This window comes from Amycolatopsis sp. WAC 01376, assembly GCF_003947415.1.
In the GTDB taxonomy this organism is placed as follows: domain Bacteria; phylum Actinomycetota; class Actinomycetes; order Mycobacteriales; family Pseudonocardiaceae; genus Amycolatopsis.
The window spans coordinates 168,989-399,674 of record NZ_QHKL01000004.1 but is presented as its reverse complement, the minus strand read 5'-3'; the positions used below and the strand labels follow the sequence as shown (position 1 = coordinate 399,674).

General features: G+C 69.2%; 196 protein-coding genes and 1 tRNA gene (1 of these 197 only partly in view). 137 read left to right on the top strand and 60 right to left on the bottom strand.

Features of this window, described 5'->3' with window-relative positions; genetic code table 11:
* Positions 1 to 1,150, bottom strand: the 5' portion of a protein-coding gene (locus DMH03_RS24535) for a cytochrome P450 (protein ID WP_125794345.1). 185 nt of this gene lie to the left of the window's left edge; the window shows 1,150 of its 1,335 coding nt (coding positions 1-1,150); its start codon is at positions 1,148 to 1,150; its stop codon lies beyond the left edge, outside the window.
* 258 nt (positions 1,151 to 1,408) lie between these two features.
* Here DMH03_RS24535 and ilvD point away from each other — a divergent pair, with 258 nt between their 5' ends.
* The gene (gene ilvD, locus DMH03_RS24525; RefSeq protein WP_125794343.1) at positions 1,409 to 3,088 is read left to right on the top strand and encodes a dihydroxy-acid dehydratase; all 1,680 of its coding nucleotides are present in this window, start codon (positions 1,409 to 1,411) and stop codon (positions 3,086 to 3,088) included.
* Between the two features lie 251 nt (positions 3,089 to 3,339).
* Positions 3,340 to 4,467, top strand: coding sequence for a helix-turn-helix domain-containing protein (locus tag DMH03_RS24520; RefSeq protein WP_233611618.1), 1,128 nt, complete (start codon positions 3,340 to 3,342; stop codon positions 4,465 to 4,467).
* A gap of 3 nt (positions 4,468 to 4,470) precedes the next feature.
* Here DMH03_RS24520 and DMH03_RS24515 read toward each other — a convergent pair whose 3' ends face one another.
* Positions 4,471 to 6,783: a LuxR C-terminal-related transcriptional regulator gene (locus DMH03_RS24515; protein ID WP_125794342.1), complete on the bottom strand. Its 2,313-nt coding sequence runs from the start codon at positions 6,781 to 6,783 to the stop codon at positions 4,471 to 4,473.
* A gap of 87 nt (positions 6,784 to 6,870) precedes the next feature.
* Positions 6,871 to 7,104 carry a hypothetical protein gene (locus tag DMH03_RS24510; protein ID WP_125794341.1) on the bottom strand — a complete coding sequence of 78 codons (234 nt, stop codon included), beginning with the start codon at positions 7,102 to 7,104 and terminating at the stop codon, positions 6,871 to 6,873.
* Between the two features lie 180 nt (positions 7,105 to 7,284).
* Here DMH03_RS24510 and DMH03_RS24505 point away from each other — a divergent pair, with 180 nt between their 5' ends.
* The 5 genes from DMH03_RS24505 (at position 7,285) to DMH03_RS24485 (ending at position 11,319) form a co-directional block, all read left to right on the top strand.
* A complete protein-coding gene (locus tag DMH03_RS24505; RefSeq protein ID WP_125794340.1) occupies positions 7,285 to 8,469 on the top strand; it encodes a sensor histidine kinase in 1,185 nt (394 codons plus the stop codon).
* Entirely contained in the window at positions 8,470 to 9,141 is a 672-nt protein-coding gene (locus DMH03_RS24500; RefSeq protein ID WP_125794339.1) for a response regulator transcription factor, read from the top strand.
* Positions 9,142 to 9,227: 86 nt separating this feature from the next.
* Positions 9,228 to 9,803, top strand: coding sequence for a dihydrofolate reductase family protein (locus tag DMH03_RS24495; RefSeq protein WP_125794338.1), 576 nt, complete (start codon positions 9,228 to 9,230; stop codon positions 9,801 to 9,803).
* Positions 9,804 to 9,842: 39 nt separating this feature from the next.
* Entirely contained in the window at positions 9,843 to 10,676 is an 834-nt protein-coding gene (locus DMH03_RS24490) for an ABC transporter ATP-binding protein (RefSeq protein WP_125794337.1), read from the top strand.
* A 106-nt stretch (positions 10,677 to 10,782) separates the two neighbouring features.
* Positions 10,783 to 11,319, top strand: coding sequence for a DUF4232 domain-containing protein (locus tag DMH03_RS24485; protein WP_125794336.1), 537 nt, complete (start codon positions 10,783 to 10,785; stop codon positions 11,317 to 11,319).
* Between the two features lie 6 nt (positions 11,320 to 11,325).
* Here the strand turns inward: DMH03_RS24485 and DMH03_RS24480 are convergent, their stop codons facing one another.
* The gene (locus tag DMH03_RS24480) at positions 11,326 to 11,739 is read right to left on the bottom strand and encodes an ATP-binding protein (RefSeq protein WP_125794630.1); all 414 of its coding nucleotides are present in this window, start codon (positions 11,737 to 11,739) and stop codon (positions 11,326 to 11,328) included.
* Positions 11,740 to 11,892: 153 nt separating this feature from the next.
* On the opposite strand from DMH03_RS24480, the gene DMH03_RS24475 reads away from it, so the two are divergent.
* Positions 11,893 to 12,243 carry an STAS domain-containing protein gene (locus DMH03_RS24475; protein ID WP_125794335.1) on the top strand — a complete coding sequence of 117 codons (351 nt, stop codon included), beginning with the start codon at positions 11,893 to 11,895 and terminating at the stop codon, positions 12,241 to 12,243.
* Between the two features lie 12 nt (positions 12,244 to 12,255).
* On the opposite strand, the gene DMH03_RS24470 is transcribed toward DMH03_RS24475, so the two are convergent.
* Entirely contained in the window at positions 12,256 to 12,696 is a 441-nt protein-coding gene (locus DMH03_RS24470) for an STAS domain-containing protein (RefSeq protein WP_125794334.1), read from the bottom strand.
* Positions 12,697 to 12,929: 233 nt separating this feature from the next.
* Positions 12,930 to 13,268: a helix-turn-helix domain-containing protein gene (locus DMH03_RS24465; RefSeq protein ID WP_125794333.1), complete on the bottom strand. Its 339-nt coding sequence runs from the start codon at positions 13,266 to 13,268 to the stop codon at positions 12,930 to 12,932.
* A 68-nt stretch (positions 13,269 to 13,336) separates the two neighbouring features.
* On the opposite strand from DMH03_RS24465, the gene DMH03_RS24460 reads away from it, so the two are divergent.
* A complete protein-coding gene (locus DMH03_RS24460; protein WP_125794332.1) occupies positions 13,337 to 13,894 on the top strand; it encodes a carboxymuconolactone decarboxylase family protein in 558 nt (185 codons plus the stop codon).
* Here the strand turns inward: DMH03_RS24460 and DMH03_RS24455 are convergent.
* Both DMH03_RS24455 and DMH03_RS24450 read right to left on the bottom strand, forming a co-directional pair.
* Positions 13,891 to 14,103, bottom strand: a complete 213-nt coding sequence (locus DMH03_RS24455; protein ID WP_125794331.1) for a hypothetical protein — start codon at positions 14,101 to 14,103, stop codon at positions 13,891 to 13,893. The genes DMH03_RS24460 and DMH03_RS24455 overlap by 4 nt on opposite strands.
* 83 nt (positions 14,104 to 14,186) lie before the next feature.
* The gene (locus DMH03_RS24450; RefSeq protein ID WP_125794330.1) at positions 14,187 to 15,173 is read right to left on the bottom strand and encodes a LysR family transcriptional regulator; all 987 of its coding nucleotides are present in this window, start codon (positions 15,171 to 15,173) and stop codon (positions 14,187 to 14,189) included.
* Between the two features lie 90 nt (positions 15,174 to 15,263).
* Between DMH03_RS24450 and DMH03_RS24445 the strand changes: the two genes are divergently transcribed.
* A complete protein-coding gene (locus DMH03_RS24445) occupies positions 15,264 to 16,679 on the top strand; it encodes an aminopeptidase P family protein (protein ID WP_125794329.1) in 1,416 nt (471 codons plus the stop codon).
* A 416-nt stretch (positions 16,680 to 17,095) separates the two neighbouring features.
* On the opposite strand, the gene DMH03_RS24440 is transcribed toward DMH03_RS24445, so the two are convergent.
* Positions 17,096 to 18,229, bottom strand: a complete 1,134-nt coding sequence (locus tag DMH03_RS24440; RefSeq protein WP_125794328.1) for a metalloprotease — start codon at positions 18,227 to 18,229, stop codon at positions 17,096 to 17,098.
* Positions 18,230 to 18,466: 237 nt separating this feature from the next.
* Between DMH03_RS24440 and DMH03_RS24435 the strand changes: the two genes are divergently transcribed.
* From DMH03_RS24435 to DMH03_RS24410, 6 genes are all read left to right on the top strand, one after another.
* Positions 18,467 to 19,066 (top strand): XRE family transcriptional regulator, encoded by a 600-nt coding sequence (locus DMH03_RS24435; RefSeq protein WP_199749027.1) that lies wholly within the window; start codon positions 18,467 to 18,469, stop codon positions 19,064 to 19,066.
* A gap of 78 nt (positions 19,067 to 19,144) precedes the next feature.
* A complete protein-coding gene (locus tag DMH03_RS24430) occupies positions 19,145 to 20,317 on the top strand; it encodes an FAD-binding oxidoreductase (RefSeq protein WP_125794327.1) in 1,173 nt (390 codons plus the stop codon).
* Positions 20,314 to 20,622, top strand: coding sequence for a (2Fe-2S)-binding protein (locus DMH03_RS24425; protein WP_125794326.1), 309 nt, complete (start codon positions 20,314 to 20,316; stop codon positions 20,620 to 20,622). The genes DMH03_RS24430 and DMH03_RS24425 overlap by 4 nt, the downstream gene beginning before the upstream one ends.
* Positions 20,619 to 21,980 carry an NAD(P)/FAD-dependent oxidoreductase gene (locus DMH03_RS24420; RefSeq protein ID WP_233611617.1) on the top strand — a complete coding sequence of 454 codons (1,362 nt, stop codon included), beginning with the start codon at positions 20,619 to 20,621 and terminating at the stop codon, positions 21,978 to 21,980. The genes DMH03_RS24425 and DMH03_RS24420 overlap by 4 nt, the downstream gene beginning before the upstream one ends.
* The gene (locus DMH03_RS24415; RefSeq protein ID WP_125794324.1) at positions 21,977 to 22,888 is read left to right on the top strand and encodes a dihydrodipicolinate synthase family protein; all 912 of its coding nucleotides are present in this window, start codon (positions 21,977 to 21,979) and stop codon (positions 22,886 to 22,888) included. Before DMH03_RS24420 ends, DMH03_RS24415 begins: the two co-directional genes overlap by 4 nt.
* Positions 22,888 to 23,889, top strand: coding sequence for a proline racemase family protein (locus DMH03_RS24410; protein WP_125794323.1), 1,002 nt, complete (start codon positions 22,888 to 22,890; stop codon positions 23,887 to 23,889). Before DMH03_RS24415 ends, DMH03_RS24410 begins: the two co-directional genes overlap by 1 nt.
* A gap of 210 nt (positions 23,890 to 24,099) precedes the next feature.
* Here the strand turns inward: DMH03_RS24410 and DMH03_RS24405 are convergent, their stop codons facing one another.
* The 3 genes from DMH03_RS24405 to DMH03_RS24395 are packed head-to-tail and all read right to left on the bottom strand — an operon-like array spanning position 24,100 to position 27,139.
* Positions 24,100 to 25,314, bottom strand: a complete 1,215-nt coding sequence (locus DMH03_RS24405; RefSeq protein WP_125794322.1) for an amidohydrolase family protein — start codon at positions 25,312 to 25,314, stop codon at positions 24,100 to 24,102.
* Positions 25,311 to 25,751, bottom strand: coding sequence for a GAF domain-containing protein (locus tag DMH03_RS24400; protein WP_125794321.1), 441 nt, complete (start codon positions 25,749 to 25,751; stop codon positions 25,311 to 25,313). Before DMH03_RS24400 ends, DMH03_RS24405 begins: the two co-directional genes overlap by 4 nt.
* Positions 25,748 to 27,139: an MFS transporter gene (locus tag DMH03_RS24395; protein WP_125794320.1), complete on the bottom strand. Its 1,392-nt coding sequence runs from the start codon at positions 27,137 to 27,139 to the stop codon at positions 25,748 to 25,750. The genes DMH03_RS24400 and DMH03_RS24395 overlap by 4 nt, the downstream gene beginning before the upstream one ends.
* Positions 27,140 to 27,283: 144 nt before the next feature.
* Here DMH03_RS24395 and DMH03_RS24390 point away from each other — a divergent pair, with 144 nt between their 5' ends.
* The 5 genes from DMH03_RS24390 (at position 27,284) to DMH03_RS24370 (ending at position 30,797) form a co-directional block, all read left to right on the top strand.
* A complete protein-coding gene (locus tag DMH03_RS24390) occupies positions 27,284 to 28,210 on the top strand; it encodes a MurR/RpiR family transcriptional regulator (RefSeq protein ID WP_125794319.1) in 927 nt (308 codons plus the stop codon).
* Positions 28,207 to 28,455, top strand: a complete 249-nt coding sequence (locus DMH03_RS24385) for a hypothetical protein (protein WP_125794318.1) — start codon at positions 28,207 to 28,209, stop codon at positions 28,453 to 28,455. Before DMH03_RS24390 ends, DMH03_RS24385 begins: the two co-directional genes overlap by 4 nt.
* 95 nt (positions 28,456 to 28,550) lie before the next feature.
* Positions 28,551 to 28,844 (top strand): hypothetical protein, encoded by a 294-nt coding sequence (locus DMH03_RS24380; RefSeq protein ID WP_125794317.1) that lies wholly within the window; start codon positions 28,551 to 28,553, stop codon positions 28,842 to 28,844.
* Complete coding sequence (locus tag DMH03_RS24375) at positions 28,837 to 29,952, top strand: VanZ family protein (RefSeq protein WP_125794316.1); 1,116 nt, start codon at positions 28,837 to 28,839, stop codon at positions 29,950 to 29,952. Before DMH03_RS24380 ends, DMH03_RS24375 begins: the two co-directional genes overlap by 8 nt.
* 458 nt (positions 29,953 to 30,410) lie before the next feature.
* Positions 30,411 to 30,797 (top strand): hypothetical protein, encoded by a 387-nt coding sequence (locus tag DMH03_RS24370; RefSeq protein ID WP_233611616.1) that lies wholly within the window; start codon positions 30,411 to 30,413, stop codon positions 30,795 to 30,797.
* On the opposite strand, the gene DMH03_RS24365 is transcribed toward DMH03_RS24370, so the two are convergent.
* On the bottom strand, positions 30,798 to 31,892 hold the full coding sequence (locus DMH03_RS24365; RefSeq protein WP_125794315.1) for a S1 family peptidase: 1,095 nt from the start codon (positions 31,890 to 31,892) through the stop codon (positions 30,798 to 30,800).
* Positions 31,893 to 32,320: 428 nt separating this feature from the next.
* On the opposite strand from DMH03_RS24365, the gene DMH03_RS24360 reads away from it, so the two are divergent.
* The 10 genes from DMH03_RS24360 (at position 32,321) to DMH03_RS24320 (ending at position 41,015) form a co-directional block, all read left to right on the top strand.
* Positions 32,321 to 33,499 carry an LLM class flavin-dependent oxidoreductase gene (locus DMH03_RS24360; protein ID WP_125794314.1) on the top strand — a complete coding sequence of 393 codons (1,179 nt, stop codon included), beginning with the start codon at positions 32,321 to 32,323 and terminating at the stop codon, positions 33,497 to 33,499.
* A 59-nt stretch (positions 33,500 to 33,558) separates the two neighbouring features.
* Positions 33,559 to 34,308, top strand: a complete 750-nt coding sequence (locus DMH03_RS24355) for a hypothetical protein (protein WP_125794313.1) — start codon at positions 33,559 to 33,561, stop codon at positions 34,306 to 34,308.
* 44 nt (positions 34,309 to 34,352) lie between these two features.
* Positions 34,353 to 34,694 carry a VOC family protein gene (locus tag DMH03_RS24350; protein ID WP_233611615.1) on the top strand — a complete coding sequence of 114 codons (342 nt, stop codon included), beginning with the start codon at positions 34,353 to 34,355 and terminating at the stop codon, positions 34,692 to 34,694.
* 73 nt (positions 34,695 to 34,767) lie between these two features.
* Complete coding sequence (locus tag DMH03_RS42110) at positions 34,768 to 34,911, top strand: hypothetical protein (protein WP_158633114.1); 144 nt, start codon at positions 34,768 to 34,770, stop codon at positions 34,909 to 34,911.
* Positions 34,912 to 35,015: 104 nt separating this feature from the next.
* Positions 35,016 to 35,513 (top strand): DUF6292 family protein, encoded by a 498-nt coding sequence (locus tag DMH03_RS24345; protein WP_125794311.1) that lies wholly within the window; start codon positions 35,016 to 35,018, stop codon positions 35,511 to 35,513.
* A 73-nt stretch (positions 35,514 to 35,586) separates the two neighbouring features.
* Positions 35,587 to 37,599: an erythromycin esterase family protein gene (locus DMH03_RS24340; RefSeq protein WP_125794310.1), complete on the top strand. Its 2,013-nt coding sequence runs from the start codon at positions 35,587 to 35,589 to the stop codon at positions 37,597 to 37,599.
* Between the two features lie 72 nt (positions 37,600 to 37,671).
* A complete protein-coding gene (locus DMH03_RS24335) occupies positions 37,672 to 38,088 on the top strand; it encodes an SPW repeat protein (RefSeq protein WP_158633113.1) in 417 nt (138 codons plus the stop codon).
* Positions 38,089 to 38,170: 82 nt separating this feature from the next.
* Positions 38,171 to 39,088, top strand: coding sequence for a diiron oxygenase (locus DMH03_RS24330; protein ID WP_125794308.1), 918 nt, complete (start codon positions 38,171 to 38,173; stop codon positions 39,086 to 39,088).
* A 1-nt stretch (position 39,089) separates the two neighbouring features.
* Complete coding sequence (locus tag DMH03_RS24325) at positions 39,090 to 40,595, top strand: FAD-dependent oxidoreductase (protein WP_125794307.1); 1,506 nt, start codon at positions 39,090 to 39,092, stop codon at positions 40,593 to 40,595.
* A gap of 42 nt (positions 40,596 to 40,637) precedes the next feature.
* On the top strand, positions 40,638 to 41,015 hold the full coding sequence (locus tag DMH03_RS24320) for a hypothetical protein (protein ID WP_125794306.1): 378 nt from the start codon (positions 40,638 to 40,640) through the stop codon (positions 41,013 to 41,015).
* A 22-nt stretch (positions 41,016 to 41,037) separates the two neighbouring features.
* Here the strand turns inward: DMH03_RS24320 and DMH03_RS24315 are convergent, their stop codons facing one another.
* The gene (locus DMH03_RS24315) at positions 41,038 to 41,595 is read right to left on the bottom strand and encodes a M23 family metallopeptidase (protein ID WP_125794305.1); all 558 of its coding nucleotides are present in this window, start codon (positions 41,593 to 41,595) and stop codon (positions 41,038 to 41,040) included.
* A gap of 170 nt (positions 41,596 to 41,765) precedes the next feature.
* Entirely contained in the window at positions 41,766 to 42,581 is an 816-nt protein-coding gene (locus DMH03_RS24310; RefSeq protein ID WP_125794304.1) for a serine hydrolase, read from the bottom strand.
* 102 nt (positions 42,582 to 42,683) lie between these two features.
* Between DMH03_RS24310 and DMH03_RS42610 the strand changes: the two genes are divergently transcribed.
* The 5 genes from DMH03_RS42610 (at position 42,684) to DMH03_RS24285 (ending at position 47,689) form a co-directional block, all read left to right on the top strand.
* The gene (locus DMH03_RS42610) at positions 42,684 to 42,971 is read left to right on the top strand and encodes a hypothetical protein (RefSeq protein ID WP_233611614.1); all 288 of its coding nucleotides are present in this window, start codon (positions 42,684 to 42,686) and stop codon (positions 42,969 to 42,971) included.
* A gap of 312 nt (positions 42,972 to 43,283) precedes the next feature.
* A complete protein-coding gene (locus tag DMH03_RS24300; protein ID WP_125794303.1) occupies positions 43,284 to 44,120 on the top strand; it encodes a PhzF family phenazine biosynthesis protein in 837 nt (278 codons plus the stop codon).
* An 18-nt stretch (positions 44,121 to 44,138) separates the two neighbouring features.
* A complete protein-coding gene (locus DMH03_RS24295) occupies positions 44,139 to 44,915 on the top strand; it encodes a hypothetical protein (protein WP_125794302.1) in 777 nt (258 codons plus the stop codon).
* A 154-nt stretch (positions 44,916 to 45,069) separates the two neighbouring features.
* The gene (locus DMH03_RS24290) at positions 45,070 to 46,470 is read left to right on the top strand and encodes an RNA polymerase sigma factor (protein ID WP_125794301.1); all 1,401 of its coding nucleotides are present in this window, start codon (positions 45,070 to 45,072) and stop codon (positions 46,468 to 46,470) included.
* A gap of 19 nt (positions 46,471 to 46,489) precedes the next feature.
* On the top strand, positions 46,490 to 47,689 hold the full coding sequence (locus tag DMH03_RS24285) for a hypothetical protein (RefSeq protein ID WP_125794300.1): 1,200 nt from the start codon (positions 46,490 to 46,492) through the stop codon (positions 47,687 to 47,689).
* A gap of 7 nt (positions 47,690 to 47,696) precedes the next feature.
* On the opposite strand, the gene DMH03_RS24280 is transcribed toward DMH03_RS24285, so the two are convergent.
* The gene (locus tag DMH03_RS24280) at positions 47,697 to 49,778 is read right to left on the bottom strand and encodes a tetratricopeptide repeat protein (protein WP_125794299.1); all 2,082 of its coding nucleotides are present in this window, start codon (positions 49,776 to 49,778) and stop codon (positions 47,697 to 47,699) included.
* A 130-nt stretch (positions 49,779 to 49,908) separates the two neighbouring features.
* On the opposite strand from DMH03_RS24280, the gene DMH03_RS24275 reads away from it, so the two are divergent.
* Entirely contained in the window at positions 49,909 to 50,733 is an 825-nt protein-coding gene (locus DMH03_RS24275; RefSeq protein ID WP_125794628.1) for an SAM-dependent methyltransferase, read from the top strand.
* A gap of 321 nt (positions 50,734 to 51,054) precedes the next feature.
* Here the strand turns inward: DMH03_RS24275 and DMH03_RS24270 are convergent, their stop codons facing one another.
* The 3 genes from DMH03_RS24270 to DMH03_RS24260 are packed head-to-tail and all read right to left on the bottom strand — an operon-like array spanning position 51,055 to position 52,123.
* A complete protein-coding gene (locus DMH03_RS24270) occupies positions 51,055 to 51,495 on the bottom strand; it encodes a DoxX family protein (RefSeq protein ID WP_199748999.1) in 441 nt (146 codons plus the stop codon).
* Positions 51,496 to 51,521: 26 nt separating this feature from the next.
* Positions 51,522 to 51,659, bottom strand: a complete 138-nt coding sequence (locus tag DMH03_RS42375; RefSeq protein WP_199748998.1) for a hypothetical protein — start codon at positions 51,657 to 51,659, stop codon at positions 51,522 to 51,524.
* A gap of 50 nt (positions 51,660 to 51,709) precedes the next feature.
* Positions 51,710 to 52,123, bottom strand: a complete 414-nt coding sequence (locus tag DMH03_RS24260) for a VOC family protein (protein WP_125794298.1) — start codon at positions 52,121 to 52,123, stop codon at positions 51,710 to 51,712.
* A gap of 82 nt (positions 52,124 to 52,205) precedes the next feature.
* Here DMH03_RS24260 and DMH03_RS24255 point away from each other — a divergent pair, with 82 nt between their 5' ends.
* Positions 52,206 to 53,120 carry a sigma-70 family RNA polymerase sigma factor gene (locus DMH03_RS24255; RefSeq protein ID WP_125794297.1) on the top strand — a complete coding sequence of 305 codons (915 nt, stop codon included), beginning with the start codon at positions 52,206 to 52,208 and terminating at the stop codon, positions 53,118 to 53,120.
* Between the two features lie 5 nt (positions 53,121 to 53,125).
* Positions 53,126 to 53,578 (top strand): VOC family protein, encoded by a 453-nt coding sequence (locus tag DMH03_RS24250; RefSeq protein ID WP_125794296.1) that lies wholly within the window; start codon positions 53,126 to 53,128, stop codon positions 53,576 to 53,578.
* A 212-nt stretch (positions 53,579 to 53,790) separates the two neighbouring features.
* On the opposite strand, the gene DMH03_RS42105 is transcribed toward DMH03_RS24250, so the two are convergent.
* On the bottom strand, positions 53,791 to 53,952 hold the full coding sequence (locus tag DMH03_RS42105; RefSeq protein ID WP_158633112.1) for a hypothetical protein: 162 nt from the start codon (positions 53,950 to 53,952) through the stop codon (positions 53,791 to 53,793).
* A 341-nt stretch (positions 53,953 to 54,293) separates the two neighbouring features.
* Between DMH03_RS42105 and DMH03_RS24245 the strand changes: the two genes are divergently transcribed.
* The gene (locus DMH03_RS24245; protein ID WP_125794295.1) at positions 54,294 to 54,956 is read left to right on the top strand and encodes a class I SAM-dependent methyltransferase; all 663 of its coding nucleotides are present in this window, start codon (positions 54,294 to 54,296) and stop codon (positions 54,954 to 54,956) included.
* Here the strand turns inward: DMH03_RS24245 and DMH03_RS24240 are convergent.
* On the bottom strand, positions 54,946 to 55,635 hold the full coding sequence (locus DMH03_RS24240; protein WP_233611613.1) for a choice-of-anchor P family protein: 690 nt from the start codon (positions 55,633 to 55,635) through the stop codon (positions 54,946 to 54,948). The genes DMH03_RS24245 and DMH03_RS24240 overlap by 11 nt on opposite strands.
* 24 nt (positions 55,636 to 55,659) lie before the next feature.
* Entirely contained in the window at positions 55,660 to 56,484 is an 825-nt protein-coding gene (locus DMH03_RS24235; protein ID WP_199748997.1) for a L,D-transpeptidase, read from the bottom strand.
* 385 nt (positions 56,485 to 56,869) lie between these two features.
* Between DMH03_RS24235 and DMH03_RS24230 the strand changes: the two genes are divergently transcribed.
* The 4 genes from DMH03_RS24230 to DMH03_RS24215 all read left to right on the top strand — a co-directional run bounded on the left by DMH03_RS24230 (position 56,870) and on the right by DMH03_RS24215 (position 61,886).
* Positions 56,870 to 57,235: a hypothetical protein gene (locus DMH03_RS24230; RefSeq protein ID WP_125794293.1), complete on the top strand. Its 366-nt coding sequence runs from the start codon at positions 56,870 to 56,872 to the stop codon at positions 57,233 to 57,235.
* Positions 57,236 to 57,238: 3 nt separating this feature from the next.
* Positions 57,239 to 58,252: a hypothetical protein gene (locus tag DMH03_RS24225; RefSeq protein ID WP_125794292.1), complete on the top strand. Its 1,014-nt coding sequence runs from the start codon at positions 57,239 to 57,241 to the stop codon at positions 58,250 to 58,252.
* Between the two features lie 73 nt (positions 58,253 to 58,325).
* Positions 58,326 to 61,253: a BTAD domain-containing putative transcriptional regulator gene (locus DMH03_RS24220; protein WP_158633111.1), complete on the top strand. Its 2,928-nt coding sequence runs from the start codon at positions 58,326 to 58,328 to the stop codon at positions 61,251 to 61,253.
* Between the two features lie 207 nt (positions 61,254 to 61,460).
* Entirely contained in the window at positions 61,461 to 61,886 is a 426-nt protein-coding gene (locus DMH03_RS24215; protein WP_125794290.1) for a VOC family protein, read from the top strand.
* A gap of 168 nt (positions 61,887 to 62,054) precedes the next feature.
* Here the strand turns inward: DMH03_RS24215 and DMH03_RS24210 are convergent, their stop codons facing one another.
* Positions 62,055 to 62,717, bottom strand: coding sequence for a hypothetical protein (locus tag DMH03_RS24210; RefSeq protein WP_125794289.1), 663 nt, complete (start codon positions 62,715 to 62,717; stop codon positions 62,055 to 62,057).
* Positions 62,718 to 63,335: 618 nt separating this feature from the next.
* On the opposite strand from DMH03_RS24210, the gene DMH03_RS24205 reads away from it, so the two are divergent.
* Positions 63,336 to 63,926 (top strand): sigma-70 family RNA polymerase sigma factor, encoded by a 591-nt coding sequence (locus tag DMH03_RS24205; RefSeq protein ID WP_125794288.1) that lies wholly within the window; start codon positions 63,336 to 63,338, stop codon positions 63,924 to 63,926.
* Between the two features lie 9 nt (positions 63,927 to 63,935).
* On the opposite strand, the gene DMH03_RS24200 is transcribed toward DMH03_RS24205, so the two are convergent.
* Both DMH03_RS24200 and DMH03_RS24195 read right to left on the bottom strand, forming a co-directional pair.
* On the bottom strand, positions 63,936 to 66,362 hold the full coding sequence (locus DMH03_RS24200; RefSeq protein WP_125794287.1) for an NB-ARC domain-containing protein: 2,427 nt from the start codon (positions 66,360 to 66,362) through the stop codon (positions 63,936 to 63,938).
* A gap of 55 nt (positions 66,363 to 66,417) precedes the next feature.
* Entirely contained in the window at positions 66,418 to 69,717 is a 3,300-nt protein-coding gene (locus tag DMH03_RS24195) for a right-handed parallel beta-helix repeat-containing protein (protein WP_125794286.1), read from the bottom strand.
* Between the two features lie 132 nt (positions 69,718 to 69,849).
* Here DMH03_RS24195 and DMH03_RS24190 point away from each other — a divergent pair, with 132 nt between their 5' ends.
* Positions 69,850 to 70,986, top strand: coding sequence for a S8 family serine peptidase (locus tag DMH03_RS24190; protein ID WP_233611612.1), 1,137 nt, complete (start codon positions 69,850 to 69,852; stop codon positions 70,984 to 70,986).
* Positions 70,987 to 71,218: 232 nt separating this feature from the next.
* Here DMH03_RS24190 and eccCa read toward each other — a convergent pair whose 3' ends face one another.
* A complete protein-coding gene (gene eccCa / locus DMH03_RS24185; protein WP_233611611.1) occupies positions 71,219 to 75,193 on the bottom strand; it encodes a type VII secretion protein EccCa in 3,975 nt (1,324 codons plus the stop codon).
* Between the two features lie 122 nt (positions 75,194 to 75,315).
* On the opposite strand from eccCa, the gene eccD reads away from it, so the two are divergent.
* The 13 genes from eccD (at position 75,316) to DMH03_RS24120 (ending at position 110,434) form a co-directional block, all read left to right on the top strand.
* The gene (gene eccD / locus DMH03_RS24180; RefSeq protein ID WP_125794285.1) at positions 75,316 to 76,689 is read left to right on the top strand and encodes a type VII secretion integral membrane protein EccD; all 1,374 of its coding nucleotides are present in this window, start codon (positions 75,316 to 75,318) and stop codon (positions 76,687 to 76,689) included.
* Positions 76,690 to 76,692: 3 nt separating this feature from the next.
* A complete protein-coding gene (gene eccB / locus DMH03_RS24175; protein WP_125794284.1) occupies positions 76,693 to 78,099 on the top strand; it encodes a type VII secretion protein EccB in 1,407 nt (468 codons plus the stop codon).
* 104 nt (positions 78,100 to 78,203) lie between these two features.
* A complete protein-coding gene (locus tag DMH03_RS24170; protein ID WP_125794283.1) occupies positions 78,204 to 78,545 on the top strand; it encodes a WXG100 family type VII secretion target in 342 nt (113 codons plus the stop codon).
* Positions 78,546 to 78,579: 34 nt separating this feature from the next.
* The gene (locus DMH03_RS24165; RefSeq protein ID WP_125794282.1) at positions 78,580 to 78,879 is read left to right on the top strand and encodes a WXG100 family type VII secretion target; all 300 of its coding nucleotides are present in this window, start codon (positions 78,580 to 78,582) and stop codon (positions 78,877 to 78,879) included.
* A 33-nt stretch (positions 78,880 to 78,912) separates the two neighbouring features.
* Complete coding sequence (locus DMH03_RS24160; protein ID WP_233611610.1) at positions 78,913 to 79,383, top strand: hypothetical protein; 471 nt, start codon at positions 78,913 to 78,915, stop codon at positions 79,381 to 79,383.
* A 93-nt stretch (positions 79,384 to 79,476) separates the two neighbouring features.
* Positions 79,477 to 81,498, top strand: a complete 2,022-nt coding sequence (locus DMH03_RS24155) for a hypothetical protein (protein WP_125794281.1) — start codon at positions 79,477 to 79,479, stop codon at positions 81,496 to 81,498.
* The gene (locus tag DMH03_RS24150) at positions 81,473 to 81,847 is read left to right on the top strand and encodes a YbaB/EbfC family nucleoid-associated protein (protein ID WP_125794623.1); all 375 of its coding nucleotides are present in this window, start codon (positions 81,473 to 81,475) and stop codon (positions 81,845 to 81,847) included. Before DMH03_RS24155 ends, DMH03_RS24150 begins: the two co-directional genes overlap by 26 nt.
* Positions 81,840 to 83,855: a hypothetical protein gene (locus tag DMH03_RS42370; RefSeq protein WP_199748996.1), complete on the top strand. Its 2,016-nt coding sequence runs from the start codon at positions 81,840 to 81,842 to the stop codon at positions 83,853 to 83,855. Before DMH03_RS24150 ends, DMH03_RS42370 begins: the two co-directional genes overlap by 8 nt.
* A gap of 12 nt (positions 83,856 to 83,867) precedes the next feature.
* Entirely contained in the window at positions 83,868 to 84,188 is a 321-nt protein-coding gene (locus DMH03_RS24140; protein ID WP_199748995.1) for a hypothetical protein, read from the top strand.
* A gap of 66 nt (positions 84,189 to 84,254) precedes the next feature.
* The gene (locus tag DMH03_RS24135) at positions 84,255 to 85,352 is read left to right on the top strand and encodes a hypothetical protein (protein WP_125794280.1); all 1,098 of its coding nucleotides are present in this window, start codon (positions 84,255 to 84,257) and stop codon (positions 85,350 to 85,352) included.
* A gap of 627 nt (positions 85,353 to 85,979) precedes the next feature.
* The gene (locus DMH03_RS24130) at positions 85,980 to 109,169 is read left to right on the top strand and encodes a hypothetical protein (protein WP_125794279.1); all 23,190 of its coding nucleotides are present in this window, start codon (positions 85,980 to 85,982) and stop codon (positions 109,167 to 109,169) included.
* Between the two features lie 458 nt (positions 109,170 to 109,627).
* The gene (locus DMH03_RS24125) at positions 109,628 to 110,053 is read left to right on the top strand and encodes a hypothetical protein (RefSeq protein WP_125794278.1); all 426 of its coding nucleotides are present in this window, start codon (positions 109,628 to 109,630) and stop codon (positions 110,051 to 110,053) included.
* 126 nt (positions 110,054 to 110,179) lie between these two features.
* The gene (locus DMH03_RS24120; RefSeq protein WP_233611609.1) at positions 110,180 to 110,434 is read left to right on the top strand and encodes a hypothetical protein; all 255 of its coding nucleotides are present in this window, start codon (positions 110,180 to 110,182) and stop codon (positions 110,432 to 110,434) included.
* 6 nt (positions 110,435 to 110,440) lie between these two features.
* Here DMH03_RS24120 and DMH03_RS24115 read toward each other — a convergent pair whose 3' ends face one another.
* Positions 110,441 to 112,876 carry an NB-ARC domain-containing protein gene (locus DMH03_RS24115; RefSeq protein ID WP_125794277.1) on the bottom strand — a complete coding sequence of 812 codons (2,436 nt, stop codon included), beginning with the start codon at positions 112,874 to 112,876 and terminating at the stop codon, positions 110,441 to 110,443.
* A gap of 672 nt (positions 112,877 to 113,548) precedes the next feature.
* On the opposite strand from DMH03_RS24115, the gene DMH03_RS24110 reads away from it, so the two are divergent.
* Positions 113,549 to 114,334 carry a tyrosine-protein phosphatase gene (locus DMH03_RS24110; RefSeq protein ID WP_125794276.1) on the top strand — a complete coding sequence of 262 codons (786 nt, stop codon included), beginning with the start codon at positions 113,549 to 113,551 and terminating at the stop codon, positions 114,332 to 114,334.
* A gap of 465 nt (positions 114,335 to 114,799) precedes the next feature.
* Positions 114,800 to 115,576: a hypothetical protein gene (locus DMH03_RS24105; RefSeq protein ID WP_125794275.1), complete on the top strand. Its 777-nt coding sequence runs from the start codon at positions 114,800 to 114,802 to the stop codon at positions 115,574 to 115,576.
* Between the two features lie 66 nt (positions 115,577 to 115,642).
* Here the strand turns inward: DMH03_RS24105 and DMH03_RS24100 are convergent, their stop codons facing one another.
* Positions 115,643 to 116,632 (bottom strand): sugar ABC transporter substrate-binding protein, encoded by a 990-nt coding sequence (locus tag DMH03_RS24100; RefSeq protein ID WP_233611608.1) that lies wholly within the window; start codon positions 116,630 to 116,632, stop codon positions 115,643 to 115,645.
* A 900-nt stretch (positions 116,633 to 117,532) separates the two neighbouring features.
* On the opposite strand from DMH03_RS24100, the gene DMH03_RS24090 reads away from it, so the two are divergent.
* A complete protein-coding gene (locus DMH03_RS24090) occupies positions 117,533 to 118,213 on the top strand; it encodes a S1 family peptidase (RefSeq protein WP_233611607.1) in 681 nt (226 codons plus the stop codon).
* Between the two features lie 76 nt (positions 118,214 to 118,289).
* Here the strand turns inward: DMH03_RS24090 and DMH03_RS24085 are convergent, their stop codons facing one another.
* Positions 118,290 to 118,733 carry a hypothetical protein gene (locus tag DMH03_RS24085; RefSeq protein ID WP_125794272.1) on the bottom strand — a complete coding sequence of 148 codons (444 nt, stop codon included), beginning with the start codon at positions 118,731 to 118,733 and terminating at the stop codon, positions 118,290 to 118,292.
* A gap of 481 nt (positions 118,734 to 119,214) precedes the next feature.
* Here DMH03_RS24085 and DMH03_RS24080 point away from each other — a divergent pair, with 481 nt between their 5' ends.
* The gene (locus DMH03_RS24080; RefSeq protein WP_125794271.1) at positions 119,215 to 119,763 is read left to right on the top strand and encodes an HD domain-containing protein; all 549 of its coding nucleotides are present in this window, start codon (positions 119,215 to 119,217) and stop codon (positions 119,761 to 119,763) included.
* Here the strand turns inward: DMH03_RS24080 and DMH03_RS24075 are convergent.
* The 3 genes from DMH03_RS24075 to DMH03_RS24065 form a co-directional block, all read right to left on the bottom strand.
* Positions 119,755 to 120,231, bottom strand: coding sequence for an NUDIX domain-containing protein (locus DMH03_RS24075; protein WP_125794270.1), 477 nt, complete (start codon positions 120,229 to 120,231; stop codon positions 119,755 to 119,757). The genes DMH03_RS24080 and DMH03_RS24075 overlap by 9 nt on opposite strands.
* Positions 120,232 to 120,252: 21 nt before the next feature.
* Positions 120,253 to 120,987: a helix-turn-helix domain-containing protein gene (locus DMH03_RS24070; RefSeq protein ID WP_125794269.1), complete on the bottom strand. Its 735-nt coding sequence runs from the start codon at positions 120,985 to 120,987 to the stop codon at positions 120,253 to 120,255.
* A gap of 175 nt (positions 120,988 to 121,162) precedes the next feature.
* Positions 121,163 to 121,474: a GntR family transcriptional regulator gene (locus DMH03_RS24065; protein WP_125794620.1), complete on the bottom strand. Its 312-nt coding sequence runs from the start codon at positions 121,472 to 121,474 to the stop codon at positions 121,163 to 121,165.
* Between the two features lie 138 nt (positions 121,475 to 121,612).
* Between DMH03_RS24065 and DMH03_RS24060 the strand changes: the two genes are divergently transcribed.
* The 32 genes from DMH03_RS24060 (at position 121,613) to DMH03_RS23915 (ending at position 142,904) form a co-directional block, all read left to right on the top strand.
* The gene (locus tag DMH03_RS24060; protein WP_199748994.1) at positions 121,613 to 121,921 is read left to right on the top strand and encodes a hypothetical protein; all 309 of its coding nucleotides are present in this window, start codon (positions 121,613 to 121,615) and stop codon (positions 121,919 to 121,921) included.
* A complete protein-coding gene (locus tag DMH03_RS24055; protein WP_125794268.1) occupies positions 121,918 to 122,157 on the top strand; it encodes a hypothetical protein in 240 nt (79 codons plus the stop codon). Before DMH03_RS24060 ends, DMH03_RS24055 begins: the two co-directional genes overlap by 4 nt.
* Positions 122,158 to 122,264: 107 nt before the next feature.
* Entirely contained in the window at positions 122,265 to 122,960 is a 696-nt protein-coding gene (locus DMH03_RS24050) for a hypothetical protein (protein ID WP_125794267.1), read from the top strand.
* Positions 122,961 to 123,011: 51 nt separating this feature from the next.
* The gene (locus DMH03_RS24045) at positions 123,012 to 123,503 is read left to right on the top strand and encodes an NUDIX hydrolase (RefSeq protein ID WP_125794266.1); all 492 of its coding nucleotides are present in this window, start codon (positions 123,012 to 123,014) and stop codon (positions 123,501 to 123,503) included.
* Positions 123,504 to 123,508: 5 nt separating this feature from the next.
* Positions 123,509 to 123,895, top strand: coding sequence for an SsgA family sporulation/cell division regulator (locus DMH03_RS24040; RefSeq protein WP_125794265.1), 387 nt, complete (start codon positions 123,509 to 123,511; stop codon positions 123,893 to 123,895).
* A gap of 53 nt (positions 123,896 to 123,948) precedes the next feature.
* Positions 123,949 to 124,344: a hypothetical protein gene (locus DMH03_RS24035; RefSeq protein ID WP_125794264.1), complete on the top strand. Its 396-nt coding sequence runs from the start codon at positions 123,949 to 123,951 to the stop codon at positions 124,342 to 124,344.
* 12 nt (positions 124,345 to 124,356) lie between these two features.
* Complete coding sequence (locus tag DMH03_RS24030; protein ID WP_125794263.1) at positions 124,357 to 124,563, top strand: hypothetical protein; 207 nt, start codon at positions 124,357 to 124,359, stop codon at positions 124,561 to 124,563.
* Positions 124,564 to 124,576: 13 nt separating this feature from the next.
* A complete protein-coding gene (locus tag DMH03_RS24025; protein ID WP_125794262.1) occupies positions 124,577 to 124,936 on the top strand; it encodes a hypothetical protein in 360 nt (119 codons plus the stop codon).
* Positions 124,937 to 125,000: 64 nt separating this feature from the next.
* Complete coding sequence (locus tag DMH03_RS24020) at positions 125,001 to 125,525, top strand: lytic transglycosylase domain-containing protein (RefSeq protein WP_125794261.1); 525 nt, start codon at positions 125,001 to 125,003, stop codon at positions 125,523 to 125,525.
* A 172-nt stretch (positions 125,526 to 125,697) separates the two neighbouring features.
* Positions 125,698 to 125,877 carry a hypothetical protein gene (locus DMH03_RS24015; RefSeq protein ID WP_125794260.1) on the top strand — a complete coding sequence of 60 codons (180 nt, stop codon included), beginning with the start codon at positions 125,698 to 125,700 and terminating at the stop codon, positions 125,875 to 125,877.
* 96 nt (positions 125,878 to 125,973) lie between these two features.
* Positions 125,974 to 126,360 carry a hypothetical protein gene (locus DMH03_RS24010; protein ID WP_125794259.1) on the top strand — a complete coding sequence of 129 codons (387 nt, stop codon included), beginning with the start codon at positions 125,974 to 125,976 and terminating at the stop codon, positions 126,358 to 126,360.
* 2 nt (positions 126,361 to 126,362) lie between these two features.
* Positions 126,363 to 126,671 carry a hypothetical protein gene (locus DMH03_RS24005; protein ID WP_199748993.1) on the top strand — a complete coding sequence of 103 codons (309 nt, stop codon included), beginning with the start codon at positions 126,363 to 126,365 and terminating at the stop codon, positions 126,669 to 126,671.
* Positions 126,671 to 126,865, top strand: a complete 195-nt coding sequence (locus DMH03_RS24000) for a hypothetical protein (protein WP_125794258.1) — start codon at positions 126,671 to 126,673, stop codon at positions 126,863 to 126,865. The genes DMH03_RS24005 and DMH03_RS24000 overlap by 1 nt, the downstream gene beginning before the upstream one ends.
* A 13-nt stretch (positions 126,866 to 126,878) precedes the next feature.
* Entirely contained in the window at positions 126,879 to 127,211 is a 333-nt protein-coding gene (locus tag DMH03_RS23995) for a hypothetical protein (protein ID WP_125794257.1), read from the top strand.
* Positions 127,211 to 127,489, top strand: a complete 279-nt coding sequence (locus DMH03_RS23990) for a hypothetical protein (protein ID WP_158633110.1) — start codon at positions 127,211 to 127,213, stop codon at positions 127,487 to 127,489. The genes DMH03_RS23995 and DMH03_RS23990 overlap by 1 nt, the downstream gene beginning before the upstream one ends.
* Positions 127,490 to 127,508: 19 nt before the next feature.
* Entirely contained in the window at positions 127,509 to 127,847 is a 339-nt protein-coding gene (locus DMH03_RS23985; RefSeq protein WP_125794255.1) for a hypothetical protein, read from the top strand.
* A gap of 176 nt (positions 127,848 to 128,023) precedes the next feature.
* The gene (locus tag DMH03_RS23980) at positions 128,024 to 128,935 is read left to right on the top strand and encodes a hypothetical protein (protein ID WP_125794254.1); all 912 of its coding nucleotides are present in this window, start codon (positions 128,024 to 128,026) and stop codon (positions 128,933 to 128,935) included.
* 135 nt (positions 128,936 to 129,070) lie between these two features.
* Positions 129,071 to 130,255 (top strand): cell envelope integrity protein TolA, encoded by a 1,185-nt coding sequence (locus DMH03_RS42100; protein WP_158633109.1) that lies wholly within the window; start codon positions 129,071 to 129,073, stop codon positions 130,253 to 130,255.
* Between the two features lie 116 nt (positions 130,256 to 130,371).
* Positions 130,372 to 132,717, top strand: coding sequence for an FtsK/SpoIIIE domain-containing protein (locus DMH03_RS23975; RefSeq protein ID WP_158633108.1), 2,346 nt, complete (start codon positions 130,372 to 130,374; stop codon positions 132,715 to 132,717).
* 343 nt (positions 132,718 to 133,060) lie between these two features.
* Positions 133,061 to 133,216 carry a hypothetical protein gene (locus DMH03_RS42095; RefSeq protein WP_158633107.1) on the top strand — a complete coding sequence of 52 codons (156 nt, stop codon included), beginning with the start codon at positions 133,061 to 133,063 and terminating at the stop codon, positions 133,214 to 133,216.
* An 11-nt stretch (positions 133,217 to 133,227) separates the two neighbouring features.
* The gene (locus DMH03_RS23970; protein WP_125794252.1) at positions 133,228 to 133,566 is read left to right on the top strand and encodes a hypothetical protein; all 339 of its coding nucleotides are present in this window, start codon (positions 133,228 to 133,230) and stop codon (positions 133,564 to 133,566) included.
* A gap of 22 nt (positions 133,567 to 133,588) precedes the next feature.
* Entirely contained in the window at positions 133,589 to 134,392 is an 804-nt protein-coding gene (locus DMH03_RS23965; RefSeq protein WP_125794251.1) for a hypothetical protein, read from the top strand.
* 5 nt (positions 134,393 to 134,397) lie between these two features.
* Positions 134,398 to 134,676 carry a hypothetical protein gene (locus tag DMH03_RS23960; RefSeq protein ID WP_125794250.1) on the top strand — a complete coding sequence of 93 codons (279 nt, stop codon included), beginning with the start codon at positions 134,398 to 134,400 and terminating at the stop codon, positions 134,674 to 134,676.
* A gap of 92 nt (positions 134,677 to 134,768) precedes the next feature.
* Positions 134,769 to 135,284 (top strand): hypothetical protein, encoded by a 516-nt coding sequence (locus tag DMH03_RS23955; RefSeq protein WP_199748992.1) that lies wholly within the window; start codon positions 134,769 to 134,771, stop codon positions 135,282 to 135,284.
* The gene (locus DMH03_RS23950; protein ID WP_158633106.1) at positions 135,281 to 135,823 is read left to right on the top strand and encodes an AAA family ATPase; all 543 of its coding nucleotides are present in this window, start codon (positions 135,281 to 135,283) and stop codon (positions 135,821 to 135,823) included. Before DMH03_RS23955 ends, DMH03_RS23950 begins: the two co-directional genes overlap by 4 nt.
* Positions 135,820 to 137,409: a DNA cytosine methyltransferase gene (locus DMH03_RS23945; protein WP_125794248.1), complete on the top strand. Its 1,590-nt coding sequence runs from the start codon at positions 135,820 to 135,822 to the stop codon at positions 137,407 to 137,409. The genes DMH03_RS23950 and DMH03_RS23945 overlap by 4 nt, the downstream gene beginning before the upstream one ends.
* 45 nt (positions 137,410 to 137,454) lie before the next feature.
* Positions 137,455 to 138,081, top strand: coding sequence for a hypothetical protein (locus tag DMH03_RS23940; RefSeq protein WP_125794247.1), 627 nt, complete (start codon positions 137,455 to 137,457; stop codon positions 138,079 to 138,081).
* The gene (locus tag DMH03_RS23935) at positions 138,078 to 138,797 is read left to right on the top strand and encodes a DUF4417 domain-containing protein (RefSeq protein WP_125794246.1); all 720 of its coding nucleotides are present in this window, start codon (positions 138,078 to 138,080) and stop codon (positions 138,795 to 138,797) included. The genes DMH03_RS23940 and DMH03_RS23935 overlap by 4 nt, the downstream gene beginning before the upstream one ends.
* Positions 138,797 to 139,390: a hypothetical protein gene (locus tag DMH03_RS23930; RefSeq protein WP_125794245.1), complete on the top strand. Its 594-nt coding sequence runs from the start codon at positions 138,797 to 138,799 to the stop codon at positions 139,388 to 139,390. Before DMH03_RS23935 ends, DMH03_RS23930 begins: the two co-directional genes overlap by 1 nt.
* Positions 139,391 to 139,483: 93 nt before the next feature.
* A complete protein-coding gene (locus tag DMH03_RS23925) occupies positions 139,484 to 141,013 on the top strand; it encodes a YfjI family protein (RefSeq protein ID WP_125794244.1) in 1,530 nt (509 codons plus the stop codon).
* Between the two features lie 459 nt (positions 141,014 to 141,472).
* The gene (locus DMH03_RS23920; RefSeq protein WP_125794243.1) at positions 141,473 to 141,730 is read left to right on the top strand and encodes a helix-turn-helix domain-containing protein; all 258 of its coding nucleotides are present in this window, start codon (positions 141,473 to 141,475) and stop codon (positions 141,728 to 141,730) included.
* Positions 141,714 to 142,904 (top strand): site-specific integrase, encoded by a 1,191-nt coding sequence (locus DMH03_RS23915; RefSeq protein WP_125794242.1) that lies wholly within the window; start codon positions 141,714 to 141,716, stop codon positions 142,902 to 142,904. The genes DMH03_RS23920 and DMH03_RS23915 overlap by 17 nt, the downstream gene beginning before the upstream one ends.
* 123 nt (positions 142,905 to 143,027) lie before the next feature.
* On the opposite strand, the gene DMH03_RS23910 is transcribed toward DMH03_RS23915, so the two are convergent.
* The 5 genes from DMH03_RS23910 to DMH03_RS23890 all read right to left on the bottom strand — a co-directional run bounded on the left by DMH03_RS23910 (position 143,028) and on the right by DMH03_RS23890 (position 148,816).
* Positions 143,028 to 143,101, bottom strand: a tRNA-Pro gene (locus tag DMH03_RS23910).
* Between the two features lie 139 nt (positions 143,102 to 143,240).
* Positions 143,241 to 144,410: an alginate lyase family protein gene (locus tag DMH03_RS23905; RefSeq protein ID WP_125794241.1), complete on the bottom strand. Its 1,170-nt coding sequence runs from the start codon at positions 144,408 to 144,410 to the stop codon at positions 143,241 to 143,243.
* Between the two features lie 177 nt (positions 144,411 to 144,587).
* A complete protein-coding gene (locus tag DMH03_RS23900) occupies positions 144,588 to 146,804 on the bottom strand; it encodes a glycosyl hydrolase family 18 protein (RefSeq protein ID WP_125794619.1) in 2,217 nt (738 codons plus the stop codon).
* 306 nt (positions 146,805 to 147,110) lie between these two features.
* On the bottom strand, positions 147,111 to 147,890 hold the full coding sequence (locus tag DMH03_RS23895) for an enoyl-CoA hydratase/isomerase family protein (protein ID WP_125794240.1): 780 nt from the start codon (positions 147,888 to 147,890) through the stop codon (positions 147,111 to 147,113).
* 35 nt (positions 147,891 to 147,925) lie between these two features.
* Positions 147,926 to 148,816, bottom strand: a complete 891-nt coding sequence (locus tag DMH03_RS23890; RefSeq protein ID WP_125794239.1) for a PaaX family transcriptional regulator C-terminal domain-containing protein — start codon at positions 148,814 to 148,816, stop codon at positions 147,926 to 147,928.
* Between the two features lie 146 nt (positions 148,817 to 148,962).
* On the opposite strand from DMH03_RS23890, the gene DMH03_RS23885 reads away from it, so the two are divergent.
* A complete protein-coding gene (locus DMH03_RS23885; RefSeq protein ID WP_125794238.1) occupies positions 148,963 to 150,600 on the top strand; it encodes an ABC-F family ATP-binding cassette domain-containing protein in 1,638 nt (545 codons plus the stop codon).
* Between the two features lie 97 nt (positions 150,601 to 150,697).
* On the opposite strand, the gene DMH03_RS23880 is transcribed toward DMH03_RS23885, so the two are convergent.
* The 5 genes from DMH03_RS23880 to DMH03_RS23860 form a co-directional block, all read right to left on the bottom strand.
* Positions 150,698 to 151,516, bottom strand: coding sequence for a carbohydrate ABC transporter permease (locus DMH03_RS23880; protein ID WP_125794237.1), 819 nt, complete (start codon positions 151,514 to 151,516; stop codon positions 150,698 to 150,700).
* A complete protein-coding gene (locus DMH03_RS23875) occupies positions 151,513 to 152,400 on the bottom strand; it encodes a carbohydrate ABC transporter permease (RefSeq protein WP_233611606.1) in 888 nt (295 codons plus the stop codon). Before DMH03_RS23875 ends, DMH03_RS23880 begins: the two co-directional genes overlap by 4 nt.
* 7 nt (positions 152,401 to 152,407) lie before the next feature.
* Complete coding sequence (locus tag DMH03_RS23870; protein ID WP_125794236.1) at positions 152,408 to 153,679, bottom strand: extracellular solute-binding protein; 1,272 nt, start codon at positions 153,677 to 153,679, stop codon at positions 152,408 to 152,410.
* 124 nt (positions 153,680 to 153,803) lie between these two features.
* Positions 153,804 to 155,909, bottom strand: coding sequence for an alpha-galactosidase (locus DMH03_RS23865; protein ID WP_125794235.1), 2,106 nt, complete (start codon positions 155,907 to 155,909; stop codon positions 153,804 to 153,806).
* Between the two features lie 831 nt (positions 155,910 to 156,740).
* Positions 156,741 to 157,688, bottom strand: a complete 948-nt coding sequence (locus DMH03_RS23860; protein ID WP_125794234.1) for a methionyl-tRNA formyltransferase — start codon at positions 157,686 to 157,688, stop codon at positions 156,741 to 156,743.
* 137 nt (positions 157,689 to 157,825) lie between these two features.
* Here DMH03_RS23860 and DMH03_RS23855 point away from each other — a divergent pair, with 137 nt between their 5' ends.
* From DMH03_RS23855 to DMH03_RS23840, 4 genes are all read left to right on the top strand, one after another.
* Positions 157,826 to 159,169, top strand: coding sequence for a lysine N(6)-hydroxylase/L-ornithine N(5)-oxygenase family protein (locus DMH03_RS23855; protein WP_125794233.1), 1,344 nt, complete (start codon positions 157,826 to 157,828; stop codon positions 159,167 to 159,169).
* A gap of 45 nt (positions 159,170 to 159,214) precedes the next feature.
* Positions 159,215 to 181,426, top strand: coding sequence for a non-ribosomal peptide synthase/polyketide synthase (locus DMH03_RS23850; protein ID WP_125794232.1), 22,212 nt, complete (start codon positions 159,215 to 159,217; stop codon positions 181,424 to 181,426).
* Positions 181,423 to 181,632 carry an MbtH family protein gene (locus tag DMH03_RS23845; protein WP_007029404.1) on the top strand — a complete coding sequence of 70 codons (210 nt, stop codon included), beginning with the start codon at positions 181,423 to 181,425 and terminating at the stop codon, positions 181,630 to 181,632. The genes DMH03_RS23850 and DMH03_RS23845 overlap by 4 nt, the downstream gene beginning before the upstream one ends.
* A 122-nt stretch (positions 181,633 to 181,754) precedes the next feature.
* Entirely contained in the window at positions 181,755 to 182,786 is a 1,032-nt protein-coding gene (locus DMH03_RS23840) for a metallophosphoesterase (protein WP_233611605.1), read from the top strand.
* Between the two features lie 193 nt (positions 182,787 to 182,979).
* On the opposite strand, the gene DMH03_RS23835 is transcribed toward DMH03_RS23840, so the two are convergent.
* The 3 genes from DMH03_RS23835 to DMH03_RS23825 form a co-directional block, all read right to left on the bottom strand.
* Entirely contained in the window at positions 182,980 to 184,065 is a 1,086-nt protein-coding gene (locus DMH03_RS23835; protein ID WP_125794231.1) for an iron-siderophore ABC transporter substrate-binding protein, read from the bottom strand.
* 113 nt (positions 184,066 to 184,178) lie between these two features.
* Positions 184,179 to 185,936: an ABC transporter ATP-binding protein gene (locus DMH03_RS23830; protein ID WP_125794230.1), complete on the bottom strand. Its 1,758-nt coding sequence runs from the start codon at positions 185,934 to 185,936 to the stop codon at positions 184,179 to 184,181.
* Entirely contained in the window at positions 185,933 to 187,618 is a 1,686-nt protein-coding gene (locus DMH03_RS23825; RefSeq protein ID WP_125794229.1) for an ABC transporter ATP-binding protein, read from the bottom strand. The genes DMH03_RS23830 and DMH03_RS23825 overlap by 4 nt, the downstream gene beginning before the upstream one ends.
* A 105-nt stretch (positions 187,619 to 187,723) precedes the next feature.
* On the opposite strand from DMH03_RS23825, the gene DMH03_RS23820 reads away from it, so the two are divergent.
* Both DMH03_RS23820 and DMH03_RS23815 read left to right on the top strand, forming a co-directional pair.
* The gene (locus tag DMH03_RS23820; protein ID WP_125794228.1) at positions 187,724 to 188,767 is read left to right on the top strand and encodes an iron ABC transporter permease; all 1,044 of its coding nucleotides are present in this window, start codon (positions 187,724 to 187,726) and stop codon (positions 188,765 to 188,767) included.
* Between the two features lie 23 nt (positions 188,768 to 188,790).
* On the top strand, positions 188,791 to 189,828 hold the full coding sequence (locus DMH03_RS23815) for an iron chelate uptake ABC transporter family permease subunit (protein ID WP_125794227.1): 1,038 nt from the start codon (positions 188,791 to 188,793) through the stop codon (positions 189,826 to 189,828).
* On the opposite strand, the gene DMH03_RS23810 is transcribed toward DMH03_RS23815, so the two are convergent.
* A complete protein-coding gene (locus DMH03_RS23810) occupies positions 189,809 to 190,660 on the bottom strand; it encodes a DMT family transporter (protein ID WP_125794226.1) in 852 nt (283 codons plus the stop codon). The two genes, DMH03_RS23815 and DMH03_RS23810, sit on opposite strands and share 20 nt — an antisense overlap.
* Before the next feature lie 132 nt (positions 190,661 to 190,792).
* Here DMH03_RS23810 and DMH03_RS23805 point away from each other — a divergent pair, with 132 nt between their 5' ends.
* From DMH03_RS23805 to DMH03_RS23795, 3 genes are all read left to right on the top strand, one after another.
* Complete coding sequence (locus DMH03_RS23805) at positions 190,793 to 191,317, top strand: DinB family protein (RefSeq protein ID WP_125794225.1); 525 nt, start codon at positions 190,793 to 190,795, stop codon at positions 191,315 to 191,317.
* A 17-nt stretch (positions 191,318 to 191,334) separates the two neighbouring features.
* A complete protein-coding gene (locus DMH03_RS23800) occupies positions 191,335 to 192,045 on the top strand; it encodes an MBL fold metallo-hydrolase (RefSeq protein ID WP_125794224.1) in 711 nt (236 codons plus the stop codon).
* A gap of 89 nt (positions 192,046 to 192,134) precedes the next feature.
* The gene (locus DMH03_RS23795) at positions 192,135 to 193,238 is read left to right on the top strand and encodes an LLM class flavin-dependent oxidoreductase (protein ID WP_125794223.1); all 1,104 of its coding nucleotides are present in this window, start codon (positions 192,135 to 192,137) and stop codon (positions 193,236 to 193,238) included.
* A gap of 3 nt (positions 193,239 to 193,241) precedes the next feature.
* Here the strand turns inward: DMH03_RS23795 and DMH03_RS23790 are convergent, their stop codons facing one another.
* Positions 193,242 to 194,009, bottom strand: a complete 768-nt coding sequence (locus DMH03_RS23790) for an IclR family transcriptional regulator (RefSeq protein WP_125794222.1) — start codon at positions 194,007 to 194,009, stop codon at positions 193,242 to 193,244.
* A 41-nt stretch (positions 194,010 to 194,050) separates the two neighbouring features.
* On the opposite strand from DMH03_RS23790, the gene DMH03_RS23785 reads away from it, so the two are divergent.
* A complete protein-coding gene (locus tag DMH03_RS23785; protein ID WP_038514145.1) occupies positions 194,051 to 194,953 on the top strand; it encodes an acetaldehyde dehydrogenase (acetylating) in 903 nt (300 codons plus the stop codon).
* Positions 194,950 to 195,984 (top strand): 4-hydroxy-2-oxovalerate aldolase, encoded by a 1,035-nt coding sequence (gene dmpG / locus DMH03_RS23780; RefSeq protein WP_125794221.1) that lies wholly within the window; start codon positions 194,950 to 194,952, stop codon positions 195,982 to 195,984. Before DMH03_RS23785 ends, dmpG begins: the two co-directional genes overlap by 4 nt.
* Here the strand turns inward: dmpG and DMH03_RS23775 are convergent.
* The gene (locus DMH03_RS23775) at positions 195,975 to 196,568 is read right to left on the bottom strand and encodes a TetR/AcrR family transcriptional regulator (protein WP_125794220.1); all 594 of its coding nucleotides are present in this window, start codon (positions 196,566 to 196,568) and stop codon (positions 195,975 to 195,977) included. The genes dmpG and DMH03_RS23775 overlap by 10 nt on opposite strands.
* A 90-nt stretch (positions 196,569 to 196,658) precedes the next feature.
* Between DMH03_RS23775 and DMH03_RS23770 the strand changes: the two genes are divergently transcribed.
* From DMH03_RS23770 to DMH03_RS23710, 13 genes are all read left to right on the top strand, one after another.
* Entirely contained in the window at positions 196,659 to 197,579 is a 921-nt protein-coding gene (locus DMH03_RS23770) for an oxygenase MpaB family protein (protein WP_125794219.1), read from the top strand.
* A gap of 169 nt (positions 197,580 to 197,748) precedes the next feature.
* Positions 197,749 to 198,774: an LLM class F420-dependent oxidoreductase gene (locus DMH03_RS23765; RefSeq protein WP_125794218.1), complete on the top strand. Its 1,026-nt coding sequence runs from the start codon at positions 197,749 to 197,751 to the stop codon at positions 198,772 to 198,774.
* Positions 198,775 to 198,966: 192 nt separating this feature from the next.
* On the top strand, positions 198,967 to 200,982 hold the full coding sequence (locus DMH03_RS23760; protein WP_125794217.1) for a neutral/alkaline ceramidase: 2,016 nt from the start codon (positions 198,967 to 198,969) through the stop codon (positions 200,980 to 200,982).
* Between the two features lie 17 nt (positions 200,983 to 200,999).
* Entirely contained in the window at positions 201,000 to 201,959 is a 960-nt protein-coding gene (locus tag DMH03_RS23755) for a sphingomyelin phosphodiesterase (protein WP_125794216.1), read from the top strand.
* A 34-nt stretch (positions 201,960 to 201,993) separates the two neighbouring features.
* A complete protein-coding gene (locus DMH03_RS23750; RefSeq protein WP_125794215.1) occupies positions 201,994 to 203,298 on the top strand; it encodes an MFS transporter in 1,305 nt (434 codons plus the stop codon).
* Positions 203,295 to 204,695 (top strand): aminotransferase class V-fold PLP-dependent enzyme, encoded by a 1,401-nt coding sequence (locus DMH03_RS23745; RefSeq protein ID WP_125794214.1) that lies wholly within the window; start codon positions 203,295 to 203,297, stop codon positions 204,693 to 204,695. The genes DMH03_RS23750 and DMH03_RS23745 overlap by 4 nt, the downstream gene beginning before the upstream one ends.
* Before the next feature lie 75 nt (positions 204,696 to 204,770).
* Entirely contained in the window at positions 204,771 to 205,202 is a 432-nt protein-coding gene (locus tag DMH03_RS23740) for an SRPBCC domain-containing protein (RefSeq protein ID WP_125794213.1), read from the top strand.
* Entirely contained in the window at positions 205,192 to 205,527 is a 336-nt protein-coding gene (locus DMH03_RS23735; protein WP_125794212.1) for a helix-turn-helix transcriptional regulator, read from the top strand. Before DMH03_RS23740 ends, DMH03_RS23735 begins: the two co-directional genes overlap by 11 nt.
* Positions 205,524 to 205,973 (top strand): SRPBCC domain-containing protein, encoded by a 450-nt coding sequence (locus tag DMH03_RS23730; protein ID WP_125794211.1) that lies wholly within the window; start codon positions 205,524 to 205,526, stop codon positions 205,971 to 205,973. Before DMH03_RS23735 ends, DMH03_RS23730 begins: the two co-directional genes overlap by 4 nt.
* On the top strand, positions 205,970 to 206,659 hold the full coding sequence (locus tag DMH03_RS23725) for a DUF899 domain-containing protein (RefSeq protein WP_125794210.1): 690 nt from the start codon (positions 205,970 to 205,972) through the stop codon (positions 206,657 to 206,659). Before DMH03_RS23730 ends, DMH03_RS23725 begins: the two co-directional genes overlap by 4 nt.
* Positions 206,660 to 206,680: 21 nt before the next feature.
* Positions 206,681 to 208,102, top strand: a complete 1,422-nt coding sequence (locus tag DMH03_RS23720) for a class I adenylate-forming enzyme family protein (protein WP_125794209.1) — start codon at positions 206,681 to 206,683, stop codon at positions 208,100 to 208,102.
* A 50-nt stretch (positions 208,103 to 208,152) separates the two neighbouring features.
* Positions 208,153 to 209,004, top strand: coding sequence for an LLM class flavin-dependent oxidoreductase (locus tag DMH03_RS23715; protein ID WP_125794208.1), 852 nt, complete (start codon positions 208,153 to 208,155; stop codon positions 209,002 to 209,004).
* 53 nt (positions 209,005 to 209,057) lie between these two features.
* Positions 209,058 to 209,354: a hypothetical protein gene (locus DMH03_RS23710; protein ID WP_125794207.1), complete on the top strand. Its 297-nt coding sequence runs from the start codon at positions 209,058 to 209,060 to the stop codon at positions 209,352 to 209,354.
* A 452-nt stretch (positions 209,355 to 209,806) separates the two neighbouring features.
* On the opposite strand, the gene DMH03_RS23705 is transcribed toward DMH03_RS23710, so the two are convergent.
* From DMH03_RS23705 to mrf, 4 genes are read right to left on the bottom strand one after another with little or no spacing between them, the layout of a single operon-like run.
* Positions 209,807 to 210,904 carry a GTP-binding protein gene (locus tag DMH03_RS23705; RefSeq protein ID WP_125794206.1) on the bottom strand — a complete coding sequence of 366 codons (1,098 nt, stop codon included), beginning with the start codon at positions 210,902 to 210,904 and terminating at the stop codon, positions 209,807 to 209,809.
* Positions 210,901 to 211,059 carry a 50S ribosomal protein L32 gene (gene rpmF / locus DMH03_RS23700; RefSeq protein ID WP_005149940.1) on the bottom strand — a complete coding sequence of 53 codons (159 nt, stop codon included), beginning with the start codon at positions 211,057 to 211,059 and terminating at the stop codon, positions 210,901 to 210,903. Before rpmF ends, DMH03_RS23705 begins: the two co-directional genes overlap by 4 nt.
* Positions 211,059 to 211,316, bottom strand: coding sequence for a type B 50S ribosomal protein L31 (locus DMH03_RS23695; protein WP_007032638.1), 258 nt, complete (start codon positions 211,314 to 211,316; stop codon positions 211,059 to 211,061). Before DMH03_RS23695 ends, rpmF begins: the two co-directional genes overlap by 1 nt.
* Positions 211,313 to 212,566, bottom strand: coding sequence for a ribosome hibernation factor-recruiting GTPase MRF (mrf, locus tag DMH03_RS23690; protein ID WP_125794205.1), 1,254 nt, complete (start codon positions 212,564 to 212,566; stop codon positions 211,313 to 211,315). The genes DMH03_RS23695 and mrf overlap by 4 nt, the downstream gene beginning before the upstream one ends.
* An 84-nt stretch (positions 212,567 to 212,650) precedes the next feature.
* On the opposite strand from mrf, the gene rpmB reads away from it, so the two are divergent.
* The 6 genes from rpmB (at position 212,651) to cobA (ending at position 215,348) form a co-directional block, all read left to right on the top strand.
* A complete protein-coding gene (gene rpmB / locus DMH03_RS23685) occupies positions 212,651 to 212,887 on the top strand; it encodes a 50S ribosomal protein L28 (RefSeq protein ID WP_005149951.1) in 237 nt (78 codons plus the stop codon).
* A complete protein-coding gene (gene rpmG / locus DMH03_RS23680; RefSeq protein WP_005149953.1) occupies positions 212,887 to 213,054 on the top strand; it encodes a 50S ribosomal protein L33 in 168 nt (55 codons plus the stop codon). The genes rpmB and rpmG overlap by 1 nt, the downstream gene beginning before the upstream one ends.
* A complete protein-coding gene (gene rpsN / locus DMH03_RS23675; RefSeq protein WP_125794204.1) occupies positions 213,054 to 213,359 on the top strand; it encodes a 30S ribosomal protein S14 in 306 nt (101 codons plus the stop codon). Before rpmG ends, rpsN begins: the two co-directional genes overlap by 1 nt.
* Positions 213,356 to 213,604 carry a 30S ribosomal protein S18 gene (gene rpsR, locus DMH03_RS23670; protein ID WP_125794203.1) on the top strand — a complete coding sequence of 83 codons (249 nt, stop codon included), beginning with the start codon at positions 213,356 to 213,358 and terminating at the stop codon, positions 213,602 to 213,604. The genes rpsN and rpsR overlap by 4 nt, the downstream gene beginning before the upstream one ends.
* 64 nt (positions 213,605 to 213,668) lie before the next feature.
* Entirely contained in the window at positions 213,669 to 214,076 is a 408-nt protein-coding gene (locus DMH03_RS23665; RefSeq protein ID WP_125794202.1) for an ankyrin repeat domain-containing protein, read from the top strand.
* A 54-nt stretch (positions 214,077 to 214,130) separates the two neighbouring features.
* Positions 214,131 to 215,348 carry a uroporphyrinogen-III C-methyltransferase gene (gene cobA / locus DMH03_RS23660; protein ID WP_125794201.1) on the top strand — a complete coding sequence of 406 codons (1,218 nt, stop codon included), beginning with the start codon at positions 214,131 to 214,133 and terminating at the stop codon, positions 215,346 to 215,348.
* Here the strand turns inward: cobA and DMH03_RS23655 are convergent.
* Together DMH03_RS23655 and DMH03_RS23650 are read right to left on the bottom strand one after the other, a co-directional pair.
* A complete protein-coding gene (locus DMH03_RS23655; protein ID WP_125794200.1) occupies positions 215,336 to 215,896 on the bottom strand; it encodes a GNAT family N-acetyltransferase in 561 nt (186 codons plus the stop codon). The two genes, cobA and DMH03_RS23655, sit on opposite strands and share 13 nt — an antisense overlap.
* Positions 215,886 to 216,773: an alpha/beta fold hydrolase gene (locus DMH03_RS23650; RefSeq protein ID WP_199748991.1), complete on the bottom strand. Its 888-nt coding sequence runs from the start codon at positions 216,771 to 216,773 to the stop codon at positions 215,886 to 215,888. The genes DMH03_RS23655 and DMH03_RS23650 overlap by 11 nt, the downstream gene beginning before the upstream one ends.
* A gap of 118 nt (positions 216,774 to 216,891) precedes the next feature.
* Between DMH03_RS23650 and DMH03_RS23645 the strand changes: the two genes are divergently transcribed.
* The 3 genes from DMH03_RS23645 (at position 216,892) to DMH03_RS23635 (ending at position 220,403) form a co-directional block, all read left to right on the top strand.
* On the top strand, positions 216,892 to 217,734 hold the full coding sequence (locus DMH03_RS23645) for a crotonase/enoyl-CoA hydratase family protein (RefSeq protein WP_125794199.1): 843 nt from the start codon (positions 216,892 to 216,894) through the stop codon (positions 217,732 to 217,734).
* A gap of 37 nt (positions 217,735 to 217,771) precedes the next feature.
* Complete coding sequence (locus DMH03_RS23640; RefSeq protein WP_125794198.1) at positions 217,772 to 219,475, top strand: AMP-binding protein; 1,704 nt, start codon at positions 217,772 to 217,774, stop codon at positions 219,473 to 219,475.
* A 169-nt stretch (positions 219,476 to 219,644) separates the two neighbouring features.
* Positions 219,645 to 220,403, top strand: coding sequence for a D-Ala-D-Ala carboxypeptidase family metallohydrolase (locus DMH03_RS23635; protein WP_125794197.1), 759 nt, complete (start codon positions 219,645 to 219,647; stop codon positions 220,401 to 220,403).
* 5 nt (positions 220,404 to 220,408) lie between these two features.
* Here DMH03_RS23635 and DMH03_RS23630 read toward each other — a convergent pair whose 3' ends face one another.
* From DMH03_RS23630 to DMH03_RS23615, 4 genes are read right to left on the bottom strand one after another with little or no spacing between them, the layout of a single operon-like run.
* Complete coding sequence (locus DMH03_RS23630) at positions 220,409 to 221,041, bottom strand: NUDIX domain-containing protein (protein ID WP_125794196.1); 633 nt, start codon at positions 221,039 to 221,041, stop codon at positions 220,409 to 220,411.
* Positions 221,038 to 222,231 (bottom strand): adenylosuccinate synthetase, encoded by a 1,194-nt coding sequence (locus DMH03_RS23625; protein ID WP_125794195.1) that lies wholly within the window; start codon positions 222,229 to 222,231, stop codon positions 221,038 to 221,040. Before DMH03_RS23625 ends, DMH03_RS23630 begins: the two co-directional genes overlap by 4 nt.
* Positions 222,228 to 223,202, bottom strand: coding sequence for a hypothetical protein (locus tag DMH03_RS23620; protein WP_125794194.1), 975 nt, complete (start codon positions 223,200 to 223,202; stop codon positions 222,228 to 222,230). The genes DMH03_RS23625 and DMH03_RS23620 overlap by 4 nt, the downstream gene beginning before the upstream one ends.
* A 2-nt stretch (positions 223,203 to 223,204) precedes the next feature.
* Entirely contained in the window at positions 223,205 to 224,173 is a 969-nt protein-coding gene (locus tag DMH03_RS23615; RefSeq protein ID WP_125794193.1) for an adenylate cyclase, read from the bottom strand.
* 109 nt (positions 224,174 to 224,282) lie between these two features.
* Here DMH03_RS23615 and DMH03_RS23610 point away from each other — a divergent pair, with 109 nt between their 5' ends.
* The 3 genes from DMH03_RS23610 to DMH03_RS23600 all read left to right on the top strand — a co-directional run bounded on the left by DMH03_RS23610 (position 224,283) and on the right by DMH03_RS23600 (position 226,573).
* On the top strand, positions 224,283 to 225,218 hold the full coding sequence (locus DMH03_RS23610; protein ID WP_125794192.1) for a hypothetical protein: 936 nt from the start codon (positions 224,283 to 224,285) through the stop codon (positions 225,216 to 225,218).
* 56 nt (positions 225,219 to 225,274) lie between these two features.
* Positions 225,275 to 225,679, top strand: coding sequence for a hypothetical protein (locus DMH03_RS23605; protein ID WP_125794191.1), 405 nt, complete (start codon positions 225,275 to 225,277; stop codon positions 225,677 to 225,679).
* 294 nt (positions 225,680 to 225,973) lie between these two features.
* Complete coding sequence (locus tag DMH03_RS23600) at positions 225,974 to 226,573, top strand: hypothetical protein (protein WP_125794190.1); 600 nt, start codon at positions 225,974 to 225,976, stop codon at positions 226,571 to 226,573.
* Between the two features lie 3 nt (positions 226,574 to 226,576).
* Here DMH03_RS23600 and DMH03_RS23595 read toward each other — a convergent pair whose 3' ends face one another.
* Together DMH03_RS23595 and DMH03_RS42605 are read right to left on the bottom strand one after the other, a co-directional pair.
* Positions 226,577 to 226,954, bottom strand: coding sequence for a hypothetical protein (locus DMH03_RS23595; protein ID WP_125794189.1), 378 nt, complete (start codon positions 226,952 to 226,954; stop codon positions 226,577 to 226,579).
* Positions 226,955 to 226,977: 23 nt separating this feature from the next.
* Positions 226,978 to 227,487 carry a hypothetical protein gene (locus DMH03_RS42605; protein WP_233611604.1) on the bottom strand — a complete coding sequence of 170 codons (510 nt, stop codon included), beginning with the start codon at positions 227,485 to 227,487 and terminating at the stop codon, positions 226,978 to 226,980.
* A 307-nt stretch (positions 227,488 to 227,794) separates the two neighbouring features.
* On the opposite strand from DMH03_RS42605, the gene DMH03_RS23580 reads away from it, so the two are divergent.
* The 5 genes from DMH03_RS23580 (at position 227,795) to DMH03_RS23560 (ending at position 230,588) form a co-directional block, all read left to right on the top strand.
* Positions 227,795 to 228,079 (top strand): hypothetical protein, encoded by a 285-nt coding sequence (locus DMH03_RS23580; protein WP_125794187.1) that lies wholly within the window; start codon positions 227,795 to 227,797, stop codon positions 228,077 to 228,079.
* Between the two features lie 75 nt (positions 228,080 to 228,154).
* A complete protein-coding gene (locus tag DMH03_RS23575; RefSeq protein WP_125794186.1) occupies positions 228,155 to 228,790 on the top strand; it encodes a CDP-alcohol phosphatidyltransferase family protein in 636 nt (211 codons plus the stop codon).
* Positions 228,791 to 228,853: 63 nt separating this feature from the next.
* Complete coding sequence (gene gcvH, locus DMH03_RS23570; protein ID WP_125794185.1) at positions 228,854 to 229,237, top strand: glycine cleavage system protein GcvH; 384 nt, start codon at positions 228,854 to 228,856, stop codon at positions 229,235 to 229,237.
* 125 nt (positions 229,238 to 229,362) lie between these two features.
* A complete protein-coding gene (gene garA, locus DMH03_RS23565; protein WP_005150023.1) occupies positions 229,363 to 229,830 on the top strand; it encodes a glycogen accumulation regulator GarA in 468 nt (155 codons plus the stop codon).
* Positions 229,827 to 230,588 (top strand): MerR family transcriptional regulator, encoded by a 762-nt coding sequence (locus tag DMH03_RS23560; protein ID WP_199748990.1) that lies wholly within the window; start codon positions 229,827 to 229,829, stop codon positions 230,586 to 230,588. The genes garA and DMH03_RS23560 overlap by 4 nt, the downstream gene beginning before the upstream one ends.
* The last annotated feature ends 98 nt before the right edge of the window (positions 230,589 to 230,686 follow it).

The window sequence follows — 230,686 nt, the reverse complement described above, 5'->3', positions numbered from 1 at the left end:
CGCGCGCGTTCGCCCGCTCGACGTCGAAGGTGGCCGGGTCGTCGAAGATCTCCGGGTCCCGGTTGGCGCCCGCGAGCACGGTGCTGACGATCGCCCCGCGTGCGACGCGTGTCCCGCCGATCTCGGTGTCGCGCGCGCAGAGCCTGCCGGTGAGCAGGACGGGCGGGTCGTAGCGCAGGATCTCGTCGACGGCGTTGCTCCACAGGTCCGGATCGGCCCGCAGCTTCTCGAGTTCGCCCGGATTCCGGGTGAGCAGGGCGATTCCGTTGCCGAGGAGGTTGACGGTCGTTTCGAAGCCGGCCGCCAGCACCAGTCCCGCGGTGGCCTTGAGTTCCCGTTCGGTCAGGCCCACCCCGTCCTCGCGGGCGGCGATGAGCTTGCTGAGCAGGTTGTCGCCGGGATTCGCCCGCAGCTTCTCCAGATGCAGGGTGAGCCACGAGTCGAACTCGGCCAGGGTCGCTTCCACCGTCCGGAAGGTCCGCCACGGCAGGCCGAGGTCGAGGCTCGGGGCCGCGGCACCACCCAGCGCCAGCACCTTGTCCCGTTCCTCGAGCGGGACCCCGAGGATCTGGCTGATCACGGTGACCGGCAAGAGACCGCAGTACTGCTCGATGAGATCGACGGGGTTCGCCGGGTCGAGACCGTCGAGCAGTTCGTCGGTGATCGCCTGCGTGCGGTGCCGTAGCTGCTCGACGGCGCGGGCGGTGAAGACGCGCGTGACCAGTTTCCGGTAGCGCGTGTGATCGGGCGGTTCGCTCGCGAGCAGCGACGGCGGTTCTATCGGATGGATCAACCCGGACGAAGACCAGGCGACGAGCCGGTTGAGCAGCGGGTTGTCCGGGACGAACCGCACGGTTTTGAACGCGTCGTCGGTCAGGATCTCCTTGCACGCCCAATGTCGGGTGGTCACATGCCCGACCCGGGTGGTGGCGATGGCGCCGTGCGAGCGGATCTCGTCGAACAGTCCGGTCAGGTCCGCTCCGCCGCTCGCCTCGACCGACAGCCTGCCCTGGAGATCGCCCCGGCGTGCCGCGGCCCGCAGCGCGACGCGGGGGAGCGCGTGGCCGATGCTCCAGCGGGTGACCGGTTTGGCGATCTCCTCAGCCCGGCGCCGCAAGGTCCGTGCGGGAGCGGTCTTGAGTGTGAACATCAGGACTCCGTCCGTGCGGGTCCTTCGAAGGTATCGGAACGACGTGTCAGTAGCGAGCCGCTCCGACATCTGCGGACCCTGGAACGGGACGGCCGCGCCTCCGCCCGGACGCTGGTGCGGCTCGCCCGCGACCCGATCACGCGGGTGGCGTTGCACCGGGGAGCGCAGCATCGTGGACCGAACGCGGAGCGGTGAGTTGCGCCGGGCGCGTCCGGTTGGCAGCGTGCCCGGTGTCCCGCCACGAAGAAAGGTGTTCCGATGCCGCAAGACCAGCCGGATTTGAAACCTCGTTCGCGCGATGTGACCGACGGTCTGGAGCGTGCGGCGGCCCGCGGGATGCTCCGCGCGGTCGGGATGGGCGACGACGACTTCGCCAAACCGCAGATCGGGGTGGCGTCCTCGTGGAACGAGATCACCCCGTGCAATCTCTCGCTCGACCGGCTGGCCAAGGCCGTCAAGAACGGTGTGCACGCGGCGGGCGGCTACCCGCTGGAGTTCGGCACGATCTCGGTGTCCGACGGGATCTCCATGGGACACGAGGGAATGCACTTCTCGCTGGTGTCCCGCGAGGTGATCGCCGACTCGGTCGAGACGGTGATGATGGCCGAGCGGCTCGACGGCTCCGTGCTGCTGGCCGGTTGCGACAAATCGCTGCCGGGCATGCTCATGGCCGCGGCCAGGCTCGACCTCGCCTCCGTCTTCCTCTACGCCGGCTCGATCATGCCCGGCCAGGTCGACGGCCGGGACGTCACGATCATCGACGCCTTCGAGGCCGTCGGCGCCTGCCTGGCGGGCAAGATCACCCGCGCCGAAGTGGACAAGATCGAACGCGCGATCTGCCCCGGCGAAGGCGCCTGCGGCGGCATGTACACCGCCAACACGATGGCGTCGGTCGCCGAGGCGCTCGGCATGTCGCTGCCCGGATCGGCCGCCCCGCCCGCCGTCGACCGGCGCCGTGACGGGTTCGCCCACCGGTCCGGGGAGGCCGTCGTCGGGATGCTCCGCCAGGGCATCACCGCGCGGCAGGTCATGACCATGGAGGCGTTCGAGAACGCGATCGCCGTCGTGATGGCGCTGGGTGGTTCCACCAACGCCGTCCTCCACCTGCTCGCGATCGCGCGTGAGGCGGAGGTCGACCTGCGCATCGACGACTTCAACCGCATCGGCGACAAGGTCCCGCACCTCGGCGACCTCAAGCCGTTCGGGAAGTACGTGATGAACGACGTCGACAAGGTCGGCGGCATCCCCGTGGTGATGAAGGCGCTGCTCGACGCCGGGCTCATGCACGGCGACGTGCTCACCGTGACCGGCAAGACCATGGCCGAGAACCTCGAAGGCATCGCGCCAGCCGGGATCGACGGCGAGATCATCCGCCCGCTCGACCGCCCGATCCACAAGACCGGCGGGCTGACCATCCTCAAGGGATCGCTGGCACCCGAAGGCGCTGTCGTGAAGTCGGCGGGCTTCGACGAATCGACGTTCACCGGCACCGCGCGGGTGTTCGACGGCGAACGCGCCGCCCTCGACGCGCTCACCGAAGGCCGGATCGTCGCCGGCGACGTCGTGGTCATCCGGTACGAAGGCCCGAAGGGCGGGCCGGGGATGCGCGAGATGCTCGCCATCACCGGTGCGATCAAGGGCGCCGGGCTCGGGAAGGACGTCCTGCTCATCACCGACGGCCGGTTCAGCGGCGGCACGACCGGCCTCTGCGTCGGCCACATCGCGCCGGAAGCCGTCGACGCCGGGCCGATCGCGTTCGTGCGCGACGGCGACCCGATCACGCTCGACGTCGCGAACCGGACGCTCGAGGTCGAGATCGGCGACATCGAGGCCCGCCGGGAGGGCTGGGCGCCCAAACCTCCGGCGTACACGCGCGGAGTGCTCGGCAAGTACGCCAAGGTCGTCCGCAGTGCGGCGCACGGAGCCGTTTGCGAGTGAGACTCGGCCGGTGCGCGGATGGCGATCTCGCGTGACTGGATGGACGACACACGTGATCAGACGGACGACACACGTGATTGGGCGGACGACTCGCGGCGGGAGGTGGTCGCGCGCGAGTCGTCCGTCGGTGACCACCACGAACGGGTGATGCGTAGGCCGGATGGGCGCGAGTACGTAATTCACCCGATGTGCCCCGCTACTCCGGAGTAGCAGACTCGGCGCCCCGACGATTCCTGCTGCTCCGGAGGTCGATGATGACCCTGACCGCGTCCCATGCCCCAGCCCGTTCCGCCGCCCTCGTGATCGCCCGCGTGGTCGTCGACGGGATCCGGCATTCGCTGCCCGAGCACGCGTCGCTGTTCGACGCGCGCGCGACGGAGTTCGTCGCCTCCGTGCTGGAGCACGACAGGATGAACTCCGCGCTGGGCATCGCCGCCGGTGCGGACGCCTTCCGGCAGGTCGGTGTCGCCGAGTACGCGGCGGGCAAGGATCTGGAGCGGCTCTCCCGGGCGTACCACTCGTCGGGGCGGGCCGCGCTGCCCGTGCTGGCGTCGCTGTCACGGCAGCCCGGAGCGGGCTCGTCCGTGATGGACAGCGGGGTGGAGGCCCTGCTCCGGTGCGCCGACGTCCTGATCCGGCTGTCGACCTCGGCCTACCGCGCCGCGCACACGCCTTCGGTGGCCGAGCTGCGCCAAGAACTGCTGAAGGAACTCTTGAGCGGCCGACCGCCCGCGAAGTGGGCGGGCCTCGCGGCCGAGGCGGGCTGGGTGCCGCCCGCCAGGGTGGTGGCCGTCGCCGCGGAGCCCGGCGCGGTCCGCTCCTCCTTCGGCCCGGAGGTGCTGGCAGATCTCGGGGGCGAATACCCGCACCTGCTCGTGCCCGACGACGTCGAGATCAGCGGGGTACTGGCGGGGACGCGGGCGGCGGTCGGGCCCGCGGTGGCGCCCGCCGAAGCCGCGGTGTCCCTGCGCTGGGCCCGTCGGACGCTGGAACTCGTCCGCCGCGAGGTGATCGAGGACGGCCCCCTCGTGCACTGGTCGGACCACCTGACCACGCACTGGCTGTTCGCCGACGAGGTGCTCACCTCCGCGCTCGTCACGCGCAGCCTGGCGCCGATCGCCGATCTGCCCGCGAACGAACGCACCAAACTCGCCGAAACCCTCGACGCCATGCTCGCCGCCCGGGGCGGGGCACCCGAGATCGCGGAGAACCTCGGCGTCCACCCGCAGACGGTCCGCAACCGCCTGCGCCGCCTCCGGGTCCTGTTCGGCTCCCGGCTCGACGATCCCCAGGCCCGGCTGGACCTGCGGATCGCCTTGCGGGTGGAGCTGCTCACGCCCGAACCGGCAGGGACGACCACCCCGATCAGGGCGGCGTGAAGCTCACGCGGGGCCTGCCGACCGCGTCACCCAGGTGGCGACCTGGACGCGGTTGGAGTAGCCGAGTTTGGTGAGGATGTGGTCGATGTGGGTGTCCACCGTGCGCCGCGCGATGCCGAGCCGGTCGGCGATCTCCTGGTTCGTGAGCCCTTCGGCGATGACGTGCGCGATCTCGGTCTCGCGTTTGGTGAGCACCTGCGCGGCCGGTTTCCGCGGTTCGGGGGCCCGCTCCTCGAGGGCGTACGCGATGGCGTCGCCGATCGGCATCGCGGCGCCGTCGGTGAACTCCTTGACGGAGACCTCCCAGCCCAGTGCCGCGGTCACGGCGTCGGTGTCGGCCCGCAGTGGTTCGGTGAACGCCTCGTACCGCGTCGGCCAGGCGCCCACCGTGCGCCAGACGTTCATCGAGGCGCCCTGGAGGATCGCGGCCCGGTTGGGACGTCCGGTGCGGGCCGCGCAGCCTGCCATGACGGTGAGCGTGAACCCGACGACCACGCGGTCGTCCACCCTGGCGTGCAGGCGCAGGATCTGCTCGCAGCACCGGCTCGCCACGGCGAGGTCACCTTGGAGGTATTCGGCGGCGGCACGCGACCACAGTGCCCAGCCCCGCCAGAAGACCTCGCCTCGCCGCTCGCAGCGTTCGACGGCTTCGGCGAGCACCGCCCGGCCCCGGTCCATGTCGCCGTTCAGCCAGACGGCCAGCCCGTGGTTGTAGCTCGCCCACAGGTCCGCACCTTCGTCGCCGTGTGCTCGGAACAGCTCGATGGCCATGCCGAACAGACGGGCGGCCTCGGACATGTCGTCGCCGATCAGCGCGGCGTAGGCACGCACGTGGAGCACGTACGCGGCCGCGAGTTCGTCGCCGCTCGTCTCGGCTTCGGCGGCCGCCCTGTCCAGCATGCACCGATGGGCGGCCATATCTCCCTGCACCACCGCGAGGAAACCGGACAGCCACAGCCCGTGCGCCCGCTCCGGGACACCCGGTGCCGCTACCTCGTCGAGACGGCGGACCCACATCCGGCCCTCGGTGTTCAGCCCGCGGACGATCCAGAACTCCTTGACGTCACGCAACATCCGCAGCCCGACGACCGCGTCCGCCGGATCGCCGGTGCAGTAGTCGAGTGCGACGCGCAGGTTCGCGTGCTCGCGCCGGAGCCGTCCGATCCAGCCGAGCTGATCGGTCTCCAGCCATTCGGTGGCGTACCGGCAGGCGAGTTCGGCGAACCAGTCCCGGTGCCGTTTCCGGAACTCCGCCGTCCCGCCCGTCTCACTGAGCCTGTCGACGCCGTACTCGCGCACCGATTCCAGCATGCGGTACCGCACGCCGCCGGGGTACTCCTCGCGCAGCAGGATGGACTTGTCGAGCAGCCCGTCGACGACTTCGAGTACCCGTTCGCGCGGCAGTTCGCCGCCGGAACAGACCTGCTCGGCCGCGTCGAGGTCGAAGCTGCCGGAGAACACCGACGCGCGGGCCCACAGCAGGCGTTCGGGCCCGGTGCACAGGTCGTGGCTCCAGTCGATCAGGGCCCGCATGGTTTCGTGCCGCTCCGGCCGCCCACGCCGGTCCTTGGTGAGCACGGAGAACTGCCGGTCCAGCCGGTCGGCCAGCTGACGCAGGGACAACGCCCGCGCGCGGACGGCGGCCAGTTCGATGGCCAGCGGCAGCCCGTCGAGCCTGCGGCACAGCCGGATCAGCGGCTCGGTGTCCTCCTCGGTGAGCCGGAACGACGGCGCGACGGCGGTCGCGCGGTCCACGAACAGCCGCACGGACTCGTCGTTCATCGCGCGTTCGAAGGAGTCGCCCTGTCCCGGTATCGCCAGCGGCGGCACCGGCAGGACCCGTTCGCCCGCCACCCCGAGGGATTGCCTGCTCGTGGCCAGCACGGTCACCTGCGGGCAGGACCGGACCACGGTGTCGGCGAACCAGGCGCAGCTGTCGACCAGATGCTCACAGTTGTCCAGCACCAGCAGCAACCGGCTTGCCTGAAGTGCCTCGACGACCACCTCGATGGCCGGTTTCGCCGAGCGGTCGCCGAAGCCGAGGACGTTCGCCACGGTCGGCACCAGCAACGCGGGTTCCCGCAGCTCGGCGAGCGAAACGAAGACGACCTCGTCGGCGGTCGCCTCCTTGTGGGCCGCGGCGACCCGCCATGCCAGCCTGGTCTTGCCGACGCCGCCCGGCCCGGTCAGCGTGACCAGCGACGACGTCTCCAGCAGGCGCCTCGCCTCGCCGGTCTCGGCGTCACGACCCACGTAGCTGGTCACTTCGGTGGGATCGGCAGGCCACCCCGAAAGCGAGCCGACTCCGTCCGCCATGCACTCTCCCGCGATCGACCAGACCCGCGATTCCGTCCGATGTAGACGGAATCGCCCGGCTGCGGATCCTAGCGGACAAGCGTCTCCCTAGCGGGAAGCTTGTTTGCCGCGGTCGTGCGCCCAGCCCGCCAGGACCGTTCCGGCGGCCACGAGCAGCAGGAACACGAGCAATCGTCCGCCCCAGTCACCGGGTACCCAGTCGAACGCGCCCCATAACTGGGTCGCGGAATGATCGAAAAGACTGCGGATGGCGGCCTGCGCGAAGACGGCGACGGCCACCATCCCGACGATTCGCAGCCCCAGATAGCCGCCCTTGGTCATGCTTCCTACCTCCTGTTTCGCGGTCGGGACCGAGCATCGCCGTCACGGATCCGGGAGCACATCGGCAGCGCGTCGCGCTTCGCGTCCGACCAAAGTCGAGCCCGGTCGCGACCGAGGTCGGGGCCGGGATCGTCCTGTGTCCGGCTGCGCCGCCGCGGACGGGTCGACCATGATGGGCCGGTGATCACCGAAGCCGGCCCCCAGCCGCTCCTCCGTCCGTGGGGGCAGGCATGGCGCCTGCTCGCCGCGTCCGGGCTGGGCGTGCTGCTCTGGCTCCTCACGGCGTCGCAACTGCCGGTGGGCGCGACGGGGCCGAGGGTCGACTGGCTGATCACCGGCGATCCGCTGATCGCGCTGGCCTGCCTGATCGCCCTGCTGTGGCGCCGCCGCTTCCCGGTCGTGATCACGACCGCGGTCATCCTCGCCTCGACGGTTTCGGTGCTGGCGGGCGGCGCGGCGTTGCTGGCGCTCTGTTCGCTCGCCGCCAGGCGACGACCGGCCGAAACGGCGGTGGCGGCGGTGTTGTCCGTGGTCACGGCGGTGCTGACGGTCGGCATCTACCCCCAGCGGGAGCCACCGGGACCGCTGTGGCTGCTGATCATCCTGCCCACTTTGATGGTGGGCATCGTGGTGGCCGTCGGCGCCGCGATCGGCGCGCGCCGGGAGGAGGTGCGCTCCCTGCGGGAACGGGTCGAGAGCGCGGAACGGGAGCAGGCCGCGCGGGCGGCCGAGGCACGGATCGTGGAGCGGCACCGGATCGCCCGCGAGATGCACGACGTCCTCGCGCACCGGGTCTCGCTGGTCGCCATGCAGGCCGGGGTGCTGGGGCACCGCCCCGACCTGCCCGCCGACCAGGTCGCGGAGCTGGCCCGCGGGATCGCCGACGGCTCCCATCAGGCGCTGGAGGAACTGCGTGACGTCCTCGGCGTGCTGCGGGCGAGCCCGGACGAACTGGAGCCACCGCAGCCTTCGCTCGCCGACCTGCCGTCGCTCGTCGCGGACGCGCGGGCGCTGGGACTCGACGTCACCTTGACGGTCACGACGTCGGGCGAACCGCCCGGCTCGATCGCGAGGACTGTCTACCGGATCGTGCAGGAAGGGCTGACCAACGCCGGCAAACACGCGCCGGGTGCCGAAGTGCGCGTCACCGTCGAGGGGGAAGCGGGTGACGGCCTGCGGGCGACGGTCCGGGATTCCGGTGCGGCGCGGGCGATCGCGGGCCCGCCCGCGTCGGGATACGGCTTGCTCGGCCTTTCCGAACGGGTCGGGCTGGCAGGCGGCGAACTGGACCACCACCCGGAACCAGGCGGCGGATTCGTCCTCACCGCGCGGTTGCCGTGGCCGGCCCGCGAAGGGAGCGAGTGAATGGACAGCGAGCGGGTGCGGGTCGTGCTCGTCGACGACGAACACCTGGTGCGGATGGCGCTGCGGCTCATCGTCGACGGCGAACCCGACCTCGTCGTGGTCGGCGAGGCCGCCGACGGCGACACCGCGATCACCGTGGTGGGGGAGCAGCGGCCCGACGTCGTCCTGATGGACGTCCGGATGCCGGGTCGCGACGGGTTGAGCGCGACCGAGGAGATCCTCCGCCGCCCGGATCCGCCCCGGGTCCTGGTGCTGACCACCTTCGACTCGGACGAGATGGTGCTGGGCGCGCTGCGCGTCGGCGCGCTCGGCTTCGTCCTCAAGGACACCCCGCCGCCGCGGATACTCGCCGCGATCCGGACGGTCGCGACCGGCGAACCCGCGCTTTCACCCGCCGCCACGGCCCGTTTGATCGCCGCGGCCACCGGGCCGCATTCGTCCGACGCGCGCCGGGCGTCCCGCGAGACCGCCCGCGGCCTGCTGGCCACGCTGACCGACCGCGAACGCGAGACCGCGAGCGCCATCGCCGAGGGACTGTCCAACACCGACGTCGCGCGGCGGCTGGACATCACCGTCGCGACGGTGAAGGCCCACACCAGCAGCATGCTCGCGAAACTCGGCGTCGAGAACCGGGTCCAGATCGCCCTCCTTGTCCGCGACGCCGAAGCCTGAAAACTTTTTCCGGCCCGGTGTCGAATCCGTCGTTCCCCGGTCGACGCAGTGTCGAAAGCAGTTCGAAACGACCAAGGAGAAACCAGATGCGCACCCTGATCGCCACCGCGTTCGTCTCGCTCGACGGCGTCGTCGAGGGGCCCGGCGGGGAGCCGGGCTACCGCAACTCCGGCTGGACCTTCGACGGCATCGAGTTCGACGAAGCGGCGTACGAACTCAAGAGCCGTGAGCAGGAAGAGGCCACCGCGATGATGATGGGCCGGGTCAGTTACCAGGCGTTCGCGCCGGTGTGGCCCGCCATGACGGAGGAATTCGCCGGCTACAACGCGATGCCGAAGTACGTCGTGTCGACCACGCTGCGGGAGGAGGACCTCGTCGGCAACTGGGGCGAGACCACGATCCTCCGCTCGCTCGACGACGTCGCGAAGCTCAAGGAGACCGAAGGCGGGCCGATCATCCTCCACGGCAGCGCGGAACTGAACCGGAACCTCGCCGACGCCGGGCTGATCGACCGCTACCACCTGCTGCTGTTCCCGGTGCTGCTCGGCGCGGGCAAGAAGCTCTTCAGCGACACCGACAAGGACAAGCAGAACCTCAAGCTCGTCGAGACCGAGGCGTACTCCAACGGCGTCCAGAAGCTGGTCTACGACGTCATCCGATGATCGGACCCCGGGCGGGCGCGGGCAGCGCGTCCTGCGATCATGAACCGCGTGACCAAACCCGTCTTCGTGCAGCCGAACCTCGACGGACCGGCGGTGGAGCTTTCCGGGGTCGAGGTGCACGTCGGTCGCGTGCCGCTGGTGTCGGACGTCGGCTGGCGGGTGGAGTACGGCCAGCGCTGGGTCGTCCTCGGCCGCAACGGGGCCGGGAAGTCGACCATCCTCTCGGTGGCCTCCACCCAGCGGTTCCCCAGCGCGGGCACCGCCGTCGTGCTCGGCCACCGCATGGGCGCGGTCGACCTGCGTGACGTGCGGACGCATATCGGCTTCGTCGGGGCGAACCAGCGGCTGCCGGACGCGGAGAACCACGACGCGCACACCGTGGTGCTCACCGGGTTCAGCGGAAGCGTGCTCCCGCTGTGGGATCGCTACGACGACGCGATCCGGGACAGGGCGTCGAAACTGCTCGAACTGGTCGGCTGCACCGAACTGCGCGATCGGCCGGTCCGGGTGTGCTCGCAGGGTGAACGCGCCCGGGTCCGGCTCGCGAGGGCGCTCATGGCCGACCCGCTGCTGCTCCTGCTGGACGAGCCGTTCGCCGGTCTCGACCTGCCCGGCCGCGAAGACCTCCTGATGGCGCTGGAGAACCTGACGCTCGCCCAGCCGGAACTGGCCACGGTCACCGTGACCCATCACCTGGAGGAGATCCCGGCGACGGCCACGCACGCCCTGATGGTGCGGCGCGGCAAGGTCACCGGGGCGGGGCCGATCGACGAGGTCCTCACCGGCGAAGGGCTTTCCGCCTGTTACGAACGCGACGTCGAGGTCCACCGCATCAACGGCCGCTGGGCCGCGCACGCGACCCGGCGGTCCTGAAGGCGGGTGTCACTCCTCGGGGTTGTTTCCGGGGAACAGCGGCATCTCCCCGGTCTCCGTGGGCATCTTTCCCGGTGAGTTCGCTCGTCGAGCGGGAGGAGATGTGATGAACGTCCGGGTGAAACAAGCCGCCGCGGTGACCGTTCTGGGGATCGCCGCGCTGACCGCGGCCGGTCCGGCCGAGGCCGCCACACCGCGCTGCGCGACGGCGGACCTCGCGGTGTCCTTGGGCGAGCCGACGCAGCTCGAAGAGGCGACGGGCCAGTACGACGTTCCGTTGATGTTCAAGAACGTCTCGCCGCGTACCTGCGGCCTGCACGGCGTGCCCGAGGTCGACCTGGTCGGTCCGGCCGACCCGAACGGACCGGTGTACCACTTGCCGAGGGTGGACAACGGTGTGCGCGGTAACGAGGTGCCGCCAGGATCGACCGCGACGGCGACCGTCACCGTGCTGTCGCGGACTCCGGGATCGGCCGGTAGCCAAGGCTCGGCCTCGTGGACACCTTCAAAACTGGTGACCGTTCCGCCGGGACGGACGGAGGCGTTGAGCGTGGACTGGCCGTCCTGGCTGCCGGTGCTTCGTCAGGACGCCGCCACGCGTCCGGGCAGCTGGGTCAACGGAATAGTCGCCGGCCCCGCCTGAGGCCGGTCACGCGGAGGGGCAGGGCCAGGCGAGCCGGACGATGGTCCCGGTGGGGGTGCTGGTCACCGAGGCCTCCGGCGCGAAGGCGCGGATGATCGGCAAGCCGCGTCCGCCGTCCGGGCGGCGCCCGTCGCGCCAGCGGCCGGCGTCGGCGACGGTGATCTTGAGCCGGCTGTCCTCATGGGCGGCGGTGATCGTCATGACGTTGGCGTCGGTGCCGTCCGGGTACGCGTGCCGGACGACGTTCGTCATCGCCTCGTAGGCGGTGAGCTTGAGATCCTCGGCCAGTTCCCGCGGAAGACCACGGTCGAGTGCCCACTTCGCCAGAAGATCCCGCAACGCGGCAGCCTGCGCGGGGACGGCGGCGACCTCGAGGATCAGCTCGCCGGTGGTGGCGCGCACCGGCTCGTCGATCGGCATCACGAAGCTTCTCCTCGTCGCCCGCCGCGGTCCACGACCACCGGATCCAGTGACCAGATTAAGGCACCGGCGGGATCGGGACACGAGTGCGGCGCGAGAGGGCGTCGCGATCCGATATGTTCGAGAACAGCGGAGTTCCGACATAAGGGGTGGATGACGGTGACGAGCGGAGACGGCGACGACCGGGAGATCCCGTTCTCGGTGACCGTCGCCAGGCCCGATGGCGCCGAGGTCGTCATCGCGGTGGCGGGGGAGATCGACCTGACGACCTCCGAAGATCTCAAGGAGTCGTTCGAGGCGGCACTGGAGCCGGCGCCCGGCAGGCTCGTCGTCGACCTCGAAGGGGTCAACTTCTGTGACTCCAGCGGTTTGGCGACCTTGGTCAGGATCAACGACCGGTGCGGCACCCAGGGTGTCGACCTGAGTTTCCTGCCGTCGCCGACGATCCGGCGGCTGGCTTCGAAGACCGGCCTCTCGACGCTTCTGCCGCTCGCCGGATCCTGAGCGTCGCGGCGGTCAGTGGTCCGATACTTCTCGGATCGCCTGGTCGAGGCGCCGGTACACGGGGATATGGGCGTCGACCCTGAACAGCTGCAGCAAGCGCAACACGGGCCGGGTGTCGGCGACGAGCCCGGTCGCGCGGTGTTCGAACCGGGCGCGCGCCGCGGCTGCCTCGATGACCCGCAACCCGGCGACGCCGAGGAAGCCCACCTCGGTGAGGTCGAGCACCGTGGTCGCGGGGAGGTGGCCGCCCAGTGCGCGTTCCAGTTTTCCGGCGGTGGCGAGGTCGACCTCGCCGGTCGCGGCGACGACGAGCAGGTCTTGACTCCATCGGATCCGCCGGATGCGCAGCAGTTCGTCGTCCGACGGTCGCGGTGAGGGAACGCCAGGACGGATGACGGCGCGGAGGACCGGGCCGTCGCGGGTGCCACGGGTGGACGGAATGCGTTCGGACATGATGCTGGTCTCCCGGATGACCGGGGACGACGAGACGGCCAACGGACAAGCCTGCACAACAGCTGCGCAAGTCAACTCGCCGCCGCGTCGCCCCGGGAAAGTGCTGGGCCGCGGATATGCGGGTCGGTCTCGCGGGCTGGTGGACTCAACCTCACGTACTTCTCACGGTACGCCGCCAGCCCTATCTGGCAATACCACGGGCGGTGAACAGTGGGATTCATCTTCGCGCATGATCATTCGCGTAAGGCCTTTTCCCAGGCACGGCCCCACTTTTCCAGCGGGTGCAACGCGTCGAGGAGCCGTTCCCCCAAAGGGGTCAGGCGGTAACCCTCCCCGCCGGTCTCGACGATGCGCGCTTCGGTGAGCTCGCCGAGCCGCGTGGAGAGCACGCTGGACGACATGAGTTCGCAGCGCCGCCGGAGTTCCCGGAACCCGACGTCGCCCTGGCGCAGTTCCCAGATCACCCGAAGGGTCCACCGGCGCCCCAGCAGATCGAGTGCGGCCATGAGCGGGCGGCCGGTTTCGGAGCCGCGGACCGGCTGCCCGGGCCGCGGGGTCGGGTGATCGGGCATGTCGTCCCCTTGCGCTTCGACTTTCGAAGCAGCATAGTGGTTCGAAAGTCGAAGCACACGAGGTGGCCATGGCACGGATCGCACCACTCGCCCCGCCCTACGAGGCGGACGTCGAACAGGCCCTTCGCAAATGGATGCCGCCCGGCGTGACACAGGATCCGCTGGCGCTGTTCCGGGTGCTGCAGCACCATCCGGAACTGGCTTCACGGATGCGTGTCCTGGGTGCGGGCCTGCTCGCGCACGGGGGATTACCCGCGCTGGACCGGGAAATCGTCATCGCCAGGGTCACCGCCCGATGCGGATGCCGCTACGAATGGGGTGTCCACGCCGCGGTTTACGCACCGTCGGTCGGTTTGACGCCGGATCAGCTCGAAGCCACCGTTTCCGGCGACGCCGGGCATCCCGCTTGGTCCGAGCGGCATCGCGCGCTGATCGGCGCCGTCGACGAACTCCACGACACGGCAACGGTTTCCGATGCGGCGTGGGCCGCGCTCGCCGACTACTACCCGGCCCCGCAACTCCTGGAGCTGCTCGTGCTCGCGGGCTGGTACCGGACGATCGCGTACGTCGCCAACGGCGTCCGTCTCGAAGAAGAGCCTTGGGGTGCCACCTATCCCGATCGCTAGGGCCGGTGCGAGTCGATTTCCCTGGTGTCGTCCCGTTCCTGTTTCGAGGCCTTCCACGAGGCGAGCGCGCACAGGAGTGCCGCCACGAAGCCGACCGCGGTGAGTGTCCCGGCCCAGACGGCGCCGGTGGCGACGAGAAGGTAGAGCTGGACCACGGCGGTGCACGTGTAGACGACCGCCAGTCCGAGCCACAGCCGTTGCGCCATCATCCCCCCGTCTCCGTTCGCCCGGTACGGGGTCAATCGCGGCTGGGCGTGATCTGGTTACATCCCGGTCGCGTGATCAGACACGTTCACGACCCGGCGCCCCGGAAGAAGTCCACCAGCCCATCCCAGGACTGGGTGCTCCGCCGCCGCTCCCACCAAGTCCGGAACGGGGCCGACGCCATCGCGTGCCGCGTGTACGACGTCATCACCGCGCGGTACACGTTCTCCGCCTGGTCCCACGTCAGCCGTTCCTTGCGCCACGCCAGCACCAGCCGCATCCGCATGGGGTCGCCCTTGAGCGGCCGGACGACCATGCCCGGCAGTTCGGGCGCGGTGGGTTCCACGAGCTGCACCGCCTGCCCGGCGGCGATCAGGTGCCGTCCGCCGCCGTTGGGGCATTCGAAGCGGATCCGCGGCGTGAAGCCGGCGCGGTGCGTCGCCGCGCGCAGGGACGTCAGCGAGCCGTCCTCGGGGCCGGGCGGGCCGATCCACGCTTCGTCCGCGAGGTCGGCCAGATCGACTTCGAAGCCGTCGGCGAGCCGGTGCCGGGCGGGAAGGCCGATGAAGACGGGCACCCACGAGAACAGCACCCGGTGTCCCAGGTGTTTCGCCAGCGGCACTTCCTGGTCGTCCGACATGGCGATGACGGCGATGTCGAGGGTCGCGCGGGCCAGCGCCTGCGCCAGCACCGCACTGGAAGGTTCCACATGGACCGTGACGTCCAGCCCCGGCAACGCGTCGTCCAGCCGCTCGACGAAGGTGGGCAGACAGTCCATTTGGGACGATCCGAGCCGGACCAGGCCGTCGCCGAGGGCGCCGAGGAGGTCGCTCTCGAACCGGTCGAACTCCACGAGCAGGGTCAGCGCGCGGCGCAGTGTCTGTTCGCCGACCGGGGTCGGGGTCACGCCGGTGTGGCTGCGGACGAACAGCGGCGCGCCGATCTGCCGTTCGAGCCGCTGGAGCAGAGAGGTCAGCGACGGCTGGGACATGCCGAGTGCGGCGGCCGCCTGCGAGAGGCTGCCCGCTTCGGCGATGGCGCAGATCGCCCGCAGGTGCCGGATCTCCAGGGCCATAGGCGGAGTCTATCGCCGCCGGTCATTACGGCCGGGCCGTTCGCGGTGCGAAGGTGCGGCCAAGACTCCGACTACCTGAAGGGGGAGCCGATGACCGGCGACCGAACCCGGCCGGACCTGCGCGCGCTGCTGGCCGCCAAGGGGTTCCGGAACTGGATCAGCGAAGGCTGGGAGCCTGCCGACACCGCCGTGGATCTGCCGTCGGGCACCGCCGAGGCGGCCGCGGCCCATCGCGGCAGGCTGTCGGCGGAACTGCCAGGTCAGCGGATCGCGCTCGCGGCGGGCCGGGCGGTGGTGCGGTCCAACGACACCTTCCACGGCTTCCGTGCCGACAGCGACTTCGTCTGGCTCACCGGCTGCCGGCGTGAGGGCGCGATCCTGGTGATGACCCCGGCGGGGGACAGCCACCACGCGACGTTGTACGTCCCGCGCCCGGCCGAGCCGGACGAGCCCGACTTCGTGGGCGACGCCGACACCAGCCCGTTGTGGGTCGGCTCCGCCGCCGGGCCGTCGGCGTACGGGGACGCGCTCGGCATCGAGTGCCGTCCGCTGGAGGACCTTCCGCACGGTTTGCGTGGGCGGTACCCGAGCTTCCTGACCGGTGCCGGGGTCGATCTCGCGCTCGACGCGTTCGGCTTCGGCCACAGTGATCGGCTCCGGACCGTCCTCGCCGAGTTGCGCCGGATCAAGGACGACTGGGAGATCGGCCAGTTGCGTGACGCCGTCGACGCCACCGCCCTCGGATTCGCCGACGTGCTGGCCGCGCTGCCGGAGGCGGTCCGCGGCGGCGGGGAGCGCTGGCTGCAGGGCACCTTCGACCGCCGTGCCCGCACCGAGGGCACCGGACCCGGCTACACCTCGATCGTCGCGGCCGGGCCGCACGCGCCGATCCTGCACTGGACGCGCTGCGACGGGCGGGTGACCGAGGACAGCCTCCTGCTGCTCGACGCCGGAGTCGAGCTGGATTCCTTGTACACGGCCGACATCACCCGCACCTTCCCGGTCGGCGGCGAGTTCACCAAGACTCAGCGCGACGTTTACGACCTCGTGCACAAGGCGCACGTCGCGGCCCTTGGCGAGGTCCGGCCCGGTCAGGACTACGGCGCCTTCCAGGCGACTGCACTGCGGGTGCTCGCGGAGGGCCTGCACGATTGGGGCCTGCTTCCGGTGTCGGTGGACGAAGTGCTGTCGCCGGACGGGCAGCAGCATCGGCGGTACATCGTCTGCGGTACCGGCCACTTCCTCGGGCTGGACGTCCACGACTGCGCCGCGGCGCATCCCTCCGCGTACCGGGAGGGCACCCTCGCCGAGGGGATGGCGCTGGCGGTGGAGCCCGGTCTGTACTTCCACGCCGGCGACCTCACCGTGCCACCGGACCTGCGCGGCATCGGCATCCGGATCGAGGACAACGTCGTGATCACCGGATCGGGGTACGACCTGCTCTCCGGCGGTTTCCCCTCGACCGCCGACGAGGTCACCGCCTGGGTCCAGGCAGCCAGGAGCTGAAGGACGGACGAGGGTAAGGCAAAGGTGGCATGAGACGAGTCAGTGGTGGAGTAGGTCGCCAAGGAGTCTGGCACGCTTTTGACCGTCCACAAGGGACGCGGGTCGGATAGTGGTGTCCATTTTGGGTACTTTGCGCGGGGGTCGTGAGTGGTAATGAGCGTTCTAACCGTCATTGCCACTCACGACCCCTCTCGAAAACCGCATATTTAGCCGTTAATCAGACATTTCACTGCTCAAATGTGTCCCTTGTGGACACTCAAGGCGCGGCCGGCTCTCGTGGCCAGTCCGGAACCACGCCGCGAAGGCCGCCCTTTCTGCCTTGACCCAGCGAAGGGGTTCTTCATCGCAGAGGCTCGGTCACGCCACATTTGACTTACCCCTCACCGGAGGGTGAGTTCCGGCCCTCCGGTGTCCCGTCAGTACCAGATGGTGTGCCCGGCGAGGATCCGCTCGGCGGCGCCGGTCGTGGACAGGCCCGCGGCGGGCCGGTCCTCGGTGAAGTACTCACGGAAGTCCTGGCTGAAGTGGCGGGTCATCAGCGCGATCGTGCGGTTCCAGTTCCCGCCGTCCGGCCCGCCCGGCGCCCACAGGTCCAGCAGCGACGAGCCGACCCGGCCCTGCACGGTGTCGCCGTCGTCCCAGCCGGGCGTCGAAGCGTCGTTCTCGAAGCTGTACGAACTCCCGTTGTCGTAGACGTAGCGGTAGTCGCCGAGCGCGTAGGCGGCGACAGCGTCCGCGAAGCCTTCGGTCCACGCGCACGATTCCGAGCTGTGCTTCTCGATGTAGTGCGGGTTGCAGCCCTCGACCACGGGGAAGCCGCGGCCGTAGAGCTGCCATTGCAGCCAATGCCCGGCCTCGTGGAGGATGAGGTGCTTCGAGTCCGGCATCGTCGCGCCGAGGAAGACGTAGTTCGTATTCGGGTAGTCCCAGTAGCCGCCGTCGGCGACCTTCGGATCCCAGACGAAGGTGATCTGGTCGCAGCGTCCGTCGGACTGCCGCGCCGTCCAGCACGACGAAGACGGGTTGGCGCGTTTCCAGTAGAGAACGTTGAGCGTGTCCACGACCTTCCACGCCCGCTGCAGCGTCGAAGGCACCTTCACCGTGCCGAGATCGAGAGTGCCGGAGACGTTCGTGCGGCGTGCCGAGTCGAACGTGTAGTCGGTGGTGTTGTTCGCGGCCTTGACGACCCGCCACATCGAGGTGCTGCTCGATCGGAACCGGACGTACGCCTCGGCGAGTGACCCGGTGTGGCAGGCGGTGAACCGGCCGTCGGACGCGCCGGTGATGCCCGCCGTGAGCCGGGTCGCCGTGCCGGAGCCGGTGCGGCCCCACAGTTCCCAGTTCGCGTTCCGGGCCACCTGCGTGCGCAGGGGTTTGCTCGTCCCGGCTTCCGCGTCGAGATGGTCGAAGGCGAGCGTGCCGGTGAGACAGGCGCTCGCGGCCGCCGTCGCCGGGGTGACGGCCACGGCCGTGGTCAGCCCGAGGGTCGTGATGAGCACCGCGCCGAACGCCCGAAGTCGTCGGTTCGCGGATCTGCGGATCAGCTGCACGGGGATCTCCTCGCTGGAAGGAAACGGCGGTGCGCCCGTGACCCTGTGTCGACGGTGACACACCGGTTGGTGATGGAGTGTCATCGCGGCCGGCGCCGCCCACCATCGCGTCGCCCCATCGGTCGCGGCTATGCCCCCGGTGTCGGGAGGCGTGTCATGATGTCCGCGAACTCGATCGGCAAAGCGAACGATTCGCCCATCCGGTCGTACGGTTTGGCGAACGGCAGGGGAGAAGCGGTGGAGGACGAGACGCCCTCGATCCGGGACATGCTGGCGGTCAACCTGCGTGCGGCCAGGGCGGCGAGGGGTATCTCGCTGTCGGAGCTCTCGCGGCGTTCGGGCATCGGCAAGGCGACGCTGTCGCAACTGGAGTCCGGCGGCGGCAATCCGACCATCGAGACCGTGTTCAGCCTGTCCAGGGTGCTGGAGGTGGCGATCTCGGATCTGCTCGACCACCGGGCGGGCGGCGCGCTCACCGTGGTGCGCGGCGCCGACGTCGAGGTGCTCAGCGGTGAGGGAGTGGATCTCCGGCCACTGCGGCGGATCGAGACCGGTGACGGCGTCTTCGAGGTGTACGACCAGGTGGTGCGCGGCGACGCGCCGCAGCGTTCGCAGGGGCATGTCGGTATCGAGCACACCATCGTGCAGTCGGGTTCGCTGCAGGTCGAGGTGGCGGGCCGCAGCGTCGAGGTCGGGCCGGGGGACTACGTCGCCTTCGACGCCCGCGAGCCGCATTGCTACACCGCTTCGGAGGGGCCGGTGCACTCGGTGCTGCTGCTGCAATATCGCGCCGACGAACGGCTCGACGGCAGGCCGCATCCGGTGCTGAAGGGCTGACGGCACCCGAGGTGTTGACACGTCTCCTGGCGGGAACCTACCCTCCGATCGTTCGCTTTACCGAACGCTGGAGGGTCGATGAACCGAACGCGCGTGGTCGTGCTCGGCGACGGCATCGTCGGCGCCGCGTGTGCCCGTGAGCTGAGCCGGGCGGGCTTCGACGTCGTGGTCGTGGATCGCGGCCGTCCCGCTGGGGGCACCACGTCGCACGGCGAGGGCAACATCCTCGTCTCGGACAAGGGACCCGGCGCCGAACTCGAACTCGCGAAGCTTTCGATCGCGCTGTGGCCCCGGCTGGTCGCCGAGATCGCCGACGAGGACGCCCGTGCCGCTTCGGAGATCGAGTACGACCCCAAGGGCGGCATCGTGGTCGCCACCACGGACGACGGCGCCCGCGCTCTCGCCGCGTTCGCCGCGTCGCAACTCGGTGTCCGCGCGGAACCGTTGTCTCCCAAAGAACTTGCTGAAGCGGAACCCGCGCTGACCCGTGAGGTGACCGCCGCGTTCCGCTACCCGGAAGACGCTCAGGTCCAGCCCGCCGGTGCGGCGCTCGCGCTGCTGGGCTCGGCACTGCGACACGGTGCCCGGCTGCGGTCCGACACCGAGGTGCTGGGCGCGTCCGTCCACAACGGACGGATCACCGGCGTCCGCGTGCCAGGCGAGGTCATCGAGGCCGACATCGTCGTGAACGCCGCGGGCCCGTGGGCCGGTCAGGTGTCGGCGCGCCTCGGCGCCCCGATCGCGGTCCGCCCTCGCCGCGGCGAGGTGCTGGTGACCACCCCGATGCCCGGTGTCGTCCGGCACAAGGTCTACGACGCCGATTACGTCGGCGCGGTCGGTGCCGATTCGGGCGAGTTGCAGACCTCCGCCGTCGTCGAGTCGACCTGGGGTGGCACCGTGCTGATCGGCTCGTCACGCCGCCGGGTGGATTTCGACGACGCGATCCGCCCGGACGTGCTGAGCGCCATCGCGGTCAAGGCGCTGCGGCTGTTCCCGGCACTCGCCGACGTCGCCATCATGCGCGCGTATGGCGGTTTCCGGCCCCACGTGGACGACCATCTGCCGGTGCTCGGCGAGGATCCGCGGCTGGAGAACCTCTGGCACGCCACCGGGCACGAGGGCGCCGGTATCGGGTTGAGCGTCGGCACCGCGCGGTTGCTGCGCGAACTGCTCACCGGGACGGAGCCCGCGATGGGCGTCGAAGAGTTCACTGTGGACCGTCCGGCGGTACTGGCGGAGGTGGCCGCATGAGCGGATGGCTGCTGCCGCGCGATCGCGATCCGGTGGGCCGCACCGACCGCCCGATCCGGATCACCGTCGACGGCGAGACCCTCACCGGGATCGCCGGGCAGAGCGTGGCGGGAATCCTGCTCGCCGCCGGCCGGACTTCTTGGCGGACCACACGGTCCGGTGCGCCACGCGGGGTCTTCTGCGGGATCGGCGCGTGCTTCGACTGCCTTCTCACCGTCAACGATGTGCCCGACGTCCGCGCGTGCCGCCGCCCTGCCGCCGACGGCGACGAAATCCGCACCCAGTCCCGGGAGGAGACCGCGTGAACGTGGTGATCGTCGGCGCCGGCACCGCCGGGCTCGCGGCGGCCGAGCACGCGCTGCGGGCCGGTGCCCGCGTCACGGTGCTGGACCAGGCGGACACTCCCGGCGGCCAGTACCACCGGATGCTGCCCGAGGCTTACGCGGCGCGGCGTCCGGACCGGATCCAGCACGGCCGGGCCGAGTTCGACCGCCGCCGGCGGGTGCTCGCGCATCCGCGGTGCCAGTGGCTGCCCGAGTCCACGGTCTGGGCGTTCGACCGGGTGGAGAAGCGGGTGCACGTCGTGCGGGGACAAGCCGACGGCGGTGGACGGCGGCGGCTGTCCCTCGTCCCGGACGCGCTGATCCTGGCGACCGGCGCGCACGACCGCACCCTGCCGTTCCCCGGCTGGGAACTGCCCGGCGTGTACACCGCGGGCGCGGCACAGGCGCTGGCGAAGGGCGAGCGGGTCGCGATCGGTGAACGGGTCCTCGTCGCCGGGGCCGGGCCGTTCCTGTTGCCGGTCGCGGAATCGTTGCTGGGCGTCGGCGCCGAAGTGGTCGCGGTGCTGGAAGCGAACCCGTTCACGACCGTCCGGAAAGGATGGTCGTCCCGCCCATGGCGCCTTGCAGCCCACGCCGGGAAAGCGGGCGAACTGGCACGGTACGCCGCGACGCTGGCGCGTCATCGGGTCCCGTACCTGCCGGGCCGGGCCGTGATCGAGGCTCGCGGGGCCGATCGCGTCCGCGAGGTCGTGACCGCGAAGGTCCGCGCGGACTGGTCGATCGTCCCCGGCACCGAGCGGACGTACGAGGTCGACGCGGTCTGCGTCGGGCACGGCTTCACGCCGCAGCCGGAACTGGCCGTCGCCGCGGGCTGCGTCCTGGACGGCGGTTTCGTCCGGGTCGACGGCGCGCAACAGACCACTGTGGACGGTGTCTTCGCCGCGGGCGAGATCACCGGCATCGGCGGCGCGGTCACCGCGGCCGCCGAGGGTGCGGTGGCGGGATGCGCCGCCGCCGGAGGTGAGCCGCCGCCGGGGTTGATCCGCGCGCGCGACCGGGCCCGCACCTTCGCCGAACGCCTCGCCACGGCCCATCCGATCGGCACGGCCTGGCGAAGCTGGCTGCGCGAGGACACGATCGTCTGCCGTTGCGAGGAAACCACGTACGGCGAACTGACGCGTGCGGCGGGGGACGCGGCCTGTCCCGGACCGCACGCACTGAAACTCGGCACCCGGGCCGGTCTCGGCCCGTGCCAGGGCCGCATCTGCGGTCCGACCGTGTCCGAACTCTGCGGTGGCACCGAACGGCACCACCGCCCGATCGCCCAGCCGATCCGGCTGGGCGAGCTGGCCGCCCGAACCGAAGGAGAACCTGAATGAGCACCCCCGACCTCGGTGGCGTCGTCGTCGCGACCGCTCTCCCGTACCGGGCGGACGAGTCGGCGCCGGCCGGGCTGGCCGTGGACTACGACGCCTACGCCGCGCACTGCCGATGGCTGGTCGACAACGGCTGCCGGGGCGTCGGCCCGAACGGCTCCCTCGGCGAGTACTCCTCGCTGACCGACGAGGAGCGCCGTCGCGTCGCCCGCACCGCGATCGAAACCGTCGGCGACGACGGGATCGTCGTCGTCGGCGTGCACGGCCCCGGTTCGCATCAGGCCAAGCACTGGGCCGAGGTGGCGGCCGAGGACGGCGCCGACGGCCTGCTGTGCCTGCCGCCCACGATGTACCGCGCGAACCGCGGCGAGGTGCTCGCGCATTTCGAGGCGGTGGCGTCGGTCGGGCTGCCGGTGATGGTCTACAACAACCCCATCGACACCAAGGTCGACCTCACTCCCGCCCTGCTGGCCGAGATCGCGCAGATCGACAACGTGGTCGCGGTCAAGGAGTTCTCCGGTGACGTCCGGCGGGTGCTGGAGATCCGCGAGCAGGCACCGGGCCTTGACGTGATCAGCGGTGCCGACGACGTCGTGCTGGAAAGCCTGCTGATGGGCGCGACCGGCTGGTTCGCCGGGTTCCCCAACGTGTTCCCCGTCGAGTCGGTGCGGCTGTTCGACCTGGCGCGGTCCGGCAAACTCGAGGAGGCCAGGGCGCTCTACGAACCGCTGGTGGCCGCGTTCCGCTGGGACTCGCGCACCGAGTTCGTCCAGGCGATCAAGCTCGGGATGGACCTCGTCGGCCGCTACGGTGGTCCGTGCCGTCCGCCCCGGGGCGCGCTGACCGACGAGCACCGCGAGCAGGTCACCGCCGACATGCGCCGCGCGCTCGCCTCGCTGGGGGTGGCGTAGTGCGGTCGATCCGGTCGATCACCGCCGTCGACTCGCATACCGAGGGCATGCCGACCCGGGTGGTGACCGGCGGGATCGGCGTCATCCCCGGCGACACCATGGCCGAACGCCGCCGGTACTTCATGGCGCATCTGGACCACGTGCGGCAGTTCCTGATGAACGAGCCGCGCGGCCATTCGGCGATGAGCGGCGCGGTCCTGCAACCGCCGTCGAGGCCGGACGCCGACTGGGGCGTGGTGTACATCGAGGTGTCCGGCTGCCTGCCGATGTGCGGGCACGGCACGATCGGCGTGGCGACCGTGCTGGTGGAGACCGGCATGGTCGAGGTGACCGAACCGAAGACCGTGGTACGCCTGGACACCCCGGCCGGGCTCGTGCACGCCGAGGTCGAGGTCCGGGACGGCCGCGCCGTACGCGTCAAGCTCCGCAATGTCGCGTCGTTCCTCGCCGAACGTGACGCGGTCGTCGAGGTGCCGGGGCTCGGCGAGGTACGTTACGACCTTGCCTACGGCGGCAACTTCTACGCCATCCTCGAACTGTCCCAAGTGGACATCCCGTTCGCCAGGGCGGAGAAGGATCGCATTCTGGCCGCGGGGCTGGACATCATGGCGGCGATCAACGAGCAGCGTCCGCCGAAACATCCGGCCGACCCGCTGATCGGCGGCTGCAAACACGTCCAGTTCCTCGCTCCGGGGTCGGATGCCCGGGCTTCGCGGAACGCGATGGCGATCCATCCCGGCTGGTTCGACCGGTCGCCCTGCGGCACCGGCACTTCGGCCCGGATGGCGCAGCTCCACGCCCGCGGCGAACTGCCGCTGCACACGCCGTTCGAGAACAGCTCGTTCATCGGCACCACGTTCACCGGCGAACTGGTCGCCGAGACCACCGTCGGCGGCGTGCCCGCCGTGGTGCCGGAGTTCTCCGGGCGTGCGTGGATCACCGGCAACGCCACCTACCTGCTCGACCCGGACGACCCGTTCCCCGCCGGCTTCGTGCTGTAACCCGCGGCTACGCGAGAGGCAAGGAAACCGCGCGCCCAATGTGGCATTGGGGACGCTCACCGTCCCCAATGCCACATTGGGCGCACCCAGGCCGGCTGCCGGAACCGCTGCCGGACGACAACCCGTGAGACGTCCCGCAGCGCTTCTCCTGACCCGCGTTTCGTCCTCTGCTTGCGACGGAAGGACATCGCAAGCAGAGGACGAAACGCATCAGGGGGAGACCACGGTCCCGCCCTGCACGATGTGCCGGAACTTCTCCGGCTCGGCCAGGACGCCGATGTCCTCCAGCGGATCCCGGTCCACGACCAGCAGATCCGCGTGCGCGCCGGGGGCCAGCGTGCCGATCTCGCCGGTCAGGTTCAGCAGATCCGCCGCGGTCGACGTCGCGGAGCGGATCACCTCCAGCGTGGACTGGACTTCGGCGCGCAACCGGAACTCGTGATTCTGGTGCCGGTGCATCCCGCCGAGCAGATCGCTGCCGTACACCAGTTTCACCCCGCCCCTGGCCGCCCGCTCGAGTGCGGCCATACCCGCGCCGAGGACCTCGTCGACCTTGCGCCAGCTGGATTCCGGCAGCCCGTGCTCGCGACCTTCCTCCTTCAACGCCCAGTACGTGACCAGGGTCGGCACGAGGTACGCGTCGTGCCGGAGGAACAGTTCGACACTGAGGTCGTCGATCAGGTTGCCGTGCTCGATCGACCGCACACCCAGTTCCAGCGCGCGGTTCACCGCGCGGGCGGTGTAGGCGTGCGCGGCGACGTACCGGTTGGCCGCCTCCGCCTCCTCGACGATCGCGCGCAGTTCTTCGGCGGAGTACTGCGTCGAGTCGATCCGGTCGGTGGGGGAGGCGACGCCGCCGGAGGCCATCACCTTGATGTGGTGCGCCCCCTTGCGCAGTTCGTCGCGCGCGGCCGCGCGGACCGCGTCGACGCCGTCGGCGACCCGGCCGAGACCGGCGCAGCACGGATGGTCGTCGCTGGCGTTGGCGCCCCGGGTCCGGCTGTCGCCGTGCCCGCCGGTCTGGCTCAGCGCGCGTCCGCAGAACAGCAGGCGCGGACCGCGGAACAGGCCCTCGGCCTGCGCGTCGGCGAGGCCGTAGTCGGCGCCGGAGGCGTCACGGACGGTGGTGAAGCCCCGGTCCAGCATCCGGCTCATCGTGCGGGCGCTGTGCGCGGCCACATAGGACGGCGACGAGGCGGGCAGCGACCCCAGGTCCGCGGTCGAGGCGGTGACGTGCACGTGGGCGTCGACGAGACCGGGCAGCACGAACGCGCCGCGCAGATCCTCGGTCCGCGCGTCACCGGCGCTGAGACCCGTGCCGATCTCGGCGATCCGGCCGTCGGCGCACCGGAGGTCGCCCTCGGTGTACTCGCCCTTGACCGGGTCGAGCAGGCGGGCGTTGCGCAGCAGCAGCGATCCGGTCATCGGGTCTCCTCCAGGAGTTCGCGCAGGGCCGGGGCCGCCAACGGTGCCAGGGAACGGGCCATCGTGACGGAATCCTCGTCGTAGCTGCCTTCGGCGTCGAGGATGTTGAGGACGCCGAGGGTGCGGCCGTCGGCCACCACCGGCACGTTGATCACCGCGCCGCAGCCGAGCCGGTCGATGAGTTCGTGGTCGGCGAAGATCTCCCGCACGGCCGCGCTGTCCGGTCCGAAGTAGGGCTCCTGACCGGTGATGCACCGCTCCAGCCAGCCCGCGGCCACCTCGACGGTCTTCTCGCCGCCCACCGGGTACTCGTCCGGATGACTGCTGTGCACACGCCGCAGCGCCCGCCGTTCGGGCACCCAGGCCAGCACGGTGAACAGCCGTACGCCGATCGAGGCCCGGGTCTTGTCCTCCACAGTGGACAGTGACACCGTCACTTCGTCATCTCCTTCGCGGTTTTCACGGGCGCGCCGTGTTCGGTCAGTTCTTCCAGGGAACGGCCGGCGGTGGACAGGCCGAACACGACCACGACCACCACCCCGGCCACCAGGACGGCGGTGGTCAGGCCGAAGACGCCCGCGAACCCGAGGCTCGCGGCGGACAGGCCGATGATCGTCGGGGCCAGGATGCTGCCGACCCGGCCGAAGGCGCTGGACAGGCCGGTGCCGCTGGCGCGGATCCAGGTCGGGAACACCTCGGGGGTGTAGGAGTACACGCCGGCGTAGGTGCCGTTGAGGAAGAACGACAGCACCGCCCCGGCCAGGGTGATCGACCACGGCGCGTCCATCTGGCTCAGCCAGAAGGCGCTCACCGCCGAACCCGCGAGGTACAACGCGATGGTGTGCTTGCGGTCGAGCCGTTCCGACAGCCACGCGGCGGAGAAGTACCCGGGGATCTGCGCCAGGTAGATGATGATGGAGAACTCGAAGCTCTTGGTCACCGTGATCCCGCGCTCGACGAGCAGTGTCGGGATCCAGGAGAAGAAGCCGTAGTAGGAGAACGTGATCACGAACCACACGGTCCAGATCACCGCGGTGCGGCGGGCCATCGCCGGGCTCCACAGGAACTTCAGCGCGCTGAGGAGATTGACCTTGGGGGTTTCCGTCGCGGGCTGGGCTTCGGTCTCCGGCACGGCCGGAAGTTCTTGTCCCGTCGCCTTTTCGACGTCCCGCTCCAGTTTCGCGACGATCTTCTCCGCCTCGGCGTGCCGCCCGTTCGCGAGGAGGAACCTCGGTGATTCCGGCAGGGACCGGCGCCACCACAGCAGCATGACGATCGGCAGCGCGGTGATCAGCTGCGCGACCCGCCAGCCCTCAGGCACCGTCGGGACGACGAACCGGCCGATCAGCGCGGCCATGACGAACCCGAACGAGAAGAACCCGGCGAGCGCGCCGACGAACCAGCCGCGCCGCTTGGCGGGGACGAATTCCGACAGGAACGGCGCGATGATCGCGCTTTCGGCGCCGGCGCCCGCCCCGGCCAGCACCCGGGCGCCCAGGAAGACCTCATAGTTGGGGGAGAAGGCGGCGAACACCGAGAACACCGCGTAGAAGGCCAGCGCGTACATCATGACCTTTTTGCGGCCGATGCGGTCGCCCAGCAGGCCGGCGGCGATCGCGCCGAAGAGGAAGCCGAACGGCGTCGCCGACCCGATCAGCCCGAGTTGCCCGTTGTCGAGGCCCCACTCGGCTTTCGCGCTCGGCAGGAGGAAGGCGACCACGGCGGAGTCCATGCCGTCGAAGGTGTAACCGAGCCCGCCGATGAGCAGGAGTAGGTAGTGGGGACGGCTCAACGGGAGCCGGTCGAGTCGTGCCAGAAGCGTCATGGGGAACGCCTTCCGTGGTTCGGGCGACTAGGGGAGACGAGAGTGCGGACAACGTATACTGCGTTTCGTCAAAACTGCAATGGTTGTTGCAAGTGGTTCGGCGGGCACGATGCGTTACCGTGACGCGGTCGAGGGAGGGCGTGCGTGACAGAGACGGGAACCGACGACGGTTTCGAGGCGTGGCTTCGGGATCGGACGCCGGAACGCGGCCTGCGGCCGAAGGCGGCCGCCGTGCTGGAAGTGCTGGTCTCGCAACCGCGCCGGGCGTCGTTCGGCTCGACGGCCGAGCTCGCCCAGCTCGCCGGGGTCAACGTCGCCACCGTCACCCGCACGGCGCAGGCGCTGGGTTTCGCCGGCTGGCCGGCGCTGCAACAGGAATTGCGGGCGCGGTACATGTCGTCGCTGAGCGCGCCACAGGTCGCCGAGGAACACCGGGACGTCGACTCGCCGGGATCGGCGTCGCTGCGCCGCGACCTCGACAGCCTCGCTCTGCTCAACCGGCGGTTCGCCGAGGACGAGATCCGCAACGTCGCACAGGCCGTCGCCGCCGCACGCCGCACGGTCGTCATCGCCGACGGCAGTTACGCGGCGGTCGGGATCGCCTTCGCGCACAACGCCCGGCTCGCTGGCTACGACGTCCACGCGATCACCGCGGGCGACGCCGAACTCGCCAACGCCACGGCGAAACTCTCCTCCGAAGACGTCCTCATCGCGATCAGCTTCTGGCGGCTCTACGAGAGCACCGTGCTCGCCGCGAACGAGGCCAAGGCCAGGGGAGCGCGCGCCTTCGCGATCACCGACGCGGCCAGCCCCGCGCTGGCGGGTGCTGTCGAACAGGTGCTGATGGTGCCTGCCGAGGGCGTGACCTTCTTCCCGTCGCTGACCGCCGGGATGAGCCTGGTGCAGGCCATCGTCGCGCAGCTGGCCGCCGTCGATCCCGTCCGCACCGGGGAATCCATCGAGGCGGCCGAGGCGATGTGGTCTCGGTTCGACCTGCTGCACCGCCGTCCCGGATCGGCCGATCGGACAGTGCCGAAAAGGCCGACCGGTCGAGGCGCACCCGCCGGATGACCGATCCGCCGCCCTCTGTCGGCAGGCGATCCTGGTTCCAGGCCGCCGGAACGGGCGGTACGGGGATCGAGGAGGCCGAAATGACGATCATCGCGACCATGGGCGCTTACGCCGGGCTCGCTCTTCTGGGACTGATGGCGGCGACCCCGCTGCTGGTGGAACTCGACCAGCGCTTCCCGGTCACCCGCCGGGCGAAGGCGGCCGAACGGGAACGCCGCGTGCCCGCCGGACTCGCTTCGGCGTGACGCAGAGCACAGATTCGCCCGTCGACTACCTCACGTGAGTGATTCGCACTCGGCCAATTCGTGACTTTGCGTCGCGCTATGGAACGCTGAGTGACGTGACCGTGGATTTCTGCACCAACGCCCAACCCGCCGATGCCTTCGGGGAGTTCCGGAGGAACGTCGACGATCTGACCCAGGCGTTCACCGACGCCTGCCGCCAGGGGCGCACACCGGGCGACGCCACCCTCGACCTGTTGCAGCGGGTGCACCGCGAAGACCGCAACTGGGTCGTCGTCCACCTGACGTTCGCCATCGCCGCGCTCGCGCATCAGCGAGCCCTCGCCGTCACCCGCCCAGGTGGCGTGACGGGTGCGCCGGAGCGTGCGTTGTTAGCTTCCGCGAGTGACTGATCCGACCATCTCCGCGGTCATCGCGGTGTTCGCGGGTTTCGTGCTCGCGGGCCTCCTGGCCGTCCCGTACATCGCCGCGAGCTATCGGCGCCGCGGCGAACTCGGGCTCTGGCGGGTCCTGCTGGTGTTCGGGTTCCTGGTCTACGCCATGTCCCTGTGGACGTACACGTTGCTCCCCATCCCGGAGACGACGACGGCGTGGTGCGCCGAACACGCGGCCGGTCATCTGCAACTGCGCCCGTTCCAGTTCGTCGCCGACATCCGCCGCGAACAGACCGGGACCGGCGTCCGGGCGTTCCTGCGCAATCCCGCCGTGCAGCAGGCGGTGTTCAACGTCGCCTTGTTCGTGCCGCTGGGGATGTTCGTGCGACACCTGTTCCGGCGCGGTTTCGCGGCCACCGTCGCCATCGGGTTCGCGGTCTCGCTGTTCATCGAATGCACCCAGCTCACCGGGGTCTGGTTCCTGTTCGAATGCCCGTACCGGCTCGCCGACGTCGACGATCTGCTGACCAATACCCTCGGCGCCGCCGTCGGGTTCGGGCTGGCCCCGTTGCTGCGGCTGCTGCCGGGGAACGAGCCGTCCGCACCCCCGGGCACACCGCGACCGGTCACCGCGCGCCGCCGTCTGCTCGGGATGGCGGTCGACGTCGTGTCGGTCATCCTGCTCGGCACCACCGCCGGGATCGTCACGACCCTGCTGGCGGGCGAGCCGGACACGGTGGTCACGGCACTGATCGGCACCCTGTTGCCCGCGGTGCTCCTGCTGTTCGTCATCCCCGTCGCGGGCAACGGCGCCAGCTTCGGCCAGCGAGTCGTGTTGCTGCGCCCCGCCGGGCCGGACGGCGGGAAGCCCGCGCTGTGGCGGATGGCGGTGCGATTCCTCGCCGGTTCCGGCGGCTACTTCACGCTGCTCACCCTGGCTTCGGCGGTCAACAGCGGATTCGAGCCGCTCGCGAACCTGCTGTTCTTCGTCAGCGGCATTCTCGCGATCCGGCCTCAAGGCCACCAAGGACTGTCGGGACTGATCGCCGGCCTGCGGATGGCCGACGTGCGCGAACTCGACGACCTGGCCGAACCAAGCCTCGTGAGTGGCAAGGACGGCTATTGAGGGGTAAGCAAACGTGTCGTCTCGGGCGAGACGGCGGGCTGGGTGACGCGACACCGCCCTCGCCTTGCGGAGGTACATGAAGGCCCCCTTCATGTACCTCACGACCAGCCACCGAGGCCACAACCGTCCCACTGTCACCAGGGACCACATCCGACGGTAGCGAAAGCCTCCTTCACTACCCTCAGAGTAGGCAAAGAGGCCTTCACGGACCGGGCAACCGCCACGGTCGCCTCACCTGCATCAGCAGTCACACCGGCGGCGCGTGAAGGCCCCCTTCCCCAGTACATGAAGGACTCCTTCCTTGCGCCTAGGTACAGGAAGGGGTCCTTCATGTACTGGCAGGCCAAGAAGCCCGGCCTGTGAGTCCCACCCGATCGGGTCGACCCTGCCGTTCCCGCGAGTCATTGCGCCTGGCAGGACGCGCGGGCCGGAACACTCGCCCGGTGGACGTGGAGTCGATGGACGAGGTAGCCGACTGCCTGCTCTCGGTGGCTTGGAACATCTTCCCGCTGATGGGGAAACCTCCCGCGAGGCCGGGGAACCGGCCGGAGGAGATCCGGACCCTCCTCGTCGACGCCTGCCACGAAGCCGGGATGCGTGCCCGTGAATGGGCGGCGGCGCACGGGGCGGGAACCGAGGACGACCGGCGGCCTTTCCTGCGGCTCGCGGAAGTCGGGACGGACGCGAATCTGTTCCTGGGCATGGTTTCCGGCACGCTGGTCGCCGATCACGAGCGGGTCCGCCGCCGCTGGGCCGAGATCGAGGCGCTGGTCGTCGAGGTGAGTGAACTCGCCGAACAGGTCAAAGGGGCGGCCGGTGAGCCGGCCGCCCCTTCCCTTGGCTGATCAGTCCTTTTCGAGCGTCAGGTCGTAGCGGTTGAGCACCTCCTTGACGGGCTGGAAGAACGTGGTGCCGCCCACGTCGCAGTTCCCGGAACCGCCAGAGGTCATGCCCTGGGCCTGCACCAGTTTCGTGCCGGAACCCGAGGACGGACGGCTGACGAACGAGCCGCCGGAGTCGCCGGGTTCGGCGCAGGCGTTGGTCTGGGTGAGACCTCGCACGATGTTCCCGTCGCCGTAGTTCACCGTCTGGTCCAGCGCTTCGACCCGTCCGCAGTGCCAGTGGGTGGTGATCCCGGACCGGCAGACCCTGCCGCCCACGCCGACCACGTCGGCACCCTCGATCCGCACGTCGGATCCGTCTTCATAGCGGTCGACCCGGGGCGGTGTCGAGACGTCGGAGTGGGTCACCTTGACCGTGCCGTAATCGTTGCCGGGGAAGGACGACCGCTCGACCCTGCCGATCGTGCCGTCGACACCGCGTACGGTGCCACCGAGTTCGGTGCAGTGGCCCGCGGTGATCACGTAATGGTCATCGTCGTCGTAGGCGTTGAATCCGACCGAGCAGGCACCACCGCTGAAGTAGAGACCCTGCCCGCCGATCACGCTCCACAACGGCCTCGGCGCGCTCTTCACCTGGTCCACCCGCACCGGCACGCCGGCGGACGCGGCCCATGCCCGGCCTGTGGGATCGCCGCCCACGACGCTGACCACGACCTCGTTCTTGGGTGCGTCGACGTACCAGCCGGCGACCGAATCGGGCACGCCACGGGTTCTGTCGTCCAATGTGGACTGGATCTTCTTCAGTTCGGCGGCGCTGTGCCGGAGTACCTTCGGGATCGCGCCCGCGGCGCGGATCCCGGCCGACCGGCTCGCGTCGGTGGTGCCGACGACCAGTTCGCCGGTCGTGGTGTCCAGCCAGGAGCCGGCGAAGGCGGCGCCGAGCGAGGTGCCGAGTTTCTGTTGCGCGGCGGCCAATGCGGCCGGGCCCGCCGCTTCGCTCAGCACCGAGGTCGCCGCCGAAGCCGGGGACGTGAACGCGGTGACGGCTGCCGCGGCGCCGATCAGGACGGTCATGGTGCGCAGAGGACGTCGGATCACGAAAACCTCCATGGGATCGCGGAATTCGGTACGTGGTGGTGTGGATGGGAATCGACGTTACGACAAGGCCGCGTCGTCGAATGCCGCCATTTGAGTAGTGCTCACAATTCCCCTTTCCGGCGCAAAGGAACGCGCCATTGCCGGGTGCTGCTCACTCTTGTGAGTGGATCATGCGCGATTTACCGTCCCCGATGTGCTGGCCGAATCGCGACAATCCGCGACGGGACGCGGCATTCGGGAAAGTGTGCCTTCGGTGTTCGTCACCTGATTGTGCGCGGCCGAACCCGTTTGCCCGTATCGGTGACGAACGGATCTCGGTCGGCTCCGCGCCGTTCCGGCCGCGTTGCGCCGAACGTGCGACTTCTGTAACGCGGCGCGCGCACCCGCTGACTGATCTCTCGGTGAGCTGAGGCAGACGGAGGCCATGGATGAAGATCGATCTGTTCAACGAGATCCAGAACCCGCGGCCGTGGCCGGAGGGGCACGAAGGGCTCAGGTTCTCCCAGGCGATCGAACAGGCCGTCCTCGCCGACGAACTGGGCTACGACTGCTGGTGGCAGGTCGAACACCACGGGGCGGGGGAGTTCAGCCTTTCGTCCGCGCCCGAGCTGATGCTGGCCGCGCTTTCGCAGCGCACCACCCGGATCCGGCTCGGCCATTCCGCGGTACTCGCGCCCGGCCGGTTCAACCATCCGATCCGCGTCGCCGAACGCGCCGCGACGCTCGACCATCTCAGCGGAGGCCGGGTCGAACTCGGGCTGACCCGGTCGACGATTCCCGAATGGCGATTGTTCGGCATCGAACCGGACGAGGCCCGCGCCCAGACACGGCAGGCTTTCGAAATGATCCCGCGCATGTGGACTTCCGAACGCTTTTCCTGCGAAAACGACGCTTATCGCGTCGACGACGTGTCGATTTCGCCGAAACCGCTCCAAAAACCGCATCCGCCGCTCTGGCAGGCGGCGGCGAGTCCGGCGTCCTTCGAAGAGGCGGGCCGCCGTGGCGTCGGTGTCCTCGGCACGACGATGTGGGAGTCGCTGGAGCGTGCGGGACGGCTGATCAAGCTCTACCGCGACGCGGCCGAGCGCTGCACCGATCCGGTCGGGGCTTTCGTCAACGACCAGGTCGGGTTCTTCACCTTCGTCCACTGCGCCGACACCGACGAGGAGGCGATGAGCAACGGCGCCGCCGCGGCCGCGGCCTGGTACACGGTGACGGCGCTGAACTTCTTCGAGGCGGCGAGCGAATTCGTGCGCCTGAACGCCCGGCAGGAGGAGATCGTCGCCGCGCCCGGCGGCGGCGGCCTCACCGGCGACTTCCTGCGCGGCGAGGCGAAGAACGCCCCGACCGAGGCGAATCTCCTGATCGCCCGGATCCTGCAAGGCGAAAACGTGCCGGACGACGAGATCTTCACCGTGCTGAGCGCCCAGGACTCGCTGATCGTGGGCAGCCCCGAGACCTGCCGCAAGAAACTGCGGGCCTACGCGGAACTGGGCATCGACCGGATGATGTGCCTGCAGCAGATCGGCGGTATCCCGCACGAAAAAGTGCTGAAGAGCATCCGCCTGATCGGTGAGCTGATCCCTGAGCTACGTCGAATGCGGTAGGCGGGAAAGCCGCTCCGGGCCCGACGCGCGGCTGATCCCCCGTCACCAGACTCGCGGATATGACCGAAAAAGTGGTGCGGCCCGCGATGTGGGCCACTATCGGCGGCCAGGCCGTCGCCGCACTGGGCACGATCCTGCAATGGATCGCGGCCCCCGAATTCGTGAAGGTCGTCCCTGCGGGACTCGGTTACATCGCCGGGGCGCTGGTCATCCTGTGGCTGGACCGCCGGGCGTTCTGGTCGCCACTGGCCGCGATCGCCCTGACGGCGTGGATATTCCTGGGTACCGGCGAAATGCTCGGCCGTCTGCTCTCCTCGCCGAACACACTGCTGGCGGCGGGAAACTGGGTGATGGTCGCCGGACTGGCGATTTCGGCGCTGGCAGGCGTGATCACGTTGGTGATCAACCGGGCGACGGCGACCGAACGACAGATTCCGCCGCTGAGTCCCCGGAATCCGCACCGCCCGCTCGTGATCACCGCCGTGGCCGCGCTGGCGGCCGTGGAGATCGGGCTCGGCGCCACGCAGGACTTCGATCTGAGCCGCCCGGGTCCTTCGTTGTTCCTGGCGCTGCCGATACTGGTCGCGGTCGTGCCCGGCCGTTCGATGATCCTGCTCAGTGCGGTGATGTCCGCGGTTTTCCTGGAGGCCTCCTTCAGTTACGCCGGACTCGGTGGCAGGCTGAGCGCACCGGCCGACGGCTCGGCGTTCGCCCTCGACGTGCTCCAACTGGCGGGAATGACGGGCATGGTCGTCGTGGGCGCGGTTGCCGTTGGCCGGGGAAAGCGAATCGAGACCATTTCACGGTGAAAGGACAACTGCCCGTGCCGAAGTTCAAGGATGTTTACGCTGTCTTGCCGGTCTCGGACCATTCCGCCGCGGTCGCGTGGTACGAGCGGTGGATCGGGCGGCGGCCCGACGCCGAGCCCATGGAAGGCGTCGCGGAATGGCTGATCGCCGGAAACGCGGGGATCCAGGTCGCCCACGCGCCGGAGGCCGCGGGTAAGAGCGCCGTGGTCATCGTCGTCGAGGACATCGACGACACCGTCGGCTCCCTCGCCGCCCAGGGCGTGGAGTGCGGCCCGATCCAGGACTACGACTTCATCAAGCTGACGGAGGCCGCCGATCCGGCGGGGAACAAGGTCACCTTCGTCTGGGAGAACCCGAACTACCGGCCGTCGCCGGCGGATGATTGATCTCCGGAGCACCGGGTAATCGGCTCCTGCCGGCCCCCACCAGCCGGATATGGCCCAAACGGAGTTGAGAACCATGACGCACGCCTACGAAGAGAAGACGGTCGATCCTCAGTCGCCGGTCGAACGGCTGATCGTGCCGGAACCCCGCGGCGAGTCCGACGCCTTGGACGAACCGGCCTTCGACCTCGAGCCGACGATCGTGCTCGGCCGGGAGTGAGGATCCACAAAAGACGGAAGGCCGGCCCCCACCAGCCGGATGAGCCGGCCTTCTCGCGATCCGCGTTTCGCCCCGGGCACGGGTGGAACCCTCCGCGTGGCGGAGTGAACCTCATTGCCGCGTCGAGCAGCCGGCGCCGCAGTGCCGGCGAGGACGAGCACGAGGTGGCGATCGGCATGGAACCGCAATTCGACGACGTGATCCTGAAGGGGCTGCACCGGTATGTGAGCCTGGTGATCGAGGCGCTGGGGTTGCACGGAGACGCCTGTTGCGTGCAGCTAGAACCGATCGCGAGCGCGTACATCGCGCTTGAGCGAAGACTGCCGAGCAGACCGGACCGCGACGTCGCTTTGCTCTGGGACGAAGGGCACGGGTGGGCCTTCGCCGTGGAGACCAGCAGCGGCGAAGACCTGATCGTCGTCGGCTACCAGGGTCTCGAACTGCTGCCGTCACCACGGGCGGTCGCCACCTTCGCGGAGAGCATGTACTCGGACGAGGCCACGGCGCTGCTCGAGCCACCGCCGCTCGGGGCGGCCGAGGCGGAAGACGGGCTCGCCCTCCGTCTGGCCGCGTACGCGGGCCTCTCACCGCACGCACGATGACCGGGCCGATCAGGCACGACACCGGCTGAATCCGGCGGGTTTGGGCCGGTTCGGGCCGGGCTATCCGAAGGCCATGGCACAGCGTGTGTTTCGTGATCGACGGGATGCCGGCCGGGTGCTGGCGGGTCTCTTGACGGACTATCGCGACCGTGACGACGTCGTCGTCCTGGGCTTGCCTCGCGGCGGGGTGCCGGTCGCTTTCGAGGTCGCCGCCGCCTTGAACGCCAAGCTCGACGTGTTCGGCGTCCGCAAGCTCGGCCTGCCCGGACAGCCTGAACTGGCGATGGGGGCCATCGCCAGCGGCGGGGTGATGATCCTCAACGACGACGTGGTCCGTGGCACCGGTGTCGGGCCCGAGGACATCGAACGGGTGGCCGAGGAGGAAAGCCGCGAGCTCGCCCGCCGCGAACAGGCGTACCGGGGGAGCAGGCCGATGACCGAGGTCGCGGGCAAAACGGTGCTCGTGGTCGACGACGGCCTGGCGACCGGAGCCAGTATGCGCGCCACGATCCGTGCGCTGCGTGAACTGGGCCCGGCGCGGCTGGTGGTCGCGGTTCCCGCCGCACCCAAGTCGACCTGCGCGGAGGTCGGGCGGGAAGTCGACGAGATGGTGTGCGCGACGACGCCGACACCGTTCTCCGCCGTCGGCGCCTCGTATCGGGACTTCGGCCAGACCACCGACGAAGAGGTGCGTAGCCTGCTGCGCGCCGCCTCGTCTTCCCCTTCTGCAGGGCGGCGAAAGGAAGACCCGGTGTCGGCCGTCCGCGCGGCCGCCATACCGGTGGACAACGGCGTGCCGTCCGATCAGGCGTTGTCCGACCTGATCGGTGACGCCCGGCTGGTCCTGATCGGCGAGGCGTCGCACGGCACGCACGAGTTCTACGCGGCCCGCGCGGCGATGACCCGCCGGCTCATCGAGGACAAGGGTTTCCACGCGGTCGCCGTCGAGGCGGACTGGCCGGACGCCTACCGGGTGAACCGCTACGTGCGCCATGGTGGCGAGGACCAGACCGCGGAGGAGGCCTTGCGCGGCTTCACGCGGTTCCCGACCTGGATGTGGCGTAACGCCGAGGTGCTGGACTTCGTCGGCTGGCTGCGGGAGCACAACGACCGGGCGGGGGAAGACCGGGACCGGGCCGGCTTCTACGGCCTCGATCTGTACAGCCTGCATCGATCGATCGAGGAGGTGATCGCCTACCTCGATGGCGTCGATCCGGCCGCCGCGGCCCGGGCGCGCGAGCGCTACGCCTGCTTCGACCATCACGAGGGCGGGGCCGAAAAGTATGGTGCGGCCGCGGCGTTCGGCGCCGGTGAGCCGTGCGAACGGGAGGTGCTCGAGCAACTGGTCGACCTGCGGCGGCACGCGGCCGACCACGCCCGCCGGGACGGCATGGTGGCGGCGGACGAGCAGTTCTACGCCGAGCGCAACGCCAGGCTGGTGCAGGCCGCCGAGCAGTACTACCGCTCGATGTTCGGCGGCCGGATCTCCTCGTGGAATCTGCGGGACCGGCATATGGCCGACACCTTGGACGCCCTCGCCGAGCATCTCGGGAAGCAGCACGGCGAACCGGCGAAAATCGTGGTCTGGGCGCACAATTCCCATCTCGGCGACGCCCGTGCCACCGAGATGTCCGCCGGTGGCGAGATCAACCTCGGGCAGCTCGTCCGTGAACGGCACCCCGGCGACTGCCGCCTCATCGGGTTCACCACCCACACCGGCACCGTCACCGCCGCGGACGACTGGGGCGCACCCGCGCGACGCAAACAGGTCCGGCCCTCGCTGTCCGCCAGCGTCGAGGGGCTGTTCCACAAGGTCGGGCAAGACGAATTCATGCTGGCCTTCACCTCGGATTCCGGCACCGCGAAACGAGCAGCCGAGGCCTTGCGGCCGGCACGGCTGGAACGGGCGATCGGCGTGATCTACCGTCCGCGGACCGAACGCCGGAGTCACTACTTCCACAGCCGTGTCGCGGACCAGTTCGACGCCGTCATCCACATCGACGAAACCCGGGCACTCGAACCTCTCGAGCCCACGGCTCGCTGGACGAGCGGCGAGTTGCCGGAAACCTACCCGCACGCGGTCTGAGAGAAAGAACCGACACGGAGGTGAATGAGTATGGCGGTCCGGACCACCGCATCTGACAAAGGGCAAGAAGTGATGCACGCACGAGAGGATGCCGGCGAGGCCATCGGCTCTTCCGGGTTCTCGATCGGGCTCGTGCTCCTGGCCGGCGTGTACTTGATCCTGTCGCCGTGGGTCATCCAGTTCACCGGCACCTTCAGCATCGCGGCGACCAACATGATCAGCGGGATAGTGCTCGCGCTGTTCGCCACCGGCTGCGCGCGCTCCGCCGGTCTGCGCTCCGTGGCGTGGGTGATTCCGGTTCTCGGCGCCTGGGTGCTCGTTTCGCCCTGGGTGATCTCGCGCGGCCGTGGTCTGGTACCGCTCGAGTATCCGGGCATGCCCGAGCTGACCACGGCGACCTGGCTGAGCAACGTGATCGCGGGCGCCGTGGTGGTGGCCGCCGGAATCGCGCTGACCCTGGCGGGACGGCGGGGCCGCGCACGCTCCTGAGATCCCCCTCTCGCGGCGCCGCCATTTAGGTGTTACCTTGGGTAACAGTGAACCCCGGTAACGCCTAGTCAGGGAGGTCCGTATGACCAGCACCGATGTGCCCCGCACCGCGGAAGCGGCCGGTGCGGGCCGCCACGAGACCGCGCGGCGGTTGCTCGATTCCTCCGCGATGCTGTCCTACGACCCGGCCACCGAGGTGGACTGGGAAACGCCGCTGGACAAGGATTTCCACGGTGCCAGCCCGGAGTGGAGCACCCTCTACGGCACGGCTTACTGGGCGGAGATGACTCCGGAGCAGCAGAAGGAGCTCACGCGCCAGGAAGCCGCCTCGGTCGCGAGCACCGGTATCTGGTTCGAGATGATCCTGCAGCAGATGGTGCTGCGCGATTTCTACGCCAAGGACCCGACCGACCCGGCGTTCCAGTGGGCGCTGACCGAGATCGCGGACGAATGCCGGCATTCGATCATGTTCGCCCGCGGGGCGGAGAAGCTCGGCGCGCCCCCGTACCGTCCGCGCAGGCTCGCCGTCGAACTCGGCCGCGTCTTCAAGGCGACGGCCCGCGGTGAAGCGGCGTACGCGGCGATCCTCGTCGCCGAAGAAGTCCTCGACGTGATGCAGCGCGACTGGATGCGCGACGAGCGGGTGGTCCCGTTCGTTCGGACCATCAACAACATCCACGTCGTCGAAGAGTCGCGGCATATGAAGTTCGCCCGTGAGGAGACGCGGGAACAGCTGGAGGGCGCGGGTTTCCTGCGCCGCCGGATCAACGCGCTGGTCATCGCGATCGCGTCGTACTTCATCGTCAGCAGCATGATCAATCGCGACGTCTACAAGAACGCGGGACTCGACGCCGAACGTGCGCTGCGCGAGGCGAAGGCCAATGAGCACCACAAGTCGATGATGCGGTCCAGCTGTGCCGGGCTGATGGAGTTCCTCGGCTCGTGCGGCCTGCTCACCCGGCCCGCCCTGGTGTTCTACAAGCGGGCGAACCTGATCTGACATGGCCTTCGCGATCACCCAGACCTGTTGCAACGACGCCACTTGCGTGTCGGTCTGCCCGGTCAACTGCATCCACCCGACCCCGGACGAGCCCGACTTCGGCACCACGGAGATGCTCTACGTCGACCCGGCCTCGTGCATCGACTGCGGAGCCTGCGCGGACGCCTGCCCGGTGGACGCGATCTTCCCCGCCGATCTGCTGACCGGTTCGCTCCAGGTCTACGCGGGGCTCAACGCGGACTACTACGCCGGCCGCGAGACCGTGCCCGCGGCCGACCCCGCGCCGAACTTCCACCACTGGAGTCCTCCGACGTTCGACCGGGCCATCCCGAGCGACTTCGCGCCGCCGGACGTCGCGGTCGTCGGCACCGGCCCGGCCGGCATGTACGCCGTCGAGGATCTGCTCCTGCACACGAACGCGCGGGTCACCCTGATCGACCGCTTGCCGGTCGCGGGCGGGCTCGTCCGCTTCGGCGTCGCCCCGGACCACCCCGCCACGAAACGGATCGGCGAAACCTTCTCGCGGTTCCACGAGCACCCGCGGCTGCGGATGCGCCTCGGCACCGAGGTCGGTCGCGACGTCACCGTCGACGAGCTGGCCGAGCGCCACGACGCGGTGGTCTACGCCGTCGGAGCCTCGTCCGCACGCCGTCTCGGCCTCGACGGCGAGGACCTGCCGGGCAGCATCGCCGCGACCACCGTCGTCGGCTGGTACAACGGCCACCCGGACATACCCGCGAACGCCGTGGACCTCTCCGCGGAACGGGTCGTGCTGGTCGGCACCGGCAACGTCGCCTTGGACGTCGCCAGGATCCTCACCGCCGATCCCGCCGCGCTGACCGGCACCACGATCGCCCCGCACGCGCTGGAACGGTTGCGTACGAGCAAGGTCCGTGAGGTCGTCCTGCTCGCCAGGCGCGGGCCGGAGGACGCCGCCTACACCTCCCCGGAACTGCTCGCGCTGGCACAGCGGGCCGGGGTGCCGCTCGTCGTCGACGACGCGGACCCGCGCACCACGGCCGCGATCGACGCGGGCACCGGCAAAGCGTCGCTGCTGCGCGAACTCGGCCGCGAGACCGTCGACTGGACCGCGCCGCCGGTCGCGGACTCGCGCCGGATCGTCCTGCGCTTCCACTCCGCTCCCACCGGGATCGTCGGCGACACGCAGGTGCGCGGTCTCCGGGTCACCGGTGCGGACGGGCCGGTCGAGATCGCCGCGGGACAGGTCGTCCGCGCGGTCGGCTACCGCGGGACACCGGTGCCCGGCCTGCCGTTCGACGAGGCCCGCGGCACGATTCCGAACACCGCGGGCCGCGTCGACAGCCGTAGCGGCGCCTACGTGGTCGGCTGGATCAAACGCGGCCCCTCGGGCGGAATCGGCGCGAACCGCACCTGCGCCAGGGAAACCGTCGCGACCCTGCTGGCGGACATCACCTCCGGACGGCTCCCGGTGCGGGCCCGACGGTCACCGATCGCCGCACTGGCCGCGCGCTTCCGCGGCCGGTGAAATCGCTTGGTGGCGCCGGTCCGTCCCCCTATCGTCTCGACGGTGAAGATCTGGACGGAGCGGCCTGCCGAGAACGACGTCGAGGCGGTCGTACGCCACTATTTCGGCCTCGTGCGGGCGGGAAAAATGCCTGTGGCCGAGAAGCTCGTCGACCATACTTCGGCCCGGCACGTACTCAAGGCGCTCTGGTCCGGTTCCGTCGGAGTGAACACCGATGACGACCCCGTGCCCGATGAGTGGGCGCGCGACATGTCGTGGCTCGGCGAACTCGGTCTCGGGAGTTTCGCCTGGGGTGAGAGCGGTAGCCACCTCTATGTCGAAATCACCTATCGCGAGCAGGTGATCGACGTGGCGTTGGGCTTTTGGGTCAAACCCGTCGACACCGGCTGGGTGGTCTCCGGGCCGTCCACCCTCTGGTAGGAGACGAAAGAGCAGCGCGACCTCACGCGTAGTTGTTGACGCTGACCGGCCAGGTGCCGGTCGACGGGGTCCAGCCCTGGATGGCGGCGGGGATGCCCACGCGGCTGCCGCAGTCGATCACCTGGAAGTGCAGATGCGGCGCGGTGGACGCCCCGGTGCTGCCCGACCAGCCGACGACCCGGCCCTGAGGCACCCAGGTGCCCGCGTTGTAGAGGGCCCGGTTCAGATGCGCGTAGTGCGTGCAGGTGCCGTTGGAGTGCCGGATGAGCACCTCGATGCCGTTCTGCCAGTACGGCGACCAATTCGAGAAGATGATCTCGCCACCCTGCGCGGCGGACACCTCGTAGTCGGCCGGGAGACCGAAGTCCCAGGCGTATTCGTTGTAAGGACCGACGTGGGAGTACGTGCCCTCCGGTCCCTGCGTGACCTGATAGGCCTCGCCGGCCGGGTACGGCAATTCGTAGTAATAGTCCGCGGCCGACGCCGTGCCGGAGCCGGTGACGGCGATGCCGGCCGCCACCACCACGGCACTCACCATCGTGCCGATCCTGCGGGGTAACGCCTTTTCGAATCCGCGCATCGTGCCTCGCTTTCCGGAAGAACCAGTTCCCGCCGTGTGCGGGACGTCCCGACTAAAACAGGTGGTTCGTCACGGGAACAAGGGTTCGTTCGGGGCTTGCGCGAGGTCGTCGAAGGCCGTATTCGAAGGGCTCGACGGTCCATTGTGGAGCGTCTGGGTCAAGCGCCCGGTCAGCCCTTGAAGTATCCCTTGAACAGGATCTCGCTGATCTTCGTGGTGGTCTCCTGGCCGGTTTCGTAACCGTTCTGGATGACCTTGGTGTTGTTCATGAGCGACAGGGTGTAGCGCTCGTGCGGGCCGACGAAACCGACCGAGTTCATGATCCAGGAGCCGTCGTCGTTGTCGTCGGACCAGCCGTTCTTGTTGCCGGGGCGCGCGGTGGGGCCGGCGCCCCAGACCCCCCACTGCTGGTTGACGTCGACAGTGCGCATTTCGCGGACGATGTAGTCCCGGTGCCGGCGGGGGAGTTCGGTCAGGACGTAGTTGACCAGCCGGTCCAGGTCGTTCGCGGTGGTCAGGATCCAGCCCCAGTGGTGCGGGTGCTGGTCGGTGAACCGCATGTCGGTCATCCCGTACGACGGGAAGCGCTTGGCGAACTCGGCCTCGCCGCCGTACCGGGTCCACAGCGTGTGCGCGGCGGCGTCGTCGCTGGAGTTGAGCATCCGGTGGATCAGGTCCCGGTCTTCGGCGGTCAGCTGGACGGCCCCGGAATCGTTGCGCAGCAACAGATCGACGACCATCGCCAGCTTCGGGGTGGAGCAGGCCCAGATGAGGGTCCCGGCGGCCTGGCTCCGGTAGACGGCGCCGGTCCACCGGTCCCGGAGGACGATTCCGGTGTCACCGGGCCTGCTGTCGGCATACGCCTGGGCGCGTGCGATGCGCGACTGGAGCTCCCGGTCGAAGCGGGTCGCCGCGCCGGCGGGCGCGGCGGGTGTCAACGCGAGTACCGCCAGTATCGCGGTCAGCATGACGAAAAGTCTCTTCATGTGCTCCCCAGGTGCCGATATCGGTTCTTCCTGAGCTTGAAGGCGTTCGCGGGTGCCGGAGGTTGCCGCAATCCGCCGAATAGTGACGCCGGTCACTCTCGAATGTGTCGTCCATTATGGACGGTAGGTAGGGCTGGCACCGCCACGCGGCGTCCGGCGGTCGCCACGACGGATCAGCGGGCCGACCCGGGGGACGGTGCGGGTCCCGGTAAGCCGGGCACGCCGACCCGACCGGCGGGCTTCGGCACCACGGTCGACACCGGCGACATCACCAAGGCGGTGTTCCTCGAACGGCTCCAGCAGCTCGACACCCGCCGCGGAGCGGTGTCGGAATGCTCGCCCGGCTACGCGGTGGGGCGAAGGCTCCCTTCGCTGCGTCTGATGCAGTGATGGACGCCGTCGAACATGGCCTGTCGGGTTCGAGGCGGCAGCGACTCGTAAGTGAGCCTCCGACGCTCCTTGGGTATCCACAAAGGACACTTCCCGGGGGCGCGGGTGCCCGGTTTGGGCCATTTGCGTGATTTCAAGAGAGGGTCGTGAGTGGTAATGAGGGTTAGAACGCTCGTTACCACTCACGACCCTGGTCAAGAACCACTCATATAGGCACTAATCAGACATTTGGCTATCAAGGGGCGTCCTTTGTGGATAGTCAATGCCGGCCGAACGCACCACACCCCGCGCCCGGTCGGTAGCTTTGAGGGCATGCGAGCGTTCAGTCAGGTCGATGTGTTCACCGACGAGTTCCTGTCCGGAAATCCGGTCGCGGTGGTTCACGATGCCGATGACCTCACCACCGGGCAGATGGCGGCGTTCGCTCGCTGGACGAACCTGAGTGAGACCACGTTCCTGCTGTCGCCGACCGATCCGGCCGCCGACTACCGGCTGCGGATCTTCACCACGAGCCGCGAGTTGCCCTTCGCGGGCCACCCGACGCTCGGGTCCGCTCGTGCGTGGCTGGAGCGCGGTGGCACGCCGAAGACGGCAGGTCGCCTGGTACAGGAGTGCGGCGCCGGTCTGGTCGCGGTGCGGCGCGACGGGGACCGGCTCGCCTTCGCCGCTCCGCCGTTGCGCCGAAGTGGTCCCGTACCGCCATCGACGGTGGACGTTCTGGCCGCGGCGTTGCGGGTCGAACCGGGCGACATCCTGGCCGCGCGGTGGGCGGAGAACGGGCCGGCGTGGGTCGCGGTGCAACTCGCCTCCGCCGAGGCGGTACTGGCACTCGACCCCGATCCGGCCGCGTTCGGTGAATATCCGGACGTCGGCGTGTTCGGCCCGCACCCGCCGGGCGGCGAGGCCGACTTCGAGGTGCGGGCGTTCGTCGATGAGGACGGCACGTTCGTGGAGGACCCGGTGACCGGCAGCCTGAACGCCGCGATCGCGCAGTGGCTCATTCCCGCCGCCGTGGCCCCGGCCGCATATGTCGCCGCTCAGGGCACGAAGCTGCACCGCCGCGGGCGGGTGCACATCGAGCAGTCCGACGGCGAGATCTGGGTCGGTGGCGACACGGTCGTGGGTATCACCGGCCACGTCGCACTCTGAATTCGGGAAAGGAGCGCGATGACGGACATCGACGAATTGCCGCCGTACCGTGCGGTGCTGGTCGTGGACACCAAGGAATTCGGCGGTCATTCCGATCGAGGGCAGGCGGTGCTCGCGGACGCCATTCCCGACGTGCTGGCGCTCGCCTTCGAACGCGCGGGGCTCGGCCACGTCTGGCGTGAGGCGTTGTTCCCGCATGACACCGGCGACGGTTTCGGGATCGGTTTCGCGACGCGTCACCTGCCCGCGGTGGTGATGCGGTTCTTCGACGCGCTCCAGGAGGCGCTGGCGGAACGGGACGCCCGGTGGCCCGCAGGCGACCGGCGAGTCCGGCTGCGGATGCGGGCGAGCCTGAACGTCGGCCCGGTCCGGGATCCCGGCTCCGCGGCCGTGGTCGGCAGCACGGTGATCACGACGCATCGGCTGCTCGACGCGCCCGAGGTGCGTGACCTGCTGGCGCGATCCGATCCCGGGCAGACGTTCTTGGCGGTGGCGTTGTCGCAGCGGGTCTTCGAGGACGTGCTGCAGACGGAATACGCGCGGCTTCCTTCGTCTTTGCTGGTGGCCCGGCGGGTCCAGGTCAAGGAGTACTCGGGCATGGTCCACCTCTATGTGCCCAGGCCGAGCGGCGACTTGCTGACACACGGCTTCGGCGCCGAGGCGGAACCCGCGCCGGTCACTCCGGACGCCCCGCGAGCGGCGGGCACGACAAACATCATCACCGGCGGCGACTTCGGCACGGCGATCCAGGTGGGGCATTTGCACGGAAATGTTCGGCACGAGCCAGATCGCTGAGGACCGCGGTCACGGTCAGCACGTTCGGGTGGCAGAAAAGGCTCCTCAATAGGCGGCGCTCGCTCACTGGATGTGCAGAACCTCGTGACCACATCCACCGGACCGGCAGGTGCCTTTCACTCGAAGGGGCACAGTCGTCCGAAAGCTCGCGTCGATGGCTCACGCGGCTCGTCTCTACGACATGACCCCACCGGAAGACCCGCTGCTCAAGTGGGAACGTATCGCCTGCGCCATCGATCAGTACCTGCCCGACATGTACGCCGCTTGTTTCAAGATAGTGAAGAACGTCCATGATGCCGAGGACGCGACCCAAACGGCCGTCGAGAAGGCCATGAAGAAGGCACCCGGCAAGGACGTCAAGGACGTGCGTGCCTGGCTCTGCATGGTCGCGATCAATTCGGCACGGGACCTCTTGAGGAAGCGAAAGGCGTCCCGTGAAGACATGTGGACGGAAATCGAGGACGGCGCGGATCCGCGCGCCGACTTCTTCCGTGCCACCCGGTTGCGGCTCGACATGCTGGAGTTCCTTGACCGGGTCTGGAGATTCCTGGACAAGACCCGCTACGAGGACGTCGTCCTGCACCTGGAAGTGGCGCTCAAGCTCTCCACGGAAGTCCAGCTGGCCGAACAGTCCGGCGTGCGGCTGAACGAGGTGAGGAACCGGCGCAGGCGGGGCGCGAAAGCGCTCCGCGACGCGGCCACGGTGACGGTGCTCGTCACCGATCCCGGCGAGGGACCGAACCGCTGTGTGATCCCGCGCTGCCTTGCGGAGCGCAAAGAAGACTCGCCGGAGCTGCTTCGCGAAGTCCGGTCTCATATCGGTGCGTGCAAGCGGTGCGGTCGCCGCTGCGACGACCGCACCGCCCTGATGAGAATCATTTTGGCCGTTCCCGGGCTGGCCATGGCCGGAGATCTGCTCGATCGGTTCCTCCCCACGGTCAAGTACAAGGTCGCCGCGGCCACAGCCGCGGCGGTCGTGATCTCGATATCGCTCTTCCCGCACCCTGATGCGGGGGAAGCCCTGCCCGCGGAGCCGACCATCGCGGCGCCCTCGACTCCGGTCGAGGTGCCGGTCCCGCTGCCCCCGCCGCCCCCGCTGCCTGGACCGATCGACCAGCCGAGCGCGCCGTCAGCGGTCACCGGCGACCCGGCCTCGGCGACGCGGACGAACGTCCCGCCGCCGGCCGCCGTACCTCCGGCCGCCGGTGGGAACGGCGTGCGGGACTCGGCCCTGTCCGTGACCGATTCCTGGGTTCAGCATCGTCAGATTGCGGCCGCAGACAGTGGTACCTGCGGCAGCAAGCCGACCTCCTCGACCGTTCGTGTGACGGTCTCGCCCGGTGCCAAGTCGGCGTTGATCCTCGTGACCGTCCCCGGGAGCACGTTCTCCTTGCCGATGGAGGGCACCGCCGAGGGAACCCGGTGGACCGGGCAAGTCGGACCCGTTTACAACGAGGACGCCCAGGCGAGTCTCGGCATCGCGGTCGAAATCGTCGGCACCGGCGGCGCGCGAATGGTGAAGGACCTGGGGAAAATCGATGTCTTCCCGTGCTGAACCAGTGCTGTCACCGAGCATGACGGATACGGGCCGGGTGATCGCGGCAGGCGACCGCGTGGCCGACTTCTGGATGAGCCTGCCCGGTGTGAAGCGGATTCTTGTCGTGGTGCCGCACGTCCAGGCAGGCGAACGGCTGCTGGACATCTTGCCCGCACTGGAAAGCGACATGCGGATCCAGGTGATGCTGTCGACTCCGGAAACCGGATACCGCTGGGCGGGAATCGGCGAGTACGTCCGTCGGTTCGACGGCCTGGTCATCCCGTGGCGGCAGGCCGTGAGCACACGGTTCGACCTGGTGCTGGCGGCCTGCGACTGGGGTCTGGCCGAACTCGACGGGCCGGTCGTCCTGATGCCACACGGGGTGGGCAGCCTCGGGTCCAGGATCGGGTACGACGGCGACGTCCGGCGGCACGGTCTGCACCGCGATCACCTCATGCGCGGTGACGACGTGATCCCGGCCGCCCTGGCGCTCGCGACCGACGACGAAAAGCTCGTGCTGGCCGAAACCTGTCCCGAGGCGCTGCCCGGCGCGGTCGTCGCAGGCGACCCGTCGTTCGACCGGATGCTGGCAGGCCGTCCGTATCGGGACGCGTACCGGCACGCGCTCGGCGCGTCCACGGGGCAGCGGATCGTGGTCGTCTCGTCGACCTGGTCGAAACACTCGCTGTTCGGTACCGACCCGACGATTTTCGCCCGGCTGGTCGAGGAACTGCCGCAGCCGGACCATCTGGTGGTGGCGGTGCTGCATCCGTTCGTTTGGCATGCCTACAGCCGTCGGCAGGTCCTCGCGTGGCTGTCCGGTCCGCGTGAGCGCGGGCTCGTCCTCCTGCCGCCGGAGGAGGGCTGGCGGGCGGCACTCGCGGCCGCCGACCTCGCCGTCGGGGACCTCGGCTCGGTGCTCCAGTACGCCGCGGGCCTCGGTCTGCCGACCCTGATGAGCGCTGGTTCCCTCGACGGCGTGCGGGCGGGCAGCCCGGCCGACCTGGTTTCGCGGATCGCGGCGCCGTTGCGTCTCGATCGTCCGCTGGCGCCGCAGGTGTACCGGGCGAAGCCGCCCACCGACCTCAAGCGCGCGGAGGTGGTGCGGACCATCACGGGACGCCCGGGGCAGGCACTGACCATCCTGCGCGAGACCTGCTATGCGTTGCTGGGCCTGGACCAGCCGGCACACCGGGTGCCGGTGTCACCCGCGTTGCTGCCGGAGCCGATCGAGTGAACCGGCCTCACGCCGAGCGGATCCGGGCCCGGATCCGCTCGGCGCGGGGATCGTTCATGGCGGTGCAGGCGTCGAGTGCCTCGGTCCAGTACCGTCGCGCCCCGTCGTGATCCCCGGAAGCGCTGAGCACTTCCGCCAGTTTCTCCAGCACGGGGACGCGCAGCGTGGCGGCCTCCGAAGACGGGAGCGACCGCAGTCCTCGCCGCAACGCCGACACCGCCTCGCCGGGGGCGCCGCGCGCCGCGTGGACCGCGCCCAGCCCGGCGATCGCCTGCGCCTGGCAATGGAGATCGCCGATCGACTCGGAAAGCCCCGCCGAGCGCACGAAGTGGTCGGCGGCGGCCTCGAACTCGCCTTGATCGGCCAGCGCGTGGCCGAGGTAGCAGAGGAGAAGCGCCGTCCCACGGGTGCGTCCCTGCGCTTCGTTGAGTTCGAGGGCACTTCGGTAGTGCTCGATGGCTTCCGGGAGGTGGCCGCACGCATGCTCGGCGGCACCCAGCCCTTCCAGCGCGGTCGCCTCGCCTGCCCGGTCGTCAATCGACCGGGCGACGGCCAACGCCCGCCGATACGGGCCGAGCGCCGCCGCGGGCTCGCCGACGCGCAGGTGGACCGAAGCGGACTGGTTCACCATCCGTACCTCGACACCGGAGTCCCCGGACAAGGTCGCGGCTTCGACCGCGAGGGCGCCGGCGCCGATCCACTCGTCGTAGTGCCCGCGATAGAGGAACAATCCCCAGAGCGCGTCGTACAGGCGGCACACCAGCTCGTACCAGCCGCGCGAGTACGCGATCCGCAGGCACGCGATCAGGTTCGGCAGTTCGCGCTCGAGCCAGTCCAGCGCCGATACCCGCGTGTCGAACTCCGTCGGCGCGGGAGCGTGGTGCGGCCGCAGCGGCGTCGCCGCACTGTCGGCGGCCGCGGCGCGGTCCCGGTAGTACGACACAGCCGACCACACCGCCCGCTGCCGTTCGGCCTCCGGCTCCCGCAGTTCCGCCAGGCGCCGAGCGTGCAGACGCCCCAGGTCGTGAAAGCCGTAGCGATCGAAAGCCTTGTCCGTGACCATGTTCGCGTCGGCCAGCACACCGAGCGAATGCTCCGCCTCTGCCTCGGACGTCCCGGCGAGCGCCGCCGCGACCCCACTGCCGAAATCGCTGCCGGGGTACAGCCCGAGCAGCCGGTAGAGGCGTGCCGCGCCAGTCGGAAGCCCGCGATAGGAGAGGTCGAAGCACATCTCGACGGACGAGGTCCCGTCCTCGCCGACGAAGGCCCGCAGTCGACAACGTTCATCGGCGAGTTCCCTGGCCACCCTCGCCAGCGGCCAGTTCGGCCGGACCGCCAGCCGGGCCGCGGCGAGGTGCACCGCGATCGGTATGCCGCCGCACAGCTCCGCCAGATCCCGGGCCGATTCCGGTTCGGCGGCGACGCGTTCCCGGCCGATCGCGCGGCCGAGCAACTCCACCGACGTGTCCTGGGAAAGGGCGCCGACGTCCACCGTGGCGCCGCCGTGCGCGACGAGTCCGCTCAATCGTCGACGGCTTGTCACCACGACCACGCTCCGCGGCGAAACGGGCAGCAGCATCGCTACTTGCTCACTGGAGGCGGCGTCGTCGAGCAGCACGGCGATCGACCTGCCCGCGGTGAGCGAGCGGTACACCGCGGCTCTCCGCGCTGCCCGGAGCGGGATGTCCGAGGGCGGCATTCCCAGTCCGTGGAGGAGATCGCCGAGGATCTCGACCGGGCTGATCGGTCCGGCCGGACCATATGCGGACAGGTTCGCGTACAACTGCCCGTCGGGAAAGTGCCGGCGTGCGTGGTGCAGCCAACGCAGGGCGAGAGCCGTTTTGCCCACACCGCCAGGACCGGTCAGCACCGCGAGCGCGGGCCTGTCCCGGTGGATGTCGCCGAGCAGGGTGTCCGTCAACCTGTCCAGCTCGCCGGTCCGCCCGCTGAAATGCGCGGGCGACGGGGGAAGCTGATAGGGCACCGGCGCGGGGCGGACGTCGTGGACGTGGATGTCGCCCTGCACGACCCCGGTCTGGATGACCGAGCCGCCGACGGCGTGCGCGACCTCGTTGGTCGTATGGTCCACGGCCCACCTCCGCTTTCGAGGCTAGCGGCGTATTTCCCGCGTTTCGGCGCGTTCACCGCAAGGGAGTACCGGTACTGTGCGCATCTTCGATGCGTTGCCTGCGCGAAGGTCTTGGGGGATCGGGATGAGCATGGATGAGGCCGCACGGGTGGCCGCGTCGGTGGACAAGGTTTCGGTGGGGCGGGTGTACGACTACCTGCTCGGCGGGACGCACAACTACGCCGTCGACCAGGCTTTCGCCGAGAAGCAGCTCGCCGTGCTGCCGGAGATCCGGGATTTCGCCCGCGCGAACCGGGCGTTTCTCGGTCGTGCCGTCCGTTTCATGGTGGGGCAGGGGATCCGGCAGTTCGTGGACATCGGATCCGGGTTGCCGACGCAGGGCAACGTGCACGAGGTCGCCGATGAGGTGGCGCCGGGTGAATGCCGGGTGGTCTACATCGACAACGAGCCGATCGCGCAAGCGCACGCCCAGATCCTGCTCGAAGAGACGGCGGACCCGGCCCGGCATGCCGCGCTGGACGCCGATTTCTTCGACCGGCGCCTGCTGTGGGACCGCGTGATGGACACCGGCCTGATCGATCGGAGGGAGCCCATCGGGCTGCTTCTGGTCGCACTGCTGCATTTCATGCCCGACGAGCAGAATCCGCACGCCGCACTCGGTTTCCACCGCGCGATGCTGCCGCCGGGCAGCTTCCTGGCCGTGTCGCACATTCACGTCGCGCCCGAGGACGTCGAGACGCAGAACGCGGGCAAGCGGGTGGCGCAGGAGTACGGGCGCCGGACCAACCACGCCGCGATCATGCGTTCACGCGAGCAGATCGCTGAGTTCTTCGGAGACCTGGAGCTGGTCGAGCCCGGGCTGGTGTGGCTGCCTCGGTGGCGCCCCGACGTCGCGGGCGCCGACAAGGACGCCCCGCGTTCCCGCGGCTTGGCGGGCGTGGCACGCACGCACTGAAACCCGCGAGCAGAGCGCCGTACGATGCTCCGCGAGACCTGTCTGGCCGATGACGCGTTGGGCGACTGTCTGCTGTACTGAACCATGACTCTGCGCAAGCCCCGCCGGAAACCCCGGATTCGTCTCTGGAAAAGGGCAACGGGGCGATCCGATCCCCAGCGCGCCGACGATTCAGGCGGCGAAGAATCGAGCCAGGCGGCGGAGTACTGGCGAAAGCGCAACAACGAGTACTTCGCTCGTCAGCGGCAGCTTAAAACCACTCAGTCGCCACCACCGCCCGGCTTCTGATCCCCTTGCCTGCCACAGCACGTACGGGTATCGCTAGTTCGTCGGATGTGGTGCTCGGGCCGTGTGCGAGGCAGGAGCCCGCAGGAGGTCTCGCCAGTCGTGGGGCCAGTTGGCCAGTGCGAGGATCCCGGTGATGACGAGATGTGTCGGCGCGGCCCAGCTTTCGGCGGGCCCGTCCTGGTTGATGATGTGGGTGGTGACCGCGCCGGTGAGGACGAACATCAGCGTGGTGGCGCCGAGGAAGCGTGTTCGTCTGCTCGGGATCACGAGCAGGATCGCGGCGAGACCTTCCAGCGTCCCGACCGGGAACCGCATCCAGGACGGGTAGCCCCATTCGGCGAACTGTGCCGCGTAGGGCGGGCCGAAGAACGTTTCGCCCGGCCAGTACTTGGTGATGGCGCCCAAGGCGAACTGAAGGGCCAGGAACCAGTACAGGCCGGTCATCGCGTGCCGTGGCCAGGTTCGGGTGGTCATCCGTCTGTCCTTTCGCGACTGAAGAGTCAGGAGGCGTCGGTGGTGACTTGCCACAGGTAGCCGTCCGGGTCGCTGAAATAGCCGTAGTACCCGCCCCATCTGGCGGCGGCCGCCTCATAGAACTTCTTGGCGCGGAGCATGATGGCGCTCATCTGCGGTGACACGTTCTCTCCTGGTGATCTCGGGGTGGTTCGGCGCCGGTCGTCAGGAACGGCTATTCCGCGTAGGGCTGGTCCGTTCCCTGGTCGCTGTAGCCGAGACTCCAGATGTAGCCGTCCGGATCCGCGAAGGAGCCGCCGTACCCGCCCCACGGCAGGGCACCCGCGGGCTTGAGGATCTTGGCGCCGGCCTTCTCGGCTTCCGCGATGATCTCGTCGACCCGTGCCTCGCTACGGACGACGTAGGTGAGGACGAGCCCGCTGAAGCCGCTGCCTTCCGGGCTGGTGCCCACCTGCTCGGCCAGGCCGTCACGCCGGTAGAAACCGACGGGCGAGGCTCCGTCCGATTCGAAGAACACCGAGACGCCGTAGTCGTCCTTGACCTTCCAGCCGAGCCCCTCGGTGTAGAACTGCTTGGCCCGGTCCATGTCCTGGACGGCGAGGAGGATCGAGCTGACGTGCGCTTTCATGCCTTGTCTCCTTTGTACTGTCACATCGGCTTGGTGTCGCCGGTCAATCGGTATGACAGACCGAGACGGAGGAATGTGACCGATGGCCGAACACGACTGGCTGAGCGAGCGGTTCACCGAGCACCAGGACCGCTTGCGGGCGCTGGCCTACCGGATGCTCCGCTCACCCGGCGACGCCGAGGACGCGGTGCAGGAGGCGTGGCTGCGGGTCAGCCGCGCCGACACCGACCAGGTGGAGAACCCGGGCGGGTGGCTGACCACGGTCGTCGCCCGGGTCTGCCTCAACATGCTCGAGGCACGTCAGGCCCGGCGTGAAGAGCCGGCCGGGGCGCTGCCGCCCGAGCCTGCCGCGCCACACCCGAGCGGCCCGGTCGATCCCGAGGACGACGCGCTGCTGGCCGACTCGGTCGGTGTCGCGCTCATGGTGGTGCTGGACACGCTGACCCCCGCCGAGCGGCTCGCGTTCGTCCTGCACGACATGTTCGCCGTGTCCTTCGGCGAGATCGGCGCCATCATCGACCGCTCCCCGGCGGCGGCCCGGCAACTCGCCAGCCGGGCCCGGCGGCGGGTACAAGGAGCGGCCTCGGCATCCGATGCCGCGCGATCCCGGAAGCGGGAGGTCGTCGCCGCGTTCCTCGCCGCCTCCCGGGACGGGGATTTCGCCGGTCTGCTCTCGGTGCTCGATTCGGAGGCCGTACTCGTGGCCGATCCGGCGGCCGTGCGGATGGGCGCGACCGCCGAGGCCCGCGGCGCCGACGCGGTGGCGGCCGTCTTCGCCGGCCGAGCCGAGGCCGCCCGGCTCGCCCTGGTCGACGGCGTTCCGGCCGCGGTCTGGGCGCATCGAGGCCGGCCGCAGGTCGTCTTCGGTTTCACCATCACCGACGGGAAGATCACCGGTATCGCCCTGCAGGCCGATCCGGACCGGCTCCGTGACCTCGACATCGTGTTTCTCGGCACCGGTGACCAGGAGCCGGATGGTCCAGGGAAAGGAGCGTGACCGGCATGGATCTCAAGCTGTCGTACTGCACGCTCGCCGTCCATGACCTAGACGAGGCCCTCGGCTTCTACCGCGACGTGCTCGGCTTCAAGGCAAGCGAGGACGTCGAATTCGCGGTGAGCGTCAGTCCACCGTCCCAGCCGAACGTGCGGATCGCTCTGACTCTGCCCGACATGGACCAGGGAGCCTCACCGGCCGACCGGCAGGCGATCGAAGACCTCATGGCCAAGGGACTGCTGGGTCGCCTGGTCTTCGTGACCGACGACTGCGACGCCACTTTCGAGCACATCGAGGCCATGGGCGCCGACGTGATGCAAGAACCCATCGACCAACCTCACGGCGCCCGCGACTGCGCCTTCCTCGACCCCTCCGGGAACATGCTGCGCTTCACCCAACCGGCACACGCCGCTCCAGTCAGGCGCTTGCGTGAGTTTTCGCGGTCCGTGGGGATGTCGTGAAGGGCACCTTTGAGACCTTCAAGGTCTCAAAGGTGCCCTTCACGACAAGGAGTTCGACGCCGGGCCGTTGGAAGCGCTGAAGAGCAGGGGAGGGGGGCCTTCATGTACTTCAACCCGGCATCACGCAAGAAGCGCCACAGGTCACGCAGTAGGTACCCAAGGGGAAGCTCGCCAGAACACGAATCGCCACTCACGACCACCGGCACCGAGTTTCAGTCCGGACGGTGTATCGGTGGGCTGGCGTCGAGGATGTCCGTCGCCCTGACGACGCGAGCGGGGGCATCGGTGGGGACGCCGTCCGGGCGGACCGGTACCCAGGTGGTGCCGGTGTGCTCGTCGCGCAGGCTGCATCCCGCGACCGTTCCGGTTCGCACTCGCCCTGCCTGTTCGACCGAGGTAGCCGGACGGGAAGAGCCTCGGCGCGTGTGGCGGCGATAACGGACTCGCCAGCCCGGCGGGTAGCCGCCACCGTGGCGAGTGGGCCAGTCCTGGCGAGAGCTCTCGGCCGGGCATCGTCCTGCCGGCGCTGGTTCACGCGGAGGGTCGTCGGTCGGCACCTCTGGTCACCCCGATCCAGTCAGCTTCACCATCACCGGCCGGCCGCGGTCCAGGGCGCGTCCTTCCCAGAATAGAGCCTTTCGGCCGCTGAACGGCACATCCACGTGGGTGGTTGGACGACTGTCGACAGACCGATCGCAGAAGCTACGGTTCGCTGATGACCTGGTTGAGTGAGACCCGGAACTCGTACGACACTCTCGCGGCCGGCTACGCCGATGAGACCCGAGACCTGCTCGGCAGGAAGCTTCACGTTCGCGCGGGGGTGGTGTTGTTCGCCGATCTGGTCCGCGCGATCGGTGGCGGGCCTGTCGCGGATGTGGGCTGCGGGCCGGGGCACACCGCCGCGCTGCTGCGGGAGCTGGGCGTGGACGCGTTCGGTATCGACCTGTCGCCCGCGATGATCGAGATCGCTCGCCGAGAACACCCCGATGTGCGATTCGAGGTCGGTTCGATGACCGACCTCAAGGTCGACGAAGGCTCTCTCGCCGGTGTGCTCGCGTGGTGGTCGCTGATCCATATCCCGGACGAGGTGGTGCCGGGCGTGCTCGCGCGGTTCCACCGGATCGTGCGGCCGGGCGGGATGGTGGCCGTGGGTTTCCACGTCGGGGACGAACCGGAGGACAAGACGAGCGGGAACGGCGACCAGTCCACGCGGGCGGCGGACGGGTACCTTCGACGGCCGTCCCGCGTGGCCGATTGGCTCCGCGAAGCGGGTTTCACTGTGGAGGCGCAACATCTGCTGAGTCCGGACGGGCCGAAGCCGGGCGCGATCCTGTTCGCTCGCCGATTCATCGGCCCGCCCGGGGCGGTCAGCCGGTGACGTCCAGGTGCGCGGGGACCGGGGTGGGCTTGGGAGCCTTGCCGCCGGGCTGAGGCTTGTCACCGCTGGGTTCGGTCGGCGGTTCCGGGGTGGCGCCGGGAGATTTGGCGCAGGTCGCCGACGCGATGTCCAGCGTCTGCGTCCGGCCCAGCAACTTGGCCGATACCGCGGTCACGGTGAGCGTGCCGCCGGCGTTCTTGGTCTGCTTGTTCACCACCAGTTCGAGCAACGGGGCCAGCGGGACGGTGGTGTTGGGCGGAACCTGGTCGAGCTTGATCGCCTTGCCGCCGACCTTCAGGTTCGCGATCGACACCGAACCCTTGCCGTCTTGGCATTCGGCCTTGATCACGTCGGCGCTCAGCCCGGGCAAAGTGGCCCCGGCGGGCAAGGTGGCGAGATTCAGCGAGAGACCGGCGACGCTGGACTTGGCGTGCCCCGGTTTCACGTCGGCGTTCAGTGCCTTCGCGCTGACCAGCGACGGGCCGGAGGTCGGCAGCGCCACTGACGCGAGCGACTCCTTGCCCGCGCCGGAAACCGAAGGCGTACGGGGAATCGTGACCAGACCGGACGCGGCGATGGCGTAGGCGGACTCGGCCGGGGCGGCCACGGCGGGGGTGACGGTGAAGGCCAGGCAGGCCGCGGCCGCGACGGCGAGTACGCTGGTTGTGCGTGGGGACAAGGAAATTACCTCCATGATCGGGTTTCAGGTGATGTTCACGACGGTGCCGAGCGGCAGCTCCACGAGGCGGTCCAGTGCCTCGCGGGTGACCCGGATACAGCCGTCGCTGGTGGCCTTGCCGACGAAGCTGTCGTCCGGCCAGGTGTGCAGGCCGACCGTGCCGGGCCCGCCACCGAAGGTCTCGTGCGAATCGGAATGGCTGCTCAGCGGCAGCACGATCGGGCTGTAGGTGTTCACGCTCTCCTTGATCGAGGCGAGAATGAACGCGCGGCCGGTGGGCGTGGGGTGCTCGGGTTTGCCGGTGCCGATGGTCCACGAGCCGATCGGCTTGCCCAGTTCCAGGATTTCCAGGCGGAATGCGGCGAGGTCCACGGTGACCCGGAAGTCGTTGTGCGCCGATTCCACGGTTTCCGGGGTGGCGTGCAGCCAGCCGGTCGCGCCGTTGGGCCGGGCGGGCAGCAGTACCTGTGCCCAGTCGCCCTGCCTGGCGATCACCGGGACCCAGGTCGGTGAGCCGATCTGGGTTTCGGGCAGCCGGGCGATCGGCTCCGTGCCGGGGGCCCGGTAGACGATCGCATCCGCCTTGGGATGCAGTACTTCCTCGCCGGCGGGGAGCGTGGGCGACGGGTCCGTGGGCGCGGATTTCAACTGGCCGAAGGTGTTCGCCTCGGGCAGCGAGGCGAGCATCTCGGGCGACGAGGGTGGCGGCGCCACGGGGGCAGCGGCGCCGCCACCCACGTCCTCGGTGGTACCGCAGCCGGACAGCGGAAGCATTGCCAGCACCAGTACGAGAAGTGCGCGAACCGGATGCGGGCGTGCGCCACCGCAAGAGGTCTGCAGTTCGGTCATCGGGGCCTGTCCTTGCGCAGAGTCATTCGCAACGGGAGACGAATCGGGAACGATCATCTCTAACAGGAAAGCAGTGCGTTGATCAATGCGCACGGTAGGTGATCGGAACGAATCTGCCTGCGGTTTTGTCGCGTTTTACCAGGTCGTTCGAGCGGGTTGAGTTCACTCGATCGAGGTGGAAATGCCTTTTCGCTAATCCGAGGCGGAAATACGCTACGTATTTTCTCCTGCGGCCATTCGGAGGACTCGCGCAATAGTGGCGGGAGCGATGACCACTCGGAGTGTCCTCTCCGTTCCCGATGGCGGCCGGTCAGCCGCGGATCAGCGGCCGGTAAGGAGTCCTTCCTAATCTGACGGCAACCGACCAGCCAAGGGGGAGCCGACCATGCCCGACTTCGAAGTGGAGCTGACCGAGCTGCAGCAAGCGTCCATGAGGCTCGCGGACGGGGGCAACATCGTCCTGAGCGCCTGGTCCGGCACCGGGGAGGCCGACGTACCGGACATACCACCGCCGGTGAGTGTCATCCCCCGATCGGACGGGAACGGGCACTACACCATGCCCAAGCTCCATGCGCTGGACAGCGCCTTCGGCCGCGAACTCGGCTTCGTTGGCGTCGTCCGCGCCTATGACGAGTACCGGACGCTGTTGGAAAGCCAGCTCAGAACGCTGGGAGACCACACGATCGACCTCGCCGAAGCACTGGGGCAAGTGGTCGAGCGGTACCGCACCGCCGACCAGTGGCGGGGCTGAACGATGAGTTTCTTCGATGACTACCTGGATCCTCCGTTCAACCCCGCCGACATCAGCCCGGATCTGCATGAGGCACTCGGATCGATCGTCGAGCAGCTCGAGTTCCTGGACAAGTTGGGCAAGATGCGGCACGGAGGTATCCACCCCGACGCCCGGCAGGAGGTGACGTCGCTGTTCCGCGATGTGTCGGACACCGACGTCAGGCAGCTCGAAGACCTCATCGAAACCCTGCATCGCACGTGGTATCGGCTGGGCAACGATTACGTCGTCGAGTTCGACTTGGCGGCGAAGCAGCTCGAGAACTGGTCCGGCACCGGCGCCACCGCCGCCAAGGAGCGCATCGACCGGGCCAAGACCGCGATCGGGATCAGGGTCAGTAATCTCAGTCAGCTCGAAGCCGGGGCGGTGGCCGCACACGACATCGCCGTCGCGGCCAAGGATGACCTGAAGAGGCTGGCCGAAGCCCTCCAGGAGGCGGTCAAGCAGTTTTGCGCTTCCCAGAGCACGAAAGCGAACGTGGGGCTGAAAGTCCTGGCGGCGGGCCTGGCCGGGGCGGTCACGGGCATGCTCGGGCTGGCCGCGGCTTCGGCGATCACCGGGGGGATCACCCTCGCCGCCGTCGGCGCCACGGGGGCCGCGGGCGCCACGGGAAACATGCTGAGCGTGGGGATCGCGGAACTGGCCGCCGATCCGGTGCAGCTGGCGGGCGGCTCGGCGTTCGAAATCTCCGAATCGCTGATGGAAAAGATCACCAAGATGCGACGCGGCATCGAACACGCCAACGGGGAACTCGCGGCCAAGCTACGGCAGCTCACCGAGTTGGCCATCGGGGACAAGTTGCCCGAGCCGCTGGACCTGCTCCCCGGCGGGAACTTCGACCCGGCGACCTTCCGGACCGACGAAACGCCCGACGCGCTGATCCAGAGGTTTCCGGAAGTCCGGTACCCCTTCGGTGTCGCCGAGGCCGTCGCGCCGATGGACCCGGGCAGCGCGGTCTCCCGGCGGCTGTCCGGGTAGCGACTGCAAAGTGTTTCGTGGCAAGAGGAACTAACCGGCGCCGGGCGCAGTCGACACCGATATGGAACTCGGTGTGCTGGGCCCGGTGGAAGTCATCAAGGACGGCCGTCAGATCCCGCTCGGCGCGGCCCGGCTCCGGTGTGTGCTCGGCCTGCTCGCCCTCGAAGCGGGCAGGGTCGTGCCGACCGCCTGGGTCGCCGAGGCGCTGTGGGGTGAGCGGCCGCCGCGCGGGCAGGCCAACTCGATTCAGGTCACGGTCTCGAAGCTCCGCCAGGTGGTCGCGGGCGAGGCGGTCATCACCCGGCGCGGCCAGGGCTATCTGCTCGACGTCGATCCCGGCGCGGTCGACCTGCATCGGTTCCGGAGCGCGGTGACGAGGGCGGGCACGCTCGGCGCGGGCCAAGACGTCCGGGCGGAATCGATCCTCGCCGACGCGCTGCGGCTGTGGCGGGGTGCCCCGCTGGCTGATGTCGATTCGGACCTGATCCGCCACCGGCTCGTGCCGTCGCTCGAACAGGAATGGCTCAGCGCCCGGCTCGACCACGCCGAGGTGACCCTGCGCCTCGGCGGGCACGCCAAGGCACTGCCCGAGCTGACCGCGCTGGCACGGCAGCATCCCCACCAGCAACGGCTCGCCGCGCAACTGATGCTCGCGCTCTATCGCGACGGCCGCCCCGACGACGCCCTGTCGGTCTACCGCCGTCTGCGGGCGAATCTGGGGCAGCACAGCGGACTCGAACCGTCCCGTGAGCTCCGGAAGTTGCACCAGGACATCCTGCGCGCCGATCCGGCACTGGACCCGCCGACCGCGGAAACCGCCCGTGTCACCCTGCGCGCGGTGAAACCCGCGCAGCTGCCACTGGCCGTCGCGGAGTTCACCGGGCGGGACGCGGAGGTCGCCCGGCTGCTCGGGCACGCGCGCGCCGGGTCCATCTCCGCGCTGGCCGGGCAGGGCGGAGTCGGCAAGACCTCGCTGGCGCTTCAGGTGGCGCACGAACTGGCGGCCGAGTACCCGGACGGTCAGCTTTACGTCAACCTCGGCGGCGCCCGGCCCGGTCCGCTGGAGCCGTCCAGGGCGCTGGTGGGGCTGCTGTCCGCGCTCGGCGTGCCGAGCGGGCACCTACCGGACCGGCTGGAGGAACGCTCGGCGCTGTTCCGCAGTCTGCTCGCGGGCCGCCGCCTCGTCATCCTGCTGGACGACGCGGCGAGCGAAGCGCAGGTGCGGCCCCTGCTGCCGGGCACGCGATCGGTGGTCGTGCTGGTGACGAGCCGGACCTCCTTGCTGGGTCTGGAAGGCACCCACCACCTCCGATTGGACGTGCTGACCCGCGCGCAGGCGGTCGGGCTGCTCGCCAAGGTCGCCGGGGCCACCAGGATCGGCGACGAGCCGGAGGCTGCGGCGGAGCTGGCCGGGCTGTGCGGCCACCTGCCACTGGCCGTCCGGGTGGCGGCCGCCAGGCTCGTCGCCCGGCCGCGCTTGAGCGTTTCGCAGCTCGTCCGCCGGCTCTCCGACGAGCGACGCCGCCTGGACGAACTCGTGGCGGGCGATCTGGCCGTGCGGGCCAGCCTGCGGCTGAGCTATCAGGCGCTGGCCCCGCGGTTGCGGCACGCGTTCCGGACCTTCGCGCTGCTCGGGGTGCCCGACTTCGCTTCGTGGGCGGGCGCCGCGATGCTCGGCGTTTCCGCTGTGGAGGCGGAAGAACTACTCGAAGCGCTTGTCGACGTCCACCTGATCGAAGTGTCCTATGTGGACACGACGGGACGGGCGCGGTACCGGTTCCACGACCTCACCCGGTTGTTCGCCAGGGAATGCGCGTTCGCGGAGGACGACGAGTCGGACCGCGCGGAGTCCCTGCGCCGGGCGGTCGGCTGCTGGCTCGCGCTGGCGGACGAGGCGAACCGGCGCCTCCCGCACCCCGTGCTGGACCTGATCGACGGGACCGCGCCCCGGCCCGCGCTGACGGACGGCTGCACCCGGGAACTGCTCGCCGATCCGATCGCGTGGTTCGACGCCGAACGCGCCTCCCTGCTCGTGCTGGTCGAGGTGGCCTGCCCGGCGCCCGCGTGGGAAGCCGCCCAGGTCTCCGCCGGCTACCTCGCCATCCGGAACCTGCGCGACGAATGGGCTGAGACGAACACGTCCGCGCTGCGAGCGAGCATCGCGTCGGGCGACTGGCTGGGCGAAGCCGTGACGCTGCGCGGACTCGCTCTGCACAGCCTTCCGGTGGATCATCTGGCGGCGCACGAGCACGCGGCCGCGGCGCACCAGCTGTTCGCCGGGCTCGGTGACCGCCGCGGCCGGGCCGACGCGCAGCCCGTGCGCGGCGCCGCACTCCGGCTCGCCGAACGATCGGACGAAGCGATGGAGTGCTTGCGAGAGGCGGTCAAGGCCGCCCGGGGCGAAGCGTGGGTGAGCACCGTGAGCGCGTTGATCCTGATGGCGCTCCTCCACCGCGACGCCGGACGGCTCGACGAGGTCGCACCGTGCCTGCACCGAGCTAGGGGATTGGCACGGCGGCTCAGGGACGAACCGAGCGAGGCCTTCGCTTGGCTGCTCGAAGGCTCGGTGCTCAGCACCCAAGACAAGACCGATGCCGCGGTCGCCGCGTTCGAACGGGCACTGGCGCTGTTCCGCTCGCTCGGTCACCGGGCGACCCAAGCCATGACACTCGTCTACCTCGCTTGCGGCTACACCCGCCAAGGCGACGCGCGCGCCCCATCCCTGCTCGACGAAGCCCTGCGGTTGGCGAAGGACCGCGGCCCCGAGCCGACCGGCTCGATGGCGGTCGGCGCGCTGGTCCGGTTCGTCTTCCCCAGCGCCGAATTCGAGCGCGCGCTGGCGGTGCTCGTGGCGACCGTGCGCCGGGACCGGCCCGCCAGCGTGGGCCTGGTGCCCGAACTCTTCCGCGAGCTGGGCGATTCTTACCAGGTGATGGGCGAACCCACGAAGGCCGACGACGCCTGGGAGCGGTCACGGCACCTCCTGGCGACCCGGTCGTGAACTGGTCCCACGTCGCCTCACTGAACAGATCGGCGCAGGCTGTGCCATCGGCGAATCGGTAGGCCAGGTCGGCCGCCTGTCTCGCGGACGCCACCGTGTTCCGCAGCGTTTCCGCGTCACCAGTGAGTCCTGCATCCTTTGGCGGCCCCGGACCGAGGTCCAGGAATAGCATGAACCTCGGATATCCGAAATGGAAAGGCATCGTGCATGACGAGTCGGTTCGAATGGGCGACCATCGACAGCGTGGATCCGCGGCGGCTGGCGGATTTCTGGTGCGGCGTTCTGGGGTACGTCGTTTATGAGGACAAGAACGGCGCCGCGGTCGAGATCGGGCCCGACCCGGAGGAACCGGACGAACAGCGGTTGGCCGCGTTGCGTGCCGGGCCCGCTGTGCCGAATCTGGTCTTCGTCCGTGTTCCCGAGGCCAAGACCATCGCCAAGAACCGGCTGCACTTCGAGGTCTGTCCGATCGACAGTGACCAGCAGACCGAGCTGGAGCGGTTGCTCGCGCTCGGCGCGTCCAAGACGGATGTCGGACAGGGAGAAGGTCGGTCCTGGGTGGTGATGGCCGACCCGGAAGGAAACGAGTTCTGCCTGGCGCGCAGCCTCGCACCGGGGGAGTTCGACCTGTAGTCCGGAATGATTGCCGGGTGCTCGTAGCTGATTCTCTGCGAATACCTGTAACTCAGACCCGCTGGGGGGACATACGCGTCGAATCGCCACAAGTGACTTGGGTTCCGGCAGGCTTCCGCGGGCGGGTGGTGGTCGTCGTCAACGGGGCGCCTGCTGATGCGGCAGGTGCTAGAGGCTTAACCTGATCAGGACTTCTTCGAGGAAGTCCGGCGCTGACACGATCATGAAACCGAGGCCTGCCAGTGGGATTGCGTATGCTGCAACCTGAAGGCCTTGTCGCAGCGAGCGAATCCCCCGAATCCCCACGAAGCCGATCGCGACTACCGTGGCGAGCAGCAGGACGCCTACGCCTGAGCGGCCGGACTGCCGAACAACGTCCGCGACCAACAGTCCGACCACCACCGCGGTCGCAACCGTGCCGCGGAGATCGGATCGCCCGATCACGCTCAACAGAAACCCGGCGATCAGGCCGCCGGCGATCGCCAGGGCGCACCACAGCACCGTCGTTGACACGTCGATCTCGTACGGCATGCCCGCATACTTGACGCCGTAGACCAGAGCCTTGCCCCAGTAGAAAGCCAGAACGGCCGCGATCAGTGCGCCAACCGCCCGGGCTGCCGCGCGCCACCGAGGTGCGCCGGCGGTCACGGCGACGACCAATACGATCCAGATGGTGAAGCTGTGCGCCAATGGCCTCAGCACATCGCTGTAGTAGGCGTAAGCGCCCACGGCGCCAGATGCCACACCGGCCAGGATCGCGCCGAGATCGAAGGCGCGAAAATAGTCCGACCGGGGCGCCCGTGTCGCGTCGTCCTCGGCCTCAATCGGCACCCTTACCCCCAGCTAGTGCATATCGCGACGACTTGCAGCCTCCTGCAAGGCGTGACGAGGCGGACTCCATCCGTGGTCATTTTCGGCAGCGTACCGCCATGAGCGCGGGCAGAACCCGTGCGCGCTGGGAAGTGCGCTCTCCAGGCGCCCGGCAGTTTCCACTGACGGTCGTGGTGTCGACTTTGTGTGTTCCCGGCTGAGCGAGGGGAACAGCAAGACACAGGTCTGAAGGTTCGACCACGCTAGCCGCTCGGCCGGTTACGCTCGTGTGTCGATCACGGATGACGCGGTCATCCCTTGCAGTTCTGCTTTCAGTTCGTCGTCCTCGCGGGCGAGTGCAGGTCGCTTTCGCGTGGCATGGATACCTCCTCCCGGGTCTTGGGCCCTGAAGCCCGGCTACCCGCCGACTCGTGCGGGAAACCTGGACTGACCGACTGCTGAATCGGTGCGTTTCCGGAGCCGGTCGCTGTGCGGGCTGCGCTGCCGCCTTCGGCGCGCCGGACAGGCCCGGCGCGCTGAGGACCGGAAGAACGCTCGGTGACCAGTTCTGCCGGTCCTTCCGCATGGTCGCCGCCGGCCCCGGACGGTGGAATAGGCGCCAGAGAGAGTCGTCAAGGCATGGAGGTCAGCAGCGTGGCACGCCACCGCAGCACTCAGGTGACCGCGTTGGCCGACCGGGCACCATCGTCGGCCGACGGCAACGCGTTCCTCGCGGCGTTGCACGCCGAGCACCGGGAGCCGTTGCTGCGCTTCACCCGTCGTCTGCTCCCCGTCGACCCGCACCGGGCCGAGGACGTCGTGCAGGAATGCCTGTTCCGTGCCTGGCGGAACAGTGAAACCCTTTCCGTCAAAGGGACTTCGGTGCGCGGGTGGTTGTTCACCGTCGCTCGCAATCTCATTGTCGACTGGGCCCGCCGGGACAACGCCAGGCCGGTCTTGTTCGGCGACGACGACTTCGATCTGCTGCCAGGCCGCGTCGACTTCGCCGACGAGGTCGTCGAGCGGTGTGTCATCGAGGAGGGGCTGGCCCAGCTCACTCCGATGCAGCGCGAAGCACTCGAACACGTCTACCGGCTGGACCGCACCCGCCAGCGCGCGGCGGTGAGCATCGGCGTGCCGGTCGGCACGGTCAAGTCGCGGGTGCACCACGCGAAGATCGCCATGACCGAGGTACTGGCCTGCCACGGGGTCACCGCGGCGGGGTGGTGATCGGCGGGATCAGGCCGATTCGGGGACGGCGACCCCGAGCAGGGTGGCGAGCTTGCCGGCGATACTCCGCGCGATCGGGGTTTCGTACCGGGCGCATTCGGCCAGGGCACGGACCCGGTGCTGGCGGGCCTCCTCCGGCCGGTCGCCGAGGTCGGCCAGCTCCGCCAGCCGGACCATGATCGCGATCTTGTCCTCCGACCAGCGTGACTCGGCCAGCGCGGACCGCAGTTGTTCCTCGGCCTCTCGATGTCTGCCCGCCTGGAAGAGCACCCGTCCGCGCAGGTCCTGAGCCCGCGCGACCACGAAGATCGCGCCGTGCCTGCGTACCAGCGACTCGGCTTCGTCCAGCAGGTCCAGCGCGGTCGCCACGTCGCCGGTCGCCGCCACACTGTCGGCGAGCTGGATCAGCACCATCGACAGCAGTTCGTCGTTGCCCGGCGCGGTGGCCGTACCCCGGTAGTAGGCCTCGCTCAGCCGTTGCGCGGCCACGGCTTCGTCGAATTCGCCGAGAGAGTGCAACATGCTGCCCAGCATGGACTGCGCCAGGTAGCGGCCGTTCGGATAGTCGGCCAGCTCGAACAGAGCCACGGACTGCCGGATGCGCCGCGTGGCCTCTTCCGGCGAGCCGAGCCTGCGGGTGATGGCCGCTCCGTAATACAACGACCATGCTTCCACGACACTGTCGCCTGCCTCGCGCGCCGCCGCCAGCGCGCGTGTCTGCGCTTCCAGTGCTTCACGCGGCTGACCGCAGAGTGCGTAATGCGCCCAGGCCACGTAGTTCAGCTGTTCGGCCGTCGAGCGGGCGTCGCCGAGCGCCTGAGCCGCCGCCGCGCCCATGCCGAACACCTCGCGCCACAGGTCGCCGGTGCCGCGCAGATCCGAGTACCAGTGCATCGCCTGTGTCAGGTCGAGTACTTGACGATGGTCACCGCGTGCCGCGGCGGCCCGCAGTGCGCCACGCCAATGGTTCTGCTCCCGTACCAGCCACCGCGCCGCGGCTTCCCGGTCGCGCACCGGATCGGGCCCGTCGATCTCGACCGTCACCTCCGGCCGGTCGTGGTCGAAGAACTGCGCCGCCTTCGTCGCCACCGTGAGCAGCCAGTTCCGCACCCGGAGCCCGGCTTCCCGCACCTGCTCGGCCCGCTCGTCTGTCTCGAGCCGCTCCATGGCGTAAACACGCAGGAGGTCGTGGGTGGTGTAGCGGCCGGGTGTGCCGCTGTAGCCGAGAAGACTGCGCTCGGCGAGTTTCTCCAGCGCCGCTTCGACTTCGTCCACCGGTTGCCCGGAGGCGACCGCGGCGAGTTCGACGGAGGTGTCCGCACCGGGCACCAGCGCCAGCCGCCGGAAGATCCCGGCGACCGAAGGCGCCAGGTGCCGGTAGGAGATTTCGAACGCGGCGCGGACCTGCAGGTCGCCCGCGGTGAGCACGGACAGCCGCCGTCGCTCGTTCTCCAGCTGGTCGGCGAGATGCGCGATCGTCCACTGGACCCGGCTGGCCAGGCGGTTGCCCGCGATGAGCAGGGCGAGCGGCACCCCACCGCAGAGCTTCGCCAGCCGCCGAGCCGCCTCCGGTTCCGCCTCCAGCCGTCGCCTGCCGACGACGAGGCCGAGCAACTCCACCGCGTCGTCGTCGGGCAGCAGGCCCAGCGGGATCCGGTGCCTCGCGTCCAGCCCGGCCAAGGTGTTCCGGCTCGTCACCAGCACCATGGAACCGGGGCTGGTGGCCAGTAGCGGCCGGACCTGGGCTTCGTTGGCGGCGTTGTCGAGAACCAGCAGGACCTCGCGGTCGTGCAGGAGCGAGCGGTAAAGGGCGAGCCGGTCTTCGGGATCGTTCGGGAGCTGGCGTTCGTCCACCCCGAACCCGCGCAGCAGCCGGTGAACGGCCCGCTCCGGGGTGAGCGGTTCGAGATCCATGCCGCGCAGGTCGAGGAACAGGCAGCCGTTGCCGAACCGGTGGGCGAGCCGGTGCCCGGCGTCCACGGCGAGTGCGGTCTTGCCCGCGCCCGGCAGCCCGTGGATCACCGCGATCTGCAACCGGGACGACGAAGCGGACGTGTCCGCGACGCCGTCCAGCACGCGTTGCTCGGCGTCGCGCCCGGTCAACTCGGTGAGGCTGGGCGGAAGCGCGGCGACGAGTTGGGGCAGCTCGGCGGGGACGACCTTGTCCTGGACGGGCTTGCCCTTGCCGTCGGCGGTTCCCGTCGCCCGGCGCCCCGCGCGGGCGAGGCCCGCGAAGTCCTCGGCCTCCATGCCGGTCAGGCCGAGCCCGTCGACCAGCAGTTCCGCCGTGCGCCGCTGCGGGCTGCGGACCCGCCCGCGTTCCATGTCGCTGATGCTGCGGACACTGATCCCGGTCCGCTCGGCGAGTTCTTCCTGTGTCATCGGGATACGCAGCCGATAGAAGCGGAGGAAGTCACCGAACGCGGTCGTACCCACACGGTCATCCTGCCACGGCGGGCCGTCCCCTCGGAGAGCGGACGGGCGCCACGGATCAGAGGAGATCCGCCGGGGTCAGCAACCGCAGATCCGCGACGGTGGGGGTCCCCGTCGTGCTGAGCCGTCCGGCCTGGCGGGTCATCATGTTCTCCATCACCTGACGGGCGTAGCGCGCGTTGCCGAACGCCTCGTCGCGCACCACGCCCGCGAAATGCTTGCGCAGCGCGATGACGGTCTCCGGGGCGCACTCGTAGCCGTTCGTGGTGGCCATCCGGTGCACGATGGTGACCAGGTCGTCGGTGGTGTAGTTCTCGAACTCGATGTGCCGGGAGAACCGGGAGGCGAGGCCGGTGTTCGAGGCGAGGAACGCCCGCATCTCCGCGGAGTAGCCCGCGACGATCACCACCGTGTCGTCCCGGTGGTCTTCCATCAGTTTCACCAGCGTGTCGACGGCCTCCTGGCCGAAGTCACCGCCCGTGGCGCCCTCGGGAGTCAGCGCGTACGCCTCGTCGATGAACAGCACACCACCGCGCGCGGAGTCGAACGCCTCCCTGGTCAGATGGGCGGTGTGCCCGACGTAGCGCCCGACCAGGTCGGCGCGCGCGACCTCGACGAGGTGGCCTTTGCGCAGCACTCCCAGCGCGGCGAGCAGTTCGCCGTAGAGCCTCGCCACCGTGGTCTTACCGGTACCCGGCGCGCCGGCGAAAACCAGATGGTTGCTGATCGAGGGGACCGGCAGCCCGGCCTGCCGCCGGGCCCGCGCGGTGGAGATCAGGTTCACCAGGTCGTTGATCGCGTCCTTGACCCCTGCCAGGCCGATCATCGACTCCAGCTTCGTCCGCAACGTGGTCAGCGCGTCGCCGTCGCCGTCCTGTGCGCCGTTCACCGCTCCACCGGGTACGTCGGCCGGAAGCAGGAGCGACAGGCTCTGGTCGTCGGCCTCCGGTTCGCTCGCGAGGCGGAACGCCTGCTGGTCCACCATCTCCTCGAACACCTTGCGCGCGGTCCGCCCGTTGCCGAAGTCGTCACCGCGTTCCATCTGTCCGAAGTGGACGGACAAACTGTTCCTGGTGTCCTCGGGCACCTGGTACTGGTGGGCCGTGCACATCCGCTCGGTGATGGTCACCAGTTCGTCGGTGCTGTAGTTCTCGAACTCGATGGTGCGGGTGAACCGGGACGCCAGCCCCGGGTTGGACTGCAGGAACGAGCTCATCTCCTGCGAGTAGCCCGCGGCGACCACCACGAGGTCGTCCCGGTGGTCTTCCATCAGCTTGACAAGGGTGTCGATCGCCTCCCGGCCGAAATCCGGTCCGCTTCCCTTGCTCTGCGCGGACAGCGTGTACGCCTCGTCGATGAACAACACGCCGCCCAGCGCCTTGGTGAAGGTCTCGGTCGTCTTGATCGCCGTGCCGCCGACGATCTGGGCGACCAGATCGGCCCTGGCCACTTCGACCAGGTGACCGTCGCGCAGCACCCCCAGTTCGGCGAGGATGCTGCCGTAGAGCCGGGCGACCGTGGTCTTTCCGGTACCCGGCGGCCCGGCGAAGATCAGATGCCTGCTGGTCGGCGGCGCGACCAGACCGGCCTGTGCCCGCCTCTTGGCCATCTTGTTCAGGTTCACCAGCGTCTTCACCTGGTGCTTGACACCACTGAGGCCGACGAGTGCCTCCAGTTTCGCCAGCGGGACGCCTTCGTCCTCAGTGGACTGCCGGGCCGGGTCGCCTGTCTCGCCGGTCTCGGCGATCTCCACCGTGCTCGCCGTGCTGCCGTCGACGTCCGGGGCGCCGTTGGCGTTGCTGGTCAGGTTCTCCACCGACAGCCGGGCGTCGGGCACGGTGACCCGCAGGCCGCCGCCGGTGTTGTCCGAAGTGGTGCAGTCCACCAGGCTCACCGCGTCGGAGGACTCGATCCGCACGCCGTCACGGCGATTCCCGCTGACCTCGTCGGCGGTCAGCTTCGCCCGCGCGCCGGAGCCGACCCAGATGCCGTGTCCCTTCGAGCGCCGGATCATGGACCGGGACAGCATCAGCTCCCCGCCGTCACGCACCGAGACACCGTCTTCGCCCGCTTCGACGATCTCGCAGTCCCGCAACGAACCGACACCGCCCGGGCCGATCAGGACACCGGACCGACCGGGATTGAACACCCGGAGTGTGCTGACGGAAGGGCTTCCGCCTTCGGAGACACTGAGCCCGGACTGACCTGCGTCCCGTACCTCGGAGTCCTCCAGCCGTCCGCGGCCGTTGCCGGTGACCTCGAAACCGTTGCCACGACAGCCGTTCAGCGTCGCCCGGCGCAGGAGCGGGTTGGCCGCCGCCTCCACCACGACGCCGTGGCCGGTGACGTCATGGATCTCCAGCCGGTCGAACTCGGCGGTCGCGCCGTCGGTGACCAGCAGGCCCACCGACGAACCGCCGCGCACGGCCGTGCGGTTGAACGACGGGCCGCTCGCCTCGTCGACGTGGATGCCCGCACCGGTCGCGTCGGCGACCTCGCAGTCCTCGAAAGTGCCGCGGGACCGCCCGGTGACGCGCATCCCGACGCCGCCGGTCTTGGCCGTGCGGCATCGGCGCAGCACCGGATCGGCGCCGTCGGCGACGGTGATCCCGTCACCGGTGGTGTTCGTGACGCGGCACTCTTCGAGCACCGGTGACGAGTGTGTGCTGACGAAGACGCCGCTCGCGGTGTCCCGGATGGTCGTGTCGAGCACCTTCGTCGCGCTGTCCTCTTCGAGCGCGATCCCCGGCCTGCCGGTGGCGGAGATGTCGCAGTGCTGGACGGTGCCCTGTGCCTGGCCGTTCGCGCAGACGCCGTTGCCCTTGGCGTGCCTCAGGGTGCAGTCCCGTACCACCGGGTTGCCGCGTTCGGCGATCACCACGGCGGAGGTCTGCACGTGTTCGACGACGCAGTCTTCGATCGTGCTGGGGGCTGGCGAGGTGACCACGATCCCCGCGCCGCCGGGATTGGTCACCCGGCAGCCGCGCATCGCGAGCGAGCCCGAATTGCGGGCCAGCACGGCGGTCCAGGCGGCTCCGATGATCTCGCAGTCCTCCACCGCGGCCTGACCGCGCGCCACGTCGACCGCGGGCAGTTCCGCGTTCAGCCCGCGCAGTACGAGACCGGTGAGTTTCACCGCCTCGGCCGCGAGCTGAACCGCGCTGCCCTGCCGCGACACGATCTCCACGCTGCCGCGCGCGTCGCTGGCCGCGATGGTGACCACCTTCGTCACCACCAGCGATTCGTCGTAGCGGCCGGGCAGCACGGAGATCACCGTGCCGTTGCGCGCGTCTCGCAGCGCGGCCGAAATGGTGCGATATCCCTGATCGCGGTCCACCGTGAGCACGTGCCGTGACACGAGCGCTCCCCTCGTCGTTCGGTGAGTCTCCACCAAGGACAACGCAGTGGATGCCGCATTGGGTTCACCGCCCGCCGGAACTGCCGGTCCTTCTTCATGGCCGCGCCCGGCGGCGGATGATGGACTCAGGCGATGAGGCGACAGCTGGCGGTGGCGTGCGCGACACTCACCCTTCTGGCGAACGGTGGCCTCGCGGCCGCGCAGGACACCGAGCTACCCCAGATCCCGCAGGCGTTGAAGCCAGGCCAAGCCTGTACCGCCTCGTCTGGCAAGAAGGTCCCTTCACCGCCGTGGCAGCTTCCTTATCTCGGCGTGGACCGGCTCTGGCCGCTCACCACCGGCGAGGGCGTCACGGTCGCCGTGGTGGACACCGGGGTCGACACGGCGGCGCTGCGGACCGAGGTCGCCGGTGACGGGGGAACGGACTGCGTCGGGCACGGCACGGTCGTCGCGAGCCTGATCGCCGCGCCCGCCGGGGAAGACGGCAAGATCGCCGGACTCGCGCCCGGCGCCCGCGTGCTCGCGGTGCGCGGTACGGACAAACCCGGTGCCGCGACGGCGGCGAGTATCGCGGCCGCGCTCGGCCACGCGGTCGAGGCGGGCGCCCGGATCATCTGCGTGGCGGTGGCCGTCACCGAGGCCGACCCGGCGCTGCGCCAGGCCGTCGATCGAGCGGTGGCGGCGGGCGCGCTCGTCGTGGCCGCGGCCGGTCCGGACTTCACGTCGGCGCGCGACGTCCCGCCGGGCCCGTACTACCCGGCGGCTCTGCCCGGCGTGCTCCCGGTGACCGCCATCGGACCGGACGGGAAACCCGGCGGAAAGGCCGCCCCGATACCTGGATCCGTTGCCGCACCGGGAAACCTGGTCGTGGGCACCGGGCCGGGCGGCGGCCAGGTCGTCGGCGCCGGGCCCGCGTTCGCCGCGGCACATGTCGCGGCCGCCGCGGCGCTGATCCGGTCCTACCGGCCGGAGGCGACGGCGGCCGACCTCGCCCGGCGCCTGCGGGACACCGCGTATCCGCAGGCGGGGGTCAGCGTGATCGATCCGCTCGCGGCGATGACTTCGGTCGCCGCGCCCGGTGGCGGCCCCGCGCCCGCGCGACGCGAACCGGTCGCGGTGGCGCCGATCCCGGATCTCGAGCCCACCCGCCAAGCCGCGCTGCTGCTGGCGGCCGGTGTCGCGCTGGTGGCCGCCCTGCTGGGCGCGGCCGCGGTCGTCGTGCCGAGAGGACGGCGTCGCGGATGGCGGGCTGGCTCTCGTGAATCTTGAGCCTGGGGTGGAGTGACCGTTGCGGCACGGTGACCCCGTTCGCCGAACTCACGTGCTCAGAAACGTAACTCACGTGCTCAGAAACGTAACTCGCGTGCTTGGAAACGTAACTCTTCGGTCCCCTTGGTGCCGGAGCCCCGGGCCTCGACGAGACCCGGGGCTCCGACTCGGCGGCCGGGGTAGCCGCCGCGAGCCTTTCGCCACCGTGGGGGGCCGGTGGCGAAAGGCGAGATCACTTCGTGGTGAGCGCCGCTTCGTGCTGCGACAGGGCGGTCTGCACGACGGTCGTCCCGCGCCGGGTGACGTACTGCGCCCGGCCGGGGATCAGCACCCGCGGCCTGACTTCGCCGAACACCATGCCTTCCGAAAGCGGGCAGGACAGCAGCATCACCGGGGTGTTGACCTCCACGAGACGCCGCATCAAGGGGTCGTTGGCGCCGCGCCCGATCCCGTTGGCGCCGCGGGCCACGATCAGGTGCAGGCCCAGCGCGTTGCCTTGGGCGAGTGGATCGAACAGCTGCTGGAACAACGCGTTCGACGACGACGCCACCATGTCGTAGTCGTCGATCACCACGAACACCTGCGGTCCGGTCCACCAGTCGCGCAGGCGCAGGCGGGCCGGTGTGATGTCGGGGCCGGGGACGCGGGTCTGGACGGCCCGCGCGACGCCGTCGATCATTTCGTGCACCGAGTCGCCGGACACCGCGTAGCCCAGCTGGTAGTCCTGCGGCACGGCGTCGTACAGGCCGCGGCGGTAGTCCACCGTGATGATCCGGGCCTCCTGCGGGCTGTACCGCCGGGTGATGCCGTCGATCACGAGCCGGAGCAGGTTCGTCTTCCCGGACTCCACGTCCCCGACGACCATCAGGTGCGGGTTGTCCTCGAAGTCGTGCCACAGCGGTTCGAGCCGCTGATCGTCCAGTCCGAGTGCCAGCCGCACGTCCGCGTCCGGCGCGGGCAGTTCGGCGTGGTCCAGTACCGGGGGCAGCATCCGGACCGGGGGAGCCACCGGGCCGGACCAGGCCGCGGAAACCCGCTCCACCAGCGTTTCGACGTGCTCGGCGACGTCGCCCTCCGCGCCGTCGATCGACGGCAGGGAGGTGAGGAAGTGCAGTTCCTTGTCGGTGAGGCCGCGGCCGGGGATCTTCGGGACGGTCGCCGCGGCGCGCATGTTGATCACCGAATCGACCGGGTCGCCGAGCCGCAGTTCGAGCTGGGTGCCGACCAGGTCCCGGACGGCGCTGATGATCTCGCTCCAGCGGCTCGACGCCAGCATCAGGTGGATGCCGTAGTTGAGGCCGCGCGAGGCCAGCTCGACGAACGTCGGGAGCAGGTCCATGAAGTCCTGCCGGATGGTGGACCAGCCGTCCACCACGAGGAACACGTCACCGTGCCGCTGGTCGGCGAACTCGCCGGCCGCCCGTTTGCGCCGGTAGGTGGCCATCGAGTCGATGTCGTTGTCGGTGAAGAACCGCTCCCGGCGCGTCAGCAGCGAGGTGACCTCCCCGATGGTGCGCTGGATGCGTTCGACGTCCAGCCGTCCGGTCACGCCACCGACGTGGGGGAGTTTCCGCAGGCTCGCCAGCGTTCCGCCGCCGAAGTCGAGGCAGTAGAACTGGACTTCGGACGGCGTGTGGGTGACCGCCAGCGCGGCGATCAAGGTGCGCAGGGCGGTGCTCTTGCCGCTCTGCGGCGCGCCGACGATGGCGATGTGCCCGTCGCTGCCCGCCAGGTCCACCAGCAGCGGGTCCCTCGCCTGTTCGAACGGTTTGTCGATCAGGCCGATCGGCACGGTCAAGGTGCCGCGACCGTGCCAGCCCTCGGCGCTGAGACCATGCTCAGCGGTTTCCACCAGCGGCGGCAGCAGCTCGTCCAGCGAGCCGGGCGCGTCCAGCGGCGGAAGCCAGACCTGGTGCGCGGCAGGGCCTTTGTCGCGCAGCCGGTCGACGGCCAGCTCCAGCAGGCTCGGCACCGAACCTTCGGGCTCGGGTTCGGGCACCGGCTCCGGTTCGGGTACCGGGTCGGCGCGGACGGCGACCTTCGACGTGAACGGCACGACCTGCTGTGCCACCACCGCCTGTTCCACGTTCCGGCGCACCACCCGGTGCGGACCGGACACATAGGCCGCCTTGAACCGGTCCAGCGCCGCGGTGCCGCTCTTGAGGAAACCGTTGCCCGGATCGGACGGCAGCTGATAGGCGTCCGGAACGCCGAGTACGCCACGGCTTTCCATCGCCGAAAAGGTACGCAGGCCGATCCGGTAGGACAGATGCGATTCCAGCTGATGGATCCGGCTTTCGTCCAAGCGCTGCGAGGCGAGCAGCAGATGCACACCCAGCGACCTGCCGAGCCTGCCGATCATGATGAACAGGTCCATGAAGTCGCGGTGTGCCGAAAGCAGCTCACTGAACTCGTCGACCACCAGGAAGAGCGTGGGCAGCGGAGCGAGAGGAGTCCCGTTCGCCCGTGCCCGTTCGTAGTCCAGCGCGGAGCTGTAGTTGCCTGCCTTGCGCAGAAGTTCCTGGCGCCGCACCAGTTCCCCGTTGAGCGCCTCGCGCATCCGGCCGACCAGCGCGGCCTCGTCGGCGAGGTTGGTGATCACCGCGGAGGTGTGCGGCAGCCCGTCGAGACCGAGGAAGGTCGCGCCACCCTTGAAGTCCACCAGGACGAAGTTCAGGACCTCCGAGGAATGGGTGAGCGCGAGCGCCAGCACCAGCGTGCGCAGCAGCTCCGACTTCCCGGAACCGGTCGCGCCGATCAGCATGCCGTGCGGGCCCATCCCCGACTGGGCGGATTCCTTGATGTCGAGATCGACCGGCGACCCGGTCGGGCCGATGCCGAGCGGCACCCGGAGCCTGCCGCCGGGCCGTTTCGCCGCCCAGCCCGCCGCCACGTCGTGGGTCTGGATGTCGTGGATGCCCAGCATGGTCGTCAGGTCGAAGTTGGCGGTCATCGGTTCGGCCGACCGCTGCCGGGCGCCGACCCGGTACGGCGCCAGCCGCATCGCCAGCGCGGTCGCGGTGTTGACGCCGATCCCGTCGGGCTCCCCGAGGTCGCCGGTGACCTCCTTGTTCTGCTGATCGACCGTGATCAGCTTCAGCATCCCGTCTTCGAGCCGCAGCCGCAGCGTCTCCGGATCGTCCTTTTCCGGCAGTCCCGAGGACAGGTCCACGACCGTCGTGTTGCGGTAGCCGTCACCGGCCAGGCGCGACGTGGGCGGCACCTCGGCGCCGTCCACGAACACCATCACGCACGGTTCGTGGCTGTCCGGCAGCGCTTCCGGATCGAATCCCGGCCTGGTCGCGAATTCGTCGCTCAGCGCGTTTTCCAGCTCCGCCGTGGATTCCACCACCAGCCGGATCTCGCCCGCGCCGTCGGTCTCGCTGGGGTGGAGGTTGTGCGGCAGCCATTTCACCCAGTCCCACGCCGCCCGCCGCTCGGCCGAGGTGAGGATGACGATCCGCAGTTCCGCGGGGGAGTGGAACACCGCGAGATGGGCGATCATCGAGCGGGCCAACGCCCGGATGCGCTCGATGTCCGTGTCGTCCGCCACCCGCAGCAGGATCCTGGCGAACGACGGCAGGAACACCGCGACAGGCTGGCCCGCCACGGTCCCGTAAGCGTGGATGAAGCGGCGCAGCGCGTGCGCGGACAGCGGCTCCAGATCGTCCACCGGTTTGGTGGACAACGGATTCAGCCGCCACGCGAGGCGTTGCGGGCCCCGTCCGATGCGGATCTCGCCGAAGTCCTCGTCCTGCGCGTCCCGTTCCCACATCCTCGACGTGCCGGGCAGGGACCACAGCGAATGCGGGTCGGGGTGCCGCCAGATCAGGGCTTCCCGTTGGCTCGTGACCACTTCGCGGACCTTGCGGCGGGACTGCGCCAGGTAGCGGAGGTAGTCGCGGCGGGAATCGTTGAGTTTCTGTTTGCGATCGCCCGCGCTGCGGCCGAGCTGGCCGACCAGCATGGCCATCGACGACACCGTCATCAGCCCGGCGGCCAGGTAGCTGAACGCGCCGTTCTCACCCGGCCGGACGAACAGCAGCACGGTCGCCGTCGACGACAGCGCCATCGGCAGGTACATCATGACCGCGCCGGCACTGCGCTGGACTTCGGGCAGGGTCGGCGGTTCTTGGATACTCAGCTCGCCTTCGGGCATTTCCGGCCCTGGCCGTCGCGGCCCCTTGCGGAATGTGATTACACTCAAGCCCGGATTCCTTCCCTCTCGGACGCGCTGTGGTGGCAGCTCCACTAGAGGTGACGAAATCCGACCACGCGATGGTTCACTCACGACGCCGCGCGTTGGTCGCCGAAACGAAGGCTTGTGCCATGGCGACCGCTTCAGGGCTGTGCAAACTCCGTGTCCGTGCTCCAGACGCCTGCTTCGAGCTGGCGGTGCCCATGGACATCCCCTTGATCGACCTGATGCCGACGATCCTCGGACATGCGGGCAAGGATCTGGCCGAAGAGGGGGTGGACCACGACGGCTGGGGTCTCCAGCGGCTCGGGGACCCCCCGCTGGATCAGGAATCCAGCATCGAATCGCTGAAGTTGCGCGACGGTGAGACGCTGCATCTGCGGCCACGTCGCGAACAACTCCCGACCGTCCACTTCGACGACATCATCGACGGCCTGTCCACCGAGGCGCGGGCCCGTCCGGACTCGTGGAGCCCGCAGGCGACGCGCTGGACGATGCTCGGCTCGGCGCTGACGGTCGTCGCGCTGGGGTTCGTGCTGCTGGTGTCCGCCCCGGCGACCTGGCCGACCCTGGTGGCCGCCGGTGCCGCGGCGCTCTTCCTGCTGGTCTGCTCGGCCACCGCGGCCAGGGCGCTCGGTGACGCCACGTCGGCGCTCGCGCTGGCGCTGGCCGCGATCCCGTTCGTCGGGCTGGCCGGGTCGATCGTCCCCAGTGGACCGGAGGGCACCGTGCTGACCGGTGCCCGGCTGCTGGCCGCGTGCGTGGCGGGCGCGGGGGCGGCCGCGCTCGGTCTCGCCGCCGTCGCGGGTGCCGCACCGGTGTTCATCTCGGTCGCGACATTGGGATTGTTGTGCGCCACCGGCGGGCTGGTGCTGATGCTCGGCGGGGCAAGCGCGGCCGTTTCGGCGACGATCATCGCCGTGATCGCGGTGCTGCTCGGCGCGTTCGTGCCGAGGATCGCCTTCCGGCTGTCCGGGCTCCGGCTGCCGGGACTGCCCACCACGGCACAGGAATTGCAGGAGGAGCTCGACCCGCACCCCGGTGACGAGGTCGTCGTCAAGGGCCGGATCGCGGACTCCTTCGTCACGGCGTTGTTCGCCGCGATCGGCCTGGCCTGTCTCGTCTCGCTCGAATTCGTGGTGCACGACCGGTCGTGGCAGGCCACCACGTTCGTCATCGTGCTCAGTGTGCTGCTGCTGGTGCACGGCCGCGCGCTGGGCAGTGTGTGGCAGCGCCTCTCGGTGATCGTGCCGGGGGTGTACGGCCTGCTGCGCCTGCTGCTCGCGATCCGGGAGGACACGGCCGATCCGCTGCCGATGGTGGCCGGGTTGTTCGTGGTGGCCGCCGTGCTGATCGTGGCGCGATGGACGCTGCCAGGGCGCAGGCTGGTACCGCAGTGGGGCAGGCTCGCGGACATCGTGGAGAGCCTCGCGGCGCTGTCGCTGCTGCCGCTGGCGTTGTGGCTGATCGGCGTGTTCGCCTTCATGCGCGGTCTCGGAGGCTGAGGCGTGAACGCGAAGACCGATCAGGTACAGGCACACAAGTTCATGCTGGGCCGGCTGTCGTCGGCGTTGCTGCGCGTCGATCCGGACGCGCCGGAAAGCCCGCTGCACCGGACCTATCGTGGCAGCGTCATCGGCGTGCTGATCGCCGTCCTCGCCTGCCTCGGCCTGCTGGTGTTCGGCCTCGTCTCACCGGGCGGGAACAAGTCGTGGCGGGTGGAAGGCGCGCTGGTCGTCGCCGATTCCTCCGGGGCGCGGTTCCTCTACGCGGGCGGCAAGTTGCTGCCGGTGCTGAACTTCGCGTCGGCCAAACTGGTCGCGGGGAACCAGCTCGTGGTGAAGCACGTCTCCGAGGCTTCGCTGCGGGATGTGCCCCGTGGCGACCCGCTGGGCATCATAGGCGCACCCGACGGCCTGCCCTCGCTCGCCTCCGACCCGTGGGAGGTGTGCGCCCTCACCGGCCGCGACCAGTCCGGACCGACCATGGTGCGCGTCGGCGGCGGGACCTCGAAACCCCTCGGTGACGACGCGGCGGTCGTGGTCGTCGCCCCGGACGGCGCGACCTTCCTTCTGTGGCGCGGTAAACGCCATCGGGTGGCGTCGGACCGGAACGCGCTCGACGCGCTCGACGGGGTGCTCCAGCCGGTGAAGGCGCCGGCCTCGTTGCTGGACGCGTTTCCCGCCGGACCGGATTTCGGGCCGCCGTCGATTCCCGGCATCGGTACCGAGGGCCCCGGTCTCGGCGGGACGGGTTCACGCGTCGGCAGGGTGTACACGGTGTCCGGCGAGCCATCGCAGCATTACGTACTCACGAAGTCGGGGTTCACACCGATCTCCGAACTCGACGCGCGACTGCTGCTCGTCGACCCGGAGGTCCGCCGCGCCGCCTACGACGGCGGCGACGTCGCGGTGGGGCAGCTGCCAGGCCGCGTGGTCAGCGAGCATCTGTCCTCGGCGGAGCCACCGCCGCCGAGGAAACCGCCGCGGGCCACGACACTCCACAGTGGACAGGGCCTGTGCGCACTGGTCACCCCGGACGGCGACACGCCGCGTACCCAGGTGTCGGTGGCCGACGTGCTGACCGCGGCCGGGCGGCCACCGTTCGTCCAACCGGGTATTTCCGCGCCGTGCGTGCGGGTCGACCGGATCGCGGTCCGGCCCGGTTCCGGTGCGCTGGTCAAGGCGACCGCCGCGTCGGGAAGGGCGGGGGACGCGCTCTTCCTGGTGACCGATTCGGGCGTGAAGTACCCCGTGCCGCCCGCCGGTGCCAAGGCACTGGACCTGGGTGGATCCGGGGCGAACGGATTCCCGGTTGCCCTGCTGAACCTGTTGCCGACCGGGTCCGCGCTGGACCCGGGACTGCTCCGTGACGGGGGTGCGGTGCTGCCCGCGGCCACCGCCTGCGGTTCCTGACCAGAGGAACCGCGTGACAACTTCTGCCGGTGGTTCCGCATGGTCTCCCGCACCCGGTGTTGGTGTCCTTGTCCTGGAGCGTCATCACGAGGAAGGAGCCGGACATGTCGAATTTCCAGAAGAGCGACAGCGGGATGAAGGGCGGTATCACCGCCATCGAGGCCTGCGAAACCGAGTGCAAGACGATCCACGGTGGGGTCGCGGCGGTCCGCGCCGATCTGCAGAAGGACTGGCAGGGCGCGGCGTCCCAGACCTTCCTGACCCAGCTCGACACCTGGGAAGGGGAGTACCTCCAGGTTCTCCGTCTGCTGACGGAGATCAAGGAGATGGTCAACGCGAGCGACATCCAGATGAACAACTCCGAAGAGGACATCAACCTCGGTGCCCTGACGTCGTTCGGCGACGGCGGTGGCGTCGGCGGCGGCATCTACAAAGCACTGACCTGATCGCACCGACCCCATTCCCGGAGAGGAAACAACCATGAGCACATCCCACGACGGTTTCGCGGTCAGCGGAAACCTTCCGCACCTGGCCGAGCGGATGGTCGGGCTGAGCAAGGCGATCGACAACGCGCTGATCGACCTGGAGAAGTCCATCAAGCCGATGACCGACAGTTGGATCGGTCAAGGTTCCACCAACTACACGGAACTGCAGCGCAAGTGGCACGCCACGACCAGCGCCATGGAAGGCCGCTTCACCAAGGGACACCAGACGCTGTCCCTTTCCTACGACAACTACCAGCGCACGGACAAGAACATCGGCGCGAAGTTCCTGCTCTGATTCCGGTCCGCTCTTGGTGAAAGGAGAAGCGGCGTGGCGGAGAAGCCGGAAAGCGGCGACATCAAGATCACGGTCAGCTTTCTGCAGGACTTCCAGAAGAACGTCCTCGGGCCGATGGTCACCGGGCTGGAGACGAACCCGCATGTCGCGGAGCTGGCGCTCACCTTGGGTGGTGGCGCCGGGAAACGACGGCTGATGGCAGGCGTCGAGACGTGGGAGCCCGCCAAGTTGCTGATGGACGCCTACGAACTCGCCGGAAAGGGCACCGGGCCCACGCTGTACGCCCAGGTCAAGCTGATCCAGGATCAGCTCATCGCGCTGAACAGGAACATCACCTACGTGGTGGGTGTGGCGGTGCGGGGCGAGGACGAGAACATCAAGTTGTCCACCGAACTGGACATGAGTCAGCTCGGTGAGATCCTCGCGTTCAATCCCGGTGGCGGCACCACCGGCGGCGGCAACAACACCGGTGGGGGCAACAACACCGGTACCGGCGGGAGTTGAGTCGCGATGACCGCGTTCGTTCCCGGAGGAACGAACAGGACGTGGGAAGATGTCCTCAACATCTTCGACTGCACATCCGGTTCGGCCCAGTCCATGAAGATTCCTCCCCGCGACGACATCCTGAAGCTTCAGTGGCTCAAGTGGGATGTCTGGGCGAGCCTTTACGGTGCCGGCCACAAGCTGCCCAAGGGCTGGAAGTTCGAGGCTGTCACCTATACGAGCACGATGCAGTACTTCGCGGTGGCCAGCCCCAACGACGAAGCGCTCGCGAAACCCGTCGAGACCTTCTGCGGCAACATGGCAGCCCTCTTCACGTCCATGGTGGGTACTCCCAACAACAACCCGGTGGCGCAGCCGTGGACGTTCACCAGGGCGTACGACGCGTTGAACGGGACGAAGACCCTGCTCACCGAGCAGGCGACGGCGCTGGGAAAAGTGCGTGACAAGGTGGGGAAGAAGGGCGACGACTTCCAGGGCACCGGCGCAGGGGCCTTCTGGGAGGTCCTGGACAATTTGATGTTCCGGTGCACCGACCTCGTAAATCAGCTGGGGGACCGGCCTGCGGGACTGAACAAATTCAGGGCTGACAAGGACGACGCCGCCACCGTCGGCATCAACGAAGCGGAACTCGTTCTGCGGTGGGCGTTCGACGTTCTCACGCATGCCTATAACAAATGGCAGTCCACCACCGAAACGGCCATCTATGACATCAGCCTTTTCGGCGAGGTGTCGGCGCCCGGTTACCAGTTTTCCACGCCGGCGGGTGCGTTGGCGGCGATCTGGACCAGTCCCCGGTTCACCCAGGACCTGAAGGAGAACAAGGCCGAGGACGACAAGACAACCGTATTCGAGCATTACCCGCGGTGCGACTTCCTCGACGCGGACGCCAGGAACCCGGTTTTCTGGGACGGGATCGTGGCCGCGGCCAAGGAGTTGTGGACGAAGCACATCACGACGGTCCTGGACCCCGTGGCCTTGTCCGTTCTCACCCAGCTTCCGCTGGTCTACGGCCAAACGAAGCTGCTCCTGCCGACGATCCTCGAGCCGCACCGGCCCAATCTCCACAAGAAGCCGCCACCCACTGGTGGACAGGACGGGCCTAAGCCGCCGCCCACGCCGCCTCCTCCACCGCCTCCGCCCGGGCCACCGAAGACGAAGGTGCCGCCGCCTCCCGGAGGCAAGGACGGGCCCCCGAACACCAAGGACAACAAGGGGAACGGCGGAAAGATCCCGCCGTTCGACAAGAACAACCCGAACGATCCCAACAACCCGTTCAAGCCTCCGCCCAAGCCGCCGCCCGGCCTGCCGAGCCCGGAGACGCAGCTGAAGGTGCCGATCGGATCCTCGGTCGGTTTGGACGGCGTGGTCCGCGGCCCGGACAAAAAGCCGGTTCTCGACGCCTTCGGGCGGCAGGTCGTCGTGCCTCGTGGGTCCACGGTGAGCCCGAACGGCGAGATCCTCGGCCCGAAGGGTGAGAAGCTCGCCGAGAAGGACCGCCTGTCCCGGCCGGAGCCGACCAATCAGGACACCAAGAAGCAGAGCGAGCTGGATCAGTATCTGAAGTCGTTGCGGGGCAACAACGCGCCGTCGATGCCGACCTTGCTGAACAGCACCCACTCGCCGCCGCTGTCGCTGTCCTCCAGTGGTCCGCAGACCCTCCACAGTGGATCTTCGGGCCCGGCACCACACCTGGGATCGACCGGGTTGAACGGTGGCGGCAGGCCAGAGACCAACGCCGCGCCGCCGCCGGAGAAACCGGTGACGACCGAGGGTGGCCCTTCGCTGATCAAGAATCAGCAAGGGAACGGGGCCGCACAGAACGGGATGGGCGGCGTGCCGTTCTATCCGCCCACCGCCGGTGGCCCCGGCGGCGGGGCGGGCGGAGACCAGAACAAGGGCGAGCGTGACCGGACCACCTGGCTGGCCGAAGACGAGGAGACCTGGGGTACCGACCCGAAGCTCCCGCCGTCGGTGCTGGGTGCCCGCAAACGCGGCAGACGGGTCGCGGGAAGCGGCGCCGGTGGTTCACGCAATTACGGACAGGGAGGAAACGATGGCCGACTGGCTGGAGGATCAACTTCACCAGGCTATGGTCACGCTGAAGGATCAGCGTGACCGGATCGAGTCGGCGAAGGCCGACCTCGCCTCGCGGACGGCTTCGGCGACCTCCGCGGACCGCATGGTCACCGTGACCGTGGACGCCAAGAACTCCTTGGTGGGCTTGAAGTTCCACACCACGAAGTACCGCTCCATGCCGCCGGAACAACTGTCCAAGACCCTGATCGAGGCGTTCGAGCGCGCCCGGCGGGAAATGGCGGACACGGTCGTCGAGGTCTTCGGCCCGCTCATGGACCAGCGCGCCGATCTCCGTGCGGCCATGACGGGCACCACCGAGGTCGACAAGGCGTTCGCTCCGCTCTGGGACGAGGCGCCGTCGGACGTCTTCGGCGGACGACGTGACTAGCTCCCTGATCCTTGGCGGGCCGGACACGACGACCTGGCTGTGGGAGCAGGCACTCAACATCTTCAGTGTCGAGCCCCATTGCCCGATCGTGCCGTCGCGCGAGGAGGTCATCAACCAGACCTGGCTGAAATGGGAGACCCGTACCCATCTTCGCGGACCGAGCAATCACGTGCCGACGAATTTGATCCACGCCGAGGGAATGACGTTCTTCACGTCGTGGTACGGCGTCGCCGACGCGACCAAAGAGCTCGACGACGTGGCGGCGAAGTACTTCGGCAACGCCAACAGCATCGTGGATTCCCTGTACGGCGACCTCAACGCCGTCGGCAACCAGCGCAGCTTCGAAACGGCGGCGGCCACACTGGAGGGTGTCGCGAACTGGCTGACCGCGCAGGTCGTCCCGCTGGAAACCGAGCGGAACAAGACCGGCCATCGCGGCGACGACTTCCAGGGCGCGGGCGCGAGTGCTTTTTGGACGGTGCTGGACAAGCTCGCCTTCAAATGCCGGGACCTCGTGGAACAGATGAGCCACGAACGCACTTCGTGGACCGCGCTCCGGGATGCGAAGGGACTCCTGAAGCACGGCGTGACCATGCTGTACGACGGTCGCGCGTTCTGGCAGGGGGACAACAGTTTCACCTACGACACCGGGCTGGGGTTCGCGGTCACCGGGCCCGGGTCGCAGCTCTGCTCGCCGACCGGCGTGGTGCGCGCGATCTGGCAGTCGCCGGAGCTGGTGGCGGATTTCGGCAGCCACTTTCCTCCCAAGTACACCAGGGAGAAGGACGGATGGCCGGTGAGCGACCTCCTCGGCGGCTCGGTGACCGAAACCGCTCCGCGTGAGAAGCTGGAAAAGGCGGCCAAGTGGGTCTGGCGTCAACACCTGACGTTCTTGGACAGCTGGGGAGCCAGCACGGTGGGGTTGCTGGCAGCGACTTACCAGCTGGCCACCGTGAAACTGCCGACGATCAAGGATCCCGCCTACCTCAACCTCGCCCCCGGTGGCTCCGGAGGCGACGGTTCAGGCGGCGACGGGACCGGTGGTGACGGGACCGGTGGTGATGGAGGAAACGGTTCGGGCGGCGACAAAGGACCCATCACCACCACTACGTCCGCGCCGCCGCCACCCCCGCCTCCTCGGATCATCAGGACCGACACGAACGTCAAGAACGGCCCTGGCGGGCTCTTCCCGCCGCCGATCACCCGGATCGGTGGCGGTGGGCCGAACACCAGCCTGAAAGTGCCCACCGGTTCGTACGTCGGCCGGGACGGCATCGTCATCGGCCCCAACGGGAAACCCGTGCTGGGTGCCGACGGCAGGCCGATCATCGTCCCGCCCGGCTCGCGGGTGACCGCGAACGGTGAGATCGTCGGCCCGAGGAACGGCGGGAACCTCGAGCAGAAGGATCGCCTGCGCAAGGCTTACCCGCCCCCGGAGACGCGGACCGGCGTCAACGAGACGGCCATGGAACGGCACCTCAATTCGTTGCGGCGCGGCACACCCCCGCCCCTCCCGTCCCTCCGCGCTCCCGATGCGCCGCCCTTGACGATGTCGAAGTTCGACCCGCAGGCGAACTTCCACAGTGGACCGGGCTCCCTCGGCGGCGGCCGGGTCGGTGTTTCGCCGCCCACCACATCCATGGGCGGGAACTCGATGGCTCCGCCCGCTACGGGCCCGAACTCGGCCGTAAGTCCTAATGGGACTTTGGGTGGTCCTAAAGGGACAACGGGTAACGGTGTGCCGTTCTATCCGCCGTCGGCGGGCGGTGCCGGTGCCGGCGGAGCGGGACAGGACAAGGGCGAACGTGAGCGGGCGACCTGGCTCGCCGAGGACGAGGAGACCTGGGGCACCGATCCCACGGTCGCCCCCGGCGTGCTGGGCAGGCGAAGGCGCCGGACCCGGCGGCCGGGTGGTGCCCAGGTGCGCGTCAACCAGGACGGCGAATCCGCGACGAGACACAGCATCAACCCGGCGGCCGGTCAGGGCACGGGCACCACGACAGGATGAGGACGGGAGACCATGTCGAACTTCAGTGCCGACCCGAGGGCCATGGAGATCATCGGCGAGGGGTACCAGTCGATCGCGGCCAAAATGGACCTGATCTGCGAGCTCGGCGCGGATCGGCTCGCCCTGCTGCTCGAAGCCTGCGGTGACGACGACATGGGCGCCGAGATCAAGGAGAACCTCTTCGGCCCGGCGCAGAAGGTCGAAGAAGCCTTCACTTCGATCAAAGAGGTCGTCCGGAACCAGACCAACGTGACGAAGGGCATGGCGCTCAACCTTCGCAACGTGGAGACCGAGAACATCGCGAACGTGCGCGGCGGCACCAAGCGCCCGTGATCGACTCCGGCGGCCGAACGGGTCCTGCCGGCAAGAACCTGAGTCAGTAAAGGAAGCGGGAACACCATGTCCACGGACGCAGAACAGTCCACCGGAGTCGCGGTCGCCGCCGCGGCGGCGGTCACGCCTGCCGCCCCGGAAGCGAAGGCGGACAACGAAACCACCCCGGTCGCCGCCAAGACCGCCGCGGCGGGCGCCGCGGCGCCGGTGGTGGACGCGGGCGCCGCCGTCGCATCGTCGGCACCGGGCCGCTTGCCCAAACCGGTGATCGTCGCGGCGGCGGTCGCCGGTGTCGTGCTGGTCGCCCTGCCGCTGGCGCTCAGCGGTCTGCTCGGCGACGACCAGCCCGGCGAGGGACCGAACGCCGCGGGCTACGCGCGGGATCTGCCGCCGGGTGGCGGGTTCGTGCCGGGGCTCGCCGCCCCGCCCGCGGACAACAACGCCGGAGGCCTGCCCGTGGGCGCGCTGCCCGGCCAGCCGGTCGAAGGCCTGCCGGTGGGCCAGGACGGCGTTCCGGCCGGGGTTCCCGCGGCACCACCCGCGGACGGGAACCCGGCGGGCCCCGGACCGCAGGGCGGTGGCGGCCCGGCGCCGGTGCAGCAGCAGAACAAACCCCAGCCGCAAGGTCCCCCCGTCCCGCCGCCCGCCGCCAAGTCGGTGGTCTACGAGGGTATGGCGGGCAAGGGCTGCGGTGGGGGTACCCAGTTCGTCGGTTTCGGGGCGTACAGCGACGGCAAGTCAGGCTGGGTGAACCACGGCAACGGCGGCTGCGGCAGCTCGTTCGTCTCCATCCCGATGTCCGGCGACGCGAACAAGGACGACCCCAGCGCGTACGGCGTGTGGACGTTCAACACCGGCCCGGTGACCACCGGATCGTGTGCGGTCTCGGTGTTCATCCCGAGCGGCGACGTCACCGTCGTGGGTGGCAGCCCGTCGGTCTACCGCGTCTTCGACCGGTTCGCGGTGGAAAAGGCCACGCCGGTCGGGACATTCCAGATCGACCAGGTCGGCAACCGCGGCCGATGGGTGAACGTCGGTACTTTCCGGGCGAACGGCGCGAAACTCGCCGTGCAGCTGCTCAACCGGGGGCGCGACTGGTCGGGCTCGACCAAGACCTATGCGCACCACGCCGCCGCGATGGTGAAGGCCAAGTGCCAGGCCTGATCTCGGCCCGTCGCTTTCACGGCCAGGTGAGCACGGTGACGGTCGGCACCCGATTCCCCCTGGCGACGGCGTTCCCCACTACATGAAGGCCTCCTTCCTTGCGCCTAGTGTCCCGAGTCGGAAGTTCGTGTGGTAATTCGGCGTGGTCTTGTTTAGTGCGGTGAAGATACTGTCGGCTGAGGCCGTGAGCTTTCGCTGACTTCAAGGTTAGTCAGGATGCCTTCATGGCGAGGTTCCGGACCGGCCACGGGAGCCGGCCCCGTTTTGAGTGTCCATGAGGGACGCTTTCGGGCGGCGATATGTCCGGCTTGTGGATAAATGTGCGGTTTTCGGTGGGGGTCGTGAGTGGTAAGTGTCGTTCTAACGACACTTACCACTCACGACCCCCACCCAAAGTGCTCATAACGGACACTGTTGTTTGACTGTCGTCCCTTGTGGACGGTCAAGAGCCTCATCTTCACCTCATGACCCGCGGACCAGGTGCGAAACGGCCGGATATCGATACGGATTTACGGCGCGAACTTCCGGCGCAGGACACTAGGTACAGGAAGGGGGCCTTCATGTACTTCGGTGAACCGTCCGGCGGCCGGCGTGCGTTAGCTCCGGTGAAACGGTTGGAGGTTGTCCGTGCCCATCAAGGTCGATCGCAGCGACTTCGGCGACGTGCCGGAGTGGGCGCGAACGCTCCTTGAAGTGCTCGGCGTCTCGTGGCCCGCCGCCAACCAGCACAAGTTCCGCAAATCGGCGGAGCTGTACGACGATCTCACCGGCAAGCTGACCGACCTGCCGAATTCGATCCACCGGGTCAAGCGGGGGATCGACGAGAGACTGTCGATGCCCCAGGCAGGTGAGGCGTTCGACGCCAGTATGAAGCCGCTCACCAACGGTTCGCCGAACCTGATGGACGAGCTGGCGACCGGCACGAAAGGGATCGCCGACGGCTGCCGCAAGATCGCGTTGGACGTCGAGTACGCCAAGTATTCCGCGATCGGCCAGCTTTTCCTGCTCGCCTACGAGATCGCGATGGAATACGCGCTCGCGTCCGTCACCGCCGGAGGGTCACTCGCGAACCTCACCTGGCATTACGCTCTCACTCGCGGCTATCTGCTCACCCTGTTCAAGATGCTCGTGCGGGCGATCGTGTTCGAGACGTTCATCGGGATCACCGGCGGGCTGCTCATCGACGCCGCCGTTCAGCGGCTCCAGAAGGAACGTACCGAGTGGGACGACGATGCCACCACGCAGACGCTGATCTCGGGCGCGGTCGGCGGGGTGCTCGGCGGCGCGGTCGGCGAACTCGGTGAAAAGCTGGGCCGCAAGATCGCCGGGTTGCTGGGCAGGGACTTCAGCAAGATCGCCACCGACGACCTGATGAAGCTGGTCAAGGATCTCAAGCTGCCAGGCGGCGGAGACCTTCCCGACAACTGGCTGCGCGACGTCGGCCGGACCTTGACCGACCGAGCCGGCAGGCAGCTCAGCGATCCGGCGTCGGCGTTCACGAAACGGTCGGTCAACGGTTTCAGCGATGAGATGGCCGACCGCTTCGGTAAAGCGTTCGGCAAGACCCTCGGCGACGACGCGGCCCGGCAACTCGGCCGCGATTACGCGCGCACGTTCGTGGACAACTGGAGCAAACACGGCCTCGGCGGAACAGGGGCGTTCAACGACAGTCTGCACCGGGTGCTCGATCCGTTCAGCGACAAACTCGGCAAGGACGTCGTGCGCACGTTCGCCGACGACGTGCCGGATGTGCTGTCCCGCAACGTGGGTGACCGCCTCGGCGGCAACCTGGCGGCGAAGGCCTTCGAGTTCAGCACCGTTTTCCTTTTCGAGGGCGTCTCCGGGGTGATGACCCAGGCGGCGATGGCGGGGATCACCGGTGATTCCGTGTCCGCGGAAGAGTTCGGGATGGGGTTCGTCGGCGGTGTGGTCGGTGGTGCCGTCAGCCACAAGATCGAAGGGATCGGGGAGAAGGGGCTCGACGCGGCGGTCACCTCCATCAAGGAGAAGTTCGGGAGCATGTTCGACGGCGGGAGCCTGTCCGGCACCGTTCCGACCGGGCTCTCACTGGACACCAAGAGCGGGTCGGACGCCGTCACGGTGCCGACGGGAACCACTCCCACGGCTACCCCCGAGGCCAAGGCGGCCCCCGAAACCAAGACCTCCACGGAGGCGAAGTCCACTTCGGACAGTAAATCCGACGTCAAGACGAGTTCGGCTGCCAAAACGACTACGGACGTCAAGCCGACCGCCGAAGTCAAGCCGACCGAGTCGAAGACCGGGCCCGCGACCGTGCGGACCACCTCCGACGCCAAGTCGGCTCAGCCGGACGAGGAACGCCCGCGCACTCGCCCATCCCCGCTGCGCACCACTTCCACGGAAAGCCAGGCCGCGCCCGTCCAGGCCGAGACGACCACCACCACCGAGACGACCACGATCGAGCCGGAGCAGATCGCCGTCGCCACCGAATCGGTCGCCGAAATCGCGGCGAACGACGCTCCCGTCGAAACACAGGCGGAACCGCTCGTCACCGAGCAGGCCGAGATCGTCACCGAACTCACCGAGACCGAGCAGATCACCGAGACCGAGCAGACGAACGAGAACGAGCAAATCACCGAGACCGAGGAGGTCCTGAAACTCGCGGACCTGCCGCCGTTCCTCGCGGACGGCCAGGCCATCGGTTCCGCGCCGGTGCTCGACGTCGAAGGGGTCGGCGAACTCGGCGTCGAGCTGGCCAGGCTGATGCCCGGCGCCACTCCGGATCAGCTCGACGCGATCGGGAACGCCGTTCGCGACGACTTCGAATCCGTGCTGAGCGGCCTGCATTTCCCCGTCCGCACGGCCAAGGGCTGGCGCGAGATCCGGGTGCGTGCCGCCCTTCGCGGCGAGCCGGTGAGCGAACCGCGGGAGAAGACCAAGGCGGATCTCACGGTCCAGGGCGGCACATCGACCGCGGAGAGTCTCGCCGTCCTCCACGCCGGCGACCTCGGGATGACCGGCACGGTGCAGGCGCCGGTCGGTCCGTATCTCACCGTCGGTGGCAAGGCCGCGCTGGCCGCCCCCGGTACGGCGCAGGCCGTCGCGATGTCCACTGTGGACCAGCGCGCGATCCGGTCCGGTGAGGGCTCCCGGCGGGTCGCCATGGCCGTCGAGTTCACCGTCAGCGTCCACGACCGGGCAGGCACCGAGATCGGCAGGCCCCAACAGGTTCCGGGCCGGGTCACCCTGCGCGTCCCGGACGATCTGGTCCGGCTCACCCCGCCGTCCGGGCTGACCGCGAAGAACCTGGACGCCGACGTCGGGAGCAAACTCCAGAATCCGGTGCCCGAGGCGGTCACCGATCTGGGGGAGGTGTACTCCAAGGCCGCCGGTCTGCTGCACGGGTCGGTCACCGAGTTCGGTGCCCCGGGCCGTGACACGTTGCGCGCGTTCCTCGGGACCGCGAGCCTGCGCGAGAACTTCGGCGCCATGCTGGAAGGCTGGGTCGGTTCGGCCGCCCTGCTCAGCGCGGACGGCGGACGGGTGGCCGCGGTCCGGATGAGGGCCGTGCTGACCAAGGCCGAACTCGTCGGCCCCACGACCGAGACACAGTTGCGGCTGCACGAGTCCGCGACCACCAGTTCGTCCGTTTCGGCCTCCACCAGGCGCGGGTTCGACGCCTCGGTCGCGTTCGGCTACGGGGCGGGTGTCGCGGGGGCGCGCGTCGCGGGTGGGCTCGGTGCCGGTTTCTCCTCCCGGAACGTGGACACGGCCGTGTCCGGCCGGTCCTCGACCGCGAAGTCGGGGATCCAGCTCAAGGGGGACATCGGGCTCTACCGGTTCGATGCGACGATCGTGGTGCAAGGCCTGGACGGCGAGGAAGTCACGACCACGGCGGCGGTCTACGCCAGGGTGGGGATGGCGGAGGCCGCGGCGCGGGGACTGCCTGTCCCGGAGGGCACCGGTTCCGGGCTCACGCTGGCGTCGGAGAAGAAGTTCCCGCCCGCACATCTGGCGGCGGGGCTCGCGGCGGGCAATGTGCGGGTGGGCGAGTTCGACGGCGCCGAGCGCGTGCTCACGGAGATCCGCGGCAAGCTCCGGAAAGCGGGCCGGTACGCGGATCTGCTGCCCGGCTGGGGCGGGAAAGAGGGCGGTGTCCCGGCGAAACCCGCGAACGCGGCGCGGACGCTGGAGATGCTGGCCAACGAGCACCGGTTGCAGGCCGCGTTGTCCCCGTTGGCCTTGCGCAACCGGATGGACGCCTTGCTGGGCGCCGGGGTGTCGGTGACCCTCAAACGCCAAGGAGCTTTCCGGCAGGACTACGTCACCGTCACGGTCCGGCTGGAGTCGAAGTCGGCCGAGCATGTCGGACGGACGAAGGGCCGGGTGGTCCGCAACGCCACCACGTCCGGTCCGGCGCTGGGCGCGTCCTCCGCGTCGAACAAGGGCTGGACCGCCGGACCGGAGGGCAGGGTCACCTTCGGGGCGGTGGGGACGGCCGCGGTGAAGTACGGCCGTGGCGGCGGCACCCGCACCGGAGCGGGACCGGTGGTCGAATCGACCTATCTGAACATCGGCAGCCCGGACTCGGAGGTCTTCGAGCACAAGGGCCGGTTCGTCGTCTCCATCACCGGTTTCTCCCGTTCGCAGGCGATGGTCCGGCAGATGCTGCCGGGCCTGCCGGGGACCCAGGTCCCGGACGTCCTGTCGATCTGGACGACCCCCGATGAAGCGGACGAGTACCTGCTCCCGGCGACCTTCACCCTGTCGATGTCGGACAGCGTGACGCTGCCCGCCGACCCGGCACGCTTCGCGCCCGGCGCCCCGAAGGTGCGAACGCTCGACCCGCCGCGGTCGATCAACGGTCACCTCCAGGCACTCGCGCGGCCCGAGGTGAGCGAGTGGGTCGGCGTGGAGACCATCGTGTACACCGAGCACGTCAGCGCGGCGGCGATGGACGCGCTGGTGGAGGCCTCGGACGGCGACCGCGCGCTCACCCTTCCCGGCAGTGACGCGTGGACCAGCGTCCAGGCGATGCTGAGCAACCAGAACATCAAGGCGGCGTTGCGGTCGTTCACGCGCGGTGCGCTGAGCACCGACCTCGTCTATTCGCGGCGGCTGGCCGACCGCGTCGGCAGGCTGGGTGTCGTCGCGCGGCTGAGCAACCCCACCTTCGTCCGCGTGGCCGACGACGCGGGCGCGGAACGCTCCACCTCGGGTGGCTACCGGTTCGAGAGTGGCAAGAGCAAGAGCAGCGGCCCCGCGGTCACCGTCGGCGTCTCGGGGACCGGTGCGCCGAGTGGCGATCCCGACAGCTCCGGCACCGGTGGCGTGTCCGGCAAACCCTGGGCGAAGACGACCGCCACGGGCGACGTTCTCGACATCTCCGCGACCGTCGACCGCAACGTGACCACGGCGGCCGGTACGCCGCGGGTGCTGGCGCGGTTCGACATCGCCTTCACGGTGCTCGCGGAGTCACGGCAGCAGACCGCCGTGGTGCACCCCGCCGCCAGGGGCGCCGCCCGGTTCGTGGACCTTCCCGGCGCGGCCTTCGTGTGGCTCACCGAAGAACAAGCCCGCGAGTACGGCCTGTTGCCCGCCAAGCCGGCGGGTGCCCGCGTGCGGGAAGAGCGGCTCGCGGCGCCCTTGACGCTGCCGCCGGGGAAGCCGGGCGCGCTGGGGCTCGGCGCGGTCGAGCGGCTGCCCGACCTGTCCGGTCTGGTGCCGGAGCTGTCCGCGCGGCTGGCCGAGGCCAAGGTGCCGCTGCTGCCCGGCGTCTTCTTGGACGACGCGATGAACAACTGGGCGAGGCTGACCGACCTCGTCTCGCCGGACGGGGTGCAGGGGCTGGTGGACAGCGCCCTGGACGGCGGCATCCCGCTGCACGCGCATCTGCCGAAACTGTTCACCGACAGCGGTTATCAGGTGCTGCTGACCGCGCGCACCCTGGGCGAGCCGAGGTTCCGCGAGGTCGTCAATGACGGCCGAACCGTCGAGCACAGCACCGCGCGCGCGATCCGGACCACCCGGACGGACGGTACGGCCACGTCGTGGTCGGTCGCGTTCCGCGCGGGCGGGCAGGAGAAGTTCCGCGATCCCGGTGGCGCGACGGTGACTTCGGTCGGCGGCGCGATCACCGGCGGCGTCGGCGCCATCAAGACGACCAGCACCAGCGAGGTCACCTCCAAACAGGAAACGCTGCTGCGGACCGGTACCGGGCCCGCCGCGCGGTTCGACGTCCCGATCGAGTTCACCCTCGAGATCCGGCGTGACGGCGAGACCGTGGCGTCCGCCAAGACCGGCGAGCGGACACTCGGCGTCCGGCTGCTGGCCGACAACCTGACCGCGGACACGGCGGCCGATAAGAAGAAGCCGTTACTTGACAACGATTCCGGGCCGTCCCGGCGATCGCCGGACGACGCTTCCCCTGCCGCGTTGCGGAAATGGCGAGAGGGCAGCGTGGCGAAGCTGCCGGAAATGGCGTCGGTCGAATCCGTGCGCGCCGCCGCGCGGCTGCGCGAACTCGTGCGGGACATCCTCACCTCGGCGGGCGCGGACGGCGGGATCACCGGCTATGGCACGGGCACGATCAACGCCCTCTGGTCGACGCTGAGTCCTCAGGTACTGCAAGCGTTCCTGCCGTCGATGACGACGGCGAGCCTGCCCGTGCCGGCCTTGCGCGAAGCGGCCGTGCTGCGGGGCAAACGAGCGAACGTCGAGGTGCACGCGCGGCTCACCACACCTCGCCTGGTCGCGCTGAGCGACGGTGTCAACCTGGAGAACCCGAAGAACGCGACCGTGGCGCGGTCCGCGGAGCGGAAGGTGGTCGAGATCGGCGAGGTGGCCGTCGCCGGACCCTCGGTCACGCCCGTCAACGAACAGGCCAACATCGGGGGCCTCGTCAGCGGCGTGGAGACGCGCTGGACGGGTGAGCCCGCCGACGCCACGGTCGACGGCACGACCGTGTCCGCCATCGCGAACCACAAACCGGTCGGCCGCACCGCGCTGGTGCGGTTCGACGTGGACTACCGGATCGTGGTCGAGGTCGGAGGCCGCACCGAAGTCGTGGACCTGTCGGTGCCCGCTTCGGCGGACGTGCGGATGCCGATCGCCGACCTGACCGACCTCCCCGGGCAGAAGGTGCCGCGCGCGCTGAAGTCACGTCAGGCGAGGGTCGCCAGGACGGCGAAGGCCTGGCGGGACGCCGAGGTCGGCGCGGAACGCCACCGCTACCAGGCCGAGCAGCTGGTCGAGCAACTCGGTGTCGGCATCGACTGGCGCGGCACGGTCGACGCGGCACGGGTCCGGCGTCCCGGCACGCTGGAGGAACGGCACCACAGTTTCGCCCGCGAGACCGAGAAAGCCTTGCGGGAGGCCGAAACCGTCGCCGAAGCCGCGCGACTCCAGCTCGACAGGGTGGCCGCGGCCGACGACGCCGCCGAGGTACTGCGGGCCGGTCTGGAGACCGATCTCGACGACCTCGCCCGTGGTGCGCGGGACGCGGCCCGGACGTTCCAGGTGCTCTCGTCCGAACTCGCCGAGGCCAAGCAGCGCCTCGATCTCGCCGAAGGCTTGGACGCCAGGCTCATGGCGTACGACGAGGTGCAGCGGCTGACCCGGGACCGCGCCGAGGCGAAGCTGCGCCGGAACCTGTACCGGGACGTCCTCCAAGAGCAGCGGCAGACGCTGGCCGACGCGGACGCCGCCGTCACGGAGGCCCAGGAACAGCGCGCCGCCGCGACCGACGAGGTGGCCGCGTCCCAGGCGGTCCTGCAAGCGGCGTGGCTCGATTTCGCCGACACGAAACAAGACGCGTGGTGGCTGGCGAAGGGCGCGCTGGACGCCGAGTTCACCCGGCTGGCGGCACAGCCGCGGTCTCCCGAGGACGAAGCGTGGCGGCACAGCCGGGCCACCGACGCGCCCTGGTTCACCGTGGCGAATCCGCTCGACCCGGCGCAGTGGGAGCCGAAGCGGGCGACGACGCCGAGGCGGGCGGTGTCGACCGAGACCGCCGACGTGCTGACCACGTTGCTCACCGAGGACGGCAAACGGTACGACGGGGTGATCCGGTACGGCGTCAGCCGGTTCGAGGTCGGCGGCCGCGGCGTCACCGAGTTCACCGTGCCGATCAACCTCGTACCCGGCCCCGGCATCACCGGCGAACAGCTCACGCGGCTGCGCGAGCGGGCCCGCGCCGGCATCGAGGCACTGGTCAACAAGCGCTACGGCCTGCCGAACGGCGACCAGTTGCACGTCCGCGTCGAGTTCACCGACGACCGGCTCACCGACGACGACGGCGCGCCCCGGTACCGCGCGTACGACGTGGTCGTCCGTGACGACGAACGCACGACCCAGACCACCTGGCGATCCGACGCCACCCAGGAGGAACTGGCCCACGAACTGCTGCACTACCTCGGAGCCGCCGACGAGGAACACGACCGGGACCGGGTCTTCCTGAGCCGCGAGGACGACGGCACCACCGGCGTCGTCACCGGCGACGTCAGCGTCATGGGCGCCGACGTCGTCAAACCCGGTGTGACACCGAAGCTGCTGCCTCGCCACACCTGGATGATCCAGCACGTCCTGCGGAGCCAGCTGGGGCCGGGGGCCCGCCTCGCCGACCCCGGGCAGGACGCGCTCCCCGGCGTCGCGCGACCCGTCGAGACCGAGCAGGGCCCCGGACTCACCGACGTCCAGCGGGAAACCCTGACCCGGGAGCGCCGTGAGGTCGTCCAGGTCGGTGGTGACACCGTCGCGTCGAACCTGGTCGAGGCGATCGTCCAGACGACGGCGCCCGATTCTCCTTCGCGCCAAAAGGAATTGCGGGACCTCGGAGCGTCTCTGCGCCACGCCACGCCGAAGGAGGTGGCCTTCGCGCTGGACGTCCGGTTGCGGGTGCTGACCGAACGCGGGACGACGATCCGCCTCGGCCCCGCCTATGGCGATCCGGTGCGTGTGGTCCTTTCGTCTTCGGCCGACTTCCTGGCGACCCGCCGTGTCGCCACGCCGGTGCACACCGGTCTCACGGTCGAGCAGCGGGATGTCTTGTCCCGGCTGGGGAAAGCGGTCGTGCCGGTCGGCGGCGAGCCGGTCACCGGGAATCTGGTGGCGGCCATCGCCGTCACCGTCGCGCCGGGTTCGCCGACACGGCAAGCGGAGCTGAGGGCGCTCGGGGTGACCTTGCGGAACGCGACCGCCGAGGAGGTCGCCGAAGCGCTGGACGTCCGGCTGCACGTGCTGGGCGAGGACGGCGAGGACACCGATTTCGGTCCCGCCGGTAGCCGTCCCGTCCGTGTCGTCCTGACGCCGACAGGTGACTTCCTCGCGACTCGCGACGCCGAGACGAGGCCGTCGACCAGGCCTGTCCCGGTTGTCGAAAGCGTCGTCGGCTTCGAGAAAGGCTCGCGCGCGCTGGACGACGCCTCCCGCGCGGCTGTCGAGCGGTTCGCCGCGTGGGCCCCGGCGGCGGCCGACGCGATCGTGGCGCGCGAACCGGGAGCACAGCCCTCCATCCGGCTCACGGGCCACGGCAACGCGGCTGGTACCGGCACGGCACTCGCCAGGGCGAACGCGGTGGCGGAGATCCTCCGGTTGCTGCTCACCCGTTCGCCGGGCGGACGCGCCCCCTTGACCGTCGTCCCCGTCGCCGCCGAGCGGAACAGTGTCCCGCCGCTGGTCTCGGCCGACCCGGCGGCGCGGCGGCGCACGGTGACCATGGCACTCGTCGAGTCCGCCGATGACCTCGGCCCGCAACTCGGGTTCCGGCCGGGGGAGACGGTGACGTCCTGGCTTTCCCGGACGGCGACGCTGGTCGGCGGACCGGCGGACCTGTGGGCGTCGTCCCCGCTGGTCGCCTGTATCGAGGAGCACCGACGGCTCGGCACCGCCCGGGTACGGACGATCCTGATGCGGTTGTCGGTGGATCCCGGTGCCCCGGTGCCGAGGCTCGCCCAGCTCGTCGGTGCCCGTGGCCACGCCTGGGTCGAGTTCGTGTTACCGGGCCACGGAAACGAAGCGATCGGCTTCCATCGGACCGGAGTGCGGTTCCAGGACGTCGGCCACACCGCCGCCGCGAGCTACGAGGTGTGGGTCTCGGCCGAAGACGCGGTGCATGCCTTGGATCATTCGCTGCGCCATCTCTCGGTCGAGCACCGGACACTCTCGTTCAACGCGATGCATTTCGCGCGCGGGCTGGTCGAACGCGTCTCCGGCGAGCCCGCCCCGTCGGCGGGCTGGCTGGCGACCGGGCCCGGCGACCTCGGCAAGCGGCTGCGCGAGATGATCGGAGCCGCCGGGCCGACGGCCGACATCGGCCGGCTGGACCCGTACGCGGACGTTCTCTTCACCTCCGGCGCTGATGCCGTCGAAGGTGCCGCCCTCGGTGAGCTGCGGAGGTTCGCGCGTTCGGTCGTGGACGAGCTGGGCACTCCGCCGCCCGCCGGCGCGCGGATCGAGATCGTCGTGAAGCGCGGGCAGGACACCGCTCTGGCCGAGCGCCGGGAGCGGAACCTGGCGGCCGCGCTGAACACCGTCCTGCGGGCGGCCGAGGCGGACCACGGCGTCGACCTCGGTCATCTGCGCATCGTGACCCGGTCCCAGCAGGACGACACGAGAGCCGAGTCGGCGACCCTCGGTTTCGTGCGGACACCACCGGTGGACGGCACGATCCCGGCCGAAATGACGGTCAAGAGCTGGCTGAACGGCCGCGTGCCGAGCACACAGGTACGGCAGCGTACGGTCACGCAGTACCTCATGACGTCCGATCTTCTCGACGCCCTCGACCGGATGCGGCTCTTGAACGCGGACCGGCCGGTCTTCCGGTTCCTGGTGAAGACCCGGCATCGAGACCTGAGCGTTCAGTACACCGGCCACGCGTGGATCGAGATCCACGACCCCTTCGGCGGCGAAACACTCATCGACTTCGCGCCCGAGAATCCTCCCTCGCCGCCGTGGGCGACGGTACCGGGCACGGTCTACGCGGGCCGTGCGCGGGACAAGCCCACCACCTACAGCGCCGAATACCTGGCGAGCGCGAACGACATCATCCGAGGGCTGGAGCGGGTGATCGCCCACTCGGACCGGCAGTACAAGCTGATGAGCACCAACTGCACGACTTTCGTGCAGGACGTGTACTCGGCCGTCTTCGGGGCACCCGCTCCCAACGCGGGCCGATGGGTCCAGGGGCCGACCGATCTCGAGCGCACGCTCCGCCGCCACTCGGCGCACATCACGGCCCGGCCGTCCGACGTGCCGTTCCCCACCGCGCCCGCCCCGGCCGCCCCGCCGCGTCGCGCCGACCCGGTGCCCGCCGCGAGCATCGTGGCGGGCTACCACGCGAGCACCGCCGACCTGCCGCATTTCCGCTTGTCCGGCAACGACTTCGACACCGCGCTGGCCGAGTTCTCCAGGCTGGCGGGCGCGGGCGACCTCTCGTTGGGTTCCGGCACCCGGTTCGGTGACTCGCTGATCCGGTTGAACGACGCGCTCGCGGCGGTGGACGCACAGGCCGAGGCGGCGTCGGCCGCGGAGAAGTCGTTGCTGAAGCTGCGCGCCCACCGGGCGCGGGCCCTGGCGAACGACGCCGTACTGCTGTCCGCGATGGTGCCGACGCGTGACACGGCCCTGGAACCGCTTTCACCACAACGAGTCCAGCGGATGCTGACCGAGGTCGCCGCGATCCTCCACAGTGGACGAGACCCGTTCACCGACGCGGATTCCCCGTGGCACCGTCTCGACTACGACCGGAACGCCCCGTTGCCGCGCAGGCTGGTCGAACTCGTCCTGATGGACACCCCGCCGTCCGTGGCCGGGGCCCTGCGCGACGATCCGCTGTTCCAGGACCTGATGGCCAACCCGGAAGCGCTGGCCGACGCGCTGTTCACCGCGGCGGGCGGTCTTCCGGCGGCGTTCGCGACGGCGGCACTGGACGAGAACGGTGTCCCGCCGTCGGCGACCCTGGCCAGGGTGCGCCGTGCGGTCGTCCGGCGGTTGGGGACGACCGACCTGGACGCGGTGACCGAACTGGCGCTCACCGGGTCGGGCGCGGTCGCGATGCTGATCGCCGCGCCGGTGCCCGCCGATCCGAAGCTGCGGATAGCGGTCGGCGGGTCACCGCGACGTCCGGCGCCCCGTCCGGCGGGCAGGTCGTGGTCGCGGGAAGACGCGCGACGGATCTGGTGGCAAACGGCGGATCCGGCCGTCACTGTCGATCACGTCGTCACGAACCCGGTGTCCCGCAAGGATGTCCTCGAGTCCGTCCGGCAGACCCCTGCTGTCCGTGTCCGGTCCGAGGACGGTGGGCTGAGCCGGAAGAAACGGCCGTGGCAGGCGACGATCGGCTACGACCTGCGCCGGTTCGAGATCGCCCGCGACGGCGAGCCACCCACGCGGGTGCGGCTGCACACCGTCCGGCTGAGGCTGGACGATCCCGGTCGGTCCGAAGTGGACACCGCGGCCTTCAAAGCCAAGGTCGAGTCCGCTGTGGACACATACTTCAACCAGGGTTACCGGCTCCCTGACGGCGAGCAACTGCTGGTGGAGGTGGAGTTCACCGACCGCGAAGACGCGCACGGCGAAGTCTTCGTCACCGGGCCGGGCACTCCCGTCGACCAGCGGCACTGGCCGTCGGACGGGACCGAGGTCCAGTTCGCGCACGAGATCGGGCACTTCCTCGGCCTGTACGACGAGTACTTCGTCGATTCACTGGGCGGTACCAGGGACACTCCCGTCTTCCAGCACGTCGACGGCGCGGGCCGGGTCGCCACCGGGCCGGGGCTGATGACCGCGGCGCCGGTCACGACCTCCGACGTCGTCCTCGAACCACGCAACCTCCACCTGCTTTGGGACCGCACCCGTTCCCTCGTCGGCGACGATCCCCGCCCGTCGCCGACGCCTCCGCGAAGCACTGAGCGAGAGCCGGGTTTCCTCGCCACGGCCGAAGACGAGCGGGAGTTCCGTGCCCGGCCGGAGATGGCCGAGTACCTGAAGCAGGTTCCCGCCGTCCTGAAGGAACATCCGCATCTGGCATCGACGGGCGAGGCGGAACTGGCCGCCATCCGCGCCTACTCGCACACGCATTACAGCGCCATCGACGGCTACCTGACGAACGCGGAAAGCCCAGAGTACGCGGCGTCGCTGACCCGGCTGCTGTCGTCCGCGGTGACCCGGTTCCCCGCTCGCCACACCGGACCGGTGACGCGGGTGATGAGCCTGCCGGTGGCGGCCGCCAAGGAGCTGTTCAAGGTCGGCGAGCGGTACGCCGACCCGAGCTTCTTCCGGGCCATGCAAGGCGGGAAGCGGCTCTTCCCGGAACGGAAGGTCGTCGTCAGCGCGCTCGTCCACGATGGCGCCTCCATCGCGTCGGCGTCCAACCGATCCAGTGAACGCGAGGTGCTGCTCCCGCCGGGGACGGCGTTCGAGGTGCTCGAGGTCGCGGAGGCCGGCGACGAGCTGCACGTGAAGTTGCGTCAGGTCGAGGCCACACCCACCCGTATCGCCCCGCCTTTCGCGGGGCCCATCGGGCCGGGGCCGGACCGGGACGGCATCGAAGACAGGCTCGCGCTGGCGAAGATGATCAGGGAGGCGCCGGAACTGGCGTCGGACCTCGCGACCCGCGACACCCGCGCGCACCGCGACCGGGTCGTGCGAGCACGGCGACGAGCCGGGGAAGACGCCACGTCGCGGAGCGAGATCACGGTGACCACCTGGCGGTCGGCCGCCGAGCTGGCCGCGTACCGGCCGGGCGGGACGATCGTCGAGCCGACGATGCTGGTCACCGGGGGCCGATCGGGCAACGTCACGTTCGTCATCGACGGCCCGGCCGTGACGGGGTACGACGGTGGTGGCGCCGAGGTGAGTGTCCTGCCGCCCGGCTTGACCTACCTGGTCACCGAGGTCACCAAAGCCGCCGAATGGCACGGTCAGACGACGATCCGCCTCAGTGAGGTCGAGCCGGTCGCGGACCTCACCCCGACGGCGCCTGCCTTCCCGACGGGGTCCGATGACGACTACCCCACGGCGGACGAGCTGGTGGCCGTCCTGCTCGCCGATCCGTCCTTTCTGGACGGTCAAGCCACACCGTCCGCCCCCGCACCGGCACGCCCCGACAACGCGGGCGGACAGGAGCGGACCGCCGAGCTGACCGAGAACGTCGTCCGTGCCCTCGTTGACGGCCTGCGTGAGCGAGACGGCGACCTGCACCTCAACGCCGTCGAAGCCGTCGTGAACGAGCACCCGGAGCCGGGCCTCGTATGGCACGCGGCGCTGAAGTTCATCTCCGACAGCCCGGAACTGGCGGACCAGGTCCGGTCGATCACGTTCCAGCGGCGGGACGGCGCCGGGTCGCGGGCGGTCACGCTGCCGGACGCCGTCTGGGGCCTGCTGAACTTCCCGGGACATTCGGTGGAGTCGTCCGGCGACGAGTACACCGAGCCGGTGACGATGGCGGCCGCGCCCCGCCGGACCGTGGACGTGTCGGCGGCCCCGATCGGCGGCACCCTCGCCGAGGCATGGAAGCGGGACGCCGCACAGTGGCGGCAGATCCTCGATGAGGAAGCGAACGGGCACCCCGGCCCGGATCCCGCCCGGACGGCGGTTCCCGGCTTCCCGGGGACGAGGGCCGAGGCGTGGGCGAACCTTCTCGCCGCTCGCCAGGAACTCGGCCGGTCGGAAGTCGCGCACGCGGAGTTGGCGGCCCGGCTCGCGGACGGCGGCGGGGGAAGCTCCCGTGACGGCGAGCGTCTCCCGGTGTCCGAGAGCACGCTCCGCGCGGCACGGAACCGCGTCGAGCGGGCGACCGCCGATCTCCGCGCCTGGGGCAACGACCCGCGGCGGCTGGACAGGGCGTACCAGAGCTGGCACGCGTCCTCGGCGAAGGAACGTCCCCGGGTGTTCGGCGGAGCAGGCGACCAAGACACGGCCGGACGGGAAACCGTTGCCAGGCACCGTGTCGAGTTCGCTCCCGAGTCGGCGGCCCTGACCGCGACGACGGAGGGCGACCTCGGCGGGCTGGTCGACAGCGTCGTGGGCCGCGCCTTGCTCGGCGGGACGCTGGAGATCCAGGTCGTCGGCCGGACCGGGAACAATCCGGTCCCGTCGGCGGCGAGCCGTCGCGGCCGGGAACGGGCCGCCGCGGTCGCCGCCCGGATCACGGAACTGCTGGCGGCACACCCGGTCGGCGACCGCGTGACGGTCGTACAGGAGATGACCGGCGGGCCGCGGCGTGGACTGCTCGAACGCCGTGGCACACCGGCGTTCCGGACCCGCCGGTCCGTCGACGTGACCGCGCTCGCCGCCGCGGACATGACGGACACGACCGCCGCCGGCGTCGAGGTCGTGGCGTTCGATTTCGCCGTCCCGGTGAACCACACGTTCGCCGGGGTGGACGACGGTGGGCTGCCCGAGTCGACCGGCGTCGAGGAGGAGAACACCGATTACGAGTCGGCTGACGAACTCGCCGCGGACCTAGCCGCTTCGGCACTGCCGGGCCCGGACCTCTTCGGTCTGCTCGCGCCGTCACCTACGCCGGATTTCCTGGCGGGGCAAGACTTTTCGGCCTTGGCGGCGGGGAAGTCGTTCGCGTTCTTCGATCGGCTGGACATGGCCTCGGGTCCGTCCCCGACGGCCGGGTCCATGGATCCGGCGGGGCTGCCGGACGATCCGGCCGGAGTCACCCGGACCGAGCGCCCTGACGACGAACTCGGCGAATGGGCGCCGGGCACGGTCGCGCCGCTGCCGAAGGTGACCGAGCTGCCGTCGATCCTGCACGCGGTGCGGCTGGGCGGACCGCCGCGTGACGCGGGCTTCTTGGCCGAGTTCGGCAAGGCAGGCCGGGTTCACGGTGGCGAGCGGCGGGTGGTGTTGTGGACCGACATACCTCGCGGCCGGTTCGACGCGGCCCGCGCGACACCCGCGCCCGCGAACGGTCGCCACGACCCGCTCGCCGACGTGCGCGCGATGCTGGAATGGGCCGAGGGTAACGACATTCGTCTGGTCAATGTGGACGAAGTGTTCACCACCGAGTCGCCGATGCACCTGCACGACCTCTACCGGGCGGAGTCCGTCAAGCAGGTGGCCGTCGGCTACACCGCCGCGAGTGACATCCTGCGGATGGAGGTTCTCCACCGGTTCGGTGGTGTCTACACCGATGGCGGCAACCGGATCAGCGACGAATGGAGCTTCGGCGAACAGGCCGCGTCGAAACCGGCTTTCGGTGTCATCACGGACGAAGCCGACGGGAATTCGGCGTTCGTGGTGCCGAAGGGGCACCCGTTCGCTCGGCTCTACCTGGACGAGATCCGCGAAAACCACGGCAAGCCGCCCCGAGAACAGTTCTCGTCCGCCATCGGCATCGTGGCGGGTCAGGGCGGCCGCGACCCGGTCGATCTTCGCATCGGTTCCGGCGCGCTCGCCGGTCTGAGCACGAAACTGGGCTACCAGAACGGAATCACGGATTATCCGGGAATTCCCGGTATCACGAAGAGCGACGCCGGTCTGCCGGAGTCGCTGACCGGCGAGCCCGTCGCGACGCCGCATGATCGGGCCGCCACCGCGGAGCTGACCAAGAAGATCGTGCAGACCTTGGTGCGCGGACTGCGTGACCGTGCCGGTGACCTGCATCTGACGTTGGTCGAGGAAGCCGTCGGGAAACATCCCCGGCCGGAGCTGATCTGGAACGCCGCGCTGGGTTTCCTCGCCGCCCGGCCCGAATTGGCGGCTCTCGTCCGGACACTCACCGATGGCAGGCAGGCCTCCGGGGTGCGGCACGACGTCGTCCTTCCCGCCGCCGCCCGCGCACTGCTCACGGTCACCGTCGGTACCGAGCGTTCCTTGCTGGGGGAGTACCGGCGGGAAGCCACCCTCTCCGCCGCCCCGACGGCGTTCCGCGCCGCCGCGGTGTCCGGCGGCGACGGCCGGTACCTGACCAGGGTCGACCTGAACGTGGCCATCACCGACACGGAGATCAAGCTCGCCAGGGTGTCGCGCACGCTGGCCGGGTGGACGTTCGAGCACCCGGTCCCGGCGCCGCCGACGGCCGAGACGGTCGAGGCCGTGCGGAACGACATCGCCCGGCTCACCACCGAGATCACGGCAGGCCGCGCGGAACTCGGGCTCGCGTACCAGGACCTGCGCCGGTTCATGGCCGGGTCGCGGCAGGCAGAGCAGTCCCAGGTCGTGGCCGCGGAGACCGAACGGCTTTCCCCTGATCCTCGCTTCAGCCGCGTGCGGCTGAAAAGCGAATGGGACCGTGATGACGCGGTCGCCGCTTGGAAAGTGGCGGCTGATCTGGTCGCGCGCGCGGAGGAACGGCTGAGCGCCACGCTACGGAGCCGGATCGAGCGCAGGGCAAGGCTTTTCGAACTCGAAACCACCCTGTGGCGGGCCGCGGTCGCCGCGGAGGAGCAGCAGCTGGCCGCCCTTCCGCCCACCGTCGGACCGGTGGCGCCGCCTGCCCCGGACGCGCGAGCGGTGGCGCTCGCCGACGAGCTCGTGCGGCTGCGAGGCAGGCTCGCCGCGCTGCGGGCCGAGCTCGCCGACCACACCACGTGGTGGGGGCAGAACGTCGATCACCGGCCGGATCCGCGGTTCTTGGCCGACGTCCCCGATCCGTGGCTGCGGGGCAACGCCCAGGTCGAGACCGTGCGCGTCGCCGGCCCGGGGAGCCCGTCGCGGGTGCGTGCGCACCAGCGATGGCTGGCCACCCGCGACGAACTGATCGCTCAGGGGCATCCGGTCGATCATGCCGAGCGGTTCGCGACCGAACTGCGCACCCTCACCCTCGGCGAACCGTCGTCCACCGGGCCGGATGTGCTGGGCCCGGCGATCGAGGTCCGGCGGATCCAGGTTCCGCTGTACGAGGTGGTTCCCGGCCCGCCCCCGGCTTCCGTGCACATCGGCAGTCAGTGGATCACCGAGTTCACCGCGAAGCTCACGTTGATGCCGCTGCTCGGGGTGCAACCGTCCGACGTCTACGACGCGTGGGACCGGATCACCTCGGCGCAGGCCCTGCTCAACGCGGGCTACCTGTTGCCGGACGGGTCGCAGTTCCGCTTCGAGATCGACGACGCCTCTCCGGCGCCGGAATTCACCTTCACCGTTGGCGACGTCGGCGGCCCGTGGCAGGCGGACCGGCATCTCACCGGCCGGCTCACCGGCGACGACGTCGCCAGGCAGCTGCTGGAACTGCTCGGGGTGACGGTCCAGGGACAGGGGCCGCTTTCGCTGGAAGCCGAGGACATCGCCCTACTCGACCGGCTGTTGCCCTTGCGGCTGAAATCCGCCTCGCCGACGCTGTTCTCCGGGGCACCGCGGCGGACCGAGCGCAGGCCGGAACTCGTGTACCACCTGGCGCCGGGCCCGAACGCGGCACAGCAGCAGAGCGACACCACGGAGTTCGCGAGGGAGCTGGCTCGTCAGGTCACGAGGTCGCGCGCGCGGAACGCCGCGATGCCCGTCGTGCGGGTCGTGGTGGACGACGGGGACGCGGACGCGCGTGACCTGATCGCGAACATGCTGGCGGGTGAGGTCCGCCGGATCCTCGCGGGTACTCAGCCGGGCGCCGTCACCGAGCCGCTGACCTTCGCGCAGCCCGACGATCCCGCGATGCGCCCGCTGGCGGGCAGCGTCCAGTTCTTCGTCGACTGGGATCCGGACGGCGCACCCGCGCCGGGCGAACGGATTCCGCCCGGCAGACCGGACGAGGACTCCGACGAGTCGCTGACGACGCCTGCCGTCCAGCCCGCTTTTCGGGTACTGGACGACGAGAAGACCTGGCAGCACAGCACCACCACCCCGGCCGGCGAGGACGCCGCGTGGTCGAAGCTGAGCGATCCGGTACACCCGTGGGACTGGGAAAACCTCCGGGCGAACGCCCACGTCGTGACGGTGAACCGGCTCGGCGCCCACCTGCCGATGCGGTCGTACGAAAACGCGGGCAAGCCGCTGATACCGATCCGGAGCGTCATCACCTACGACCTGCGGCGGATGAAGGCGCGGGGCCGATGGGTGCAGGAGTACACCATCCGGTTCTTCTTGGCAGGTGGCTCGCCCGAAGAGCAGGACGGGCTCCGCCGTGACACCCGGCGCGGTGTGGAGGCGGTGTTCAACCACCGTCATCGGTTGCCGAGCGGTGACCAGCTGCATGTGCGGGTCGAGTTCACCGCGGCCGAAGACGACGCGCATTCCACCATCAAGGTGACCCCGGCAGGCAGAGCGCGCCAGAACACCTGGCCACTGGACGCCTCCCGGCGCACGCTCGCGCACGAGGTCGGCCACTTCCTTGGCATCGAAGACCAGTACGAGATGATCCGGAACGAGCCGACCGCCTACACCTTCCAGGATCGTGACCCCGCCAAGAGGCCGCATCGCCTGATCCGCCCGGCGAGACCGGATGCGACGAAAACGCGGGAGACCGTTCCGCTGCTCAACCAGATCCACGACGACCACGGCCTGTACACCGGCAGGTCGAACGAGCCAGGTGTCCTGGTCCCGCCGCGGGATCTCTGGCGGATCGAACGAGTGGCACGTGGCTACGCCGCTGTGCGTGACTCCGGCGAACTCGGCGAAGCACAGCCCGCCGCCGAAGCGCCCGCCGGACCGCTGTCCCCGGAACAGCTGACCCGGTTCGTCGACTCGATGCTGGACGTCGCGGTCCACCTCGACGGCGCTTCGGGGATCTGGCTCGCCGACCCCTCGACGGACGTGACCACGCTGGAGCAGCAGGAAACCGTGGTCCGCGGTCTTCCGGCGAACGGCCACTTCTTCACCGTGGTCGCCCATGTCGGCCCCTCCGGGACACCGGAATTCCTCGGCAGGCCCATCACCCCGGCGGTGATGTCCGCGCTGCTGGCCCGCCTGCACGACGAGGGCAGGTGGCCGCCGGACACCGCACTCCGGTTCGTGTCCTGCGGACTGGCCGCGCCCAACCCCGATGACTACGTTCCTGCCGTGCTGCGCGCCGTCAACCTGGCGACGGGACGGGCACCCGCCGTGTTCGCGGCGGGCACGCTGGTGTGGGGGACCCCGAACCTGAGCGGGCACGGCGGCTCCCACGACCTCGTCGTGGCGAGCAGCATCGGCTACGACACCTACGGCACGCCACTCGTCACGGGTGACGGCCGATGGACGCGCTTCGAACTCGACGAGGACACGGGTGACGTCAACGAGACGGGCGAATTCCAGGGCTACCTGGGCGTCGACCAGAACGGCGTGGTGACCGACGACGCGGCGCCCGCCGGATATCGCGTCGTGGACGTGACGACCGCCGCGCGCTCGATCAAGCGGTTCATCCCCGACTCCATGCCTTTCGGGACCCGGCTGGACCAGCCGTCGGTCTCCGTGGACGGCCGCATCGGCCAGTCGGTGTTCGACGTACTGATGGGGAAAACGAGCCCGGTGGTTTCGGGGGGCACCGTTCCGCTCGACGGGAACCGTGGCATCCGGCCGGACGACCCGCGGCTGGCCGGGATGGCGGACGGATTCCCGGTGGACGACCGGTTCTTCACCTTCCTGGCGCACGGCGACGCGAACGGTGTCCCGGTCCGCGACGATTCCGGGGCGGGGAGCGCACGGCTGGACCCGGCCGACGTGGCCACGATGCTGATGCGCGCCAAGGACGAGGGCCGGTGGGACGGCGCGAAGCCGTTGATGTTCGCGTCGTGCGGTGCCGGAAGCGGCCTGCCGTCGTTCGCGGCCAAGGTGCTGGCCGAGCTGCGGACGCACGGCGTCGACGTGGCGGCGGTCGCTCCCGACGGTCCGGTGTACTTCGTTCCCGGCCAGGTCGCGTCGGGACCGGGGCAGCTCGTGGTCGCCGGCCGGGTCGGGGTGGACGCGACGGGGCGGCCGGTGGTGGAGCCGGGCGGGGCCTGGGTGCACCTGCCCGCCGGTGGCGGGGCCGCGACGCCGGTCGGCGCGCACATCGTGGTCGAAGACGACGCGGCCTGGCGAACCGACGACCTTCCCGCCGGTTATGAGACCGGGGTGCCCGAAGCGGACCTGGCGGGCGCCGTGCGTCTGGCCGACGGCGACACTTCCGGAGGCGAGATCTTCTTCGAAGAAGGCGGCAAGGAACTTTCCGCGACGGCTCTGTCCACTGTGGACCGTATCGCGAGATCCGTGGCGGACGCGGCTATCGATCGGCGTGGCCGCCGCCTGCCGCTGCCGACGGTGAAGGTCGTCGGATTCGGCAACGGTGGCAGGCTGGGGGCCGGGCAGGCAATGCGGACCGGGCAGGCCCGCGCGAACGTGACCGCGACGGCTCTGCGCACGGCCCTCGACCGCGAGCTGGCGGCGGCACCGGGTGCCGCCGCCGAGATCAAGATCGTCCCGGAGTCCCGTGGCCGCGCACTGGGAACCGAGCCGCTGCCGGAAAACGTCACCCCGGAGCTGGCTCGTCGTCGCGCGGTGATCACGGTCGATCTCGCCCCGGCGTGGAATTCGCCGGAAGCGCCGAGACACGACCAGGCACCGGTGGACGAGGAGGGCTTCGCGATCGGGAGCGAGCTCGCGGCCGAGCGGCCGGATCTGTTCGGTGCCACCGAAACCCCCGACGACGGCCTCGGACACGACGTGACGACCCAGTGGTACGACGACCTTTCCGTCCCGGTGACGGTCGACTTCGCCGCGGGTTCGACAGACCTGACCGACCGGCAACGGGCCGAGCTGAGCCGGGTCGTGAAGCAGGTGGTCGAGGTCGTCCATCAGCATCGTCGGCAGCCGCTCCTGTTCTCACCGGCGCCTTCCCTCGAGATCTCCGGCGTGCGGACCGTCGATGAGGACCTCGACGACCTTCGTTACGGAGCTTTGGAGGACGCGATACAGGAAATGATCGTCGAAGAGGTCTTCGCCAGAACGGATCTGACGTACGACGAGCAGACGGAACTCGCCGGCGAAATCGTCGTCTCCACCGGCTTGGCGGCGTCGGGGGAGCCGGGGCGATACCAGGTCCGGATCGAGGGTGACGACATCTCTGTCGCGTACCTTCGCGCACCCTTGCCGCATCCCGTGGTGACGGACTCGTTCCGGATCGAAAAGGGAGCGAGCGATGAACCGGTCTTCACCTATCCGTCCGCGTACACGTCGGAGGTGACTCCCAAGTCGGCGCCCTTCTCGGCCCCGGCCCAGGAACTCGTGAGCACGGACGACCTCTCCTTGACGATCGCCGAGGACGCTTCGATCGCGATCGGCGCCACGAAGGGCAAGGAATTCTTCGCTGTTCCCGACGTGGTCGCGAACGCGCGCGCCGCGCTTCTGAAGGCCAACAGCAACATCGAACTCGTCGTGCACGACGTCGTTCTGGTCGTCGAGCGCGAGGGCGTCGAGCACCGGCTGAACCGCGTGTCCGTCAAGTTCCGGGACAAGCCTTCAGAAATCTGCCGCGACCTCGCGCAGGAAATCCTGGGCGGACTGCCGGACGCCGCCGTCTTCCGGGATGCGGACGGGCGGGCGGCGATCGCGAACATCAGTTCCACCAGCGGTATCGAGGTGACGGGTACCCGGATGCTGGCCGAGGCGCTGGCGGCGACGGCGGACGGCGAGCCGGGGGATCTCGACCTTGTCGACCCGCGGTGGGCCGTGGGGCAGGTGGCCAAGGACACCAGGCCCACCGGCGGGGGACCCGGCGCACCGCGGCCGGGTCGCGAGTACGGCGGCGCGATGAGCTACCGGCCCTCGAACGCGGCACGCAGGGCGACGGTGGACGGGCTGGCGCGGAAGATCGGCGTCAACGAGTTCGTGTGGCCGTCGATCGGCGAAGCCTACTGCGCCAACTCGATGCCGTACGACGACGATGAGGGGGTCGTCTCGATGGACCTCGACTACGCCAAGGGAATCGCGATCAACGGGAATCCCTGGGGCTACCACTTCGCCGCGGTCGTCGCCACGAGCCTGGACGGCCGGTTCAACATGGTGCTGGAGAACTCGCCGCACACCGCGACCCGGACCCCCGCGGTCGAACAGGCGCTCATCGACGCCCTGCGTGACCACAACGGCAGGTGGGACACGATCGAAGCGGATCTGACCGACGCACTGGAAAAGGCGAAGCGGAGCAAGGACCCCGGCGTCGGCAAACTGGAGTTGCGGCTGCACGCGGTCAAGAAGTTCAAGACCCTCGCCGATCTCATGCTCACCCACGGGCACGAGCACCCGCTCGTCCTGCCTGCGTGGAAAGAGGCACAGGGCGCCATGTACAACCTCGCGAGCTGGCCGAAAGAGCGCGACAACTGGAACTTCTACATGTACGGAAAGGAACAGGGCAACACGTTCCACGAACGGCTGGCGGCATATCACTACCCGCACGCGGCGGGCCTGGTGAACATGCTGACCGTAGCTGTCTCGGCGGGACAGGGCTCGGCGACCGACTGGTCCGTCCACACCTCGTTCGACGAGGGATCGGCCGAGGCGCGTGAGGCCGACGAGCAGACCTTGCGATCGGCCGCGACCCGCGTGGCGAGGGCGGCGATCTGGCGGAGTGACAACCGGCTGCCGATGCCGCTCGTGACGGTCACCGGATACGGGAACGGCACTTGGGGCTCGTCCGGTCAGGCGATCAAGAAGGGGAAGGACCGAGCGGACACCATCCGGGACCGGCTGGTGCACGAGATCGGCGAAGAACTCGCCCGCCTCCAGAAAGACCACCAGGTCGTCCAGGTCGCCTCCGACACCGGCCCGGTCCCCGAAGGCACACCGACGATCCATGTGTCGTCGCAGTCGAAGGGACGCGACCTCACCGAAGCCCCGGAAGACCCGCGAGCGACCCCGGAGGAACGCCGCCGCCGCGCGATCATCACCGTGCGGCCGAACCCGCCACAGCCGTCCGGCGAGCCGGAACCAGACGACGCCTGACGAGAGCCGAGAGCCGTTGTCCCCAATGCGACATTGGGGACAGTCTGGCCCCGAGGCCGGACCGCGACCCTCACTGTGTCGCACGAGGAGTCCCGGTGACCACCAGTTCAGAGGGGCTGTGTGGAAACAGGGACACTCAACGTCCCTTTTTCCACACACCCCCTCACCCGCCCCCCGCCTTGCCCTACGCCTGACGAGAGCCGCTGTCCCCAATGTCGCATTGGGGACAACTGCCGGACGTTTCCCGTCTCGGCGGCGGTAGCCGGTCGTGGGTCGTGAGTGGCAAGTGCCGGTCAGTGGTCCGTGAAGGCCTCCTTGAGGGACCCAGCGTCCCTCAAGGAGGCCTTCACGGACTGCGACAACTGCCGGACGTTTCTGCCGCCGCTCCTGCATGGTGTCCGCCGCCTGGATGAGATGTGCTGATCAGGCAGAGCACACCCCTCACTAGGAGGAAACCGGTGACCACAGCGGAGGAGTTCACCCTGGCGAGGGTGTTCGACGTCGTCGACCCCGAGACCGGCCCGGGCTTCGCGCCCGACCACCCGCGCGTCGAGGACCGGGAGGAACTCCAGGCACTCGTCGCGTACCTGGCAGGCGGCACCCCCATCCTGGTCACGCCGTCGTTGCTGGACGACGTGGTCGACCCGGACCGCACCGCGGTCGTGCCGACGAACTTCGTCACCGACGGCGAATGGATCTGGACCGACACCGTGACCTACTACCTGGAGCGCCACGGGCTGGCGCCGGAACCGCGGCTCCTCGGCCACATCCGGGAGCGTGGCCAGGTGGCGGGACCGGTGGCGGCGGACGTCGTCCAGCGCGCGGTCGGTTTCGTGCTGGAGCCGCCGTCCGGCGACCGTCGCCCGGTGTGGAGCGCGGGCTGACCCGGAGCCCTGACACCGGAAGAGACTTCCTCCGGTCGTTCTGCTGGTCGTTACGCGTGGTCGCGGAAGCGCCCGCCCCGTTTACTGGAACAAGAGTCGCAGATCCGCTCAACCCAAGGAGTTGACGTGTCGCTACGAATCCAAGGTCTCACCGGTCGTCCCGCCCGGTCGGAAGAGGACATGGTGGCCGTGTACGTGTCCCGCGACGACCTACGCGAGATGGACCCGACCGAACTGGGCGGCCGGATCGCGGCCGCCGCCGGCCGGCCGCAGGCCAGGCAGGCCACCATCGCCGAGTTCGAGCCCACGCCCCGCTACACCGTCCAGGACGTCCTCCTCGGGCACATCACCTGGGAGGAACTCACCCGCACTTCCGCTTGAACGGGCTTACGACGCGTTGACGCGCTCGGTCAACCTCTCCCGCAACTTCGTGGCCTCGGCGCTGCCCAGTCTGTCGCAAAGGGACAGCGCGCGTTCTCGCTCACCACGCGCCGACACCGGGTCGCCCGCCTCGTCGGACAAGGACGCCAATTCGCACAGAGTGTCCACTTGAGACTGTGGATGCCCGATCCGTTCGAACAACGCGAGCGCCTCCGACAGTCTCTCGCGCGCGTTCGCGTGCTCTCCCCGCCGTCGCAGGAACCTGCCGCCGGCTTGGAGCGCACGGGCCTGGCCCATCGTCGCGCCATGTGCCCGGAACAGGTCGAGCGCCTCGTCGCCTTGGCCGAGCGCGTCGTCGAGTTCGCCGAGCGCGGCCAGGTTCTGCGCCGAGCGCAGCAGCAGGTACGCGTAGTTGGTGTCGTCCACCAGTGTGCGAGGGCCATCGCACGGTCGCCGGAAGTAGTGGACACAGGTCTCGAACTCGGCCGCAGCCTCGGTGAACCGGCCGCTCGCGGACCAGTGGGTCGCCCGGCTCGACCGCGCCAGATGAAGCCCGAGCGGATAGCCTGCCGCGTCGAACAACGCCACCAGATCATCGAACAGGTCGGGGGAATCCGGCAGATCGCCGCCACGGAGCCGGGCAGTCAGGAGGTAGATCTTCGCCCAGCCCTGTTCACGCAGATCGCCCACCTCCAGCGCGACGTCCAAGGCCTGCTCGGCCATCCGCACGGCGTCGTCCACCCGGCCGATGAGCGTGGACAGCACCCAGGACAGGTAGTTGCGCTGGACGGCCTCGTCACGCTTGCTGCCGATCGCGAGCGCCGACTTCAGCGCGAGATCGAAGACGCCGTGCCAGGTGGCCGCGGCACCACCGATCTCCGAGTACCAGTGCATGGCCTCGGCCAGGTCGATGACCTTCCGGTGATCGCCACGGGCGGCGACCCGCTTCAAGGCGGCGAACCAGTTCTTCGTCTCCACCTCGAGCCACCGGCCCGCACCGGCGGGGCCGTCGAAGGACAGGGTCGGCACCGGGGGAGCGGTCAGCTCGCCGGAGGGCTGGAAGTAGCGCCCCGCGGCCGTCGCCGTCCGGACGAGCCACCGGTCGAGACGGCCCTCCGCCGCCTCGATCGCCTCGGGCGGTTCCTCCTGGGCGAGCCGTTCCGTGGCGAACACCCTGAGCAGGTCGTGGAACTGGTACCTGCCGACGTCCTGGGACGTCTGCAGCAGGCTCGCGTCGACCAGTTCCTCCAGGTAGACGGCCACGTCCTCCTCCGGCGCCTCGATGAGTGTCATCGCGGCGGCGTCGGAGAAATCGGCCGCCGGTACGAGCGAAAGCCGTCGAAAGGCCGCGGCGGCCGTGGGGGAGAGCTGACGGTAGGACAATTCGAAGACGCTGCGGACGTCGAGGTCACCGGCGGTGAGTGTCGTCAGGCGCCTGCCTCGATCCCGAAGCTGGTCGGTGAGACGCGACAACGGCCAGATCGGGCGGCTCGCGAGCCGGTTCCCGGCGATGCGGAGTGCGAGCGGCAACCGCCCGCACAGCTCGACCAGCTCGATCGCCGCCGCGCGTTCCTGCGTGACCCGCGACGGTCCGACGATGCTCGCCAGGAGTGCGACGGCGTCATGCTGTTCGAGCACGTCGAGGGTGAGCCTGCCCGCCCGTTCGAGCCCCACCAGCATCTGACGGCTGGTGACCAGGGTGAGGCAGCGTTGCCCGCCGACCAGCAGCGGGCGCACCTGGGCTTCGTTGGCCGCGTCGTCGAGGACGATCAGGGTGGCGCGATCCTTCAGCAAGGACCGGCACAGGCTCGCGCGGTGCTCCAGCTCGGCGGGGACCTGGACGGCGTCGACGCCCAGTGACCTCAGGATCAGATGCAGCACGTCCGCCGGATCGTTCGGCTCGGACGACATCCCGCGCAGCTTCAGGAAAAGCTGCCCGTCGGGGAAGTCGTCGGCGAGATCGTGGGCGGTCCTCACCGCGAGACTCGTCTTGCCGGTGCCGGGTGGCCCACTCAGGACCGCGACGTGCCCCGACCGCCGGTGGTCACCCCTCAGATCGTCGGTGAGCGCGCGCAACGCGTCGAGGTCGCGCTCGCGTCCGGTGAGATCGTCGAGGTCAGGGGGCAACGCGCCGACGAGAGGCGGGTCGTAGATCCCGGCGGGCGCGGCCAAGACGGTGGCCGCCGGCTGAACGCGGCCCTGCTTCGCGATTTTTTGCAGATGGGTCAGCTCTTCGTCGGTCAAGGCCAGGGGCGTGGCGAGCGCCTCGATCGTCCGGCGCTGCGGGCTCTTCGCGACGCCCCGTTCCATGTCGCTGATGGCCCGGACACTGACGCCTGACCCTTCGGCGAGCTCTTCCTGCGTCAGGTCGGCGCGAACGCGGTAGGTCTTCAAGAACGCCTTGAACGTCGCGGAAGCCTCATCCGAAGGCGCGTTCGTCATGGGGCGAATTATCCACACCGCCCCCCTTCGCTCAACTCGACCTTGGCGCCGACCTGGGGTTTTCCGAACTCCGCCGAGACGCTCGCCCGCGACGCGAGGGCCCGCTCGGGCGCTTGCCAGCGGAAACGGATCCCGCGAGTCACCGTCATGAAACACGTCACAGGACGGCTGGGGTGACACTTGGCGACGCGTTCCGGAATTACGTCAAGGTGTCGTACGCGTGAATGGCGAACCCGTTGGCAGAGCCGGGAAACGACTGCGGAACACCGCGTCTTCAGCCCGAACCCGTGATGTCTGTGCGAGCAGGAATCCGCGGTCACGAGCGGGGGCCCGTCCACGGCGCGCCGCCGCTCGTGACCGGCCCGGTGGTCCGCTCACCGTTGTGGAAGGTTCCGTTGCGGGAACCGAGATCCGCAGCGCGACCTCGACGACAGGCTCCGGAAGCCACCGAACAAGGCTGGTTCGGTGAGGTCGACGGACTTTGAGCCGGCCCTCGACACCGCCCATCAAGACGCGAGCCAGACGCGCACACTTCGAGCACAGGCCCGCATCGTCGACCTGCTCACGCCGACAATGACCCGCGGGCAACGATGAACCAACCTGCGTGTCGTGCGTCGCTACATGGAGACCCGGCTTGCCCGGCAACCTCAGTGAGGAGAGAGCGTCCGGACGATGAGTACGAGCAGAAGAGTGGCCTGGGAAGGCTTCTTCAACACCAGGGACCTCGGCGGACTGCCCACCACGTCCGGCGACACGACCAGCTATGGAGCCTTCTTCAGAGCGGCGGACCTTCGTTTCGTCACTGAGACAGGCTGGGCTCAAGCGCGCGAGGCCGGCGTCCGCACGGTCATCGACCTCCGCAACGCGGACGAGATCCGGCCGACTGACACCGCGTCGACGGCACAGGCGGGCTCGGCACAATTCGCCCCCGCCTCAGACGGTCCTGCCACACCGGCTGGCGTCAACCGGCTCGAGGTCCCGCTCGACGACATCGACGACCTCGAATTCTGGCAGCACGTCAATCGTGAGCGGCTCAACGGCACCCCGCTCTACTATCCCGTCTTCCTCCAGCGGAAGGCCGAGCGTTGCGCTGCCGTCATCACGGCGATCGCCCACGCAGATCCCGGCGGGGTTCTGTTCCACTGCGGTGGCGGCCGAGACCGAACCGGGCTGATCGCGCTCCTGTTGCTCGCGCTGGCCGATGTCGAACCCCAGGCGATCGCCGCGGACTACGCCCTGTCCGCCGAAGCGCTCAAAGCCCTGTACGCCGCGATGGGAACCGCCGACCAACAGCCGTTCATCCAGGGTGTCCTCGAGGACCGGGGCACCACGGTCGAGGAGGCCGTCATGACGACCCTCGACGGCTTCGATGTCGAGCAGTACTTGCTCAGCGCCGGCGTTACCAGCAGCGAACTCCACAGCGTTCGCAACAGACTCTCGACTCTTCACCCGCGCTGAAACCAGCAGAGGCCGACTGGCCCGGAGTGACGGCCTGAGGTGGACCCGCGCGAGCTTTCTTCAGACTGACGGTTGTTGGTCGAGCAGCACGACGGGGTCGGTGCTGTAGGCGACCATCCAGCTGGGATCGCTGCTCGTTCCTCGCGTCGCCGGCTCCCGTTGTGGCTGTGGTGGTGGCTTCGCGATAGGTGGTGATGGCGATTGGTCGCCGGAGGACCGCCGTCCTCTCGCAGACCGCACGCCCCGAAGGTGATGACGTTGGCGTGTGGCTGGGTGAGCTGAGCGCGTAGATCTTGGTTCTCCAGCGCGACCACGTCAGCGGTTCGAAGCAGTGCTGGTACGTCGGCGCGGAGCCGGACCTCGACATTCGGGGGTGCGCAGTGTGCTTTGACTATTTGGGGCGGTAACAGTACGCGTGCTGTGTGCGACTGGGGGAGGGAGCGCTTTGGCGAGGGGCGGTTGTGTATGGGTCTGGCTGTTGGAGGTGTCGGCGGTTGGCTGGTCCAAGCGTTACCCGATATCTCGAGCAATCTGATCGCCGCCGCCATCGGGGGTGTGCTGGTCTGGTTGTCGACGACTGCGAGACGACGTCTCAAGCTGCTCCGTGCGCGGAGGTTCTGGCGGGCTTTGGGTGGTCGGCACCCGTTGATCGTCCTGGGGGCTCATGACTTCGAGCTGCATCGGCGGTGGGCCAGAGCCGGTGTGGTGGGTATGGGTGACATCGGGGCGCTGGTGGACATCGAGGCCCAGCTTCGCAGGCTGGGGTTCGCCGGCAGGATCGCGGAGTCGAAGCAGTTGTCGCCGCGTGAGCTGAGTTCGGATCTGGTCCTGATCGGCGGGCCGGTGGCGAATGCGGTGACGAGGACGATGTTGGCGAAGCTGAACGGAGCGGTCTCCTACGGTTTCGCCGAGGATCTGGAGCATGGGGCGGCTGTGGTGCGTGATGTGCGCACCGGCCGCGTGCTGGCACCGCGGTACGACGAGTCAGGGTATCCGGTCAGTGACTATGCCTTGATCATCCGGACGTCGAACCCGCTGGCTCCGGATACGTCGGAGATCGTCATTGTGGCGGGGTGCTGGGAACATGGCACCCTGGCTGCGGCGGAGAAGCTCGGAGACCGGAAGTTTCTCCGCAGAACGAAAAAGATGAAGCATTTCGAGGTACTTCTCGAGACTACGGTCGTGAACGGTGCCCACTACAACGCCAAGGTCGTCGAAACCCGGCGGATCTCACCGAGTTGACAGCGAGCCCGTCCGGATTTGGCGACGGAAGGCAGGCTTGCCGTTCTCCTGTATGCGACGCGATGCTTATTTCGTTTCGTGGACCTCGGGATCCAGGATGGTGCGTTTCGTTGTCTTGCGGCGCTTGTGCATCTTCTCCAAGACATCGACAACACTTTCTGCGAGGCGGTGGGCGTCCTGGACGACGGTGGCTCGAAGGGGGCTCGTGCCGGCGTCGATCAGGGTCCTTGCCTCGGTGGTTCCGTCTACGCCGATGACCACGGTGTCCGTCGTGACAGGGGAGGTGATCGTTCGGAGGGCGTCGACGGCGCCCAGCGCCATCTCGTCGTTGGTGCAGAAAACGGCGTCCAGACGACCGTGCCGTGAGGTGAGCAGGCGCGCGTGGGACAGCACGGCGTCGTAGGCGCGTGCGCGATGGAAGGCGCACGTCTCGTCGATGGTGATCGAAACGCCGGGCAACTCGGTCTGAAGGACAGCCGCGCAGTGGCTTTGCCGGGCCTGATGTTGCCTGCTGGCCACGATCAGCACGTGTGGCCGCTGCCTGTCGTTTTTGCGTAGGTGGGTTACCAGCCAGCGGCCGGCGAGGGTCCCGAGGTCCGAACTGAGGTAGCCGACGAAGGCGGCGTTGCCCGGGTAGTGGTCCTCGTCGTCGAACGGTTCGATGTCGGTGAAAACCACCGGCAGGGTCAGTTCGGAGCAAAATTCGATGAGGTCCGGCCGGAGACGGTGTACTTCGGTCGCGACGATGATTCCGCCGATGTAGCGGTGGTGTGCGGCCAGGATCCTGCGCAGGTGGTGCGCTTGCGCGGCGGAATCGTAGTCCAGGTCTGGCACTTTGAGCACCAGATCGATGTTGGCGCGGTCCAGCGTGCGGTGCAGGCGTTGCACGAATCCCGCGACCCAGTACTTCTGCCTGAACGCCGATGTCACGAGGAAGGCCTGCCGTGTGCGCCTGGCCGACGGCACCCGCCGCAGCAGAGGAGCTGCGGCCAGCACTCCTGCGACCAGAAGGGTCCACACGGGCACCTTCGCGATCAGCACGTCGCTACGGATCATCGCGAGAACCCCGGCGAGAACGAGACCGCCGGTGACCGAGGTGAGGACGGCGAACCGTATCGGAGTGCGATCGCGGTCCGGCAACTTCATCGTGGAGTCCTCCCGGGCCGATGAAACCGCGAGGAGCCGACATGCCCCCACTGGCACCGATTATGTGCCCGATGACGACCGGGTGCCAGAGACAGGGACGTGGCGTGTTCGCAGCAACGCAGTGCTGGCCGGCTGCGACCAAGGGGACGTCATCGGCGCAGGCGGCGGTCGTGTCGCGCGGAGACACGCCCCGGATCACCGGAGCCGTTTCACCGGGAAGGACGGTGGTGTAAGACCAGCCGTATTTCAGGGTCGCGCGGTGCACCGCGGCCAGGCCGTTACGGTTGCGGTGTGACCAGCCCAGCGGCTCATCTCCCTGGTCGTCACGGAGCGCGCGATAGCCGTCCACGAACAAGTTCTGCGTCAGCAACTGCATGAGCGGTCGGCACCGGTCCGTCCGCGACTGGGTGTCTGCGGGGGCGAGGAAGAGCGGTTCGGGGTCTCCGTCGTCACCCCGTCGCAATACCGCTACGGCAATCCGAGGCGACAACGAGCTGACAACTCCGGTAGAGACGAGACCTCGGCGGGAGTCTGCCCTTCGATCTCGCCGTGACACACCACCGCCTGTCACCGCTCAGGCGGCAGGGTGAACGCCTTCGCGCGAGCGTGCGCTCGGGCCCTGCGGTGTCGGAGAAGGGAGACTCTGGCGGTCTGTGAGCAGGGAACCTCGAGGCCTGGGTGAGTGTGATCGTGCACGGATCTCGGCGGCCGACGGCTTTTTGATCACTCGTCAGGCTGACTCCGATTGTGCTGCCGTCCGCGTGGCATTGGACTGGTCGCACGTATCCAGTCTCTTATGGACGGAAGGACATGACCATGTTCGGCTGCTCACGTCGTAAGCTGGCCGGGGTGCTGATCGCCTCGGTAATGGCCACGTTGTTGGCCTGTCCAGTCGTTTCCGCGGCGCCGTCGGCAGTCGGTGCGGCGCAGCAGCCGGCAGTGAACGGCGGTGATGCGATGTACACCGTCTCACCGGGACCCGGCCGTGAACCGTATTATTGTTCAGCGGGGTTCGCGATCCTCGTCAAGGACGTCCGGTACATCCTCACGGCCGGGCACTGCACCGAACACGGGTTGGACTGGCAAGGTATCGGCCCTAACGTGGACACCCATTTCCCGGTGACCGATTACGGCCGTGTCCGGGACCTTTCCGGCTCCGGGCACAGCCAAGTCACTTTATACGATGGCAGCACCCAGCGGATCCTTCGCGCGGGCATCCCGCAGGTGGGGCAACGGGTGTGCAAGAGCGGCATGACGACGAAGAAGACGTGCGGGAAGGTCCTGGGCCTCAACCAGACCGTGAACTACGGCAAGGACAAGCAGGTCGTCGGGACGATCGCGACCGACATCCCCATCGAGAGCGGTGATAGCGGCGGTCCGTTGTTCTATGGCGGCGTCGGCTACGGAGTGCTGTCCGGCGGGAACAGCCAAGTCAGCTTCTTCCAGCCGCTACGGCCTGTGCTCGCCGCCTACGGAGCCACCCTCGCCTGAGAGGGAAGCACCTGAGTAGCCGGGCGCGATCCCTCCCCGCAAAACGATCTTTACTTGGCTTCCGCGCTGTGCGTTGCTAGATCCGTTCGAAGATGACGTCGAAGTCCTTGCGCCAGGTGGATCCCTGGTCTTCGGACGCTTCCCAGCGTGCGTCGATCCGGTCTGGCCGGACGTCGGCGATGAAGCGTTGGTGCATGTCGGGGTCTTGGCGGTTCAGTTGCCAGCGTGTGCCGTCGAAAGTCATGGCGAAGACCCGGCAAACCCCTCGTTCGTCGTGGTAGAGGGCTGTGTAGGTGTCGCGGGTGTCGCTGCGGCCGAGAACCAGGACCATCTCGCTCGCGGCCTTGTCGTCGCCGTCGCCCATGGTCCAGCGGAGAACCACGAACGCGTCACCGAGCCACTCGACCGTCGCTGAGCCAGGCACCTCCTGGTCGGCGGGGTCCAGGAACCAGGCGTTGCACAGCGTTGTCCGCCACGAGCCGACCAGGACGTCCAGTTGTCGCATGACCTCGTTACGCATGGCTACCTCCCTGACCTCGGGCCCGAGCTCGTCGAGCTCGCAGGAGTCTCGCTGGGGCTGCCTTTGCAGCGCTGAGGGAAGCGCGAGAGCGACCACCTCAAGATTATCGGCCTGGTTTTGAACTGAACAAGAAAGAGCCCCTGGCTTGTACCTGAGGTACAAGCCAGGGGCTTCGTCTTCCGGTCGGGCTGACAGGATTCGAACCTGCGACCCCTTGACCCCCAGGCACTAGACAGGCGCAAAACACCTGGTCGGCGACGTTTGCTGCCTGACTGGCAATGTCCGCTGACGTCCATCGATGTTCGGGTGCATCCATGGTGATCGTCAGGCAGTTGGTCAGGCAGGTGGGGAGTTGGGCCGCACCTCTAACCAGCAAATTTGGTCCGGGCTTACAGCTGCTTCCACGACTCCGCTTTCAGGCCGCCGGCCACCAATCGACTGGTACAAGGAAGGCCCCATGCGACCAGTAGGGTGCAGTTCTATGACGATCGTTGACCGCGCTGAGATGCTCGCCGAACAGCTCGTTGCCCCGTTGGGGCGTCGATGGTCTCACGTTCGAGCTGTTGCGGCCCGTGCTCGCGAGGTCGCGGCCGCTGTCTCCGGAGACGATGTGGAGAGCCTTGTGGCGGCTGCTTGGCTCCACGACATCGGGTATTCCGAACAAATCGGTCACACGCGATTTCATCCACTTGATGGTGCTCGATTCCTGCGGGCGCATGGCTGGCCTGTATCGGTCGTCAATCTTGTCGCCCATCATTCTGGAGCCCGGTTCGAAGCTGAGGAGCGAGGCTTGTCCAGTGAATTGGCAGAGTTCCCGTTCGTTGATAGTCCAGTGTTGGATGCTCTAGTGCTGGCCGACCTTACAACCGGTCCCGGCGGCGAACGCCTTTCCTATGACGAGCGGATTTCCGAAATTCTTCGGCGTTATCCAGAGGATGACCCTGTGCATCGGACCTGGGTTAAAGCGTCCCCCATTCTCAGGGAAGCTGTTGAACGCGCGGAGCTGCGAATTGCGGCGGCTTCATCCTAGGTACGGCGAGGTGCGAGACTCATCCAGGGCGTGGTTGATTCGTAGGCGCATGGACGGATGAATGTTGAGTTGCGTCATTTCGTCCGGCGCTATCCATCGCGCCGCCTTCGTTTCTGTGCCGTCCTCGCGCGGTGTTCCTCCAAGCCAGCGCCCCTCGAAGCACAGGGAAAACTGTTGTCGAACTTCGCCGTCGTCATAGGCCATAACGTGCCTGGGATCGGTGTATGTGCCAACTAGGCGGAGGATCTCGACGTCAACGCCCGTCTCTTCTTTGACCTCACGCACTGCGGTGTCGGTGATGCGTTCCCCGGCGTCGTGTCCGCCGCCAGGTAAGGCCCAAAGGTCATTGTCAATCTTGTGAATCAGTAGCAGTCGTCCGGCGTCGTCGCGCACAACCACGGTAACTGACGGGACCACGCTGTTGGCGGCGGGAGCGTTCGGATCATCGAAATAATCGACGCGAGCCATAGTGAAAACTCCTTACTCGGTCTACTCAGGTACGCCGTTAGACCATACGTTCTCAAAAGAACGCATGTAGTACTTCCAGATAGGTCCATCGGGCAAGCGCTTGTACTGCATCACTGGACTTTGGCCAGCGAGGGCGCCATGGGAGTGGACGTTCACGAGCAACGTGTCATCAAATCGATACATCGAGTTGTACAAAATGGTTCCATGCGTGCGAATCTCAATGCCTTCAAGATCTGCAACCTCGGATAGGTATCGGCGCATCAACTGAATCCGTCCTTCGAGACCGCCTGGCGTTCCTTCGTCGATGGCGCGCTGAATAACCGCTGGGGACGTCTCGTCGCCGACGAGAATGCGAAATCGAACACCCTGCGCCGCCTTTTTGCGCATTAAGGGAATCAGGTCGTACTGTTCGACCAAAAATGCGCCGGAGAAGACCAAGACATCCATCTGCGTCTCCACGCTGGAGAGTAGAGCGTTCCACGAGGCGCCGGTCATGGCGGATCGAGATGGATACAGATGCACAAGCTCCGATTCGGTCGGAGCTGGCCGCGTGTTGCCCGCGACTTCGGGCCATAGATCTTCCTCGCGAGTCTGTAGTACTGCGGTCACCCTGAAGCGAGTTGCGCGGTGAGGGATGCGCGTTTCGTCCCGAATCCACCGCTCGACAGTCTTCGTGTCCCTTCCGACTTTGGCGGCAAGCGTCGCCTCGGTGAGGTTCGCAGCCAGCATGGCGGTGCGCAGACGATCGTTTGCCACGATCAGGACCCTCTCATGGCTGAGGACGTTTGGGACGTTTTGAGGGGACGCTTGGCTGCCCGGGGACGTCCCCAAAGATCTTGCGAAGTGCGGTAGTTACGTCCCCTGAGGTGCGGTTTTCTTGTGTCAGGCCACCGAATGCGGTGGGGCGAACGAAGAGAACCGGAGCTGACGATCATGTGCCTTCTATCTTCCGCTGGAGATCCGCGACCGTCCTGGACAGTTCGGCCACCTGCTGCGCCACCGCTGCCAGAGTCAGTGGTTCGTCGCCCGCGGGGATGCTGTCGCTAACGAACGTGCCAACGGGTCCTCGTGACGTAGCCCAGCCCTCGTCGACCAGGAGCCGAAGTGCTCGGGACGCGGTGTTCGGCGCTACACCTTGCGTGGTGGCCAGTTCGCGAGCGGATGGCAGCTTGTCGCCCGGAGCCAGCTGACCAGTCCGGATGCGGGTGCGCAGATCATCGGCGATCTGTTCAAACGGGACCATCTCTGCGGGATTTCTAGTCACACATCGAGCGTATCAACAGATGCCTTGCGGCACCTTAAGTCACCCGATCGGCGCATTGTGACGCAAGGCGTCTTAAGGTGTACTGATACATAACAACGAGCCGGAGGAAAGAAGCAAATGCGCAACACACGTCCGAAGACCAGCCGCCGTCAGATCGAGATGGACGCCGTCGATTTGGATTTCGACTACTTCGCTGACACGACCGGCTTGGCCGGTGATGTGGCTACGGCAGTGTCGTTCGGCGGTGTCGATGAGCTGGCCGACCTGTACACGGAGATTGCGGAGTTCGATCGGGAGTTGGAGCTGATCGAGGCTGAGTTGCTGGCGCACGAGGTTGCTATGGCTGCGGGGGATGCGGCCGAGGTGGCATCTGTGGTGCGGCTCCGCGTGGGGGAGAGCAACACGGTGCGGGGGTGGGCAGCGTGATGACCATCAGCCGGTTGTTCGTTCCGGCCGCGTTCTGCGGGTTGGTGGCGACGATGCCGCCCGCGTCGGCGACTGCGTTCGAGCGGTTGGATTGGCTGGACCGCACCGTTGACCAGCTGCGCGGCGAGGTTCGTGGCCCGCACGGGTTGAGCGCGATCCGGCTGGTCGAGGCGATCGATCAGGTGCGTCACGCCACGCACGACGAATTCGCTACCAGCACCGTTTCTGCTGCCTGACCTTCTGTTCTGGGCGCGTTTCCGCGCCATATTCCCGAAATTCTCCGTATTCGTTCCGGGGCACCGCCATGCCTTGTGCCGGTTCCTCTTGCTCGGAAGGACGTCCCATGACTCACACGGTGAGCATCGAGATCGCCGCTCGTTTCGGCGAGCTGGCCGACACGCTGGCCCGCAATGCCGCGGTGCTGACCTCGGCTGGTCTTCCGGAGTCCGTGACCACGGTCCGGGCGACGGTCTACGGCGACGTCGCCGCCCAGCTGCGGACGCTGGCCGAGGACGAGGCGGCGCAGTCCGCGGGGAATCCGCTGGTGGTCGTGGCGGCGGTGGGTGAGGTGGCGTCGGCGGTGGCTCGCCGGTTCGAGCGGCTGGTCGGCGACCTGGTGGCGAATGCTCGCCTGCTGGTCCGCCGCACCACGGAGGCGGGGTTGCTGGCCCGGGCTCGTGTGTATCGGGATGTTGCCGCGCAGGTCCGGATTCTGGCCGAGGAGCAGGCCCGGCGCGCCGAGGCGCACCGGCGCTACGAGTCCCGGCCGCCGCTGTCGAACCTCGCGCCGTTGAGCCCGGTGGTGGTGCGGGCCGCAACCCGGGCGCCGAAGGTCCGGCCGGCGTTCCTGGAGACGCTGGTGGCCGCGATCGCGAAGCGCCGCGCCCAGGGCTGGTCGGTGGCCAGGTTGACGCGCTGGCTGCGCGAGAGCCTGCGCGATCCGCAGACCGACCACGTGCACCCGTGTGCCCAGCGCTCGTTCGTCTCCTACGTCACCGACCTCCTGACCACCCCGGCCGCGACCGTCCGCGCCGCCTGACTCTGCTCGGTTCCTGCCCGCTGTCTTCCGTGTCCGGAAAGGACTTCCCCGATGTCGCTGATTGGTTCGCTCGCCGCGAAGATCGCCGCGAAATTCGATGACCGGGACCCGGTGTTCTACGCCGCCGATGTGCTGCTGTTCGCCAGGTCCCGCACGTGCCTGCTGCACGTGCTGCTGATCGAACGGGGCTGGGACCCGCACAAGGGCAAGCTCGCCGCCCCGGGCGGCCACGTCGATGCCGAGGAGACCTCGGAGCAGGCGGCCCGCCGGGAAGCCGCCGAGGAAACCGGCCTGGACCTGACGAGGGTGCCGCTGCACCGGGTCGGGATCTACGACCAGCCGGGCCGGGACGCTCGAGGCCGGTACGTGTCGGTGGCCTACACCGCGGTCCTGTCGGACATGCCCGCCCCGGTCGCCGGGGACGACGCGGCGGCAGCGGCCTGGATGCCCTTGCACGTCGCTACCCGGCTCGCCCAGCAGGGCAGGTTCGCGTTCGACCACGCCGACATGCTCTTCGACGCCTGCCGAATCCACGGGTGGTGAGCGGCATGACGGAGCTGATCTACCCTGCTACCGCTGTCCTGAATGGACAGCACCGGGTCCCGGTGTCCCTGGTCTACGACCCGTCCGACCCGTGGGCGGTCACCTTCGCCGTCGGTGAGCGGCTGTGGCTGTTCGCCCGGGACCTGCTCGCTTCGGGTGTATACGAGCCGTCCGGGCACGGGGACGTGCAGATCCGCCCCGACACCGGCGGCGCCTTCGACGCGGTGCTCGTGACCCTGTCGTCCCCGTCCGGGACCGCTGAGCTCGCCCTGCCGCGTGGCACCGTCGAAGCACTCCTGGACGCCGCCGACGCGGTCGTGCCCGCCGGCTGCGAGGAGATCGACTGGGACACCGAGTGGTCCCGTCTCACCGAAGGTCCGGCCGCCGCCTGACCTCTGTGCACGTCCGTTCAACCCAACGTTCGTTCCTGGAAAGGGAATTCGCCATGTCCTACATCAAACTTGCCGCTCACTATGTCGACCAGTCCGGCGGTCGCATCGCCGTCGGCGCCTGGCAGCTGTACATCACGTTGAACAACGGGACCACGGTGGACTTCCCGGCCCCGTTCGTGGCGCTGGACGCGACGTTGGCGGTGACGCCGGTCATCGAGCCCGACGGTGACGCCGGGGTGCGGGTCGACTTCACCCGTTGGTCGCCGCTGCGCTACGGCGTCTCGGGCAGCACCGGGTTCCCGGTGTGGCTGTCGTCGCAGGAGCTGGCGGTGCGGGTGGCGCGGGCGTTCGACGCTGACCCGGCCACCCGCTGGTCCGACTCGCCGGACGACATCCGTACGTGGCTGCGGTCGTGGGCAGTCACCAACGACGTGCCGCTGACGGTCTGAGGCGGTGGCGTGATGAGCGTGTTCGAGATCGCGAAGGAGCACGGGTCGTGGCGGCTGGCCGGGTTCGCGGTGGCGGTGCTGCTGTTCCTGGTCGTCGGGTTGCTGCGTTGGCCGCTGCTGCTCACCGCCCGGCTGCTGCTGGCGGTGCAGTCCGGGTTGGACGCCCGGATCACCCACAGTTTCGCCGGGAACGTCCCGGCCCCGCACGAGACCGGCTGAAGGGAGAAACACGATGGCAGACAACGAGATCCGTCACCGTGACCGCGGTGACCTGACCGCCCCCAGTGGGCCGGTGGTGGATCGGGCGATCGCCCGTGTCGGGTGGTGGCTTCCCGAGGCCGCCGCCGCCGGGCTGCTGGCCGGGCTCGCCGTCTGGGCCGGATGGGGCTGGGCGCTCTGGCCGATCGGGATCGGCCTGGCGGTGCGGATCGGGTGGGAGTGGGCCCCGGCCCGCCGTTCGGCCCGGTTCATCACCACGGTGGTCGGCTGGCTCGCCCGCCGGATCCGCCGGTGGCGCCAACGCCGCCACCGCACCAGCCCCGCCACACCGGACGCGCGGGGCGCGGTGCAGCGGGACGAGGTCGCCTCATGATCGCCCGCATGCCCCGCCGTGCGCCGGATGCCGGTTCGAGACGCAGGACGGGAGGTGAATTTCCATGACGCTGCTGGGGAAAGTCGGCGCGGGCGTGGCGTTGTTCGTGATCGCCGCGGTCGCCGTCGGCTACACCAAGGACGAGGGCCTGTTCAAGGATGACGTGGGCCTGGCCGCCGAGGCCGGGCCCGGGGTGGCCGACATCCCGGGCTCCTACCTGGCCCGCTACCGGGCGGCGGCCGGGACCTGCCCTGATCTGGACTGGGCGTTGCTGGCCGCGATCGGGAAGGTCGAGACCAACCACGGCAGGTTGAAAGCACCGGGCGTGTCCTCGGGGGCGAACTTCGCGGGGGCGGCCGGGCCGATGCAGTTCCTGCCCGCCACCTTCGCCGGTGTCCGCAAACGCCACCCCGGCCTCGGGGGCAACCTCTACGACCCCGACCACGCGATCCCGGCGGCCGCGCACTACCTGTGTGACTCCGGCCTGGCCCGGGGCGACGCCTACCAGGCGATCTTCGCCTACAACCACGCCGACTGGTACGTCGACAAAGTGCAGGCCCAGGCCGCCGCCTACCGCCGCGCCGCCTGACCCTGCTCGATCCCCGCCGGAGAGTTCCGGCACCTGATCCGGCGCTGTTCTTGCGCCGTAGCAAGCGTTCCACTGCTTCAACCGCTCCACCGTTCCACGGGGCGCGGTCGCATCGTGGCGCCCGCATCCCGGCTCCATCCCTTGTGTCACACCAACCCTTGGAGAAAACCCCATGAAGCTCATCGCCTTCATCATCGCCGCCGTCACCGCCTGGCTCGCCTGGGGCGCCGGTTCCCTGCACCAGAAGAACCCGGCCGAGTACAGCCTCACCCCGGCCCTGCTCCTCGGCCTGATCGCCGTCGTGTCCCTGCTGGTCGTGTTCACCGGCAAGTCCAAGGCCAAGGCCAAGTAGCTCCTCGCGCTGTTCACATGGTTCCCGGGTTCCGGGCGGCCGCACACAGATGCCCGCCCGGAACCCGGACCCCCAAACGTCCACTGTGGAGGCTCAATGGCTGAGGCCAAGAAAACCAACCCCGTCACCGACACCGACCGGATCCGGTGGCAGCGGCGTGCGATCGCGGACCTGGCGCAGTACCTGGCCGACGAACGCACCGCCGGGTTCCCCGTCCTGGTGTGGCTGGTCACCGCCACCGGCGGGCTGGTCGGCCGGGTTCCGCACACCGGCACGGTCGCCGACCTCCTCGCCGCCTTCGACACCTGGACCGGCCACCTCGGTCTGACCCGCTGGCCCGAACACGTCAACCACGACGGCTGGCTGCACCTGCACGCCGTCGGCACGCCACCCAACCGGACCACCGTCACGGTGATCGCGGACATCGGCACCGACGACGACGGCGACGGCCTGATCGCCGACCCGGCCTTCGAGGAGTGCTGACCATGACCACGCACGCCATCACGATCGAATTCGACGACACCGACCTGACCCGCTACTCCGACGACCGCCTGGCGCTCGCGTGGCACGTGGCGCAGGCCAACCCGGCCGAGTTCGGCGACCACGACGCGGGAGAGCTGACCGAACGGGTGGGGCGGGAGATCATCCGCCGCTGGCTGGGCACGGTGCCGCCGGAACTGTGGCACCACAAGGGCGAGAACCGCTACTGGAACCAGCTTCGCAAGCTCGGTATCTGGAAGGACGGGGCGTTCGTTCCGCACACCCCGCCCCCGCCCGATGCGGGTGACCGGTGATGTCCACATCGGACGGCACGCCACCGAACCCGAGGAGCTACCCGCTCGACCCACCGGAGTCGGACCCACGGTTCACCTTCGGGCTGGTGCTCGACGTCGCCGCCGTGCTCACCGCACACGGCTACCCGCCGCTGGCCGGGGGAGCCGAGCACGTCGACCTGCAACAGGCGCTGTTCCGGTTCCTCTACCGCTGACCTGAAAGGACTGATGCCCGTGCGCATCGCCACCACTCACACCGCCGCGTCGCTCGTGCTCGCGGTGACCCTGCTCGGTTCGGGCTGCGACCCCGGCCCGCCCGCGCCTGCCCCGGTGCCCGCCGGACGACAGGACAGCCCGCCGGCCGGGGCGTGGCGCGTCGACCACCTCGACGGCGAGGAGAACATGGGCACCGGCACCGCCTCCTACACCGCGTTCTGCGTCCCGGCCGGAACGTCCGTGCCCGGTGAGGACGACGTGCGCGCGGTGGACATCACCAAGGACCAGTTCCTGCGGATGCAGCCCGGCGACGCGTGCCCGCCCCCCCGGCCGGACCGGGGCTGATGCCCGTGCGGATCATCATCGGCCTGGTCGTGTTCATCGCCCTGTGGATGCTGTTCGCGCTCGGCTACACCGTCACCCCGCCACAGGTGCGGCCCCCGGCCCCGGCGACGTCGGCGCCGTGCCCGGCGCCGACACCACGGCCCACCCGAAGTACCGCCGCCGCCCCGACCGGCGAGGGCGACACGGCGGCGGACGCGCGCCCCGCACGAGGGGCACCGTGCCCGCCGGTGACCACCACCCTCACCGTCACCGCGGTGCCCACCCGCGACACCCCCTGACACACGAGGAGCGACCACCATGACCACCGCGAATTCCGCGACAGCACAGCACAATCTCCGCCGATCCCTCTGCGCCGGTCTCGTCGCTGCCGGGCTGCTGACCGGTTGCACCCCCATGACGGAGGTTCCCGCCAGGCCCGCACCCTCCACCCCGGTGCGCTGGTTCATCGAGCACCTCAGCGCGCCGGGAGACACCGCCATCCGGCCCGTGTCGGCCTACACCGCGTTCTGCGCCTCCACCGACATGGTCACCCCGTCGCACCTTCCTCAGCCGCATGAGCTCGTGCCGGTCACCGTCACCAAGGCCGAGTTCGCGCGGCTCCAGGAAGGCGACCCGTGCCCGGCTGCCCGCCGGTGACGTCGATCGTTACCGCGGTACCCCCGGCGCACGAGACGCGGTGACAGCAGGGGTTCCCGGCGGCGGCACGGCCGGCCGGGAACCCCTTGACCCGCTTTGTAGCCGCACCGGATGCGCGAAATGACCTGCCCCGGTCCGGTACCCGCATCCCACCTCGGCAGGAAGGACACCCCGCCATGTTCGGATTCTTCAAGAAGAAGACCAAGTCCGCCAAGAAGGACGCCGCGCGCAAGGTCACGCCCAAGCGCGCCACCACCCGCAAGACCACCAGCAGGCGGAAGGCCGCGCCGGTGCGGAAGGCCGCGACGCCCCGCACGACGCGGGCGTTGTGCGTGGTGTGCAGGGAACGGTTCCAGACCAACGCGAAGCTGCGGATCTGCGGGCGGAAGCGTTGTTCCACCGAGCTACGTCAGCGGTCCCGGGGCAACCCCGCACCGGCCACAGCGCCCGCGCCACGTCGGGCGCCGCGCCGTAAGGCGGCACCGTCCGCACAGGCCCGACCCCAGGCCACGCCTGCCCCGGCCGCTGAGCCGAAGATGACCGCGAGCGACCTGGCGGCCTGGTGGGGAAAGGCTCGGGCCAGTGGCCAGCAGTCCCAGATCAGGGACTGGAATCACCACCATCCCCGGTGGCGTGACGAGATCGTGCGCAACGCCGCCGCGCTCAACCAGGCGGCCGCGCTGCTGTCCGGGTCCGACCGGGCCGCGCTCAACGAGATCTCTCGCGCCGCGGCGGCCATCACCGACGACCAGATCCGCCGCGCGGCTGAGGACGACACCCGCGCCAACCGGCCCAGCGGCATCGCGCACCGCCTGATGGGCCTCGGGGACCGGCTCACCGCGCTTACCACCAAGTACGAGCGGGCCGGGATCATCCGCGTGAACCGTTCCGGGGGCACCAGGACCACCCCACCGGCCGGGACCACGGTCACCAACGTCAACCATGCCGCCCCCGGTGCCACGGTCGGCTCCCAGCACGACGTGACCTCGGACCGCGACCAGCGCCCGCCCCGGGCCACGCGCAACGTCGCCGAGGGCGACGACGTCGTGGACCGGCAGATCGGCATCGATCTCCGCCGCGACCGCTAACCCCGCGCACCACCGGCTGGAACACGGTTTCGGCGCCCCGGTTTCCGCGCGCGGCACGAGAAACCAGTCACTGACCACTGTGGACACGTCGGCCCTTGTGTGCCGCTGGTGTTCCCCGGCGAAGAGAGGTTGACCATGAGCTGGCAGGAAGAGATCCGGGCGAACCGTCAGGCGAAGGCCGAGGCGGCGCGGCTGGACGAGGCCGCGCGGACCGGGAACGACATCGCGCGGATGAAGGCGGCCGGCGAGCTGGCCCGCGCCGACCGCGAGCAGGACGCGAAGCTGGTGGCCGAGGCGAAGGCCACCGCCGACGCCATCCGCGACAAGCGCCGCGGTGAACGCAAAGCCAAGCGGGCCAAGGCCACCGCGTTCGCGAAGGCGCACGTGGTGGACGGGCTGATCTACGGGATCGCGCTGGTGTCGTTCGTGATGGCGGCCCCGGCGATGTCCGGCTACGGCGAAGACGTCTACCGCTCCCCGCTGGGCGCGCTGCTGCCCCTGATCACCGAACTCGGGATGTGGGCGTTCGCGATCGCGGTGCTCATCTCCCGGATCAAGGCCCCGGACCGGCCGGTATGGGGTTACCAGGCCGGGGTGTGGGTGTTCGGGACGCTGGCGTTCCTCACCAACGCCGTCCACGGCTGGTCCCGGGGCTTCGACGCCGCGCTGATCATGGGCGTGGTGTCGGTGGCCGGGGTAGTCGCGCACCAGCTGGCGATCGCGACCCCGCCCCGGTCGAAGGCGCAGCGGGCGGCGGACAAGCTCGCCGCCGCCCGGGCGGCGAAAACCCATGCGGCGGCCCGCGCGGCGCTCAAGGCCGCCGCCGCGCAGATCGACGCCGAGGGCAACGCCCGCCTCACCTACGTCCCCGGCACCTTCGACGTCCGCCGACGCCGCCTGGTCCCGGTCGAACCCGACCTGGACGTCGTCGGCCCGCCGGACGCCCTCGACGCCGAACTCGCGAAGCTGCTCGGTTCGGGACACCCCGACCCCGAGCCGGGCCCGGGCGGCGGGATCGCGACCGACCCCGGACCGTCACCCGGCCCGGCCCGCGACGACACGGCCGAGGCCACGCCGGACCGTCCGGCGCCGCACCGGACCGCCCGCACCACCAAACGCGGCGGCCGGTCCGGGCCGGTCGCGAAGACGGGCCGCGACACCCGCTTCGAGGCGTTGCGGGCCCGGTTCGACAAGGCGGTCGAGTCCGGGCACATCGATCCCGGGACCGCCTCGATTTACCGGATCGCGAAGACGCTGCGGTGCGGGAAACCGGCCGCCAAGCGGCTGCTCGCCGAACGGCAGCACACCGACCAGGACTGACCCCGATCTGGTCCGGCCCGGCCCGCCCGGACACACCCGTGTCCGCCCGGGCCGGAACCGGTCCGCATCGGGTTCGCACACCACCCCCGAGGCGGGTTCGAGAAGGGATCACCGACATGGCGCACGATGACATCACACCCCACGGGACCGGGGACAACACCACAACCGGACCGGCCTGGACCGCCCCGGACCGGCCGGGTCCAGGGCAGGCGACGGTGGTCCCGTTCCGCCGTCCCGAACCGGGTTCGGACCCGGCCACGATCGACGGAGAGGTGGTCGAGCCCGGGACCGACATGGCCATGGCCGAGACGCGGGAGACGTGGGGCACGCGGGTGCTCTACGGCACCGGCCGGATCCTCGCCGGACCGTCGGATGAGGCCCGGGCGAGGCTGGCCGAGGCGACCGTGGACGCCGCCCACGCCGCCGGCCACCGGGTCGCCGCGGGGACCCGGTCCGGGCTGCGCGTGACCGGCCGGTTCGGACGGTTCCTGAACCGGCACAGCCGGATCATCGGCAAGGGCATCGAAGCCGCCCGGCAACGTCGCCGCGCGGAGAAGGACCACACCGACCTCAAGGCAGCCCGGGCCGAGGCGAAAGACAAGGGCGACACCGCCGCGGTGGAGGCGCTGACCCGCCAGCACAACGAGAGCCGACACGTCGGGATCGACGCCGCGCAGAAGAAAGCCGAGCTGATCTGGATGCTCACGTGGCGCACCGCCGCCGTGCTGGGCGTGCTGTTCGTGGTGTCGGTGCTGGTGGGCGGGATCAACGGGTACGGCCGGTGGCTCGGGGTGTTCAACGCCAACGACGTCCTCGCCGTCTGGCGTGACGCGCTCACCCTGCTCTACACCGTCGCGGTGGTCGTGGTGACCTGGTGGTGGGCGTTCCCCACCGTGTGGGTGCCGCTGAAACTGTCCCGCTGGTGGCGCGACGGGAACCGGCTCGGGGACCAGGTTCTGCCCGTTCACCTGCGGAAACAGGCCACCCAGAACCTGCGGGTGGAGCTGAGCGAGTCCGCGCTGGTGAACGCGCTGGCCAACATTGGCAACAGCAAGCTCAACACCAGCATCAAGGACGGGTGGCCGCACCGCGACACCGACAACGCGTGGGTGCAGCCGCCGATGATCGACGGAAAGGGCTGGTCCACCAAGATCCGGCTCCCGCAGGGCGCACCGGTGAAGTCCGTGGACAAGGCCAAGGAGATGCTCGCGCACAACCTCGCGTGCAGGCCGATGGAGCTGTTCATCCGCGCCGATGCCGACGACCCCACGGTGATGGACCTGTTCCGCCTGAATCCCGGGGTTCTGCGGGACCCGGTGGACCCGTATCCGTTGCTGCACGAGGGATCCACCGACTACTGGCAGGGTTTCCCGGTCGGGGTGAACCTGCGCGGGGAACCGATCGTGGCGGACATGCCCGAACGGAACTTCGTGCTGGCCGGCAGTCCCGGTTCGGGCAAGTCGACGCTGATGCAAACCCTGCTCAACGGGGCGATCCTGGATCCGCTGGTGGACGTGGATGTGTTCGTGTTCGCCGAGAACAACGACTACGAGGCCATCTCGCCCTGCCTGAACGTCTATTCCCCGGGCGCCGGTGAAGGCAACGTCAATGCGGCGCTGGATCACCTGCAAGAGCTGTATGACGACCTGTCCGCGCGCGGCCGCCTGCTGCAAAAGCACAACGTCAACAGCGTGCTGGAGGCCGGACGCGAGATCGTCGCTCGTGAGCCGGGGTTGCGGCCCCGGATCGTCGTCTTGGAGGAGTGCCAGCGGCTGTTCCGCCAGGACAAGCCCGAGGACCGCAAACGGATCGTGAACCTGGTGATCAACCTGTTCATGGCGTCCCGGAAATACGCCGTCCACCTGGCGTTTCTCACCCCCAGCCCGTCGGATCAGAGCCTGCCGCGGGACCTGGTGGCGATGTCGACCAACCGGGCGTGCGGGGCGGTCAACGGGAACAAGGCCCGCAACAACGCGGTCCTCGGGGAGAAGGCGCACGAGGAAGGGATTTCCGCGCTGGATCTCAAGCCCAAGACCAAAACCAGCCTCAACGACTGTGGAACGCTGATCACGGTCGGGTTCATGGACGAACCCGGCGCCCTGCGCAGCTACTACCTGTCCCCGAACGACCAGAAGAACATCGCCCAGCGGGCCCTGGAAGCCCGTGGCGGCGGCACGAACGGCGCGGCCGAGGTCGTGGTGGTGCGGGATCCGCTGGTCGACATGCTCACCGTGCTGGCCGAGATGACCCCGCGCGAAGGCGAGCAGCACCCGCGTGCGGCGGCCGTCGCGGCGGCGCTGGCCGCCCGCTGGAACCACTACAGCGGGTGGAAGATCCAGCAGGTCACCGACCTGCTCGCCGTGTACGGCTACAAGGTTCCGACTACGGACCGTGTATTCCCGGTCGATCCGGCGCGGGTCGCCGACGCGCTCGCCGGCCGCGACGCCGCACCGGCGGAATGAGTCCCGGCCCGGGCCCGCTCACACCCCGAAACCGGGGTCATGGGCGGGACCGGACGGGCACGCGCGTCCCGCTCATTTCGCTCATTCGCGTTCATTTCCGCTGATCACGCCCTTGACCTGGGAACTCATCCGCGAAATGCGCTAGCTCATTCGCTTTTGCGAAACTCATCCGCCGACTCATCCCCGGCTCATCCGCCGCGCATCCCGCCCGCCGAGGTCGCCCACTCTTTCATGCCCAGCCTGGGTGTCACTGAACGTAGTCGCCGAGGTGGGTGTGTCGTGTCCTCGCCCGGTCTCGCGTCCGCGCCATCTCCGATCACCGACCGTGAAGGGAAGCCCTGTCATGACTTCTCCCGTTTCGCTGCGCCTGCCCGCCCACGGCACCACCGGCACCCGTCTTCCGCCCCGGACGCGGTGGGCGTGCCGCTCGTGCGGGGCGCGCAACCGGTTGCGGCAGCGCTGCTGCCACCGCTGCTGCCAGATCCGGCCCCGCCGCTGAAAGGAGACCGCGTGAACGACACCGACGCGGTCCCCGTGCCGGTTCGCGAGTATCGGGCGCTGGTGGCCGACGCGGGCGCCTGGCGGCTGCTGAACTCCAGCCCGCACGTGGCGGAGCTGCTCGCCGAGTGGATCGAGTGGGACCGCCGCGCCACCGCCCGCGCCACCTCCAACGCCATCTCCGGGGCAGCGGACTGGCGGGCGATCGCCGGTGGCCCGACTTACGCCGAACTCGCCCGCCGCCGCACCGTGCACACCACCGAACCGCTGACCCCGGACCAGATCCGGGCCCGCGCCACCGCGTCGTGGGCCCGGGTCGAGAACTGGATCGCCACCCGTACCGCCGCCTGACAACGGAAAGGACTTCCTCGCCATGACCGTCACCGCACCACCTCCCACCGCGGCCGCGTGTCGCGACCTGTTCCCGGGCTATCCGATCCCCGCGGCCGAGACCGCGCTCACCGAACTGGCCATCGCCCGCTCGAACGGGCTGTCCCCGATGGTCGGGGAACGCACCCCACTGCCCGGGCTGGCGCTCACCCCGCACGCCGCCGGGGACGTGCTGCGCTACACCGGCACCTGGGTGCTGACCCACGTGTCCTCCGGACGTCGGGTGTCGCCCGCCGCGTCGTTCCTGCGCACCCACGAAGCCGTGCTGTGGCTGGAAAACACCGGAGTGGACTGGGACCGGCCGATGCAGGAGCTGCACGCCGACCCGTCCGCCGAAGCCGCGTTCGGGGACCTGTACTTCGCGATGCACCGCGCGCAGGATGCCGGTCGCCCGCTGGTGTACGCCCGCACGTCGTGGGCGGTGCGGCCGCCGCTGTGGCGGATCCGGCACCGCGGCGTGGACTCGGCCGAGGGGTTCGAGACGTTCGAGGACGCCGCCGCGCTGGCCGAGGTCGCCTGTGAATACCCGGACAGCGAGCTGATATTGCACCCGGACGCGGTCATCCTCCGTGATCTCCAGCCCGCCGGGTGGGGCCTGCGGTGCTCCTCGATCGGCTGCGCCGGTGGCGAGACGTGGATCCCCGACGACTGGACCGGCAACGCCGCTACCGGTACCCGCGCCCAGCTGGCCGCCCGGGCCCGCGCCGGTGGGTGGGTCGAACACGACCCCGGGCACTGGACCTGCCCGGCCTGCGCCTGCCACTACCCGCAGACCTGGGAGGTGTGACGCTGATGGCCGCCATCGTGCACCGCTGTGCCTGCGGGCACCTGGACTTCTTCCACAGCTCGGTCACGAACGTCTGCACCACCGAGGGGTGCCCGTGCCAGACGGTCAACGCGGGGCCGCCGGAGGTCATCCCGACCTGGCGGTCCGACGGCACGCCGACCGGGCCCACCGTCGAAGAACCGGCCGTCATCTCGCCGGGCACACGCGGCACCGGGATGGGCCAGCTGTGCGACTGCGAGGCCTGCCAGACCCTCTACGCCTCGGTCGCGGGGAACGCCGCCTGACCACTTCGGACAGACGGGCAGGGCCGGACACCACACCAGGTGTCCGGCCCTGCTCTGTTCGCGCCGCCTTCCCGTGAAAGGGAGTTGTTGCCATGACCACCAACCCCGTGGCCGACCCGGCCACGTTTCCCGTGCTGATCGAGGTGGCCGAGGAACGCGGCCGCCAGGACGCCAAATGGGGCCGTCAGGACCACGCCGACGGCACCGGCCCGGACGAGGCGAACCAGGTCCGGTTCTGCGTGACGGTGGCCGAGGCCGCCGACTTCGCCCGCTGGCGCACCGATCTGGCCGCCCGCCACGACGCACCGACCTTCGCCGACATCCTCACCGAAGAGACCTTCGAAGCCCTCGCCACGGCTGACCCCGCCGCGCTGCGCGCCGAGCTGGTCCAGGTCGCCGCCGTGGCGGTGTGCTGGATCGAAGCCATCGACCGTGGCACCCAGCGATCACGGCTGCCCGGGCTCGCCCCGGGCGACGTCGCGGGCAACCGGGACACCGGCGAGCTGCTGACCGTCACCGGCGACCCCGACCCGTGGGACGCCCGCGACTACGAGCCCGCCGACACCGCCGGTGGCGAGGAGGGCGACGGCCCCGGGGAGGTCGCGTGAGTCCAACTCTGATCGTCACGATCGGCCCGTGCGGGGCCGGGAAAACCAGGTGGCGCCGACGGCACGCGCCGCCCGGGGCGGTGGTGGTGTCGCTGGATGAGACCCGCGCGGCGCTCTCGCCCTGTGGCTGCTCGGGAAACCCGGCCGTCAACGCCGCCGCCGTCGCCGCCGAGCACGCCACCACCCGCGCGGTGCTGGCCGGCGGGGGCACGGTCGTCTGGGACGTCACGAGCTTCCTGCCCCGATTCCGCGCCGAGCTGCTCGCCATCGCGGCCGACTACCGCGCCCACACGGTGGGGCTGGTGATCCTGCCGCCGCTGTTGCGCGTGCTCGCGCAGAACGGCCGCCGCGACGGACGGCGTTGCCCCGCTTGCGGAACCGCCCGCCGGGTCGCGGACCCGGTGGTGTGGCGGATGCACCACGACATCACCGCCGCGCTCCCGCGCCTGCACACCGAGGGCTGGACCGAGCTGCATTACCTGACCTTGCCGCCCTACCTCCGTCCCCACACGCACCGCCGATCCAAGGAGGCACGATGACCTGGACCACCTACCACGAGTTCGCCGGGTTCGGCGGGGACACCATCGGTGTGCTGCGGGTGCCCGGCACCCGGGGTGTGCTGCCGGCGAACCACAACGCGGACGCGATCGCCACGCATGAGCTGAACCACCCGGAGATGGACCACTACAAGGGGGACATCGCGAAGGAGGACATCGGGAAGTTCCCACGTGTGGACTTCTTCGCCTCCACGCCGTCGTGTCCTCCGTGGACAGACGCGCGCGGGGTGAAGCGGGACTTCGACCAGTCGACGCAGGGTGTGTTGTTCGATCCGGTGCGCGGGCCGAAGGCGCTGAATCCGGACACCGCGCGGGCGCGGGCGCTGATGGAGGAGATCCCGCGCTACCTGCAAGCGATGAACCGGCGCGGCAAGCCCGTGCTTGGCGGCCTGGTGGAGAACGTGGTGCAGGTCGTGAAGTGGGACCAGTTCAACCGCTGGCGCGGCGAGATCGTGGCCGAGGGCTACCGCACCCGCATGATCGCGCTCAACGCCATGCACGTCACCGGCCCCACGCTCGGCAAGGTCGCGCAGTCCCGCAACCGGTTCGTCCTGGCCTACTGGCACGAGATGCTCGGCCGGGATCCGGACTGGGACAAGTGGCTGCGTCCCAAGGCGTATTGCAGCGCCTGTGACGAGATGGTGGCCGCGGTGCAGGTGTTCAAGAACCCGCGCACCAAAATGGGCGTCTACGGGATCAAGCACGGCCAGTATGTCTACCGCTGCCCGCACCGCTCGTGCCGCCACCAGATCGTGGAACCCGGCGTGCTGCCCGCCTCGTCCATCATCGACTGGTCGCTCGATCCCGGGCCGAGGATCGGCGAGCGCGGCGCCCACGGCAAGGACCCGCTCGAGCCCACCACGATGGCCCGGATCGAGGCCGGGCTCGCCCGCCACGTCGGCGCCCTGCTCACCCCGGCCGGAGGCACCTGGCGCACTGAGGCCACCAGTGTCGATGTGCCGTTGCCGACCAGGACCACGCGGGACAACGACGCACTCGTGTGCCCGCCCCTGCTCGTGTCGTGCGCCGCGCGGGCCGGGGTCGGCACCGCCACCACCGTGGCGGATCCGATGCGGACGCAGACCTGCCGCCGGGAGACCGCGGTGGTGGTACCGCCGTTCATCTCCATCCAGCGCAACGGTGGCTCCGCCACCGCCGCCTACCCGGTGGACGGGCCGATTCCGACCGTGTCGGCCGAGGGCAACCACCACGGCCTGGTCGGCCCGCCGACCCAAGCCGAGCAGGTCGAGTTCCTGATGTCCTACTACGGCAACGGCGGCACTCAGTTGACCGACCGTCCGATCGGGACACTCACCACCCGCGACCGCTACGCCCTCATCGGCGGCACCCCGCCGGTCGAGCAGTGCACATTCCGGATGCTCGAACCGCACGAGATCGGCGCCGGGATGGGGTTCCCGCCCGGCTTCAAGATCCCGCCACATGTCGCGAAGTCCAAACGCAAGGTCGTGCGCGGCTACGGCAACGCCTTCCCGCCGGCCATGTCCGAGGTGGTCGCCTCGGCCGTGATCGAGACCTTCTCCGGCGAACCGCTCGACCCCGCCGCCTGAACGCGGCGCAACCACCGTTCCCCAATCCTGAAAGGACCTTGCTCGATGAGCACTCTTGGCCCCTATCACCCGGCGGCGTTCGCCGACGGTGTCTGGACGAAACAGCTTCTCTCGACGGCGCCCTACGTCGCGGTGGACGAGATCGCGGGCGCGCTCGCCGCGACGGTTGGCCGCACCGGGGTGCCGCTGACCGGATACGTACACACCACGGGCCGGGTCGCGGGCGGGATGGTGCTGGTCCGCGATCCCAGCGTCACCCACGGCGTCCCGGACCAGAACGACTGCGAGGTCGCGGCGTTCGACTTCGTCCGCAACGGCCCGTGGCGCAACGACGGCCAGCTGGCGCCCGTGGGCGCGCTGGTCGCGATGGGCCTGCGGAAGGGCTATGCCCCGGGTAACCGGCAGTACACCTACACGGAGTTCAGGACGGAGCACGACCGCCACCGCGGGGTCTGGGTCGGTCATCCCGCCGTGCTGATCTCCGCGCGCCCGCAACCCGACGGCGAGGTGCAGGTCTACCGAGAGGCCGGGGTCTGCACGTTCGCCGACCCCGACGACCTGCCCGTGCACGCCGCGATCGCCGACGCCTTCGGGCAGCACAGGTTCGTCGTCCACAACTGGCTCACCGGCCGCGTCACGGCCTACAGACACGAGCGGGAGGCAACTCGATGACCATCACCACCCACGACTTCGACCGCCCCGACGACCTCGCGGACGCGCCCCCGCCGGAACTCGGCGGCGGGACCCGCACCAGCCACCGGTGGGCGACGATGCCCGGCAACTGGGACAAGCTCAACTGCCGTGCCCTGTGGCCCACGGACAACCTGTGGGGCATCCCCGCCCTGCCACGCGCCACGTTCGAACCTGCCCGGTTGGTGGCCTACACCGACCGGCGCGCCGCCGCGACCGCCGGGCCGGGTGCGGCGGTGCACTTCTTCCTCGACGACTACCGGTTCGAGGTCGTCTGGTCCAAACCGGAACGCGGCCTGTCCCGGTGCGCGGCGGTGGGTGCGGCGCTGACCCCGGATTTCAGCCTGTACCGGGACATGCCGCTGGCGATGCAGCTGTGGCAGGTCTACCGGTCGCGGTGGTGCGGGGCGTGGCTGCTGCACCACGGCGTCACCGTCGTCCCCACCGTCAGCTGGTCCACAGCGGACTCCTACGACTTCGCCTTCGCCGGGATCCCGCCCCGGTCGGTGGTCGCGGTGTCCACCGTCGGAGTGTGGCGCGACCCCGTGGCCCACAGCCTCTTCGCCGCCGGGTACGCCGAAATGCTGCTCCGCCTGGAACCCGCCGTAGTGCTGGTCCACGGCAAGCCACCAACCGAGCAGGTCCGAGGCGGCACACCGATCCGGTGCTACCCGTCGCGCTGGGACGGTGACCGGTGATGGGCGGACGAGGATCCTCTCTCGGCAAGGGAAACCGGCCGCCCGCCACCAGCAGCGGCAGCACCGGAAGCGGTCCGGCGCGGGTGGAACCGGCCGTGCCCGCAACCGAGCAGCCTCGGCCCGAGCCGGACGGTCCGGAGGACACGCAGCCCCAGCCGGACCCGGCCGCCGCCCCGGAGCCGTCGATCGAGGACCGCATCCGTGCGGCCGTGGCCACACTGACCGCGAACGGCAACGGCTGGGCCGGAATCGTCGACATCCGCAACGCCCTCGCCGACGTCGACCAGACCGAAGTCACCCAGGCCTTGCGGGACATGGCGCGCGACAACCCCAACATCCACCTCGCCCCGGAATCCAACCGCAAAGCCCTGACCGACGACGCCCACGCCGCCGCGGTCACCGTCGGCGGCGAGCAACAGCACATCATCGCCATCCAACCGGTGCAGGACCCCGCCGCGCTCCGACGCGTCCAAGCGGCGGGCCTCGCCAACGCCACCGACAAGGACCTCGAAGCGGCACGCGTCCACCACGGCACACCGTCCTCGATCTACGACCAAATCCGGGCCGAACAGAAACGTCGCGCCCAGGAATGACCGAACCTGTTCGGTTCCGGACATGGCGCCCCGCTACCTGACCTGGCGGCACCACCGCTCGTCCTGTACCACCGCTCGAACGGAGAACCCCCGATGGCTCAGCCCGCCCGCGCGCTGCACGCCGTGCCGACCACGTGGGAGGCACCGTTGCCGCTCACCACGTCCGCCACCCTTCCCGCGTTCCCCGTCTCGGCACTCCCGCCGTGGCTCGCCGACCAAGTCGAAGCGGTCGCCGAAGCCATCCAAACGCCCACGGACCTGCCCGGGTGCCTCGCGCTCGCGGCACTGTCCACCGCGGCCGGCGGGCGTGCTGAGGTCACGGTACGGCGCGGGTGGGCCGAGCCGGTCAACCTCTACACCGTCGTTGTCATGGAACCGAGTGCCCGCAAGTCCCCGGTGTTCAAGGCGATGATCGCGCCGATCTACGACCTGGAAGCCCAGCTACAGCAGGAGTCCAAGGAAGCCATCCAGACGGCGCGGGTGTCGCTGCACGCCGCCGAAGGAGTGGCCGAGAAAGCCCAGAAGGCCGCCGCCAACGCCGTCGGCGACGCCACCACCGACGACGACGCCCGCGGCCGGGCACTCGCCGACGCGGTCGAGGCCGCGCTGTCGGCCGAGGAGATCACCGTGCCGGTCGAACCCCGGCTGGTCGCCGACGACGCCACCGTCCAGCAGGTCGCCACGATCCTGGCCCAGCAGGGCGGGCGGCTCGCGGTCCTCTCGGACGAGGGCACCATCTTCGAGAACGTCGCAGGCCGCTACTCCGGCGCACCCAACGCCGAGGTGTTCCTCAAGGGCTACACCGGAACCCAGCTCCGAGTGGACCGCGGGGACCGTCACGAACACGTCCCCACCCCGGCCCTGACGCTGGGGCTGACCATCCAGCCGACCGTCATCGACGAACTCCCGGAGAAGCTGCGCGGCAACGGGTTCCTCGCCCGCATCCTCTACGCCCGGCCCATCCCGCTGTCCGGGCACCGCCGTGCCCGGCCCGACCCCATCCCCGACGCGATCACCAAGGAGTACAACACCCAGCTCCACGCCATCGCCCACACCCTGCACGGCTTCGACACCCCCGCCGAACTCGTGTTCACCCCGGCCGCCGACGACCTCATGGCAGAGATCCAGGACGAGATCGAACCCAAGCTCGACCCCGCCGGTGGAGTCTGGCGGCACATGGCCGACTGGGCAGGCAAGCTGCACGGCCAGACCGCGCGGATCGCCGCCCTCCTGCACATCGCCGAACACCCGCACAACCCGTGGACAACCCACATCACCGCCGACATCGTCGCCAACGCATGGGTGCTCGGCCGCTACTTCGCCAGCCACGCCCTGCACACCTTCGAACAGATGGGACGCGACACCAACCTCGAGACCGCCGCCAAACTCCTCGCCTGGATCACCGCCACCCGCCCCGACAGCTTCACCAAAAAGCAGATCTACGACGGCGTCCGAGGCGGCCTGATCACCCGAGCCAACGACGTCGACGTCGGCCTGGAGATCCTCGACGAACTCGGCCACATCGCTCTGGACTCGCCACCCGAACGCCCGCCGGGGACACGAGGCCGCAAACCCAGCCCGACCTTCTGGACCCACCCGATGTACCGCAACACCACCACCTGACGGAGCCGACCCCGGCCCGCCGGAAGCCCCGCTAATTACGCTAAATACGCAGAAATCCCCGACCGGGCACGTTTGCCCAGGTCAGACCGCCTACAGGCGCCCGGGCACCGGATCCCGCAGAATCCCGCACAAATCCCGCACAAATACCCAGACCCCTCACCACGGGCTCCGTCGGCACACCCACCCATCGCCACGCACAGTCACCACCGACCAGCAGTGGGCACGACCCTCCGGGCCGCGAGGCATTTGTGCGGGAATTTAGCGGAATTCTGCGGGACAGCCCCCAAGATCACCCGCGCCGCCACTGACCAGCGGAAACAGTGTCTCTACCGGCATTTAGCGTATTTAGCGTAATTGGCGGGGCCCCTCCGGGGCGCACACACCCAGCGTCACCGTAGCCGGTAGCCCCTCGCGTACACGTCGTCGAAGGCTTCCAGCACTCACCAGAGAGGTCCTCATATGGACACCGTCAGCCGCAACGCCCAGACGCCGCTCACCGTCTTAGGCGAGCTCGATCCCGCGAAGCAGCTTTACAAGATCCCCGAGGCAATGCACCTGCTTGCCATGGGCCGGTCCGCCATCTACGAGCAGATCCGCGCTAAGCGGTTGCGGTCGGTCAAGCAGGGTCGAGCACGGCTCATCCCTGTTTCCGCCATTCGTGAATACGTGGCGCTCCTCGAAAAAGAAGCGGAGGTAATGCATGGCCAAGCGGCGTAGCCGTGGCGACGGTGGACTTCGATGGTCGGAGAAACGCCAACGCTGGATTGTCGAAGTCACGACTGGGTACAGCCCGGCGGGAAAGCGGCTCGTAAAAACCGCGAGCGCGAAGAACAAGACCGACGCCAAGGAGAAACTCAAGGAGCTGATCCGCGATCTGGACGACGGCTTGCCGACCGGTGCCGCGACGTACACGGTCGGCGAGGCTGTCAGTAACTGGCTGGCGTATGGGCTGTCAGGCCGAGACCCTGAGACAGTCAAGAACTACCGGAACCTTGCCAACCTTCACATCATCCCGAATCTGGGGAAGCGCAAGCTTCGTGAATTGTCGGCTGGGGAGGTTGACGAATGGCTCGCCGACGTTGCTACCAAGGTGAGCACGCGGACCGTGCGCCTGCTGCATTCGATCCTGAATCGATCGGTGAAGCGCGCAGAAGCACGAGACAAGGTGAAGCGAAATGTCGTGATGCTGTGCGAGATCCCGGTGGGACTGGAAGGCCGACCGTCGAAGTCCCTGACCTTGGTGCAGGCGGAAGCGGTGCTGAAAGCCGCCGAAGACTCGTCGCTACACGCCTATATCGTGCTGTCGCTGCTGATCGGCGCGAGAACAGAAGAGCTGCGGGCGCTGACGTGGGACCACGTCGACCTCAATGGAAATGCCGCCGCGACGCCTCCTGTTCCTCGTTCCATCAGCGTGTGGCGGTCGGTGCGGGCGGGAGGCGACACGAAGACGAAGAAGTCGCGTCGCACCTTGGCGATGCCACGTCGGTGCGTCGTCGCTCTTCGGTTGCATCGCATCCGCCAGCCCAACGTGAGGGTGCGTGCCGAGATGAGGCACCGCGCTGGAAAGGGCAAGCGCTGGACTGATCGCGGTCTCGTCTTCGCGTCCGAGGTTGGTACGGAGTTGGACCGCCACAACGTCCTGCGGATGTTCCGGCGGGTGGTCAAGGCCGCTGGGCTGGAGCCGGGGGAGTGGACACCGCGGGAGATGCGGCACAGCTTCGTGTCGTTGCTCTCGGACGCGAAGGTGCCGATCGAGGACATCGCGCGTCTGTGTGGGCACAGCGGAACAGCGGTCACCGAACGGGTCTACCGGCACCAGATCCGGCCGGTGATGGTCGAGGCAGCGACAGCGATGGATGACATCGTCAGCCGTAGGATCCGAGAACCGTAGTCAGGCAGTTAGTCAGGCATGGCCCCAGATATCCCCCGAACGCGGATCATGCTGTCACCAATTGATGCACCAAAAGGGCCCGTGAGCTGGGATTTTCCAGCTCACGGGCCCTTTTTGTTCCGGTCGGGCTGACAGGATTCGAACCTGCGACCCCTTGACCCCCAGTCAAGTGCGCTACCAAACTGCGCCACAGCCCGGACCCGCGCTCCGTGGAGTGCGATGTGAGTACTTTAGCGGGTCCCGAACAGGCGCTTGCAACCAGGGGTCACTGTGTGTCTGAGCTGCGAAAACGGACCGTGAGGGCCGCCCTGCCGCATTCGGGCGGCCCCCACGGGGTCACTGTGGGTTGCCGGCGTGGGTGAGCGTCTGCCAGGAGACGAAGAGGTTGTTGGTGCCGGCCGGGCGCTGGCGCAGGGTGAGGGCCTCGGTGTTGCTCATGGTGTGCCCGAGGCGGGTGTGGAGGTGGTTGTACCCGACTTCGGTGATCGGGCCGAGGCCGAGCTTCAGGTTGCCGCCGCAGAGCCACGACGGGACGGCCGCGCCCAGCTGGTACTTCGCGTGGAAGCCGAGGCCTTCGCGGAGGCGGTCGGCGATCTCGGGATAGAGGTCCTGGCCCTGGATGCGGGTGGTCTCGGCGAAGTTCGCGATGGCGGCGAGGCCGTAGCCCGTGTGGGTGAAGTCACGGCAGGTCTCCTGGGAGAGGCCGTTGACGAACGTCGTCTGGCCTTGCCAGTACTTCACGATCTTGTCGCGGGTGTCGAGGCCGCTGCCGGGCGCGGTCTTCGGGAGCGCGCCGTCGCCGGCCAGGTAGAGGTAGGCGGGGACGCGGGTGCGGAACTTCGCGACGGCCTTGTCGTAGGCCGCCTTGTCGTCGAGGAACACGGCGATGCCGATCGCGGCTTCGGTCATGCTGAGTTCCCAGTTTCCGTTGCTGTGACTGCCGTTGATCACCTCGGGCAGGTACACGTTCCGGAGCATGGTGCCGAAGCGGCCGGAGTTCGGCCAGCTCGTGTAGGTGTGCTTGATGATCTCCGCGGCGCGCGGCCACGAGGAGGCCGACCATGCGGATTGCAGGGGAGCGTTGCTGTTCGTGTGATCTTTCAGTACCGCGGACCAGGCGTCCATGATCTCGATCGCCTTGGTCGCGTATTTCGCGTCGCGCGTGATGTACCAGGCCAGCGAAAGGGAATACGCGGCGATCGCGTCTTGCCGTTCATCGGTACAGCCGATGTTCGGATTCGAATACGAACCGCATTCGACGATGGCGCGTGGTTTCGGTGACCGGGACAGTGACACGTACGAATTCGACATCATCGAGTCGTAGGCCTGTTTCCACGGTTGCGTGCCTGCCTGGACCTTGGCACGGACGAAATCCAGTTGCGGGCGGCTGACCAGCACGCCGGGATGGGTGAAGGTGGCGGGCGCGGCCTGGGCGGGTGCGCTGAAAAGGCCTAGTGCCAAGGGGATGAGGGTGGTCAGGGCGAGCAGTTTCCTCGGTAGGGACATGGTTCTCCTCGGGCGGGCGTGAGCCAGGTCACCGGCGGCGCGCGATTCAGTGTCGTGGTCTGAACCAGCCGCGTCAAGACCTTTGTTCGCCTCGAAAAGAAAGGATCCCGCACGGTTCAGCGGGCTGAACGAACGGTGCCGGGGTGCCGGCGACGAACACCGGCACCCCGGGAACCGTCACTTCAGCGAATTGTCCACTGTGGTCATGAGGGATCCGGTGTCACCCGACATCTCCCAGGCCATGACTCCGAGCAGTCCTCTGGTCTTGAGCCAGGCGACCTTCTGCTGGATGGACCAGGCGTCGTCGAAGGTCCACCATTGCCCGCCGTTGCCGGTGTAGCACGACGTGGCCACTGCCGCGGTGTCGTGCTGGACGGCGCAGTTGGGGACACTGGCCAGGAGATTCGCGTAGCCACGAGTACCTGCTTCCTCGGCGAACTGGCCGGGCGCGGCTCCTGTCGCGCTCTGCCATTCGCCCTTCTTGCCGCCGTCCGCGACCCCTTGCCAGCCTCTCCCGTAAAACGCGAGCCCGAGGGTCAGTTTCCGTGGATTGGCCCCGGCCTCGGTGTAGGCGTTGATCGCTGATTCGACACTGAACTTGAAGTTGTACGGATCATCCGCGTCGGCGTAGAGGTTGCCCTGATGGCCGGTGCGGTTCGGCTCCCACGAGTTGTCGCTGCCCGAGCCGTGGAAGTCGTAGCCCTGCACGTTCGCGACGTCGAGGTAGTCGAAGATCTTCGGGATCTCCCAGCCGCCCTTGACCTTCGCCGGGTCGGCGGGGGTGAACGCCTGCAGTTCGTACCGCTTGCCGGTGGTGGCGCCGTAGGCGTCCATCTGCGTGCGGAACTCGGCCAGCAGGGCGGTCAGGTTCGTCTTGTCGTTGGCGCTCCAGTGGTTCCCGGGGTGCCCGTCCGGGCTGCCCGGCCATTCCCAGTCGATGTCGATGCCGTCGAAGATGCCCGCGGCCGTACCCGGGCCGCCCGCACCGCCGTACGCCTTGATGTTGCCCTTCAGGTACGTGTCGATGCACGACGCGACGAACTTCTGCCGCGACGCGGCGGTGGCCGCGACGTCGGAGAAGTACTTCGAGTAGGTCCAGCCACCCAGCGAGATGAGGATCTTCATGTTGGGGTACTTGACTTTGAGCTTCTTCAGCTGGTTGAAGTTGCCGCGCAGCGTTTCCCAGCCGGTGTCGCCGACACCGTCGACGGACTGGGCGGCGGACATCGGCCGCGAGTAGTCGGCTTCCGCGTCGCCCGCTCCGTCACCTTGGTTCGGGTCCTGCGGATTGGACGTCGTTCCCTTGGTGACACCCGAAAGGCAGGTGTGGTTGACCGGGTCGATGTTCCCGAAGGCGTACAGCAGATGGGTCAGCTTGGCGGCCGATCCGTTGGTCACCATGTTCTTCACGAAGAACTGGCGGCCGTAGATGCCCCACTGGACGAAGTAGCCGACCCGGGCGTACCCGTTCACGATGTCGCCGGTGCGAGCGCTGACGGCCGCGCTCGCCGCGGAGACGTTGTCGTACCCGTCGCGGGCTTTGACCGTGAAAGAGTACGAAGTGGACGGTGAAAGCCCGCTCACCGTCGCGGTCGTCCCGGTCACCGTCGTAGCGAGGGTCGTACCGCGGTAGACGTCGTAGGAGACGACGCCGGTGTTGTCCGTGGACGCGTTCCACGCCAGCGTGACGGAGCCCGACGTGACCGCGGTCGAGCGGAGGTTCGACGGCGCGGTCGGCGCCTGGGTGTCATCACCCGGGTTGTTGGTGGTCACCGCGAGCGCCGGGGTGGGCGGCGACTTGGCGTCCTTCCGGTCCTTGGCGACGACGGTGAAGCTGTAGGCCGTGTTCGGCGTCAGCCCGGTGATCCTCGCTTCGGTACCGGTGACCGAGGCTGCCAGCGTGGTGCCCTGGTAGACGTCGTAGCCGGTGACGGGCAGCGAGCCCGGTGCCGACGCGTTCCAGGCCAGCGCGGCGGTCGTGGTCGTCTTCGCCACGAGTCGCAGGTTGGCCGGGGCCGACGGCGGTGTGTCGCCCGAACCGTCGCAGTTCGCGTCGTCGATCCGGCACGTGGTCGGGTTGACGGCCGAACTGAGCCGGAAGGACGGGCTGTAGGGGTAGGTCGAACGGCCCGGCGCGAGCGATTTGATGTAGTACGCCGGGGTGAGGGTGACCTGGTTGCCCGTTTGGGAAACCGTGCCGTTGGAGCCGCTGGTGGCGGTCACGCCGGCGGGGACGGTGAAGGTGATGGACCAGTCGGCGACGGTTTCGCTGCTGGGGTTGGTGACGGTGTACTCACCGTTGGTTCCGGTCAAGGTGAAGGCGGCGCGGAGGCGGCCCGCCGCCAGTGCCGGATTGCCCGCGGCTACCAAGAGCCCGGCGGCGAGGAGTGTCACGGTGAATGCGCTGAGTAGTCGTTTTCCGGTGCGTCTCATGGCGGTTCTCTCCAAAAGAGGCGGCGAGACTGACCTGCTCTGAAAAATGGCGCGTGTGGTCTAGACCACGCTTGAATGTAGCGCGACGCGGATAAAAGGTCTAGACCGATTCGTCGGTCATGAACCACCAGGCCAGGGCGCTCGGTGGAATCCTCCGCCGTTGTGGGGGCGGCGTGCGGTCGGCTGCCGGAAGAAACCCCTGCCGAAACGAAAACCGCAGCGCCGCTGGAGAAGCGGCGCTGCGGTATCGGGGTCGTGCGGGCCGGCTCAGCGGCCGGTGAAGGTCGCCTTGCCCGGGCCGTCGGCGAGGAACGACTTCACCGCGCCGCGCAGGTCCTCGGTGTCGAAGAGCCCGGCGGCGATCGTCGTGATGTGCTCGTTCGCCTCGGCGACGCCGCCGTGCTCGTAGTGCTCGAGGACCTTCTTGGTGGCCGCGTGCGCCTTTGTCGGCCCCTGCGCGAGGTCGGTCGTGAAGGCGCGCACGGCCTCGTCGAAGCCGTCGATCGGGAACACCCGGTTCACCACGTTCCAGCGTTCGAGTGTCGCGGCGTCGTAGGCCGCACCGGTCATCACGAACTCCTTGGCGCGGCCGACGCCGGCGCGGGCGGCGAGCCGCTGTGTGCCACCCATGGTCGGAGTCAGGCCGACGACGCGTTCGACCAAGCCGAACTTGGCCTTCTCACTGGCGAGAATGATGTCGCAGGCGACAGCCACCTCGAAGGCCCAGGTCAGGCACAGACCGTGGGCGGCGAACACGGTGGGGAACGGGAGGGCGGCGATCCGGTCGGGGATCGCCAGCATCTCGTCGAAGAGCACCTTCGCTTCGGCCGCGCTCGCCTGGGCGTCGAACAGGGAGACGTCGACACCGCCGCTGACGATCTTCCCCTCGGCCCGGATCAGCGCCGCACGCGGCGGCGTGGCCTCCAGTTCGCCGATCGCCTCGCCCAGTTCCTGCTGGAGTTCCGCGGTGTAGAGGTTCAGCGGCGGCGAAGCGATGGTCAGGACGGCGATGTCGCCCTCGCGGTCGAGGCGGATCGAGGTGGCCAAGACGAAGTCCCTCCGCTAGATCGTTTTCCGTGACCCTAGCCGGAGGAGTCCGCGAGTTCGTCCCATTGCGCCTGTGCTTCTGGTCGCCATTCGACGTGCTTGCGGTGGAAGAGGTCCGCCGCGCGCACGCCACTCCAACCGTCGGGGAGGAGTTTTAGCGGAAGACGCGGATCGAGGAAGGGGAAGCTGCGCCATTCGTGGACGAGTTCGGTCTGCGCGCGCAGGACGCCACGTTCACCTGAAGGCCGCAAACCGGTGAAGCGGTCGATGAAGTCTTCGTAGCGGTCCTTCAATTCGCTCAGATCCCAGGACCGCGCGACCATCGTCTCCTGGTCGCCGACGTCGCCATAGGCGGCGGTGAACGACATCGCCTGCGCGTCGAGGCCGAGTTCCTGCACGATCTGCTGGGCCTCCCGCTGGCGGCTGAGATCCGGGCTGACCCAGACGCCGGCCACCGGCGAACCGAACCCGGCCCACGTCAGGCGCGTGCGCAGCCGGTGCCGGAGGTCCCGCTTCGCTTCGGGGACCGACACGATCAACATCAGCCAGCGGCCGTCCCATGCCTTCTCCTCGTTGCCGAAGGCGTAGATCCGTTCCGCGCCTTCGGTCAAGAGGCGCCTGCCTGGTGGAGTGAGCGACCAGCGCACTCTTCGTCCGACGCGTTCGGAGACGACCCAGCCCTCGGCGGAGGAACGGGCGAGCGCCTGGCGTGCGGACTTTTCCTCGATGTCGAGCACGCGCAGCGCCTCGACCAGCGTCGACGTCCAGATGGGCCGGTCACGGGGCAGGACGTATTCGCCGAGGATCGTCATCAACAGGGATCGCGCGCTGGCGTGACTGACTTCCCGCCGCCTGCTCAACGTCGGCCTACGGGTACCGCCTTTCTGCTGGTGGACGACGGGGACCTGGGTGGCGGAATCCGCCATTTGCTGTCACCGACCTCAATGCTCAGGGGTTCGTTCGGGTCCAGAAGAACAACCAGGTTACCCACGTTCCGTGATCGCTTGGATACTTGCCACTCTTCCGAGGGACCACGAGCTGTTCAATCGGTCCCCGTAGACTTACCGATCTCATGAGCGCCACACTCGTTGCCAAGGATCTCGCCGCCGGCCACGGCGACCGTCTGCTGTTCTCCGGTCTCGACCTGGTCGTCGCCCCGGGCGAAGTGATCGGTCTCGTCGGCGTCAACGGCGCGGGCAAGTCGACCCTGCTGAAGACCCTCGGCGGCCTCGTACCGCCGGAAGAGGGCAGCGTCCGGCTGAACCCGCCGACGGCCACCGTCGGTCACCTCCCGCAGGAGCCGGAACGTCGTGCGGGTGAGTCCGTCCGTGCGTTCCTCTCGCGGCGTACCGGAGTCACCGCCGCCCAAGCCGAACTCGACGCCGCCACCGAAGCGCTCACCGCGGGCGAACCCGGCGCGGACGACGCCTACGGTCTGGCCCTCGACCGCTGGCTCGCGCTCGGCGGCGCCGATCTGGACGACCGTGCGGGCGAGGTCGTCGCGGATCTCGGACTCACCGTCAGCCTCGACCAGCCGATGCTGTCGCTGTCCGGCGGGCAGGCGGCCCGGGCGGGGATGGCCTCGCTGCTGCTGAGCCGGTACGACATCTTCCTCCTCGACGAGCCGACCAACGACCTCGACCTCGACGGCCTGGACCGGCTCGAGCGGTTCGTGACCGGGCTGCGCGCCGGGACCGTGCTGGTCAGCCACGACCGGGAGTTCCTCGCCCGCACCGTGGACCGCGTCGTCGAACTCGATTACGCGCAGCAGCAGGTGCGGACCTACGGCGGCGGTTACGAGTCCTATCTGGAGGAACGTGCCGTCGCGCGGCGGCACGCGCGTGAGGAGTACGAGGAGTTCGCGAACACCAAGGCCTCGCTCGAAGCGCGGGGCTCGATGCAGCGTTCGTGGATGGAAAAGGGCGTCAAGAACGCCCGCCGCAAGGCCACCGACAACGACAAGGTGGGCCGCAAGTTCCGGAGCGAGGCGACGGAGAAGCAGGCGTCGAAGGCCCGGCAGACCGACCGCATGATCGAGCGGCTCGACGTCGTCGAGGAACCGCGCAAGGAATGGGAACTGCGGATGGAGATCGCCGCGGCGCCCCGGGCGGGCGCGGTCGTGGCGACTTTGCGCGGCGCGGTGGTGCGGCGGGGTGAATTCACCCTCGGCCCGGTGGATCTGCAGATCGACTGGGCGGACAAGGTCGCGATCACCGGGGCCAACGGCGCCGGGAAGTCGACGCTGCTCGCCGCCCTGCTCGGGCGGGTCGCGGTCGACGAAGGCGCCGCGTCGCTCGGCTCCGGTGTCGTGGTCGGCGAGGTCGACCAGGCACGGAAGCTGTTCCTCGGCGACCTTCCGCTCGTCGAGGCGTTCGCCCGTGAGGTCCCGGAACTCGCCGACGCCGACGTTCGGACACTGCTGGCGAAGTTCGGGCTCAAGGCCGCGCACGTCCTGCGGCCGGCCGCCACGCTGTCGCCGGGGGAGCGGACCCGGTCGGCGCTGGCGCTGCTGCAGGCGCGCGGGGTGAACCTGCTGGTGCTCGACGAGCCGACGAACCACCTCGACCTGCCCGCGATCGAGCAGCTGGAGTCGGCGCTGTCGGAGTATCCGGGGACGCTGCTGCTGGTGACACACGACCGGCGGATGCTCGACGCGGTGGCGACGACGCGGCGGCTGGAAGTCGCCGACGGGAAGGTCGCCGAGCTCTGAGCGGCCCTTTCACGTCGTCGCGCGTGCTAGGAACGGTCCGTTCCTGGCAAATTTCGCAAGGAACGGACCGTTCATGGCGTTCGGGCCTTGACGGAACTCAGCCCTTGGTCGCGCCGCCGGTGAGTCCCTTCACGAACTGCTTCTGCAACGCCAGGTAGAAGATCAGCACCGGCAGCGTGGCCAGGAACATCAGCGCGAACACGCTGCCGAGATCCGTCTGGTACTGGCCGATCGAGCGGTAGATCCCGGTGGTGATCGTGGTGCCCTGGCTGGGCCCGAGGATGATCAACGGGTCGATGAAGTCGTTCCAGATCCACACCCCGAGGAAGATCAGCACACTCGCCGTCGCCGGGCGCAGCAGCGGGAACACGATCCGCCAGAACACCTGCGCCCGGCTCGCCCCGTCGAGCCGGGCGGCCTCCTCGAGTTCCACCGGTACCCCGCGAATGAATCCGGTGAACACGAACACGCCGAACGGCACGTAGTAGCCGACGTTGAACAGCACCAAGCCCTGCAGCGTCGCCATCAACCCGGTCAGCCGCAGCACCTCGGTGACCGGGATCAGGATCACCTGGGGAGGAATCATCAAGCCCGCCAACAGGATCAGCGTGAGCACCTTGGTCCATCGCCGGTCCGAGCGCGCCAGGTAGTGCCCGAGCATCGCCGAAAGCACGGTCAGCACCAGGATCGACAGCAGGGTGACGAGCATGCTGTTCGCCAGGCTCACCCAGAACAGGCCGTCGGGGCGGGTGAGGACGGCGTGGATGTTGGTCAGCGTCGGTGGCAGCGGGACCGACGCCGGCTCTTCGGCGATCTGGTCGCCGGGTTTGAACACGTTGACGAGCACGTAGTACAGCGGCACGGCGAAGAGCGCGCTTGCCAGGATCGCCGCGGCGGGCCGGAGTTTCGTGGTCACAGGTCGACCTCCCGCCGCCGCAGGAACCGCAGCACGATCGTGGTCAGCGTCGCCACGATCACCAGCATCACCACGGCCATCGCGGACGCGTAGCCGACGTGGTTCGCGTCGAGGCCGGTGGCGAGGACGTCGAACGCGATGGTGGCGGTGGTCCCCGAACCCGGCCCGCCGTTGGTGACCACCTTGACGTGGTCGTAGGTCTTGAACGCCGAGATCAGCAGGACGACGGTGTTGATCGTCAGCGACGGCGCGAGCAGTGGCCAGGTCACCGCGCGGAACCGCCGGACCGGTCCGGCGCCGTCGATCTCCGCCGCCTCCAGCAGTTCGGCGGGCACACCTTGCAGGCCCGCGAGGTACACGACCACGCAGAACCCCAGCATCTGCCAGCACACGATCGAAGCCAGCGAGTACAGCGCGAGATCCGGATCCGAAAGCCAGCCGGGCGGATGCTCGACGCCGAGGGCGCGGAGCGCGTCGTTGACCGGCCCCCGGTCGTCGAGCAGCTTCGTCCAGATGATGCTGACCACGACCGAGCTGAGGATCACGGGCGTGAAGAACACGCTCCGCAAAGCGTTGTACAGCCAGCCTTTCCGGTCGAGCAGCAGGGCGACGCCGAGCCCGAGCACGTTCGGCACCACGACGACGATCACGGTCAGGATCGTGGTGACCCGCAGCGCGGTCAGGAACTGCTCGTCCTGGAACAGCAGCCGGTAGTTGTCGAGACCCACGAATTCCGCGGGCGGATCGAACGGGTTGTGGTTCGTCAGGCTGTAGCCGAAGCTGATGAGGATCGGCGCCATGACGAAACAGAGATAGATGACGACACCGGGTGCGCCGAACGAGGCGAAATGCCACACCCGCGCCCACATCGGTTTTCTTCCCATCGTGGTGTCAGCGTGCCTTCGCCCACTCGGTGTCCAGGAACGCGCACGCGTCGGACACCGTCTTGCGGCCGATGATGACGTCCTGCGCGGCCTGGTAGACCTTGTCCTTCATCCCCGGCAGGAGTCCGTCGTCGGCGGTTTCCCAGCTGAAGGCGTTGACGACTGCGTTCTTCGCGACGGCTTCCTTGTAGAGCTCGTAGCCCGCCTTGAAGACCGGGCCGACGTCGGCGGGCGGTGTGTAGCCCTTGATCGCGGGGAACAGTCCGTCGGCCTTGACCGAGGCATCGATCTGTTCCTTGTCGAGCTGGAACGCGAGCGCGAACTTCCTTGCCGCGTCGAGGTTCGGCGACTTCGCGTTGACGACGATGCCGCCACCGGTATAGGCGGGCACGACGAGTTTCCCGTCCTCGGAAGGGAAGTCGAAGACACTGATCTCGAAGGACGGCTTCTTGGCGTCGGCGCTGGCGGCGAACCAGTTGCCCATCGGGTACATCGCGCCTTCGCCGTTCAGGAAGGCCGCCTCGGTCGCCGAATAGTCCCGCGCGACCTGCGTCTTGTCGATGTACCCCTTGGCCACCAGATCGGCGAACTTGCCGAACGCCTGCTGGAAGGCCGGGTCGCTGAACTTGACCTTGTCGGCCCGCCGCTGGGAAAGCCAGTCCGGTGTCTTGCCGTAGACCTCGACGCTGACCAGGCCGTCCAGCAGCATCGCGGACGGGAAGCCTTCCTTGCCGCCGCCGATGGTGAACGGGGTGACGCCCTTCGCCTTCAGTTTCTCCGACGCGGCCAGCAGATCCGCCCAGGTCTTCGGCGGTGACGTGATCCCGGCGTCGGCGAAGAGCTTCTTGTTGTAGTAGATCGGCGGGATGGTCTGGGTGTTGGCGGGAAGCTGGTGATGCCCGCCCTTGATCGGGTTGGCGCCGGGGAACTGGAAGTCCTTGAGCTCCTCGGGCGTCCACGCGTAGAGGTTGCCCGATTCGGCGAAACCGGCCGAGTCGACGGCGATCGCCACGTCGGGGAACTGGCCGGACTGCAGCAGTTGCTTGGCGTAACCGGTGCGGTCGGTCGACGGGGCGACCAGTTTCTTCACACTGAGGCCGGGATTGCGGTCCATGACGCGTTTGATGGCGGAGTCCCAATAGGACGGTGGAAGGTTCGGCGTCTCGAAGGTCAGGAACGAGATCTCGCTACCGGAACCGCCCGTGCCGCCGCCCACGGTGCAGCCGGTGAGGCTCGCGGCGAGGAGCAGTGCCGCTCCCAACGCGAAGGACCTTCTCATGCCCCAGCCACCCTTCTCGCGGCTCACATACGACGGGCATTCGATCGGATGTCTAGGGGGATGTCAAGCGGCTATCACTGCATTTTGGCGCCCAAATGCGCGATACATCTGATCTCTGGGGCGCTCAGAGCTTGGCCAGCCGGATCACCACACTGGCGAAGTCGCCGTCCGGCAGACCAGGGAACAGGCCGTGTGCCAGGAGCGGGGCACCGTGCCACACCTTCCCGGTGTCCTCGTCGCGGTAGCGCGCGGCGGGGTCGAGGCCGTCGAGCCGGACCGGTCGTTCGGGAGTGTGGAAATGTGCCGCTTGCCGGAACACGAACACGACCGCCCGCTCTCCGTCGGCCGCCACGTACTGCAGAGCGGAGACGCCGTCGCCGGTCGGCGGCACGAGACGGTAGAGCTCGCCGTGCTGGACGACCGGCCGGATCTCCTTGTACAGCGCGATCTGCCCGCGCGCGTACTCGAGTTCCTCCTCGGGCCACTCGACGATGTCGCCGCCGATGCCGAGCACTCCGGCCATCGCGACGTGGAACCGGAAGCGCTGCGGTGTGGACCGGTGGGTGACGAAGTTGGGGTCGTCGGTGACCCACGCCGACATCGCGCGCGCCGGATACACCTGGCCGTAGCCGTGCTGGATGACGAGCCTGTCGAGCGCGTCGGTGTTGTCGGAGGTCCAGACCTGATCCGTCCTGGCCATGATCCCGAGATCGATCCGGCCACCCCCGCCGCTGCACGCTTCGATCCGCAGCCCGGGGTGGCGGGCGCGCAGGCGGTCCATGATCGCGTAGACCGCGTGAGTGTGCTCCACCCACAGCCGATCCGGGTCGTCGTCGGCGGGCCAGCCTGCCTCGCTGAACGGGCGATTCATGTCCCACTTCAGGAAGTCGATCCCGTGCTCGCCGACGAGTGAGTCGAGCGTGCCGAACGCCCACTCGGCGACATCCGGGCGGGCGAAATTGAGCACCAGCTGGTTTCGCAGCTCCGAGCGTGTCCTTTGTGGATGGTGCAGGACCCAGTCCGGATGCGCGCGGTACAGGTCGCTGTCCGGATTGACCATTTCGGGTTCGACCCAGAGCCCGAACTTCATGCCGAGCCGGTGCACTTCGCCGATCAGCGGTTCGAGACCGTTCGGGAACTTGTCGCGGTTGACGTGCCAATCCCCGAGACCGGCGTGGTCGCCGTTCCGGGCACCGAACCAGCCGTCGTCCATCACGAACAGTTCGACACCGAGCGCCGCCGCTTTCTCCGCCAGCTTCCACTGTCCGTCTTCGGTGACGTCGAAACCCGTGGCCTCCCAGGAGTTGTAGAGCACCGGCCGGAGTTCGCCGGGATACGGGAGGACATGGCCGAGCGTGTACGCGTGCCAGGCCCGGCTCGCGGCGCCGAATCCGCCCTCGGTGTACAACCCGGCGAAGACCGGCGTGGTGAGCGTGTCGCCGGGTGCGAGCCGGGGGACGACGCCGTCCTGGCCCGAGCCGCCGGTCACGGTGAGGCGGCCGGCGGACGAACGGGTGGTGGTGATCCGCCACGAACCGCTCCACGCGAGCGCCGCGCTGTAGACCTCGCCGTGCCGCTCGGTCGCTTCGCCGTCGTCGAGCATCACCCACGGGTTGGCATGGTGGCTGGTGATGCCGCGCCTGCTGCCGAACGTCGTTTCGCCGTGGGGCACCGGCTCCCGGAGCAGCCGGCTCTCCGCGGCCCAGCCGCCGACGACGTGGCTGATCCGGTAGTCCGGCCGGATCGGCACGGCCCACGTCGCCGAGTCGGCGCGAACGATCTCGATCGGGCCATCGGTGCCGTCGTGGGTGAGTTCGGTCCAGCGTTCGACGACGTCGGTGCCGTCCGGGACGCGATAGCCGAGCGTGACGCGCAACGGGTAGTGACGATCGCGGAAATGGACGAGCAGGCGTCCGCCGTCGATGTCGTGGGAGACGTACCGCCATTCGAGGGCACGGGTCCCGTCGGCGAACCGGACCTGGAGGGCGGGGGTCCAGTACCGGGTGCCGCCGTCGGCGGCGAGTTCGTCCAAGCCCTCGTTGGGATCGTTGAAGGAGTCCCAGCGCGTCAGGGGCCGGGGGAGGAGGTCGGCGACCTGGTCCGGCGTGAGCGCCGGGCCCCAGTAGACGTGGGCGGGGGTGTCGTCCTCGGTCAGTCTGAGCGCGTAGCTCGTGGCCGCCGTGCGGATGAGCCAGGAACGGGTGCTCGCGTCGAAAACGATCTCGGTCACCGGGCCATCCTGACGCCGAACGGGGGCGGCGGCCAGTGGCTCCCGCTCGGCGGTACATCGGGCGATGGGCGTCGTGACTGTTTTGAGGTACATGAAGGACCCCTTCCTGTACTTAGGCGCCAGGGTCTCGGCAAAGTCGCATAACTGCTGGTCGGCTCCGCCGCTGGAGCGGGACAGGCGAACGTGTCGCGGTGGACCCGACAGGAGCGGGTTCCCGCAAGGAGCCTCACCCGGCTCTTGACTGTCCACAAGGGACTCTTTACGAGACAGGCGTGCCCGATTTGGGTGACTTGCACGGTTTCGCGATTGGGTCGTGAGTGATTTTTGTTGTTCTAACCCTCATTGCCACTCACGACCCCCCGCAGAACCGCACATAGCAGCATCAATCGGACACGCAATCGCCCGGCGGTGTCCCTTGTGGACACTGAAGCCCCGCCGGCGTCCAGAATCAAGCTCCACCACCGGCGCATGCGGCCCCGCGACAGTGCAGGAATAGTCGCCTGACCTGCAAGGTCTCGACTTTGCCGGGGCCCTGACGTAGGCGCAAGGAAGGGGTCCTTCATGTACTGGGGAAGTGGTGGTCTCCTGGTGCCCGACCGGCGGGTTCGCGTGACTGAGTGGACGGCGCGCGTGATCAGATGGACGACACGCGTGTCTGGATGGACGACACCCGCGCTGCCGGGTGCCGGGGCGAGTCGTCCGCCCAGTCACGCGTGTCGTCCATTCCAACACGTGTGTCGTCCATCCAGTCACGCGAGATCGCCGGCCGCGCACCGGCAAAAGAAAGGTCGGGGCTCTGACGACCCGAACCACTCGCGAGACCCGACGCCCTCAGGGCCGGGTGGTGAGGTATCCGCCCATGGTGCGGAAGTAGTCGTTCGCGGCCAGTTCGGTGCCGTCCTCGGTCCGGACCCGCTCGATGACGAGACCGTGCGAACGGCCGCGGCGCGCTTCGGGTCCGGCGACGATGACGACACCTTCACCCTCACGGATGAAGATCCGCCCGGGGGTTCCGCCGTAGTGACCCACCGACACCGAGGAGCGGATGACGCGCAGTTGCTTGCCACGGTGGTAGGTGAAGGCGTTGGGGTACGGGTCGGACTGCGCGCGCACCAGCCGCTCGATCTCGTCGGCGGGCCAGGACCAGTCGATGAGACTGTCTTCGAGGGCGCGCTTGTGGAAGAAGCTGGCCTTCGACCTGTCCTGTTTGACCGGTGTGTAGTCCCCGCTCGCGATGAGCTCGATCGCCTCGGTGGTGATCGGGGCGATGAGGTCGACCGTCCGGTGGAAGAGATCCGTCGTCGTGTCCTTCGGGCCGACCTGGACCGACCGCTGCAGCACGATGTCGCCCGCGTCGAGGTCGCCGTCCATCATGTGGGCGGTCAGGCCCACTTCCTTCTCGCCGTTGATGAGCGCCCAGATCAGCGGCGAGAAGCCGGCGTACGCGGGCAGCAGCGAGTCGTGGACGTTCAGCGTGCCGTGGCGTGGCATCTCGAAGATCTCGGGCGGCAGCCAGGTGCGCCAGTTGTTGGCGACGATCAGGTCGAGATCGGCTTCCTTCAGCTCCGCCAGCAGTTCGGCGTCGTCGGGACGCTGGCGCAGCAGCGCGCGGATCCCGTTGGCCTCGGCGAGGTCCGCGACCGAGTCGGACCAGATTTTCTCGTAGGCGTGGTCACTCTTCGGGTGGGTGACGACGAGGGCGACATCGTGCCCCGCGTCGATCAACGCCCGCAGGGTGCGGTGTCCCCAGGTCTGGTATCCGAACATGGCGACCCGCATGGGACCGGCCTCCTCCTGGTCGAGGGATGAACATCACCACTGAAAGTACTAGTTGAGCCTCACCTAACTTAGGTTAGGGTTCCCTGGTCTTTGTTGCGAAGTACCGAGATGCGGCTGAGCCGCGCTAGGGGTTCAAGATGGCACGAGCAGTGGTCGGTGAACGGGTTCCGGTCTACGACGTGGTCGGGGTCGGGTTCGGGCCTTCCAACCTGGCGCTCGCCATCGCCGTCACCGAGCACAACGGCGCGTCCGGAACGGAGACGGTCACCGCCCACTTCCTCGAGCGGCAGCCCCGGTTCGGCTGGCATCGCGGGATGTTGATCGACAACGCGACGATGCAGGTCTCCTTCCTCAAGGACCTGGCGACGATGCGGAACCCGACGAGTTCGTTCAGCTTCCTGTCGTATCTGCACAGCAAGGACCGGCTGGTCGACTTCATCAACCACAAGAACCTGTTCCCGTTGCGGATCGAGTTCCACGACTACTTCGAATGGGCGGCGGAAAAGGTCGACGACCTGGTTTCCTACGGCACTGAAGTACTTTCGGTGACGCCGGTCTTCGACGGCGACGAGATCGTGTTCTTCGACGTCCACGCCCGCACCGACGGTGAACTGGTGAACCTGCGCGCCCGCAATCTGGTGATGAGCACCGGGCTGCGGCCGAACCTCCCCGAAGGTGTGACACCGGGCACACGGATCTGGCACAACAGCGAACTGCTGCACCGGCTCGAAGGCATGGCCGCCGAAGAGCCGCGCCGGTTCGTCGTCGTCGGCGCAGGCCAGAGCGCGGCCGAGGTCAGCGCGCTGCTGCACGACCGCTTCCCCCGGGCCGAGGTGTGCGCGGTGTTCGCGCGGTACGGCTACAGCCCGGCCGACGACAGCGCGTTCGCCAACCGCATCTTCGACCCCGAGGCGGTCGGACGGTTCTACGAGGCGCCGGAAGCGGTCAAGGAGCGCCTGATGCGCTACCACGGCGCGACCAACTATTCGGCGGTCGACATCGAACTCATCGACGAGCTGTATCGCCGCGTCTACCGCGAGAAGGTGCAGGGGATCGAACGGCTGAAGCTGATCAACGTCTCCCGTCCCACCGAGGTCACCGACACCGGCTCCGAAGTGCGGGTCACCATCGAGGCGCTGGAGACCGGGGAGCGGACCAGGCTCGTCGCCGATTTCGTCGTGTACGCCACCGGGTACAGCCCGGCGGACCCGACGCCGTTGCTCGGTGAGCTCGCCTCCGCCTGCAAGCGTGACGACGAGGGAAGGCTCCGCGTCGAACGCGACTACCGGATCGTCACCGAACCGCCGCTGGACGGCGGGATCTACCTGCAGGGCGGCACGGAGCACACGCACGGCATCACGTCGTCGCTGCTGTCCAACACCGCGGTCCGGGTCGGGGAGATCCTCCAGTCCATTGTGGACAGGCGAGCCGCCGACGTGTCCCGGCCCGAGTACGCGGTCAGCGGTTCCGGGCCCGCCTGACCCGCTGTACGACGTTTCACGCTCTTGAACGGTGGAGGCACCCCGATGAACCGCGGCTTTCCCCTGACCCCGGCACAGCAGGGGATCTGGCTCGCCCAGCAGCTCGACCCGGCCGACCCGGTTTACACGATCGGCTGGGTCACGGAGCTTCGCGGCGACGTCGACATCGCCCGGCTGGGTGAGGCCGTTCGGCGGGCGGTCGCGGAGGCGGAGTGCCTGCACGTCACGGTCGGGCTGGAAGGCGACACGCCGGTCCAGCGTCCGGCCGCTCCTGGTGAGGTCGCCGTCCTCGACTTCACCGGCGAACCGGATCCGGAGCGGGCGGCCGACGAGTGGGCGCGGGCCGAACTGGCCGTGGTCGCCGATCTCGCCCGGGGGCCGCTGACCGCGCACACGCTGCTGGTGCTGGCCGCGGACCGGGTCCGCTGGTTCCAGCGCTACCACCATCTGGTGATGGACGCGTATGGGCAGGCCGTCCTGACCCGCCGCGCGGCGGAGCTCTATTCGGGTACCGCCGACGAGGTTTCCTGGCCGCTCTCGGGATTCGTCGAGGCCGACCATGAAGGGCGGGCCGACCGCGCCTACTGGCTCGGCGAACTCGCGGGCAGGCCGAACCCGGTGCGGCTGCTCGGGCGCGCGTCGTCCGGGCAGATCCGGCTGCGACGGCATTCGTGGGAGCTGCCCGCGGCGGAGGCCGGGACGGTGCGGAAGTTCGCGCTCGACGCCGGAACGAGGCTGTCCCGCGTCGCGATCGCCGCGGTGGCGGCCTACGCCCATCGGATGACCGGTGCCGAAGACCTCGTCCTCGGCCTGCCGGTCACCGCGCGCACCACCCGCGCCCTGCGCGAGCAGCCGGGCATGGTGTCCAACGTCCTGCCGCTGCGGCTGACCGTGCGGCCCGAGACGACGCCGGCGCGGCTGGTCGCCCAGGTCGCGGAGAAGGTCTCCGCGCTGCTGGAGCACAGCCGGTACCGTGGTGAGGACCTCGCCCGCGAACTCGGCGCGAGCGGCGGGGTGCACGAACTCGTCGGGCTGAGCGTGAACTACATGGCCGTGGACGGCGAACTCGCGTTCGGCGACGCGAGCGCCACCGTGCACAACCTCGAACTCGGCCCGATCAGCGACGTCGCCATCGCCGTTTACGACGCGGGCGAGGGCCGAGGGCTGCGCTTCGACTTCGACGCGGACGCGAATGTCTCGTCCGACGACGAACTCGCCGAGCACCGCCGCCGGTTCGCCGCGGTGCTGGACGCCCTGGTGGCGGGCCCGGACCTGCCGCTGGCCGTGATCGACCTGCTGTCGGCGGAGGAACGGGCCGGGGTGCTGGAGCTCGGGACCGCGGTCGCGGACTCGCCGGAGGTGTCCTGGCCCGAGGCGTTCGACCGGGTCGTGGCACGGAAACCGGAGGCCGAGGCCGTCGTCTGCGAGGATGTCCGGCTGACCTACGCCGAGGTCGACGCCGCAGCCAACCGTCTCGCCCGGCTGCTGCGGCGACGCGGCGTCGGTGACGAGGACGTCGTCGCCGTGGCGATGCCGCGCTCGGCCGATCTCATCGTCGTGCTCCTCGCCGTCATGAAGGCCGGGGCCGCGTATCTCCCGCTCGACCTCGACCATCCCGAGGATCGACTCGCGTACATGCTCCTCCACGCGGGCGCGAGAATTGTCGTGTCCACAAAGGACGAATCCACGCAGCTGCCGTCCGGTGTGGACGCCGAACGGGTCCTTCTCGACGATCCGGCGATCATCGCCGAACTCGCCGCACTGGACGCGTCCACTGTGGACGTGAGCGGGATCTCGCTGAACCAGGCCGCGTACGTCATCTACACGTCGGGCTCGACGGGGAAGCCGAAGGGCGTGGTCCTGTCGCACGACGGGATCGGCAGCCTGATCAGCACGGCGACCGAACGGATCGGCATCGGCGAGGACAGCCGGGTGGTGCAGTTCGCCTCGACCGGATTCGACGTGACGGTCTGGGATCTGGTCATGTCGCTGTGCGTCGGCGGAACGCTGATCGTGGTGCCGTCGCACCGCCGGGTCGCGGGCGTCGAACTGACCGGCTACATCGCCGGCAACGCGGCGACGCACATGATCCTGCCGCCGTCGCTGGTCGCGGCACTGCCGCCGGAGTGTGAACTGCCGAAGGGCGCGGTGCTGATCGTCGGCACCGAGACCGTCCCGCCGGACCTGATCGCGCGCTGGGCGGAAGACCTGAACGTCGTCGCCGCATACGGGCTGACCGAGGTGACGGTGAACTCGACGTTGTGGGCGGCCGAGCCGGGCTGGACCGGGCCCATCCCGATCGGCGGACCGGACCCGAACACCCGCTGCTACGTCCTCGACACCGCGCTGCGGCCGGTCCCGGTCGGCGTCGAAGGGGAGTTGTACGTCGGCGGACGCGGTCTCGCGCGGGGATACGCCGGACGTCCGGGACTGACGGCGGAACGGTTCGTCGCGGATCCCTTCGCCGGCGGCGGCGAGCGCATGTACCGCACCGGTGACCGTGTCCGCTGGCGCGCGGACGGGAACCTGGACTTCCTCGGCCGCACCGACCATCAGGTCAAGATCCGCGGGTTCCGGATCGAGCCGGGGGAGATCGAGTCCGCGCTCGCCGGATACGCCGGGGTCGACCGGATCGCCGTCGTGCCGCGCGAGGTCAAACCGGGGGACCGGCGTCTGGTGGCGTATGTCGTCCCGGAGGCGGACGGGTCGCCGTCGCTGCTCAAGGAGTTGCGGAGCCACGCGGAATCGGCGCTGCCGCACTACATGGTGCCGTCGGCGTTCGTGGAACTCGACCGGCTGCCGATCATGCCGAACGGCAAACTGGACCGCACCTCGCTGCCCCTGCCCGACTTCGGCGCCGCCGCCACCGGCCGCGCGCCGCGCACCGAGCGGGAACGGATCCTGTGCGACGTCGTCGCGGGGGTCCTCGGGCTGGAGTCGGCAGGCGCGGATGACGACTTCTTCTCCCTCGGCGGCGACAGTATCCTGTCGATCCGGCTGGTGCTGGGCGCGGCGGAACACGGCCTCGCCATCACGCCGCGCCAGGTGTTCCAGCACCGGACTCCCGAGGCGCTCGCCGCCTGCGCGGAAGCCGTGTCTGTCGAGTCCACTGTGGACGAGCGGCCGCTGCTGGCGCTGACCGGCGCCGAACGCGCGGCGCTCGCCGAATACGCCGACGTCCTGCCGGTCACGCCGTTGCAGGAAGGGTTCTTCTTCCACGCGGAGTTCGAAGGCGGCACGGCCGCCGACATCTACACGGTGCAGGAGGTGCTCGACCTCGAAGGGGACGTCGACGCCGACGCGCTGCGCCGATCGGCCCAGGCGCTGCTGGACCGGTACTCGTCGCTGCGGTCGGGTTTCCGGCAGCTCGACGGCGGTCAGGTGGTCCAGACGGTGACCCGGCACGCCGAACTGCCCTGGCGCGAGGTGGCCGCCGATGACGCCGCGGAAGCCTTCGAGGCCGACCGCGCGCGCCGTTTCGACTTCGCCCGGCCGCCGTTGCTGCGGGCGACCTTCACGCGGCTCGGGGAAGATCGCGCCAAGCTGGCGCTCACGTTCCACCACATCATCGCCGACGGCTGGTCGGTCGTGGTGCTGCTCCGCGAACTGCTGGCGGGAAAGGGCACTCCGCTCCCGGAACCCGGCACTCGCACGGACCACCTGCGGCGGCTCGCGGCACGCGATCACGAGGCTGCGCGCGAAGCCTGGCGTGCGGCGTTGTCCGGAGTGGACGAACCCACCCGGCTGATCGAAGGCCGGGACACGGCCGGGCGACGACCGTCGCGGCTGCACCTGAGCCTCGGCGAGCGGGCGACGGCGGAGTTGTCCGCCATGGCACGCGCGCACGGGCTCACCCTCGGCACCGTCCTGCACGGCGCCTGGGGACTCCTGCTCGGCGGGCTCACTGGCCGGGACGACGTGCTGTTCGGCAGCACGGTCTCCGGCCGCGACAGCGGTGCCGCCGGTCTCGAGTCGGCGGTCGGCCTGTACATCAACACGGTGCCGGTGCGGCTGCGCTGGTCCGCGTCCGAAACCGTCGCCACCGTGCTGCGGCGGTTGCAGGACGAGCAAGCGGCCTTGCTGGAGCACCAGCATCTCGGCCTCGGCGAACTGCAGCGGATCGCCGGTGCCGGGCAGGAAGAACTGTTCGACACCCTCGTGGTCGTCGAGAACTTCCCGCGTGACGACGAGCGCGCGTCCGGACCCGTGCGCCTCACCGGCGTCGAGGTCACCGACGCGGTGCACTTCCCGGTCGCGGTGATCGCGACACCGGGGGAAGACCTGGGGTTCAGCCTCAAATTCGACGCCGCCCGGATCGACGCCGTCGCGGCCGGGCAGCTCGCCGAGCGGTTCGCCCGGCTGCTGGAGACGCTGACCGCGAACCCGGGCCTGCCGGTCGCCGCCCTCGACCTCCTCTCACCCGCCGAACGCGGACGTTTGGCCGAACTCAACGCGACCTCGCATCCGGTGCCCGAGCGCACGCTGGCCGAGGCCATCGCCGAGCAGGCGGTCAGGACACCGTCCGCGACGGCCGTGCTGTTCAAGGACACCGAACTGTCCTATGCGGACCTCGACGCCCAGGCGGAGAACCTGGCCCGCCGGCTGCGTTCCCTGGGCGCCGGTCCCGAAGAGGTCGTCGCCGTCGCCGTGCCGAGGTCGGCCGAGCTGATGGTCGCCCTGCTGGGTGTCCTGAAGGCCGGGGCCGCGTACCTGCCGATCGACCTGGACTACCCGGCCGACCGGCTCGAGTACATGCTGGCCGATTCGGGTGCGCGGCTCGTGCTCTCCGAACCAGAGACAGCCGCGCGGATTCCTGCCGTCGCCGGGCTGACACAGGTTTCCGTGACCGGCGAACCCGTCGACGATGTCCCGGGTGTGGCCGCCGGGCCGGACAACACCGCATACCTGATCTACACCTCCGGCTCGACAGGGCGGCCGAAGGGCGTGGCCGTCACGCATCGCGCGATCGTCAACCGGCTCGCGTGGATGCAGCACGAGTACCGCCTCACGGCCTCGGACCGGGTGCTGCAGAAGACGCCGTCGAGTTTCGACGTGTCCGTCTGGGAATTCTTCTGGGCGCTGTGCGAAGGCGCGACGGTGGTGCTGGCCGAACCGGACGGCCACCGCGACCCGGCGTATCTCGCCAGGGTGATCCGGGAACGGGAGATCACCACCCTGCATTTCGTCCCGTCCATGCTCGCCGCGTTCCTGGGCAGCGACGAGGTGACCGGCGACCTGGGCTCGTTGCGTCAGGTGTTCTCCAGCGGCGAGGCGCTGACCGGCGAGATCGCCGCGCGCTGGCGCTCGCTCACCGGCGTCCCGCTGCACAACCTCTACGGCCCGACCGAGGCCGCAGTGGACGTGACCTTCTTCGATGCCACGGGTTTCCAAGGCGCGTCCGTCCCCATCGGACGTCCGGTGTGGAACACGCGGGTGCACGTCCTCGACGGCTGCCTCCGCCCGGTGCCCGACGGCGTGGCGGGCGAGCTGTACCTCGCCGGTGTCCAGCTGGCCCGCGGCTACCACGGGCGGCCGGGCCTGACCGCCGAACGCTTCGTCGCCGACCCGTTCGGCGAACCGGGGCAGCGGCTGTACCGGACCGGTGACCTGGTCCGCCGCCGTGCCGATGGCGAGATCGAGTACCTCGGTCGCACCGACCGTCAGGTGAAGATCCGCGGTAACCGGATCGAACTCGGCGAGATCGAAGCCGTGCTCGCCGCGCAGCCGAAGGTCACGGCCGCCACGGTGGTGGCGAAGGACGGCGCGCTTGTCGGCTACGTCGCCGGTGGCGCGGATCCGGAACGGCTACGGGCCGCCGTCAGCGAGGCCTTGCCCGCCCCGATGGTCCCGCGGGCGTTCGTCGTCCTCGACGAGTTCCCGTTGACCCCCAGTGGAAAGCTCGACGTCCGCGCCTTGCCCGCGCCCGAAGTCGGCGTGCCCGCTGCCGCGCCTGAGAACGACCAGGAACGCGCCTTGGCGCGGATCTTCGCGGACGTCCTCGGCCTGAACACCGTCGGCGCCCACGGCGACTTCTTCCTGTTGGGCGGCGACAGCATCTCGTCGATCGCTGTGTCGAGCCGCGCCCGGCGGGCCGGGTTCGAACTGAGCCCCAAGGACGTTTTCGAGCTCCGGACCCCGGCCGCGCTCGCCGCTTCGGCGACGCCGGTCGAGCCGGAGGCCGACGCCGACGGTGTCGGCGCGCTCTCTCTTCTGCCCGAAATGCTTCGGTTGCGGGACCTCGGTGACGCGGTTCAGCCGGAGTCGGTACTGCTGACCCTGCCGACCGGCGCCGACGTCGCGACCCTCGCCGCGGCCCTGCAACTCGTCCTCGACCGCCACGACGGTCTGCGGCTCGAACTGTCGAAGGTCGCATCGGTGCTGTGGTCGCTCGAAATCCGTCCACAAGGGACGGTTCAGGCGACCGATCTGCTTCGTCACGGGGCGGGGACGCTCGACGACGAGTACGGGGACGCCGTGGGCAGGCTCACGGACAACCTGTTGCAGGCCGTCTGGTTCGACGAGCCGGGCAGGTTGCTCCTGGTGGCGCATCCCGCACTGCTGGACGCCCGGAGCTGGACAACGCTGGCAGCCGATCTCGCGATCGCCTGGCAAGCCGTGACCGGCGGCCATCCGCCGGTGTTCACGCCGGTGAGGAGTTCGCTGCGGACCATCGCCCGCCGGATCACCGAAAGCGCACAGGATCCGGCGCTGCTCGGCGAAATCGAGCACTGGGCCGAGACCTTGGCGCCCGGCTCCGCCGAGATTTCCGGTGACGTCGCCGAACGCCGTGTCACGCTGTCCATCGAGGACACCCGGATGCTCGTCGACTCGCTGCCGTCCACTGTGCACGGAGACGTGACCGACGTTCTTCTGACGGCGTTGAAGGCCGCCGTCGATGGCGATCTCCTCGTCGACCTTCACGGACGCGTGGACGCGGGGGACACTGTCGGCGCGTTGACGTCGGTCCGCCCGGTGCGGATCACCGCGACCGGCGGACCGCTCGCGATGCTCAAGGCCGTCAAGGAGACGGTCCGGAAGACGCCTCAGGGCTACGGTCCGCTGCGTTACCTCAACGCCCAGACCGGGCCGCTGCTCGCCGGGCTCGCGAAGCCGCGGATCGCCCTGCGCTACGACGGCCGGATCCCGGCCGGCGCGGGGGAGTGGCAGGTCGCCGGGCACGCGGCGGTGCCCCCAGCGGGTGACCACGTCCTGCGGATCGGCGTCGCCTGCGAGGAGACCGAGGACGGGCCGAGGTTGACGGCGACGTTCGCCGGCCCGGCCGGAACGCTCGCGGACCGCTGGGTCGCCGCCTTGCGCGAGCTCGCGGCGGTGGACGCGGACGTGCCGGTGGGGCTCACGCCGTCCGACCTCGAACTGGTGTCGCTGACGCAGGAGGAGATCGCGCGCGTCGAGCGGTTCAGCCCGCTGCCGGTCGCCGACGTCTGGCCGCTGTCCCCGCTCCAGGAAGGCCTGTTCTTCCACTCCAGCTACAACTCCGACCGCGTCGACATCTACACGATCCAGGAGGCGATCGACTTCGATCACCGCCTGGATGCCGGCAAGTTGCGCTCGGCGGTGTCCGCGCTGCTCCGCCGGATCCCGAGTCTCGGCGCCGGTTTCACCAGCGAGGGACTACGAGGGCCCGTCCAGTTCGTGGCGGCCGACGTCGAGCCGCCCGTGTCCGAAGTGGACCTTTCGGCGCTGCCCGAAGACGAGCGGCGGGAGCGGCTCGACGAACTGATGGCCGAGGACCGCGCGACGCGGTTCGACCTCGGCACCCCACCGCTGTTCCGCCTGAAGCTGGTCCGGCTCGGGGACGGGCGCGACCGGGTGGTGCTGAACCGGCATCTGCTGCTCTGGGACGGCTGGTCCGCCTGGCTCTTCATCGAGCAGCTGTTCGCGCTGTACGACCTCGGCGGGGACGACCGCACGCTGCCCGCAGCAGGGTCCTATGTGGACTTCCTGCGCTGGCTCGACCGCCAGGACATCGAGGCCGCCACGGGAGCGTGGCGCGAGGCGCTGTCCGGGCTGGCGGAGCCGACCGTCGTCGGTCCGGAGGGCCGGGATCTGGTCCCCGCCACGCCGGTCAACCTGGACACCGTGCTCCCGGCCGACCTGGGCCGCGCACTGCGTGAGCAGGCCAGGCGGCACGGCCTGACCGTCAACTCCGTGCTCAACGCGGCCTGGGGCCTGGTCCTCTCGACGATGACCGGGCGGCACGACGTCGTGTTCGGCGCCGCGGTCGCGGGCAGGCCCGCGGCGGTGCCCGACATCGAGAACACCATCGGCCTGTTCCTCAACACCGTGCCGACCCGGGTGCGGCTCGACGCGGCCGAGTCGGTTCTGGACCTGGTGCGGCGCTTGCAGTCCGAGCGGATGGACCTGACCCCGTACGAGTTCATGAGCCTCGGTGTCCTGCAGCGGGAGGCCGGGCACCGCGTGCTGTTCGACACGCTCTTCGTGCTGCGCAACGCCGACGGTGACGAACGGCGCGACGGACTCCGCCACCGGCACGGCATCACCGGCCTGCTCAACATCGACGCCACGCACTACCCGCTGACCCTGGTGGTCACGCCGGGCGAGGAAATCCGGATCACGCTGTCCTATCGGGACGACGTCATCGACTCGGACGAGGCCGCGTCGGTCTTGGGCCGGTTCACCTCACTGGTCGAGCAGATCGTCGACGACCCGGCGAAACCGGTCGGCGCGCTGGCCACGGTGTCCACTGAGGATCGTGCGGCGCTGGAAGCAGGCTGGGCCGAGGCCGAGCACCCGGTCATCGAGGACACGATCGCCGACCTGCTGGCGGTTCAAGCGGAACGAACGCCGGACTCGATCGCCTTGGTGTTCGGCGAAGAACGTCTGACGTACGCGGAACTCGACGCGCGCATCAACCGGATGGCCCGGTTGCTGCTGGCGAAGGGGGCCGCGCCGGAGCAGGTGATCGCGCTCGGCCTGCCGCGGTCGATCGACATGGTCGTCGCGCTGTTCGCCGTGCTGCGCACCGGCGCGGCGTACCTGCCGCTGGAACTCGACTACCCGGCCGACCGGCTCGCGATGATGCTGGAGGACGCGAGGCCGCTGTGCCTCGTGTCCACAAAGGACGTCTCGGCGACACTTCCCGGCGCCACGCCGCGGGTCCTCGTCGACGACCACGAAGACAGGGCGTTCGGCGGCGGCCCGATCTCCGACGCCGAACGCCCGCTGTTCCCGCGCGGCCGTGCGGACCGCATGGAGCATCCGGCGTACGTCATCTACACCTCGGGCTCCACGGGCAAACCCAAGGGCGTCGTCGCGCCGTACCGCGGCCTGACGAACATGCAGCTCAACCACCAGGGCGCCATCTTCGCCCCGGCCATCGCGTCGGCGGGCGGACGGCGGCTGCGGATCGCGCACACCGTGTCGTTCGCCTTCGACATGTCCTGGGAAGAGCTGCTGTGGCTCGTCGAAGGGCACGAGGTCCACGTCTGCGACGAGGAACTGCGGCGGGACGCGCGGGGGCTCGTGGCGTACTGCGACGAGCACGAGGTCGACGTCGTCAACGTGACGCCGACGTACGCCCATCTGCTGATCGAGGAAGGGCTGCTGGAAGGACACCGGCCCGCGCTCGTGCTGCTCGGCGGCGAGGCGGTGTCGGAGTCGGTGTGGAACCGGCTGCGGGACACCGACGGGACCTACGGCTACAACCTGTACGGCCCCACCGAGTACACGATCAACACGCTCGGCGGCGGCACGACCGACAGCGACACCCCGACCGTCGGCAAACCGATCTGGAACACCCGCGCCTACATCGTCGACGCCTGGCTCCGGCCGGTCCGGGACGGGGTCGCGGGCGAGCTCTACATCGCGGGTGAGGGGCTGGCCCGCGGCTACCTCGGCCGTCCCGGCCTGACCGCCGAGCGGTTCGTCGCCGACCCGTTCGTGCCAGGGGGCGGGCGCATGTACCGCACCGGTGACCTGGTGCGCCGCCGTCCGGACGGGAACATCGACTTCCTCGGCCGCACCGACGACCAGGTCAAGATCCGCGGCTATCGCGTCGAACTCGGCGAGATCGAGACCGCGCTCAGCCGGTACCCCGAGGTCGCGCAGGCCGCCGTCCTCGCGCGGCCCGACCCGTCGGCGCCCGGCCTGCAGCGGCTCATCGGCTACGTCGTCCCTGCCGAGCTGAGCGGGGACGCGCGGGCCGAGGCGGAGGCCGACCAGGTCGGCGAATGGCAGCAGATCTACTCGGACGAGTACACCGAGATCCCGACGGCCCTGTTCACCGAGGACTTCGCGGGCTGGGATTCCAGCTACGACGGTGATCCGATCCCGCTGGAGCACATGCGGGAATGGCGGCAGGCGACCGTCGACCGGATCGCCGAACTGAAGCCGGAACGAGTGCTGGAGATCGGCGTCGGCACCGGTCTGCTGATGGGGCAGATCGCCCCGATGGCGCGGGAGTACTGGGGCACCGACCTCGCCGCGCCGGTGATCGCGAAGCTGAACCGCGAGCTGGAACGGGATCCGGAGCTGGCGGCCAAGGTGAACCTGCGCGCCCAGCCGGCGCACGTGTTCGACGGCCTGCCCGGCGGCCGGTTCGACACCATCGTGATCAACTCCGTCATCCAGTACTTCCCGAGCGTCGACTACCTGACCGACGTCATCACGAAGGCGATCGGCCTGCTCGCGCCCGGCGGCGCGCTGTTCGTCGGCGACGTCCGGAACCTGCGCCTCGCCCGTGCCTTCCACACCGCCATCCAGCTCACCCGCGCCGACGCGACCTCCGATGTCGCCCACGTGCGGCGTGCGATCGAACGCGGTGCCGCGCTGGAGAAGGAACTGCTGATCGACCCGGACTACTTCACCGCGCTCGCGCGGCGGCTTCCGGATGTCGCCGCGCAGGTCCGGATCAAACGGGCCCGGCTGCACAACGAGCTGAGCCGGTACCGCTACGACGCGGTCCTGGTCAAGGCACCCGCCACGACCCTTTCGGTCGCCCAAGCGCCACGTCTGTTCTGGGACGAGGTGGGCTCCCTCTCGGCCCTGGAAGCGCGGCTCTCCGGTGCGGAAACGTTGCGCGTGAGCCGGATCCCGGACGCCCGGCAGGCTCCGGAGGTCGAGGCGACACGCGCCCTGGACGCCGGTGCTCCGCTCATCGACGTCCTCGCGTTGTTCCGTGGCCATGACGGTGTCGAACCGGAGGATGTGCACGAACTCGGTGACCGGCTCGGGTTCCGGGTGTACTGCACCTGGTCGGCCGACGGAGCTTTCGAAGCGGTGTTCGTCCACAAGGGACAGTCGGACTCGCTGGTGACCGGTGTGCATCAGCCCGTTTCGGTCGGCACGAACCTGGCCAAGTACGCCACGAGCCCGACCGCGGCCCGCGGTGGCGGCGAACTGGTGCAACGCCTGCGCGATCGGCTCAAGACGGAACTGCCGGACTACATGGTCCCGGCCGCGTTCGTCACGCTGGGCGCGCTGCCGCTGACCGACAACGGCAAGCTCAACACGCGGGCGCTCCCGGACGCCGATCAGACGGTGCGGCTCGCCGAAAGCCGCCCGGCCGAGACCGCCGAAGAAGAGACGCTGTGCGCGCTCTTCGCCGAGGTCCTCGGACTGGACGGGGTCGGCGTCGAGGACAACTTCTTCGACCTCGGCGGGCATTCGCTGCTCGCCACCCGGTTGATCAGCCGCGCCAGGACCGAACTCGGCGCGGAACTGGCCATCCGTGACCTGTTCGAGGCGCCGACGGTGGCCGAGCTGGCCGCTCGCGCGGGTGCCGGCGAACCGGCGCGGCCGGCGGTGGTCCGCGCCGAGCGCCCCGAACGCGTCCCGCTTTCGGCGGCCCAGCGCAGCCTTTGGCTGGTCGACCGGATGGAAGCGAACGCGGTCGCGTACAACTTCCCGCTGACCTTCCGGTTGCGGGGCGACCTTGATCTCGAGTCACTTCGGCTGGCGCTGGGCGACGTCCTCGGCAGGCACGAAGTCCTGCGGACCGTGTTCATCGAGCACGACGGGGAGCCCTACCAGCGCGTTCTCGACGCGCCCGAGATCCCGTTCGCCGTGGAGGAGTGCGATGAAGCCGGGTTGGCGGTCCGCATCGCCGAGCTCTCGCGGACACCGTTCGACCTGGCACGGGAAATCCCGGTCCGGCTGAGGGTGCTGCGCCTCGGCGACGGCGACCACGTGATCTCGCTGGTCCTGCACCACAGCGCGACCGACGAATGGTCCGACCGTCCGTTCCTGGGCGACCTGACCTCGGCGTATGAAGCCCGGCTCGGCGGCGCGAGTCCCGTGTGGACGGACCTTCTGGTGCAGTACGCAGACTTCTCCTTGTGGCAGAAGGACTTCCTCGACCAGCGCGGCGCCGCCCAGATCGCCTTCTGGGCCGGATCCTTGGACGGTGCGCCGGACGAGCTCACGCTGCCGCTGGACCGCCCGCGTCCGCTCCGGCCGACCGGACGGGGCGGGAAGGTCAAGTCCCGGCTGTCCGGCGAGCTGTCGGCCGCCGTGCGGGACCTGGCGGCGAAAGCCGGGGCGAGCCCGTTCATGGTGCTCCAAACGGCGGTGGCCGCACTGCTGCACCGGACCGGCGCCGGGGACGACATCCCGCTCGGCGCCCCGATCGCGGGACGAACTGACGAACGGCTGGAGCAGCTCGTCGGATTCTTCGTGAACACGCTGGTGTTGCGGACCGACCTGTCCGGCGAGCCGACGTTCGCCGCGCTGCTCGACAGGGTGCGCGAGGCGGATCTCGCCGCGTTCTCGCACGGCGACCTGCCGTTCGAGCGTGTCGTGGAGGAGCTGAACCCGCCCCGGGTGACGGGCCGCAACCCGCTGTTCCAGGTGATGGTGGGCTACCACCGGCAGAGCGACGCGCACGACGTGCTCGGGCTGCCCGCCGAGTGGTTCGAGATGGACACCGGTATGGCGAAGTTCGACCTGCACTTCACGATGGTCGACGGCGGGGACACCGCCACGCTGATGCTGGAATACGCCGAGGATCTCGCCGACGAGTCGACGGCCGAGCGGCTGCTCACCCGCCTCACTTCGCTGCTGGAGCAGGTCACGGCCGAACCGGACCGGTCCGTCGCGGCGCTCGACGTCCTCGTCGGTGATGAGCTCGCGCGGGTGACCGAGTGGAACCGCACGGCTCGTGAGGTCTCGGTCGCGACCCTGCCGGTGCTGTTCGAGGCGCAGGTGGCGCGGACACCGGACGCTCTTGCCGTGGTGTTCGAAGGCACTGAGCTTTCGTACGCGGAGTTCAACGCGCGCGCGAATCGGCTGGCACGGTGGCTGGTCGAGCGGGGCGTGGGTGCGGAGTCGGTGGTGGCGGTGTCGCTGCCGAGGTCGATCGATCTGGTCGTCGCGCTGTACTCCGTGCACAAGGCTGGGGCGGCGTATCTGCCGCTCGACACGGACTACCCGGCCGACCGGCTGGCGTTCATGCTCGACGACGCGTCGCCCGCCGTGGTTCTCGATACTTTGCCTGATCTCGATGGCTACTCCGTTGAGAACTTGGGTCGCGTCGTGGATCCGTCGTTTCCGGCGTATGTGATCTACACGTCGGGTTCGACCGGTCGTCCTAAGGGTGTCGTGGTACCGCACTCCGGCATCGTGAACCGGTTGTTGTGGATGCAGGACGAGTACGGTCTGGCGGCGGATGATCGGGTGTTGCAGAAGACGCCGTCGAGTTTCGATGTGTCGGTGTGGGAGTTCTTCTGGCCGCTCATCACCGGAGCGACGCTGGTGGTCGCCAAACCCGAGGGACACAAAGACCCGGCGTACCTCGCGGAGCTGATCCGTACCGCCGGGATCACCACCGTCCACTTCGTCCCGTCGATGCTCGCGCTGTTCCTGGAAACGGCGGAGTGCGCGGGATTGCGGCGGGTGATTTGCAGTGGCGAGGCGCTGCCGTCCGAACTGGCCGCTCGCGTGGATGTCCCGCTGTACAACCTCTACGGCCCGACCGAAGCGTCCGTCGACGTGACGGCGTGGCGGGCCGACGCCGAGACGACACCCTCCGTCCCGATCGGACGTCCGGTGTGGAATACGCGGACGTACGTGCTGGACGCACGGCTGAACCCGGTCCCGCCGGGTGTCCCCGGTGAGCTCTACCTCGCCGGTGTGCAGCTCGCTCGCGGGTACCTGGCCAGGCCGGGGTTGACCGCCGAGCGGTTCGTCGCCGACCCGTTCGGCGGCCCGGGGGAGCGCATGTACCGCACCGGGGACCTCGCGCGCTGGTCCGCCGACGGCGTCCTCGAATTCCTGGGCCGGGTCGACGACCAGGTCAAGATCCGCGGTTTCCGGGTCGAACTCGGTGAGGTCGAAGCGGCGCTGACCGCGTCCGGATCCGTCACGCGTGCCGTGGTCGTCGCCAGGGAAGACCGGTTGGTGGCCTACGTCGTCGGGGCCGTGGACGGGCTTCGTGAGGCAGTGGCGACGAAGCTTCCGGAGCACATGGTGCCGTCGGCGTTCGTCGTGCTCGACGAGATCCCGCTGACCCCGAACGGCAAACTCGACCGCAAAGCACTCCCAGCTCCCGAGTTCGCGGCCGCCGAAGGCCGTGCACCGCGGAACGCCAGGGAAGAAGCCCTGTGCGCGTTGTTCGCCGATGTGCTCGGCGTGGAACAGGTCGGGATCGATGACGGGTTCTTCGCGCTCGGCGGGCATTCGCTGCTGGTGATGCGCCTGGTCAGCCGGATCTCGGCCGCACTGGACGCCACCGTGTCGGTCCGCGACGTCTTCGACGCCCCCACCGTCGCGGCGCTGGCGGAACGGCTTACCGACCCCTCGGACCGGCCGGCCTTGAGCGCCGGGAACCGTCCGGAAGTCTTGCCGCTTTCGCCCGCGCAGCAACGGTTGTGGTTCCTGTACCAGCTCGAAGGGGTCACGCCCACCTACAACATCCCGCTCGCCTGGCGTCTGCACGGCGAGCTGGACACGGAGGCGCTGCGCGCGGCGATCGGCGACCTCGTCGAGCGGCACGAACCGCTGCGGACCGTGTTCGCCGAGGAGGGAGGCGTCGCGGCGCAGCGGATCTTGGCCGACGCACGTCCGGAGGTCCGCTTCGAGGACGCGGGTGACCTCCCCACGCAGTTGTCCGCCGAAGCCGGCCGCGGATTCGCCCTCGACGCGGAACTCCCGATCCGGGCCACGGTCTTCACCGTGTCCGCTCGGGAACACGTCCTCCTGCTGGTGATCCATCACGTGGCGACGGACGAGTGGTCACAGGGACCGCTGATGGCCGACCTCGCGACGACCTACGAGGCGCGTCTGGCCGGAGTCGCTCCACAGTGGACGGAACTTCCGGTCCAGTACGCAGACTACGCCTTGTGGCAACGCGAACTGCTCGCCTCGACGGCCTCCGGGCACCTCGAGTTCTGGCAGGAAGCACTGGCCGACCTGCCCGACGAACTGGCTCTGCCTTCGGACCGGCCCCGGCCGGCCGAGTCGAGCCACCGCGGCGGTCTCGTCACCTTCCCGATCGACGGCGGGCTCACCGAGCGCCTGCGTGCGGTCGCCCGGCGGCACGACGTCAGCATGTTCATGCTGGCACAGGCCGCGGTCGCGGCACTGCTGCACCGGCTCGGGGCCGGGGACGACATCCCCCTCGGCGCGCCGAGTTCCGGCCGCGTCGACGAACGGCTGGAGCCGCTGATCGGCTTCTTCGTGAACTCGCTCGTGCTGCGCACCGACCTGTCGGGCGACCCGGCGTTCGGCGACCTGCTCGCCCGGGTGCGCGCGACGGACCTCGCCGCCTTCGAACACCAGGATCTGCCGTTCGAGCGCCTGGTCGACGCGGTCAACCCGGAACGCTCACTGGCCAGGCACCCGTTGTTCCAGGTGATGGTGGTCTACCTGCCCGAATCGGGCGAGGGGCTGGAACTGCCCGGTCTTCGTGCGGTTCAGGAGGACTTCGCACAGGGCGTCGCGAAGTTCGATCTCGAATTCGGATTCCTGGAGAACAGCGACGGGATCTCGGGCGCGATCGAGTACAGCGCCGACCTGTTCGACCACGCCACGGCCGAATCGATCGCGCGGCGGCTGGTCGCCGTTCTGGACCAGGTGGCCGCCGATCCGGCGATCCCGCTCGGCGAACTCGACATCCTCGGCGAGGACGAACGCACGCTGCTCGAGCGTTGGAACGACACCGCGCACGACGTTCCGCCGGTGACGTTGCCGGAGTTGTTCGAGGCGCAGGTGGCGCGGACTCCGGACGCTTCCGCCGTGGTGTTCGAAGGCTCGGAACTCTCGTACGCCGAGTTCAACGCACGGGCGAATCGGCTGGCGCGATGGTTGGCCGAGCAGGGTGTGGGTGCGGAGTCGGTGGTGGCGGTGTCGCTGCCGAGGTCGATCGATCTGGTCGTCGCGCTGTACTCCGTGCACAAGGCTGGGGCGGCGTATCTGCCGCTCGACACGGATTATCCGGCCGACCGGCTGGCGTTCATGCTCGCAGACGCGTCACCCACGGTAGTGCTTGATACGTTGCCTGACGTTGATGGCTACTCCGGAGAAAATCTGGGCCGTGTCGTGGATCCGTCGTCTCGGGCGTATGTGATCTATACGTCGGGTTCGACGGGTCGTCCTAAGGGTGTGGTGGTGCCGCATTCCGGCATCGTGAACCGGTTGTTGTGGATGCAGGACGAGTACGGTCTGGCGGCGGATGATCGGGTGTTGCAGAAGACGCCGTCGAGTTTCGATGTGTCGGTGTGGGAGTTCTTCTGGCCGCTCATCACCGGCGCCACACTGGTGGTCGCCAAACCGGACGGCCACCGCGATCCGGCGTATCTCGAAGCGCTGATCCGGGACCAGCGGATCACGACCCTGCACTTCGTCCCGTCGATGCTGGAAGCGTTCCTCGCCGAAGAGCCGGGATGGCACGGCGTCCGCCGGGTCCTGTGCAGTGGCGAGGCGCTGCCGCCGGAACTGGCGGCCCGAGCCGGCGTCCTGCTGCACAACCTCTACGGGCCGACCGAGGCTTCGGTGGACGTGACCTCGTGGGAGGTCGTCGATGACACCGTCCCCATTGGACGTCCGGTGTGGAACACCCGCGTCCACGTACTGGACGCCAGGCTCCGGCCGGTTCCGCCGGGCGTGGCCGGCGAGCTGTACCTCGCGGGTGCGCAACTCGCGCGCGGCTACCTCGGCCGGGCCGGGCTGACCGCCGAGCGGTTCGTGGCGAACCCGTTCGCCGCGGGGGAGCGCATGTACCGCACGGGCGACCTCGCGCGATGGCGTGCCGACGGCGCGCTCGAGTACCTCGGCCGCGCCGACGATCAGGTCAAGCTGCGCGGGTTCCGGATCGAGCTGGGCGAGATCGAGTCCGTGCTCTCCGCACGGGTTGTCCTGCGGGAGGGCAGGCTCGTCGCCTACCTGACCGGCGCGGCCGACGTCGAAGAGACCCGGCGGCTGGCCGAGGCCGCTTTGCCGGAGTACATGGTGCCGTCGGCGTTCGTGGTGCTGGACGAGTTCCCGTTGACACCCAACGGGAAGCTCGACCGCAAGGCGCTGCCCGCGCCGGACTTCGCCGTCGCGGTCACCGGCGACGCCCCGCGCACTCCGCGCGAAGAACTGCTGGCGTCGCTTGTCGCCGGTGTGCTCGGGCTGGAGAAGGTCGGCGTCCACGACGACTTCTTCCGCCTCGGCGGTGACAGCATCGTCGCGATGCAGCTGGTCGGCCGGGTGCGGAGCGCCGGGCTGCTGCTCAGCCCGCGTGACGTCTTCCGGCATCGGACCGTCGCGGCGCTGGCCGAGGTCAGTTCGGTGCGGCTCGACGCGCCCGCACCGGCGAACCGCAAGCACTTGGTGGAGCTCGAAGCGGGCGAACGCGCCGAGATCCTCGACGTCGCGCCGGACACGGCCGAGGTGTGGCCGCTGACGCCGTTGCAGGCAGGGTTGCTCTTCCACGCGACGATGGACGGCGACGGACCCGACGTCTACACCGTCCAGGTGTCCTTCGATCTCAACGGCCCGCTCGATCCGGTGCGGCTGCGCGAGGCCGCTCAGTCCCTCGTGGACCGGCACGCCGTCTTGCGCACCGGCTACCGCTATCTCGCCTCCGGTCGTCCGGTCGCGCTGGTGGCGCGTTCGGTCACGGTTCCTTGGCGTTTCGTGGACTCGGCGGGCGATTTCGAAACGGAGATGGCACATGACCGCCGCCGCTTCGATCCGGCGGCCGCGCCACTGCTGCGGTTCCTGCTCCTGGCCTTGCCGGACGGTCGGCACCGGCTGGTGTTCACCCACCAGCACGTCCTGCTCGACGGCTGGTCGGTCCCGCAACTGTTCGCCGAGCTGTCCCAGCTCTACGCCGGTGCCGACGCGGCGCCGTCACGGCAGTACCGCGACCATCTCGGCTGGCTCGCGGAGCAGGACCGGGAGGCGGCGGAAGCCGCTTGGCGGCAGGCACTCGACGGGCTCACCGAGCCGACGCACTTCGTCCCGCAGGACCCGCAGCGGATCCCGGCTCTGCCGGAGCGGTTGTCGCTGGAACTGCCGGAGCAGGCGACCGAGGCACTGGCCGGCCTGGCCCGCTCGCGTGGTCTGACGCTGAACACGCTGGTCCAGACGGCGTGGAGCATCGTGCTCGGCAGGCTGACCGGCCGATCGGACGTCGTGTTCGGCGCGACGGTCGCCGGCCGCCCGCCGGAACTGGCCGGGGTCGAGCGGATGCTCGGCCTGTTCATCAACACGATCCCGGTGCGGATCGTGCTCGACCCGGCCGAGAAGCTGGGTGCACTCCTCGACCGGGTCCAGGACGGACAGTCCGCATTGCTGGCGCACCAGCACTTCGGGCTCGCCGACATCCAGCGTGGCGCCGGGCTGGGGGAGCTTTTCGACACGCTGATGGTGTTCGAGAGCTACCCGGGCGCGGACGAGGACGAAACCGGTGCCGGGCTGCGCGGGGAGATCGTGCGCCACGAGGACTCGACGCACTATCCGCTCACCTGGGCGGTGGAGCCCGGCGCGCGGCTGAAGCTCACGGCCGAGTACCGCTCCGACCTGTTCGACGCGGGCCTGCCGGAACGGCTTCCGGCCGCGATGGAGCGGGTGCTCGCCGCCATGGTGTCCGATGTGGACGCCCCGGTCGGCAGGGTCGACATCCTGACCGAGGCCGACCTCGACCTGATCGTCCGCGAGTGGAACGGGACGGCGCTCGCCGTCGAACCGTCCACTGTGGCCGGTTTGTTCGAAGCGCAGGTCCGGCGTTCGCCCGGCGCGACGGCGGTGGTGTCCGGTGAGGTCGCCTTGACCTTCACCGAGCTGAACGAACGCGCCAACCGGCTCGCCAGGGCGCTGGTCGCCCACGGCATCGGCCCGGAGGACTTCGTCGCCTTGGCGCTGCCGCGTTCGGCGGACGTGCTGCTGGCGATCCTCGCGGTCCACAAGACGGGAGCGGCGTACCTGCCGCTCGACCCGGACTACCCCGTCGAACGGCTGGCCGCGATGCTCGCCGACGCGCGGCCCAAGGTGATCCTGACCGAACCCGAGCTGCTGGAGTCGTTGCCCCGGACCGAGATCGAGACGCTGGCGCTGTGCGCGCTCGTCACCGAGGACCGGCAGGCGCACGACCTGACCGATCGGGACCGGGTCCGGCCGCTCAGTCCGGAGCATCCGGCGTACGTGATCTACACGTCGGGTTCGACGGGGACGCCCAAGGGGGTCGTCGTCCCGCATCGCGGTGTGGTGAACCTGTTCCACAGCCATCGCGCGACGCTGCACCGGCCCGCGGTCGAGGCCACCGGCAAACCGCACCTGCGGGTCGGGCACGCGTGGTCGTTCTCCTTCGACGCCTCGTGGCAGCCGCAGCTGTGGCTGCTCGACGGGCACGCCGTGCACATCGTGGACGAGAAGACCCGGCGTGATCCGGAGCTCCTGGCCGCGATGATCTCCCGGGACGGCTTCGACTTCATCGAGGTCACGCCGTCGTTCTTCGCACAGATGGCGGAAGCCGGACTGCTCGACGGCGACCGATGCCCGCTGGCCGTGATCGGTGTCGGCGGCGAGGCGGTGCCCGAGAGCCTGTGGCGCCGTCTGGCCACTTTGGACGGCACCGAGGCCTTCAACCTCTACGGGCCGACGGAGTCCACAGTGGACGCGTTGGTCGCGCGGATCGGTGACAGTGAGAAGCCGCTGGTCGGCCGTCCGGTCGCGAACACCCGCGCCTACGTGCTGGACGCGGCGCTGCGGCCGGTGCCGCCAGGGGTCACCGGCGAGCTGTACCTCGCCGGCTCCGGTCTCGCCAGGGGCTACCTCGGGCGGGCGGCGCTGACGTCGGAGCGGTTCGTGGCGGATCCGTTCGGCCCGCCGGGCGCCCGGATGTACCGCACCGGCGACCTCGCCCGGTGGACCGCGGACGGTCGGCTGGACTTCGGCGGCCGCGCCGACGACCAGGCGAAGATCCGCGGCTTCCGGGTCGAACCGGGCGAGATCGAAGCCGTGCTCGAGCGGCACGACGACGTCGCGCAGGCCGTCGTCCTCGTGCGTGAGGATCGCCCGCGGCTCAAGCAGCTGGTGGCCTACGTGGTGTCCACTGTGGATCACGCGGACCTGCGGCGGTTCGCGGCCGAGACGTTGCCGGAGTACATGGTCCCGGCGGCGTTCGTCGCGCTCGACGCGCTTCCCGTGTTGTCCAACGGGAAACTGGACCGCAAGGCGCTGCCCGCGCCGGACTACTCGGAGCTGGCCGGTGGCAGGGCGCCGGAGACCCCGCTGGAGAAGACGTTGTGCGGGCTCTTCGCGGAAGTGCTCGACGTGCCGGAACTCGGCGCCGACGACGACTTCTTCGCTCTCGGCGGGGACAGCATCGTCGCGATGCGGCTGGTCAGCCGGGCTCGCGCGGCCGGGCTGAAAATCACGCCGCACGAGGTGTTCGCGCGCCGGACCGTCGCGGCGCTGGCCGAGGTCGCCGAGAGCCTGGCGGCCGACGACGTCATCGTGCCGACGCCGATCATGCACGCGCTGCGCGAACTGGGCGGGCCGATCGACGGCTATCACCAGGCGGCGTTGCTCCAGACGCCGTCCGGGATGACCGGTGAGCAGCTGAAGGCCGTGCTCGGCGCCGTCGTCGCACGGCACGACATGCTGCGCGCGCGGCTCGACCGGTCGGTGGACGGCTGGGCGCTCCGCGTGGCCGAATCCGTTGACGTCCGCGTCGAACGCGTCGAGGTCGAAGGTGATCTGTTCGCTCTGATCGAGCGACATGCGGAGCCGACTCGCGCGAGGCTCGACCCGGACGCAGGCGTGATGGTGAGCGCGACGTGGTTCGACGCGGGATCGTCGGGATCGGGCCGGTTGCTGCTGATGATCCATCACCTGGCGGTCGACGGTGTCTCTTGGCGGATCCTGTTACCGGATCTCGCTTCCGCGTGGGACGCGGTCGCTCTCGGCCGGACGCCCGAACCGTCCCCAGTGGACACTTCGTTCCGGCGATGGTCGGAAGTACTGTCCACACAGGACCGGGAGGGCGAACTAGGCCGGTGGAAGTCCGTGCTGGGCGGCGGGGATCCGCTCCCGCTGGACCGGCCGCTCGACCCCGCGCGGGACGTGCAGGGAACCGTGAAGAAGGTGTCGCTGACCCTGCCCGCCGAGCGGACGGCCCCGCTCCTGTCCCGTGCGACCATCAACGACGTCCTGCTCACCGGCCTCGCGCTCGCCGTCACCCGGTGGCGCCGGGACGGGGGGCAGGCGGTGCTGGTCGACGTCGAGGGCCACGGCCGCGAGGAGGAACTCGCCCGTGGTGCGGATCTTTCGCGGACGGTCGGCTGGTTCACCACCGTCGTCCCGGTATGTCTCGACCTCGGCGACCTCGACCTGGACGACGCGTTCGCGGGCGGAGCCGCCGCCGGTATCGCGCTCGAGCGGGTCCGGGCACACCTCGACGGGCTGCCGGACGGCGGCATCGGGCACGGTCTGCTCCGGTACCTCGACCCGCGCACCGGTCCCGAACTCGCCGAGTTCGCGAAGCCGCAGATCGAGTTCAACTACCTGGGCCGGATCGGCGTCCCCGAGGCGACCGACTGGTCGTACGCGGCGGAGGCCGAAGCCGCCGAACTCGGCGCGGACGACGGGATGCCCGTCTCGCACGCGCTGACGATCAACGTCCTGGCCGAGGACCGCCCCGGCGGCCCCGAACTGGCCGCACACTGGTCGTGGCCGGAGGCCGTGCTGACCGAAGAGTCGGTGCGGGAACTGGCGGAGGGCTGGTTCCTCGCGCTCGACGCGCTCACCCGCCGGGCTGATTCACCGGCTGTACAGAAGGAGAACAAGGAATGACGAACCCGTTCGAGAACCCCGACGGCACGTACCTCGTGCTGGTCAACGACGAGGGCCAGCACAGCCTGTGGCCCGAGTTCGTCGAGGTCCCGGCGGGCTGGACCACGAAGTTCGGCCCGGCCTCGCGTCCGGAGTGCCTCGAGTACGTCGAGACCAACTGGACCGACCTCCGTCCCGCTTCGCTAGTCAAGGCCATGGAGTCCTGACCCGCTTCGTTCCGTGAAGGCCTCCTTGAGGGACCCAGAGTCCCTCAAGGAGGCCTTCACGGACTTGCGTTGTTCAGAAGCGCGACCGAATCCGGCCATAAAACGTGAGTAGCGTTCGGGTTATGGATCGAAGAGCGTTCATGGTGGCCGCCGGTGGTGCGGCGGCAGGGGCAGCGATGCTGCCGGGTGAGGCGGAGGCGCAACCCCAGGGGCAAGCGAAGTGGGGACCGCACTGGCCGGTCGTCCGCTTCAACATCCTCAGCGACATCCAGGGGGATCTCGCCGACTTCGGCAAGGCGCTCGACGACCTGCACGCGATCAACCCCGGCAGCGCGGGACTCGGTATCGCGGGGGACCTCACCCCGCGCGGCTACGACTTCGAGTACGCCCAGCTTCGCTCGACCTTCGACAAGCATCCGCATCCGCGCGAGGTCGCGTGGGCCATCGGCAACCACGAGTTCTACGTCCCGAAGTGGCGGGACCCCGACACCCTCGCGCAGGAGACCTGGCCCAACGGGACGACCGAGGACTCACTCTTCCGCAGCTTCTACCGGTTCGCGGGCCGCAACACCGTCTACTCCGAGACGTCGTTCGGCGGTGTTCCGGTGCTCTGCCTCGGAACCGAGCAGTACGCGAAGTACCACGACCCCAAACTGTGGGACGAGGTCTGGATGAGCGACCGGCAGTTCACCTGGCTCGAACAGCGCCTCCGGTACTGGTCGAACCGGCGCAGCCCGGTGATGGTGCTGACCCATCATCCGCTGCCCAACACCGTTTCCGGTACGCACAACAAGCTCTACCGGTCCGATTACCTCCAGCCCGACAGGCTGCTTTCGATCCTCGGCCGCCACCGGGACGTGTTCCTCTTCTCCGGGCACACGCACTGGGATCTGAACCTGTCGGACTGGGTGGTCCGCCGGGTGGTGCCGGGCACCGGGAATCTCGAAGGGTTCACCGTCGTCAACACCGCCGCCGTGCAGACCGGCTGGACGGACGACGGCAAGGGCGGGGAAGTGTCCCTAGGCGGCGCGTTCAACCAAGGGCTGCAGGTCGAGGTCTCACCTGGCTCGGTGGTCATCAAGGCCCGGGACTTCACCACGAAGACCTGGTTGAAGCAGATCACCGTTCCACTGCACAACTTCTGGGGTTCGTGAGTGGTAATCATCGCCAAGGATGTAGCTACATGGATTCCGGCTGCGGTTGATGTCAGGCCCGGTCCGTGAAGGCCCCCTTCCCTCGGCTCAGCCGAGGAAACTCGACCTTCACATCTTGCGCGAGTACATGAAGGACCCCTTCCTTGCGCCAGGCGCAAGGAAGGGGTCCTTCATGTACTCAAGAGGAAACGGCTCAGTTGGCCGGTTTGACCTCGGTCTTCGGGTCACCGTCGACCGCGGCGGCGAGCTGCGGGACGATCCGGTCGATCACGTACGGCAGGCTCAGCACGGTCACGAAGGAGACCGCGCTGCCATAGGTGCCTTCGTTCTCGATGAAGACCTCACGCTTTTCCTTCGACACCTTCAGTCCGCTGTAGAGCGCGTCCTTGCCGAGGATCTCCTGCGCCTTGGCCGGGGTGTCGATGAGCCACACGAGCGCGTCGCGGTCGAGCAGGTCGGTCCGTTCGGCGCTGAGGCTCTTGCCGAACTTGTCGCCGATGGCGGCGTCGAGGTCGGCGGGCAGCTTGAAACCGAGCGATTCGAGGATGTGCGAGCGACCGTCCTGGCTGCCGTAGACGAAGTAGCCCTCGTAGGTCGACGCCATCAGGGCCGACTTGCCGGCGAACTCCGGGTGGTCCTTGCGAGCCTGGGCGAACTTGTCCTCGACGCCCTTGACCAGTTCGTTCGCCTTGGTGGCGCGTCCGACGGCCTGGCCGACCTTCTTGGTCGCCTCGTTCCAGGGGATGCCGTAGTCGTTGTACTCCTTGGGCTGCGCGACGACCGGGACGCCGATCTGGCTCAGCTTGTCGTACTGCTCCTTGGTGAGCCCGGAGTACAGCGCGATGATCAGATCCGGCTTCAGCGCGGCGATCTTCTCGTACTGCGGTCCGTCCACGTCCTTGAGGACCTCGGGCAGCGCGGCGCCGCCGAGCTTGTCGGTCGCCCACGGGCCGATGGTGCCGGGGAACTTGCCGAGCCAGTCGGTGACACCGACCGGGACCACGCCCAGCGCCAGCAGCGCGTCCTGCTCGGTCAGGCCGACCGTGACCACACGCTTGGGCTCCTGCGTGATGGTGGTGCTGCCGTACTTGTGCTCGATCGTCGTCGGGAACGCGTTCGCGTCCACCGCGGAGCCGGCGGAGTTCTGCGCGGCCGGGGTGGCCGACTCGCCGCCTCCTCCGCACGCGGTGAGCGAGGCGGCCAGCACCAGGGTGGACGCCAGCAGGCCGGCGGTCTTCAGGCGCCCGCGCACGGCGGAGAGGGTGGGGATTCGGGCCATCATCCGTCCTTCGTGATCGGCGGTCCGGCGCAATGCCGGATTAATCGAGAATCAGGTTTGGCTAACCTAAGACGCGGACCGCCCGATTGCAACCGGTGACGGTGCGTCCCGGGTCACGTCCGTGAACGGTTGTCCGACCATGCCGCCCAAAGCGTTGCGTACTGACCACCGGAGGCCACGAGCTCCTCGTGTGTCCCGCTTTCGACGATCACGCCCGCCTCGAGCACGACGACGCGGTCCGACGCAGCGGCCTGTGTCAGCCGGTGCGCGACGACGAGACCGGTCCGGCCTTCCAATGCGGCGGCCGCGGCGGCTTCGAGGGTTTTCGCGCCCGCGCTCCCGGCTTCGGCGGTGGCCTCGTCGAGGATCGCGATCGGCGGGTCCGCGAGGACCAGCCTGGCCAGCGCCAGCTGCTGGGATTGGGTGACGGTCAGCTGGTGCCCGCCTTCGCCGACGACGGTCGCGAGACCTTCGTCCAGTGCCTCGGCCCAGCCGCGCGCGCCGACTTTTTCCAACGCCGCCAGCAACTCCGCGTCGGTGGCGCCGGGGCGGGCGAGCCGGAGGTCGTCCGCCAGCGAACCGGCGAAGACGTGCACCTCCTGGCTGATCAGCGCGACGGCCTGCCGGGTGGCGGACGGCCCGAGCTCGTCGAGCGGAACGCCGCCGACGGCGATCGTCCCGGAGTCCGGGGTGTGGATCCCGGCGATCAGCTTGGCGAGCGTCGTCTTCCCGGCTCCGCTCGCGCCCACCAGCGCGACCCGTTCACCGGGGGAGAGGCTGAGGTCGACGTCCCGCAGCACCGGATGTCCGTCCACATAGGAATGACAGAGCCCGGCCGCCTTCACCGACGCGTCAACGGGTTTCGCGGGCAGCTCGGGTTCGCGCGGGGCTGGCAGATCGGCGACACCGACCAGCCGGGCGAGGCTCGCGGCGGCCGCTTGCGCGTCGTCCACCAGCGCCAGCGCGCTGTTGATCGGACCGAACAGGCTGTGGAAGTATAACGCCGCCGCCGTCGCCGCGCCGACGGTCACCGCGTCGGCGCCCACCAACAGGAACCCGGCCGCGAGCACGGCCGAGAGGCCCACGAACTCGGCCAGGTTGAGCCGGGCGAAGAACTTCGTCATCAGCCGCACACCGCGCAGCATCAGGTCCATCGCGCCCTCGGACCGCTGCCGGACCCGCTCGACGTGGGCGTCGGCGAGCCGGAACGCGCGGACGGTCTTCGCGCCGCCGATCGTGTCGAGCAGTTGCTGTTGCTGTGAACCGGTCGCGATCCGCTGCTTCGCGTACAACGGCACGGCGTTGCGGACGTACCAGCGCACGGTGTGCAGCTGGATCGGCGTCGCCAGCAACGCGGCCAGCAGGAACCGCCAGTCGAGGACGGCGAGCGCGCCGAGGGTCAGCACGATGGTGAGCACCGACCGGCCCAGTTCGGGCAGGGCCTCACGGACCGCCCTCGCGACCACCGTGACGTCGTTGGTGACGCGAGCGGTCAGGTCGCCGGAGCCCGCGCGTTCGACCTGCTCCAGCGGGAGACCGAGCGCCCGGTCGACGAACCGTTCGCGCAGTTCCGCCAGCAGCGTTTCGCCGAGCTTCGCGGTCAGCGAGACACCCAGTGCCGTCGCGATCGCCTGCCCGACGGCGACCAGCACCAATGCCACCACGGGGGTGGTCAGTTCGGTCGCGGGCCGTTTTTCGATGACCAGATCGACGATGTGGCCGAGCAGGCGTGCGGTGAGCAGCCCGATCGCGGTCGCGCAGACGAGCATCGCCAGCGCGCCGGCGGCACGGGCCTTCGAGGTGCGGAGCAGTTCGCCGAGGACCGCGCGGATCCGCTTGCCGTCGGCGGTGGGGAGCAGTTCGCGCGTCATGACAACACCGCCGCGCGGTAGTCGGCGCGGTCGCGGGCGAGTTCGGCGTGGCCGCCCTCGCCGGTGATCCGGCCGCCGTCGAGGACGACGACGCGGTCCGTCACGGCGAGCAGGGCGGGGCTCGTGGTCACCAGGATCGTGGTCCGTCCTTGTCGTAGCCGGGCGAGCCCGGTGGCGATCTTCGCCTCGGTCACCGTGTCCACCGCCGTCGTCGGATCGTGGACGACGAGCACCGGCGCGTCCGCGGCGAGCGCGCGGGCGAGCGCGACCCGTTGCCGCTGCCCGCCGGAGAGGGAACGCCCGCGTTCGGTGACCGCGGTCGCGGTGCCGTCCGGCAACGCCGCCGCGACCTCGTCCGCGGCCGACGCGGCCAGCGCGTCGCCGGATTCGCGGCCACCGGCGTGGACGTTCTCCGCCAGCGTCCCTTCGAACAGGTCCGCGTCGTGCGCGGCGACCAGGACGACCTCCCGCACCCGGTCCGGGTCCACAGTGGACAGATCGACGCCGTCGACGTGGACCTGGCCCTCGGCGGGATCGCCCGCACGGCCGAGGCAGTCGAGCAGATCGGTCGCGGCGGCCGGATCGGCGGCGACGACGCCGATCAGCTGCCCTGCCGGGATGTCGAGGTCGACCCCGCGGAGGCTGCGGTACGACACCTGGGTGAACTTGACGTTCCCGCCGGCGGGGGCGGGGAGTTCGCCGTCACCCGGTTCGACCGCCACAGGCGTGGTCAGCAGGTCGGCGACCCGGGACGCCGACGCACGGCCCTGCGCCAGTTCGCCGTTGACCCACGAGAAGATCAGGAACGGGGTGAGCAGGAACTGGGCCAGCCCCACCGCGGCGACGAGATCGCCGACACTGATCGCCCCCGACGACGCGAGATGCCCGCCGACGAGGGCGACGACCGCGATGAAGACGCCGGTCAGCGCCAGCACCGCGCCGTCGTGCCACGCCTTCGCCCTTGCGGCGCGCAAGGTGGCCTTGAGCGAGTTCTGGCTGGTGTCCCGATAACGCGCGACGGCGGCGGGCTCGGCGCCGATGCCCTTGAGCACCCGCAGGCCGGAGACCAGATCCGTGGCGACGCCCGAAGCGTGCGCGGAGCGCTCCTGTTCGGCCTCGCTGCGGCGTTCCAGCGGCTTGCCGATGAGATGCGCGAGGTACAGCAGCGGAGGCGTGCCCAGGAGCACGAGAAGACCCAGCGGAAGCGAGATGCGCAGCAGGGCGACGGCGCTGACCAGCACCCCGGCGAGCGCGGCGATCCCGAACGGCAGCGCCGCGTTCACCACGCCGACCCGCTGCGCGTCGCTGGTGCCGATGTTGACCAGTTCACCCGCCAGCTTGCCGTTTTCGGCGCCACCGCCGGGATGCAGGACGCGGCGGCTGATCGCGATGCGGAGATCGTGCGCCGCCCGCAGCGAGGCGCCTTCGGCCGCTCTCGCGGCGAAGCGGTAGCTGTAGGACAGTCCCGCGAAGACCACGCCGAGCACGGCGAGCCAGAACACGAGCGTGCCCGCGGAACCGCCGGCGACCGCCTGGTCGATCACCACCCCGATGATCACCGGGACGAGTGCTTCACCGCCTTGATGTCCGGCGGCGAGCACGGAAGCGAGCGTGACTCGACGTCGCTGCCCGGAGATGGCCTGGCGCAGGACGCTCCGGCTGGTGGTGGCCGTTGCGGACACCGGCGCCTCCGTGGGTCGGGGGTAGGTAAGGCTAGTCTAAGTAGGTAGCTCGTTGAGGTGAACTCCGGCGTTCGGTTAGCCTCGCCTCACTCGAAGGGAGGCTCCGTGGTCGTCACCGAACGCGCGCCCGCCGCGGCGTCCCCGCCCAGCGCGGCGGCACGGACGTTCCGCGCGGGCGGTCTGGTGGTCGGGCTCGCCTTGCTGGCGCTCGTGTTCCTGCTCAGTATCTGGGTGGGGTCGAAGAGCATCCCGTTCACCTCCACCTGGTCGGTGCTGTGGCACAACGACGGCTCGACCGAAGCGGTGATCATCCACGACCTCCGCATCCCGCGGACCCTGCTGGGCGTGGTCGTCGGCGTGGCGCTCGGCCTCGCGGGCGCGGTGATGCAGGCGTTGACCCGGAACCCGCTCGCCGACCCCGGCCTGCTCGGCGTCAACACCGGCGCGTCGGCCGCGGTCGTCTCGGGGATCGCGTTCGTCGGGGTCACCGGCGTGCTCGGCTACATCTGGTTCGCCTTCGCCGGGGCGGCGATCGCGTCGGTAGTGGTGTACGTCCTCGGCTCGGCGGGCCGCAGCGCCACCCCGGATCGGCTCGTGCTCGCCGGTTCGGCCGTCATGGCGGTGCTCCAGGCCTACATCGTCGGGATCCTGCTGCTGATGCCCGAGACGTTCAACCAGTTCCGGTTCTGGAACGTCGGTTCGCTCAGCGGCCGCAAATGGGACGTGTTCTGGCAGATCTCGCCGTTCGTGGCGGTCGGCGCGCTCATCGCGCTGCTGCTCGCCCGGCCGCTCAACATCCTCGCGCTCGGCGACCAGACCGGCAAGGCGCTCGGCGCCCACATCGGCCGCACCCGCGTGCTGGGCGCGATCGTGGTGACCCTGCTCTGCGGCGCGGGAACCGCGGCCGTCGGGCCGGTCCTGTTCCTCGGGCTCGCCGTGCCGCACGCCGCGCGCATGCTGGTCGGCCCGGACCAGCGCTGGGTCCTGCCGTACTCGATGCTGCTCGCGCCGATCGCGCTGATCGGCGCCGACGTCGTCGGCCGCGTGCTGAACCCGCCGGAGGAACTGCAGGCGGGCATCGTCGTCGCGTTCCTCGGCGCGCCGGTGTTCATCGCGCTCTGCCGCCGCAGGAAGCTGGCCCGCCTGTGACCGCGACCAAAGACCACCCACCGATGAGCACCCGCGTCCTGCGCACCCCGGGTGGCGGACTGTCCCTGCGCGTGACCCCGCGGGCGGCGATCGTCGTCACCCTGCTGGCCGTCGCCGTGTTCTTCGTCGGTGCGGTCAGCATGACCACCGGCGACTACCCGTTGTCCGTCGGCGAGGTCATCCAGACGCTGTTCGGCTTCGGCGACCGGAGCACCGAGTTCATCGTGACCACCCTGCGGCTGCCGCGGCTGCTGACCGCGTTGCTGGTCGGCGGAGCGCTCGCGGTCAGTGGCGCGATCCTGCAGAGCCTGTCCGGGAACCCCTTGGGCAGTCCCGATTTCATCGGCTTCACCGAAGGCGCCGCCGCGGGCGCGTTGCTGACGATCATCGTCGTGCACGGCGGCATGCTCCAGGTGTCGCTGGGCGCGCTGGTCGGCGGCGTCGTCACCGCGGCCTTGATCGCGTTGCTCGCACTGAAAGGCGGCGTGCACACCTTCCGGCTGATCCTCGTCGGCATCGGCGTGAACGCGATGCTCATCGCCTTCAACTCGTACCTGATCACCAGGGCCGCCTGGCAGGACGGCCTGGCTGCCCAGGCATGGCTGGTCGGCGGGCTCAACGGACGTGGCTGGGAGCACGTCGTGCCGGTCGCGATCGCCATCGCCGTCCTGCTCCCGCCCGCCTTGGTCTACGGCAGAAGGCTTTCCCTGCTGGAGATGGGTGACGACTCGGCCAAGGGGCTGGGCGTGCCGGTGCAGCGGAGCCGGGTCGTGCTCCTCGCGGTCAGCGTGGGGCTGTGTTCGATCGCCACGGCCGCCGCCGGTCCGATCGCGTTCCTGGCGCTCGCCGCGCCTCAGCTGGCGAAGCGGCTCACGCGGTCTTCGGGACCCGTGCTGGCCGCGGCCGCGCTGATGGGCATGCTCTTGCTGGTTTCGAGCGATCTGATCACTCAGCAGTTCCTCGCCGGCCTGCCCGTCGGTCTGGTGACCGGGGCGATCGGCGGGCTGTACCTCGCCTGGCTCCTGGTGTCCCGGCGCGGGGTCAGCCGAGCTGCGCGCTGACCGGCTCGATCGGCGCGGGCTCGCCGAAGCGGGCCAGCGCCAGCGCCGCCGACACCGCGAGCACGAACCCGACCGCCGCCACGGCCGCGAACCCCGGTCGCGTGGTGTCGCCGAGGACGAGAACCCCGATCAAGGAAGGGAAGACGGTCTCGCCGATCACCATCATCGCGGTCGAGGTGGTGACACTGCCGCGTTGCAACGCGGTGGCGTAGAACAGCATCGCCAGCGCGCCCGCCACGGCCAAGGTGTAGACGGCGGGGTCGGTCAGCAGATCCAGCGGAGCGAGGCTGGTGAGCACGCGGCCGGACAGGGCGACCACGCCGAAGCACAGGCCAGCGATCAGGCCCAGCGCGGGCGTCCGGATCCGCCGCGGCGCGCGGCCGGCGAACATCCCGGCCGTGCCGAGCACCACCACCGCGCCGATCAGCACGAGCCGGAAACCCAGCCCGGTCGCCGACGAGCCTTCGCTCTCCGCCGACATCCCGAGCAACGCGAGCCCCGCGCAGACGACCGCGACCGCCGTCCATTCGCGACGTCCCAACCGGACGCCGAGCGTCCTCGCCGCGACCGCGGTCACGGCGAGGCTTCCCGCCAGCGCCGCCTGGACCACGAACAGGGGCAGCACGCGCAGGGCGGCGAGCTGGGCGACGAACCCGATCACGTCCAGTGCCAGCCCCGCGACGAACTTCCACTGCCGCAACACCCGCACGAGCAGCCGGGGATCGACGCGGTCCTCGGTGCCCGAGGTCGCTTTCGCGGCGATCGCCTGCATCACCGAAGCGACGCCATATGCACAGGCCGCGAAGAACGCGCAAGCCAAACCCCACCACATGAACCACGAGCCTAGTCCTGCGGTGCCCACACGTAACTCGCGTGATTGGGCGCGTAACTCACGAGTTACGCCTCCAATCACGCGAGTTACGCCTTCGATCACGCGAGTTCGCCGTTTGTGTACAGTGACCGCATGTCGAACACGAGTTCGAGTGCGGCCGAGCCGGTGGAGCGAGCCTGGCCGGCGGGGGTCGCCGAGGACGAAGCCGGGCTTCAGTGGGACTTCCTGCGTTTCCTCCGCGCCACGGCGGTGAACAAGGTCGCCGGGCTGACCAGGGAGCAGGCGGCCGCGACCCCGCTGACGGCGTCCCCTCGGATGAGCGCGCTGGGACTGCTCAAACATCTGACCGCCGTGGAGCGCTGGTGGCTGTCGATCGAAGCGGGCGGCGCCGAGCTGCCTTCGTTGTGGGAAGGCTCACCGGATCCGAGCTGGGACCTGACCGAGGACGACGACCCGCGTTCGGTCGTCGAGGCGTACCGCGCCGAGTGGGCGCTTTCGGAGTCGTCGCTGGCCGGGGCCTCGCCGGACGACCGGGCGCGCCGGTCGGGGGAGTTCACCGTCCGCTGGGTGCTCGCCCACGTCGTCCAGGAAACGGCGCGGCACGTCGGGCATCTGGACATCCTGCGGGAGCTGGCCGACGGAACCACGGGGGAGTAGCGCCGTAAGGTGTCCGCATGGTTGACAGGCTGTACTTCCGGCAATTGCTCGCGGGCCGCGACTTCGCGGTGGGGGACCCGGTCGCGACGCAGATGCTCAACTTCGCCTATCTGATCGGCGACCGGGAGACGAACGAGGCCGTCATCGTCGACCCGGCGTACGCCGTCGGCGATCTGCTCGACCTGCTGGAGGCCGACGGCATGCGGCTGACCGGCGTACTCGCGACGCATCACCACCCCGACCACGTCGGCGGCGAGATGATGGGCTTCTCGCTGCCAGGGATCGCGGAGCTGCTGGAGCGCGTCCAGGTGCCGATCCACGTCAACACCGCCGAAGCCGAATGGGTCCGCAGGATCACCGGCGTTTCGGAAACCGATCTGCGCTCGCACGACCACGACGACGTGCTGCAGGTCGGCGCGGTGCCGATCCGGCTGCTGCACACGCCGGGGCACACGCCCGGCAGTCAGTGCTTCCTGGTCGACGGGCGGCTCGTCTCCGGCGACACGCTGTTCCTCGAAGGTTGCGGCCGGACCGATTTCCCCGGCGGTGACGCGGAGGCGATCTACCGGAGCCTGCAATGGCTGGCCGGGCTGGACGGGGATCCGGTCGTCTATCCGGGTCACCAGTACTCCGCCGAGCCGTCGGCGAACCTATCGCGGGTGAAGGACACGAACTTCGTGTACCGGCCCAAGTCGCTGGAGGAATGGCGGCTGATGTTCGGCGGCTGACCGCATTCAGAGGACTAAACGCGTCCAGATCGCGGGACGCGAGGCTCGCTGTTTGACCGGCCCGGCTCCGGAGGCCGAAGCTCGGAACCGTGACGCTCAAGCTGCATTGGTTCCTGCCCACCACCGGTGACGGCCGCACGATCGTGGAGCACTTCCACGCCAGCCGCGCCGCCGGGGCGTCCGCCGCCCGCGAGCCGAGCCTCGATTACCTCGCGCAAGTCGCCCGCGCCGCCGAGGCCAACGGTTTCGAAGGCGTGCTGACGCCGACCGGGACCTGGTGCGAGGACGCGTGGCTGACCACGGCCGCGCTCATCCGCGAGACGAGCACCCTCAAGTTCCTCGTCGCGTTCCGGCCAGGGACGGTCTCGCCGACGCTGGCCGCGCAGATGGCCGGAACGTTCCAGCGGATCTCGCGAGGACGTGTGCTGCTCAACGTCGTCACCGGCGGCGACGCGGTCGAACAGCGCCGTTTCGGTGACTGGCACGATCACGACCAGCGGTACGCGCGCACCGGCGAGTTCCTCGAGATCGTGCGCGGCGTGTGGAGCGGCAAGCCGTTCGACTACGAGGGCGAACATCTCAAGGTCGAAGGCGCGACCACTCGGGCGGCACCCGATCCGGTGCCGCCGATCTACTTCGGCGGCTCCTCCGCGGCCGCGCTCCCGATCGCGGCGAGGCACGCCGACGTCTACCTGACCTGGGGTGAGCCGCCCGCGCAGGTCGCGGAAAAGATCGCCAAGGTCCGCGAACTCGCCGAGGACCAGGGACGGAAGGTCCGGTTCGGCATCCGGCTGCACACCCTTTCCCGTGACACGGCGGCGGAAGCCTGGGCGGAGGCGGAAAAACTGCTTGAGGCGATCGATCCCGAACGGATCGCCCATACGCAGAAACAGTTGTCCGCCAGCGAATCAGTCGGCCAGCAGCGGATGGCGGCACTGCACGGCGGGCAGACCGGCGGCGGCGTCCGCGGTCTGGAGATCCACCCGAACCTGTGGGCCGGGATCGGTCTGGTGCGCGGCGGCGCGGGCACCGCCCTCGTCGGCAGCCACGATGAGGTCGCCGACCTCATCGAGGAGTACCACGCGCACGGCATCGAGGAGTTCGTCCTCTCCGGTTACCCGCATCTGGAGGAGGCGTACTGGTTCGGTGAAGGCGTGCGGCCGGAACTGGTCCGGCGAGGGCTCGTCGCGTAGCCGTCAGAGCGTGCGCGACAACGCCAAAGCGGCGGTCCGCACCGCGGGCGCGACCCGGTTGGTGTGCATGCGATTCGCCCAGCCGGAGATCGACAACGCCGCCACCGCCACCCCTTGCGCGTCGAGCAGCGGGCTCGCCGCGCAGACGACACCGACGCCGGATTCCTCGCGTTCGAAGGCGATTCCTTCGCCATGGATTTTGGCGAGCTGACGGCGAAGCAGGCCGGCGGCGGTGATCGTCCGCACGCTGACACGCGGCAACCCGGCGTCGATCACTTGTGTCACCACGGAATCCGGGGAGAACGCGAGGATCGCCTTGCCGACGCCGGTGGCGTGCGCGGGAAACCGGCCGCCGATCCGGGACGGCAGTGACGGCGCGTCGGGCCCCCGCAGGATGTCGAGATAGACGACCTCGGTGCCTTCCAGGACCGCCAGATGCACGGTGTTCCTGGTCGCCTCGCGGAGATCGGCCAGATACGGCCGCGCCGCCTCGACCAGTCCACGGCGCCGCACCGCGAGCTGGCCTATCTCGAACAGTTTCAGCCCGAGCCGCAGAGTCGCTTCCTCGCGTTCGAGCAGACCGGTCGCGACCAGATGACCGGTGAGCCGGTGGACGGTCGACTTCGCCAGTCCGGTCCGCCGCGCCAGTTCGGAAACGCCGAGCGCGTCGTCGCCGGGACGGAAGGCCGAGAGCAGCGCGGAGATCCGGGCGGCGACGAGGCCGTCCGCTCCGGTTCGTTCCGGGTCGTCGTTCCGCCCAGCGGCACGCATGGGTTGAGTGTGCCCTATCCGCTCGGGGAGCGTCACCTGACATGGCGCAACGGAAAGCGGTGGCCGCGATCGTCGGTCCCGGGAACATCGGCACCGATCTGCTCGCGAAGCTCAGGCGCAGCGAACACGTCGAGGTGCGGTACATGGTCGGCGTGGACCCGGACTCGGACGGGCTGGCCAAGGCCGCCGAACTGGGGCTGGAGACCTCCGCCGGCGGCGTCGACTGGCTACTGTCGCGCGACGAACTGCCGGACCTGGTGTTCGAAGCGACTTCGGCGAAGGCGCATCTGGCCAACGCGCCGCGCTACGCGACCGCCGGGATCCGCGCGATCGACCTGACCCCGGCCGCGGTCGGCCCGTTCACCTGCCCGGCCGTGGGCCTGCCCGAACGGCTGGACGTGCCGAACGTCAACCTCATCACCTGCGGCGGCCAGGCCACGATCCCGATCGTGCACGCGGTGTCGCGGGTGACGCCGGTGCCCTACGCCGAGATCGTCGCGTCGGTCTCGTCGCGTTCGGCCGGGCCGGGCACCCGGGCGAACATCGACGAGTTCACCGCGACGACGGCACGCGGGATCGAACTCGTCGGGGGAGCGAGCCGCGGCAAGGCGATCATCATCATCAATCCGGTCGAACCGCCGATGATCATGCGTGACACGGTGTTCTGCGCGATCGACCCGGACGCGGACTTCGACGCGGTGAGCGAATCCATTCACCGCATGGTCGAGACCGTCCAGGGTTACGTGCCGGGTTACACGCTCAAGGCGGATCCCCAATACGACCCTCCGCGGCCGGGCTGGAGCGGGCAGGCGCGGGTCGCGGTGTTCCTCGAAGTCGCGGGGAACGGGGACTTCCTGCCGAAATACGCCGGGAACCTCGACATCATGACGGCCGCGGCCGCCCGTGTCGGAGACCTTCTGGCCACTCAGGAGGTGGCGGCATGAGCTGGGACGACGTGAGCCGGGAGGTCCGGCTGGTCGACACGAGCCTGCGCGACGGCAGCCACGCGATGGCGCATCAGTTCACCGAGAAGAACGTGCGCGACACCGTCCGGGCATTGGACGACGCAGGAGTCTCGCTGATCGAGGTCAGCCACGGCGACGGCCTCGGCGGCTCGACGTTCAACTACGGCTTTTCCCTTGTGGACGAACGGAAGCTGATCGCCGCGGCGGTCAACGAGGCACGGCACGCGAAGATCGCGGTGCTGCTGCTGCCCGGCCTCGGCACGGTCGGCGACCTGCGGGTGGCCGCCGACCTCGGCGCGGGCGCGGTCCGGATCGCCACCCATTGCACCGAGGCCGACGTGTCCGTCCAGCATTTCGGCGCGGCGCGCGAACTCGGGCTGGAAACGGTCGGATTCCTGATGCTGTCCCATATGTCCACGCCTGAGGCGCTGGCGAAACAGGGCCGGATCATGGTCGACGCCGGATGCCAGTGCGTCTATGTCGTCGACTCCGCAGGGGCGCTGATCCTGGAGGACGCGGGTGACCGCGTCGCCGCGCTGGTGGCGGAACTCGGGGACGAGGCGCAGGTCGGCTATCACGGACACCAGAACCTGAGCTTCGGCGTCGCGAACTCGGTCCTCGCCTACCGGGCGGGTGCGCGGCAGATCGACGGTTCGCTCGTGGCGCTCGGCGCGGGCGCGGGCAACTCGCCGACCGAGGTCCTCGCGGCGACCTTCGAGCGGCTCGGGATCCGGACGGGCGTCGACAAGGACGTGCTGATGGACGCGGCCGAAAACGTCGTGAAGCCCTACATCACGCGGCTCCCGGTGATGGACCGCTCGTCGATCGTGCAGGGATTCGCCGGGGTGTATTCGAGTTTCCTCCTGCACGCGGAGCGCGCCGCCGAGCGCTACGACGTCCCTGCGCACGAAATCCTCTACCGCGTCGGCGCCGCGAAATACGTGGGCGGTCAAGAGGACATGATCATCGACATCGCCCTGCAGCTGGTCGCCGAACGCGGTCAGGGCTGACGGTCGGCGCCGAGCACGAGGCGGACGCAGTGGTCGATCAGGCGCTCACGGCTCACCTTGAGCGAGCCGTCGAGGTAGGCGATGAACACGTTGCTCAGCGCGCCGACCAGCCCGATCGACGTCATCTGCCGGTCGGCCGCGTCACCGTGGGACAGCTGCCCGCTGACCAGTTCGGCGAAGGAGGGGAGGAGCGCGATCCCGCGTGTGGTCAGCGCGGGATCGGTGATCGGCGCGAGCAGGAGCACGCGGCCTTTGCGCGGATCGTCGAGCATCAATTCGACGAAGGCGCGGACGGCGGCCTTCGCCCGTTCGGCGGGTTCGGCCGTGTCGCTGACGGCGTCGACGAGCGCCTGCCGCGCCTGCTCGCCGATGTGCTCGTACACCGCGACGACCAGTTCTTCGCGGTCGGTGAAGCTCTCGTAGAAGTACCGCTCCGTCAGCTTGGCGTGGCGGCACACCGCGCGGACGCTCACCCCGGCGCTGCCCTGGGTGCCGAGCAGGTCGAGGCCCGCGTCGACGAGTTGTTCCCGTCGCGCGGCCTTGCGGTCGTCCAGGGTCGTGCCTGCCCAGCTCCGGCCGGCCATGATCGGCTCCTCTTGTTGACTACGGCCGTTGTCAACTTTAACCTGACAACAGTTGTGGTCAATATAACCAGCTCAGTGAGGAGACCGGGGATGACACCACCGCGGCCGCTCGGACCGGATTCGCTGACCTGGAAGTACTTCGGCGACTGGCGTGGGCTGCTCATCGCGCTCTGGGCCGGATCCATGCAGAACATGCATCCCGAGCTGGGCGCGGGCGTCGAGGAGCATTCGCGGTTCTTCGAGGAGCGCTGGCAACGGCTGTTCCGCTCGCTGTACCCGATCGGGGGAGTGATCTACGACGGTCCGCGCGCACAGCAGACCGCGTTGGAGGTGCGCGGCTACCACGATCGGATCAAGGGCGTCGACAAACACGGGCGGCGCTATCACGCGCTCAACCCGGACACCTTCTACTGGGCGCATTCGACGTTCTTCGTGAGCGCGATCCTCATCGCCGACAACTTCTGCGGCGGGATCGGCGAGACCGAGAAGCGGAAGCTGTTCGACGAGCACGTCCAGTGGTACGAGATGTACGGCATGAGCATGCGCCCGGTGCCGGAGTCGTGGGACGACTTCCAGCTGTACTGGAAGCGCATGTGCGAGGACGTCCTGGAGGACAACAAGGCGACGCGCGACGTCCTCGACATCAAGGATCTCCCGAAGCCGCATTTCCTGCCGTGGCTGCCGGATTTCGCGTGGAAGCTCGTGCGCGGGCAAGTGGCGCGGAACTTCGTCTGGCTGACGGTCGGGCTGTACGACCCGCCGATCCGCGAGCGGCTCGGCTACACCTGGACCGAACGTGACGAGCGGCGGCATCGCCGTGTCGGGAAGCTGATCAACGCCGCGTTCAAGCTGGTTCCGCGAGACCGCCGCTACCACCCGCGTGCCAGGGCGGGCTGGCGCCGGGAGCGTGGCGAACTGGCCCCGGACGCGCCGTTGGTCGAGACTCCCGCGAGGAACCTTCCACCGCTTTCGGAGCGGGGCAAACCCGAGCACTACTCACCGAACGTCTGACGAGGAGCCTCGATGAAGCCCGGCTCGCGCCGCCGCGGTCCGATGCCCCCAATGTGGCATTGGGGACACTGAGCGTCTCCAATGCCACATTGGGGACCTGCCTGGAGCCCGACAAGAGCCACTCACGACCACTCCTTCCCGCAAGTACGGACACTGACTAGGAGCCTCGATGAAGCTGGGTTACCACCTCGGTTACTGGTCCTCCGGCCCGCCAGAGGGCGCGCTGGAGGCGGTCTTGCGGGCCGAAGAGCTCGGCTTCGATTCCGTGTGGACCGCCGAGGGCTACGGCTCGGACGCGTTCACCCCGCTCGCCTGGTGGGGCGCGTCGACCAGCCGGATCAAGCTCGGCACCAACATCGTCCAGATGTCGGCGCGCACCCCGACCGCGACGGCCATGCACGCGCTGACCTTGGACCACCTGTCCGGCGGCCGGTTCGTGCTCGGGCTCGGTGCGTCCGGGCCGCAGGTGGTCGAAGGCTGGTACGGGCAGCCGTATCCGAAGCCGCTGGCCCGCACCCGCGAGTACGTCGACATCGTGCGGAAGGTCGTCGCGCGCGAGGCGCCGGTGACCCACGACGGGCAGCACTTCCAGTTGCCGCTGCAAGGCGGGACCGGGCTCGGCAAACCGCTCAAGTCCACAGTGCACCCGTTCCGCAAGGAGATCCCGATCTTCCTCGCGGCCGAGGGGCCGAAGAACGTGGCGCTGTCGGCGGAGATCTGTGACGGCTGGCTCCCGCTTTTCTTCTCGCCCAAGAGCGACGGCTTCTACCGGGCGGCGCTGCAGGAAGGCTTCTCGCGCCCCGGTGCCCGGCACGGTTTCGACGATTTCGAGGTCGCCGCGTCCGTCCCGGTGCTCGTCCACGACGACGTCGAGGAGGCCGCGAGCTGGATCAAACCGTCGCTCGCGCTGTACATCGGTGGCATGGGCGCGAAATCGGTCAACTTCCACCACGACGTCTTCGCCAGGATGGGGTACGAGGACGTCGCGGACAAGGTCCAGGAGCTGTACCTGGCAGGCCGCAAGGACGAGGCGACCGCCGCGATCCCGACGTCGCTCGTGGAGGACACCTCGCTGATCGGGCCGGCGGAGAAGATCCGCGACGAACTCGCCGCCTGGGAGGAGACCGTGGTGACCACGCTGCTGCTGCGGGGCGATGCCGCCACGCTCACGAAGGTCGCGGAGTCCCTTTCGTAGCTGCTCGGTCGAGAAACGCGCGTGTGTCATGAAAGGGTCGTTCAGGACATATTTCGTCCTGAACGACCCTTTCATGACATTTCCCGTCATCGGAACCCGGCCGTTCGTGGGTTGCGACAGTGAGGCCCATCACGTAGCGTCCCCGCCACGAACATGAAGTCGGTTCATGTTCGTGGCCGGGAGGTGCGACTCATGACGGTGAGCCGGAGGCGGGTTCTGGCGGGCGCGGCGGCGTTGCCGGTCGCGGCGAGCGTGCTCGGCGCCCAATCCGCACAAGCGGCGCCATCACGGGGTTTCCGTGTCGGCGTAGGCATCTCCGACGTCACCGGCCCGGCGGCCGAGAACGGCATGATGGGCTACTCGATGCCGCAGCAGCAGACCGCGGGCATCCACCTCCGCACCCGCGCGCGGGCTTTCGTGGTCGACGACGGTGCCAAGCGGATCGCCTTCGTCACCGCCGACCTCGGCGCGCTGTTCCAGTCCGTCCACCAGGGCGTGCTGCGCAAGCTCCAGGCCGCGTACGGCGACCTGTACACCGAACAGAACGTGCTCCTCAACGCCACGCACACCCATTCCGCGTGCGGCGGGGATTCCCATTACGCCGCTTACGATCTGGCGATCCTCGGCTTCCAGCAACAGGTGTACGACGCGCATGTCGACGGGATCTTCGAGGCGATCAGCCGGGCGCACGCGAACCTCGCGCCCGGGACGATCCGGCTCGGGCGCGCGGAGCTGACCAAGGCGAGCGTCAACCGCTCCCGCAAGGCCTTCGACCTGAACCCGAAGGCGGACAAGGACCACTTCCCGCAGGCGATCGACCCGGCCGTCACGGTGCTGCGGTTCAGCCAGAACGGGGTCGACGTCGGCGCGATCAGCTGGTTCGCCACGCACGGTACGTCGATGAGCAATGGCAACCACCTGATCAGCGGCGACAACAAGGGGTACGCCGCCTACGAATGGGAGCACGACCACGCCGGCGTGCGCTATCTCGACGGGAACCCGCGGTTCGTCGCCGCGTTCCCGCAGACCAACACCGGCGACATGAGCCCGAACCTGAATCTCGAACCCGGCACGCCCGAAACCGAGTTCGAGAACACCCGCACCATCGGCGACCTCCAGTTCCGTGCGGCCAAGAGCGCTTTCGACGCTGCCGCCGAAGCTGTGATCGGGGGTGTCGACCACCGGATGTGTTACGTGGACATGTCCGACGTCGCCGTCGACGCGAAGTACACGCCGAACGGGCGGCCCCAGCGCACCTGCACGGCCGCGATCGGCGTGTCGATGCTGGCGGGAAGCCGCGAGGACGGCCCCGGCCTGCCCCTGCCGGAAGGCGTGAAGAACCCGTTCATCGACTGGCTCGGCGGCATCGACGCGCCGATCCCGCAGGCGCTCGCCGACGCGCACGCGCCGAAGGTGATCGCGGTGCCGTTCGGCGCGATGAAGCCGTATCCGTGGACGCCGGAGGTCCTGCCGCTGCAGATCGTCCGGATCGGACAGCTGCACCTCGTGGCCGTGCCCGCCGAGCTGACCATCGTCGCCGGGCTGCGCCTGCGCCGGACCGTCGCCGCCGAACTCGGTATCCCGCTGGAGAACGTGCTCGTCCAGGGCTACGCGAACGCGTACAGCCAGTACGTCACCACGCCCGAGGAGTACGACTCGCAGCAGTACGAAGGCGCGTCGACCCTGTACGGCCGCTACACGCTTCCGGCGTACCAGCAGGAATTCGCCAAGCTCGCGGCCGCGATGAAGGCCGGGACGACGGTTCCGCACGGGCCCACACCCCGGGATCTGCGCGGCAAGCTGATCAACTTCCAGCCTGGGGTCGTGTTCGACAGCGCGCCCGCGTTCAAGGGCTTCGGTGGCGTCCTGGCCGACGCGAAGAGCACCTACGCGCGCGGCGAACAGGTCGCGGTCGAGTTCGTCACCGGGCATCCGAAGAACGATCTGCGGCGCGGTGGCACGTTCCTGGAGATCCAGCGGCTGGTCGACGGCAAGTGGATCAGGCACGCCGACGACGGCGACTGGGACACGAAATACCACTGGGCGCGGACGTTCGTCGCCGAATCGAAAGCCGTCGTCCACTGGAAGATCCCCGCGAACGCCCCGATCGGCAAATATCGCGTGGTCCACTTCGGCAACTGGAAGAACGGCTGGAACGGGGCGATCTCCGCGTTCAGCGGAACCTCGCGGACGTTCGTCGTCTCCTGACCCCGGAAGGATCTTTCGTGCGGAAGCTCGCCGTACTCGCCATCGCCGCCGCGATGTTCGCCGGAACCGCCGTACCCGCGCAGGCCGCGGTCTCGGTGAAGGTCATGGCGTTCAACATCTGGCAGCTGCCCTGGATCGCCAGCCCGAACAGTTCGGACAAACAGGCCAGGGCTCGCGCGGCGGAGGACGTCATCCGCGCGAACGACGCCGACGTCGTCGTCCTGGACGAGGCTTTCAGCGCCCAGGCGGAGGAACTGCGGAACCGGCTGAAGGACGTCTGGCCGCACCAGACCCCGCTCGTCGGCCAGTACTGCGGCACCTCGCCGGGCTGGACCACGGTGAACGGGAACTGCTCGAATTCCCCCGTCGTGGTCAACGGCGGGGTCACCGTCCTCAGCAAGGCGCCGGTGACCGAACAACATCAGCTGGTCTTCCGCAATTCCTACTCCGGCACCGCGGATTACCTGTCCAACAAGGGCGCCGCGCTCGCCCGGCTGGTCGTCAACGGGAAGCCGCTCTGGATCGCGGGCACCCACATGCAGGCCGACGAGGGGCCGGAGACGCTGCCGAAGGCGCACGACATCCGGATGGCGCAGCTCGGCGAGATCCGGGATCTGGTCACGAAATACGCGCCCGCGGCCGAGCCGGTCGTCGTCGCCGGCGACCTGAACATCGAGTACTGGGCCGGGCAGACGCGCAAGGACTCGCTCGGCCGGACGCAGGTCCAGCAGGGCGAAGCCTTCCTCGGCGGCATCCTCCGCACAACGGGCGAAGGCTCGTACACCTTCGACGCGGCCACGAACCCGAACGCGGCGAAGTCCGTTCCGGCGACCTACCGCGACTCGCTGGACTACGTCGGCGCCGTGAGCGCGGGCGGCCGTCCACTCGCCGCTGTCGGCCCGGTACAGCTCGTGCATTACGACGGTGGCACGATTCCCTCCGACCACTACCCGGTGGTGGCCAAGATCCAATACTGAGGCCTTCATCGGGAGAATCGCCTCGAGGAGGATCATGGCCACGCTGCCAGCACGGACGAGGTACCGCTACTCGCTCGGCTCGTTCGTCACCGGCGCTTTCGGCACCGTTCCCGGTTTGCTCCTCCTCAAGTACCTCACCGACACGATGGGCGTCGCGGCGGGCGTGGCCGGTCTGATCGTGTTCGTTCCCAAGGCGTGGGACGTGCTCTTCAACCCGATCGCGGGAAGGCTGTCGGACGCGGACATGGTCCGCACCGGCAGCCGGCGCCGGTTCCTGCTCTACGGCGGCATCGGCGTCTCGATTCTCTTCGCGGCCCTGTTCGCACACCCCGGCCTCGGTGGCCCGGTACCCGACGCGATCTACGTGATCGTCGTGTTCCTGTTGTGCGCCACCGCGTACGCGTTCTTCCAGGTGCCGTTCAACGCGCTGCCCGCCGAGCTGACGGACTCGGCAGAAGAGCGCACGAAGCTGACCAGCGTCCGGATCGGTTTCCTCGCGGTCGCCATCCTGGTCTCCGGCGGTGGCGCGCCCGCGATCACCGAGCTCATCGGCGGTGTCGCCGGCTACCGCGTGATGGGCCTGTTCATCGCCGTGATCATCCTGCTCGCGACACTCGGCGTGTACTTCGGGCTGAAGGGCGCTCCCGTCGGCGCGCTGCGGCCGAACACGGTGAGCCCGCGTGAACTGCTCCGGACGCTCGCGCAGTGGCGGCCGTTCCGCTGGCTGCTCGGGGTGTACTTCATCCAGGCGCTCGGCATCGGCACGGTGCTGGCCGCGATCCCGTACTTCGCGGAGCGGATCCTCGGCAGCTCGGGCTATGCGACGGTCCTGTTCGTCGGTTTCGTCGGCCCGGCGCTGCTCACCATGCCGCTGTGGCCGCGGCTCGGGGCGAGCCTCGGGAAGCTGGCCGGGTTCCGGATCGCCACCGCCGCGTTCGGCATCGGCCTGCTCGGGCTCCTCGGCGCCGAGGTGTTCCCGTTCGCCGTCACGATGGTGTTCGTCGCCTTCTGCGGTGTCGGCTACGCGGGGATTTCGGTGTTCCCACTGGCGATCCTGCCGGATCTGATCAGCGACGAGGAGGAGCGGACCGGCGAGACCAGGGCCGGGGTCGCGGCCGGCGTCTGGACGGCGTCCGAGACGTTGGGGCTCGCGCTCGGACCGGGCCTGTGGGGCCTCGTGCTGCAGTTCGGCGGATACCAGTCCAGTCTCGACGCCAAGGCCGCGCAGCCGGACAGCGCGCTCACGGCGATCCTGCTCGGCGCGTCGATCCTCCCGGCCGTGCTGATCGTGCTGGGCATCCCGCTGCTGCGCAGGTCGGTGCTGGAGCGCCGGTCGTGACCGCCGAGGACGTCCTGAAGGAGCTTCGGGAACTGCGCGCGGGCGACCTGCCGACGCACGGAGGCCGGACGCTCGCGTATGTCTACGACAGCGGTCTGTCCGAAGTGGACGAACTCGGTGCGGCGGCGCACGCGCTGGCTTCGTCGGCCAACGGGCTGGACCCGACCGCTTTCCCCAGCCTGCTGCGGATGGAGAACGACCTCGTCGGCTCCGCCGCGCGTCTGCTGGGCGGGACGGCGGAGACGGTCGGCTCGGTGACCTCGGGTGGCACGGAGTCGTGCATGCTCGCGGTCCTGGCCGCCCGCGACGCGCGTCCGGACGTGTCTTCGCCGAGCATCGTGCTGCCCACGACCGCGCATGCCGCGTTCCACAAGGCGGCGCATTTCTTCGGTGTCCGCGTGGTTTCGGTGCCGGTCGACCCGGTGACCTTCCGCGCCGTTCCCGAGGCGATGGCCGCAGCCGTCGACGACAGCACGGTCCTCGTCGTCGCGAGCGCTCCGTCGTACGCCCACGGCGTCCTGGACCCGATCCCGGAGATCGCCGCGCTGCTCGACGGCGTCCGCTTCCATGTCGACGCCTGCAACGGCGGCTGGGTGCTGCCGTACCTGGGGCTCGGTCCGTTCGGGTTCGACGTTCCCGGCGTCACCAGTGTCTCGGTGGACCTGCACAAATACGCCTACTGCCCGAAAGGCGTGTCGGTTCTCTTGCACGCCAACGCCGGACTCCGTCGGACGCAGTACTTCGCCAGCGCCGACTGGCCCGGCTACACGATGCTGAACACCACACTGCAGAGCACGCGGTCCGGTGGTCCGCTGGCCGCGGCGTGGGCGGTCGTGCGCCACGTCGGCGACGAGGGTTACGCGAAGCTGGCTTCGGCGGCACGCGACGCGGCCGTGGAGATCCGCGCCGGGATCGAGACGCTCGATGGATTGCGCGTCCTCGGCGATCCGGTGGCGACCCTGCTCGCGTTCACCGTGGCGGACGGCGCCGGATTCGACCTGTTCACCGTCGCGGACGAGATGCGGGAGCGCGGCTGGTACGTCCAGCCGCAGTTCGCCCACGAGTCGTCGCCCGCGAACCTGCACCTGACCGTGACCGCCGCGAACAGGGCCAGTAAAAACGAGTTCCTCGATACCCTGGGTGCCGCGGTCGTGGCCGCCCGCGAGGCCGGGCCGGTCGTCGTCGATCCGCAGGTGGCCGAGTTCGTCGCCGCGCTGGACCCCGCGACGTTGACGCCGGAACAGTTCGCCGGGCTGTTGGCGGCCGCCGGTCTCGGCGGCGACGCGGGTCTGCCCACCCGGATGGCGGAGATCAACGCCTTGCTGGCCACCGCGCCCGGCCCGTTACGCGAGCGGCTGCTGCTGGAGTTCCTCGGCGCGCTGTACACGGCTTCCTGATCCGCCCTTGACGCAATCGGTTGGTTGCTATACAAAGTTATAGCAACCGATTGATTGCTACTTGAGGAGGCCGTCGTGGGATTCCCCGACCGGATCGAACGCACCGTCGAAATCGCCCATCCGCCCGCGAAGGTCTGGGCCGCGCTGACCACGGCCGAGGGGCTGGGCACCTGGTTCGGGAACCAGGCGAGCATCGATCTGCGGCCCGGTGGTGAGGCCGAGATGAAATGGGACGAGGGGCACAAAGCGGAGATGCGTGTCGAGCGCGTCGAAGAGCCGGAGATCTTCGGCTTCACCTGGAACATCTACGGTCTTCCCGACGACGATCCTCGCCGCACCTACGTCGAGTTCACCCTCGTACCGGCCGGTGCCGGTACGCGGCTCACCGTCGTCGAATCCGGCTTTTCCCAGCTGCCGGACGACGCTCACCGTGTCGCGTTCGAAGGGAACACGAAGGGGTGGGCGGCCGAACTGGGTGAACTGATCGAATACCTCGATGCCGCCTGACACCGAAGCGATCGCCGAACAGGTCTTCGTCGCACTGGCCGACCCGAGCAGGCGGAGCATTCTCGCCGTCCTCGCCACGGGCGGCCCGGCCACGGCGACCGACCTCGCCGACCGGCTGCCGATCACGCGGCAGGCCATCGCCAAGCACCTCGCACTGCTCACCGACGCCGGGCTGGTGATCCCGGAGCAGGGGGAGCGGCGCCGCGTCCGCTATCGGCTGCATTCGGCGCCGATGCAGGTCGCCCAGCAATTCCTCGCCGCGCTCGCCCGCGACTGGGACGGGCCGCTCGCGGCACTCAAAGACCATTTGGAGGGAACATCATGAGCTTTACGACGAGTTTCACCGTGGACCAGACGCCGCAACAGGTCTTCGACGCCTTCAACGACGTCCGCGGGTGGTGGTCGGAGGAGGTCGTGCACGCCGGCGACGAGTTCGAGTACCACTACGAGGAGCTCCACCGCTGCCGGATGCGGATCACGGAGTCCGTACCGGGCCGCAAGGTGTCCTGGCTGGTCCTCGAGAACCACTTCGACTTCACCCGCGACAAGACGGAATGGGTCGGCACCACGATCACGTTCGAGATCGCCGAGAAGGACGGCAAGACCGAAGCGCGCTTCACCCACCACGGGCTGGTCCCGGACTACGAATGCTTCGACGTCTGCCACAAGGCATGGACCTTCTACGTCGGCACCAGCCTGCGCGAGCTGATCACGACCGGCGAGGGGCAGCCGAACCGGCGAAGCGTCCTGCCCGCGGAGCTGGCGGGATGAACATCGTCTCGCAGGCGGAATGGGAAGAGGCGCGGCTTCGTCTGCTGGTGAAGGAAAAGGAGCTGACCCGCGCCCGTGACGCGCTGGCGGCCGAGCGGCGGCGCATGCCGTGGGTCGCGATCGAGAAGCCGTACGAGTTCGACGGTCCGTCCGGGACGGTGAACCTGCTCGACCTGTTCGAAGGACGCCGCCAGCTGATCGTCTACCGGGCCTTCTTCGATCCCGGGGTGGAGGGTTTTCCCGACCACGCCTGCAAAGGCTGCTCACTGATCGCCGATCAGGTCGCGCACGTCGCGCATCTGAACGCCCGCGACACCACTTTGGCCTTCGCCTCGCGGGGCACACAGCCGGACATCACGCGGCTGAAGGCGCGGATGGGCTGGACGATGCCGTGGTACACGATCACCAGCGACTTCGACGTCGACTTCGGGGTCGGCGAATGGCACGGCACCAACGCCTTCATCCGCGAAGGCGACCAGGTGTTCCGCACGTACTTCGTCGATGCCCGCGGCGACGAAGCGATGGGTGGCACGTGGAGCTACCTCGACATCACCGCGCTGGGGCGGCAGGAGGAGTGGGAGGACTCGCCGGAGGGCTATCCGCAGACGCCGCCTTACGAGTGGTGGAACTGGCACGACGCTTACGAGGGTGCCGCTCCCGCCGGTGGCTGCTGCTCGGGGTCTTGACCCTGGGTTAGGGTCCGGCCGGTGGAGAGTCTGTTCTTGACCCGGGTGCTGGACGCGCTTCGTTCCGGGGGCGATGAAGTGCTGTTCGTCCAGGACGGCGTGGAGACCGGCTACGGGCAGGCGCTCGACCTGGTACGCCGGATGTACGCGGGGCTGCCGGAACACGGCATGGTCGCCATCGACGCCGGCAACCGGCCGGAGACCGTCCTCCTGCAGATCGCCGCGCAACTGCGGGGTTCGACGGTGCTGCTCGTCGCCGCGTCGGCGAGTTCGCCGGATCGCCTCGCCGCGATCGAGGCGGCCGGGGTCACGACCCTGGTGACCGAGCAGCCGTCGGACTGGCCCGCCGGCGACGCGCGGGTAACCACGCTCGACGACCTGGTGGGCCGCGACGGTACCGATCCGGCGGAGCTGCCGGAGTCGGTCACCGCCATCTTTCCCACCGGGGGTACCACCGGGGCGCCGAAACTCATCCGGCACAGCGGGATCTACGACGGGATGGCCCATATCTTCGCGCCGGATCCGGCGGGGCCTGGACGCACGCTGCTGGTCGCGCCGATGACGCATATGACCGGCAACGCCACCGTGCTCGGCGCGATCCTGCGGCGGGAAAGTGTCGTGCTGCTGCGAGGTTTCGACGCGGGCACGGTGCTGGACGCGATCGCGGAACACCGGATCACCACGTTGTCCCTCACGCCCGCGCGCCTGGCCGCGGTGGTCGACCATCCGGCCATGACGTCGACCGACGTCAGCAGTGTGCGGCAGCTTTCGCTGGGTGCCGCCCCGCTTCCGCCGAGACGGCTGGCTCACGCTCTCGAGGTGTTCGGGCCCGTCGTCGGACAGGGATACGGGCTCACCGAGGCGCCGATGATCGCGAGCATCTCCGCGGCGGAGCTCGGCGGGCGACCGGAGCGGCTCGAGTCCGTGGGCCGGATCGTGCCGGGCATGGAGGCCAGGATCGACGACGGTGAGGTCCTGGTGCGTGGGCTGGCCATGATGGCCGGTTACCACGGGTCGGCGCCGATCGGGGACGGCTGGCTGCGGACCGGTGATCTCGGGCGGTTCGACGACGAGGGATACCTCTACCTGCTTGACCGCGCGAACGACGTCATCATCACCGGCGAGCACGGCACCAAGGTGTACTCGACCGTGGTCGAGAACGCGCTCGCGCGGCATCCGCTGATCCGTTCCGTGGCCGTGTTCGGTGTGCCGGGCGACGGAGGCGAGGGCGAGCGGGTCCACGCCGTGGTGGTGCCGGTCGCGTCAGGAGCGCTGTCGGCCGAAGAAGTCCGGGCACAGGCAAGGGAGTTCTTCGGGCGGGAGCATTTCGTACCGTCCGATGTGGACTTCACCGACGCGCTGCCGCTGACGGCGATCGGCAAGGTCGACAAGCGGGCGCTCCGCGAGCCGTTCTGGGCCGGGCACCGCCGCCACATCGCCTGACCGTGAAGAGCACTTGACCTCCAGTCAAGTGGAGGTCGCACGATGGGCTCATGAAACTGGGTGTGATCCTCCCGACCGACGATCTCCGTGTCTCCGCCCGGCAGGCCGAGGACGCGGGCCTCGACAGTGTGTTCCTCGGCGATCACCTGATGACCGGACGTCCTTCGCTGGACAGTACGGTCGGGCTGGCGGTCGCCGCCGCGGTCACGACCCGGATCCGGATCGGGCTGAGTGTGTTCGTCCCGGCGATGCGGCCGTTGGCGTGGGCGGCCAAGCAGATCGCCTCGTTGCAGCAGGTGTCGGGCGAACGGCTCATCCTCGGCATCGGCTCTGGTGGGGGAGAGGCCCAGTTCGCCGCGGCCGGGATGCCGTTCGCCGAACGCGGCCCGCGCACCGACCAGGCGCTCCGCCTCCTGCCCGAGCTGCTGGCGGGCAAAGAGGTGCGGATCGGCGACGCCGTCGTCGAATTGGCGCCGCCGGCGGCGGTCCCGCCGATCTGGGTCGGCAACCGGGGCAGGCTCGTGCTCCAGCGGGTCGCCGAACACGGCACCGGATGGTTCCCCTCCCTCCTGTCGCCGGAAGCCGTCGCCGCCGGACGGCGACGGCTGATCGATCTCGGCGTCGCGGATCCGGTGATCGCGGTCGGCGCCACCGGCGCGCTGGGCGGTGGCGCCGACCTGCCGCCGGTGGAGGACCTGGCGAAGGGGATCGGCGACGCCTACGGGATGCCGCTCGACCAGGCGATCTCCCTGCCGCTGACCGGTTCCGCCGAGGCCGTCGCCGAACGGCTGTCGGCTTACCGTGAGGCGGGAGCGGCCCACGTCGTCGTCGGACTGGCGGGCCCGCGCTGGGCCGACCAGGTGCGGACACTCGGTCGGGTGAGAGCGCTGCTGGGCCGGTAGACCGGTGCTACGGTCCGCCTGATCAGGCATTTTCGATCAGGAAGGACCCGATCATGACCGCCGCCCACACCGAACACGCCGGCCATACGCACGCACACGGTGAGGGCTGTGGCCACGTCGCCGTACCGCACGGCGACCACGTCGACTACGTGCACGACGGTCACCTGCACCGTGCTCACGACGGGCATTTCGACGAGTGCGAGACCGGCGACCACATCCCGCACCAGGGTCACGACCACGCTCACGGTGAGGGCTGCGGCCACGTCGCGGTGCCCCACGGCGACCACGTCGACTACCTGCACGACGGCCACCGGCACGCCGCGCACGGGGACCACTACGACGACCACTGATCTCGCGCTGCCTTGCCCGCCATAGTGGCGGAAGTGCGCGGATGAGGTGGCCGTGAGCGGCGAGCGGCCTCGCCAAGACTTGACGCGCGTCCTCGATCGTCCACAAGGGACACTTCTCGCCATCGACGCGCCTGATTTGGTCACTTTGCCCGACTTGTCGAGGGGGTCGTGAGTGGCAAGTGTCGTTAGAACCCCACTTGTCACTCACGACCCCCGTGCGAAGATACGCAAAGTTCCCAAATCGGTCACTTCAGGCCGAGGAAGTGTCCTTTGAGGACGCTCGGGACCGCGCTGACCCTCTTCGGCAAACTCGCTCCTGCCATCCAGGCCAGCACGCCATCTTTGACTTTCGGCTCAATAACGACCCCGCTGGAACCGTGCATACGTGCCTAAGCCGGGTACCCGGTCGCCCGGAGGGGTCCCTTGTGGACACTCAGGCCACGGCCGCTAACTCAGTGGACGTGCACCGCTTCCCACTCCGGGAACGGATCCGCGCCGGCCCCACCGGCGGCCAGGCAGGACCGGAGCGAGTCCAGCAGAGCGTCCTCCTCCAGCCCCACCCCGATGAACACGAGCTCCTGCCGCGGCGCCTCCTCGACACCCTGCGGCTCGAACCGGGCGACCGACCCGGCCTGCGACCACAGTCCGGTCACCCCTGGCCGTGACGCCAGCGAGAAGAACCCCTTCGACCGCAGGACCGTCCCGAACTCCCCGGAATCGAGCCTGCCGACGAAGTCCCACAGCCGTTCCGGATCGAAAGCGACCTCGGCACGGAAGACCACACTCGAGATCCCGTACTCCTCAGTCTCCGGAACGTGATCGCCGTTGAGTTCCGCCACCCAGCCGGGCGCTTCCTGCGCCCGCTCGACGTCGTAGCGCCCGGTGCCGAGCAGCCGGTCGAGGGGGACCCGGCCGTGTGTCGAGACGACGACCTCGGCGGCCGGGTTGAGCCGCCGCAGCACCGCCGTCAGCCGGTCGAGGGAGCCTGCCGGGACCAGATCCGCCTTGTTCAGCAAGAGGACGTCCGCGAATTCGATCTGGTCCATCAGCAGGTCGCTGACCGTCCGCTCGTCCCCGTCGTACTGGTCCAGCCCGCGTTCGGTCAGCGCGTCGCCCGCCGCCAGCTCCCGTTCGAAGTTCACCGCGTCGACCACGGTCACCATCGTGTCGAGCCGCGCGGAGTCCAGCAGGGTGGCGCCGTCCTCACGCGCGAACGAGAACGTCGCCGCCACCGGCATCGGCTCGGAGATCCCGCTCGATTCGATGAGCAGGTAGTCGAATCGGCCGTCCTCACACAGCCGCGAGACCTCTTCCAGCAGGTCGTCGCGCAGGGTGCAGCAGATGCACCCGTTGGTCATCTCGACGAGCCGTTCCTCGGTGCGGGACAGGCTGTTCCCGTCCCGCACCAGCGCGGCGTCGATGTTGACCTCGCTCATGTCGTTGACGATCACCGCCACGCGCAGCCCGTCGCGGTTGGCGAGGACGTGGTTGAGCACGGTCGTCTTGCCCGCACCGAGGAATCCGGACAGCACCGTGACAGGCGTCGTCATTCCCCACCTTGGTGAAAATGCTTCATCAGCTTGCGCGGCACGAGTTTCGTCTCGCCGTTCACCTTGATCGGCACCAGATCGGGCACGGCCGCCTTCCACTGCGAACGCCGGGACCGGGTGTTGCTGCGCGACATCTTCCGCTTCGGGACGGCCATTACTTCGACCCTCCGCGCCGTCCGTAGCGGCGGTGGAACTTCTCCACCTGGCCGGCGCTGTCCATGATCCGCTGGTTGCCGGTCCAGAACGGATGCGACCACGAGCTGATCTCGACGTTCACCACGGGATAGGTGTTGCCGTCGCTCCACTCGATGGTCTGGTCCGAGGTGGCGGTGGACCGCGTCAGGAAGGCGTCCCCGGTGGAGAGGTCCTTGAACACCACAGGGTGGTAGTCGGGGTGGATTCCCGGTTTCACTGCGTTTCGTCCTTTCGGTTCGACACGTTCACGTCGTGCTTCTCAGGGTCGGTTTCCGTGTCCTCACACGGTTCTTCGTGCCACTCGCCGAACGGATCGGGGTAGCTGAGCCATTCCTGCTCCCCGGCGGCGAGTTCGTCTTCGGTCAGCAACGCCCCGTTCAGGGCGGACTCGATCTCCTCGGGGGTGGCCTGATCGGTGACGACGACCAGTTCCTGCGCGCGGTCGCCGAACAGCGGGTCCCAGCGCAGGGAGGCGAGGGTGCGCCGCTCGGGGGAGACGTCCGCCCAGTCCGGTCCGCCGGGGGCGGCGAGCCACGCCCCGGCGTGCCCGACACCGAGACCGCCGCCCGCGGACTCGATCCACAGCGCCATGTCCGGCTGGCTCGCCACCCAGAGCCGTCCCCGGGTGCGGACGACGCCGTCGAGCAGGACGTCGATCGCGTCGTGGAGGCGCTCCGGGTGGAACGGGCGCTGCGAGGTGAAGGTGAGCAGCCCGATGCCGCAGTCGGTGTGCAACGGCGGCTCGCCGCGCAGCAGGGGTCCGTGCATGTCGGTGACCTCGCCGCGCCGGGCGTCGGAGGGGACGGCGTCGAGCACGGTCTTCCCGTCCACAGTGGACAGCTCGACGCGCGGGATCGACGGCGCGACCCGGTCGAGCACGGCCGAGGCCTTCGCCGCGGACCAGGCGTCCGTCGCCGCTCCGGCGAGGACCAGCAGGTCGGCGAACTCGACCTGGGAGAGCGCGACCTGGGCGACGGTGCGCTCGTCCTCGGGGCTGGCCCGCAGGTTCCGTTCGGCCAGCGTGTCGTCGCCGGTGCTGTCGGCCAGCCAGCCCGTGCAGTCGACGACGGTCAGCACGGCCCGGAGATCGACGTCCTCGATCACCGGCCGTTCGCCGACGAGGACGTGGTGCAGCGCCCAGCTGACCGGCTCGGGCTCCATGGCCTCGTCGAGCCGGACCACGATCCGCCGCACTTGCGGCATTTGCGAGAGCTTGCGCAGCAACGGCAGCAGGTCTTCGCGCAAGGTGCACGAGACGCAGCCGTGCGCGAGTTCGAGGACGGTCAGCTGGTCGCGGTCGCCGAGCCGGATCCGCCGCTTGACCACTCCGGAGTGAATCTGCCTCAGGTCGTGGTGCACGACGGCGGTGCCGGGTTCGGCGAGGCGCAGCCGCTCGGCGAGGTCGGCGTTCGGTCCCGGTGCGAGGCCACTGATCAGGACGAGGGGCACGCGGGGGTTGTCGGTCACTGAAGCTCCGGGGCGTCGAGGGCGTTCTGGTTCGGCTGTGTAGAGTAAATGAAAACGACAACCGATATCAACTTGGGAGGGTATATGTCCGCCGTGTGCCAGGTCACCGGCCGCAAACCGGGTTACGGGAAGCAGGTGTCGCATTCGCATCGGCGCACGTCCCGGCGCTGGGAGCCGAACCTGCAGGCCAAGCGGTACTTCGTGCCGAGCGAAGGACGCTGGGTCCGGCTGCGGGTCTCGGTGAAGGGCATGAAGACCATCGACAAGCGGGGGATCGAGGCCGTCGTCGCCGAGCTCCGCGCGAAAGGGGTGAAGCTCTGATGGCCAAGAGCACCGACATCCGGCCGATCATCAAGCTCCGCTCGACCGCCGGCACCGGCTACACCTACGTCACCAAGAAGAACCGCCGGAACGACCCGGACCGCATGGTGCTGCGCAAATACGATCCGGTCGCGCGCAAGCACGTCGAGTTCAAGGAGGAGCGCTGATGGCCAAGAAGTCGAAGATCGCCAAGAACGACCAGCGCAAGGTGATCGCCGCGCGCTACGTCGAACGCCGTCGCGAGCTGAAGGCCACCATCGCCTCGCCCTCCGCGTCGCCCGAAGAGAAGGCGGCGGCCGTGTCGGCCCTGCAGGCGATGCCGCGCGACGCCAGCGCGACGCGGATCCGCAATCGTGACGCCGCCGACGGCCGCCCGCGTGGCTACCTGCGGAAATTCGGGCTCTCGCGGGTCCGGATGCGGCAGATGGCGCACAACGGCGAACTGCCCGGCGTCACGAAGTCGAGCTGGTGAGCGCGATGGGCAAGCCGGGCCGCGAGCGTCCCTTCAAACGCAAGACGAACCTGTTGCGCGCCAACAAGATCACCGAGGTCGACTGGAAGGACGTCGATCTGCTGCGGAAGTTCATCTCCGACCGCGGCAAGATCCGCGCCCGCCGCGTCACCGGGCTGACCCCGCAGCAGCAGAAGCAGGTCGCCACGGCGATCAAGAACGCCCGCGAGATGGCGTTGCTGCCCTACCCCCACGCGGGGCGCTGACACCGCCGGTCCGGGCGGTGCGACACACCGCCCGGACCGCGGCCGCTGTGGGAGAATCGGGCCCATGACGGAGAACCCCGGACAGGCCGAGGAATTCGATCCCGAACTGCTGGAGCTGTGGGCGAAGGTCTTCGGCTTCGCCCGTTCGGGCGCGACCGCGGAGCTCGCCGCGTACGTCGACGCGGGCGTCTCGGCGAACCTGACCAACGACCGGGGCGACACGCTGGTCATGCTCGCCGCCTACCACGGTCACGCGGACACCGTCGCCGCCCTGATCGACCGCGGCGCCGATCCGAACCGCGAGAACGACCGCGGCCAGAGCCCGCTGGCCGGCGCGGTCTTCAAGAACGAACCCGAGGTCGTGAAGGCCCTCCTCAAGGGTGGCGCGGACGCGACGACGGGGGAGCCGTCGGCGATCGACGCGGCCAGGATGTTCGGCAACGCCGAGCTGCTGGAGCTGCTCCAGGGCTGAGGCGGTTCTCACTCGGATCGCGGTCCGGGCCACTGAATCCTTACACTGCCCCGCATGGATGACCCGCATTACCTCTCCGGCCTCGACCTGGCCGGCCGTCGTGTCGTGATGATCGGTGGCGGGACGGTCGCCCAGCGCCGCCTGCCGCGGTTGATCGGCGCCGGCGCGCGGGTCGAACTGGTCTCCCCGCACACCACGCCGTCGGTGAGCGCCATGGCCGACGCCGGGGAGATCGTCTGGCATGAGCGCCGCTACACCGAGGGCGACCTCGCCGACGCCTGGTACGCGCTGGCGTGCACGAACGACCCCGAGGTCAACGCCGCCGTCTGCGCCGAGGCCGAACGCGCGCGGGTGTTCTGCGTCCGCGCCGACGACGGAGACCTCGGCAGCGCGGTCACCCCGGCTTCGGGCAGGCACGGCGGCCTGCTGGTCGGCGTTCTTTCCGGTGGTGAGCCGCTGCGGTCGGCCACCGTGCGGGACAGCATCCTCGACGGCCTCCGCGGCGTCACCGTCGCCGACGGCCGCGTGCCGGACGCCCACGACGAGCTGCCCGGCGTCGCCCTCGTGGGCGGTGGCCCCGGCGACCCGGAGCTGATCACCGTCCGCGGCCGCCGTCTCCTCGCCAGGGCCGACGTCGTCGTCGCCGACCGGCTGGCGCCGCGCGAACTGCTCGACGAACTCGCGCCCCACGGCCGGATCGTCGACGCCGCGAAGATCCCGTACGGCCGCGCCGCCAGCCAGGACGTGATCAACTCCACGCTGATCGACCGGGCCAAGGCAGGCAAGTTCGTCGTGCGGCTCAAGGGCGGCGACCCGTACCTCTTCGGCCGCGGCTTCGAAGAGGTCCTCGCCTGCGCCGAAGCGGGCATCCCGGTGACGATGGTCCCCGGCATCACGAGCGCGTTCTCCGTCCCCGCCGCGGCGGACGTCCCGGTGACCCACCGCGGTGTCGCGCACGAGGTCGTGGTGGTGTCCGGCCACGTCGCGCCGGACGACGAGAAGTCGCTGGTGGACTGGGATCTGCTGGCGCGGATGCGCGGCACGATCGTGCTGATGATGGGCGTCGAGCGGCTTCCGCTGTTCGCCAAGGCGCTACTGGCGGGGCGGCCGGGCGACACGCCGGTGGCGATCGTCGAAGACGGCACCATGCGCACGCAGCGGGTACTTCGCTCCACTTTGGACAAGGTGGTCGGCGACGCCGCCACGGCCGGGGTGCGGCCGCCCGCGGTGATCGTGTTCGGCCCGGTGGCGGGGCTGGCTCAACCCTCGTAATCATCCTTCGAGACGTAGAACCAGTCGGTCCCGTCGTCGCCGGACGAGTCGAGGTGTGCCGCCCGGACCAGACCGGCCCGCAGCGCCACCCGCTGCGACGCGACGTTCTCCGGCCGGACCCGGGCGATCACGAGGTCGTCCGGCCGGTGGACGCGGACCCAGTCCACCGCCGCGGCGGCGGCCTCACTGGCGTATCCGGCACCCCAGGAGGAGGGGAAGAACCGGTAGAAGAGGTTCAGGACCGCGCGGCGCCGGAAGCCGACGATCTTCACCCCGCAGAACCCCAGCACCTCCGGTGACCCGTGCGACCGGACCGTCCAGTACCCGAAGCCGTACCGGTTCCACTGGTGCGACCAGCGGAGCAGCAGCAGTTCCGCGTCCTTACGCGTCTCCAGCATGTCCGAGGGGTTGTGCGCGCAGGCCTCCGGATCGGTGTGGAGGGCGAAGATCGCGTCCAGGTCTTCGGGGGTGGGACGGCTCAGGAGCAGGCGTGCGGTCCGCAGCTCCTCCACGCCCGTGTCCCGGGTCGGCGCCGGATCAGCGGTCATGGCAGCGCGCCGAGAAGCCGGCGATGGCCTCGGTCAGGCGGGTCGGGTCGAAGCGCAGTTCGACCGGGCTGCGGGCCTGGACGAACTCGGCCGCCGGCATGTCCGCGGCCAGCGTGTCGGCGTCGCCGAACGGGTGGATCGGATCGCGCTCGTGCCCGATGACCAAGGCGGGGGTCTCGATCTTCCGCCGGATCGACTTGGGCGGCGCGATCCGGCCGAACAACACGCCGTGCAGGAGCGCGGCCATCGGCGCGGGCTCCTGGGACAGCGTGTCGGTGACGACGTCGACCCACTGGTTGCCGTGCGGCGCGAGTTTCGCCGCCAGCGCCACCCCCTGCACCGTCACCGGCAGGAACCGGGCCGCCATGAGCAGCGGCGCGAACGTGATCAGCCCCGCGACGATCGCGTTGTCCAGCACGGGCATCTCGACGACCAGCCCGAGCGCGCGATCCGGCGCGGCGACGCCCACTTCGAGCGCGACGTTGGCGCCCAGCGACGTCCCGCCGATGACGGCGGCGTCGATCTCCAGGTGGTCGAGCAGCGCGACGGTCTGCTCCGCGAACGCGGGCATCGAGTACAGCCACGAGTCGGTGGGCCGGTCCGAGTCGCCGTGACCGAGCAGGTCGAGCGTCACCGCCCGGAACCCGGCTCGCGCCAGCTTGCGGGCGAGCGGCGCGTGCATCCGCCTCGTCAGCATGATGCCGTGAGTGAGCACGACGACCCGGTCGCCGGAGCCGAACTCGGTGTAGGCGAGCCGGTGACCCTCATGGGTGAAGGATCCCGACAGTTCGATCGGCCGGGAGGAGCGTTCGCGACCGCGCGCGGTGCTGGGCGCGAGCAGGGCGGCGACCGCGGTGGCGCTGCTGGCCGGGCTCATGTCCCACCGTCCTTCGTCGATCGTCGGTACTCACCGGTAGTACCAGGAAAGCATCTCAGGGGCGGCCGGGCACAGTGGCCGTTGGCACCCTGTCAATCACATGAGTCAAGATGACCTCATGACCGCTACAGCTGACAGTCTTCCCGATCTCGTTTCGCTCAAGGTGGAGATCGACGGGCACGTCGCCGAAGTGACGCTGCTCGGTCCGTCCAAGGGCAACGCGATGGGCCCCGATTTCTGGCGTGAGCTGCCGATCGTCTTCCGCGCGCTGGACGCCGACCCGCAGGTCAGGGCGGTCGTGCTGACCGGCAGTGGCAAGCATTTCTCCTACGGGCTCGACCTTCCCGCGATGATGCCCAGCTGGGGCGAAATGCTCGGCGGCGACGCGCTCGCGGGCCCGCGGACGAAGTTCCTCGACGAGGTCAAGACCCTTCAGGCGAGCGTTTCCTCCATCGCCGAATGCCGCAAACCGGTCATCGCGGCCATTTCCGGCTGGTGCATCGGCGGTGGTGTCGACGTGATCGCGGCCGCGGACATCCGCCTGGCGAGCGCGGACGCGAAGTTCAGCGTGCGCGAGGTCAAGGTCGCGATCGTGGCCGACCTCGGCAGCCTGCAGCGGCTCGCGCCGATCATCGGGGAGGGGCACCTGCGCGAACTGGCCCTGACCGGCAAGGACGTCGACGCCGCCCGTGCGGAGAAGATCGGCCTGGTCAACGACGTCTACGCCGACCAGGACACCCTGCTCGCCGAGGCTCGCAAGCTGGCGCAGGAGATCGCCGCGAACCCGCCGCTGGTCGTGCAGGGCACCAAGAACGTCCTGTCGGCCAACACCGAACGCCAGGTCGCGGACGGCCTGCGCTACGTCTCGGCCTGGAACGCGGCATTCCTGCCCAGCAAGGACCTCGGCGAGGCCGTGCAGGCCTTCCTCGAGCGCCGCGCGCCCGAGTTCAAGGGGGAGTAGAAAGAACCGGCGGCCACCCAGGACCAGGAGGACGATCGTGAGCGCTTCGGAGGCATACCGCACGTTCCGCGAGGCACGGGACTATCTGCAGGCCCATCGCGAGGACTACGAAACCGCCTATCGAGACTTCACCTGGCCCAGGCCCGCCGAGTTCAACTGGGCGCTGGATTGGTTCGATGTCGTCGCGGCCGACCCGGCCAACCAGGACCGCTACGCGCTGTGGATCGTCGAAGAGGACGGCATCGAGAACCGCTGGACCTATCCGGAGATGGCGCGGCGGTCCAATCAGGTCGCGAACTGGCTGCGCTCGCTCGGCGTGGCCAGGGGCGACCGGCTGATCCTGATGCTCGGCAACCAGGGTGAGTTGTGGCAGACGATCCTCGCCGCGATCAAACTGGGCGCGGTCATCATCCCGGCTTCGACCCTGCTCGGCCCGGCGGATCTCACCGACCGGGTCGAGCGGGGCGCCGCGAAACACGTGGTGATCCGCTCGGTCGACGCGCACAAGTTCGAGAACGTCGAGGGCGACTACACCCGCATCGCCGTCGGGGAACCGGTCGAGGGCTGGCAGTCCTTCGTGGACGCCTACGAGGAAGCGGACACTTTCACGCCCGACGGCCCGACGGCGGCGGAAGACCCGCTGCTGCTGTACTTCACCTCGGGGACCACCGCGAAGCCGAAACTGGTGCAGCACACGCAGATCTCGTATCCGGTCGGCCATCTGTCCACAATGTACTGGATCGGCCTCGAACCGGGCGACGTCCACCTCAACATCTCTTCGCCTGGCTGGGCGAAACACGCGTGGAGCAACGTTTTCGCGCCCTGGAACGCCGAAGCGACGGTGTTCCTCTACAACTACGCGCGGTTCGACGCGGTTTCCCTGATGGCACAGATGGAACGATGCGGCATCACCAGCTTCTGCGCCCCGCCGACGGTGTGGCGGATGCTCATCCAAGCTGACTTGTCCGTGCTGAAGACGCCGCCGAGCAAGGTGGTCGGCGCGGGCGAACCGCTCAACCCCGAAGTGATCGACCAGATCGAAAAGGCCTGGGGTGTCACGATTCGCGACGGTTTCGGGCAGACGGAGAGCAGCGTCCAGATCGCCAACACCCCGGGGCAGGAAGTCGTGCCGGGCTCGATGGGCCGTCCGCTGCCGGGATTCACCGTGGCGCTCGTGGACCCCGTCACCGGCGAGCGGGCGCAGGAGGGCGAGATCTGCCTCGACCTGGAGAAGCGGCCCGTCGGGTTGATGGCCGGCTACGCGGACGACGAGGAGCGCTCCGCCGCGGCCTTCGCGAACGGCTTCTACCACACCGGAGACGTCGGCTCGATCGACGAACGCGGCTACATCACCTACGTGGGCCGGACGGACGACGTCTTCAAGGCTTCGGACTACCGGATCTCCCCGTTCGAACTGGAAAGTGTCCTGCTGGAACACGAAGCGGTCGCCGAAGCGGCCGTCGTCCCCGCGCCCGACCCGATCCGGCTCGCGGTGCCGAAGGCGTATGTCGTCCTCACGAACGGACACGAGCCCACGGCCGGCACCGCGCTGTCCATCCTGGCCTTCTGCCGGGAACATTTGGCCCCGTACAAGCGAATCCGGCGGCTGGAGTTCGCCGAGCTGCCGAAGACGATCTCCGGCAAGATCCGGCGGGTCGAACTCCGGGGACGCGAGAACGACGCCGCCGAACGGCCGGCGGGGGAGTTCCGCGAGGAAGACTTCCCGCAGCTGAAGGGCTGACCGCTTCGGTCCCGAACTCCGAACTCGCGAGTTACGGGTCTGGGCACGTGTGGGTCGAACGAACCACAGTGCGGTAACCGGAACCGCGTTAGCATCCGGTGCAGTGAATCGTTGACAACCCGTGGGGGTCACGGGTCTCACCTTCCCTGTCTTGAAAGGTGTTCCTGTCATGCGCATTCGTTTCCTCCTGCCGATGCTCGCCCTCGTGGCCGGGCTCGGTACCGCGGTCGCCACTCCGGCGGCCGCCGATCCAGGTCCGGTGACGGCGGGCGAAGTGTCCGTCGCCGACGCCTGCTACTCCTGGGGGCGCACGTTGTCCCAGGGCGCGTCCGGTGAGGACGTCCGGCAGCTGCAGATCCGGGTCGCCGGATATCCCGGTTACGGTGGTGTGCTCGCCATCGACGGCCAATTCGGCGCGGGCACCAAGGCCGCGGTCACCCGCTTCCAGCAGGCGTACGGGCTGGGCGCGGACGGCATCGCCGGATCGGCCACGTTCACCAAGCTCTACGCGTTGCAGGACGACGACTGCACGCCGGTCAACTTCACCTACGCCGAGCTGAACCGGTGCAACTCCGACTGGTCGGGCGGCAACGTGTCAGCGGCGACGGCGAAGGCCAACGCGCTGGTCTCGATGTGGAAGCTGCAGGCGATGCGGCACGCCATGGGCGACCGGCCGATCGACGTCAACGGCGGTTTCCGCAGCGTCGCCTGCAACAACGCCGTCGGCGGGGCGACCAACAGCCGTCACCTCTACGGTGACGCGGTCGACCTCGGGGCGGGCTCGCAGGGCTTCTGCGGGCTGGCGAAGCAGGCCCGCAACCACGGGTTCAGTGAGATCCTCGGCCCGGGCTACCCCGGCCACAACGATCACACGCACGTGGCACACCGGTCCACCCGGTTCTGGTCGGCGTCCTCCTGCGGGATCTGACCTCGTCACTCCCAGCGCCACAACGACGGCGGCCGTCCTCCCTTGGGGAGGGCGGCCGCGTGTTCGGTGGTGCGCCGCAGCCCGGGGACCCGCTCCATGGTCCGGCCGAGATTGGCCGGATAGGGGCGGTCCCCGGTCAGCGCTTCGGTCGCGTCCAGCGCCTGCGCCGTCGTGAAGATCGGCCCGAGCAGTCCGGCGGTGAACGCGACGTCCCGCCACAGCCGTTCGGCCAGCATCGGGCGGCAGTCCGCCACGATCCGGTCGTGGTCGAAAGCCAGCGGCGGGACCTCGTCCAGCGGCGCCCACACCACGTTCCCCGGGTCGTCGAGCGCGGGATCCACCGTGGCCCACAAGGCGATGGAGAGGGTGGGACCGCGGGGGTCACGGTTCGGCTCGTCGAAGGTGGCGAGCTGTCCCGTCGCCGAGAGCGCGTCGGACGGCAGGCCGAGTTTGCCGACCACCGCACGATGCGCCGCTTCCCTCAGCCGTTCCCCGAGCCCGAGCAGCACCCCGGGCAGCGCGAGTTCCCCCGCGAACGGCTCGGCGGCTCGCGGCGCGATTCCCAGCAGCACTTTCCTGGTGCCGGGCGCGAACCGCACCACGAGCACGTCAACGGACACCGGCGTCGACTCGATCACGCGTTGATTGTCGACCTTGCCTCCGTGACCCGGTAACCGGCCCTGTCCGGGCCGTATCCGGCGACGGCCACCGGCAGTCGCTCGCTGAACCACGCCAGCGGATCCGCCAGGTCGACGGCGGGGGAGCCGTCCTCGGGTACGACCTTCAGCCCGGTCGCGTCGAGGTGGGTCACCGCGAACGCGTCCACGCCGTCGCAGGCCGCGATCGCGTAGTCCAGCAGGGCCGCGTCGAGATGGCCCGCCCGCCACGCGCCCTGGAAGTCGCCGGTTTCGTTGTGCGCCTCCGGAAAACGGGCGAGCACGGCGGCGGACTCGGTCGGCAGCGGCCCCGCACCGTGCCGGGTGAGATAGGTCCGCGTGACACCCAGTACCGCGTGCGGGCGCCCGGCCAGCAGGGCGCGGGCGTTGTGCGGGGTGGTGGTCGACCAGGTCGTATGCGGGTGGAATCCGTGGTGCTGGTCGAGGAGAACCCCCTGCGCTCCCTCGAAGACCAGCCGTCCGGAGTCCGCGAGCCGCCCTGTCTCGCCGCCGTTGGTGATCCGCACCGCGTCCGCGAAATCGTGGTACAGCGCCACCAGTTCGTCCACGGTGTGCGGTGGCGTGGCGAGCGGTGCGTAGAACCGCGCGAGCGCGTCCAGTTTGCGCCGCAACACCGACGGGGTGGCGCAGTCGGCGACCGTGGGCGCTTCCCCCGGCGTCCCGATCACCTCCTGGTTCTCCACCACTTCGCCCGGCGCGGCCCCCGCTAGCAGCGAGTACCAGACGGTCTCGCCGATCCCCTTCCCGCACGAGCCGTGCCGGTTCGTGCCCCGGGCCTCCTCCCTGGCCCGGTTCGCGTGGATGTGGAACGGGGTCGTGAGCAAGGCACTCCCGTCCACGCTCAGCAGCGAGAGCGGATTCCGGACGCCCGCCGCTTCGAGCCGCCGCGCTTCGGCGGCCAGCGCGAACGGCTCGACCAGCACGAACCGCGACAGATGGGTGGGCACGCCGGCGAACGTGCCCGCCCCGAACTGGCTGAACGTGTGGTGCCGCCCGTCCGCGACGACGTTGTGCGCGGCCTGCGCGCCCCCGTTGAAGCGGACCACGGCGGTGGTGGGCCGGGCGGCGCACAGGGCGTCGACCACGGCGCCCTTGCCTTCGTCGCCGAAGCCGAGCCCGACCACCACCACGTGGCCGTCCAGCAGATTCATCGCAGCACCACGTCGCTTGGGCCGTCGGCGTCGGGCACCGCCGAGGTGACGACCGATTTGGTGCCCAGTTTCGCCAGCGCCTTGCCCACGGCCGCGCTCTCGGCGACCGAGCCGACGTCCGCGAGGTCGGCGAGCGCCCGGTCGACGTCGACGACCCGTTCCTCCAGCCCGATGGTGGCCGCGATCAGTTCGCATACCGCGCCGGGATCGTCGAGCTTGAGGAAGTTCTGGCCGAGCAGACCGCTCCAGTGCTCGCCGATCTGCGGGTCGTTGTAGTACGACGACTGGTTCGGCAGCACGAAGTAGAGGTGCCACTTGCGGGCCAGCTCCCGGTACACCGAGGCCGGGTCGATGTCCTCCCGCACGTCGTCGCCGATCACCCGGCGGATGTGGCGGGCCTCCAGCGCGGGCTTGTTCAGTTCGTCGCCGATGATGAACAGATAGCCCTTGCGGCCGCGGTTCTGCCAAGCGTCGGTGACCACGTGCCTGGCCATGAAGTAGGCGGCCAGCTCGTAGGATTCGCTCTTCTGCCCGCCGCCACCGCCTTCGAGGAAGATCGTGCGCAGCTGCTCGTCCATCCGGTTGTCCGATTCGAACTGCCCGATCTGCAACGGGACCCGGTCGCTGTCGGCGTCGCCGATCGCGCCGAACAGCACCTGCGGATCGGCCAGGTAACCCCGGCGCTTGAGCAGGCCGTGCAGTTTGCCGAGCTTGCCCTGCATGATCCGCGGCACCCGGCGCATCGAGCCGGTGACGTCGAACAGCACCGCGATCGGCGTCGAATCGGTGTGGTCGGCCGAATCCCGGCATTCCCGGACGGCGTTCAGCGGGTCGAGCGCGGGCGCGACCTTCCACTCTTTCGCGGGTTTGGAGCGGAGATCGGCGGTGTAGCCGAAATCGTCCTCGCCCTTGGCCGCGCGGAAGGTCCTCGCGGCGGCGTAGGCGTTGTCGTCCCAGTGTCCGTGTCCCATGGTCAGGCTCCTGTCTCGGGGATGGTGAAGGGTCGGAAGGTGCGGGGGCCGTACAGGTCGGCGAGCAGTTCGTCGTACTCGTCGAGCAGATCGGCGGCTCCGGGTCGTTGCGCCGGGATGTCCTGGGTGCACCACGTCGCGAACTCGCGTTGGCGGGTTTCGTTCGGTGCCAGTAGTTCCAGCATCATGCGGTGGAGCATGTGGACGTCCGTCGCCGCGGTCATCGGAAGTCCTTTGTGCACTTCCGGTGGGTACTGGACGGAGTTGTCCGTCGCCAGCGGGAGCACACCGTCTTCGACGGCGAAGGACCAGCCTGCGAGGACGATGCCGTGCTGTCCCGGATGGACGAGCACGTTGTCCGCGGTGAGGTGGCCGTGGACGACACCCGCGCGGTGCGCGCCCGCCACGGCGCGCAGCAGGCGGCGGTGCATCCAGGCGTAGTCGCGGCCGTCGAGCCCGCCAGGGAAGGCTTGCCCGATGTCGGCGAGGGTGACGAAGCCGTCGACGAGCGGATCGAGGACGCTGAAGGCACGGTCGCCCCGCGCGACCAGACCCGAGGTGTCGAGCAGTCGCGGGTAGTAGGGACGCAGCCAGCGGTGCCGTTCGGTGAAGCCGTCGAGCGTGCGCAACGCCGCCCACTCGGCGTGGATCAGCGGGTTGAGCGCCGGGTCGCGGACGAGTTTGACCAGATGAGGGCCGGTGGTCCGGTAGGTCGTCGCGACACTGCCCACCGCGTGCGGCTCGGTGAGGGTGTACGCCGAGGTCGCGGTGGTGACCGTCTGGCGCCGGGCGCGTTTCCACTCGTCGTGGAGCTGGTTGAGGGTGGCGGCGGCCCGGTGGGCGCGGTCGTCGCCGGGGTTGCGGTCGGGGTGGAGCACGGCCGCCAGTTCGCGGTAGCGATGGCGGGCGAACAGAGCGGCCGCGTCGACCGTGTTCTCGATCACCGCCACGGCGTCTTCCCTGGTGAGCATAGTTTGAGTCTAGACGACTCTTACTTCGGTTCGCAAGGGGGTAGGTACAAATCCCGTGCCGTGCGGCGGCTTCGGTCAATAAGCTGGGAGAGCCGAACAGGGGGTGTTGGTGATCGTCCGCGAACCGGATCGGAAAGACAGTCAGCGCACGAACACGATGATCATCGTGTTCGTGATCGGGATCGTCTGGGGAACCGTCGCGGCCTTCGCCGGGCGGTGGACCGTCGAGGGGCTGGCCGGCACGTACGACGTGCGCGCGGTGATCTCCGAGTGGAACTCCACGACCAGCGAAGGACAGCACGGCCCGCGTACCAGCTACGACGTCCTGGCGATCGCCGAAGACGGCCGCACGATCGAAGTGCCGACACGAGACACGTTCGGCCTCGCTGATCCGGTGGTCGCCCGGCTTTCCTCGGTGACGGACCGGGTTTTGTCCGTGCGCGGGGCCACCGACGTCGTGGAAGCCCACCATCCGTGGGAGAAGATCGCGGCGATGTCCCTCGGCCTGGCACTCCTGGTGCTCGCGGCCATCGTGCTGGTCAAAGTGGCGAGACCGGGGCTCGCGCGGAAGGCGCCGCCGTTCCTCGCCGGGCTGGCCTTCGCCGCGTTCGTCGTGCTGACGCCGGTCGGGTTCGGCGAGACGGCCTACGGTGAGGCGGCCGACCCGGTCCCGAATTTCTGGGAACTCCGTCGCGACTTATGGGGGCCGCCGCCGGTGTTCGCCCGTGGACAGACCGCCGTCTCCGGAGAAGCGGCCGTGCGCGTGCTCGAAAGCAAGCCCGGGCCGCCTGAGGGAGCCGAGGCGTGGTTGAGCGGATTCCACGTCCTCACCTTGCGGATCGAGGCTTCTCGTTTCGGTGGCACGGCGCTGGAGCTGTCGGCCGACGAACACGGTGAGCCGGAGCGGGTCAAGGACTGCGCGGGCGCTCCCGGCGCTTTCGACGGCACCACGGGCCTCGTCTGTTTCGTGGTCCCGCCCGGATACCGGCCCGAGTACCTCCTCGTCGGCAAACTCGAGCGGGAAGTCCTGCTGAAGCTCCGGTGATCGACGAAAGGACTCCAGTGCCGGAAAATGCGCGGAAGCCCGGAGTTCTTACTTCGGTGCTTTCGGCCTTTCTCCCTTTTCTGCTGATCTTCGGTCTCGTCTGGGCCTCCCTCGGTTCCGACATCGATGAATTGAGCACCGGCGAGGACGTCACGGTCACCGAGATCTCGGGGTGCACCTCGGAGGGATCCGCGGTGAACGGCCAGACCCCCTACTGTTCCGGGAAATGGCGCTTCGCCGACGGGCGTACCGGAGGCGGCCGGATTCTGGGGGAGGAGATCTCGCGGGGTGACACGGTCTTCGCCGGTGACGGATTCGCCTACGGATCGAGATCGCCGTTGATCTGGAAGGTTTCGGCAGGCGGCGCGCTGGGTCTCTTTCTCGTCGGCCTGGTGGTAGTGGGCGTCGTCCTGTACCGGTTGGACGTCGGCAAGCGGCGACGCGAGGGTCATCGAGAGTAAGGCAAAGGGTGGCCTAGGTACCTTCTGGCTTCTGGCTTCTCTGATCGCGGGACTCCAGGGTCGCCGCTCTCGTCCCAGGTACACCAGCGACCACAGCAGGCACAGCGGCCGCGCGTGAAGGACCCCTTCCCTCGGCTCAGCCGAGGAAACTCGACCTTCACACCTTCAGGACGTCCGGCCACAGTGGACTGTGGTGCGAACGACCGACAGGGCGAGGCGGGGAACTGCTCTACGGTGTCCGCACAGCGCGCGCGATCCGCTCGCGACTGGGCATCAAGAGGAGAAGTCTCCACCGTGAAGCACGTCCGTACCGTCTCTTTGCTCACCGCCGGAATCGCCACTTTCGCACTGACCGCCTGTGGCGCCAAGGCCGAGCAGCCCGCCGAGGCGGCCAAGCCGTCGGTGACCCAGCCCGCCTCGCCGACCACCGCCGACGGTCACACCAGTCCCGGTATGCGGCTCAAGTTCGGGGAGCGCGCGCTCGTCCCGGTGGACTACAACAAGGAGAGCTTCGGCACCGTCGCGCTCACGGTCACCGCGATCGCGGAGGGGAAGGTCGCCGACCTCAAGGGATTCGAACCCGATCAGATCGCCGGAGTCACGCCGTACAACCTGCGGTACACCGTCGAGTTCGTCAAGGGTGACGATCTGTCCGGTTTCGGGCTCGCCTTGCGTGGCCTTCTCTCCGACGGCAAACAGGGCGGCACGGCACTGGTGGGCAAAACCGCCGACTGCGGCAAGGTGACCGCGCCGCGGGACGGCGGTTTCTCGAAACCGGGACAGAAGTTCGAGGCCTGCACGATGTACGGCGCCAAGGGCGGCGAGAAGGTCTCGTTCGCCGCCTTCAACACCGGAGACGCCTACCGCAAGACCCCGATCGTCTGGGGCGACTGAGGCTCAGGAGCGGGTCGCTTCGATCTGGCGCTCGTCCTCGGTCGAGCAACTCGTCACCGGATCGTTCGGCCCGCTCCCGCATGTCCAGGCACCGATCACCACCGGACCGGGCCCCTGCGGCGAGGCGGCTTCGGCGGGCGTCAGCTTGGTGAAGTAGTCCTTGAGCACCTGAGTCGCTTCGGCGCAGTCGGTCTTCCCGTGTGCGACGACCTTGTTCTTCGCGCCTTGGAGCCCGGCGACCTCGCCGCAGGGCGTCCCGGCGGGCGCCGAGGTGGCGGCGGGGGAGGACGGTGCCGGCGCGGCGGCGGGAGCCGGATCGGCTCCGCAACCGCTCAGCAGGACGACGGCGAAAGCGGCGGGAAGTACGGCGAGGCTCTTCATGGGCCCTTCTTCTCGGGGATGGTTCATTCGACGGGGACGACGGCGGCGAACACGTTCTGATCGCCCTTGCCGCAACTGGTGCCGCCTTGCGCGGCGGGAGCGCCGGAGACGCACAGCCAGCCGTCCACGGTCTCGCTGACGGGTTCGTCCGAGTCCGCGGACTGGCGTCCGGCGATCCTCTGGTGGAACGAGCCGACGATCGCGGTCGCGTCCGCGCAGGAGACCCCGGGTCCGTTGAGCACCTGCAGGGTCAGCCCGCTGGCCGCGGTGACCGTGCCGCACGAACCCTGTACCGGTTCAGCGGGTTTCGGTTTCGTGGTGGGATTCGGGGCAGCGGAGGAACTCGGCGCGGTCTGCGACGGGATCGGCGGGACCGACACGCTGGACACACTCGTGGGGAGCGAGGGCGGTGAGGCCGACATCGCGGTGACAGGCGGTGGCGGATCGTCGCCCGAACAGGCGGCGAGCGTTCCGGCGACGGCGCAGGCCGCGAACAGGCGCCGCCACGTTCCCGTGGTCGTCGAGACGGGCAAGGCGATCCTTTCGTCGGCCGGTCGTGGCCGGCCCATTCTGACCCGGCCGGGCCCGAAGCCGTGGCATTGAGCCACGTTCGATTCGCGGGAGGCTATCGCGCCCCCGGCGCCGCGGTACGCGAGGACCGCTCAATAACTGTCCATTGTGGACGATTAACATGCCGTTCACAGCGCGACAACACCCCACTGTCGTTGCGAACCGATCGGACGAATCCACGCCGGACCCGTTAACGCGCGGCCCCGTTCTGCCGAAAAGAAAGGTAGCGCTCCGGCGTGTCCCAGTCCCCGTCACGAAACCGTGAGAGTGATGAAGACCGACGAACAGACCGACCCCGCGTCACCCCAGGCCACCGCACCGGCGAGCACGGAGCTGCCACCGACGGCACCGTGCACCGTCGTCTGGTGCGGCGGCCGCCCGTACGTCCTCGAAAGCTCCGCCGGCCACAACCGCTGGGTCGGCACCGATCACCGGGGCAGGCCCGTGGCGCTGACCAGCGCGGACCTGCAATGCCGCGGCTGGACGCACACCAGGGTTTCTTTTCGGCCGGAGGCCTCGGATGTGCGGAGGCGGGCCGCCGATACGGCTGGGTGAGTGACCAGCTGATGCCGCGGCCCGGCTGCGGAGATCCGAAAGCGCGCTTTGAGAGACGCAGCCTAGGCTGAGCGGGTGAGTACGCCCCCCGAACCGAGCGTGACCAGCGAAGAGCCTTCCCTCTTGCGGCAGGCCCTGAACGTTCCCAACATGCTTTCGATCCTCCGGCTCGCCGGGGTGCCGGTCTTCCTTTGGCTGCTCCTCGGCCCGAAGGAGGACGGCTGGGCGCTCGCGCTGCTCGTGTTCAGCGCGCTCACCGACTGGCTCGACGGCAAACTCGCCCGCTGGCTCAACCAGATGTCCCGGCTCGGCCAGCTGCTCGACCCCGCCGCCGACCGGCTCTACATCCTCGCGACCCTCATCGCGTTCCTGATCCGCGACATCATCCCCTGGTGGCTGGTGGTCCCGCTGGTCGTCCGCGAGGCCGTGCTGGGCGTCTGCGTACTGCTGCTCCGGCACCGCGGCTTCGCCCCGCCGGAAGTCACCTACATCGGCAAGGGCGCCACCTTCGTCTTGATGTACGCCTTCCCGTTCCTGCTGCTCACCCAAGGCGGATCCGACATCGCCGCGATCGCCCGGCCGATCGGATACGCCTTCACGGCGTGGGGCGCGGTCCTGTACGTCTATTCGGGCGTGTTGTACGTCGTCCAGACGGTGCGGGCGCTGCGAACGGCCGAACCCGGCGAGTTGCGGGAGGCGGCGGGCGCGTGACCCGGCGGGATGCGAAACTGCGCGCGTCGGTTTCGAGTGAGGGCTTGAGAAAGGGGAGCGGCGTTGTCCACTCCAGAAGAACTGCGGTACACCGAGGAGCACGAGTGGGTCTCCGTGCGCGATGGCGGGCTCGTGCGCGTGGGCATCACGGAGTACGCCCAGGACCAGCTCGGTGACGTGGTGTTCGTCGAACTTCCCGAGGTCGGCAAGCAGGTCGGCTCGGGGGACACGTTCGGCGAGGTCGAGTCGACCAAGAGCGTTTCCGAGCTGTTCGCCCCGGTCGACGGCGAGGTGGTCGCGGTCAACGACGCGGTGACCGAGTCGCCCGAGCTGATCAACAGCGACCCCTACGGCGAGGGCTGGCTGATCGAGCTCCGTCTCGACGACGCGAGCTCGGTGGAATCCCTGCTGGAGGCCGAGGCGTACCAGGCGCTGATCAAGGAATAGTCGCAGGCCGCGGCCCTTCGGGAAGAGTAGGGGGAGCCGCGGGCCGGAGATTCGATCAGGCACGGTACGTTTGACCTCCACACGTTCTTGAGTAGTGGCAACACACATGCGTTAGGAGAGCTCAGGTGAGCACGAACGACGGGCCCGGCGTTCCCCCGGAGCAGTCTCCGGAGCGGACTTCTGTCTTCCGGGCCGACTTCCTGGCCGACGTCGAAGGCACTGAGGCTCCTCCGGCTGCCGAGGCCCCTGTCCAGGGTGTGGACGCGCTGCCCGCGGGTTCCGCCCTGCTGGTCGTCAAGCGGGGCCCGAACGCGGGTTCGCGCTTCCTGCTGGACCGCGACACCACCAGTGCGGGACGGCACCCGGACAGCGACATCTTCCTCGACGACGTCACGGTCTCCCGGCGGCACGCCGAGTTCCGCCGTGAGGGTGGCGAGTTCGTCGTCATCGACGTCGGCAGCCTCAACGGCACCTACGTCAACCGCGAGCCGGTCGACCAGGCCGTCCTCGCCGGTGGCGACGAGGTCCAGATCGGCAAGTTCCGCCTGGTCTTCCTGACCGGCCCGGGTCACGGGGGCCAGGGGGCACGGTGACGGCGGCCGGGCGGCCTGATCGGGATGCGTCGCAGCGCGATGGGTTGAGCATCGGGGCCGTGCTGGCACAGCTGCGCGGCGACTTCCCCGATGTCACCATCTCCAAGATCCGGTTCCTCGAGGCGGAGGGTCTGGTCCAGCCGGGCCGGACCCCGTCGGGGTACCGGCAGTTCGCTCCGGCGGACGTGGAGCGCCTGCGATTCGTCCTGTCCGCCCAGCGGGATCACTACCTCCCGCTGAAGGTCATCAAGGAACAGCTCGACGCGGCGGATCAGGGCGCCGCGCCCTCGGCGGCGCTGCCCAAACCGCCGCGGAAACTCGTTTCACTCGATTCCCCGGGGGAGAACGGCGGACTGCCGTCCCCCGGGGATTTCGAGACCGATCGAGAGATCAGGCTGACCGAGGAAGATCTGCTCCGCCAGGCGGGCATCGACGCCGCCACCCTGGCTGAGCTGCGGCAATACGGTCTCGTCCGCCCAGGCGCGGCGGGGTTCTTCGATCCCGACGCGGTCCTCGTGGCGAAGACCGTGAAAGCGATGACCGAATTCGGTATAGAGCCGAGACATCTGCGTGCCTTCCGGGCCGCGGCCGACCGCGAGGTCGGCCTGCTGGAGCAGATCGTGACCCCGGTGTATCGGCATCGTGACGAGGACGCCCAGGCGAGGGGCGACGAGGTCGTCCGGGAGCTCGCCGCGTTGACCGTGGCGTTGCACACGCTCTTGGTGAAGGCCGGAATACGGGCAGTCACAGGCGGTTGAACGGCTTCAGGGGACCGGGAGCCGTTGTGAGGCCACTTGTCAATGACTGAATGTTCGGCACCCTATGCCGTACCGTGAGAGTTGGTTGGCCACGGGCG

Bases quoted from the DNA above. Each gene is read 5' to 3' on its own strand.
- ilvD (WP_125794343.1), top strand. From the start codon at position 1,409: ATGCCGCAAGACCAGCCGGATTTGAAACCTCGTTCGCGCGATGTGACC.
- DMH03_RS24520 (WP_233611618.1), top strand. From the start codon at position 3,340: ATGATGACCCTGACCGCGTCCCATGCCCCAGCCCGTTCCGCCGCCCTC.
- DMH03_RS24515 (WP_125794342.1), bottom strand. From the start codon at position 6,783: ATGGCGGACGGAGTCGGCTCGCTTTCGGGGTGGCCTGCCGATCCCACC.
- DMH03_RS24510 (WP_125794341.1), bottom strand. From the start codon at position 7,104: ATGACCAAGGGCGGCTATCTGGGGCTGCGAATCGTCGGGATGGTGGCC.
- DMH03_RS24500 (WP_125794339.1), top strand. From the start codon at position 8,470: ATGGACAGCGAGCGGGTGCGGGTCGTGCTCGTCGACGACGAACACCTG.
- DMH03_RS24495 (WP_125794338.1), top strand. From the start codon at position 9,228: ATGCGCACCCTGATCGCCACCGCGTTCGTCTCGCTCGACGGCGTCGTC.
- DMH03_RS24490 (WP_125794337.1), top strand. From the start codon at position 9,843: ATGAACCGCGTGACCAAACCCGTCTTCGTGCAGCCGAACCTCGACGGA.
- DMH03_RS24485 (WP_125794336.1), top strand. From the start codon at position 10,783: ATGAACGTCCGGGTGAAACAAGCCGCCGCGGTGACCGTTCTGGGGATC.
- DMH03_RS24480 (WP_125794630.1), bottom strand. From the start codon at position 11,739: ATGCCGATCGACGAGCCGGTGCGCGCCACCACCGGCGAGCTGATCCTC.
- DMH03_RS24475 (WP_125794335.1), top strand. From the start codon at position 11,893: ATGACGGTGACGAGCGGAGACGGCGACGACCGGGAGATCCCGTTCTCG.
- DMH03_RS24470 (WP_125794334.1), bottom strand. From the start codon at position 12,696: ATGTCCGAACGCATTCCGTCCACCCGTGGCACCCGCGACGGCCCGGTC.
- DMH03_RS24465 (WP_125794333.1), bottom strand. From the start codon at position 13,268: ATGCCCGATCACCCGACCCCGCGGCCCGGGCAGCCGGTCCGCGGCTCC.
- DMH03_RS24460 (WP_125794332.1), top strand. From the start codon at position 13,337: ATGGCACGGATCGCACCACTCGCCCCGCCCTACGAGGCGGACGTCGAA.
- DMH03_RS24455 (WP_125794331.1), bottom strand. From the start codon at position 14,103: ATGATGGCGCAACGGCTGTGGCTCGGACTGGCGGTCGTCTACACGTGC.
- DMH03_RS24450 (WP_125794330.1), bottom strand. From the start codon at position 15,173: ATGGCCCTGGAGATCCGGCACCTGCGGGCGATCTGCGCCATCGCCGAA.
- DMH03_RS24445 (WP_125794329.1), top strand. From the start codon at position 15,264: ATGACCGGCGACCGAACCCGGCCGGACCTGCGCGCGCTGCTGGCCGCC.
- DMH03_RS24430 (WP_125794327.1), top strand. From the start codon at position 19,145: ATGAACCGAACGCGCGTGGTCGTGCTCGGCGACGGCATCGTCGGCGCC.
- DMH03_RS24425 (WP_125794326.1), top strand. From the start codon at position 20,314: ATGAGCGGATGGCTGCTGCCGCGCGATCGCGATCCGGTGGGCCGCACC.
- DMH03_RS24415 (WP_125794324.1), top strand. From the start codon at position 21,977: ATGAGCACCCCCGACCTCGGTGGCGTCGTCGTCGCGACCGCTCTCCCG.
- DMH03_RS24405 (WP_125794322.1), bottom strand. From the start codon at position 25,314: ATGACCGGATCGCTGCTGCTGCGCAACGCCCGCCTGCTCGACCCGGTC.
- DMH03_RS24395 (WP_125794320.1), bottom strand. From the start codon at position 27,139: ATGACGCTTCTGGCACGACTCGACCGGCTCCCGTTGAGCCGTCCCCAC.
- DMH03_RS24385 (WP_125794318.1), top strand. From the start codon at position 28,207: ATGACCGATCCGCCGCCCTCTGTCGGCAGGCGATCCTGGTTCCAGGCC.
- DMH03_RS24370 (WP_233611616.1), top strand. From the start codon at position 30,411: ATGGACGAGGTAGCCGACTGCCTGCTCTCGGTGGCTTGGAACATCTTC.
- DMH03_RS24360 (WP_125794314.1), top strand. From the start codon at position 32,321: ATGAAGATCGATCTGTTCAACGAGATCCAGAACCCGCGGCCGTGGCCG.
- DMH03_RS24355 (WP_125794313.1), top strand. From the start codon at position 33,559: ATGACCGAAAAAGTGGTGCGGCCCGCGATGTGGGCCACTATCGGCGGC.
- DMH03_RS42110 (WP_158633114.1), top strand. From the start codon at position 34,768: ATGACGCACGCCTACGAAGAGAAGACGGTCGATCCTCAGTCGCCGGTC.
- DMH03_RS24340 (WP_125794310.1), top strand. From the start codon at position 35,587: ATGGCACAGCGTGTGTTTCGTGATCGACGGGATGCCGGCCGGGTGCTG.
- DMH03_RS24335 (WP_158633113.1), top strand. From the start codon at position 37,672: ATGCACGCACGAGAGGATGCCGGCGAGGCCATCGGCTCTTCCGGGTTC.
- DMH03_RS24330 (WP_125794308.1), top strand. From the start codon at position 38,171: ATGACCAGCACCGATGTGCCCCGCACCGCGGAAGCGGCCGGTGCGGGC.
- DMH03_RS24325 (WP_125794307.1), top strand. From the start codon at position 39,090: ATGGCCTTCGCGATCACCCAGACCTGTTGCAACGACGCCACTTGCGTG.
- DMH03_RS24315 (WP_125794305.1), bottom strand. From the start codon at position 41,595: ATGCGCGGATTCGAAAAGGCGTTACCCCGCAGGATCGGCACGATGGTG.
- DMH03_RS24310 (WP_125794304.1), bottom strand. From the start codon at position 42,581: ATGAAGAGACTTTTCGTCATGCTGACCGCGATACTGGCGGTACTCGCG.
- DMH03_RS42610 (WP_233611614.1), top strand. From the start codon at position 42,684: ATGTGTCGTCCATTATGGACGGTAGGTAGGGCTGGCACCGCCACGCGG.
- DMH03_RS24300 (WP_125794303.1), top strand. From the start codon at position 43,284: ATGCGAGCGTTCAGTCAGGTCGATGTGTTCACCGACGAGTTCCTGTCC.
- DMH03_RS24295 (WP_125794302.1), top strand. From the start codon at position 44,139: ATGACGGACATCGACGAATTGCCGCCGTACCGTGCGGTGCTGGTCGTG.
- DMH03_RS24290 (WP_125794301.1), top strand. From the start codon at position 45,070: ATGGCTCACGCGGCTCGTCTCTACGACATGACCCCACCGGAAGACCCG.
- DMH03_RS24285 (WP_125794300.1), top strand. From the start codon at position 46,490: ATGACGGATACGGGCCGGGTGATCGCGGCAGGCGACCGCGTGGCCGAC.
- DMH03_RS24275 (WP_125794628.1), top strand. From the start codon at position 49,909: ATGGATGAGGCCGCACGGGTGGCCGCGTCGGTGGACAAGGTTTCGGTG.
- DMH03_RS24270 (WP_199748999.1), bottom strand. From the start codon at position 51,495: ATGACCACCCGAACCTGGCCACGGCACGCGATGACCGGCCTGTACTGG.
- DMH03_RS24260 (WP_125794298.1), bottom strand. From the start codon at position 52,123: ATGAAAGCGCACGTCAGCTCGATCCTCCTCGCCGTCCAGGACATGGAC.
- DMH03_RS24255 (WP_125794297.1), top strand. From the start codon at position 52,206: ATGGCCGAACACGACTGGCTGAGCGAGCGGTTCACCGAGCACCAGGAC.
- DMH03_RS24250 (WP_125794296.1), top strand. From the start codon at position 53,126: ATGGATCTCAAGCTGTCGTACTGCACGCTCGCCGTCCATGACCTAGAC.
- DMH03_RS24245 (WP_125794295.1), top strand. From the start codon at position 54,294: ATGACCTGGTTGAGTGAGACCCGGAACTCGTACGACACTCTCGCGGCC.
- DMH03_RS24235 (WP_199748997.1), bottom strand. From the start codon at position 56,484: ATGACCGAACTGCAGACCTCTTGCGGTGGCGCACGCCCGCATCCGGTT.
- DMH03_RS24230 (WP_125794293.1), top strand. From the start codon at position 56,870: ATGCCCGACTTCGAAGTGGAGCTGACCGAGCTGCAGCAAGCGTCCATG.
- DMH03_RS24225 (WP_125794292.1), top strand. From the start codon at position 57,239: ATGAGTTTCTTCGATGACTACCTGGATCCTCCGTTCAACCCCGCCGAC.
- DMH03_RS24215 (WP_125794290.1), top strand. From the start codon at position 61,461: ATGACGAGTCGGTTCGAATGGGCGACCATCGACAGCGTGGATCCGCGG.
- DMH03_RS24205 (WP_125794288.1), top strand. From the start codon at position 63,336: ATGGAGGTCAGCAGCGTGGCACGCCACCGCAGCACTCAGGTGACCGCG.
- DMH03_RS24190 (WP_233611612.1), top strand. From the start codon at position 69,850: ATGAGGCGACAGCTGGCGGTGGCGTGCGCGACACTCACCCTTCTGGCG.
- eccD (WP_125794285.1), top strand. From the start codon at position 75,316: ATGGCGACCGCTTCAGGGCTGTGCAAACTCCGTGTCCGTGCTCCAGAC.
- DMH03_RS24170 (WP_125794283.1), top strand. From the start codon at position 78,204: ATGTCGAATTTCCAGAAGAGCGACAGCGGGATGAAGGGCGGTATCACC.
- DMH03_RS24165 (WP_125794282.1), top strand. From the start codon at position 78,580: ATGAGCACATCCCACGACGGTTTCGCGGTCAGCGGAAACCTTCCGCAC.
- DMH03_RS24155 (WP_125794281.1), top strand. From the start codon at position 79,477: ATGAAGATTCCTCCCCGCGACGACATCCTGAAGCTTCAGTGGCTCAAG.
- DMH03_RS24150 (WP_125794623.1), top strand. From the start codon at position 81,473: ATGGTCACGCTGAAGGATCAGCGTGACCGGATCGAGTCGGCGAAGGCC.
- DMH03_RS24140 (WP_199748995.1), top strand. From the start codon at position 83,868: ATGTCGAACTTCAGTGCCGACCCGAGGGCCATGGAGATCATCGGCGAG.
- DMH03_RS24135 (WP_125794280.1), top strand. From the start codon at position 84,255: ATGTCCACGGACGCAGAACAGTCCACCGGAGTCGCGGTCGCCGCCGCG.
- DMH03_RS24115 (WP_125794277.1), bottom strand. From the start codon at position 112,876: ATGACGAACGCGCCTTCGGATGAGGCTTCCGCGACGTTCAAGGCGTTC.
- DMH03_RS24110 (WP_125794276.1), top strand. From the start codon at position 113,549: ATGAGTACGAGCAGAAGAGTGGCCTGGGAAGGCTTCTTCAACACCAGG.
- DMH03_RS24105 (WP_125794275.1), top strand. From the start codon at position 114,800: ATGGGTCTGGCTGTTGGAGGTGTCGGCGGTTGGCTGGTCCAAGCGTTA.
- DMH03_RS24100 (WP_233611608.1), bottom strand. From the start codon at position 116,632: ATGATCCGTAGCGACGTGCTGATCGCGAAGGTGCCCGTGTGGACCCTT.
- DMH03_RS24090 (WP_233611607.1), top strand. From the start codon at position 117,533: ATGACCATGTTCGGCTGCTCACGTCGTAAGCTGGCCGGGGTGCTGATC.
- DMH03_RS24085 (WP_125794272.1), bottom strand. From the start codon at position 118,733: ATGCGTAACGAGGTCATGCGACAACTGGACGTCCTGGTCGGCTCGTGG.
- DMH03_RS24080 (WP_125794271.1), top strand. From the start codon at position 119,215: ATGACGATCGTTGACCGCGCTGAGATGCTCGCCGAACAGCTCGTTGCC.
- DMH03_RS24075 (WP_125794270.1), bottom strand. From the start codon at position 120,231: ATGGCTCGCGTCGATTATTTCGATGATCCGAACGCTCCCGCCGCCAAC.
- DMH03_RS24065 (WP_125794620.1), bottom strand. From the start codon at position 121,474: ATGGTCCCGTTTGAACAGATCGCCGATGATCTGCGCACCCGCATCCGG.
- DMH03_RS24060 (WP_199748994.1), top strand. From the start codon at position 121,613: ATGCGCAACACACGTCCGAAGACCAGCCGCCGTCAGATCGAGATGGAC.
- DMH03_RS24050 (WP_125794267.1), top strand. From the start codon at position 122,265: ATGACTCACACGGTGAGCATCGAGATCGCCGCTCGTTTCGGCGAGCTG.
- DMH03_RS24045 (WP_125794266.1), top strand. From the start codon at position 123,012: ATGTCGCTGATTGGTTCGCTCGCCGCGAAGATCGCCGCGAAATTCGAT.
- DMH03_RS24040 (WP_125794265.1), top strand. From the start codon at position 123,509: ATGACGGAGCTGATCTACCCTGCTACCGCTGTCCTGAATGGACAGCAC.
- DMH03_RS24035 (WP_125794264.1), top strand. From the start codon at position 123,949: ATGTCCTACATCAAACTTGCCGCTCACTATGTCGACCAGTCCGGCGGT.
- DMH03_RS24030 (WP_125794263.1), top strand. From the start codon at position 124,357: ATGAGCGTGTTCGAGATCGCGAAGGAGCACGGGTCGTGGCGGCTGGCC.
- DMH03_RS24025 (WP_125794262.1), top strand. From the start codon at position 124,577: ATGGCAGACAACGAGATCCGTCACCGTGACCGCGGTGACCTGACCGCC.
- DMH03_RS24020 (WP_125794261.1), top strand. From the start codon at position 125,001: ATGACGCTGCTGGGGAAAGTCGGCGCGGGCGTGGCGTTGTTCGTGATC.
- DMH03_RS24015 (WP_125794260.1), top strand. From the start codon at position 125,698: ATGAAGCTCATCGCCTTCATCATCGCCGCCGTCACCGCCTGGCTCGCC.
- DMH03_RS24010 (WP_125794259.1), top strand. From the start codon at position 125,974: ATGGCTGAGGCCAAGAAAACCAACCCCGTCACCGACACCGACCGGATC.
- DMH03_RS24005 (WP_199748993.1), top strand. From the start codon at position 126,363: ATGACCACGCACGCCATCACGATCGAATTCGACGACACCGACCTGACC.
- DMH03_RS24000 (WP_125794258.1), top strand. From the start codon at position 126,671: ATGTCCACATCGGACGGCACGCCACCGAACCCGAGGAGCTACCCGCTC.
- DMH03_RS23995 (WP_125794257.1), top strand. From the start codon at position 126,879: ATGCCCGTGCGCATCGCCACCACTCACACCGCCGCGTCGCTCGTGCTC.
- DMH03_RS23990 (WP_158633110.1), top strand. From the start codon at position 127,211: ATGCCCGTGCGGATCATCATCGGCCTGGTCGTGTTCATCGCCCTGTGG.
- DMH03_RS23985 (WP_125794255.1), top strand. From the start codon at position 127,509: ATGACCACCGCGAATTCCGCGACAGCACAGCACAATCTCCGCCGATCC.
- DMH03_RS23980 (WP_125794254.1), top strand. From the start codon at position 128,024: ATGTTCGGATTCTTCAAGAAGAAGACCAAGTCCGCCAAGAAGGACGCC.
- DMH03_RS42100 (WP_158633109.1), top strand. From the start codon at position 129,071: ATGAGCTGGCAGGAAGAGATCCGGGCGAACCGTCAGGCGAAGGCCGAG.
- DMH03_RS23975 (WP_158633108.1), top strand. From the start codon at position 130,372: ATGGCGCACGATGACATCACACCCCACGGGACCGGGGACAACACCACA.
- DMH03_RS42095 (WP_158633107.1), top strand. From the start codon at position 133,061: ATGACTTCTCCCGTTTCGCTGCGCCTGCCCGCCCACGGCACCACCGGC.
- DMH03_RS23965 (WP_125794251.1), top strand. From the start codon at position 133,589: ATGACCGTCACCGCACCACCTCCCACCGCGGCCGCGTGTCGCGACCTG.
- DMH03_RS23960 (WP_125794250.1), top strand. From the start codon at position 134,398: ATGGCCGCCATCGTGCACCGCTGTGCCTGCGGGCACCTGGACTTCTTC.
- DMH03_RS23955 (WP_199748992.1), top strand. From the start codon at position 134,769: ATGACCACCAACCCCGTGGCCGACCCGGCCACGTTTCCCGTGCTGATC.
- DMH03_RS23945 (WP_125794248.1), top strand. From the start codon at position 135,820: ATGACCTGGACCACCTACCACGAGTTCGCCGGGTTCGGCGGGGACACC.
- DMH03_RS23940 (WP_125794247.1), top strand. From the start codon at position 137,455: ATGAGCACTCTTGGCCCCTATCACCCGGCGGCGTTCGCCGACGGTGTC.
- DMH03_RS23935 (WP_125794246.1), top strand. From the start codon at position 138,078: ATGACCATCACCACCCACGACTTCGACCGCCCCGACGACCTCGCGGAC.
- DMH03_RS23930 (WP_125794245.1), top strand. From the start codon at position 138,797: ATGGGCGGACGAGGATCCTCTCTCGGCAAGGGAAACCGGCCGCCCGCC.
- DMH03_RS23925 (WP_125794244.1), top strand. From the start codon at position 139,484: ATGGCTCAGCCCGCCCGCGCGCTGCACGCCGTGCCGACCACGTGGGAG.
- DMH03_RS23920 (WP_125794243.1), top strand. From the start codon at position 141,473: ATGGACACCGTCAGCCGCAACGCCCAGACGCCGCTCACCGTCTTAGGC.
- DMH03_RS23915 (WP_125794242.1), top strand. From the start codon at position 141,714: ATGGCCAAGCGGCGTAGCCGTGGCGACGGTGGACTTCGATGGTCGGAG.
- DMH03_RS23905 (WP_125794241.1), bottom strand. From the start codon at position 144,410: ATGTCCCTACCGAGGAAACTGCTCGCCCTGACCACCCTCATCCCCTTG.
- DMH03_RS23890 (WP_125794239.1), bottom strand. From the start codon at position 148,816: ATGGCGGATTCCGCCACCCAGGTCCCCGTCGTCCACCAGCAGAAAGGC.
- DMH03_RS23885 (WP_125794238.1), top strand. From the start codon at position 148,963: ATGAGCGCCACACTCGTTGCCAAGGATCTCGCCGCCGGCCACGGCGAC.
- DMH03_RS23875 (WP_233611606.1), bottom strand. From the start codon at position 152,400: ATGGGAAGAAAACCGATGTGGGCGCGGGTGTGGCATTTCGCCTCGTTC.
- DMH03_RS23870 (WP_125794236.1), bottom strand. From the start codon at position 153,679: ATGAGAAGGTCCTTCGCGTTGGGAGCGGCACTGCTCCTCGCCGCGAGC.
- DMH03_RS23860 (WP_125794234.1), bottom strand. From the start codon at position 157,688: ATGCGGGTCGCCATGTTCGGATACCAGACCTGGGGACACCGCACCCTG.
- DMH03_RS23855 (WP_125794233.1), top strand. From the start codon at position 157,826: ATGGCACGAGCAGTGGTCGGTGAACGGGTTCCGGTCTACGACGTGGTC.
- DMH03_RS23850 (WP_125794232.1), top strand. From the start codon at position 159,215: ATGAACCGCGGCTTTCCCCTGACCCCGGCACAGCAGGGGATCTGGCTC.
- DMH03_RS23845 (WP_007029404.1), top strand. From the start codon at position 181,423: ATGACGAACCCGTTCGAGAACCCCGACGGCACGTACCTCGTGCTGGTC.
- DMH03_RS23840 (WP_233611605.1), top strand. From the start codon at position 181,755: ATGGATCGAAGAGCGTTCATGGTGGCCGCCGGTGGTGCGGCGGCAGGG.
- DMH03_RS23835 (WP_125794231.1), bottom strand. From the start codon at position 184,065: ATGGCCCGAATCCCCACCCTCTCCGCCGTGCGCGGGCGCCTGAAGACC.
- DMH03_RS23830 (WP_125794230.1), bottom strand. From the start codon at position 185,936: ATGACGCGCGAACTGCTCCCCACCGCCGACGGCAAGCGGATCCGCGCG.
- DMH03_RS23815 (WP_125794227.1), top strand. From the start codon at position 188,791: ATGAGCACCCGCGTCCTGCGCACCCCGGGTGGCGGACTGTCCCTGCGC.
- DMH03_RS23810 (WP_125794226.1), bottom strand. From the start codon at position 190,660: ATGTGGTGGGGTTTGGCTTGCGCGTTCTTCGCGGCCTGTGCATATGGC.
- DMH03_RS23805 (WP_125794225.1), top strand. From the start codon at position 190,793: ATGTCGAACACGAGTTCGAGTGCGGCCGAGCCGGTGGAGCGAGCCTGG.
- DMH03_RS23800 (WP_125794224.1), top strand. From the start codon at position 191,335: ATGGTTGACAGGCTGTACTTCCGGCAATTGCTCGCGGGCCGCGACTTC.
- DMH03_RS23790 (WP_125794222.1), bottom strand. From the start codon at position 194,009: ATGCGTGCCGCTGGGCGGAACGACGACCCGGAACGAACCGGAGCGGAC.
- DMH03_RS23785 (WP_038514145.1), top strand. From the start codon at position 194,051: ATGGCGCAACGGAAAGCGGTGGCCGCGATCGTCGGTCCCGGGAACATC.
- dmpG (WP_125794221.1), top strand. From the start codon at position 194,950: ATGAGCTGGGACGACGTGAGCCGGGAGGTCCGGCTGGTCGACACGAGC.
- DMH03_RS23775 (WP_125794220.1), bottom strand. From the start codon at position 196,568: ATGGCCGGCCGGAGCTGGGCAGGCACGACCCTGGACGACCGCAAGGCC.
- DMH03_RS23770 (WP_125794219.1), top strand. From the start codon at position 196,659: ATGACACCACCGCGGCCGCTCGGACCGGATTCGCTGACCTGGAAGTAC.
- DMH03_RS23765 (WP_125794218.1), top strand. From the start codon at position 197,749: ATGAAGCTGGGTTACCACCTCGGTTACTGGTCCTCCGGCCCGCCAGAG.
- DMH03_RS23760 (WP_125794217.1), top strand. From the start codon at position 198,967: ATGACGGTGAGCCGGAGGCGGGTTCTGGCGGGCGCGGCGGCGTTGCCG.
- DMH03_RS23750 (WP_125794215.1), top strand. From the start codon at position 201,994: ATGGCCACGCTGCCAGCACGGACGAGGTACCGCTACTCGCTCGGCTCG.
- DMH03_RS23735 (WP_125794212.1), top strand. From the start codon at position 205,192: ATGCCGCCTGACACCGAAGCGATCGCCGAACAGGTCTTCGTCGCACTG.
- DMH03_RS23730 (WP_125794211.1), top strand. From the start codon at position 205,524: ATGAGCTTTACGACGAGTTTCACCGTGGACCAGACGCCGCAACAGGTC.
- DMH03_RS23725 (WP_125794210.1), top strand. From the start codon at position 205,970: ATGAACATCGTCTCGCAGGCGGAATGGGAAGAGGCGCGGCTTCGTCTG.
- DMH03_RS23715 (WP_125794208.1), top strand. From the start codon at position 208,153: ATGAAACTGGGTGTGATCCTCCCGACCGACGATCTCCGTGTCTCCGCC.
- DMH03_RS23710 (WP_125794207.1), top strand. From the start codon at position 209,058: ATGACCGCCGCCCACACCGAACACGCCGGCCATACGCACGCACACGGT.
- DMH03_RS23705 (WP_125794206.1), bottom strand. From the start codon at position 210,904: ATGACGACGCCTGTCACGGTGCTGTCCGGATTCCTCGGTGCGGGCAAG.
- rpmF (WP_005149940.1), bottom strand. From the start codon at position 211,059: ATGGCCGTCCCGAAGCGGAAGATGTCGCGCAGCAACACCCGGTCCCGG.
- rpmB (WP_005149951.1), top strand. From the start codon at position 212,651: ATGTCCGCCGTGTGCCAGGTCACCGGCCGCAAACCGGGTTACGGGAAG.
- rpmG (WP_005149953.1), top strand. From the start codon at position 212,887: ATGGCCAAGAGCACCGACATCCGGCCGATCATCAAGCTCCGCTCGACC.
- rpsN (WP_125794204.1), top strand. From the start codon at position 213,054: ATGGCCAAGAAGTCGAAGATCGCCAAGAACGACCAGCGCAAGGTGATC.
- DMH03_RS23665 (WP_125794202.1), top strand. From the start codon at position 213,669: ATGACGGAGAACCCCGGACAGGCCGAGGAATTCGATCCCGAACTGCTG.
- cobA (WP_125794201.1), top strand. From the start codon at position 214,131: ATGGATGACCCGCATTACCTCTCCGGCCTCGACCTGGCCGGCCGTCGT.
- DMH03_RS23655 (WP_125794200.1), bottom strand. From the start codon at position 215,896: ATGACCGCTGATCCGGCGCCGACCCGGGACACGGGCGTGGAGGAGCTG.
- DMH03_RS23650 (WP_199748991.1), bottom strand. From the start codon at position 216,773: ATGAGCCCGGCCAGCAGCGCCACCGCGGTCGCCGCCCTGCTCGCGCCC.
- DMH03_RS23645 (WP_125794199.1), top strand. From the start codon at position 216,892: ATGACCGCTACAGCTGACAGTCTTCCCGATCTCGTTTCGCTCAAGGTG.
- DMH03_RS23635 (WP_125794197.1), top strand. From the start codon at position 219,645: ATGCGCATTCGTTTCCTCCTGCCGATGCTCGCCCTCGTGGCCGGGCTC.
- DMH03_RS23625 (WP_125794195.1), bottom strand. From the start codon at position 222,231: ATGAATCTGCTGGACGGCCACGTGGTGGTGGTCGGGCTCGGCTTCGGC.
- DMH03_RS23620 (WP_125794194.1), bottom strand. From the start codon at position 223,202: ATGGGACACGGACACTGGGACGACAACGCCTACGCCGCCGCGAGGACC.
- DMH03_RS23615 (WP_125794193.1), bottom strand. From the start codon at position 224,173: ATGCTCACCAGGGAAGACGCCGTGGCGGTGATCGAGAACACGGTCGAC.
- DMH03_RS23595 (WP_125794189.1), bottom strand. From the start codon at position 226,954: ATGAAGAGCCTCGCCGTACTTCCCGCCGCTTTCGCCGTCGTCCTGCTG.
- DMH03_RS23580 (WP_125794187.1), top strand. From the start codon at position 227,795: ATGAAGACCGACGAACAGACCGACCCCGCGTCACCCCAGGCCACCGCA.